General features: G+C 44.0%; 180 protein-coding genes, 4 tRNA genes and 1 other RNA gene (1 of these 185 cut by a window edge). 102 read left to right on the forward strand and 83 right to left on the reverse strand.

Going from position 1 to position 230,686, the window contains the following annotated elements; genetic code table 11:
- Positions 1-252 precede the first annotated feature (252 nt).
- The 18 genes from HQ29_RS04860 (at position 253) to HQ29_RS04945 (ending at position 22,152) form a co-directional block, all read left to right on the forward strand.
- A complete protein-coding gene (locus tag HQ29_RS04860; protein ID WP_036867982.1) occupies positions 253-2,913 on the forward strand; it encodes a 4-alpha-glucanotransferase in 2,661 nt (886 codons plus the stop codon).
- 797 nt (positions 2,914-3,710) lie between these two features.
- Positions 3,711-3,784, forward strand: a tRNA-Asn gene (locus HQ29_RS04865).
- A gap of 95 nt (positions 3,785-3,879) precedes the next feature.
- The gene (locus HQ29_RS04870) at positions 3,880-5,160 is read left to right on the forward strand and encodes a peptidase U32 family protein (protein ID WP_235318023.1); all 1,281 of its coding nucleotides are present in this window, start codon (positions 3,880-3,882) and stop codon (positions 5,158-5,160) included.
- 12 nt (positions 5,161-5,172) lie between these two features.
- The gene (locus tag HQ29_RS04875) at positions 5,173-5,565 is read left to right on the forward strand and encodes an acyl-CoA thioesterase (protein WP_036791748.1); all 393 of its coding nucleotides are present in this window, start codon (positions 5,173-5,175) and stop codon (positions 5,563-5,565) included.
- Entirely contained in the window at positions 5,562-6,707 is a 1,146-nt protein-coding gene (gene dprA, locus HQ29_RS04880) for a DNA-processing protein DprA (protein ID WP_052089833.1), read from the forward strand. Before HQ29_RS04875 ends, dprA begins: the two co-directional genes overlap by 4 nt.
- Positions 6,649-8,790: an alpha-L-fucosidase gene (locus HQ29_RS04885; protein WP_235318024.1), complete on the forward strand. Its 2,142-nt coding sequence runs from the start codon at positions 6,649-6,651 to the stop codon at positions 8,788-8,790. The genes dprA and HQ29_RS04885 overlap by 59 nt, the downstream gene beginning before the upstream one ends.
- Positions 8,775-9,266, forward strand: a complete 492-nt coding sequence (locus HQ29_RS04890) for a hypothetical protein (RefSeq protein WP_152565478.1) — start codon at positions 8,775-8,777, stop codon at positions 9,264-9,266. The genes HQ29_RS04885 and HQ29_RS04890 overlap by 16 nt, the downstream gene beginning before the upstream one ends.
- A 111-nt stretch (positions 9,267-9,377) precedes the next feature.
- Positions 9,378-10,373, forward strand: a complete 996-nt coding sequence (locus tag HQ29_RS04895; RefSeq protein ID WP_036867986.1) for a class II fructose-bisphosphate aldolase — start codon at positions 9,378-9,380, stop codon at positions 10,371-10,373.
- 183 nt (positions 10,374-10,556) lie between these two features.
- A complete protein-coding gene (locus HQ29_RS04900) occupies positions 10,557-12,230 on the forward strand; it encodes a dipeptidase (protein ID WP_052089835.1) in 1,674 nt (557 codons plus the stop codon).
- A gap of 840 nt (positions 12,231-13,070) precedes the next feature.
- Positions 13,071-13,787 (forward strand): pyridoxine 5'-phosphate synthase, encoded by a 717-nt coding sequence (locus tag HQ29_RS04905; RefSeq protein WP_036867987.1) that lies wholly within the window; start codon positions 13,071-13,073, stop codon positions 13,785-13,787.
- Between the two features lie 68 nt (positions 13,788-13,855).
- Positions 13,856-14,578, forward strand: a complete 723-nt coding sequence (locus HQ29_RS04910; RefSeq protein ID WP_036791758.1) for a MotA/TolQ/ExbB proton channel family protein — start codon at positions 13,856-13,858, stop codon at positions 14,576-14,578.
- 4 nt (positions 14,579-14,582) lie between these two features.
- Positions 14,583-14,990, forward strand: a complete 408-nt coding sequence (locus tag HQ29_RS04915) for an ExbD/TolR family protein (RefSeq protein WP_036791761.1) — start codon at positions 14,583-14,585, stop codon at positions 14,988-14,990.
- Positions 14,991-15,024: 34 nt separating this feature from the next.
- Positions 15,025-15,924 carry a hypothetical protein gene (locus tag HQ29_RS04920; protein WP_036867989.1) on the forward strand — a complete coding sequence of 300 codons (900 nt, stop codon included), beginning with the start codon at positions 15,025-15,027 and terminating at the stop codon, positions 15,922-15,924.
- A 49-nt stretch (positions 15,925-15,973) separates the two neighbouring features.
- Positions 15,974-16,537, forward strand: coding sequence for a DJ-1 family glyoxalase III (locus tag HQ29_RS04925; protein ID WP_036867991.1), 564 nt, complete (start codon positions 15,974-15,976; stop codon positions 16,535-16,537).
- Positions 16,534-17,472, forward strand: a complete 939-nt coding sequence (locus tag HQ29_RS04930) for a TIGR01212 family radical SAM protein (protein WP_036867993.1) — start codon at positions 16,534-16,536, stop codon at positions 17,470-17,472. Before HQ29_RS04925 ends, HQ29_RS04930 begins: the two co-directional genes overlap by 4 nt.
- Positions 17,473-17,524: 52 nt before the next feature.
- Positions 17,525-19,486, forward strand: a complete 1,962-nt coding sequence (locus HQ29_RS04935) for a glycogen debranching enzyme N-terminal domain-containing protein (RefSeq protein WP_036867995.1) — start codon at positions 17,525-17,527, stop codon at positions 19,484-19,486.
- Positions 19,487-19,513: 27 nt separating this feature from the next.
- Complete coding sequence (locus tag HQ29_RS04940; RefSeq protein ID WP_036867997.1) at positions 19,514-20,773, forward strand: glycosyltransferase; 1,260 nt, start codon at positions 19,514-19,516, stop codon at positions 20,771-20,773.
- 62 nt (positions 20,774-20,835) lie between these two features.
- Positions 20,836-22,152 (forward strand): glycoside hydrolase family 57 protein, encoded by a 1,317-nt coding sequence (locus HQ29_RS04945; protein ID WP_036845841.1) that lies wholly within the window; start codon positions 20,836-20,838, stop codon positions 22,150-22,152.
- Between the two features lie 2 nt (positions 22,153-22,154).
- Here the strand turns inward: HQ29_RS04945 and mnmD are convergent, their stop codons facing one another.
- Positions 22,155-22,841 carry a tRNA (5-methylaminomethyl-2-thiouridine)(34)-methyltransferase MnmD gene (gene mnmD / locus HQ29_RS04950; RefSeq protein WP_036863156.1) on the reverse strand — a complete coding sequence of 229 codons (687 nt, stop codon included), beginning with the start codon at positions 22,839-22,841 and terminating at the stop codon, positions 22,155-22,157.
- An 857-nt stretch (positions 22,842-23,698) separates the two neighbouring features.
- On the opposite strand from mnmD, the gene HQ29_RS10405 reads away from it, so the two are divergent.
- The 9 genes from HQ29_RS10405 (at position 23,699) to HQ29_RS04995 (ending at position 35,737) form a co-directional block, all read left to right on the forward strand.
- Complete coding sequence (locus HQ29_RS10405; RefSeq protein WP_052089837.1) at positions 23,699-25,822, forward strand: type III pantothenate kinase; 2,124 nt, start codon at positions 23,699-23,701, stop codon at positions 25,820-25,822.
- Complete coding sequence (locus HQ29_RS04960; protein WP_036863154.1) at positions 25,815-27,101, forward strand: PorV/PorQ family protein; 1,287 nt, start codon at positions 25,815-25,817, stop codon at positions 27,099-27,101. The genes HQ29_RS10405 and HQ29_RS04960 overlap by 8 nt, the downstream gene beginning before the upstream one ends.
- A gap of 68 nt (positions 27,102-27,169) precedes the next feature.
- Entirely contained in the window at positions 27,170-28,546 is a 1,377-nt protein-coding gene (locus HQ29_RS04965) for a tetratricopeptide repeat protein (RefSeq protein WP_036863152.1), read from the forward strand.
- A 9-nt stretch (positions 28,547-28,555) separates the two neighbouring features.
- Positions 28,556-29,296 carry an LPS export ABC transporter periplasmic protein LptC gene (lptC, locus tag HQ29_RS04970; RefSeq protein WP_052089838.1) on the forward strand — a complete coding sequence of 247 codons (741 nt, stop codon included), beginning with the start codon at positions 28,556-28,558 and terminating at the stop codon, positions 29,294-29,296.
- 23 nt (positions 29,297-29,319) lie between these two features.
- Entirely contained in the window at positions 29,320-30,588 is a 1,269-nt protein-coding gene (locus HQ29_RS04975; RefSeq protein ID WP_036868000.1) for a hemolysin family protein, read from the forward strand.
- Between the two features lie 73 nt (positions 30,589-30,661).
- The gene (locus HQ29_RS04980) at positions 30,662-32,815 is read left to right on the forward strand and encodes a peptidylprolyl isomerase (protein ID WP_036868001.1); all 2,154 of its coding nucleotides are present in this window, start codon (positions 30,662-30,664) and stop codon (positions 32,813-32,815) included.
- A gap of 98 nt (positions 32,816-32,913) precedes the next feature.
- Positions 32,914-33,561 (forward strand): hypothetical protein, encoded by a 648-nt coding sequence (locus HQ29_RS04985; protein ID WP_036845854.1) that lies wholly within the window; start codon positions 32,914-32,916, stop codon positions 33,559-33,561.
- Positions 33,562-34,027: 466 nt separating this feature from the next.
- A complete protein-coding gene (locus HQ29_RS04990) occupies positions 34,028-34,930 on the forward strand; it encodes an ABC transporter ATP-binding protein (RefSeq protein WP_036868004.1) in 903 nt (300 codons plus the stop codon).
- Between the two features lie 6 nt (positions 34,931-34,936).
- Positions 34,937-35,737, forward strand: a complete 801-nt coding sequence (locus HQ29_RS04995) for an ABC transporter permease (RefSeq protein WP_036863139.1) — start codon at positions 34,937-34,939, stop codon at positions 35,735-35,737.
- Positions 35,738-36,292: 555 nt separating this feature from the next.
- Here the strand turns inward: HQ29_RS04995 and HQ29_RS05000 are convergent.
- From HQ29_RS05000 to uvrA, 3 genes are read right to left on the reverse strand one after another with little or no spacing between them, the layout of a single operon-like run.
- Entirely contained in the window at positions 36,293-36,931 is a 639-nt protein-coding gene (locus HQ29_RS05000; protein WP_036845865.1) for a DedA family protein, read from the reverse strand.
- A gap of 18 nt (positions 36,932-36,949) precedes the next feature.
- Positions 36,950-39,196, reverse strand: a complete 2,247-nt coding sequence (locus tag HQ29_RS05005; RefSeq protein ID WP_036868006.1) for an ATP-dependent helicase — start codon at positions 39,194-39,196, stop codon at positions 36,950-36,952.
- Complete coding sequence (gene uvrA / locus HQ29_RS05010) at positions 39,193-42,060, reverse strand: excinuclease ABC subunit UvrA (RefSeq protein WP_036868008.1); 2,868 nt, start codon at positions 42,058-42,060, stop codon at positions 39,193-39,195. Before uvrA ends, HQ29_RS05005 begins: the two co-directional genes overlap by 4 nt.
- Before the next feature lie 471 nt (positions 42,061-42,531).
- On the opposite strand from uvrA, the gene HQ29_RS05015 reads away from it, so the two are divergent.
- Entirely contained in the window at positions 42,532-42,777 is a 246-nt protein-coding gene (locus tag HQ29_RS05015; protein ID WP_036845870.1) for a thiamine-binding protein, read from the forward strand.
- A gap of 100 nt (positions 42,778-42,877) precedes the next feature.
- Here the strand turns inward: HQ29_RS05015 and HQ29_RS05020 are convergent, their stop codons facing one another.
- From HQ29_RS05020 to HQ29_RS05065, 10 genes are all read right to left on the reverse strand, one after another.
- Positions 42,878-44,611, reverse strand: a complete 1,734-nt coding sequence (locus tag HQ29_RS05020; protein ID WP_082226843.1) for an alkaline phosphatase — start codon at positions 44,609-44,611, stop codon at positions 42,878-42,880.
- A gap of 25 nt (positions 44,612-44,636) precedes the next feature.
- On the reverse strand, positions 44,637-47,345 hold the full coding sequence (locus HQ29_RS05025; protein ID WP_052089839.1) for a transglutaminase-like domain-containing protein: 2,709 nt from the start codon (positions 47,343-47,345) through the stop codon (positions 44,637-44,639).
- 29 nt (positions 47,346-47,374) lie between these two features.
- The gene (locus HQ29_RS05030) at positions 47,375-48,448 is read right to left on the reverse strand and encodes an ATP/GTP-binding protein (RefSeq protein ID WP_036863126.1); all 1,074 of its coding nucleotides are present in this window, start codon (positions 48,446-48,448) and stop codon (positions 47,375-47,377) included.
- A 275-nt stretch (positions 48,449-48,723) separates the two neighbouring features.
- Entirely contained in the window at positions 48,724-48,876 is a 153-nt protein-coding gene (gene rpmH, locus HQ29_RS05035; protein ID WP_036845879.1) for a 50S ribosomal protein L34, read from the reverse strand.
- 93 nt (positions 48,877-48,969) lie between these two features.
- Entirely contained in the window at positions 48,970-49,707 is a 738-nt protein-coding gene (locus HQ29_RS05040; protein ID WP_036868010.1) for a tRNA1(Val) (adenine(37)-N6)-methyltransferase, read from the reverse strand.
- A 799-nt stretch (positions 49,708-50,506) separates the two neighbouring features.
- Positions 50,507-53,746 carry a S41 family peptidase gene (locus HQ29_RS05050; RefSeq protein ID WP_235318027.1) on the reverse strand — a complete coding sequence of 1,080 codons (3,240 nt, stop codon included), beginning with the start codon at positions 53,744-53,746 and terminating at the stop codon, positions 50,507-50,509.
- Between the two features lie 115 nt (positions 53,747-53,861).
- The gene (locus HQ29_RS05055) at positions 53,862-55,175 is read right to left on the reverse strand and encodes a YihY/virulence factor BrkB family protein (RefSeq protein WP_161781561.1); all 1,314 of its coding nucleotides are present in this window, start codon (positions 55,173-55,175) and stop codon (positions 53,862-53,864) included.
- Positions 55,176-55,287: 112 nt separating this feature from the next.
- Positions 55,288-55,682, reverse strand: an RNA gene (gene rnpB, locus HQ29_RS09920) — RNase P RNA component class A.
- A gap of 68 nt (positions 55,683-55,750) precedes the next feature.
- On the reverse strand, positions 55,751-57,820 hold the full coding sequence (gene htpG / locus HQ29_RS05060) for a molecular chaperone HtpG (protein WP_036868018.1): 2,070 nt from the start codon (positions 57,818-57,820) through the stop codon (positions 55,751-55,753).
- 44 nt (positions 57,821-57,864) lie between these two features.
- Positions 57,865-60,099, reverse strand: a complete 2,235-nt coding sequence (locus tag HQ29_RS05065; RefSeq protein ID WP_235305959.1) for an ATP-dependent Clp protease ATP-binding subunit — start codon at positions 60,097-60,099, stop codon at positions 57,865-57,867.
- A gap of 935 nt (positions 60,100-61,034) precedes the next feature.
- On the opposite strand from HQ29_RS05065, the gene HQ29_RS05070 reads away from it, so the two are divergent.
- Together HQ29_RS05070 and HQ29_RS05075 are read left to right on the forward strand one after the other, a co-directional pair.
- Complete coding sequence (locus HQ29_RS05070; protein WP_036868021.1) at positions 61,035-63,905, forward strand: ATP-binding protein; 2,871 nt, start codon at positions 61,035-61,037, stop codon at positions 63,903-63,905.
- 593 nt (positions 63,906-64,498) lie between these two features.
- The gene (locus HQ29_RS05075) at positions 64,499-64,903 is read left to right on the forward strand and encodes a DUF4348 domain-containing protein (protein ID WP_036868022.1); all 405 of its coding nucleotides are present in this window, start codon (positions 64,499-64,501) and stop codon (positions 64,901-64,903) included.
- A 95-nt stretch (positions 64,904-64,998) separates the two neighbouring features.
- Here HQ29_RS05075 and HQ29_RS05080 read toward each other — a convergent pair whose 3' ends face one another.
- The 3 genes from HQ29_RS05080 to HQ29_RS05090 form a co-directional block, all read right to left on the reverse strand.
- Positions 64,999-65,451 carry a DUF4293 domain-containing protein gene (locus tag HQ29_RS05080; protein ID WP_036845902.1) on the reverse strand — a complete coding sequence of 151 codons (453 nt, stop codon included), beginning with the start codon at positions 65,449-65,451 and terminating at the stop codon, positions 64,999-65,001.
- 65 nt (positions 65,452-65,516) lie between these two features.
- On the reverse strand, positions 65,517-65,867 hold the full coding sequence (locus tag HQ29_RS05085) for a DNA-directed RNA polymerase subunit omega (RefSeq protein WP_036791831.1): 351 nt from the start codon (positions 65,865-65,867) through the stop codon (positions 65,517-65,519).
- A gap of 45 nt (positions 65,868-65,912) precedes the next feature.
- The gene (locus tag HQ29_RS05090) at positions 65,913-66,785 is read right to left on the reverse strand and encodes an outer membrane protein assembly factor BamD (protein WP_036791833.1); all 873 of its coding nucleotides are present in this window, start codon (positions 66,783-66,785) and stop codon (positions 65,913-65,915) included.
- A 558-nt stretch (positions 66,786-67,343) separates the two neighbouring features.
- Between HQ29_RS05090 and pheT the strand changes: the two genes are divergently transcribed.
- The 7 genes from pheT to HQ29_RS05125 all read left to right on the forward strand — a co-directional run bounded on the left by pheT (position 67,344) and on the right by HQ29_RS05125 (position 76,205).
- Positions 67,344-69,824, forward strand: coding sequence for a phenylalanine--tRNA ligase subunit beta (gene pheT / locus HQ29_RS05095; RefSeq protein ID WP_036868025.1), 2,481 nt, complete (start codon positions 67,344-67,346; stop codon positions 69,822-69,824).
- A 35-nt stretch (positions 69,825-69,859) separates the two neighbouring features.
- On the forward strand, positions 69,860-70,585 hold the full coding sequence (locus HQ29_RS05100; protein ID WP_036791837.1) for a YebC/PmpR family DNA-binding transcriptional regulator: 726 nt from the start codon (positions 69,860-69,862) through the stop codon (positions 70,583-70,585).
- Complete coding sequence (locus HQ29_RS05105) at positions 70,575-71,681, forward strand: chorismate mutase (RefSeq protein WP_082226844.1); 1,107 nt, start codon at positions 70,575-70,577, stop codon at positions 71,679-71,681. Before HQ29_RS05100 ends, HQ29_RS05105 begins: the two co-directional genes overlap by 11 nt.
- A gap of 220 nt (positions 71,682-71,901) precedes the next feature.
- Complete coding sequence (locus tag HQ29_RS05110) at positions 71,902-72,645, forward strand: (Fe-S)-binding protein (protein WP_036868028.1); 744 nt, start codon at positions 71,902-71,904, stop codon at positions 72,643-72,645.
- Positions 72,642-74,015 carry a lactate utilization protein B gene (locus tag HQ29_RS05115; protein ID WP_036791841.1) on the forward strand — a complete coding sequence of 458 codons (1,374 nt, stop codon included), beginning with the start codon at positions 72,642-72,644 and terminating at the stop codon, positions 74,013-74,015. The genes HQ29_RS05110 and HQ29_RS05115 overlap by 4 nt, the downstream gene beginning before the upstream one ends.
- Before the next feature lie 15 nt (positions 74,016-74,030).
- Entirely contained in the window at positions 74,031-74,612 is a 582-nt protein-coding gene (locus HQ29_RS05120) for a LutC/YkgG family protein (protein ID WP_036868031.1), read from the forward strand.
- 45 nt (positions 74,613-74,657) lie between these two features.
- Entirely contained in the window at positions 74,658-76,205 is a 1,548-nt protein-coding gene (locus HQ29_RS05125; protein WP_036868033.1) for an L-lactate permease, read from the forward strand.
- Between the two features lie 770 nt (positions 76,206-76,975).
- Here HQ29_RS05125 and HQ29_RS05135 read toward each other — a convergent pair.
- On the reverse strand, positions 76,976-77,539 hold the full coding sequence (locus tag HQ29_RS05135; RefSeq protein WP_036791849.1) for a methyltransferase family protein: 564 nt from the start codon (positions 77,537-77,539) through the stop codon (positions 76,976-76,978).
- A 244-nt stretch (positions 77,540-77,783) separates the two neighbouring features.
- Here HQ29_RS05135 and HQ29_RS05140 point away from each other — a divergent pair, with 244 nt between their 5' ends.
- The 5 genes from HQ29_RS05140 to HQ29_RS05160 are packed head-to-tail and all read left to right on the forward strand — an operon-like array spanning position 77,784 to position 84,506.
- Positions 77,784-78,473 carry a peptidylprolyl isomerase gene (locus tag HQ29_RS05140; RefSeq protein ID WP_036792802.1) on the forward strand — a complete coding sequence of 230 codons (690 nt, stop codon included), beginning with the start codon at positions 77,784-77,786 and terminating at the stop codon, positions 78,471-78,473.
- Positions 78,474-78,527: 54 nt separating this feature from the next.
- Complete coding sequence (locus tag HQ29_RS05145) at positions 78,528-79,880, forward strand: MATE family efflux transporter (protein ID WP_036868039.1); 1,353 nt, start codon at positions 78,528-78,530, stop codon at positions 79,878-79,880.
- Between the two features lie 51 nt (positions 79,881-79,931).
- Entirely contained in the window at positions 79,932-82,184 is a 2,253-nt protein-coding gene (locus HQ29_RS05150) for a RelA/SpoT family protein (RefSeq protein ID WP_036863833.1), read from the forward strand.
- A 51-nt stretch (positions 82,185-82,235) separates the two neighbouring features.
- A complete protein-coding gene (rpe, locus tag HQ29_RS05155; protein ID WP_036791855.1) occupies positions 82,236-82,892 on the forward strand; it encodes a ribulose-phosphate 3-epimerase in 657 nt (218 codons plus the stop codon).
- 15 nt (positions 82,893-82,907) lie between these two features.
- A complete protein-coding gene (locus HQ29_RS05160) occupies positions 82,908-84,506 on the forward strand; it encodes a ComEC/Rec2 family competence protein (protein WP_036868041.1) in 1,599 nt (532 codons plus the stop codon).
- Here the strand turns inward: HQ29_RS05160 and HQ29_RS10595 are convergent.
- From HQ29_RS10595 to megL, 4 genes are all read right to left on the reverse strand, one after another.
- On the reverse strand, positions 84,490-84,630 hold the full coding sequence (locus HQ29_RS10595; protein ID WP_081964622.1) for a YccF domain-containing protein: 141 nt from the start codon (positions 84,628-84,630) through the stop codon (positions 84,490-84,492). The two genes, HQ29_RS05160 and HQ29_RS10595, sit on opposite strands and share 17 nt — an antisense overlap.
- A 247-nt stretch (positions 84,631-84,877) precedes the next feature.
- Positions 84,878-85,498, reverse strand: a complete 621-nt coding sequence (locus tag HQ29_RS05170; protein WP_036791865.1) for a response regulator transcription factor — start codon at positions 85,496-85,498, stop codon at positions 84,878-84,880.
- 36 nt (positions 85,499-85,534) lie between these two features.
- Positions 85,535-86,233 carry a hemerythrin domain-containing protein gene (locus tag HQ29_RS05175; protein WP_052079414.1) on the reverse strand — a complete coding sequence of 233 codons (699 nt, stop codon included), beginning with the start codon at positions 86,231-86,233 and terminating at the stop codon, positions 85,535-85,537.
- A gap of 1,276 nt (positions 86,234-87,509) precedes the next feature.
- Positions 87,510-88,706, reverse strand: a complete 1,197-nt coding sequence (megL, locus tag HQ29_RS05185; protein ID WP_036868045.1) for a methionine gamma-lyase — start codon at positions 88,704-88,706, stop codon at positions 87,510-87,512.
- A gap of 110 nt (positions 88,707-88,816) precedes the next feature.
- On the opposite strand from megL, the gene HQ29_RS05190 reads away from it, so the two are divergent.
- The 4 genes from HQ29_RS05190 (at position 88,817) to HQ29_RS05205 (ending at position 94,328) form a co-directional block, all read left to right on the forward strand.
- Positions 88,817-90,196 (forward strand): tyrosine phenol-lyase, encoded by a 1,380-nt coding sequence (locus tag HQ29_RS05190; RefSeq protein ID WP_036791873.1) that lies wholly within the window; start codon positions 88,817-88,819, stop codon positions 90,194-90,196.
- A 222-nt stretch (positions 90,197-90,418) separates the two neighbouring features.
- Positions 90,419-91,966 (forward strand): DUF4301 family protein, encoded by a 1,548-nt coding sequence (locus HQ29_RS05195; protein ID WP_036868047.1) that lies wholly within the window; start codon positions 90,419-90,421, stop codon positions 91,964-91,966.
- A gap of 26 nt (positions 91,967-91,992) precedes the next feature.
- Positions 91,993-93,792: an aminopeptidase P family protein gene (locus tag HQ29_RS05200; protein ID WP_036845933.1), complete on the forward strand. Its 1,800-nt coding sequence runs from the start codon at positions 91,993-91,995 to the stop codon at positions 93,790-93,792.
- Positions 93,793-93,809: 17 nt separating this feature from the next.
- A complete protein-coding gene (locus HQ29_RS05205) occupies positions 93,810-94,328 on the forward strand; it encodes a gamma carbonic anhydrase family protein (RefSeq protein ID WP_036791880.1) in 519 nt (172 codons plus the stop codon).
- Between the two features lie 572 nt (positions 94,329-94,900).
- On the opposite strand, the gene HQ29_RS05210 is transcribed toward HQ29_RS05205, so the two are convergent.
- The 23 genes from HQ29_RS05210 to HQ29_RS09895 form a co-directional block, all read right to left on the reverse strand.
- Positions 94,901-95,800, reverse strand: a complete 900-nt coding sequence (locus HQ29_RS05210; RefSeq protein WP_036845936.1) for a hypothetical protein — start codon at positions 95,798-95,800, stop codon at positions 94,901-94,903.
- Between the two features lie 25 nt (positions 95,801-95,825).
- Positions 95,826-96,341: a dihydrofolate reductase gene (locus HQ29_RS05215; RefSeq protein ID WP_036868049.1), complete on the reverse strand. Its 516-nt coding sequence runs from the start codon at positions 96,339-96,341 to the stop codon at positions 95,826-95,828.
- Positions 96,338-97,132, reverse strand: coding sequence for a thymidylate synthase (locus tag HQ29_RS05220; RefSeq protein WP_036863820.1), 795 nt, complete (start codon positions 97,130-97,132; stop codon positions 96,338-96,340). The genes HQ29_RS05215 and HQ29_RS05220 overlap by 4 nt, the downstream gene beginning before the upstream one ends.
- 9 nt (positions 97,133-97,141) lie before the next feature.
- Entirely contained in the window at positions 97,142-97,837 is a 696-nt protein-coding gene (locus tag HQ29_RS05225; protein ID WP_036868051.1) for a phosphatase PAP2 family protein, read from the reverse strand.
- Positions 97,838-97,850: 13 nt separating this feature from the next.
- A complete protein-coding gene (locus HQ29_RS05230; RefSeq protein ID WP_052089844.1) occupies positions 97,851-98,660 on the reverse strand; it encodes a tetratricopeptide repeat protein in 810 nt (269 codons plus the stop codon).
- Positions 98,657-100,504, reverse strand: coding sequence for a BatD family protein (locus HQ29_RS05235; protein ID WP_082226845.1), 1,848 nt, complete (start codon positions 100,502-100,504; stop codon positions 98,657-98,659). Before HQ29_RS05235 ends, HQ29_RS05230 begins: the two co-directional genes overlap by 4 nt.
- 11 nt (positions 100,505-100,515) lie before the next feature.
- Positions 100,516-101,238 (reverse strand): tetratricopeptide repeat protein, encoded by a 723-nt coding sequence (locus HQ29_RS05240; protein WP_036868055.1) that lies wholly within the window; start codon positions 101,236-101,238, stop codon positions 100,516-100,518.
- Complete coding sequence (locus HQ29_RS05245; protein ID WP_036868058.1) at positions 101,235-102,278, reverse strand: vWA domain-containing protein; 1,044 nt, start codon at positions 102,276-102,278, stop codon at positions 101,235-101,237. The genes HQ29_RS05240 and HQ29_RS05245 overlap by 4 nt, the downstream gene beginning before the upstream one ends.
- A gap of 15 nt (positions 102,279-102,293) precedes the next feature.
- On the reverse strand, positions 102,294-103,277 hold the full coding sequence (locus HQ29_RS05250; protein ID WP_036791906.1) for a vWA domain-containing protein: 984 nt from the start codon (positions 103,275-103,277) through the stop codon (positions 102,294-102,296).
- Positions 103,274-104,281 carry a hypothetical protein gene (locus HQ29_RS05255; RefSeq protein WP_036868060.1) on the reverse strand — a complete coding sequence of 336 codons (1,008 nt, stop codon included), beginning with the start codon at positions 104,279-104,281 and terminating at the stop codon, positions 103,274-103,276. The genes HQ29_RS05250 and HQ29_RS05255 overlap by 4 nt, the downstream gene beginning before the upstream one ends.
- 68 nt (positions 104,282-104,349) lie before the next feature.
- Positions 104,350-105,216 (reverse strand): DUF58 domain-containing protein, encoded by an 867-nt coding sequence (locus HQ29_RS05260; protein ID WP_036868390.1) that lies wholly within the window; start codon positions 105,214-105,216, stop codon positions 104,350-104,352.
- Positions 105,217-105,271: 55 nt separating this feature from the next.
- A complete protein-coding gene (locus HQ29_RS05265; protein WP_036846425.1) occupies positions 105,272-106,270 on the reverse strand; it encodes an AAA family ATPase in 999 nt (332 codons plus the stop codon).
- 956 nt (positions 106,271-107,226) lie between these two features.
- Complete coding sequence (locus HQ29_RS05270; RefSeq protein WP_036845977.1) at positions 107,227-107,415, reverse strand: hypothetical protein; 189 nt, start codon at positions 107,413-107,415, stop codon at positions 107,227-107,229.
- A 24-nt stretch (positions 107,416-107,439) separates the two neighbouring features.
- Entirely contained in the window at positions 107,440-107,817 is a 378-nt protein-coding gene (locus HQ29_RS05275) for a putative signal transducing protein (RefSeq protein ID WP_036863803.1), read from the reverse strand.
- Positions 107,810-109,237, reverse strand: coding sequence for a protoporphyrinogen oxidase (hemG, locus tag HQ29_RS05280; RefSeq protein ID WP_036868062.1), 1,428 nt, complete (start codon positions 109,235-109,237; stop codon positions 107,810-107,812). Before hemG ends, HQ29_RS05275 begins: the two co-directional genes overlap by 8 nt.
- A 13-nt stretch (positions 109,238-109,250) precedes the next feature.
- Complete coding sequence (ruvC, locus tag HQ29_RS05285) at positions 109,251-109,826, reverse strand: crossover junction endodeoxyribonuclease RuvC (protein WP_036868064.1); 576 nt, start codon at positions 109,824-109,826, stop codon at positions 109,251-109,253.
- A complete protein-coding gene (locus HQ29_RS05290) occupies positions 109,819-110,133 on the reverse strand; it encodes a DUF4286 family protein (protein ID WP_036868066.1) in 315 nt (104 codons plus the stop codon). The genes ruvC and HQ29_RS05290 overlap by 8 nt, the downstream gene beginning before the upstream one ends.
- Before the next feature lie 9 nt (positions 110,134-110,142).
- Positions 110,143-110,436 carry a PG0541 family transporter-associated protein gene (locus HQ29_RS05295; protein ID WP_036791929.1) on the reverse strand — a complete coding sequence of 98 codons (294 nt, stop codon included), beginning with the start codon at positions 110,434-110,436 and terminating at the stop codon, positions 110,143-110,145.
- Positions 110,433-113,573, reverse strand: coding sequence for an efflux RND transporter permease subunit (locus HQ29_RS05300; RefSeq protein WP_036868068.1), 3,141 nt, complete (start codon positions 113,571-113,573; stop codon positions 110,433-110,435). Before HQ29_RS05300 ends, HQ29_RS05295 begins: the two co-directional genes overlap by 4 nt.
- A gap of 24 nt (positions 113,574-113,597) precedes the next feature.
- Complete coding sequence (locus HQ29_RS05305) at positions 113,598-114,608, reverse strand: efflux RND transporter periplasmic adaptor subunit (RefSeq protein WP_036868070.1); 1,011 nt, start codon at positions 114,606-114,608, stop codon at positions 113,598-113,600.
- Between the two features lie 30 nt (positions 114,609-114,638).
- Positions 114,639-116,093: a TolC family protein gene (locus HQ29_RS05310; RefSeq protein WP_082226846.1), complete on the reverse strand. Its 1,455-nt coding sequence runs from the start codon at positions 116,091-116,093 to the stop codon at positions 114,639-114,641.
- A gap of 1,040 nt (positions 116,094-117,133) precedes the next feature.
- Entirely contained in the window at positions 117,134-117,514 is a 381-nt protein-coding gene (locus HQ29_RS05315; protein ID WP_036846010.1) for a DUF2752 domain-containing protein, read from the reverse strand.
- A gap of 15 nt (positions 117,515-117,529) precedes the next feature.
- Positions 117,530-118,114, reverse strand: coding sequence for a CD225/dispanin family protein (locus HQ29_RS09895; RefSeq protein WP_052079411.1), 585 nt, complete (start codon positions 118,112-118,114; stop codon positions 117,530-117,532).
- A 172-nt stretch (positions 118,115-118,286) separates the two neighbouring features.
- Here HQ29_RS09895 and HQ29_RS05325 point away from each other — a divergent pair, with 172 nt between their 5' ends.
- Genes HQ29_RS05325 through HQ29_RS05335 form a run of 3 tightly spaced genes read left to right on the forward strand, consistent with a single transcriptional unit; the run spans position 118,287 to position 122,419 of the window.
- Complete coding sequence (locus HQ29_RS05325) at positions 118,287-120,011, forward strand: PBP1 and LysM peptidoglycan-binding domain-containing protein (RefSeq protein WP_036868075.1); 1,725 nt, start codon at positions 118,287-118,289, stop codon at positions 120,009-120,011.
- A 5-nt stretch (positions 120,012-120,016) separates the two neighbouring features.
- Complete coding sequence (locus tag HQ29_RS05330) at positions 120,017-120,733, forward strand: outer membrane beta-barrel protein (RefSeq protein ID WP_052079410.1); 717 nt, start codon at positions 120,017-120,019, stop codon at positions 120,731-120,733.
- Positions 120,734-120,745: 12 nt separating this feature from the next.
- Complete coding sequence (locus HQ29_RS05335) at positions 120,746-122,419, forward strand: formate--tetrahydrofolate ligase (protein ID WP_036846015.1); 1,674 nt, start codon at positions 120,746-120,748, stop codon at positions 122,417-122,419.
- Between the two features lie 766 nt (positions 122,420-123,185).
- Here HQ29_RS05335 and HQ29_RS05345 read toward each other — a convergent pair.
- From HQ29_RS05345 to ribD, 7 genes are all read right to left on the reverse strand, one after another.
- Positions 123,186-124,511 carry a UDP-glucose dehydrogenase family protein gene (locus HQ29_RS05345; protein ID WP_036868082.1) on the reverse strand — a complete coding sequence of 442 codons (1,326 nt, stop codon included), beginning with the start codon at positions 124,509-124,511 and terminating at the stop codon, positions 123,186-123,188.
- Positions 124,512-124,546: 35 nt separating this feature from the next.
- Positions 124,547-126,028: a TrkH family potassium uptake protein gene (locus HQ29_RS05350; protein ID WP_036868084.1), complete on the reverse strand. Its 1,482-nt coding sequence runs from the start codon at positions 126,026-126,028 to the stop codon at positions 124,547-124,549.
- Between the two features lie 10 nt (positions 126,029-126,038).
- On the reverse strand, positions 126,039-127,379 hold the full coding sequence (gene trkA, locus HQ29_RS05355; protein WP_036788791.1) for a Trk system potassium transporter TrkA: 1,341 nt from the start codon (positions 127,377-127,379) through the stop codon (positions 126,039-126,041).
- Positions 127,380-127,395: 16 nt separating this feature from the next.
- Positions 127,396-129,318 carry a 1-deoxy-D-xylulose-5-phosphate synthase gene (dxs, locus tag HQ29_RS05360; RefSeq protein WP_036788793.1) on the reverse strand — a complete coding sequence of 641 codons (1,923 nt, stop codon included), beginning with the start codon at positions 129,316-129,318 and terminating at the stop codon, positions 127,396-127,398.
- Between the two features lie 134 nt (positions 129,319-129,452).
- Positions 129,453-131,024: a sialidase family protein gene (locus tag HQ29_RS05365; RefSeq protein ID WP_052089848.1), complete on the reverse strand. Its 1,572-nt coding sequence runs from the start codon at positions 131,022-131,024 to the stop codon at positions 129,453-129,455.
- Between the two features lie 22 nt (positions 131,025-131,046).
- Positions 131,047-132,009: an NAD-dependent epimerase/dehydratase family protein gene (locus tag HQ29_RS05370; RefSeq protein ID WP_036788797.1), complete on the reverse strand. Its 963-nt coding sequence runs from the start codon at positions 132,007-132,009 to the stop codon at positions 131,047-131,049.
- Positions 132,010-132,161: 152 nt separating this feature from the next.
- Positions 132,162-133,196 carry a bifunctional diaminohydroxyphosphoribosylaminopyrimidine deaminase/5-amino-6-(5-phosphoribosylamino)uracil reductase RibD gene (gene ribD, locus HQ29_RS05375; protein WP_052089850.1) on the reverse strand — a complete coding sequence of 345 codons (1,035 nt, stop codon included), beginning with the start codon at positions 133,194-133,196 and terminating at the stop codon, positions 132,162-132,164.
- 62 nt (positions 133,197-133,258) lie between these two features.
- Between ribD and HQ29_RS05380 the strand changes: the two genes are divergently transcribed.
- The 10 genes from HQ29_RS05380 (at position 133,259) to glmM (ending at position 143,882) form a co-directional block, all read left to right on the forward strand.
- On the forward strand, positions 133,259-134,155 hold the full coding sequence (locus tag HQ29_RS05380; protein WP_052089852.1) for a N5-glutamine methyltransferase family protein: 897 nt from the start codon (positions 133,259-133,261) through the stop codon (positions 134,153-134,155).
- Positions 134,152-134,679 (forward strand): regulatory protein RecX, encoded by a 528-nt coding sequence (locus HQ29_RS05385; RefSeq protein ID WP_052089855.1) that lies wholly within the window; start codon positions 134,152-134,154, stop codon positions 134,677-134,679. Before HQ29_RS05380 ends, HQ29_RS05385 begins: the two co-directional genes overlap by 4 nt.
- Positions 134,654-135,370, forward strand: a complete 717-nt coding sequence (locus tag HQ29_RS05390; RefSeq protein WP_052089857.1) for a ComF family protein — start codon at positions 134,654-134,656, stop codon at positions 135,368-135,370. Before HQ29_RS05385 ends, HQ29_RS05390 begins: the two co-directional genes overlap by 26 nt.
- A gap of 364 nt (positions 135,371-135,734) precedes the next feature.
- Positions 135,735-136,511, forward strand: a complete 777-nt coding sequence (locus HQ29_RS05395) for a polyprenol monophosphomannose synthase (RefSeq protein WP_036868408.1) — start codon at positions 135,735-135,737, stop codon at positions 136,509-136,511.
- A 6-nt stretch (positions 136,512-136,517) separates the two neighbouring features.
- Positions 136,518-138,575, forward strand: a complete 2,058-nt coding sequence (locus HQ29_RS05400; protein ID WP_036868088.1) for a putative porin — start codon at positions 136,518-136,520, stop codon at positions 138,573-138,575.
- Between the two features lie 18 nt (positions 138,576-138,593).
- Positions 138,594-139,439 carry a transporter substrate-binding domain-containing protein gene (locus tag HQ29_RS05405; RefSeq protein ID WP_036868091.1) on the forward strand — a complete coding sequence of 282 codons (846 nt, stop codon included), beginning with the start codon at positions 138,594-138,596 and terminating at the stop codon, positions 139,437-139,439.
- 15 nt (positions 139,440-139,454) lie between these two features.
- Positions 139,455-140,801, forward strand: coding sequence for a DEAD/DEAH box helicase (locus tag HQ29_RS05410; RefSeq protein WP_052089860.1), 1,347 nt, complete (start codon positions 139,455-139,457; stop codon positions 140,799-140,801).
- Entirely contained in the window at positions 140,728-141,750 is a 1,023-nt protein-coding gene (locus HQ29_RS05415; RefSeq protein WP_036868094.1) for a DHH family phosphoesterase, read from the forward strand. Before HQ29_RS05410 ends, HQ29_RS05415 begins: the two co-directional genes overlap by 74 nt.
- Positions 141,751-141,817: 67 nt before the next feature.
- The gene (locus HQ29_RS05420; RefSeq protein WP_036868096.1) at positions 141,818-142,426 is read left to right on the forward strand and encodes a DUF4827 family protein; all 609 of its coding nucleotides are present in this window, start codon (positions 141,818-141,820) and stop codon (positions 142,424-142,426) included.
- 64 nt (positions 142,427-142,490) lie between these two features.
- The gene (gene glmM / locus HQ29_RS05425) at positions 142,491-143,882 is read left to right on the forward strand and encodes a phosphoglucosamine mutase (RefSeq protein WP_036868098.1); all 1,392 of its coding nucleotides are present in this window, start codon (positions 142,491-142,493) and stop codon (positions 143,880-143,882) included.
- A gap of 276 nt (positions 143,883-144,158) precedes the next feature.
- Here glmM and mfd read toward each other — a convergent pair whose 3' ends face one another.
- Positions 144,159-147,527, reverse strand: coding sequence for a transcription-repair coupling factor (mfd, locus tag HQ29_RS05430; protein WP_082226851.1), 3,369 nt, complete (start codon positions 147,525-147,527; stop codon positions 144,159-144,161).
- A gap of 269 nt (positions 147,528-147,796) precedes the next feature.
- Here mfd and HQ29_RS05435 point away from each other — a divergent pair, with 269 nt between their 5' ends.
- The 10 genes from HQ29_RS05435 to HQ29_RS05480 all read left to right on the forward strand — a co-directional run bounded on the left by HQ29_RS05435 (position 147,797) and on the right by HQ29_RS05480 (position 156,862).
- Positions 147,797-148,924 carry a CapA family protein gene (locus HQ29_RS05435; protein ID WP_052089862.1) on the forward strand — a complete coding sequence of 376 codons (1,128 nt, stop codon included), beginning with the start codon at positions 147,797-147,799 and terminating at the stop codon, positions 148,922-148,924.
- Positions 148,925-149,342: 418 nt separating this feature from the next.
- Positions 149,343-149,918, forward strand: coding sequence for a 50S ribosomal protein L25/general stress protein Ctc (locus tag HQ29_RS05440; protein ID WP_036868100.1), 576 nt, complete (start codon positions 149,343-149,345; stop codon positions 149,916-149,918).
- A 118-nt stretch (positions 149,919-150,036) separates the two neighbouring features.
- On the forward strand, positions 150,037-150,633 hold the full coding sequence (locus tag HQ29_RS05445) for a DUF3109 family protein (RefSeq protein WP_036868103.1): 597 nt from the start codon (positions 150,037-150,039) through the stop codon (positions 150,631-150,633).
- A gap of 2 nt (positions 150,634-150,635) precedes the next feature.
- Complete coding sequence (pth, locus tag HQ29_RS05450) at positions 150,636-151,253, forward strand: aminoacyl-tRNA hydrolase (protein WP_052089864.1); 618 nt, start codon at positions 150,636-150,638, stop codon at positions 151,251-151,253.
- The gene (locus HQ29_RS05455) at positions 151,217-151,639 is read left to right on the forward strand and encodes an RNA-binding S4 domain-containing protein (RefSeq protein WP_036788820.1); all 423 of its coding nucleotides are present in this window, start codon (positions 151,217-151,219) and stop codon (positions 151,637-151,639) included. The genes pth and HQ29_RS05455 overlap by 37 nt, the downstream gene beginning before the upstream one ends.
- 47 nt (positions 151,640-151,686) lie before the next feature.
- Positions 151,687-152,817 (forward strand): tRNA guanosine(34) transglycosylase Tgt, encoded by a 1,131-nt coding sequence (gene tgt, locus HQ29_RS05460; RefSeq protein WP_036868106.1) that lies wholly within the window; start codon positions 151,687-151,689, stop codon positions 152,815-152,817.
- Positions 152,818-152,829: 12 nt separating this feature from the next.
- On the forward strand, positions 152,830-153,930 hold the full coding sequence (locus HQ29_RS05465) for an LptF/LptG family permease (RefSeq protein ID WP_036846084.1): 1,101 nt from the start codon (positions 152,830-152,832) through the stop codon (positions 153,928-153,930).
- A gap of 9 nt (positions 153,931-153,939) precedes the next feature.
- A complete protein-coding gene (gene priA / locus HQ29_RS05470; protein ID WP_036868109.1) occupies positions 153,940-156,183 on the forward strand; it encodes a replication restart helicase PriA in 2,244 nt (747 codons plus the stop codon).
- A 17-nt stretch (positions 156,184-156,200) separates the two neighbouring features.
- A complete protein-coding gene (locus HQ29_RS05475; protein WP_036868112.1) occupies positions 156,201-156,692 on the forward strand; it encodes a low molecular weight protein-tyrosine-phosphatase in 492 nt (163 codons plus the stop codon).
- A gap of 86 nt (positions 156,693-156,778) precedes the next feature.
- Positions 156,779-156,862 (forward strand) — tRNA-Leu (locus HQ29_RS05480).
- Between the two features lie 84 nt (positions 156,863-156,946).
- Here the strand turns inward: HQ29_RS05480 and hemW are convergent.
- Positions 156,947-158,092 carry a radical SAM family heme chaperone HemW gene (gene hemW / locus HQ29_RS05485; protein ID WP_036868115.1) on the reverse strand — a complete coding sequence of 382 codons (1,146 nt, stop codon included), beginning with the start codon at positions 158,090-158,092 and terminating at the stop codon, positions 156,947-156,949.
- A gap of 274 nt (positions 158,093-158,366) precedes the next feature.
- Positions 158,367-158,534, reverse strand: a complete 168-nt coding sequence (locus tag HQ29_RS10135; protein ID WP_081964509.1) for a DUF362 domain-containing protein — start codon at positions 158,532-158,534, stop codon at positions 158,367-158,369.
- 376 nt (positions 158,535-158,910) lie between these two features.
- Between HQ29_RS10135 and HQ29_RS10140 the strand changes: the two genes are divergently transcribed.
- From HQ29_RS10140 to HQ29_RS05500, 4 genes are all read left to right on the forward strand, one after another.
- Positions 158,911-159,144, forward strand: a complete 234-nt coding sequence (locus tag HQ29_RS10140; RefSeq protein ID WP_081964510.1) for a 4Fe-4S binding protein — start codon at positions 158,911-158,913, stop codon at positions 159,142-159,144.
- 71 nt (positions 159,145-159,215) lie between these two features.
- The gene (locus tag HQ29_RS05490) at positions 159,216-160,301 is read left to right on the forward strand and encodes a 3-methyl-2-oxobutanoate dehydrogenase subunit VorB (RefSeq protein ID WP_036863738.1); all 1,086 of its coding nucleotides are present in this window, start codon (positions 159,216-159,218) and stop codon (positions 160,299-160,301) included.
- A 237-nt stretch (positions 160,302-160,538) separates the two neighbouring features.
- Complete coding sequence (locus tag HQ29_RS05495) at positions 160,539-161,300, forward strand: thiamine pyrophosphate-dependent enzyme (RefSeq protein ID WP_036868118.1); 762 nt, start codon at positions 160,539-160,541, stop codon at positions 161,298-161,300.
- Positions 161,301-161,351: 51 nt separating this feature from the next.
- Positions 161,352-161,897 carry a 2-oxoacid:acceptor oxidoreductase family protein gene (locus HQ29_RS05500; protein WP_036788835.1) on the forward strand — a complete coding sequence of 182 codons (546 nt, stop codon included), beginning with the start codon at positions 161,352-161,354 and terminating at the stop codon, positions 161,895-161,897.
- A 147-nt stretch (positions 161,898-162,044) separates the two neighbouring features.
- Here HQ29_RS05500 and HQ29_RS05505 read toward each other — a convergent pair whose 3' ends face one another.
- Positions 162,045-162,671, reverse strand: a complete 627-nt coding sequence (locus HQ29_RS05505) for an aminotransferase class IV (RefSeq protein ID WP_036788837.1) — start codon at positions 162,669-162,671, stop codon at positions 162,045-162,047.
- Positions 162,664-163,644 (reverse strand): aminodeoxychorismate synthase component I, encoded by a 981-nt coding sequence (locus HQ29_RS05510; RefSeq protein WP_036868418.1) that lies wholly within the window; start codon positions 163,642-163,644, stop codon positions 162,664-162,666. The genes HQ29_RS05505 and HQ29_RS05510 overlap by 8 nt, the downstream gene beginning before the upstream one ends.
- Positions 163,645-163,701: 57 nt before the next feature.
- Between HQ29_RS05510 and HQ29_RS05515 the strand changes: the two genes are divergently transcribed.
- The 9 genes from HQ29_RS05515 to HQ29_RS05555 all read left to right on the forward strand — a co-directional run bounded on the left by HQ29_RS05515 (position 163,702) and on the right by HQ29_RS05555 (position 172,643).
- A complete protein-coding gene (locus HQ29_RS05515; protein WP_052089866.1) occupies positions 163,702-164,286 on the forward strand; it encodes an anthranilate synthase component II in 585 nt (194 codons plus the stop codon).
- 52 nt (positions 164,287-164,338) lie between these two features.
- Positions 164,339-164,410 (forward strand) — tRNA-Met (locus tag HQ29_RS05520).
- A 176-nt stretch (positions 164,411-164,586) separates the two neighbouring features.
- The gene (locus HQ29_RS05525) at positions 164,587-167,064 is read left to right on the forward strand and encodes a TonB-dependent receptor (protein ID WP_036868121.1); all 2,478 of its coding nucleotides are present in this window, start codon (positions 164,587-164,589) and stop codon (positions 167,062-167,064) included.
- A 326-nt stretch (positions 167,065-167,390) separates the two neighbouring features.
- Positions 167,391-167,975, forward strand: coding sequence for a superoxide dismutase (locus HQ29_RS05530; protein WP_036863874.1), 585 nt, complete (start codon positions 167,391-167,393; stop codon positions 167,973-167,975).
- A gap of 204 nt (positions 167,976-168,179) precedes the next feature.
- Positions 168,180-168,662: a 6,7-dimethyl-8-ribityllumazine synthase gene (gene ribH / locus HQ29_RS05535; protein ID WP_036788841.1), complete on the forward strand. Its 483-nt coding sequence runs from the start codon at positions 168,180-168,182 to the stop codon at positions 168,660-168,662.
- A 76-nt stretch (positions 168,663-168,738) separates the two neighbouring features.
- A tRNA-Tyr gene (locus HQ29_RS05540) sits at positions 168,739-168,821 on the forward strand.
- Between the two features lie 462 nt (positions 168,822-169,283).
- Positions 169,284-169,910, forward strand: coding sequence for a uridine kinase (gene udk, locus HQ29_RS05545; protein WP_369794002.1), 627 nt, complete (start codon positions 169,284-169,286; stop codon positions 169,908-169,910).
- Between the two features lie 20 nt (positions 169,911-169,930).
- Complete coding sequence (gene hflX / locus HQ29_RS05550) at positions 169,931-171,181, forward strand: GTPase HflX (protein WP_036863730.1); 1,251 nt, start codon at positions 169,931-169,933, stop codon at positions 171,179-171,181.
- Positions 171,153-172,643, forward strand: coding sequence for a CCA tRNA nucleotidyltransferase (locus HQ29_RS05555; RefSeq protein WP_082226848.1), 1,491 nt, complete (start codon positions 171,153-171,155; stop codon positions 172,641-172,643). Before hflX ends, HQ29_RS05555 begins: the two co-directional genes overlap by 29 nt.
- A 163-nt stretch (positions 172,644-172,806) precedes the next feature.
- On the opposite strand, the gene HQ29_RS05560 is transcribed toward HQ29_RS05555, so the two are convergent.
- The 9 genes from HQ29_RS05560 to HQ29_RS05600 are packed head-to-tail and all read right to left on the reverse strand — an operon-like array spanning position 172,807 to position 180,206.
- Positions 172,807-174,846, reverse strand: coding sequence for a tetratricopeptide repeat protein (locus HQ29_RS05560; RefSeq protein WP_036868124.1), 2,040 nt, complete (start codon positions 174,844-174,846; stop codon positions 172,807-172,809).
- A 40-nt stretch (positions 174,847-174,886) separates the two neighbouring features.
- A complete protein-coding gene (def, locus tag HQ29_RS05565; protein ID WP_036868126.1) occupies positions 174,887-175,438 on the reverse strand; it encodes a peptide deformylase in 552 nt (183 codons plus the stop codon).
- A gap of 39 nt (positions 175,439-175,477) precedes the next feature.
- Entirely contained in the window at positions 175,478-175,909 is a 432-nt protein-coding gene (gene ruvX, locus HQ29_RS05570) for a Holliday junction resolvase RuvX (protein ID WP_036868129.1), read from the reverse strand.
- An 11-nt stretch (positions 175,910-175,920) separates the two neighbouring features.
- Positions 175,921-176,415, reverse strand: coding sequence for a 2-amino-4-hydroxy-6-hydroxymethyldihydropteridine diphosphokinase (gene folK / locus HQ29_RS05575; protein WP_036863720.1), 495 nt, complete (start codon positions 176,413-176,415; stop codon positions 175,921-175,923).
- A gap of 16 nt (positions 176,416-176,431) precedes the next feature.
- Positions 176,432-177,481 (reverse strand): tRNA preQ1(34) S-adenosylmethionine ribosyltransferase-isomerase QueA, encoded by a 1,050-nt coding sequence (gene queA / locus HQ29_RS05580; RefSeq protein ID WP_036868132.1) that lies wholly within the window; start codon positions 177,479-177,481, stop codon positions 176,432-176,434.
- Positions 177,478-178,197, reverse strand: a complete 720-nt coding sequence (gene truB, locus HQ29_RS05585; RefSeq protein ID WP_036788855.1) for a tRNA pseudouridine(55) synthase TruB — start codon at positions 178,195-178,197, stop codon at positions 177,478-177,480. The genes queA and truB overlap by 4 nt, the downstream gene beginning before the upstream one ends.
- Before the next feature lie 4 nt (positions 178,198-178,201).
- Positions 178,202-179,038: an undecaprenyl-diphosphatase UppP gene (gene uppP, locus HQ29_RS05590; protein ID WP_036868135.1), complete on the reverse strand. Its 837-nt coding sequence runs from the start codon at positions 179,036-179,038 to the stop codon at positions 178,202-178,204.
- Positions 179,031-179,270 carry a DUF3098 domain-containing protein gene (locus HQ29_RS05595; RefSeq protein WP_036868421.1) on the reverse strand — a complete coding sequence of 80 codons (240 nt, stop codon included), beginning with the start codon at positions 179,268-179,270 and terminating at the stop codon, positions 179,031-179,033. Before HQ29_RS05595 ends, uppP begins: the two co-directional genes overlap by 8 nt.
- A gap of 54 nt (positions 179,271-179,324) precedes the next feature.
- The gene (locus tag HQ29_RS05600; protein WP_036863711.1) at positions 179,325-180,206 is read right to left on the reverse strand and encodes a cell division protein FtsX; all 882 of its coding nucleotides are present in this window, start codon (positions 180,204-180,206) and stop codon (positions 179,325-179,327) included.
- Positions 180,207-180,416: 210 nt separating this feature from the next.
- Here HQ29_RS05600 and HQ29_RS05605 point away from each other — a divergent pair, with 210 nt between their 5' ends.
- On the forward strand, positions 180,417-181,547 hold the full coding sequence (locus HQ29_RS05605) for a porin (protein WP_052089868.1): 1,131 nt from the start codon (positions 180,417-180,419) through the stop codon (positions 181,545-181,547).
- 255 nt (positions 181,548-181,802) lie between these two features.
- Positions 181,803-182,009 (forward strand): hypothetical protein, encoded by a 207-nt coding sequence (locus tag HQ29_RS05610; RefSeq protein WP_152566495.1) that lies wholly within the window; start codon positions 181,803-181,805, stop codon positions 182,007-182,009.
- 617 nt (positions 182,010-182,626) lie between these two features.
- Here the strand turns inward: HQ29_RS05610 and HQ29_RS05615 are convergent.
- From HQ29_RS05615 to HQ29_RS05645, 7 genes are all read right to left on the reverse strand, one after another.
- Positions 182,627-183,643, reverse strand: coding sequence for an FAD:protein FMN transferase (locus HQ29_RS05615; RefSeq protein WP_036863701.1), 1,017 nt, complete (start codon positions 183,641-183,643; stop codon positions 182,627-182,629).
- Between the two features lie 15 nt (positions 183,644-183,658).
- Complete coding sequence (locus HQ29_RS05620) at positions 183,659-184,606, reverse strand: glycosyltransferase family 2 protein (RefSeq protein WP_036868424.1); 948 nt, start codon at positions 184,604-184,606, stop codon at positions 183,659-183,661.
- Between the two features lie 19 nt (positions 184,607-184,625).
- The gene (locus HQ29_RS05625; protein ID WP_152566496.1) at positions 184,626-185,168 is read right to left on the reverse strand and encodes a DUF4199 domain-containing protein; all 543 of its coding nucleotides are present in this window, start codon (positions 185,166-185,168) and stop codon (positions 184,626-184,628) included.
- Positions 185,169-185,269: 101 nt separating this feature from the next.
- Positions 185,270-185,668, reverse strand: a complete 399-nt coding sequence (locus HQ29_RS05630; RefSeq protein WP_036868145.1) for a DUF1573 domain-containing protein — start codon at positions 185,666-185,668, stop codon at positions 185,270-185,272.
- Positions 185,669-185,800: 132 nt separating this feature from the next.
- Entirely contained in the window at positions 185,801-186,556 is a 756-nt protein-coding gene (locus HQ29_RS05635; RefSeq protein WP_036788873.1) for a succinate dehydrogenase/fumarate reductase iron-sulfur subunit, read from the reverse strand.
- Positions 186,557-186,596: 40 nt separating this feature from the next.
- On the reverse strand, positions 186,597-188,543 hold the full coding sequence (locus tag HQ29_RS05640; RefSeq protein ID WP_036788875.1) for a fumarate reductase/succinate dehydrogenase flavoprotein subunit: 1,947 nt from the start codon (positions 188,541-188,543) through the stop codon (positions 186,597-186,599).
- A 30-nt stretch (positions 188,544-188,573) separates the two neighbouring features.
- Entirely contained in the window at positions 188,574-189,299 is a 726-nt protein-coding gene (locus tag HQ29_RS05645) for a succinate dehydrogenase (protein WP_036868148.1), read from the reverse strand.
- 368 nt (positions 189,300-189,667) lie between these two features.
- On the opposite strand from HQ29_RS05645, the gene HQ29_RS05655 reads away from it, so the two are divergent.
- The 6 genes from HQ29_RS05655 to HQ29_RS05675 all read left to right on the forward strand — a co-directional run bounded on the left by HQ29_RS05655 (position 189,668) and on the right by HQ29_RS05675 (position 196,216).
- Positions 189,668-190,174 carry a hypothetical protein gene (locus HQ29_RS05655; RefSeq protein ID WP_036868153.1) on the forward strand — a complete coding sequence of 169 codons (507 nt, stop codon included), beginning with the start codon at positions 189,668-189,670 and terminating at the stop codon, positions 190,172-190,174.
- Positions 190,175-190,368: 194 nt separating this feature from the next.
- Positions 190,369-191,022: an HmuY family protein gene (locus tag HQ29_RS09900; protein ID WP_052089871.1), complete on the forward strand. Its 654-nt coding sequence runs from the start codon at positions 190,369-190,371 to the stop codon at positions 191,020-191,022.
- A 126-nt stretch (positions 191,023-191,148) separates the two neighbouring features.
- Entirely contained in the window at positions 191,149-193,329 is a 2,181-nt protein-coding gene (locus HQ29_RS05665; RefSeq protein ID WP_036868156.1) for a TonB-dependent receptor, read from the forward strand.
- 394 nt (positions 193,330-193,723) lie between these two features.
- Positions 193,724-194,398 (forward strand): hypothetical protein, encoded by a 675-nt coding sequence (locus tag HQ29_RS10500; RefSeq protein ID WP_052089873.1) that lies wholly within the window; start codon positions 193,724-193,726, stop codon positions 194,396-194,398.
- Positions 194,399-194,565: 167 nt separating this feature from the next.
- Positions 194,566-195,000, forward strand: coding sequence for a hypothetical protein (locus tag HQ29_RS10505; protein WP_052089875.1), 435 nt, complete (start codon positions 194,566-194,568; stop codon positions 194,998-195,000).
- 40 nt (positions 195,001-195,040) lie between these two features.
- Positions 195,041-196,216: an OmpA family protein gene (locus HQ29_RS05675; RefSeq protein WP_036846161.1), complete on the forward strand. Its 1,176-nt coding sequence runs from the start codon at positions 195,041-195,043 to the stop codon at positions 196,214-196,216.
- 126 nt (positions 196,217-196,342) lie between these two features.
- On the opposite strand, the gene HQ29_RS10275 is transcribed toward HQ29_RS05675, so the two are convergent.
- The 4 genes from HQ29_RS10275 to HQ29_RS05690 all read right to left on the reverse strand — a co-directional run bounded on the left by HQ29_RS10275 (position 196,343) and on the right by HQ29_RS05690 (position 200,952).
- Positions 196,343-196,597, reverse strand: coding sequence for a hypothetical protein (locus HQ29_RS10275; RefSeq protein WP_152566497.1), 255 nt, complete (start codon positions 196,595-196,597; stop codon positions 196,343-196,345).
- Between the two features lie 429 nt (positions 196,598-197,026).
- A complete protein-coding gene (locus tag HQ29_RS05680; protein WP_036868158.1) occupies positions 197,027-198,616 on the reverse strand; it encodes a DUF6029 family protein in 1,590 nt (529 codons plus the stop codon).
- A gap of 34 nt (positions 198,617-198,650) precedes the next feature.
- The gene (locus HQ29_RS05685) at positions 198,651-199,121 is read right to left on the reverse strand and encodes a TlpA family protein disulfide reductase (protein WP_052089877.1); all 471 of its coding nucleotides are present in this window, start codon (positions 199,119-199,121) and stop codon (positions 198,651-198,653) included.
- 91 nt (positions 199,122-199,212) lie between these two features.
- Positions 199,213-200,952, reverse strand: a complete 1,740-nt coding sequence (locus tag HQ29_RS05690; RefSeq protein ID WP_082226849.1) for an Omp28-related outer membrane protein — start codon at positions 200,950-200,952, stop codon at positions 199,213-199,215.
- Between the two features lie 297 nt (positions 200,953-201,249).
- On the opposite strand from HQ29_RS05690, the gene HQ29_RS05695 reads away from it, so the two are divergent.
- The 6 genes from HQ29_RS05695 (at position 201,250) to HQ29_RS05725 (ending at position 211,306) form a co-directional block, all read left to right on the forward strand.
- Positions 201,250-202,191: an NAD(P)H-dependent flavin oxidoreductase gene (locus tag HQ29_RS05695; RefSeq protein ID WP_036846181.1), complete on the forward strand. Its 942-nt coding sequence runs from the start codon at positions 201,250-201,252 to the stop codon at positions 202,189-202,191.
- Entirely contained in the window at positions 202,188-204,410 is a 2,223-nt protein-coding gene (locus tag HQ29_RS05700; RefSeq protein ID WP_052089879.1) for a beta-N-acetylglucosaminidase, read from the forward strand. Before HQ29_RS05695 ends, HQ29_RS05700 begins: the two co-directional genes overlap by 4 nt.
- A gap of 872 nt (positions 204,411-205,282) precedes the next feature.
- Positions 205,283-207,736: a TonB-dependent receptor gene (locus HQ29_RS05710; RefSeq protein WP_152566498.1), complete on the forward strand. Its 2,454-nt coding sequence runs from the start codon at positions 205,283-205,285 to the stop codon at positions 207,734-207,736.
- Positions 207,737-207,778: 42 nt separating this feature from the next.
- On the forward strand, positions 207,779-208,930 hold the full coding sequence (locus tag HQ29_RS09910) for a DNA/RNA non-specific endonuclease (protein WP_052089881.1): 1,152 nt from the start codon (positions 207,779-207,781) through the stop codon (positions 208,928-208,930).
- 16 nt (positions 208,931-208,946) lie between these two features.
- A complete protein-coding gene (locus HQ29_RS05720; protein ID WP_036868180.1) occupies positions 208,947-210,443 on the forward strand; it encodes a lipopolysaccharide biosynthesis protein in 1,497 nt (498 codons plus the stop codon).
- The gene (locus tag HQ29_RS05725) at positions 210,440-211,306 is read left to right on the forward strand and encodes an O-fucosyltransferase family protein (protein WP_036868182.1); all 867 of its coding nucleotides are present in this window, start codon (positions 210,440-210,442) and stop codon (positions 211,304-211,306) included. Before HQ29_RS05720 ends, HQ29_RS05725 begins: the two co-directional genes overlap by 4 nt.
- 21 nt (positions 211,307-211,327) lie before the next feature.
- Here the strand turns inward: HQ29_RS05725 and HQ29_RS05730 are convergent, their stop codons facing one another.
- From HQ29_RS05730 to HQ29_RS05755, 5 genes are all read right to left on the reverse strand, one after another.
- A complete protein-coding gene (locus HQ29_RS05730) occupies positions 211,328-212,002 on the reverse strand; it encodes a response regulator transcription factor (RefSeq protein WP_036788902.1) in 675 nt (224 codons plus the stop codon).
- 639 nt (positions 212,003-212,641) lie between these two features.
- A complete protein-coding gene (locus HQ29_RS05740; RefSeq protein WP_036846200.1) occupies positions 212,642-212,980 on the reverse strand; it encodes a DUF2149 domain-containing protein in 339 nt (112 codons plus the stop codon).
- A complete protein-coding gene (locus HQ29_RS05745; protein ID WP_036788908.1) occupies positions 212,977-213,570 on the reverse strand; it encodes a MotA/TolQ/ExbB proton channel family protein in 594 nt (197 codons plus the stop codon). Before HQ29_RS05745 ends, HQ29_RS05740 begins: the two co-directional genes overlap by 4 nt.
- A 28-nt stretch (positions 213,571-213,598) precedes the next feature.
- Complete coding sequence (locus tag HQ29_RS05750; RefSeq protein WP_052089883.1) at positions 213,599-214,309, reverse strand: hypothetical protein; 711 nt, start codon at positions 214,307-214,309, stop codon at positions 213,599-213,601.
- Positions 214,310-214,324: 15 nt separating this feature from the next.
- Positions 214,325-218,698 (reverse strand): cobaltochelatase subunit CobN, encoded by a 4,374-nt coding sequence (locus HQ29_RS05755; protein ID WP_036868193.1) that lies wholly within the window; start codon positions 218,696-218,698, stop codon positions 214,325-214,327.
- Between the two features lie 262 nt (positions 218,699-218,960).
- On the opposite strand from HQ29_RS05755, the gene HQ29_RS05760 reads away from it, so the two are divergent.
- Positions 218,961-222,992: a glycoside hydrolase family 2 TIM barrel-domain containing protein gene (locus HQ29_RS05760; RefSeq protein ID WP_036868196.1), complete on the forward strand. Its 4,032-nt coding sequence runs from the start codon at positions 218,961-218,963 to the stop codon at positions 222,990-222,992.
- A gap of 606 nt (positions 222,993-223,598) precedes the next feature.
- Here HQ29_RS05760 and HQ29_RS05765 read toward each other — a convergent pair.
- Positions 223,599-223,865 carry an HU family DNA-binding protein gene (locus tag HQ29_RS05765; protein ID WP_036846209.1) on the reverse strand — a complete coding sequence of 89 codons (267 nt, stop codon included), beginning with the start codon at positions 223,863-223,865 and terminating at the stop codon, positions 223,599-223,601.
- A gap of 330 nt (positions 223,866-224,195) precedes the next feature.
- Between HQ29_RS05765 and HQ29_RS05770 the strand changes: the two genes are divergently transcribed.
- The 5 genes in view from HQ29_RS05770 to HQ29_RS05790 are tightly spaced (at most 50 nt apart) and all read left to right on the forward strand, a layout consistent with a single transcriptional unit that may run on beyond the window.
- Positions 224,196-227,216, forward strand: a complete 3,021-nt coding sequence (locus HQ29_RS05770) for a tetratricopeptide repeat protein (RefSeq protein WP_036868199.1) — start codon at positions 224,196-224,198, stop codon at positions 227,214-227,216.
- A gap of 23 nt (positions 227,217-227,239) precedes the next feature.
- Positions 227,240-229,039 (forward strand): porin family protein, encoded by a 1,800-nt coding sequence (locus tag HQ29_RS05775; RefSeq protein ID WP_036868204.1) that lies wholly within the window; start codon positions 227,240-227,242, stop codon positions 229,037-229,039.
- Positions 229,040-229,089: 50 nt separating this feature from the next.
- A complete protein-coding gene (locus tag HQ29_RS05780) occupies positions 229,090-229,584 on the forward strand; it encodes a GAF domain-containing protein (RefSeq protein ID WP_052089884.1) in 495 nt (164 codons plus the stop codon).
- 39 nt (positions 229,585-229,623) lie between these two features.
- Positions 229,624-230,202, forward strand: a complete 579-nt coding sequence (locus tag HQ29_RS05785) for an FHA domain-containing protein (RefSeq protein WP_052089886.1) — start codon at positions 229,624-229,626, stop codon at positions 230,200-230,202.
- A gap of 7 nt (positions 230,203-230,209) precedes the next feature.
- Positions 230,210-230,686, forward strand: the 5' portion of a protein-coding gene (locus HQ29_RS05790; RefSeq protein ID WP_036868207.1) for a hypothetical protein. The gene runs 360 nt beyond the window's last position; 477 of the gene's 837 nt are visible here — the first part of the coding sequence; it begins with the start codon at positions 230,210-230,212; the stop codon falls past the right edge of the window.

Raw genomic sequence — 230,686 nt, forward strand, 5'->3', positions numbered from 1 at the left:
AACCGATTGTTTGTAATCGATTTCAGAAATCATATTTGTACCATGTAATTGCAATCTACTGTAAATCAGCATAGATTTGTTTTGAAGAAGGAAAGAGTCTTCAAATATTTATTATATCTGTTTTCCAAAATATCTCTTTCAAAGGAATATCCACAAACATTCAAGACCCTTCCTATCTCATCTGTTTTTAAGGTCTCTCCACGCTGAAATCGTGAATAAAAGGTATCTTTACGGAAGAAAAAAACAGATTTCATGCACCCTATTCATATCAAATTTGAGCTTTCCAAGAGAGTGGCAGACGGAGAAGATATTCGTCTGCGTGTTATTGAGGTAGTGAATGGTTCGATTGAGAGCCGGGATGCTACCTCTTTGTTGTTTATGCTCTCTCCTTTAGACCTTGACTTTTGGACGAGAACTCTTACCATAAATCCCTGTTCATCAGCCACGGAGATAGTGCTTAAATACAGCTACGAAGTTTATCGAAATGAGTCATTGGTCGATAGTGAAACATCCGGAGTTCACGAATTAAGACTTCCACTTAAGAGTGATATCGAGAGCTTTATAGTGAAAGACGACTGGCGTTGTTCTACATCTTTGGGGCTTCTTGATAACCAACTTTTCGATGTCATACTGCGTCCGAACGCTCCTCTTTCCTCTTTTGAAATGGAGGACGATGGCGTTTATTTCACTTTGCCGCTGCTTTTTTCGCCACTGGACGAAAGTCTGTATCTCGCAGGCAGTATAGAAGAACTGGGCTGTTGGAATCCGGAAGAGGCTCTGCCTTTTCGGCAAGTTGGGGGGCGGCTTATGGCACAAATCAGAGGAGGAGGGCAACCTTTTGAATACAAATTGATTGCAAAAGATCCTTTTGGCAGGGTCGAGTGGGAACTTTTAGATGGAAACAGAATCTTCAGAGCGGAGGAAAATCGTCCTCCTGTTCTTGTAAATCTCTCACTCCCAACGTTTCAATCCTTATCCCTTCCACGCATTTCGGGGACGGTGGTTCCTCTTTTTTCTCTGCGTACAGAAAGCTCTACCGGTATCGGGGACTTTGATGATCTCAAAACTCTTATCGATTGGGTAAAGCAGACCAAGCAGCAAGTGATACAGCTTCTTCCCATTTACGATACCAATTTTTCCTGTTCAGACGATAGGAACTACCCCTATAATGCCATCAGCACATTTGCTCTGAACCCGGTTTATCTATCGCTTAGGGGAATGGCCGGCAAGAGTCTGTTGCAGAAGTTGAAGAGATTCGACAAAAAAGATAAAGTGGCGTATTCTTCTGTTTTGTCTCTTAAAATGGAAGCGTATCGGCACCATTTTGAGCAGCTTACCTCCTCAAAAGAATGGATGACAGAGGCATATCTCTCCTTTTATGATGCTCATTCCGAAGATCTTCTGGAATATGCCTTGTTCAAGCTCTACTCTTCCGAACATCCGGGCAGGGCTGTTGCCGAATGGTGTGCCTATCCCACCTATCTGAAAGAGAAGACAAAGGGACGAACGGAGTGTCTCAGCCTGCCTTTGGAGCTGCATTACCACATCTATCTTCAATATCTTCTCTATGATCAACTGCTGGATGCCAAGGCTTATGCAACCGAAAATCGCATAGCCATAAAGGGAGATCTGCCCATCGGGATTGCACCCGACAGTGTGGATGCCTGGGTAAGACCTCATCTTCTCAATATGAACCTCAAGGCGGGAGCACCTCCCGACTTTTTTGCCACAGAGGGACAGTGCTGGGGTTTTCCTACTTATGACTGGAAGAGTATCGCTTTCGAGGAGTACAGATGGTGGACTAACAGGATGCAGTGTATGGCTCTCATCTATGATGCCATCAGGATAGATCATGTTTTGGGATTCTTTCGCATCTGGTCTGTTCCCGAATATACGGAGAATGCCTGCTGTGGTTACTTCGATCCTGCCATCCCTTTGGACAGCCACACCATAGCGCAGTATATCCCCGATATAGACATTGAAGCTCTTTCCCGACCGGTTGTTTCGGAAGAGCAAGCCCTTGCCATGTCGTCCAAAAAGGTGGTGAACGAGCTGGTCTCATCCGGTGTCTTGGAGAGAAGAGGGCAGGATCTTGTAATGTCCGATCCAAAATGTTCTCTTTCCTCTGCCACTCTCTCCGGCAAGGCAATTTCGTTAGCCGAAAAGATCAGAGGAGAGGCGCTGTTTATCAGAGACATGAACAACGGTCTGCATCCGAGGGTATTGCCGGAGCTTACAATGCGTTACGCTTCACTGTCCGGCGAAGAGAAGAGGGCTGTTTCGGCTCTTCACTACCACTACTATTACGAAAGAAATGATGAGCTTTGGTACAAGACGGCGCAGGAGAGACTGGATCGGCTTTCAAAAAGTTCAAGGATGCTGCTTTGCGGAGAAGATTTAGGCTTTATGAGCAATGCCGTTCCTCATGTTTTGAAGAAGTATAACATCTTGTCGCTCAATCTGCCTCGCATTTCTCGTAAACCCGAAGAAACGTTTATGACCTCTGCGGATGTGGAGTATCGAAATATTCTTTCCACCGGAACTCATGATATGCCAAGCCTTCGGAAATGGTGGGGAACCCTATCGCCTCAAGAGTACACGCAGCTCTTTCTTTCCATGACTCCGCTGCAGGGGCTGAACTATCTTTTCCAAGAGCCGATGGAGATGAGCGGAGTGGTAAATATGCTTGTGAAGATGCCGGCTCTTGCCGTGATTCTTCCCATACAGGATTGGTGGGCATTGACAGGCAAGTATGATCATGTCTCTCCCGATAGAGAGCAGATAAACTTTCCGGAAAATCCATCTCATGTATGGGACTATCGGATACCCGGCACACTTGAAGAGCTGCTTTCGGATAGGGAACTTACCAAAAAAATCACGAAAACAGTGGCATCGAGAAGTCATAACCTATAATTCCGAAAACGCTGTTTTTATATATTCCATCCCGAGAAAAAAGAGCTTTTTTCTTGCTCTCTATTTTGCTTGAAGGGGGCGTTTTCAGAGCGCGACCGAACTGTTAAATTTGGGTCGTTTTATTAACACAAATTCCGATACCTGTTAAGCAAAAACAGTAAACAAGTATATTCTTTCGGCTTAACGTGTTTAATTTTTCAGTGAACACGTTTAGTGATTTCATTAAACACGTTTACCGGATTCGATTAACGTGTTTAGCCAAAGACATCAAAACGCTAATAATCAGCCATCTACCTGTTTTTGCCCTAAAAAGACCCTGAAAAGGCAGATTTCTTTATTAGGAAACGTTTACAGGAAGGGGTGTTAAAATTCACACCAATTAACGCAAAAACAGCCCGTGAAAACGACCAAGAGGAGAAAAGTTCGCAAATTCGAGATCTCTTGTATCTATTTTGTTATTAGCTTATTAGGGTGCCTTAGGTGGAATTGATGCTTTAATTCTCTATATCAAAACGGCTCTTTGAGGAGATTTGTAGCCATTCTGTTTTTATATAAAAGCTCCTCTCGGCTGCGATTGTTTTATAGAGAAATTCTTTTTGTCTCACCTCTTTGATTTTTTATTTGACAGACTGGAAAATCTGTGAGAGATCAGGAAAAGATCCGGGCATGAAAAACAGCTCTTTTTTTTCCTATTGCAGTGAAAAAATCTTCTGTTTCGGGCAGAGGAGGAGCATTGCTATTGCAGGAACGAAAATTTGTACTAAATTTGCACCTGCTTTCCGATAAATTCTTGAAACTCTTCCTTAGCTCAGTCGGTTAGAGCATCTGACTGTTAATCAGAGGGTCCTTGGTTCAAGTCCAAGAGGAAGAGCTCACAAAAGCCTTATAGACAATACTGTCTGTAAGGCTTTTTTCTTTGGTATGTGGTCTGGAAAGAAACCCTAAAAATTAGTAACTTTGCGATATATGAATGCAGATACAAGACCTCGTTTGGAGGATTTAGAAATAATGGCTCCCGTGGGCGGCTTTGAAGCTCTTCACGCTGCGATACAGGGAGGAGCGGACTCCGTCTACTTCGGTATTCAGGGATTGAATATGAGAAGTAACTCTTCCCGAAGTTTTCAGAACGAAGATCTGAAAGAGGTTGTCCGCCTTTGCAAGGAGAAGGGAGTGAAAACCTATCTCACGGTCAATACAATCATATACGACTCGGATATGCATCTGCTGCACTCCATAATAGATGCAGCGAAAGAGGCGGATGTCTCTGCCATCATCGCTTCCGATGTCGCGGCCATGCAGTATGCCTTTTCAAAAGGAGTGGAGGTGCATCTCTCCACTCAGCTCAATATCACCAATGTGGAGGCGTTGAAGTTTTACTCCCATTTTGCCGATGTGGTCGTGTTGGCACGAGAGCTTAATCTGGACCAAGTCCGTCATATTTATGATGAGATCATAAGACAGGATATTCGAGGTCCCAAAGGCGAGCTTGTCCGCATAGAGATGTTTGCACACGGAGCTTTGTGTATGGCTGTGAGTGGAAAGTGTTACCTTAGCCTGCATGAGAAAAACCTTTCCGCAAACAGAGGAGCCTGCAATCAGATTTGCCGCAGGCAGTACACCGTGAAAGATAAAGAGGATGGTATAGAGATGGATATAGACAACCAATATATCATGTCCCCCAAAGACCTGAAGACCATCCACTTTATGAACAAAATGATAGACGCCGGAGTGAGAGTCTTTAAGATAGAAGGACGCGCACGCGGTCCGGAGTATGTCCGTACCGTGACCGAGTGTTATCGTGAAGCGTTACAGGCTTACTGCAACGGAGAGTTTACGCAGGAGAAGATAGATGGCTGGGATTACAGATTGGAACAAGTCTTCAACAGAGGATTTTGGGATGGTTACTATCTAGGACAGAAGCTCGGAGAGTGGACACACTCTTACGGCTCTTCCGCCACAAGAGTAAAGGTCTATGTGGCAAAAGTAACCAAGTATTTCAGTAATCTTTCAGTTGCGGAGGTCGAGGTGGAAAGCAGTGCCGTCTCCGTGGGAGAGGAGTTGGTGATCACCGGACCTACGACAGGTGCTGTCTTTGTCGTGGCTGAAGATATAAGGGTAGATCTCAAGAGCGTCGACAAAGCGGAGAAAGGCGAACGTTTCAGTATAAAAGTACCGGAAAAGGTACGTCCGGGAGATAGAATGTATGCCATGAGAATGAAGCAGGATTCCGGCTCCCGATTCAAATAAACAGTAGAAGTTATGAGCGAAATCGTTTACGAATTGGAGTTTAAGGTCAGAGACTACGAGTGCGATCTGCAAGGTGTGGTAAACAATGCACGTTATCTTCATTATATGGAGCATACCCGGCATGAATATCTGGAGACGTTTGAAGAGAGTTTTAGCCGTATGCACGATGAAGGATTGGACGCTTTCGTGGTGAAGATAGAGGTGGAATACAAAAAGTCTCTTCGGAGTGGAGATCATTTCAAGGTAACTCTTCGTAAAGAACGATCCGGCGCTCAGATGATCTTCTATCAAGATATTACATCTTTGGACGGCTCTGTAATACACTCCAAAGGGAGAGTACATGTCGCTATCGTAAAGGATGGAAGACTTACTCGTGGAGAGTATTTCGATACCTTGTTCGGATGATACTGACGGAGGAACAGAAAGCTTTACTGGCTTTGAGCTGTGTGGATGGAGTAGGACCGGTGATAGCTCACTCCCTGCTCGATCTGTGCGGATCGGCTACCGATATTTGGAATAAAGGGAAAGAGGAACTGCTTCGTCTGGATGGAGTAGGACCGAAGTTGGCATCCGCTATATACGATGGTCAAGCACTTCTCAAGGCTCAGGAAGAGCTGGATCTGCTTCGGAAAAATGACAGGATAAACCTCTGCTTCAGTAGCGATGATGTTTATCCTGCTCTTTTGAAAGGGTGCGTGGATGCGCCTCTGCTTTTATACTATTATGGTAAACTCCCCGAACCGAATGCCCCATGGATAAGCATCGTGGGGAGTAGAAGCTGTACGGGATATGGAGAGAGCATGGTGGATAAGATCGTAAAAGCCGTTGCCGAAAGCAATCCGAACGCTGTCATTGTAAGCGGACTGGCATACGGGATCGATATTTTGGCACACAGGGCAGCTCTTAAATATGGTCTTAAAACATTGGCAGTGCTTGCGCATGGGCTTCATACTCTTTATCCGGCAGTCCACAGACGGGATGCCGAGAATATCATACAGGCAGGAGGAGCAGTGATAACCGAGTATCCGTACTACACAAAGGCTTTACCTGCAAGATTTTTGGCTCGTAACAGGATCATTGCAGGCTTGTCTCATGCTACAGTTGTCGTTGAAAGTGCTACGAAAGGAGGCTCTTTGGTTACGGCAGACTTGGCTTTCTCTTATTCGCGTTCTGTGTTTGCCGTCCCCGGTAGAGTGGGAGATATGCTCTCTTCGGGCTGTAACGAACTTATCTCTCAGCAGAAAGCTTCGATCTTTTGTTCAGCTGAAGAGATGCTGACAGAAATAGGTTGGGATAGCTTAAAGGAAGGTAAAAGTAAAGTTATTCAACAATCTATTGGTATATTTGCAGATATACCGGAGGAATTAAAGAGTAGCAGATACTACTCTCTACTCAAAGAGAGAGAGGAATGTACGATGGAAGATATCTCTTTGATACTGGGCATCCCAATCCATGTAGCGTCTGCCGAACTCTTTGAACTCGAACTTAATGGATATCTTAGAAGCAAGCCCGGAGGAATATACGAGCTTGAATCTCAATACAGATAGAGTGATGCGTTTTAACCTTGCCATATTATCATTATTGTTGCTCTCTTCTTCCGTTGTTAAGGCTCAGACGGAGTGGAAAGATGATGCGTTCTCCATGTTTATTCACTATGGACTTTACTCTATACCTGCCGGCGTTTGGAATGGAGAGAAAGTAGAGTCCGGTTATTCCGAACAGATATTAAGCTTTGGAGTGCATTTCTCGGACTGGTATGAGGCTTTTGCCGAACAGTTCGATGCTAAAGATTTCAATCCTGACGAGATAGTCCGGCTGGCTAAATCCGCAGGCATGAGAAGCATCGTGATTACAGCAAAACATCATGACGGGTTTTGTCTATTCGGTTCAGACTACACTTCTTACGATGTAATGGATGCCACTCCGGCAAAGAGAGATCTTATCGGAGAGCTTGCAGAGGCATGTCATAAGCAGGGAATGCGTTTCGGTATCTATTTTTCTCTGATAGACTGGAACTTTCCCGGTGCTATGCCAATCTCTTCACACAATGCAGATCCTATTACCATCCTGCATCTCGAGTACAATAAAAAGCAGGTAACGGAGCTTCTGACCAAGTATGGAAAGGTGGATGAACTCTGGTTCGACATGGGGTCACTAACGACAGAACAGAGTCGCGAACTGTATAATCTCGTACATCAATTGCAGCCGGAGTGTATGGTTAGCGGTAGAGTGGGGAACGACCAAGCGGATTTTTCCGTAATGGCAGACAATGAATACCCCAACTACTCCATAGTGAAACCATGGCAGACGGCAGCATCCATGTTCAACGAAACATGGGGATACCGTTCGTGGCAAGAGAGAGGAGAGGTCGCAGATAAGGTTAATGAGAAATTTCTCTCCTTGGTAAAAGTGCTCGCAAGAGGAGGAAAGTATCTGCTCAATATCGGACCTATGGGAAGCGGATCTTTAGTGCCTTTTGAAGTAGAGGTCTTGAAAGAGATGGGAAAGCGCACTGCCGTTTATCAAGAAGCTCTGTATGGTGTTCAGGCAGCTCCTTTTTCTTTGGAGGATAAGTCTTATTTGGCTACTGCAAAAGGAGGAAAGAGCATTTATCTGTTTGTCCCGACCTCTTCGGATATGAGAGATAAGCGGATACAGGATATTCTTCTTCCTGCTCATCGAGGAGATATAAAGAGGGTTACACTGCTTAATGGTGAAGGGAAAGAAGAGCGTCTCTCTTATTCTCGTCTTCAAGACGGATCGGTAAGATTGGCTTTACGAGCTCCTCTTCATCCGTTAGAATATCCGGTGATGGTGATTAAAGTAGAGTATAAGAGAGGTTATGACTATACTCCGAAAAGCTCTATACGACAACCGGAAGAAGTACTTTCTTATGCCAATGCCGAGTATCTCAACAGCCATTCGTCATTGGACTACTATTGCGGATACCGCAGTGTTATCGGTTATAAATGGAATACTCCCTATCTGAATAAGAAAGAAAGTTGTCTATTGCTTTCATATCCTCTTGAAGATAAAGGCAAAAGCATTCGTCTTGTTACTTCAAAAGGAGCAAAGGAGATTGTTTTGGCAGAAGGAAAAAACCTTTCTGTTTCCACACCAAAATATTTGCTTGGTAAAGCAAGACGGAAGATAGCTTATGGTGTATTCGGAGCACCTGTAACGGATAATGGTGAATGGGAAGAGGTAGAAGAGGTTATGGATATGAATTATCCTCTACGCCCAAGAAGAGCAGTGGCTTTGGATGTGCCCATAACCGTATATGACGATACCATACTGCCTATAAACCTTTCTTATAAAGATGGTTTGATGGTTTACTTGAACGGAGAGTACGTTTATGGAAATATTAAAAGAGATCTCACAGAACCCTTTAGCGATTTATTACTTTTGAGGATTCCTAAAGGTACTCACCGACTCTTATTCAAAGTGTACAACAGGTTTGGAAAAGCCGCTGTCCTCAGATGGAATATTCCTGAAAATGTATCTCTGTTGCAACAGAAAGTTTTGACGGATTCTCCAACCTCTTTTATCCGGTTGGAAGGAACAGACAGACTGAAGGCTTCTCCCGCTTTATTGCAAAATGTGAGCATACGACAATGTCAAGAGAAATAATTCATAACAGATGGAGGATGCCGATAGCCTTTTGGCTTTTATTGCTCAATCTGATTTTGGTTGGGTGTTCCTCTAATACCGTCTATGATGAAAAGCTCTCTTCCAACAACAGGTCTTACAATGTCCGTATAGAGATATGGATGCACGGAGAGGGTTTCATGTTTTACGGAGATATGTCCGACCTGACCGCTTTAGATGAAAACGGCTTATTCGTTCGCAGAACATACGACGGGCTTGCCCTGCCTGTTGATAAGACTGTGAGGTTAAATATTACTCAACCCATCATTATTAACGGATATGTCTACCAGAAAGACGCAGAAGTGTTGTTCGGACAGGCAAAAATCTCACTGATAGATGTCGAAACCAAAGAGGTTATCAAGGAGGAGTTAAAAGTCATAAACAAGTATTTGGGATCGAGCAATACGAAAGAGCGACAGCAGGAAATCTCCCGGATTTCCCTGGTTCTTTCTCCTTGAAAACGGGAAAGAAATAGGGCTTATAAAGATTAGTACAGTTCGCTAAGAATATTTACTTTTGTACTCGAATAGTACGCTATTCGAGTATGTATCCATAAACATTAAAATATCATGGTAAATTACAAAGATCTTGGCTTGGTAAATACAAGAGAAATGTTTGCTAAAGCCGTTGATGGAGGGTATGCTATACCTGCTTTCAACTTCAATAATCTGGAGCAGCTTCAGGCTATTGTTCAAGCAGCATCAGAGACAAACTCTCCGGTAATCTTGCAAGTATCCAGCGGTGCTCGCAAATATGCCAACCAAACACTACTACGTTATCTTGCTCAAGGTGCGGTAGAATATGCAAAAGAGCTTGGTTGTAAGAATCCTCAGATTGCTCTTCACCTTGACCACGGAGACTCTTTTGAATTGTGTAAAAACTGTATCGAGATGGGCTTTTCTTCTGTCATGATCGATGGTTCTCACCTTCCTTACGAAGAAAATGTGGCTCTGACCAAGAAGGTTGTAGAGTATGCTCATCAGTTCGACGTAACCGTTGAGGGCGAACTTGGTGTTCTTGCCGGAGTGGAAGACGATGTCGTTGCAGAGCATCACACTTATACTCGTCCCGAAGAGGTTGTGGATTTCGTAACAAAGACAGGCGTGGACTCTCTTGCCATCTCTATCGGAACATCTCACGGAGCCAACAAGTTTACTCCGGAGCAGTGTACACGCAATGAAGATGGTCTTTTGGTGCCTCCTCCTCTCCGTTTCGATATTCTTGAAGAGATTGAAAAGCGCATACCGGGATTCCCTATCGTGCTACACGGATCATCTTCCGTTCCACAAGATAAGGTTGCCACTATCAACAAGTATGGCGGTCAGCTGAAGGATGCCATCGGTATTCCTGAAGATCAGTTGCGTCATGCCGCAGGTTCTGCCGTATGTAAGATCAACATCGACTCCGATGGTCGTCTTGCAATGACAGCTGCAGTGAGAGAAGTATTCGCGAAATCTCCGGCTGAGTTTGACCCAAGAAAATATCTCGGACCTGCTCGCGACAGTTTGAAAGAGCTTTACAAGCACAAGATCGAAAACGTTCTCGGATCCAACAACAAGATCTGATAGAGTAGAGCGATCTCTATAAACAGAGGGTAAAATGGTTTTAACAGACCATTTTACCCTTTTTTCTTACCCCGTTTGGACTTTTTTTGGTATGTTTGTAGGCTGAGATTTTCGGGTAATAACCGTGAAAATCTCGGTTTGAATAGTTTTATTTGGCATTTTAGTAACCATATACAGATACTTATGAACTTTAGATCAAAACTACTGACCCTTGTTGCGGTCTTGGCTTGTACATCCGGGTCATACATTGCGGAAGCGTGTACCGGACTTATTGTAGGGCGAAAAGCATCGGCGGATGGCTCTGTCATCATCTCCTATTCGGCAGACAGCCATGTGCTTTACGGTGAACTTTACCACTGGGATGCTCGTAAATGGGCGCCCAATTCACGTTTAAACATTGTGGAATGGGATACCGGAAAACCATCGGGACACAGCATCCCGCAAGTGGCTCAGACTTATAACGTTGTGGGTAATATGAATGAAAAGCAGGTTGCCATCACGGAAAGTACTTTTGGTGGCCGCGAAGAGCTTGTGAATCCGGAGGGAATCATGGACTACGGCAGCCTTATCTACGTAACGCTTCAACGTGCCGCATCTGCTCGCGAAGCCATAGACATTATGGGTAAGCTTGTGGAAGAGTACGGCTATTGCAGTAGTGGAGAGAGCTACTCTATCGCAGACAAAAATGAAGTGTGGGTGATGGAGATGATCGGTAAAGGTCCCGGACGCAAAGGCGCAGTATGGGTTGCCATTCGCATTCCGGACGATTGTATCTCCGGACATGCCAATCAAGCACGTATCCAAAACATTCCTTTCGCAGACAAAGAAAACTGTGTGTACTCGAAGGATGTAGTCTCTTTCGCTCGTGAAAAAGGCTATTTCAAGGGAAAAGATAGCGAGTTCAGCTTCCAAAAGGCATATGCACCTTACGACTTTGGTGCTCTTCGTGGTTGTGAAGCACGTGTTTGGAGCTTTTTCAACCGCTTTGTGGACGGAATGGATAAGTATCTTCCTTTCGTAATGGGACAGGAGATGGATGCCACTCCAATGCCTCTATACATGAAGCCTAACCGCAAAGTGTCCGTACAAGACGTACAAAACATGATGCGCGACCACTACGAAGACACTCCCATGGATATGACCAAGGATGTGGGTGCAGGTCCTTACGCTTGTCCTTATCGCTGGAGACCTATGCACTTTGAAGTGGAAGGCAAGCAGTATCTGAACGAAAGAGCCATCGCCACACAGCAGACAGGATTTGTGCTTGTAGCACAACTTCGCAACTATCTTCCCGACTACGTAGGTGGCGTGCTTTGGTTCGGAGTGGACGATGCCGATATGTGCGTGTTCACTCCACAGTATTGCTCTATCACATCTGTACCGGACTGCTTCAAGGTGGGCAATGGTGATCTTCTCGAATTTTCGTGGACATCTGCTTTCTGGATGCACAACTGGGTGGCAAACATGGCTTATCACAAGTACAGTTATATGATAAAGGATATTCGCAAGGTTCAGGGTGAGCTCGAAAACAAATTCTTTGCAATGCAGCCGATGATCGAGAAATATGCGATGGAGCTTGCCAAGAACGGCTCTGAAAAGGATGCGGTAGAGTTTTTGACCAATTACTCTACAACTGAGGCAAATGGCGCAACAGCTCGCTGGAGAAAGCTGGGTGAATATCTCGTGGTGAAGTATATCGACGGCAACGTGAAGAAGGAAAAAGATGGTAAGTTTGAGCGTACGGCGGACAACTATCCCGTATCTCCAAGCCAACCGGGATACGATCCTAACTTCTACAAAGCCATTGCAGAGAATGCCGGAGACCGACTCTTGGTGGGACCTGCCAAGACCAAATAAAAACTCCGTACTCATTCACGGAGAAAAAGGAGTATTATGCGACCGATCTCTTTATGGGGATCGGTCGTTTTTTTATGCCCGGCAAAGAGGTCATTTTTATATATTCCATCCCACGCTCCAAAGCTCTCTCTATTTTGATCGGAGGGGTCGTTTTCAGAGCACGAGCGAATTGTTAAATTTGGGCTGTTTTATTAACACTATTTTCGATACCTGTTCATTAAAAACAGTAAACGAGCATATTTTGTCGGCTTAACGTGTTTAATTTTTCAGTAAACACGTTTACCGATTTCATTAAACACGTTTACCGGATTCGATTAACGTGTTTAGCCAAAACCATCAAACTGCTAAATATCAATAGATTACCTGTTTTTGCCCTAAAATACCCCTAAAAAGGGAGATTTCTTTATTAGGAAACGTTTACAGAGATGGGTGTTAAATTTCATGCTTATTAACGCGAAAAAGCCCCATCAAACGGACTGAAGAAAAATTTTTCCCAAATTCGGGCTGATTTATATCCTGTTGGTTGTGAGTGGTTTCAAGATTTCAGGGAGATGAAAACCGGTGATGAGACATTTTTCTCACCCTTCCGGAGAGGGTCGGGAGGAAGTCTGTTTTTATATAAAAGTGCACGAAAAGAGTCGGTAAAATTTGTTCTCATTTTCGCTCTTTGGGATCCGAAAAATAGAATGAAAATGTGATGAAGACCATAAAAATAGCTTGAAAGTGATGAGTATTCGAGATATAAAGAGTATTTTTGTGTGGATCGCAGGATGCCTTCCCTCTTCCGATGCTAAAAGGGAAGAGCGTGGCTCCGTATCGGCTTTATAGAAAAGAAATAAGATGACCAGACTAAGTGTAAATATCAATAAGATAGCAACTCTGCGAAATTCGAGAGGCGGTAATAATCCGGATCTGTTGAAAGTGTGCAAGGATGTGGAAAGATGGGGCGCGGAAGGGATTACCGTTCACCCTCGTCCGGATGAGAGACACATCAGATACCGCGATGTGTATGATCTTAAAGAGATCGTTACGGAAGAGTTCAATATAGAGGGTTATCCCTCACCGGAGTTTGTCCGTCTTGTCTCCGAAGTTTGTCCTGCACAAGTAACATTGGTACCGGATCCGCCGGGGGCACTCACCAGCAATGCCGGATGGCGTGTGGCAGAAAACATGGAGTTCCTGAAAGAGGTGGTGGCACACTTTAAGTCTTTGGGCATACGCACTTCCATCTTTGTGGATACGGACTTGGACAACATCCGAGAAGCCGCCAAGACCGGCACGGACAGGGTGGAGCTGTACACAGAACCTTATGCCGCCGGCTATGCAAAAGATAGAGACGCTGCCGTGCAGCCCTTTTTCGAAGCTGCAAAAGTGGCTCACGAAGTTGGTTTGGAGCTGAATGCCGGACACGACTTAAGCCTTGAGAATCTCAGATTTTTTGCTCAAAAGGTGCCTCACTTGGTGGAAGTCTCCATCGGTCATGCTCTTATCTGCGATGCCTTGTATATGGGATTGGAGAAGAGTATTGCTTCCTATTTGGAGTGTCTTAAAGTTTAAGCCTCCGCGCTATTGCAATCAAAAGAAACAGTAATCATAAAACAACTATAAAATAAAAGATAAATCGGATGAACATTTATTCTATTTTAGCACAAGTACAGCCGGGTTCCATGCCGGATCTGTCCGGTACAACCGAAGGAGCTGCAGCAGCCATGCCGGTGGCTCCGGAGTCTTTGAGTCTTCTCGATCTGGCTATGAAAGGCGGTCCTATCATGATCGTTCTTCTGTTGCTCTCTATATTGGCTATCTATCTTTTCATAGAGAGATACTTGGTGATACGCAAAGCCGCACGCACCAACCATACATTCATGAACCAGATAAGGGACTATATGAAAGAGGGTAAGATATCTTCCGCTCTTTCGCTCTGTGAAGCAGAGGGAACACCCGGTGCAAGAATGATTCAGAAAGGAATACAGCGTCTCGGCAGACCGATGCAGGACCTCTCCGTTGCTGTGGAAAATGTCGGCAACATCGAGATTGCGAAGCTGGAGAAGGGACTTCCACTGCTTGCCACGGTAGCGGCAGGAGCTCCGATGATCGGTTTTCTTGGAACGGTTACAGGGATGATTCACGCTTTCTTTGATATGGCTTCTGCCGGAAACAATGTGAATATATCTCTTCTCTCTTCCGGTATCTACGAAGCATTGGTAACCACTGTGGGTGGTCTTATTGTCGGTATCATCTGTCTGTTTGCATACAATCACCTCGTGTATAGAATAGACCACGTGGTAACCAAGAGCGAGACTCAGGCTCTTGAGTTTATGGATATGCTGAACGAACCTATCAAGTAATGGCATGAAACTAAAAAGAAAAGCGAAGGTCGTAGAGATATTTAGCATGGCTTCCATGACGGATGTCATCTTTTTGCTACTGATATTCTTTATGGTTACTTCCACGCTTGTCATGCCCAATGCTCTTAAAGTGCTTTTGCCGCAGAGCAATCAACAGACAGCCGTGAAGACCCCCACCAGAATAACGATAGACAAAGAGCTGCGCTACTATGTAACCATGAAGAATGGAGAAGACAGGGAAGTGGGCTACGACGAACTCAAAGCATACATCGACGGAGAGCTTTCGGAAGATCCGGATTTCTTTGTCGCACTCTATGCAGACGAGAGCATTCCCTACGGAGAAGTGGTGAAGATCCTCAACATTGCGGTGGAGAAGAAGTTTAAGATGGTAATGGCGACAAGGCCGCTCTGACTTAATGAAAAAAGATAATAGGAGATAGTTATCTATGAGCAATAGTAAAGAGAAACTCATAGCCATAGTTGTAACCATCGTTGCTCATGCTTTGCTGGTTCTGCTGCTCTTTTTTGTCTATATGACGATGAGTGCTCAGGACGAACAGAGTAGCGCTCCGGTGGATATAGGGAACATAGAGGTTGCAATGGGTAGCGATATGGAGAGTTGGAGCCAAGCACTTCCAAAGTCTCGCAGAGCCATGCCCAAGCCTGCCCCCGCTCCGGAAAAAGGAGAGCCGGAAGAGCTGTTGACGCAAGAGCATGAAGAAGCTCCGGCTATGGCTCCGGTACCTCCAAAGAAGAAGCCGGAAAAGCCTAAGGTGAGTGAACCTAAGCCTAAACCTGCACCAAAGACTCCTACACCCAAGGTGGAAGATACACGAAAGGCAGAGGAGGCAAGGATAAAAGCAGAGGAGCAAGCTCGTCTGAAAGCCGAACAGGCTCTTAGAGAACAGGAAGAACAGAGGCGTAAAGCGGCTCAGAGTCGCGTAGCCAACGCTTTTCAGGGAGCCAAAAATTCTGAAGGTTCAAGGGGAACAGGTACATCCGGAAGCGGTATGCAGGGTTCTCCTACGGGTAATGTCTCTTCCGGCGGTGCAGGTTCGGGGAATGGTGGATATGGCTCATGGGATCTTTCCGGACGCGGACTTATAGGAGGGAAATTGCCTGTACCTCAATATATAGGTCAGACTGAAGGTCGCATTGTTGTTGCTATCACGGTTGATCCAAAGGGTAATGTGATAAGTGCTGATCCTGGTCAGGGAACAACTATAGTAGACAATGTTATGAGGCAGAAAGCATTTGAAGCTGCTAAAAAAGCTAAGTTTACAGCTGTGGATGGTATACAAAATCAGCAGGGAACCATAACCTATATTTATAAGCTCCGTTCATGATGGAGATTCATGACGAGACAGAGTCTAACATCAAACAATAAAGTTGAGTATGAAAAGAGTATTTGTATTTTTGGCAGAAGGCTTCGAGGAGATCGAAGCTATCTCTACAATAGATATTTTGCGCAGGGCAGAAGTGGATGTTACAACAGTATCTATCACGTCCGATAGAGAAGTAGTGGGCGCGCATGGCGTGCCTGTAATGGCAGATAAATGTATTGCAGACGTAAAACATACGGAAACCGATGCCATCGTTTTACCGGGCGGACTTCCCGGCGCTACCAATCTGGAGGCTTCTCAACCCTTGAGAGAGATGATTGCAGAAGCAGATAAGAAAGGATTGCTACTTGCTGCCATCTGTGCCGCTCCCGTTGTGTACGGCTCGATGGGGCTGTTGAAGGAGAAAGTAGCTACCGCTTATCCCGGATTTGAAGAGAAGTTGGCATGCAGGCAGTATAGCCAAAAAGAACCCGTTGTAGTGGATGGTCATATCATCACAGGGCGTGGACCGGGTTACTCATTCCCTTTTGCTCTTGCCATTGTGGAGTATTTATTGGATAAAGAGACTGCAAACACAGTGGCAGGAGGTATGCTTCTTACCGAATCTTTACGATGAAGTATCCTCTTCCTTACGCAGATTTTGCATCACATTTAAGGGAGATCTTTCCGCACTACAAAGTGCAGAAGATCTCCCTTAATGCGGGATGCACCTGTCCCAATAAGGATGGTATAAAAGGTTTTGGCGGATGTACTTACTGCAATAATAGTTCGTTCGCTCCCCAATATACACTGAAGACCGAACCCATTATCGAGCAGCTACAACTGGGGATAGACTTTTTCCGAAGAAAGTATAAGGATATGAAGTTTCTGGCATACTTTCAGTCTTACACCAATACCTATGGTGATGTGGATGAGTTGATCCGAAAGTATGAGACGGCTATTGCCTATCCCGATGTTGTGGGACTGATTATAGGAACAAGACCGGACTGTATGCCCGATGAGATTCTTAACTATCTCAAGAGTCTGAAGAGAGACAAAGAGCTTTACGTTGCCGTGGAATACGGTATGGAGAGTACCTCTAATACCGTCTTGGAAAGAGTAAACCGAGGACATACGTTCGAGGAAAGTGTGGAAGCCATACAGAGAACGGCAGAAGCCGATATACCGGTAGGCGGACACTTTATATTCGGTCTTCCCGGAGAGGATCGGGATGCCATTGTGAAGAGTGCTGCTTTGATCTCTTCTCTTCCTCTGAATTCGATAAAGATTCATCAACTTCAAGTCCTCAGAGGTACTAAGCTCGGAGCAGACTTTCTAAAGGGGGAGGTTAATGATCTGCCTCTATTTACTTATGAGGAGTATCTGGAACTTGTCGCAGACTTTCTATGCCATCTTCGTCCCGATATGTATGTCGATCGTTTTGTTTCATCAAGTCCTCCTCACATGGTCATAGCTCCTCAATGGGGAATGAAAAACTACTACTTTACTCTCAAACTTGTATCATATATGAGAGAAAATGGGTTATTCCAAGGGCAGAAATATTGTAGATAAGTGGTTTTATACTATATTTGAAAGAGAATGAATCTACTAAAATTAGCCTGTTATGAGCTATCTGAAATTTGACAGAAGTAGTATGAGTAACCTCGAAGAGGTACTCAATAAAGAGATATTGCGTACAAATAGACGAGGTGCTTACCACTGTTCCACTTTAATAGGTCTGAACACAAGAAAATACCACGGGTTATTGGTCGTTCCTATTACACATTTAGGACCTCACAACTATGTGCTTCTTTCTTCTTTGGACGAGACCGTCATACAGCATGGAGCGGAGTTCAATCTCGCCGTGCATAAGTATGAGGGGGAGCATTTTAGTCCTAATGGTCATAAGTATATCCGTGAGTACGATCTGGATGGCGTACCTAAAACAATATACAGAGTAGGTGGCGTGATTCTATCTAAAGAGATCGCACTCTCTCGTGAAGATGATCGGGTGCTTATCCGATACACTCTCTTGGGGTCTCAAGCGAAGACAACCCTTCGTTTTCGTCCTCTCTTAGGATTTAGGAGCGTGAAAGAGTTGTGCATTGAAACGCAAGATGCCAACCTTAATGCCTCTCCGGTGATAAACGGACAAGAGTTTTGCCTCTATCCCGGATTCCCTAAACTTGCTCTCCAAATGACTAAAGAGAACGAGTATATCTCTCAGCCCACATGGTACAAACACTTTTTGTACGATAAAGAGAGGGAAAGAGGTCATGCCTGTACCGAGGATCTTCCGATGCCCGGATACTTTGAGGTCGAAATAGAGACCGGAGAATCCATCATTTTTTCCGCAGGTCTCTCTCCTTTGGAACCCGAAAAGATCTCCTCTTTATTTGATGAAAGTGTTGAAGAACGCACGCCAAGAACAAGTTTTAAGAACTGTCTTGTAAATGCCGCAGACCAGTTTTACTATCAGCCGAATGAGGAGCGTGCTTACCTGATGTCCGGTTATCCATGGGGAGGAGTAAAGGCAAGAAATATGCTTATTGCACTTACCGGTTGTAGTTTCGGTATAGGAAAGCCGGAAAGATTCCATCGAATCTGGAATACATTCTGGCCCGCCCTTAAGCTTTTTATGGAAACCGGACAGGTGGATTCTGTCATAATGGATATAGATAAGCCGGATATTCCTCTTTGGGCGGTGAATACAATAATAGATTACTCCAAGTGGACAAGTCCGGAAGACACTCGCGAAAAGTTCGGAGAGACATTGCGATACATCATAAATTATATTTCGTCCAGCAGGCATCCGAACATGAAGCTGGAAAACAACGGACTGCTCTACGCATGGAGCAAGGATAACCGCCCCATTACATGGATGGATGCAGAGTGGGATTTCCAACCGGTTGTCAAGAGAGAAGGCTATATCGTGGAGTTTAATGCCTTGTGGTATAATGCTCTGTGCTTCTATAAAACATTGCTTGAACCCGATAACGACAGATTGGAAGACGAGATCGCAAGAGTCTCCGAATCTTTTGTTCGTGTATTCGTGAATGAGCATAATTATCTCTTCGATTACGTTAATCCCAACCTGCCTCAAGATTGGAGTGTAAGACCCAATATGTTGTTCGCAATAGGTTTGATGTACTCACCACTCTCCCGAAGGCTTCAAAGATCGGTGCTCGACATCGTGACGAAAGAGCTTTTGACACCGTTGGGATTACGGACACTAAGCCCTATGGGAAAAGTTTATAAGGGATATTGTAACGGAAGTTTGAGGGACAGGTCTCTATCATACTACAATGGAGGTGTCTGGAGTTGGCTTATGTATCCTTACCTGAGTGCATATCTTCATCTCTTCCGAAGGGCAGGATACTCTTTTGTGGAGCGCATGATGATACCGTTTGAAGGAGAGCTTTCCAACCACGGAATCGGTACCATTTCCGAGCTATACGATGCCACTCCTCCTTTTTATAGTAGAGGGGAGATCTCTTATGCCACAAGTATCAGCGCGATACTCAGGATCAAAAACAGGCTGGATGATGATATGCGCAGAGGTGATGATATATTCGATATTTTCTAATCAGAGAAATACCTTGATAGATAAAATATGAAAGCATTGATGTTTGGCTGGGAATTCCCACCGCATATACTTGGAGGACTCGGAACGGCAAGTTACGGACTCACTCAAGGTATGAGTTTGCAGGAGGATATGGATATTACATTCGTCATTCCTAAACCGCATGGAGACGAAGATCAGTCCTTTTTGCGTATCATAGGAGCATCTCAAGTTCCTGTCGTGTATCGTAATGTGAGCAGAGAACAAGTGGATGCAATGATAGGAAGACTAATGTCTCCGGAACTCTACTTCCATTTGCGTGAAGGGATTTATACCGATTTCAACTATCTGCATACCAACGAACTCGGATGCCTTGAATTCTCCGGAAGATATCCGGATAACCTGATGGAGGAGATCAACAACTACTCTATAATGGCAGGGGTATTGAGCAGACAGCTCGACTATGATATTATTCACTCTCACGACTGGCTCACTTATCCTGCCGGCATACACGCCAAAAGCGTTAGTGGAAAGCCTTTGGTCATTCATGTTCACGCTACGGACTTCGACAGGTCAAGAGGGCAAGTGAACCCGCAGGTATACGCCATAGAGAAGAACGGAATGGATTACGCCGATCATATTATCACTGTAAGTAATCTTACCCGTAATACCGTGATAGAGAAGTATCACCAAGATCCCAAGAAGGTAACCACCGTTCACAATGCCGTAACACCACTTAGCCCTTCTATCTTGAGTATAAGGGATAAGAAGGGCGTAAAGGATAAGGTCGTAACCTTTCTTGGTAGAATAACCATGCAGAAAGGTCCTGAGTTTTTCATTGAAGCAGCTGCAAAAGTTTTGGCTAAAACGAAGAACGTTCGTTTTATAATGGCAGGAAGCGGAGATATGATGGATCAGATGATCCGTCTGAGTGCCATGAGAGGCATATCCGATCGGATGCACTTTACGGGCTTTATGAAAGGAAATCAGGTGTACGAAGTCTTCAAGGCAAGCGATGTATATGTGATGCCTTCCGTTTCCGAGCCGTTTGGTATCTCTCCTCTCGAAGCCATGCAGTGCGGTGTCCCCAGCATTATCTCCAAACAGAGCGGTTGTGCCGAGATTTTGGACTATGCCATCAAAGTGGACTACTGGGATGTGGATGCTTTGGCAGACGCTATACACGGTCTGGTAACCTATCCGGCATTTCACACATTCCTCAAAGAGGAGGGCTTGAAAGAGGTAAATAATATCAAGTGGGAAGATGCAGGGCTCAAAGTAAGGCATATTTACGACCGGCTTTTGAGGTAGCATTGCAGCACTTTTACGGAATAACCATTAACTAAGAATATTTTCACATCAAAGATAAAGTCATGAAAAGAATATGTCTCAATCTAAACTTGCATCAGCCTTTCAGGCTGAAGAGATATCGCTTCTTTGATATAGGGAATGACCACTACTATTTCGACGATTTTCAGAACGAAGAAGTCTTTCGTCTGTTAGCAGAAGAGTCTTACCTTCCTGCACTTAGAACAATAAGAGATCTTATCATACAGGACAGGGTGCCATTCCGATTCTCCATTTCCATATCCGGTACTGCATTCGAGCAGATAGAGCTGTATGCTCCGGAGTTGTTGGATCTTCTTTTGGACATCAACTCTACCGGACAGATAGAGTTCATCGCCGCACCATACTCTTACTCCCTCTCTTCATTGGGAGATACCGCAGAGTTTGAGAGAGAGGTCGGGGTGCTTTCCAAGAAGATCGAACTTCTTTTCGGAGTCTCTCCGAGAGTGTTGAGAAACACAGAGCTGATCTACTCGGACGATATAGCTCTTACGGCTCAAAAGATGGGCTTTAAGGCGATGATGACGGAAGGGGCAAAGCACGTTCTTGGCTGGAAAAGTCCCAACTATCTGTACTCTTCGGCAGAAGCTCCGGAGCTTAAACTGATGTTGCGCAATGCCTCATACAGCTCCGATCTTGTACGACACTTCTCTAACCTGCACTGGTCCGAGTATCCTCTTACCACAGAGAAGCTTGCCGGTTGGTTTGCCAATCTTCCCGAGGTAGAAAGCTTTGTTTACATAGATATCCCATTGGAAACATTCGGTCATATCCACAAGCGTCCTTCCGGAATCTTTGAGTTTCTCAAGGCTCTGCCTACTACGTTGGAAAGCAGAGGCATATCCATGGCACTGCCATCCGAGATCCTTCAGCAGGAAGAAGTGGCTGCACCGCTCTCTGTTCCGTCTCCTATCTCTTGGTCGGAAGAGGAAAAAGGTATCACTTCCTGGCTTGGCAATGTGTTACAACAAGAAGCATTCAGAAAGTTGGGCGAGTGGGGAGAACGGTTGAGACTAAGTACAGACCGAAGGCTGTTCCTGGACTGGTTGCATCTTCAGTCTTGCGACCACTTCTTCTATATGACTACACTCTATCAGGATGTAAGGCCTTTCAGTCCGTATGATAATGCTTACGATGCTTTCAACAACTATATGAATGTTCTTAGCGATGTGGTTCTCCGTATTCAGGCACAGTATCCGACTTCCATCGAAAACGAAGAACTGAGTGCGTTGGTGCTTACCATACAAAATCAGGATAAGCAGATCGTGGCACTGGAAAAAGAGCTTTCCGAACTGAAAGCCAAGAAAAAGACAACAAAGAAGAGTACCAAAGCAGCAGAGTAGAGCTACAATTTTGTGGCACGGAGTATCTCTCTCTTTCCCGGAGGACCCGGAAGTCTTTCCACGTTGAACCCGGCTTCTTGAAGCCCTCTTCTTACAATGCCCTTTGCGCAATAGGTTGTGAGGATGCCGTTTTTCCTAAGACAGGCTCTCATTTTCTTGAAGAAAGGAACGCTCCAAAGCGGACTTTCCACTTTGTCAGGCGCAAAAGGATCAAAAAACAGCACGTCGATGCTCTCGTTTTCAAAGTTGAAATCAAGAGCATCGGCGTGTTCTTTTATCAGGGTCAGATTGGAAAGAATCCCGGTTCGGGCATTCCATTCTGCACGGAAAATCTGCTCGACATGCTCTTTTTCCATACCGAGCCTTTCCGCATAGTTCAGAGAGAGAAGAACGCCGGTGGGTAGAGGCTCGTACTCAATGCTCCGCATCTCAAAAGACAGTTCCGGATGTGCAAGGGCGTATTCCAGTACACACACTGCATTCAGCCCCATACCAAACCCTATCTCCCCGATCCGAACCTCTCTGCTTGAGGTCTGTTCCAGAAAATGTTCCAGTCCGGCACGGATATAAACATGTTTGGACTCGGTTATTGCCCCATTGGTCGAATGATAGCTTTCATTACCACCATCAATGAGAATGGTATGACTCCCATCCGAAGTCTCTATAAGTGCAATCTTTTTTTCTTCCATCTTTTTTCTTTTTAGGGTATAAAGGTAGAAAAAGATGCCGCATTTTTCCACAATCCGAACTTCAAAAAAGCAGCATTTTGGTGGTGCTTTTATATAAAAATGAATCTCCCGATTTTCTCTCCGATCTGCTCTCTTTTTTTCCGATGTTGCACTTCATGATCACAAAGAGGTGGCTTAGAGTATTGATTTTTAGGGTTATACAGAAAATCGCGAATTTGGAAAAATTTTTTTCTCAGTCCGTTTGATGGGGCTTTTTCGCGTTAATAAACATAAAATTTAACGCCTTTGTCTGTAAACGTTTCCTAATAAAGAAATTTGCCTTTTCAGGGGCATTTTAGGGCGAAAATAGTTAATCTATTGATATTTAGCAGTTTGATGTTTTTGGCTAAACACGTTAATCGAATCCGGTAAACGTGTTTAATGAAATCGGTAAACGTGTTCATTGAAAAATTAAACACGTTAAGCCGAANATCCGGTAAACGTGTTTAATGAAATCGGTAAACGTGTTCATTGAAAAATTAAACACGTTAAGCCGAAAGAATATGCTCGTTTACTGTTTTGGGTGAACGGGTATCGAAAATGGTGTTAATAAAATGGGGCGAATTTAACAATTCGGTCGTGCTTTGAAAACGACCCCTCCGATCAAAATAGAGAGAGGGAAAATCGGGCAGAGGCTTCGGTACGGAATATATAAAAATAGAGTACTGCCATTTTGTCTTGAAATGCTCTCTTTTTCTCTTGTGCTGTCGGGTGGCATAGCTGTTCTTTGAACGAGCATCGGAGAGGAGTATAAAATAACTTGTCTGAAAGCTATTAAGGAAGAAAAATTATGTGTATTTTTGCCCCTTGATAGAAAAATGAAGGACAGAATATCCACATATTCAGAAGCAACCACTTATCTTTTCAATAGCTTTCCCATGTTTCAGAATGTGGGGGGAAAGGCGTATAAGCCGGGATTGGAAACGGTCTTAAAACTCCTCGAGAAGCTTGGCAATCCTCATCTGAAAATATCTACCATTCATGTGGCAGGTACCAATGGGAAGGGATCAACCTCTTCTCTTCTTGCCTCGGTGCTGCATGAGAGCGGACTTCGAGTAGGGTTGTTCACATCCCCTCACCTTGTAGATTTTTCCGAAAGAATCCGTGTAGATGGCAAAGTGATAGAGCAAGAGTTTGTTATAGATTTCTGCAACTCTGCCAGAGAATGGTGCAGGGAGCTTGGGCTCTCTCCCTCTTTTTTCGAGCTTACCACGGCAATGGCATTTGCCTACTACGTCCATAAAAAAGTGGATATTGCCGTGATAGAGGTCGGAATGGGAGGACGCTTGGACAGTACCAATGTCATCACGCCCGTTTTGAGTATTATCACCAATGTCAGCCTCGATCATACCACCTACTTGGGAGATACATTGGCTGCGATAGCCGGTGAGAAAGCCGGTATTATAAAGCCCGGCATTTCCGTTGTATTGGGTAACCATGAGAGTGAAGAGGTGAGACAGGTGGTGGAAGATAAGGCTCGGCAGGAGAGTGCTCCGCTTTATCTCTGCGACAGAAAAGCCGTTCTGCGCTCTTACGAAGAGGATCCGGAGGGAGGATATAAGCTGGATAGCTGTCGTTTTGGAGAGATAAAGCTCCCTCTCAAAGGTGCTCATCAGCTGGAGAATGCCACTACGGTGCTGACCGCTTTAGGGCTTCTTGAGACTCTTTTGAAGGGATCGAAAATAGACCCGGAAGCTGTCCGGAAAGGTTTTTGGAACGTAGAGAGTGTAGGGCTTGCAGGTCGGATGCAGAAGCTGAGCAGCATGCCGGATCTTTATATAGACACCGGGCACAATGTCGGAGCATGGGCTCATCTCAGCCCTTACCTGGAGTCCGTGCTCGATAAAGGGAAAAAGCTCCATATCGTGATAGGTATGGCGGAAGATAAGGATGTCTCTGCCGTCTTTGATATGCTGCCCAAACGTGCACGCTATTACATCACCCAAAGCAGAGGCGAACGTGCTTGTGCCGCGGAGAAACTATCGGATCTGGCATCTTCCAATGCGCTTGATTACACTGTGGTTAAGCCGGTGTGGAAAGCTTTGGAACAGGCATACTCGGCAGCAATGATAGCCCCTGAAGAGTCTGTCGTTCTGGTTTGCGGAAGCAATTTTGTGGTTGCAGAGGTATTGGAAAAGGAGTTGTCGCTTCTTACCGACTGCTGGAAGTCTCTGGCAGGAACATCTTTGGTCGGCTCTTTTTTCTTGACCATAGATAGCGGTAATACCGCCTTAAAAGCCACTCTATACCACGGACGGGTCGCTCTCTGGGAACACTCTTCCTCTTCCGTAAAGGAGCTTATTGTTCCGTTGCAGAAGGCTTTGGAAGACCTTGATATACCGAAAGAGAGTGTCAGGAGTATGGTAATATCAACATCGGTACCCTGCTCGGTTTTGGAAGCAGAGCTGAATGGAATAGGGTTGAAAACCATTCCTTTCGACCTCTCGACACTTCGTCTGCCTTTCAAGATTGCCTACGACTCTCCGGAGCAACTGGGACAGGATCGGGTTGCAGCGTGTGTAGGGGCTTATCTGTTTGCTGAAGGAAAAGATTTTTTGGTCATAGATTGCGGAACGGCAATTACGATAGATCTTGTTCGGAATGGAGTTTACGAAGGAGGTGTCATAGCTCCCGGACTGGATATGAGGCTGAAAGCTCTTCACGACTACACGCACAGACTGCCTTTGGTATCCAAGAAATTGAATCCGGGGTCTCTCATAGGACAGAACACCGAAGAGTGTATCTATCACGGTACCGTCTCTTCCGCTGTGTTGGAAGTGGCTGGATGGGTGGAGAAGATAACGAAAGAGGTTGCTCCTGTTTTGGTTTATTTAACGGGCGGAGACCGAATTTATTTTGAAACAATAGCGAAAAATACCATCTTTGCAGATGGTTGTCTTGTTCAGACAGGACTAAATGAGATATTGATAGCGAATGTATAGAAAGATAGTACAAAGGCTTGCTGCAATGTTTGCAGTAGCAATGGTTTGTTTCGTGGGAGTAGCCGAGGCTCAAAATATTGAGACTTCGCCCCTCTCTCGTTATGGTTACGGCTCTTTGGTGGATCCCTCCCCTGTTTCGTACAGAGGTATGGGAGGTGTCGGTGTAGGGTTGCGTCAAGATGGTATGATCAACTTCAAAAATCCGGCTGCCTTCTCCGTTGTGGATTCTCTATCTTTTGTCTTTGATATAGCTCTCACTTCGAACTATAAGATGTTCAGAGAGAATCAGCTTAAAAAGAGTACATTCCAGGCGAACATAGACTATCTGGCGTTTCAGATGTCTCTTTTCAACTCTGTGGGTCTGAGCCTTGGCGTTATCCCTTATTCGAGAGTGGGGTATTTGGCACAAACTTCCGGAGATATTGAAGGATTCCCCAATGCTACATATAAACAGACTTTCAAGGGTGAGGGATCGTTGCAAAATGCTTACATGGGAGTTGGTTTCAAGTTGTTTGAGAAGTTATCGTTGGGAGCAAAGGTCAATTACCTTTTCGGTTCTACGATACACGAAGTGCTTTCTCAACCCAATTCATCGTTGATCAATACACGTTTTGTGAGAGAAACATGGCATACATCCACATGGTCGGCTGCGTTTGGAGCACAGTATCATCATCGCACCAAAGAGTGGGAGTCCGTGTTGGGAGCTACATTTTCTCCTTCTTTGGGTCATAGGCCTAAGATGGTACTTTTTGAAGATAGAGATTTTGGTAAAGTCCTTACTCCCGATGTTACCACCAAAGAAGAGTCTTACGTTGGTAAGTTGCCTATGGAGATAGGAGTCGGTGGAAGTTTTAATTATAAGAATAAACTTTTGACTGCATTGGACGTCAAATATACAAATTGGGAAAGCGTTCCCAATCTGTTTGAAAAGCAGAATGTATCATATAAGGATGCTTGGCAGGTTGCTTTGGGTGCTTCTTATACTCCTAATCCTTTCTCTCGAACCTATTCGGACAACATAGTGTATCGTGCAGGGCTCAACTATGCAACACCTTATATACAACATCATAAATGGGGACAGTCTTCGACCTTAGGGCTATCTCTCGGTCTCGGACTTCCTATATATGTTAATGACGAGAGAGCTTCTCTCCTTAATCTGAGCTTGGAGTACGTTAAGAGTCTGAATGATAAACAAGCTATCTTGAAAGAGGACGCGATAAAGCTCTCCGTGAGTATAAACTTCAGTGAAACGTGGTTCCGTAAACTCAAGATATATTGATGATAACGACTGTAAAGGTCTTTTGTGATAGATAACAAAGAATGTAAAATAGCAAAACAGAATATAAGATGAAAAAAACACTACTTTTCACCATTGCCATGATCGCAATGAGTGCATGGTCTTCTAAGGCTAACAATGTTGCTTCTGTGATAGCAGACTCTACTCCGAATGCTGCTATTGATACAACAGAGTGTCGTAAGAATGTGTCTTACTTCAAGATTCATGCTAAGACCAACAACTTTCAGGATGCTTACGATTTCTGGTTGAAGGTTTACAAGAACTGCCCCGATATGACTAAGGATATCTATATCGTCGGTCCTCAAATCTTGAAATGGAAAGTGGCACAAGCAAAAACGCCACAAGAGAAAACAGAGTTCATCAACCAGCTTATGGAGGTTTACGATACAAGAATGAAGTATTTCGCAAACGATCCGCAATTTGGTCCTGACTATATTTTAGCTTCTAAGGTTGCCGACTATATAGAGGTAATGGCTGAAAAGGCAGACTATGAACTGGTTTACAACTGGCTTAAGGATATTGTGGCAGAGAAGAAAGAAAAAACAGACTACATGGCTCTGAACTTCTACCTCTACTCTTCCATGGTGAAGGTGATTAAGAATGCAGATCACAAAGAGCAATATATAAATGAGTATCTGACTATCTCCAAGTACTATGAAGATGCTCTCAAGAAAGCTCAAGGAAGTGGTGATGCAGACAGACAACAGCTCTACACAGACCTTAAAACTGCAGCAGATACACAATTTGCTTCAAGTGGAGCTGCAAGTTGCGATATGCTTCAAAAGATATATGGTAGTAAGATAGAAGAGAACAAAGACAACAAGGAGTACTTGGATAATGTTATCGCTCTTCTTCGTAGAGTAAACTGCCAGGAAAGTGATGTCTATTTCCGTGCATCTGAGTTTGCTTACGCTATCTCTCCTTCGGCTGAAGCTGCTTTGGGGCTCGCTAAAAGAGCTCACCTGAATAAGGATAGAGTAAGAGCGAATCAACTCTTTGAGGAAGCTGCATCTCTTTCTACCTCTTCAGACCAAAAGGGAGATATATATTATATCATCGCCCAGCTTGCATACGAACAAGGTCAGTACTCTCGTGCAAGACAATATGCCAATAAAGCTATGGAAGAAAAGTCGGGCTTTGGAGCACCATTGGTATTGATTGCTAATGCTTATGCGGCAACAGCTAACTCAATCTTCCCGGATGACTCAGTGAAGTCTCGCATCGTTTATTGCCTTGCAGTGGATAAGCTTGAAAGAGCACGAGCAATAGACCCATCCATCGCAGCGGAAGCAGGAAGATTGATCGCAAGATACAGATCTTACTATCCAAGCAAGGAAGATGTCTTTATGCACCCTGATCTTAAAGAGGGACAAAGCATGGCTATCGGTGGATGGATAGGTGAAAGTACCACTATTCGTGTGAAGTAATAGCTAAACGTGGACAACGACAAAGATCATAAACAAGGTTTTAAGACCCTTATAAATACAATAACACAACCTCAAGTATGGGGTTGTGTTATTGTTGCATTATGTCTCTCATCTATTCTGGCATCTTGCGGAGGTGCAAAGACGGATGCGATAAAAGATAATTCGGACAGCATTGCATATACCGTATATACCAGTGGAGTAGAGACACTGATTTCGGACTCCGGTGTTACGAAATATAAGCTAAAGGCAGACGAATGGTATATTTATAATAACGATACTTTGGATCAGTGGAGCTTCCCGAAAGGAATATATCTGGAGCAGTTTGATACCCTGTTTGTACCGCAAGCTACCGTAAAGTCCGATACAGCTTTTTACTATGTAGGACGAGATACTTGGGAGTTGATAGGAAATGTTGAGATCATCAATCTATTGGGAGATAGGTTTACAACCAATAGAATGTTTTGGAATAGAACAAGACAACTTATATATTCCGATGAATATGTGAGGGTAGATCTCGCCAATGGAAATCAGATAGAAGGTCTCGAGGGATTTGAGAGTAACGAACAGATGACCCGGTTTGAGTTTAAGAAGTCTATGGCAAACTTTTTACTGCAAGACGGAGAGATGGTCAACTCAAAGGCTTCTTCCGGAACATCTTCTGCTTCTACCACTCCTACGGACTCTCTTCCCAAGAAGAAAGAGGAGAGAAAACTTAAACATAAGTCCGATATTAACACGACGACCAATTAAGTCAAGACTTATCAGGAAGAGCTATGATTTATCTTTACATTTTCATTTGCATCTTATTTTCAGCCTTTTTCTCCGGGATGGAGATTGCTTTTGTCTCATCGGACAGGCTACGTATAGAGTTAGACAAATCTTCTTCCAACCGTATTGGAAAGCTACAAACACTTTTCTTTAGCAATCCGGGACAGTTTATTACCACAATGCTTGTGGGGAATAATATCGCTTTGGTCGTCTTTGGTCTCCTTATGGCTCAGCTTTTGGAGCCTCCTCTTTCCCGTTTTATTTCCAATCCGTTTCTTGTTGTCCTTGCTCAGACACTTATCTCTACGGCGATCATTCTCATAACGGCAGAGTTTATACCTAAGGCTATTGCTAAAATCAATCCCAACTGGAGCTTGAGATTTTTCTCTTTCCCCCTTGCTCTGATCTACATCATCCTCTATCCTATCGCAAAGTTTTCCGCTCTCTTGTCCAATCTGTTGCTGTTCCTGTTCGGAATAAGAAAGGACATGAGTGCAGAGGTAAAGCTCGGCAAAATAGATTTGGACAATTATATAGAGATAAATCAAGGCGACACCTCTGCAGGTAAAGAGACTACGGTAGGAGGAGTAAAGATATTACAGAATGCGATAGACTTTTCCGATATTCACCTAAGAGATTGTCTGATCCCTCGCAACGAGATTGTTGCTGTAGAGGAAAACACCACAAGGCAAGAGCTTTTAGAGTTGTTTATCTCTTCCGGATTCTCCAAAATAATAGTTTATAGAGATACAATAGACGACATCATCGGCTATATACACTCGGTGGAAATGTTTTCCGAGCAGAGAGGAGACTGGAGAGAGAGCATCCGATCTACGCTTTACGCTCCAGAAAGTGTACTTGCTCAGAAGATGATGAAGAAGCTCATGCAGGAAAAGATGAGCATTGCCGTTGTCGTGGATGAGCTTGGAGGTACAGCCGGAATAGTTACACTCGAAGATCTTTTGGAAGAGATCTTTGGTGATATAGAGGATGAGCACGACACTCTATCGGTTGTGATGAAGAAGATCGGAGATAACGAATACATCTTTTCGGGGCGTGCCGAGATTGATGACATTAACGATAAATTTGATCTTGATCTGCCTACCTCTCCGGACTATCTTACCATAGCCGGATTGATATTGGATCATCATCAATCCCTGCCCAATAGAGGAGATGCTATCTTCTTGGAACCAAGCTTTAAGTTTAATATTATAAGAGCGACAAAAAATAAAATAATGTTGGTACGTTTGACCATAGCTAATTCCCCTGAATAGTGTAGCTATACAGTAAAAAATATGTACCTTTGTTCCTCGTAAATCATGTAAATTAAAACTATAATATCATTATATGGCAACATTAGAGAAAATCAGAAGTAAGTATGCAATCTTGCTCGTTGTACTATTGGGCTTGGCTATGCTTGCATTTGTACTTGGAGACCTTTTCAGAGGAGGGTCTGCTTTGTTTCAAGACAGCCAGATGGTTGTATTGAGTGTAAATGGTGAGAATGTCAAGATTCAAGATTTTGAAAAGAGGGTGGAAGAGACTACTGAGAACTACAAGATGTTCAGTGGAAACAGAGAGCTCACAGAGGCAGACTACCAACAGATTCGCAATCAAGTCTACTCTATGATCATCATGGAGAATGTTTTGAATAGCGAAGCCGAAAAGATAGGTCTTACCATCTCTCCGGAAGAGGTTTACGATCTTGTTCAAGGTGAAAACATTTCTCCTCTTATCCTACAATCTCCGATGTTTAAGGATGAGCAGGGCAACTTTGACAGAAATGGATTTATCGAGTTTAGAAAGTCTATTGGAGAGAAGCAAGTAAATGAAGCATCTCCCGAACTTCGTCAGCAGTTGCTACAATACCGTGCTTACTGGTTGTCCATAGAAAATCAAGTCAAAGAGTTTCGCTTGAATGAGAAGTACGATGCTCTTTTGACCAAAGGAATTGTTGCAAATAAGCTGGATATAGCTGCTGCAACCACAGAAGAAAAAGAGATTGCAACCATCGCTTATGTTGCACAAAACTCTTTTGCAATGCCGGACTCTCTTGTCTCTGTCTCTGATGCAGAGATGAAAGAGTACTACAACACTCACAAAGAGATGTTCAAAGTGCCTGCATATAGAGTGGTTGACGTGATTTACTCTACTCTTCTTCCGAGTGAAAAAGATAAGGAAGACACAAAGAAAGATATAGAAGATGCTGCGGCAGAACTTGCTCAAGGAGACAACTATGACGATATCATCTCTTCTTATTCAGATATGAAGTATATCGACTCATACCTTTCAGAAGGTCTTCTCTCTTCGGAATACTTCTACACCGGAATGATGGATGAGCTCAAGAGTGCAGAGGTTGGTGCTGTGTTGCCGGTGCATCACAACAGCGGTACATACGCAGTGGCAAAGCTTGTTGGCAGGAAAGTGGCTCCGGATTCAATATTCATCCGCCATATTCTACAACCCTCAACAGCCGAAGGCACTAAGGTTATAGACAGCCTTTTGAATGTATTGGGTTCTACTCCGGCAGCTTTCTCGGATCTTGCAGCACAGTTCTCTCAAGATCCCGGCTCTAAAGACAACGCCGGTGAACTTGGTTGGGTAACAGAGGTACAAGCACTACAGTCGTTCGGTGAAGAGTTCCGCGATGCTCTTTTCTCTGCTCAGATCAATAAGCCATTCAAGTTCTCTTCTCGTTTTGGAGAGCACATCCTTTTGGTCGATAAGGCTACAGCTCCGGTCAATAAGTATAAGGTGGCATATCTTTCAAAGAGTGTAGAGCCCGGAACAGAGACATATACTAAGGCATACAACGATATCAGCTCATTCAAGGCTGCTTACAATAAGGCAGAAGGTATAGATACAGCTGCCATCAACAAGGGTTATCAAGTGCTTTACAACATGGAAGTTTACCCATCATCTTCTGCTATTGCTCAAAATATCCAAAGCAGTAGAGAGCTGGTACGCTGGGCATTCAATAACCCAAAGGGATCTATCTCTGATATTAAAGACTATGACGACAAGTTTGTAATGGCTGTTGTACGCAAGGAGATACCTCAAGGTTACAAGCCGTTTGAAGAATCGAAAGAAGAGATTCGTCCGGTATTGTTGAACGAAAAGAAGGTTGAAAAGCTCTTCGCACAGTTGAAGTCTGAAAATCCTCAGTCTTTGGAAGCATTTGCAGCTGCTCACTCTCTTCCGGCAGACACTTTGAAACACTTGGGCTTTGCAAGCACCAGAATAGATGGTGTCGGTTTTGAACCTGCTCTCAATGCTGTGGCAGCTTCTGCTCCACTCAATAAGGTTCTTCCTGTAAAGGGTATGAATGGCGTTTATGTAGTGAAGGTTGAAGAGAGAGTACCTAATATCAACTCTCCTCTAACCGTTGCAAACGCAGGAGATCTTATCCAAGCCAACCTTCAGTCTAAGGTAAGAATGCAGGCTTTGAGACTGCTCATGTCTAAGATGGATGTTGTTGACAATAGAGTACGCTTCTATTAAACAGCAATAAAGACATAGATAAAACAGAAAGGGGATCTTTCATCGGCTTTGCCCGGTCGAAGATTCCCTTTTTTATACCCTTATTCTACTTATTTGTTATGAACAAAATTCTACTCTTTCTACTCCTTCTTTCTTTTCCTCTGCTTTCTAATGCGCAGAGCCGGGAGCAGGACGACACTCTATCCGTTACCGATACTCTTCCCGAAGGTGATATGTCCGACCTGTTGGACTTTCTGGGTGTCCGTCTCTACAAACTGAAAATCTCTTCCTCCTTGCCCCTGACTCATCCCAAGGCGATACTTATCGAGAAGATCGAAGGAGGCTCGGTAGCGAGAGACACGATCTCTTTTGCCGACATTTTGGCACATCGTTCCCAAAATGATCTATATACATCTTACCCTCTTTCCGGACTTGGGCAGATTTCAAAGAATAAAGATGGAAAAGCCACGTTAAAAGTGAGCTTCAATCTGCCCATCCTCAAGCAAGATGCCACTCGTGAACTGAAAGTGGACGAGCAGCAGGCAAAAGACTATATCTTTTTCTCCGTCGCTCATGCCTATCCGAAGTTTGAACGCGGAGTCTTTACACCTTTATTTGTTTTCATTCCTCCCCTCTATATGGAGGACGGATTCGGTTCCTACTGCGCCATCAATTATAGCAAAGTTCCGCCCATTGAGTGGAAAACCAAGTTCGGATTGGACAACTACATCATATACTCCTTTCTGTTCGATAGGGTAGAGCCGTAGAAAGATTATCGGTAGAAGATTGCCTCTCATTTAAGATAAAGGCAGCCCTCACTGTTATCCCACTATCATAATCATAAAGACCATGTTTAGCAGATAATCTAAACATGGTCTTTTTCTTTCTTGAACAGGTTAGAAAGTTAGAAGCAAGGCTTGCTCTCTCCGCTTCACACTTTGCTCTCTCCGCTTCATGCCTTGCTTTCCAATATTCAAAGCTCGGTTTTTACCTATCAAGCCTTGAACTACACTTCTGTAAGGTATCAATCTTTCTTTTATACGTGTATGGAAGATTTTTTTATTCGTGTTTAAGTTAGAAACAGAGAAGACACAAAGCTATCTCATAAAAGGGTAGAAAGTATTGATAAACCACCTAAAGCTTACTTTCTGATACAATAGCCTTCGTTGGATTTTGATAATAACAGATATATTATATACCTTTGATGCATAGTTTAATTAAAAATTCAGTTCTATGGATAGCATACTATCTATAAAAGGGTTGCATTTTGCTTATCAAGGCAACCAAGTCCTTCGAGGAGTCGATATGGAAGTGCCTCAAGGATCCGTGTTTGGCTATTTGGGAAAAAACGGAGCGGGAAAATCTACCACCATAAGGCTGTTATTGGGGTTGCTTCCGATAGGGAGGGGGGAGATTTTTTTTCGAGGTGTTAATCTTAAAGAGTCTCCACTCCTTCTGCGCTCTTTCTCCGGTAGTATGATAGAACACCCATTTTTTTATCCGTTTCTGACCGTATCGGAAAATCTGAACTACCTTGATACTATATTCGGGATGGGCAAACAACGAAAAGAGGAGGTATTGTCCCTAATGGGGCTTAGTGATCATGCCGACAAGAAAGCCCTTTCTCTTTCATCTGGATTGAAGCAGCGTCTTGGTCTGGCCATGTGTCTGTTCAATCGCCCGAAGATGTTGATTCTTGACGAGCCTCTCAATGCGTTGGATCCCCAAGGGATATATGAGTTAAGATTGATCTTGAAGCGGCTGAACCGGGAAGAGGGTGTAACCATATTCCTTTCGAGCCATATCTTGGAGGAGTTGGAGAAGCTGGCAGACCACGTCGCCATCATCCACGAAGGCAGAATACTTTACCAAGGGAATATTGACGGTCTGACAAGAAAACAGCCCGACATCGTAAGTTTTAAGGTCAATGATACCTCTGTCATCACTCGTCTGGGGTATGACTCCAACTTTTCTTTGCTGGGCGTTCATGATTCAAATCATGTGGAGTTTGAGATCGGGAACGAAAATGAATTTGCTCGCCTGATAGCTTCCATGTCGAAAGACGGAATCTCTATATACAACATAACCCACAAAGGCTCTGCTCTCGAAAATGCTTTTATCTACCTTACAGAATAGATAGTTATGAAATCCAAGCTCTCTCTTTCGGCTCTATGCGGAGCCGAGATCTATAAAGTTTTTCACAACAGGATCATTGTTTCCTGTCTGTTATCCCCTTTGCTCGTCTACCTGCTTGCACTTATCTATATGCTCTATAAGGGGCGGAGCGGACTTTTTGGCTATGAGATGCCTCAGTATGTCGGTAATCCATGGATGACGATCTGGTCTCGCCACAGCTTTCCTTTCCTTTCGTTGATGCTGCCACTGGTTGTAACAGTTGTATCTTATTTGCTTTGTGAGATCGAGTTTCAGAATGACAACATCAGGTCTCTCTTTTCTCTGCCCGTTACGAAGTGGAAGCTCTATCTGTCGAAAGTGCTTGTGCTATTTTTTCTGATCGTAATAGTGTCTGTTATTACGTGGGCAGGCTTCATTTTGGGCGGGTATCTGTTAGGTTTTTTAATGCCGGCATATCCATTTGCAGAGTATGCCGTTTGGTTGCCATCGCTACAAATTCTCTCAAGGATCTTGCTGGCTTCATTCTGTGTCGGGATGATAGAGTTGGTTTTCAGTTTGTTCTCCCGAAATTTTACGCTGCCCGTTATTTCGTGCATTCTTTTGACAGGTATTGCAATCTTTGTTACGAACGAACCGATTGGCTCTTATCTGCCATTTGCAACCTATACTTACATTGGCTCAGTACGTCCGATAGAAGAACTGATGGGATACGATATGCGAGACATCGCCAACCTGATACTCTTGGGAGGAGGGATGGTGTTGGGATACATATATTTTACACCGGAAAAGAGGCGCTTGCTGCCCTAAGAAAATATAGACCTTCGGATAAAAAAGAATAAAACCTAAGAACTTAATAATAAGAGAATAACATTGATTCAACTTATGTAAAAGGATCGGATAAGTTTTGTTAAAAGACAATGATTTTATATTAGAATAGTCTCCTATTAGCTTTATTGCCTACTCCTGAACTTGATGAGAGCATTGGAGTAAGTATATAGTCTTTGAGATTTGGTATTCAAAAGTTCTATCTTTCCCATTTGGAGCAGGTTTAATTTCTACCATTTGCCATTTCTGTTTTGGATTTTTTATTGTTCTCTAATCATGGCTTTAGAGTAATTGATACCCTTTTCGGAGTAAAGTCAAGGAGTAAGTAGCATGAGATGTTTATGTGGTACTTCATCTTTTCTCATACTTTACATTTCCGTCCTCTGTAAAAAATTTAAGGGCTGACTTCTCAAAAGAAGTCAGCCCTTAACAGTTTCTTTGCCGCAATACGAAAAGTCTTTTCGTTCTATCTGTGTCAATCAATGTACAGAACGATACTTATAAGAGTATGGACGAACTTGAAACAACAAGATATATTCAGGACTTAGAGGGCTTTTTGCTCCCCTTGTAGATGAGTACGGCAACAATTATGACACCTATTCCCATGAAGATGTAACCTAAAAGGTGGCTGTTCTTCATGACATAGTCCATAAGTTTGTCTTGCGGAACAAATGAAGCGAAGTAGTAGCCCATGGCTGCAAGAATAGCGTTCCAAACACCTGCACCGATAAAAGTATAGAGGATGAACTGTGGAAGTTTCATCTTGGCAAGTCCGGCAGGAATGGAAATGAGTTGGCGAATGCCCGGAACGAGCCTGCCCATAAGGGTGGATATGATTCCGTTTTTATAGAAGAAGCTTTCCGCTTTCTGTACTTTGGCTTCATTGATAAGACACATCGCTCCTATGCGGCTGTTGGCAAATCTGTAAACTATTTTTCGTCCGAGAAAGAGAGCCAGATAGTAGTTGATGAGAGCTCCGATCGTAGCTCCTATTGTTCCGAATAAGACTACAAGATAGACATTGAGTTCACCTGTTGCAGCCGCTTTATATGCGGCAGGAGGTATGACCACTTCGGAAGGAAATGGTATAAAAGAGCTCTCGATGATCATCAAGAGAGTAATGGTAAAGTAGTCCAAAGACTCTAATGCCCATTGAAATAGAGATGCTGTATCCATTGTATGGTGTTGTCTGTTTTATTCGATTGGAGTAAGCTTTGCATAGCGGGTTATGAGCAGTTTTTCTCCTTCGGTATCAAATATGATTTTTATTTTTATTCCATGATCGCTCTGAACCATCTCTTGAACGGTTCCATCCCCAAAGATATGATGATTGACGCGATCTCCCTCTTTGTAGGAGAGTGCTTGCGTAGTGGCTGCTTGGGGAACGTTTTTGAGGGGTTCCAGCTTTTTCTCTCGTGTTATGGCTTTTGCAAGAAATGAGGGAGAGTGTTTCTCTTTCCTGAATTTGAGATCGCTCTCGTTGTTGATGAACTTTTCATCAAGGTCGTACAAGAATCTGCTGGGGAAAGATTGTACATACTTGCCGTAGCTGCTACGAGAGTATGCAAAAGAGATACAACACTCGATCTTGGCTCTTGTGATAGCCACATAGAGCAGTCGTCGCTCCTCTTCCACTCCGTTTATGGTATCAATGCTCCGTTCGGACGGGATAAGTCCATCCTCCACACCTACTATAAACACATAGTCATACTCCAACCCTTTGGAGGTGTGCATGGTCATAAGTGTTATTTTAGGGGCATCATCTTTCTCGTCTTGGTCTCTATCCGTATAGAGAGCAACCTCTTGCAGATACTCTTCCGGTGTGGGTGCTTCCACACCTTCATCTTCCTTCAGAGCCGTATATTCGTCCATCGCATTGAGCAGCTCCGAAATATTCTGCTTACGATCTTCTCCCTCTGCCGTTTTATCAGACTCCAGCAGACTGTACAGTCCGCTTTTGTGAAGGATATTTTGTGTTAATTCCAATAGGGTGGAGCTTGCAGCCTCTGTCTTAAATCCCAAAATCATGTCGGCAAAGGCTCTAAACTTCTTTACGGCAGCCGGTTTGAGGGCATTGCAAAATTCGGACTCATTGACAATGGCATTCATATAGGAGCACTCTTTTTCTTTGGCAAACGTGTGCAACTGCTCGAAGGAGGTCGCTCCTATACCCCTTGCCGGCATATTGTAGATGCGTCGGAAGGCTTCGTCATCATCCATATTAACCAACAGGCGAAGGTATGCGATAACATCTTTCACCTCTTTGCGTTCGTAGAAAGACATCCCTCCATATATCCTTAGCTTGATGCCTAACACTCTGATCTGGTCTTCCAATATACGGCTTTGCGCATTGGTGCGGTAGAGGATGGCTATATCTTCCGGATCTACACCGCTTTGTATAAGGTGCAGTATCCTTGCCCCTACTGCTTGTGCCTCTATGTTGGCAGAGTAAGATGAAATAAGAGTGGTTTTCTGTCCCGGTCCTTTCACGCTTACTACCTCTTTCGGGATGCGTTGTGTGTTTTTCTCTATGAGACCGCTTGCCAAATCTACGATATTGGAAGTGGAGCGGTAGTTCTTTGTGAGCTTGAAGAGTGCGGCATTCTCAAAAGACTTCCGGAAGTTGAGTATGTTGTCTATCCGAGCTCCTCGAAATGAGTAGATGCTTTGACTATCATCGCCGACAACGCAAACCATACAGTCTTCACCACACAAAAGCTTCACAATCTGATGTTGCACCCTGTTGGTGTCCTGATACTCATCTACGAGTATGAACTTATACCGCTCTTGGAGCTCTTCCCTTACTTCCGGATGGTCATTGAGAAGCCTGTAAGTATAGAGTAGGAGATCATCGAAGTCCATTGCATTGGCAGCAATACACCTTTCGGAATAGAGCAGAAAGATATCTTTTATCCTTGGCATCTGACGCTTTCTGTCCGCATCTGTCAAAACAGGAGAAAGGGCATACTGCTTGGCAGATACCATGTTGTTTTTTGCTCCCGATATGATGCTCTGAACGGTATTGGGCTTATACTGCTTCTCATCCAGCTTCATATCTTTTATGATGCTCTTGATGAGAGCGCGAGAGTCTGCCGTGTCATATATCGTGTAAGAGGAGGTGAAGCCGATATGGGAAGCGTAGTGTCTTAGAATACGAGAGAATATAGAGTGAAATGTCCCCATGGGTATCATCTGCGCTACACTCCTACCAACGGTAGAAGCTATACGCTCTCGCATTTCTCTGGCTGCCTTGTTGGTAAAGGTAAGTGCCATAATGCTGTAAGGAGCGTAGCCTTGTGCTATCAGGTATGCCACCTTGGTTGTCAGCACACGGGTCTTACCGGATCCTGCACCTGCAAGTATCAGGGAGTGTCCTTGACAGTATAGCACAGCTTCTCGCTGCTCATTGTTGAGAGTTTCGAGAGAGGATTCTATATTCATAACTCTTTGTTTAGAAAGTATGCCGTGTGAGATTTGGAGAGTACTTCCGGAGCAGTCATCTCTTCCGGAGTACCTTGAAAGATGATTTCTCCGCCACCCGTACCTCCTTCCGGGCCAAGGTCTATGATATAGTCTGCGGACTTTATCACGTCTAAGTTGTGCTCTATCACAACCACCGTGTTTCCTCTGTCCACAAGGCTTTGGAGGATGTTCAGAAGCATTCTTATATCCTCGAAGTGGAGTCCCGTGGTGGGTTCGTCCAGGAAATAGATCGTCTTTCCCGTATCTCTTTTGGAGAGCTCTGTTGCCAGCTTGATGCGTTGGCACTCTCCTCCGGATAGCGTTGAAGAGGGCTGACCAAGCTTGATGTAACCGAGTCCCACATCTTGCAGAGTCTTTATTTTTTTTAGGATCGACGGATTGTTTTCAAAGAACTCCACAGCCCTATTGACCGTCATGTCCAAGATGTCGGAGATGGATTTTCCTTTATACCGAACTTCAAGCGTCTCCCTGTTGTAGCGTTTTCCCTTGCACGCTTCACAAGGTACGTAGACATCGGGCAGGAAGTTCATCTCTATGGTTTTGTAGCCATTGCCTTTGCAGGTTTCGCACCTGCCGCCCTTAATATTAAATGAGAAGCGTCCCGGCTTGTAGCCGCGCATTTTACTTTCGGGGAGTTCCACGAAGAGGCTGCGTATCAAAGTGAAAATCCCCACATAGGTTGCGGGATTGCTTCGAGGCATTCTGCCAATGGGGCTTTGATCCACGGCGACTACCTTATCTATATATTCCAGTCCCTCTATCTCCTCATAGGGCAGCGGGGCAGTCTGTGAGCGGTAGAAGTGTTGGCTTAGAATGGGGTAGAGGGTAGAGTTGATGAGAGAAGACTTTCCGCTTCCCGACACTCCGGTGATACAGGTCAATGTCCCGATGGGAAGGCGCATGGTATCTCCTTTGAGATTGTTCCCCGTAGCGCCTTTCAGCACCAAGAGTTCCCCCGAACCTTTTCGGCGAGAGGCGGGCACTTCTATCCTCTTTGTCCCTTTGAGGTATTGGGCGGTGAGAGTATCCTGTTCGAGCATCTCTTTCGGCGTGCCGGCAAAGACCACTCGTCCGCCTTTGCGTCCGGCTCCGGGGCCCAGGTCTACGACATAGTCTGCCTCCAACATCATATCTTTGTCGTGCTCGACGACGATAAGAGAGTTTCCCTGATCTCTAAGATTCTTGAGGGAATGAATGAGCTTTACATTGTCTCTCTGATGCAGACCGATGCTCGGTTCGTCCAGGATATAGAGGACATTGACCAGCTTGCTTCCGATCTGAGTTGCCAGGCGTATGCGTTGGCTCTCTCCGCCGCTCAGGGATCCGGAGGAGCGGTTCAGGCTCAGATAATCCAAGCCGACGTCAAGAAGAAAGTCCGTTCTGGCATCTATCTCTTTGATGATCTCTTCTGCGATGGTCCACTGTCTGCTGTCGAACTTTGTTTTGAGGGACTTTATCCACTCTTTGAAGTCGGGCAGATGCAGCGAGGATACCTCCATGATGTCTTTGCCGTCTATCTTAAAGTGGAGGCTTTCGGTTTTCAGCCGTTTGCCCATGCAGAGCGGACACTGCACATGAGTGCTGAACTGCTCTGCCCACTTCCTTGCCGCGTGCGACTCTTCCATCTCCGCATACCGGTTGATGTACTCTGCAAGTCCGTTGTACTCCAGCAGCTTTTCGGGCAACATCCCGGAGGGGATCTCTTTGGGTCGGTTCAGCGTGTAGTTTGTTCCGTTCAGGATATCGTCTATCAGCTCTTCGGGCAGCTCTCCCACGGGGTCGTCTATGGAGAAGCCGTAATGCTCGCATATCGCCATGAGCTGTGCAAAGATCATGTTCCGCTTGAGTTTTCCTATCGGCTCTATTCCTCCGTCCCGGATGCTCAGCTTCGGGTTGGGGAATATCTTCTCTGCCTGCAAGGCTGTTACCTGCCCGAGGCCTTTGCACTTCGGACAGGCTCCCCGGGGCGAGTTGAAAGAGAAAGAGTGGGGTGCCGGTTCGGAGTAGGAGAGACCCGTGGTGGGGCACATGAGCGAGCGGGAGTAGTAGTGTGGTGTGTCGGGATCGTCGAACGTTATGACCACCATCTGATCTTTCCCCTGCTTGAGAGCGGTGCGGACGCTCTCCTTTATCCTGCTTTCGGAGCTGTCGGAGACTTTTATCCGGTCTATCACTACTTCTATTCTGTGTATGCGGTATCTTGAGAGTGCCATGTTGCGTTCTATCTCTCTCATCTGCCCGTCTATCCGGACATTGAGGTAGCCTTTTTTGCGCAGCTGCTCCAGGAGTTCGCGGTAGTGTCCTTTTCTGTCTTTCACGACCGGGGCGAGGAGATAAATCTTCTGCCCTTCGAAGGCGGAGCATATCGAGGAGACGATCTGCTCTTCGGTGTAGCGCACCATGGGTCTGCCGGTGTTGTAGGAGTAGGCTGTGGCGACGCGGGCGTAGAGGAGGCGGAGGAAGTCGAATATCTCCGTTGTGGTGCCGACGGTGGAGCGCGGATTTTTGTTCGTAGTCTTCTGTTCGATGGAGATCACCGGGCTGAGCCCTGTGATTTTGTCCACATCCGGACGCTCCATGTTGCCGAGAAACCCTCTCGCATAGCTTGAAAAGGTCTCGATGTAGCGCCGGCTTCCTTCGGCGAATATGGTGTCGAAAGCGAGGGAAGACTTCCCGCTGCCGCTCAGTCCGGTCAGGACGCAGAGGGAGTTGCGTGGCAGATCCGCGTCTATGTTTTTGAGGTTGTGGACACGCGCACCGCGCACTTGGAGCACGCCGTGTTCTATTCCGTCTGTATCTCTTCTCTTGTCAAGCTCTTTCATGGAGGGAAAGTGTTCCGAATAAACGCAGCAAAGATACGTTTTTCCGAGAAGCTTTCCAATCTTCTCCGGTGCCTCCGAAGCGGAAAGAAAAGCACTCTTTTCGGCAAGATTCCGGTCGAAAGCAAGGCTCCGAAATTTAGAGATTTTTAACGCAGAGCGCGCTCCCGAAATTCATTACGAGGGAGCCGGAAAAAGAGGTGTGCGCACGGAAGAAAATTTTTGTGCGCACAGAAAAAAATTTTCGTGCGCAAGAAAAAAAATTTTCGTGCGCACAAAAAAATATTTTCGTGCGCACGAAAATCCGGGCTTTTTGCCGACCCCCTCGCAGCCCAGTACTGATCCCGTTTCTGAGAGACAGGCAAAAAAGCCGTTTTTTCTCCGAAAAGGGAGGGTGGCGGACCGGAAAAAATGTGCTAACTTTCTCGCGTGAAAAACAAATTATTGTTGAACCTATGTTAAAATATGTGCATTATGAAGTGTTCCGTAGAGCTGAGTTATTACCCCCTCGGCAATGAGTTCAAACCGGCGGTAAAGGCGTTCATCGCAGACCTGAAAACGCATGACGAGATCAAGGTGGAGCCGGGAAGCATATCCACGCGCGTCTTCGGGGAGTATCGCACGGTGATGAGGATACTCACGGAGGCGATGGAGCGCGCTTTCGAGGCGCCGCACTCGGTGTTCGTGATCAAGATCCTGAACATGGACAGAGACAAGTAGACGGCCGCTCTGCCCGATGAAGACAAAAAAATATTCCCGATAAGAGATTCGCTCCTATCGGGAATTTTTGTCTCCTCGTGCGCCCTCCGGGCACGGCTCGTTACTCTATCCAGCTTCTGATGTCGGCAGGGAGATAGAGCTTGTCGCGCTTGTCCACATAGACCGCCACGGTGGGCATCTCCCGTTTGGAGAGGATCTTTTTCCCCTGCTTCAGCGTGGCGATGTTCGTGTACGCCTCGATCTCCAGAGCCTTGCCCCGCTTGCCTTTCACCGTGAGCGTGGCTTGCCCTTTTTCGTCGGAAGTCAGGCGGAACTTCATCCCTTTGAACACTTCGTCGTGCGGGGCAAAGTAGCGGTCGCTCATCGCAGGCAGCTCATCGCCCATGCCCAAGAGCGTAGCCATGTAGCGGTGCAGATCCGTGTTTTGGTTCACGCCCACGAGCTTGTCCACCTCCTCCGGCGTGTACACGGCAAGGAACACCTCTTCCGCCGTGTGCCCGTTGGTGGTGAAGCCGAGCGGTATCCGGGCATGGAAAAAGTGGTTGATGAGTGCCGGAAGAGTGCCCTTGTAGCCGCCATCGCCTATCTGCTCTTCGGAACGCTCCTCGGCAGGCTTCGGGCTGTTTTTGTACCCCTTGCACTCGGCAAGAAGTGCCAGCTCCCTGTCCGTAAGTGCAAAGCCGGTGTGCTTCTCCACGATGGCGCGAGCTTCGGAGTAGGGGTGCCTGTTCAGCTCTTCGGCAATGAACTCGGAGGTCTTTCGCACTGCGGTCAGAGCCCCGAACAGGTGCTGTCCGCTCGCCGTGGTGTAAGGCACTTCGCGCCGTCCCAAAGAAAATCCGCTGTTGCCGTGATCGGAAGTTACGATGATCACCGTGTTGCCGTCCTTCTTGGCAAACTCCAACGCCTCGGCAAACGCTTTGTCAAACGCGATAAACTCCGTGACGAGTGCCACGGGATCGTTCGCGTGCGCAGCCCAGTCCACCTTGCTGCCCTCGACCATCAGGAAGAATCCGTTCTCCGAACGCTCTCCCGAAGAGAGGCGGCGCAGCGCATCTGCAGTCATCTCCGCAAGAGAGGGGATCTCTGCCGGATCGCGGTCTATGTCGTAAGGGACATCGGCTTTCTCGTAGAGCTGCCACATCCTCGGATTGGTGTCTTTGGAGGCTCCCTCTTTGTCGTTCAGAAAGACACTCACGCCCGACTCGGTGAGATGTTTGCGGTGCTGCTCGGATAGCAGACCGGCACCTCCTCCGATGACGACATCGAGCCGGTTGTGTACCATCTGCGGCACGATCCAGTCGTACCTCTTCCTCGAATAAGAGTGCGCCGCGCAGTCCGCCGGAGTGGCGTGCGGAAACTCGCAGGTGAACACCAGCCCGGTCTTTCTGTTGTGCTTGATCCTTGTAGCTTCAAGCAGCGTCATGAGCGGCCTCAAAGACCTGGTCGTATCCACCGGAACAAGGTCGGCTCCCGGAGTGCTCATGGGGTAGGTGGAGATGTATCCCGCTCTCGATGGCATCCCGGTCATGTAGCAGGAAGTGGTGGGCGCGGAGTCCCCGATGGGTGCGTCCGAAGAGAATGTGATGATGGTCCCACTCATGTAAGGGTCCAGATGCAGATGCTTGCTCTCCGCATCCATGTACCTCTGATACCAACGCGCTCCCGACACAGCAGAGAGTGAGGTGCCGTCGGCAATCATAAGGATGACGTTCTTGGCTTGCTTCACAGGTTTTCCGTTGGTGGTCTGAGCTGCCGACGGAAAGGATGCCCATACGGAAAGAACACAGACAGCAACCGCTGTCGCAGATTTGAGGGCGAGTCTTATTTTCATTGATGTAGTGTATTTGAGATGAATGTTACTTGACTTCTGAAACGACCTTGGATATTCTGTCTCCTATGCCTATGGTATAACCTTGGGATACGAACACGACACGTCCGAACGTATCGCAAACGGCAAGCAGAGGATACTCGAAAGGAATGGCGGTCTCCGTACCGGTGGTGAGGAGCTTCAGTATGGAGCCGTCCGTGTCTTTGCCCCAGAATGCTTCCGGAAGCAGATCCATCGCAGAAGGTGCTCCGTCTCCCTGCATCTGTTGAAGGACAACGACCGGAAGTGTGAGGCTCTTGCTCTCTTCGTTCCACATGGACTTGCGAAGATCTCTCAAGATGTGGTCGGTAGGCTCATGGTGATCCTTGCCCAGCACCAGTACATAGTAGCCTCTTCCCGTAGAGCTTAGCAGCGTTTTTTTGCTGTCTGTCTTGAGGTCGTGATACAGAGCTTCCGGATTCATGCTGCCGATGACGGATATTGCCGTAGTGTCTCTGTCGAATGCCATTATATTGGGAGTGTCTTCACAAGTGAGCTTGCGGAATGCAACCAATACACCTCCGGAAGCAAGACGTGTCCCGGTGATGATGTAGTTGTTTTCGTATTCCAAAGGATTCTTTACGGTCTCCTTGTAGCTCAGACCGTCTGCTATGTCATAAGTAACAGGCGCACCGGATGGCGAGATGTAGCCAAGAGAGAAGTTGTAGTAGTACTTCGGATCTGAAAGATAGGGCAGCGGTGTATAGTCGAGACTGATCTTGCATGTGCCCGCTTTGTCCGGATTCACTTTGCTCTCCTCTTCCGGAGCTATGGCAAAAAGCTTGTAGCTACCATCTTCAGTGTAGATCTTGGAGACGCCGATGGTGCCGTCATACTCTGAAAGTACACCTGCCGCACGGCACAAGCGCACAAACGTAAATGCCAAACTGCGAACATCCCCCACCTTGTGAGAGAGTACCGTTGCCGGAGAAAGCGGATGGCGGATGGGGTTATACTGCTCGTCCACTTTGAATGTACGAAGATAGGTGGCTATCTTTTCGGCTCTCTCTGTTGCGGAAAGAGCAGTCCAAGATGCTTCTTTCTCCGAACTTTCTGTGGCGTTATCGGCAAAGATGACCTTCAAGGCTTCGTTGAGAGTCTCTTGTACGGGGAATAGCTGTTCGGTGCCGACACGAGGAGAGAGGAGATACTTCACCTCTTTGTCGGATGTTCCGCCTTTATAATGTTTCATGACATCGGTCAGCACATCGTACGGAACGTCATGCAGGTCTTTCTTTGTGAGCGAAGAGAGAAGCAGAAGTCCGAGTTCCCTCTGTTCGGGAGCGAGGTTCTCCATAAACTTCAGGATAGTATGATGGTGTCCTCTGCTTTCGATATAGACTTTGCTCCAAAGTTCTTTGTTTTTCAGACCGAGCGACTTAAATGTCTCTTCCGCCCGGAGAGAGCCGGGGAAGGTCGCGAGGTAGGCTTTTCTGATGGAGTCGTTCTCCACGATGCGGAGAGCACAAGCCCTGATAGCCGTACTGTCGATAGTGTTGGAAGGTGTTACCGCTTCCGGAGGGTTGATGACCCAGTGAAGCTCCGAAGGCATCTCCGCAAATGGTTGGAGGTTCAGCTCCAATGTCTCGCCTCCTGCGCGTACCACGCCCATCGCCATGGCTTCTATTCCGTGCTCCGCTGTGGCAAGCATGTCTCCGATGCCGGTTTCGAGAGCGGCTTCTCCGTTTTTATCCGTAAGAATGCTCGTGATAGGGAAAAACTCCGCATAGTTGTAGAGTCTGAACGATACCTTCACATCTTTTTGCGGAACGCCGTCTTTCAACACTTTTACTCTCGCCGGAGCTGTCGGCACATAGAGAGAAGTGAGGTTGAGCTCGGTGTATGTCGGGAACTGCTTCAAGGATGCTTCCGATCCGCTATAAGCACCAAATGCTTTGGTATGCAGCATCATGGCACGGCGTACAGGGGCATCGAACCAGGCGTTGTTGAGTACCGGTGCCGGCTCGCACGCTCCCAGATAGTACCACTTGCCATCTACCCAAGCCTCTACCCAGGCATGGTTGTCGTCCGTATGCGCCCATCTGGGAGTATAGACCTGTCTGGCAGGAATACCCACCGAACGCAGTGCGGCAACGGTAAAGGTACTCTCCTCACCGCAACGTCCAAGAGCATTTTGCAGAGTGTACACAGGAGAAGAGGTACGTCCGTCCGATGGCTCGTAGGTTACGTGTTCGTTGCACCAGTGATTCACTTCCAGCACGGCATCCATCATGGATAGACCTTTTACTCTGTTCTTTAGCTCTTCGTAGAACAACTCTCTACTATTGTCCAGAGCTTCGTTATTGACCCGAACGGGAAGTACGAAATGACGAAAAACATCTGCCGGAACAGACTTCCCCCAAGGCATTTCCTCTCTTGCCTTGTAACTGGTCTCTATGTTCTTTACATAGAATGCCGTGCTGTAATCGAGCATATCCGGGGTGATCATATAGCCATACAAAAAGTCCAATGCTTCTTGTACCGGTTGGGACACTTCGCCTGCGGGGACATGGTCGGAAACAGGTAAGCCCAGATAGGAACATTTCTCCTGATAGCTTTTGATGGCTTCATCAAGAATGCTCTTGGGGAAGAGAGCAGAGTCCGTACTCTTCTCTCCGGACTTAGAACATGAAGAAAATGCAGATCCACCCAGCGTAATAAGCAGGATGGAAAGTATTAAAGATAGATTTTTTCTCATATAATGGATTGATTTAGGTTGTTTCTTCTCTATTGTTGCGGATGTTCCATTACGCTTCTATCCACCTCTTCCAATACCTTTATAAACGGCGGAAATTTGATCTCGGACATAGGCTTGGAGGTCATGGTGTGTAGAAGCGAGTAGCTGTACTCGGGAGATAAGAGGGTGTCCACTTCGAGGGCAAGTCCTCTCCAGACAAAGCTCTTTCTCCTTTTGTGTATAACGGGAGCATCCGGCTCTATATGTCTGAGATATATAACGAACTCTTCCGGTGTGATAAGGCGTTCTACTTCTGCACTCTTACCCTCCGAAGTGGTACGGAAGAAAGAGTGAAAATAGACGAAGTTGCCGGCTGTTCCGCGTTTCTTGATCTTTGTATTTCCTTTTATGTCCGTATTGAGCATGTACTCGAATATCTCTGTCTCTATACCATAAGGCACATCACCGGTTACCTCTACCTTGAATGTCCTTCGGGTTTCATCGGCTGTTTCATCTCCCACAACGCAGGCAATCTCACGGATGGTCTGCTCTATCTTGGCATCGAAATCACTATTGTTTTGGACGATGCGCAGGTTCGGATGCCCTGTCCAGGCACTTAGAATCTTACCATCCAACTCGCGAGCCAATTCTACCGTCTCTGTTCTTGCCGCATTGTTTTCGATGGTATAGAAGTCTTCCGCTCCGTCTGCCGCTGTTACCATGTGTATTACCGCATCGTATCGGGCATCTCTCAGCATCACTTCCGAAAGGGAGAGTTCGTCCAGCATGGCTTGCCACATATTTGGGTCCATGTATGCAGAAATATCCATGGTACCTCTGTCGGATATGATCAGTACCGGTTTATTGACAGACTTTGCCAGCTCATAGAAGATGTTTTCCATTTGGAGCTGAAACTTCAAGACCGCTTTTTCCGCATTGTAGAAGTAGGTCTTATCGTCTGTAAGGAAGTTGACGGATGCCGCCGTAAATATCGTGGGGATTTCGGGTAAGGCATACACCAAATATCCTCTTATGGTAAATCGCTCTATGATCTTCGCCATTGCCGTGGTCTTACCGGCGCAAGGTCCTCCCGTGAGCGCAATTCGTACTATATTTTTGTTCATTTTTATTGACTTTTTTGACCTCTAAAGTTAGCAATATTATTTCACAACAAGAGGGAGATAGCCAATTCCGAATCGGGCTATCTCCCTCTTTTGTCTATTGTGATTTCTTAAGGCAGAGAGCGCAACCTTTCTGCCCCGGAAGAGAACCATTTTGGGGTGAGGAGGTCAAGGTATCTGCTTGAAGCTTTCTGTCTGTACAATAAAAAACTTCCCTTGCAGTCTGAAACTGTAAGGGAAGTCTATGATAACAGCTCCGCAGGGAGCATCTGTTCTTGTTATCTTGGATACTCGTCAGAAACAGTTAGCTTAGCTCTGCCTTTAGCTCTTCTGGCTGCGAGAACTCTACGTCCGTTTGCCGTTGCCATTCTTGAGCGGAAGCCGTGTTTGTTTCTTCTCTTTCTGTTAGAAGGCTGGAATGTTCTTTTCATTGCTTTTTAACTTTTTATGCTGTTTTGATTTGTCTTGCTTTCTTTGGTCGGGCAAAGATAGTCAATTTATTTTAGACTGCCAAGAAAATAGTGCTATTTATTCAAGACCGAATCCGGCATAAACGGCATCATAAGAGCTTTGTACTCCGCTGTGTACCTGTGTCTCTCTACCTCTATGACCAGCTCGGACTCTTCTATTAAACCCTCTCTCTCCTCCATTTTCCATGTACTTAGAAAGCGTTTTACCGGAAGATCCTGCCGTCCTCGTATGGCTACTCTCCGGTGTAGTATCAGTCCGCACTCTTGGGCGGCTGCTTCGTACTCCTGTGCCATAGATGCAGGATATATGATGGCAACCTCTCCGTGTCGGCTCAGCATCTGCTTTGCCCTCCGAAACAGAGTGATTGCCGGGAGTGTGATGGCGTGTTTGGCAAGAGTTTTTAACTCGGATGGAGAGCTGTGTGTAGCCGTAAAGTAGGGAGGATTGGAGACAATAAGGTCATAGAGGGGAAAGCGTTCCGAAGAAAAATGTTCTATATCGGCATGGACAAACTGCAGTTTGTCGGGATGAGGAAAACCCTTTCTGTTCTCCTCCGCATCCGCAATGCTCTCTTCGTGTATATCCACTCCCACAACGTTGCTACTGCCGAATCTCTGAGACAGCATCAGTGCCACAATGCCGCATCCGGTGCCTATATCCAGTATGGTATCCGGCTCGGAGGGCATCGTTCTACCGGCAACGGCTCCAAGGATAAGCGCATCCGTACCCACTTTCATGGCACTTCTGTGATGAGCGATGCTGAACTGTTTGAGATGAAATTTCTTGTCCACAATATTGTTTTAGGGTATTGTAACCGGGGCGGATGGTGCAAGGCAGTTTTATGCACTGTTTCCACTCCCGATTTTGTTTGCAAAGCTACAAGTTTTTATTGCTTTTCGGATGTTTTGGCGAGAGTGGATTTTTATATATTCCATCCCGAAAAATGCTCACTTTTTTCGGTCTCTCTATTTTGATCGGAGGGGTTGTTTTCAGAGCACGACCGAATTGTTAAATCAGGACTGTTTTATTAACACAAATTCCGATACTTGTTAAGCAAAAACGCTAAACGAGCATATTGTTTCGGCTTAACGTGTTTAATTTTTCAGTAAACACGTTTACCGATTTCATTGAACACGTTTACCGATTTCGATTAACGTGTTTAGCCGAAATTGATAAAAGGTTGTATGCCAGTATTTTATGTGTTTTTGCCCTAAAAAGTACCCAAAAAGGCAGATTTCTTTATTAGGAAACGTTTACAGAAATGGGTGTTAAAATTCACACCTGTTAACGCGAAAAACGCCCATGAAATGGACTGAGAAAAAATTTTTTCCAAATTCGAGCTGATTTATATTTGCCTTATTTTTAGGGGATTATCCTCTTCTTGCGATTTGGTTGAGGGAAAAGAGAGCAAAAGTGGAAGAGAGCGGTGGCTCTTCTCTGCACTCTGTTTTTATATAAAAGTGCACGCAAAATCCCCCTATATTTTGGGGCAAAAGGAGCAGAAAAGAGAGACATAAAAAAGAAACTCCGGTATGAGATTTTTCAATCTTCACACCGGAGCTTTTTCTCCAATATTATGGACGGAAGGGGTTACTCTTTTTTACCGACCTCTTTTAGCAATGTTTCTACTGCTGCTTCCATCTGTGTGTCTTTGCCTTTTAGGGCTTTATCAAAGTCGAGACGCACTTTAACGTCAGGGTGCAGCTCGTAGTTTTCGAGATATATACCCTCTGCGGTCTTGTAGCCAACGGCAGGAATACCGAAGTACAAGCTCGGATCTTGAAGCGTAACCCAGTTGACACTCGTCATGGTTCCCGGGACAGGCATACCGACGAGCTTACCTATTCCAAGGTGTTTGTACACCCATGGTGTACCGTGAGCGTTGCTGTAGTCCGCTTCACACATGACCATGACAGACTCATGATTCCATCTGCGAGACGGCATTTCGCAGTAATCTTTTCCACGAATCTGCTGTTGCAGATATTTCTTTCCGGTAAAGAATACTTCCAAGTCTTCATGAAGACGTCCGCCACCGTTGTAACGAATATCTATAACGATGCCTTCACGGTCGTAATAGCGTCCCATCACTTCGGAGTAAACCGTACGGAAGCTTGGGTCTCCCATTGAAGGGATGTGTACATAGCCTAAACGTCCTTTGGATAGCTTGTCTACCTCATCGGCACGCTGCTTAACCCATCTCTTGTAGAGCAGATCTTCGAGCTGTGAAGAGGAGATACCTTTCACGGTTTCGCCCCAACGCTCTTTGCTCTTAGGGGAGTAGAACGATACGGAAATGTTGCGTCTGATCTTTCCATTAAGGAGAGGGAAGTAGTCTTCGCCTGCTTTGATATCTTCACCATCAATCTTCTCGATGATGTCGCCGGCTTTAACTTTGCTTCTGAAGTTGTCAAACGGACCACCTGTTATCACTTCATCCACAAGCAGACCATCCTTGCCCTTTTCCCAAGAGAGGAATAGTCCGAGCTCCGCAGTAGGTTCGGAAGCTCCGCTTCCTCTGTAACCGGATCCGGTGTGAGAGACATTAAGCTCTCCAAGCAATTCGCTCAGCATTTCGGCATAGTCGTAGTTGTTGGAGATGTAAGGGAGATAGCGAGAGTAGTGTTTGGTAAGTTCGTCCCACTTTACACCATGCATGCCGGCATCGTAAAAGCGAAGAGCTTCTTCACGTTTAACGACATTGAACATATATTCGCGCTCTGCGGCAAGATCTGTTTTCCATTCGGCTTGATAGGAGATCGGCTTAAAAGTCTCTCCTGCCACGGTCATCTTCTGAGGTTGAGCCCCAAGGATGAAGATCTGCTTGCCCTCTTTGTCCATCTGGAACTGTGCTCCTCCGGAATCCATCTTTCTTAGCAGTTTTGTGGAGCGTTTTCTCAAGTCATAAGACCAAAGGTCGTATCCGCCTTCAAATGCAGAGAGGTAGTACATCTTCTTGCCATCTTTGGTGACGATAGCGTCTCCCAAGGCAGAAGAGTTCGGTGTAAGACGAATGATGCGATCCTCCATGTTGTCGAACTCGATATTGAGATCTTTCTTTTCGGATGCTTTCTTCTTATCCTCCTCCTTCTTTCCTTTTTTCTCTTTCTTCTCTTTCTCTTCGGCCTCTTTCTTGATGCTCTTTTCCTCTTCCGAGAAGAGTTCAAACTCCTCTTCGTTCATCTTGAACTTGTTGTAGGCCTCTCTGTTCATGAAAGCGATCATGACATCGGACTGAGAACCCCAAGAGGCGTGATTGCGCATACCATAACGTTCGCTGTGGAAGATGATGGCATTGCCGTCCATAGCCCAATGCGGATTCATGTCGAAGTATCCGCTGTTGGTTACATTGAATATCGGTTCTCCGCCTTTGGCACTAACGATACCTATATCATAATAGGGTGCGTGGTTTCTGGCAACGTAAGAAATGGCAAACCATTTGCCGTCCGGACTCCACTCGAAGTTCATATCGCCATCTTCTCCATGCTGTGTAGAACCATCGGTGATCTCTCTTATCTTTCCGCTTTTGAGGTTGTACACGGCAAGTTTTTTACGTCCCAACACGAATGCTACCTCTGTTCCGTCGGGAGAGAATGCCGGATGCATCTTCTCCACTTTATTGCCCGGTATGAGAAGTTCTTCCTTAATAATGGTGGCATTGGGGAAGTTCTGCTCGTTCTTGTTTACTATTGTTGCTTTGTAGAGATCCCATTTGCCGCTTCTGTCGCTTGCATATACGATAGAGCGGTTATCTGCTCCGAAGGTTACACTTTGCTCTCCGGAAGGAGTGTTGGTTATTCTCTTTGTTGTGCTGTAATCCACTGATGTTACAAACACCTCTCCTCTAGATACGAAAGCAAGTTGTTTCCCGTCGGGAGAGACACTTGCAGACTGATAGCCTTGTAGGAAAAGACGTCTGTCTTGAACATCGGAGATGTCTGTTGCAACAGATATATTGACCCGTTGAGGCTTTTGTCCCGGAGTCATGGTATATATCTCTCCTGCATATCCGAAGCATAGCTTTCCGTCTTTGGATGTGGAGAGGAAACGAACCGGATCCCCTTTGAACGATGTCAGAGCCTTGACAGTCTCGCCATTACCATTGATGTCTGTTTCATATACATTCATAGAGCCACCCTTGCGTTCGCTTAGGAAGTAGACTTTTTTCCCGTCCGAACTGTACACCGGATCTCTATCTTCTCCATCATGTTGGACTACAAACCTGTGCTTACCACTCTTGAGGTCATATTCCCAAATATCTCTGGAAACAGAGGAAGTGTGATGCTTTCTCCACTCATTCTCGAATCCTTTGAGGTCTTGATACAAGAACTTGCTACCGTCTTTGGAGTATGATACAGCTTCAGCAGGTGTGGAGATAATCTGCTCGGGTCTTCCTCCATTGACAGACACGGCATAAAGCTCGGATAAACGTCCTGTGGGGAAAAGGGCACTGGTATGAGGGTCTTGGATGTGTGCTTTGAATACCACGCTTTTGCCATCCGGAGTGAATGTGTATGGCGTTTCCGTAGTGGAGTGAGTAGTAAGCTGCTTAGCCACTCCTCCCATTGAGGACATGATATAGATGTTTACACCGGCATTGTTGCGAGTGCTGGTGAAAGCAATTTTTGAGCCATCGGGACTCCAGACAGGGCTTTTCTCGTACCCCTCGTTTGTAGTAAGGCGAACAGCCTGACCGCCTTGAGCAGATACCTTATAGATATCTCCTTTGTAGCTGAACGCAATCTCTTTCCCATCAGGAGAGATGGCTGGATAGCGCATCCATAGGGGACGTTCTTGAGCAACACCGCTCCAAGCAATCGTGGCGAAGAACATTCCTAACAAAACTCTTTTTAGTTTCATGATTTTGATTTGTGATTTTTAATAGAATATCTTTATTCTTGAATGTGTAATATCTGTTTTCGTTTCGGAAGAAATAAGGGGAAGCCAACTAAATATCGAGAATATTCTGCTGCATTACGGCTTCGTCTTTTCTGATATCCCTTGTTGCCAATATGGTTTGCCACTCTTGATCGAACCGCTTATAGGTCTCTTGTGAAAGATTTTCAAAGCCCAAGGTATCCAACGCGTGTAATATTTTCTGCACACTGATGGTATGAATATCTACGTTGGGCATGTATCTGAGAGTTCTTGGGAGATCAATATTGGGGATCTCACGTATAAGCCCTGTGGCAACAAGCCTGTTTAACATATCTCTTACAACGGTGATTGGGATGCGGCTCTCTTTTGAAAGACCTTCGATAGAGTATGGTTTGCTTCTCTCATTCTTGAATGCCGTGGCGATCTTCTTCATTAGTATCAAGGCAACAAAGTCTTGGAATCTTCTGGATACGTTATCTTTTTCTGCTCGGAACAGATATAGCGATGTGTTTTCTATGGCATAGCTCAGATGCGCACCGAATAGGCAGATGACCCATGAAAAGTTGATATACATGAGTAGAAGTGGAATAGCTGCAAAACTTCCATATATCGCATTATATTTTGTAACCCAAAGCATCCCGGAGATATACACCCACTGGAATAGGGAAAAACCGATCCCCGCAACCGTTCCCCCTATGAGTGCACTGGAGAAATGTACTCTTGTATTGGGAAAGATGAGAAAAAGGGTAGTGAATATACCAATAACGATACAGAAAGAAACAACGTGAAGAAGAAGTGTAACAATGGGTGTGAGACTGATGCTATCTATTATGTTTACGTTGCCTAAGGATGAAATGAAGATGTTGATACCGGAACTTAAAGTCATCAGAACAGGAAGAAGGATAAAGGCAGCAAGGTATCCGAGAATACGTCTGCTCCAACTTCGAGCTTCTTTAATCTGCCAGACATCATTGATAGTATCTTCTATCGAGGAGAGCAAAGAGATTACCGCCCATAGAAGAAAGATAACACCGATACCGATGAACAGCCCTCCTCCTTTTGTCTCAGCGATATACTTTTGAGCAAATTCCAGCCCCTGCGTCAGTTCTAAGCGGTGTGCAGGAAGATATTCATACAGCTGTTGCTGTACGGTTTCCTGTACACCAAATGCGGCAGCAATACTGATAAGGATAGCCAATAACGGGACAATGGACAGAATGGTAGAGTAGGTTAGAGCTGCGGACTTGCGCATCGTGTTACCTTCAATAAACTCCGCTATGGTGATATAAAGGACCCTAAGAGTATTGGTCATCTTTCCCTTCACTCCGGTAGTCTCGTCAGGGAATATGCGCCACATATCTACAGTGATAAATTTGTACGCCATCCGGAAGGAGTAAGACATACATTTTGCAAAGCTCTTCTTGGGTTTTCTTTGCCCGTCAGGCTTCTTCTTTGGAGCAGAGTCTGTCATATATCGAATATAAAGTGTGAAGAACGAAAGAGACAAAGCTATAAGCCGGGTTCTGTGCCCTCTCCGAAGATCAGGTGCTTGTCATTTATCTACTATTGCAGTCGCCTGCAATCTCTAGCGATCTACCCCCCGACATTGTGCGAGCAACACTTAGACGTCGGTATACATGATCTTACAACCCATAACATACACGGACGAGACATATCACTATGCCTCCGGTGAGCTCTTACCTCACCTTTTCACCCTTACCGTTAAAGTCGAGACTCCAATGGCGGTTCTTTTCTGTTGCATTAGTCTGCCTTTTTCTCTATCACGCATGAAAGGACAGGCAGCTTCCCGTTAGGAAGTATGGTGCTCTACGTTGCCCGGACTTTCCTCTCCGCCTTGAAACCTTAGCGCAGCGACAAGCTACTTTGTCTCTTAGTCCGTTCTTCAAAAAAGTTACAGGTGAAACCTAACATAAGATTCCACCTGTACAAAAATAGCATTTATTTTCCAACTATTTCGAGCGAGCGAGAAATAAAGCTGTCCAGCTGCTTCCCGTTCAATAGTCCATTGGCAAGGAGTGCGAGGTCGATCAGCTGTGATATTATCTTGTCCTCACTGCCGTACTTTTCAAACAGACCTTGTCTTTTCTGCTCGATATCCGAGAGCTGCTTTTTGGTTTCTTCAAGATCAGCTTCCAATGTTTTCTTTTCCTCTTCCGTCTTATCGGTAGAGAGTTGTTGTGTCAGCACATCTCTTCTGGCTTCAAATCCTTTCAGCTCTCCGTTCAGCCTTTTTGCTTCTTCTGCGTGAGTTGCATTAAAGTCTTCCCAAACCTTTTTCACTATCGGGTGATCCACGTTTACCAAAAGCTCGAAGCTGTCCGGTAAATCTCCATAGAAGTTCATCCCTTGCTGGAATTGGGACATATCTTTCATACGTCTCATAAATTCATTTCTGACGATAGTGATAGGTCTTGCATCCGACCCCATGTGAGAAGGAATGATATGGAAATTCTTTCCATTTGCTTTAGGAACAGCCCCTGCAAAGAGTCCGTTAAGACCTGCAAATAGCTCTTTCTCTACCTCTTTTTTGTTCTCTTCTTTTGGGATCAAGTTTGTTATGGCATCGCTATCGACACGTGCAAAGCGAACATTCTCCCATTTTTGTTCGAGCATTGATACAAGAGGCATATCCAATCTGCCATCCAAAAGAAGCACATCATATCCTTTATCCGTTGCCTCTTTTACGGCAGAGTATTGCTCTTCTATATTGGTGGAGTAGAGTAGGACAAGCTTACCATCCTTGTCTGTTTGAACAGAGGAGATAAGGTTTCTGTACTCCTCTTCCGTGTAGAGCTTCTCTTCCGAGTTTTTCAAAAGGAAGAACTTCTTGGCTCTGTCGTAGAATTTTTCTTCCGTCAGCATACCATATTTCACGAATAGCTCTAAAGCAGACCACTTTTCCTCGTACGAAGGACGGTTGTCTTTGAATAGTTCATCCAGCTTATCTGCGACCTTTCTTGTGATGTAAGAAGATATTTTCTTGACGTTGCGGTCGCTTTGAAGGTAGGAACGAGAAACATTCAGAGGAATATCCGGAGAATCAAGCACACCATGCAGAATGTTGAGATAATCCGGAACGATACCTTCTACGTTCTCAGTAACAAAAACCTGATTGCTATACAGCTGTATCTTATGCTTGGAGAGGTCTATATTATCTTTTATACGAGGGAAGTAGAGAATACCGGTAAGATTAAACGGATAATCAATGTTCAGATGGATCCAGAAGAGAGGCTCATCCATACCGCCGAAACCTGCAGAGGGATAAAGCTCATTATAGAAAGAGAGATAATCTTCGTCTTTCAGATCGGCAGGTTTCTTGGTCCATGCAGGTTCTGTGGTGTTGATAATAAGTTCTTTATCTGTGTCCACATATTTGCCATCCTTCCACTCCTGTTCGTATCCGAAAGCAATCTGTACGGGGAGGAAGTGGCAGTACTTCTTAAGCAGGGCTTTTATCTTGTCCGGATTGAGAAACTCCTTATTCTCTTCATCTATATATAATATAATGTCTGTACCTCGTGTCGTGCGAGTACCCTTTTGCATTTCAAAAGAGGGAGTACCGGTACAGCTCCACAAAACAGGCTCTGCTCCTTCGTTATAGCTTAGAGTGTCTATCTCTACCTTGGAAGCCACCATAAAAGAGGAGTAGAAGCCGAGACCGAAATGCCCGATGATGGCAGCGGCATCGTCTTTGTACTTCTCCATGAACTCTTCTGCTCCGGAGATTGCTATCTGATTGATATACTTCTCTATCTCTTCGGCAGTCATACCTATACCGCTATCCGATATGATGAGCTTGTCATCCTCTATACGCAGACGTATGGTAAGATCTCCCAGCTCTCCTTTATACTCGTTCTTGGCACTGAGAGTCTTGAGTTTTTGCGTAGCATCTACTGCATTAGAAACCAATTCTCTTAGAAAGATCTCATGATCGGAGTAGAGAAACTTCTTAATAATAGGGAAAATGTTTTCGCTTGTTACACCAATGTTTCCTTGTTTTGTACTCATATCATTTATTGTTGTTTTATGTCCTGTCTGTTGAAGTGCGGATGTTATTCCTGTACCTTTTTTTGAGGTTCGATATTCAGGTTTTCCATACTGAACACTTCCTTCACGATTGTATCGGTTGCATTGCCGTTGTCATCCTTGACAACATCTATCAGATAGCACTTTCCTTTCTGTACTTCTCCCGAAATCATACCATCCGATATCTTGTTTTCTATATACTTGCTTATGGCTCTTTTGAGAGGACGAGCACCATAGGTGGCGTCGTATCCCTCTTTTGCGAGGAAAGACTTTGCTTCGGGAGAGATTTGCACCGATATTTCTATCTCCGCAATGCGCTTAAGAAGAGATGCAAGTTCGAGGTCTACTATTTTAAGTATAGACTCTGTACCCAGCGCATTAAAGGTGATGATGTCATCTATTCTGTTCAAAAACTCCGGAGCAAAAGTCTTGCGCAAAGCTTTTTGTATCACTTGCTGGGAGAGAGAGCTAAGGTCTCCGGATGTGTCGCGGAAGCCTATCCCAACGCCGAAGTCTTTTAGCTGGCGAGTACCTATGTTGGAAGTCATGATGATGATCGTGTTCTTAAAGTTCACGGTCTTGCCATTACCATCGGTCAAGATACCATCATCCAACACCTGAAGCAGGATATTGAACACATCGGGGTGGGCTTTCTCTATCTCGTCGAAGAGCACCACAGAGTAGGGACGGCGGAGCACTTTTTCGGTCAGCTGTCCTCCTTCGTCGTATCCTACATATCCCGGAGGAGCTCCCACAAGGCGAGAAACGGTGTGTTTCTCCATCAGTTCGCTCATGTCTACCCTGATGAGAGCTTTCTCGGTTCCGAAAAGTTCTATTGCTATCTGCTTTGCGAGATAAGTCTTTCCCACACCGGAAGATCCCAAAAGCAGGTACGAACCGATAGGCTTTTTAGGGTCTCTCAGTCCGATTTTATTGCGTTGTATGCTCTTTATAAGTGTCTCCACAGCATGATCTTGCCCTATCACTTTGGACTTGATCGTAGGAGCAAGAGTAGATAGCTTGGTAAGATCATCCGCCGATATGTTTGAGACCGGTACTCCGGACATGAGAGAGACCGTGCGCTCGACATCCTCGACCGTCACGGCAGGAGGGGGAGTAGTGAAGTCTTTATTCTTCAAAGCCTCCAGATAACGCTCTATTTCCTCTTTTGTGGCAGACTCCCGGTCTCTGTATTTCGCTGCAAGTTCGTAGTTGTTCTCCTTTACAGCGGCATCTTTTTTCAGCCTGATCTCTTTAAGGGATTCTTTTAGGGAGTCCAGCTTGTTTGGTTTATTCTGTTCGAGGATTGCAATATAAGATCCGGCTTCATCCATTGCATCTATCGCCTTATCGGGGAAGTTGCGGTCTGTTATATATCGGGCAGTAAGAGAGACACATGCTTCGAGAGCCTCTTCTTCATACTGAACGTGGTGAAACTTTTCGTAGGTCTCTTTCAGGTCGAGCAAGACATTTTTGGTCTCCTCTTCTGTCAGAGGATCTATCATTACCTTTTGGAATCTTCGTTCCATGGCACCATCTTTTTCGATGGACTTTCTATACTCATCCAGAGTCGTGGCTCCGATGCAGCGGATATCTCCACGAGCCAATGCCGGCTTCAGTATATTGGCAGCATCCAAACTGCCTTGAGAGTTTCCCGCACCCATGATGGTGTGTATCTCATCTATGTACAGGATGATGTCGCTATTGCTCTGCACCTCTTCTATGAGCTTTTTCAGTCTCTCTTCAAACTGACCTCTGTACACCGCTCCTGCGAGTAAGCCTGCAAGGTCGAGAGAGTATATGGTTTTGCCCATAAGGAAAGGAGGCACTTCTCCATGCTCTATGCGTTGTGCAAGAGCCTCTACCACTGCGGTCTTTCCCACTCCCGGCAGACCGAGCAGAATCGGATTGTTCTTCTTTTTTCTCAGAAGAATCTGTGCGATGCGCACTATCTCCTTGTTTCTTCCATATACCGGATCTATCTTTCCTTCCCTTACTCTTCTATTGAGAGATATGCCATAGAGATCGAGGTTGGGTGTACGGCTTTTGTTCCCTTTGCCTTTTCCGGAGTCGGAAGAGGTTTTTGCGGCACTGCTTTTGTCGTTTTCTCCGGTCAGTAGTTCGTCCCAAGACTCTCCCTCTTCTTCGGAAGAGGGCTGCTCTGTAAGGGCAGAGTCTACTACCTCTTCCATGACAGCTGTCATGAATGGGCTATCGGTTGTTTCGTCTGTAAAGACAGTATTGTATCTGTTTTGCTTCATATCGGTCATGTTCTTTGGTAAAACCTTCCGAAGTTTATACATACATATACTATGCCAAGAGGGAATGCCAAGAGGAGAAAAGGGGATCATGGCGTGTCTTTTTATATAAAAACGGATTCCGTTAGTGGACTCTTTTCTTTTCCGAGACCTTCTTGTTTCAAATCATCTTCACTCAAGACATAAAGAGGCGAACTATATAAATATCTTACTATAAGGGAAATACGAAAAAGTGGAAATTCGGAAAATTTTTCCTCTTGGTCGGATTCAGGGGCTGTTTTCGCGTTAATATAGGTGAATTTTAACGCCTATGTTTGTGAATGAAACCTAATGCGATTTTGAGCCTAAAAGCAGCAAAAAAGAGCGCAAAACACTCAATCCTCTAACTGTCAGTACTATAAGTGAAATTTCTAAACACGTTAACCGAATCCGGTAAACGTGTTTAATGAAATCGGTAAACGTGTTCATTGAAAAATTAAACACGTTAAGCCGAAAGAATANTTAACCGAATCCGGTAAACGTGTTTAATGAAATCGGTAAACGTGTTCATTGAAAAATTAAACACGTTAAGCCGAAAGAATATGCTCGTTTAGTGTTTTTGCTTAACAGGTATCGAAATTTGTGTTAATAAAATAGCCCGAATTTAACAGTTCGATTATGCTCTGAAAACAACCTCTTCGATCAAAATAGAAACTCTAAAAAACGGAATGGGAAGAGGTGTCTGGAATATATAAAAAATATTTTTCTCCTTTTGAGTTTTAGGTGAATTTGACAAGTGAATTTTGTTCGGAAACAAGGCAAGTCCAGTCAGCACTTTTTCTGTCGGTAGAGAACGACCAGCAGAGTAGATGAAGAAATTCGTTCATTTTCCTTTATTTTCTGGAATATCTTATCTTTGTTGAAAACTTGGTACAATAATCTAAACGAAGCAATGAGTCATGATTCGACTCTCTACATATAGACCTCTCCGATTTTATCTGCTCTTAATGGTGCTGTTTTGGGGTATGTCTTTTTTAGTATCCTGTTCTCGTAAGAGTAAAGATGCACGTAGCTCTTTCTCTTCTCATGCTATCTCAAAAGAGCTGTTTCGAAATAGAAAAAACAAAGACTCTCTTCTCTATTTACTGAATAGAAGTTTGGATAGAGGAGATGACAGAGCGGCAATGTTATGTTATAAGACTCTTGGAAATCTTCATAGAGCAAACTCCTCCTTTTCGGAAGCAATAGAGTTTCATGGAAAAGAACTTGAGATGTCCCTTAAATTAAGCGATACTATTTTTATTGTACAGGGATTGAATAATCTTGGTACCGATTTCCGTCGTATAGGAGCACTTTCTCAAGCATCGGAGTATCACTACCGGGCATTGGTCTATTCCGAAGCATTTTCTAAAGTAGACACTCCCGAAGGATTGAAAGGTAAGATTTCCTCCATGAATGGTATCGGGAACATCTCTCTGACTCTTGGACATTACGATGAGGCTGAAAAGTATTTTAAGCAAGCATTGGAGGGGGAAGTCTTACTTGAAAATAATATCGGGCAGGCGATCAACTTGGCTAATCTGGGAGCAGTATATGAGGCTCGGAAAGAGTATGATGCTGCTCAAGAGTATTACGAGAAATCTTTGGAACAGAATCGGCTGGGCAAATCCTATGTTGGGGAAGGGCTTTGTCTCTCCTATTTGGGAGATATCTATAAGAAGCAGAAACGCTACGAACAAGCCAAGGAATACTACCGACAGTCTTATGATATAATGCAGGAGCACAGCGATAGATTCCATTGGCTTACTTCCTGTATATCTATTGCCGAGATCAATCATCTTGTTGGTAATAAGTCCGAATTTGAACGCTACATATGCCAAGCAGAGCAAACGGCTTTGGAGATAAATGCTCCGGAGCACCTCTCAACCATATATATGTTGAGGCATGAGCGGGATTTTCAGGATGGAAATTTTTATTCCGCTCTCAACCATTACAAGAAAGGTCAGGTCATTAAAGACAGTATCTTGAGTGTTCAGAAGGCAGATCGGTATATAGAACTGAAGGTAAACTACGAACGCGAACAGACTTTTCGCCAACTTCAAGAGATAGAAACTGAGGTGAAAAAGAAGAAAACCGAAAAAGAGAGAGCCATATATACGCTGTGGGCAGTGATTTTAGTGGCTCTCATGACCTCGGCTCTTTTTTACTACGCATACAGGCAACGCACTCGGAGCAACAGACTTCTGAAAGAGATTGAAAGTCGTCGGACGGAGTTCTTTACCAATATTACGCATGAACTTCGGACACCTTTGACGGTTATAAAAGGGCTGAACAGACAACTTGCAGAAGCAAGAAATCTGTCCGAGAAAGAGAGACAAGTCTATCACTCAGCCATAGACAGGCAGGGGAGCAACTTGTTAAAGCTGGTGAATCAGCTACTTGATATTGCGAAGCTGAGAAGTGGAGGATATGAGCCGGATTGGAGAAGAGGAGATATTGTCTCTTATCTTCAGATGATAGTAGAGACTTTCAAGCTATACGCAGCGGATAAAGGAGTTACGCTCAACTTCTACAACAGGGCTTATGTCCTTGAAATGGATTTTATTCCATTCTATATAGACAAGATCTTCAGCAATCTTCTTTCCAATGCCATCAAGCATACTCCGCCGGGAGGATTCATTAACGTTGTGCTTACTAAGGGACGAAAAGAGAAAAATATCCAATTACAAGTGTCGGATACAGGCGAAGGGATCCCGCAAGAAGAGCTGGATAAGGTTTTTGAAGTCTTTTATCAGAGTCCCAATACCAAGAATGAGACCGGCTCCGGAATAGGTCTCTCTTTCTGTAAAATGATGGTAGAAAAAATGAATGGAGAGATTTCCGTTCAGAGCGAGCCGGGTAAAGGCTCTACGTTTACGGTATCTCTTCCTGTGAAGAGTAAGACTCCATTTAAGGCGATAGCCGTTGATGAGACTTCCCACTCTCTTCCGGCTCCATCGGATATTGTTATTGCAGATCATAGGGAAAGCGATCCGGTAGAGTCTTCGGAGCTTAACAGCATACAGCCGATGATTCTTATTGTCGAGGATAACAATGATGTCTCTCTCTATCTTAAGTCTATGCTAAGAGAGCATTACAATCTGTTGTTTGCTCAGAATGGGGAAGAGGGATTGGAGTTGGCAGAAAAGCATATTCCCGACATTGTTATAACGGATATTATGATGCCTGTCATGGATGGATTTGAATTTTGTAAAAAGATGAAGGAGAGTATGTTACTCAATCATATTCCCATTATAGTGCTTACGGCAAAAGCTTCCGATCCGGATCGATTAAAGGCTTTGAACTTGGGTGTAGAGGCATATCTGCATAAACCATTCAGCCCGGAAGAGCTTCGGATAAGGATGCGGAATATCCTTGAAAACAGACGTCTTTTGAAACAGAAGTATAAGGAGGTTATAGATAAAGAGAACGGATCCGAGCTTCGAGAGCTTAACGATAGAGATTTGAAGTTTTTACAGAAAGTTACCGATCTCATATATTCTCAGTTGAGAAATCCCGAAATGAATGCTTCATACTTGGCAGACAAGATGGCTATGAGCCCCTCTCAACTGAATCGAAAGCTGAATGCCTTGACCGAATACTCTACAATATCTTATGTTCTTCAGATCAGACTCTCCAAAGCAAAGAAGATGCTGAGAGAAGAATCTCTCTCCATCGTAGAGATTTCCGATGCTTGCGGATTTTCCGATCCGAACTATTTCTCTCGTGTTTTCAAGAAGGAAGTGGGTGTTCCTCCCTCTCAATATCAGAAAATGACGCTTGACACATAGTATGTAAAAAGCATATTCTTCAATAAAAAACAAGGAAGTCATCTATTTTTACACGATTTCCTTGTTTTATTTTCTCTTCTTTGTCTATATTTTTATTTTATTGGCAGTAAGTGTTTTATATGCTTTTTATGCTTGAATAGTACAGATAGGCACAACTGTTAATGCCCTGAAAATGTAGAAGTGTGCAGATATAGTGAAGAGTCGAAGCCGGCTAAAGATCTACATTTGTAGTGTAAAACAAGTCAATTATTAAAGTCTGCTTCAAGAGCTTATTGAGCTTTGAATAATGAATAACTAACGCAAGAATCCTTTTGAGAGAATCTGATATTTTGAGGAGACTCTTACATCGAAAGTTATGAAGCGAATGGAATAGTTGTCAAATAGTGCGTGTTTTCAAAGAATTGCAGCATCCGTCGATAGAGTATAAGAGCTTTATGGCGGATGCTTTCTTTATGGTATTTATTTTACTGCTTTAGGCTTTTTTGTTTTTATTTTTTATCTCGGTGCGCAGATCGTTTGGGAGGAACCATATTCTCTTTACTTCATTTTTCTTGTAATTTGTAACTTTGGTTTTCCATCAAATATTTCTATTTATGAGACATTTTTTATTCTTAGGATTATTCCTATCTCTTCTTCTTACAGCCTGTAATGGAAACAATGTGGAGGAGTTTGACCTCTTTATGAAACAGTTCAATGAGGATCTTTCATTTCAAAAAAGCCGGGTGATTTTTCCTCTTAAATATGAGGGCTATGATATTGAAACGGACTCTTTGATGCTTCAAGAGATACCGGAAGAGGAGTGGGAGGAAGTGGATTTAAGTTGGGATCCATCCTCTAAAACACGAGAAACCGATGCTTACGACAGGGAGATTATAGAACGGAAAGATACTACGATAGTACACTTTCAAGGTGTAAACAATGGCATAAACCTTGAAGCCGTCTTTGTTTGTAAGGAAGGGAAGTGGTTTTTACTGCATTTGTCGGACAGATCCATGTAGATCCGTGGGCAATACAGTCGCAGAGAAATAAAAAAAGATTCGCATAGAAATATGCGAATCTTTTTTTATAATGTTTCGGAGGAGTTGTTTAGACGTTATCTCAATCTGTCTGCATACTTTATGGTTCTATGGTCTATTGCTATGCCCCGATAGGCAAGAAGCTCCAGGATAACCGCTACGATCGGAAATGAGAAGGCGTATGTCGGTTTGAATCCTTCCAATGTTCCGCCCAAAGCTTGGTAGCCATAGAACAGGAATGCCCCGATCATGCCCAATGTGATAAGCGCGGAGAACATTGTCAAGCGCATCTGCAATACTCTTCTGTTGTAGAGAAATATTGCAATCATCGGAATGAGAGCAGAAAGAATCAGAAGAAACAACAATCCCCACTTGGCTTCAAACAGAGACTCGTCAAGGGACATAAATCCTGTTCCGTCAAGTAAGAAAATATCTCCTGAGAGATTAACGGTAGCCACAGGTATGAACGACAAAATCGCCATAAGGATAGAAGCCACCAACAGATATATGGTCTGAATACGTTGAATCATGACTGTATAAGGTTGTAAAGAGTGCTTTGTTGTCTGTTTTCCCTTTTATCCACAAGGGGTGAACATCAATCGTCGTCTCTCTCTATTGCTGTCTCTGCTTCTCTAACCGGGTTGCGGAAATAGAGACTGCCTGTTTCAAACTCTTTTGTCGCTATGAGAGATGCTTTAGGAAGCTTTTCATAGTAACGAGAGATCTCTATCTGCTCTCTGTTCTCAAAGACCTCTTCCAAGCTGTCGGATACGGCAGCAAAGCCTTGCAACTTTGTTTCCAAATCTTTCTTCATCTCTTGAGAGATCTGATTGGCACGTTTGGATATCACCATTACCGTCTCATAGATATTGCCGGTAGGCTTAGAGAGTTCTACCACATCGCGTGTCGCCGTAGTCAGAGGGGCATTGATTTTCTTATAGTCCATTATGAAAGAACCTGATATTTATTGGTTTGTACTTTTATATTCTTGTTACGCCTTTTCTTCGGCGGTATCTTCTTTAGTTGTTTCTTCTGTCTCCACCAGATCTTCATCCTGAGGAAGCATCTTGTCTATAAAGTTTTTGAACTTCACTGTCTGCTTCAAGAACGCCCCGTCCGGGTATTCGTTCAGATAGCTGTAATATTCATCCCGAAGCTCTCTGACACGTTCTCCTTTCTTCGACTCGATACTGTTGTAAGCCGTTTCGTACAGAGAAGCCAGTATGAGGTAGCTAAACTCCTCCTTGTATTTGGAGTAGGGATAGTCCTTTATGGCATTACGGGAGGTGATGATGCACGAAAGGTAGTTGTTGAATAGGTAGTTGCCGAGGTTGTAATAGAGTTTGGCAGCGAGAAGCTCCTTTTGTGCAAGTTTTTCTTGCAGTTCGAAAAGTATCTTCTTAGCCTCATCGGCATAAGTCCCCGTAGGATAGTAGTCCAGATAGAGTTGCAGTTCGTTGATCGCCTCCAAGCTCATCGCCTGATCCAGACGCACATCCGGAGAGTGCAGGAAAAGTGCATAGCCGCTCATGTATCTGGCATACTCCTGATATTCGCCCGTGGGATGAGAGGAGTAGTATTTCTTGAAATACTGGTGCGCAAAGTCGTAGTTCTTGGATTGGAAGTAAGAATCCGCAAGCAGATAATCTACCTGTTCCGCTTCATTACGCCCTTTGAAGTAAGGGGTAATCTCTTCCAACAGCTCTATGGTGCGGCTATATTTTTTTGTGTTATAGTACTTCTTGGCATACGAGAGCTTTTCCATGATGTCATTGCTCTTTTGTACCCGAACATACTCTCCGCAAGAAGAGAGTAGAAAGATGCTTAGAAGGGAAGCAAGTACTATTTTATATGTTTTGTGCATGACTGTTCTACAGAGTATATAATACTATTAGCATGCAAAGATAACCAATTGTAACGAGATGAGAAACCCCTTTTGTGCAGTATCTGCAAAGTTTAAGATATTTAAGGGAGTGGAGGTCAAGATAATCGGCAAAAGAGTCGTTTAAGTCTGCCTTCAAGATAGAGTCTCTCTGTTTGAAAGCAGCAAAAGCTTTGCGAACCTGTTAGAAAGATGCTCCGAATAGCTTTGTATCTTTTGCCAAACGTATTAAAAATTAAAAATCAAGCCTTTATGTATGGAAATCAAGCTTTGATTCTTAAAGATTAAGACCCGGTTTGTGAGGTTCAAGCCTTGATTTGATATTTTATAAGGCATCAAAGCTTTTTCCGAACGTGTTAAAGAGAAGTTGTGAACAGGTTTGTTTTGAGATCTCCATCGGGTTGTTTTTCAGATGAAACCGATACAAAAGAGAGTGAAAAAAGAGAGGGCGGAGAGTGGAGAATGATAACTCAAGTAATGAATGGGGAAAAAATCGTAATTTTGTAGGTCAGAAAATAGATATAACACATATAAAGTATTATGAACATCTCGTTAGCATGGCTAAATAACTATATCCAGAGTACATTGGATGTACAGGAAGTGTCTGAAATACTCACCTCCATCGGTCTCGAAGTAGGCGGAGTGGAGGAGCATGAGTCGGTTCGCGGCGGCCTCAAAGGCTTGGTCGCGGGAAAGGTACTTACTTGTATAGACCACCCGAACTCCGATCACCTTCATATCACAACGGTTGATCTGGGCGATGGAGTGCCTACACAAATCGTTTGCGGTGCTCCCAATATTGCTGCCGGACAGACTGTTGTGGTAGCCACATTGGGAACAACTCTCTACTCCGGAGAGGACAGCTTTACCATAAAGAAGTCCAAAATACGTGGTGAAGAGTCTTTCGGAATGATCTGCTCGGCTAAAGAGATTCAGGTAGGGCAAGATTCGGATGGGATAATGGTGTTGGCTGACGATGTGAAAGCAGGTACGCCGGCAGCCGAACTTTTTGACCTCAAAAGCGATTATATCATAGAGGTGGACATAACGCCCAACAGGGTGGATGCCACAAGCCATTATGGTGTGGCAAGAGAGCTTCATGCCTATCTGAAAACCCATGCACCGGAGAAGATTGTATCGTTCACTCCTCCGATGAAGAGTGTGGAGTTTCTTCACGAGAAGCAAAGTATGAAAAATCCTGTTACCGTAACGATAGATAAGGAGAGTGCCGTGGTGAGATATTCCGGCATTGTAATAGATAATCTGAAAGTGGCAGAAAGCCCCGAATGGCTCCGAAAAGCATTGGAAGCAATAGGGCAAAAGCCGATCAATAACGTGGTGGATGTTACCAACTATGTGCTTCACAGCATCGGTCAGCCGCTTCACGCTTTCGACCTCGACAAGCTGTCCCAACATACCATATCCGTTCGCTGTGCCAAGGCAGGGGAGAAGCTGCTTCTCCTTAGCGGAGCAGAACACGAACTTGTGCCTCAAGATGTGGTCATTGCAGATGCAGAGCGTCCGCTCTGTTTGGGTGGCGTGATGGGAGGAGAAGATTCGGGCGTATCGGAATCCACTACTCGAATCTTTTTGGAGAGTGCCAACTTTAACCCCACTTGTGTCAGGAAGACCGCACGCAGGTATGCACTCAATACGGACTCCTCTTTCCGCTTCGAGCGTGGATTGGATCCGGAAGCCACTCTGCCGGCTCTTGTCATGGCGGCAGAGCTTCTCAAAGAGATCGCCGGAGGTGAGATAGCTTCTCCGCTTACGGACTATTATCCGGAAAAGAAAGAGCCTTATCGGGTTGATTTTTCTCTCCAAAAGCTCACATCCACCGCCGGATACGAAATACCCGAAGCTACGGTACGTACCGTATTGAAATACTTGGACATCAACATTGCAAAAGAAAGCAATGGGATATGGGCTTTGGATGTCCCTCGTTATCGTGTGGATGTTACCAGAGAGATAGATGTGATAGAGGAGGTGATGAGAATATTCGGATACAACAATATCCCCATGTCCTATACCCTTAAGGCTTCTCTCAACCATGTTACCGAGACGGACAAGAGTGTCGAAGCACAGCGCATCATAGCCGAAATGCTTACAGGCGCAGGGTTTGCAGAGATTTTGAACAACTCCTTGACCTCTTCAAAGTTTTTCCTTGACCACTCTCTCGTGGGAGAAGATGAGATAGTAACGCTGGTGAATCCGCTCTCTTCGGATCTTAACGTGATGCGTCCGAGCATGGTAAAAGGAGGATTGGAAGTGATAGACTTCAACTCCAAGAGAAAGAGCGGACCTCTGTCTCTGTATGAGTATGGTTCTGTTTATCATCGAATAGATCAGCAGCTGGAAAGCTCTACGAAGGGATACAGAGAAGACAGCATGCTGGCTTTGTGGATAAGCGGAGACAAGTGGAACGATCACTGGGCAACCAATAACGATAGTGTCTCTACCGTATTCCATCTTAAGGCTTATGTCTATAATATCATGAGACGTTTGGGGATTGCTCCTTATCATGTCCGCTATGAGAGCAAGAGTGATAGTCCTCTGTTTGCTGTATGCGAGGAGATCCGAGATGTTAAAGGCGAGCTTTTGGCGAGATGGGGTCGTCTATCCAAAGCAGTGTTGTCCGATGCGGACATAGCTTTCCCGGTGTTCTATGCCGAACTCTACTGGGACAAGCTGTATAAGATTGCGCATTCCTCGGAGATCAAGATGAGGAGTATATCCAAATTCCCTGCCGTACGTAGAGACTTTGCTCTACTGATAGACAATGGTGTCTCTTTGGTGGATATAGAGAGAGTGGCCTACAAAGCGGAGAAGAAACTTTTGAAAGGCATTACTCTGTTCGATGTTTATGAAGATCCTAAACATCTTCCTCCGGGAAAGAAGTCTTATGCCGTTGCTTTTGAACTGCAGGATGAAGAAAAGACTCTTAGCGATAAAGCCATAGAGTCGGCAATGGAACGCATACATACTGCATTGGTTAAGGAGTTGGGAGCATCACTCAGATAAGAAAAACGTAAAACTTATATCATAAAAATAGAATCATGGGAAGAGCTTTTGAATACAGAAAGGCGAGAAAAATGAAGAGATGGGGCAATATGGCTCGCGTCTTTACGAAATTGGGAAAAGAGATCACTATTGCCGTGAAAGCCGGCGGACCTGATCCCGAAACCAATCCTCGTCTGCGTGTTCTCGTGCAAACAGCCAAGAAGGAGAACATGCCTAAGGAAAATGTGGACAGGGCTATCAAGAAAGCATCATCCAAAGACTTTACAGACTATAAGGAGATGAACTATGAAGGATACGGACCTTTTGGTATAGCCATCTTCGTAGAAACCGCTACCGATAATACGACACGTACCGTGGCAAACGTAAGAAGCTATTTCAATAAGTTTGGGGGCAGTCTCGGAACAACAGGTAGCTTGGAGTTTTTGTTTGACCACAAGTGTGTATTCCATGTGAATAAGCCGGACGGACTCGATCTTGAAGAACTTGAGCTTGAACTTATAGACTACGGCGTGGAAGAGCTGGAAGAAGATGAGGGAGAAGTAATCATCTACGGAGAGTTTGCCCAAAACAGTGCAATACAAAAGTTCTTGGAAGAAAAAGGCTTTGAGATCACTTCCGCAGAGTTTACTCGTATTCCTAACGATGAAAAGGAAGTTACTCCGGAACAACGCGAGCAACTGGATAAGCTTATAGAGAAGCTGGAAGAAGATGAAGATGTGCAAAATGTCTTTACAAACATGAAAGCCTCTGATGAGGAGTAATAACACGAAACAAACATATCACTTTCTACCTATAATAGAAGATCCAAGTGCACACTCTCTTTGTACTTGGGTGATTGCCGGTCCGTGTAGTGCCGAAAGTTATGAGCAGATGAGAGAAACAGCTCTTGCTCTTTCTGCCATGGGTGTTACATGGTTTAGAGCCGGAGTGTGGAAGCCTCGTACTCGTCCGGGAGGCTTTGAAGGCATGGGAGAGGAAGCATTGTCATGGATACGGGAACTCAAGAAAGAGTTTCCGTATATGACTTTCTGCACTGAGGTTGCCACGGCTACCCATGTGCGTCTCTGCCTTGAGTACGGATTGGATGCCCTTTGGATAGGAGCACGTACAACTTCCAATCCTTTTATGATGCAGGAGATTGCGGATGCTCTTCAAGGGGTAGATATTCCGGTGTTGGTGAAGAATCCTGTCAGTCCGGATATCGAGCTTTGGATTGGAGCCATAGATCGCTTGTACAATGCAGGTTTGCGTAGAATAGCAGCTATTCATCGAGGTTTCTCCAGCTTGGGAAGAGGGTTGTACAGAAACCCTCCACATTGGAGCCTCGTCATGGAACTGAGATCCCGCATTCCGAATCTTCTTTTGCTTGGAGACCCCAGCCACATGGCAGGACGAAGAGATCTCATCCCCAGCTTATGCCGGCAACTCATACATCTCCACTATGATGGCATCATGTTGGAGGTACATCCCTCTCCGGACTTGGCTCTGAGCGATGCAGCTCAACAGCTCACTCCCAACGGTTTCTCGGAGATATTGCAACATATCTGCATTCAAGAGTCTCCTTCCAATGCTGAGATTATCCTTGCTCCATTGAGAGAGAAGATAGACGGGTTGGATCACTCGATTATAGAGCTTATCTCCGAACGTATGACCATCTCTGCCGAGATAGCTAAGCTGAAAGCCCTTAACGATATATCGGTGGTACAGCCGGAACGCTACAACTCTCTTTTGCAAGAGAGATTGCAGTTCTCTAAAAGTCAAGAACTTTCGGAAGCTCTTATAAAAGCTATATTCGATCTCATACATGATGAGTCCATCGCTCTTCAGAATAAAATTGTATTGGGATTGAAGCAGTAGATTTTGCTACTTATCTTGATACTGAACAATAGAAATTTAGAACTTGTTTGCAGAAGCATCTTTACCTGAAAGATGCTTCTTTTTTGTTTTTTAAGCTCCACTTTTTGCATCCTTTATTATGTATCTCTTGTTAATTTAAGATAATAATGAGTGGTTTGATTTGCTCTTTTAGTGGAATTACAATACATTTGGAAATAGAATAACTATTACAAAAGCGATTATGAAAGTAGGATTATTTATCCCTTGCTATATCAACGCAGTGTATCCGCAGGTTGGAATAGCGTGTTTTGAGTTACTCAAAAAACTGGGAGTTGATGCGGATTATCCACTTGGACAGACTTGCTGTGGACAGCCAATGGCAAATGGAGGATTTGAAGGAGAATCTGTTAAATTGGCTAAGAGATTTGAAGAGCTTTTCCAAAACTATGATTATATAGTCGGTCCTTCTGCCAGTTGTGTCTCTTTTGTAAAAGAGAATCACCCCCGTCTTCTTGCCGAACATGAACACCATGAATGTCGTAGTGCAAAACATATATACGACATCACGGAATTTATTCACGATGTAATACAGCCGGAGAGAATACTCGCGAGCTTCCCTCATGTAGTGAGCCTGCATAACAGCTGTCATGGTGTAAGAGAGCTGGGACTTTCTTCCGCCTCCGAGCTGACTGTTCCTTACTTCAACAAGATTCGGGCTCTTTTGGAAAAAGTAGATGGAATAACAGTAAAAGAACCGGAGCGTATAGATGAGTGTTGCGGTTTCGGAGGATTGTTTTCCGTGGAAGAGCATGATGTCTCTGTGTGCATGGGGCAAGATAAAGTGAAAAACCATCTTGCAACGGGAGCTTCTTTTATAACCGGAGCAGATAGTTCCTGTTTAATGCACATGCAGGGAGTCATAGACAGAGAGAAGTTACCTATAAAGACTATCCATTTTCTTGAAATACTAACATCGCAGCTATGAGTACGTATCATTCAAAAGCCGCAGCAGCGTTCTTGAAGAATAAGGAGAATGCAAGCTGGCACGATAAAACTCTCTATTTTGTACGAGAGAAGAGAGATAGACAGTCTCATCAAATACCGGAATGGGAAGAGTTGAGACACATGGCAAGGGAGATCAAGATGTATAGCACATCTCATCTGCCCGAACTTATAGAGCAGTTTGAACGGAATGCCGTGGCAAATGGCTGTCATGTTCATTTTGCCAAGGATGATGAAGAGTATCGTCTGATTATCGAGAGCATTCTTAATAAACACAACGTCAAGAAGCTTGTCAAGAGCAAGTCTATGCTGTCCGAAGAGTGTGAACTCAATCCTTATCTTATATCTAAAGGTATAGATGTGGTGGAAACAGACCTTGGAGAGCGTATTTTGCAACTTATGGAGGCGCATCCCAGTCATATTGTCATGCCTGCCATACATATCAAGAGAGAAGCCGTGGGTGTTTTGTTTGAAGAAAAGTTGGGATCGGAAAAAGGAAATTACGATCCTACCTATCTCACTCATCAGGCTCGCAAGGCTCTCAGACAGGATTTCTTGAATGCCGATGCTGGAATGACGGGAGGAAACTTTGCAATAGCTTCTACCGGAGAGGTGATGGTTTGTACCAATGAAGGCAATGCAGATATGGGGATGGCTTGCCAGAAGCTGAATATTACGGCTTTTGGTATAGATAAGTTTATTCCCGATTTGGAGAGTGCAGGTGTGTTTACTCGCTTATTGGCTCGTTCTGCAACCGGACAGCCTATTACTACCTATACTTCCATGTTCGGACGACCAAGAGAAGGAGGGGAACAACACTTCATCATCGTAGATAATGGAAGAAGCAAGATATTGGGCATGAAAGAGCATCGTAAGATACTCAACTGCATACGTTGTGGTGCTTGTATGAACACTTGCCCGGTGTATCGCAGAAGTGGAGGATATTCTTACTCCTATTTCATTCCCGGTCCGATAGGTATAAATTTAGGTATGCTGCATAATCCGAAAGAGTATAGCGGTAATGTCTCTGCCTGTTCTCTTTGTTTGTCTTGCTCTTTTGTCTGTCCTGTAATGATAGATCTCGGTGAGCAGATATATGTTTGGCGTCAAAAGCTTGACGGCATAGGAAAAGCGAGCAAAGAGAAGAAGCTTATGTGTAGTGGAATGAAGTTCCTGATGGAAAGACCTAAGCTGTTTCACCGTACTCTGAAGATGGCTCCGATAGCCAATAATATGCCTCGTTTCTTGATCTATAACGGTCTTAACGGCTGGGGTAAAGGGAGAGAGATGCCGATATTTGCCAAACAGTCTTTTGAGAGCTGGTGGAAAGAGACTCAAATACGAAACAAATAAGACAAAGCAGATCCTATGAACAGTAAAGATACGATACTACAAAGTTTGAGAGAGAACATCCTGGAGGTCTTCCCGAAGCCGGAGATCCGTATCTCTCACATGAGATTTGAAAATAAGGTAGATCAGTTCAAAGAGATATGTCGTGGAGTGGGAGGCGAAGCGTATGAGCTTCAAGACGGAGAAACCATAGACGAAGCTATAAGGCGCATATATCCGGAAGCAAAGAGCATTGCCTGTAACATGCCGGAAGTAACTTGTGCTACGGTCAATCCGGATAATGTCAATACTCCTGCGGAACTCAACGGAACGGACCTTGTTGTTTGTCGAGGCATCTTTGGTGTTTGCGAGAATGGTGCAGTCTATTACGAGCAACAGTATAAGCAGAGAGCCATCTACTTCATAGCAGAGTCTCTTCTTTTTATTCTGCCTAAGAGAGAACTGGTAGATACCATGCACGAAGCGATGCCGCGCATCTCTCATAAGTTTGAGGGAGAATTCAGAGGATTCATATCCGGTCCCTCCAAGACGGCAGATATCGAACAGGCTTTGGTAAAAGGAGCTCACGGGGCAAAAGAGTCTGTGGTCCTCTTGATCTGACAAGAGAGAAGGTGTATATATGTGTAATTAAATAATAGTAGAATTATGGCAGTCTTATTATCCGTATTACCTATTTTGCTTCTGTTTGTGCTCATGTTGGGGCTTAAGCAGCCCGGACACAGAAGCGCATTCATTACTCTTTGTATCACCATTCTTATAGCATTGTTTGCTGCTCCGGCTCTTGGGTTTGCAAAGGATGGTTTCTCTATGCCGGGAGTAGGTTGGGCTGTTGTGGAAGGCATTTTGAAAGCAGTTTTCCCTATCCTTATCATCATTCTCATGGCTATATACAGCTATAATGTCCTGCTTGAAAGCAAGGAGATAGAGGTGATAAAGAAACAGTTTACCTCTCTTACGGACGACAAGGGAATAATGGTGCTCTTGCTCGTTTGGGGATTTGGCGGATTGTTGGAAGGGATGGCAGGTTTTGGAACAGCGGTAGCCATACCTGCGGCGATACTTATAGGGTTAGGCTTCAAGCCCGGCTTCTCTGCATTGGTTTCGCTGATAGCCAACAGCGTTCCGACAGGTTTCGGTGCCGTAGGCGTTCCGGTTACTACTCTTGCCAATGAGGTTGCTGCCAACGGTGTGGCTACTCAGGCGGAAGTGTGCGACATCTCTGCAAAATTCGTCTTGCAGTGTTCTCCTCTGATGATACTCATACCATTTGTGATACTCACCATTACGGATCCTTCCGCAAAGAAGATTGTCAAGAACATTCTACTATCTCTTTGGGTGGGAGGTATCTCTCTTGTCGTGCAGTATGTGGTTGCAAAGAATCTCGGAGCAGAGACGCCTGCGATCTTGGGAAGTATCGCTGCAATCCTGGCGATTATAGCCTATGCCAAGATTTTTGCACCAAAGAAAGAAGAGAGCACCTCTTCCGGGACGACGCTTTACGGTGCTTTCAAGGCATGGAGTGTTTACCTGTTCATCCTTCTCTTCATTGTACTGAGCGGACCGTTGGTAAAGCCGATCAACGAACTTCTAAAGTCCACACTGGTCTCCAAGATTCATCTTCCCATCTATGAACAAGGCAAGTATTTCGCTTTCGGCTGGCTCTCCAATGCCGGACTGATGTTGTTCCTCGGCACCATTGTTGGAGGACTTATACAAGGACTTTCATTCAAAAAGCTCATGGTGGTACTGGCGAAGACCATTGTCAATCTGAGGAAAACGACAGTAACCATTATCAGTCTTGTTGCCATGGCATCCGTGATGAACTATGCCGGAATGATTCTTGTGATTGCAACCGCATTGGCAGGCGCAACGGGAGCTTATTATCCGTTCTTCGCACCATTGATCGGAGCGATCGGAACCTTTGTAACAGGCTCCGACACCTCCTCCAATATCCTCTTCGGCAAGCTGCAAGCCAACGTTGCAGGTCAGCTCCACTATGCCGATCCCAACTGGCTCGTGGCGGCAAACACTACGGGAGCAACCGGTGGCAAGATCATCTCTCCGCAGAGCATTGCCATTGCGACAGCTTCCTGCGACATGCCGGGCAAGGATGGAGATATTCTCCGCTCCGCACTGCCTTATGCTCTCGGATACATCATCATAGGAGGATTGATGGTTTTCTTTGCAGCCTGATCTTTCCGCATTCATTAAACTATTCATAAAAGAAACCCCGCCGATCTTGCAAAAGAGGTCGGCGGGGTTTTCTTTGATGCTTATCTCGGCATCTGCCCGGATGCGGATTTGTCCTGAAAACAGCTCAAAAAAGGTTCTGTTCCCGATGATCGGAGGCTGAAAAGCAGCCGAGTAAAAGTTCTGTTCCCGATGATCGGAGGCTGAAAAGCAGCCGAGTAAAAGTTTTGTTCCCGATGATCGGAGGCTGAAAAGCAGCCGAGTAAAAGTTCTGTTTCCGATGATCGGAGGCTGAAAAGCAGCCGAGTAAAAGTTTTGTTCCCGATGATCGGAGGCTGAAAAGCAGCTGAGTAAAAGTTTTGTTCCCGATGATCGGAGGCTGAAAAGCAGCCGAGTAAAAGTTCTGTTTCCAATGATCTGAAACTGAAAAGCAGCTGAGTAAAAGTTCTGTTCTTATTTATCAATTCTATATTTCTCGCCGCGAAATATTGGTTTCTCGCCGTGAAATATTGGTTTCTCGCCGTGAAATATTGGTTTCTCGCCGTGAAATATAGAATTGGTAATTAGGATATGCGTTTTTCCCCGATTATTTCTTACTTTTTGCACGGTAAGAAAAAAGGTTTTTTCTACTGCTTTTTCTCCTTCTCCGAATCATTTTTTTCTCCATCTCGGCGGAGGTGTCTTCCGAAAAGCAAAAAGATCCCGATGCGAAGAGTGCCTGCATCGGGATCTTTGTTATACGGAAATGACCGGGGACGTGCCTGCGTCTGCTGTCAGAAGAATAGGAAGTATCGCGGCGTATTTGCTTTGTATCGGAGGTATTCTTCGCCGTAAGTCTCTGCACAGTAACGCTCTTCTCCCAAGACGGTCAGGTGGGTTGAGATGGCAAACGGTACCATCACGAGCAGCATCCATAAAGATGCCGAGGCGATGCAGAGCCCGAACATCGAAAGAAAGAAGAAGAAGTACATCGGGTTGCGAGACCGGCGGTAGAGTCCGCCCCTGATGGTTTTTCCCGGTTCGCCTGCGGCGTAGCTGTGATAGGCGTATATCGAGGCGAGCAAGGAGACGGAGAAGACGATGATGCCGACCGTGAACCATGCCGTGCCCCACTTGAAGGGGACGAAGATCGAGAGCAGGATCAGGAGGATCTGCAATGAGGTGCTGACGGAGGCGTTGATTTTGTCTTTGGCTGTGTACCAGGAGGTGTCCACCGCCCGCCTGCCTCCTTCGCGGAAAAGTGCCATCCATACGAACTGTACGAGCAGCGCTCCCAGTGAGAGAATCCATGTGTTGAGCCAGCCGGGCTTTAGTGTTGTGAAGAAGGAGAGGTCCATGATTGTGAATGTCGGTTGTGTGAAATATCTGCAAATGTATCGAATCCGACGACGGCTCACAATCGCAAGAAATGGTGATTTTTATTGCTTTTCTCCCGATATTCGAGAAGATTTTTCTTCCCGCAACGGCAGGGAAGAGGCTCTTATTGAGTCTGTTTTGGTATCTTTGCGACGAAGTTTGGTTTTGGAGATAAAGCACCCCCACACGGAAGGTCGCGATGTCTCGATTAAAAAGATTAAGATTATGTCTCGAAAAATACTTTGCGCCATTGTTGCGTTTTTATCGCTGTCCGGTCTCGCTTTTGCCACTGATGCACCGCAAGATACAGCCACTTATGTGAAGATCGTAACCAATAAGGGAAGTGTGGAGGTGCGTCTGTACGATGAGACGCCTTTGCATAGGGACAATTTCATCCGTCTCGTGCGGGAAAAGGCATACGATAAGGTCATTTTCCATCGTGTGATCAAGCAGTTCATGGTGCAAGCCGGCGGCAATGTGCTCAAAGGAGACTCCCTCTCCGCCACACGATTGGAAGAGAAACACTCGGAGCTTCTCCCGGCTGAGATAGTGTATCCGAAGTATTTCCATAAATATGGAGCGTTGGCGGCGGCTCGCACCGGAGATGATGTCAATCCGGAGAAGAAGTCATCCTCCTTTCAGTTTTACATCGTGACGGGTAAGTGTTATCTGGATTCGGATCTCAAAAGGTACGAAGCAAGCAAAGGCCTAACCTTTACAGATGAGATCAAAGAAGCCTACAAAATGATGGGAGGCACTCCGCATCTGGATGGAAATTACACGGTCTTCGGAGAGGTGGTGAAGGGAATGAATACGGTAGAAAAGATACAGTCTGTCTCGACGGACGGAGCAGATCAGCCGGTGTCGCCCGTCTACATCAAGAAGGTGGTGATATTGAAGAAAAAGAAGAAGTAAGAGATTACTTCTTTTTTGTTCTGTTGTCGTATCTGTTATTGGCAAGAGATTTAGATGTCTTTTTCCCGTTGTCGGCTTCAAAATCCGTATTACAAACCACTCCTGAAGCTCGGCCTTCCTATCATTTTGGGTCAGGTCGGTCTTATTCTTGTCGGCTTCATAGATAATATGATGGTCGGGCATTATGGTACTCCGGAGCTTGCTTCTGCCTCTTTCGTAAACAACTTCATGAACCTTGCCTTTATCTTCGGGCTGGGTTTCTCTTACGGGCTTTCTCCTCTGATCGCCACCTCCGTAACCGGAAAAGACGGAGAACACCTCTCTCTGCTGAAAAGTGCACTGCTTGCCAACCTTATCATTGCCCTCTTTCTGGTTTTGGTTATGGGCTTTCTGCTGCTGAGGATAGATCTTCTCAACCAACCGGAGGAGCTTATTCCGCTTATTGTACCATACTATATTATACAGCTGGCATCCATTCCGGTGCTGATGCTTTTCAATGGTTACAAGCAGTATGCGGAGGGAGCAGGTAATCCGTCTGCCCCTATGATCATAATGCTTTTGTCCAACGGACTGAATATTGTACTGAACTATCTGCTGATATACGGTAAGCTGGGCTTTCCGGAGCTTGGGCTTACAGGTGCAGGTCTGGCGACATTTATTGCGAGGTTGTTTTGTCTTGTCGCTCTCGGAGTAGTCTGTTACAAGGGGCGTTCATTCGTGAAGCTCTATGAATCATTACCTAAGGAGAGAGGACAGGTGAAGCGCGTGCATGTAAAATCTCTATTCGGATTAGGGCTCTCCACAGCAGCTCAGATGGGAATGGAGACAGCTTCTTTCTCTCTTGCCGTAGTGATGGTGGGATGGATGGGGGCTAATGCTTTGGCGGCACATCAGATCATGAGTGTGATCTCTACGCTCGGATTTATGATCTTTTACGGACTTTCGGCTGCCGTAACCATACTGATGAGTAAATACTATGGCGAAGGACTTGTCTCGGAGATGAGGCGAGTGGTTCAAGGCGGACGCAATATGCTCATCTTTCTTGCTCTTGTTACGGTAGTCGTCCTACTCCTGACAAGGAACTATATCGGCTATCTCTTTACAGACAGTATAGATATTGTCTCTACGGTTTCACTGCTCATCTTTCCCGTTATTGTCTATCAGTTTGGCGACCTCACGCAGATCCTCTATGCCAATGCTCTCAGAGGGATAAGAGACGTTAAGTATATGGCTGTCTGCGCTCTCTTTTGTCATATTTTTCTTGCCCTCTCTTTAGTGTACGTTTTGGGCATAAAGTTGGAACTGGGAGTCTTGGGTGTTTGGATGGCTTTCCCTGTCAGTCTCTCGGCTTTGGGATTGTTGCTGCATCGTCGTTTCAGGAAGCTGACACAAGATGTATATTCTTAAAGAATTGCTATATTTGTTATTGTTCTATTAACAACTATAGAGTACAGAGCCATGACCAAAAAGGATACAAAAATCATAAGTGAAGAAGAAGGTCAGATTCTTATCCAGAAAGCATTCGATAAGCTGATACAAGATTACCGGAATAGCAATCACCGTAAACGTACAGATGTTATCGTCAAGGCATTCCAGCTGGCTAAGGATGCACACGCCGGGGCTAAACGAAAAAGCGGAGAGCCTTATATCTTGCATCCTATTGCCGTTGCAGATATCTGTTGCAATGAAATAGGTCTCGGTTCTACCAGTATCTCTGCTGCTCTCTTGCATGATGTGGTGGAAGATACAGAGTACACTATCAAAGATATTGAAGATATGTTTGGTCCTACCATTGCGGTAATCGTGGATGGTCTTACCAAACTTTCCGGTGAGATATTGGCAAAATCCGTCGATGTGGTTACGCAGGATACTTCGGCACAGCTTGAGAACATACGCAGATTGTTGCTTACAGCCAATAAAGATATTCGTGTGATTTTGGTCAAGATAGCTGACCGTCTTCACAATATGCGTACGCTCAGCAGTATGCCGGCAGTGAAGCAGGCGAAAATTGCAGCAGAGACACGGCTGTTTTACTCTCCTTTGGCAGAACGTCTGGGAATGTACGACATCAAAACCGAGTTTGAAGATCTCTCCCTGAAATACGATCACCCGGAAGAGTATGCAGAAATAAAGCGAAATATCGAAAATACCAAGCAGAGCAGGGAAGACCTCTTCTTACTTTGTGAGAACATTCTCAAGAAAGATCTTAATAATATAGGTCTAAACTATGAGATGCACTATCGCATCAAGTCTGTTTACTCTATTTGGAGAAAGATGAAGAGCAAGCAGGTTCCTTTCTCCGAGATCTACGATATTTTTGCCATACGTATCATTTTTACCCCTACCTCTCCGGAGACGGAGTATACCGATATATTCAGAATATATCAGGTGTTAGCTTCTCATTTCAGACTCAAAGATGATCGTATCCGAGACTGGGTAACACGTCCTAAAGAGAATGGTTACAGAGCACTTCATATCACCATAATGGGACCTTCGGGCGAGTGGATAGAAGTACAGATCCGCTCCAGACAGATGCACCAGATGGCTGAGAAAGGACTCGCAGCCCATTGGCGTTATAAGGCAGAAGCTTTCAAGGTGGACGAAGTAGAAGAACGAATACTGAATAACGTCAAAGAACTTCTCAGCAATCCCGGTCCGAGTGCATCTGACGACTATGAGAACATGATGTTTCATATGTCAAACGAAAAGATGTTGGTCTTTACTCCCAAAGGAGATCAGATAGGTATCGCACGTGGTTCTACCGTACTCGACTTTGCATACCTTATACATACGGAGCTTGGTGATCATTGTATAGGTGCAAAAGTGAATCATGAAATGGTGGGATTGGACTATCGTCTCTCCAATGGAGATCAGGTTGAAGTAATAACCACATCCAAGACACGTCCCAAGGAGACTTGGTTGAAGTTTGTAACCAATCCCTCCGTGAAGCGTCATATTATCCGATACTTGAACAAGCAGAGAGAGAATGATATTAAGAAAGGAAGGGAGATTCTGCAAGAGTTTTGCGAGAAGAACAATCAGGATAAAGCCCTTGTGGAGAAGTGCAAGGCATCTCCTCTTCCCGGTTATCTCTCTTTTGAAGACATGCTTATAGATATAGCGCATGGAGTGGTAAAGCTTACAACCGAACTTTTGGATGGCATTGTCGCACATCAGAATGATGAAGTTGTGGATCCGCACGACCCATTGGTGGTTCTTCGTACTACTCCGGCGATGGATCTTAGCAAAATTAAAGAGACCTATACCCTTACCTCTCAGGAAGGGTACAGAAATTATATTCGCCCTTCATGTTGCAGACCCATAATGGGAGAAGAGGTACATGGTATCCTGAATGAACACAATCAGGTGGTGATACACAAGAGGTATTGTCAGGTAGCAATAAATCAAAAAGCTTCTCACGGCAATCGTATTGTCAATGTAGAGTGGGGAGCGCATGTGCATTCGCCTTTCAGGGTGACTTTGGGTATATATGGTGTCAATATAGATTTCTTTGTGCTCAACATCCTTACAACTCTCAAGGATAAAGGTATCGAACTTTGGGATATTAACTTCCGTGCCAATAGAGAAATGGCTGAAGGGCAGATGACCATCCGTGTTTCGGATGTGGCACAACTGGAAGACCTTATGGTTACACTCAAAGAACATAATGATGTGATCCGTGTGATCCGAATAGATGGAGATAAGCATTAGATCTCCCATCTGTTTATAATTGATGATAAAAACCTAAATGCTAAACATATTATGAATCGCAAACGTATAATATCTCCTTCTTTGCTTTCTGCGGACTTTCTTCATCTGGCTGATGATGTTGCCATGCTCAATAGAAGCAAAGCGGAATGGTTGCACTTGGACATTATGGATGGTGTCTTTGTCCCTAATATTTCCTTTGGAGTCCCGGTGGTAAAAGCTGTAAGGAGCATGACATCAAAGTTTCTCGATGTACACTTAATGATAGTAGATCCCACTCCATACATCTCGGTTTTTAAGAGTGCCGGTGCAGATATGCTCACCGTGCATTATGAGACTTGTTCGCATCTTCATCGAACCCTTACTGCAATCAAAGAACAGGGGATGAAAGCGGGTATTGCTCTGAATCCGCATACACCTGTGGCTTTGCTGAAAGATATTCTCCGAGAAGCGGATATGGTACTTTTGATGTCCGTAAATCCGGGATTTGGAGGACAGAAATTTATAGAAAGGACTTACGATAAGGTCAAAGAGCTTCGTGAGATGATAGATGCGCAAGAACTGAATACTCTTATCCAAGTGGATGGTGGAGTCAATGAAAAGACCGGAGCACAACTCATCTCTTGTGGAGTGGATGTTTTAGTTGCCGGGAATTATGTCTTTGCGGCAGAGAATCCTGAGGAGAGAATAGAGACACTGCTCTCTTGCTAAGTATCGGAACAGCAGATGACTCCGACAAGATATGCTTCCAGACCGGCGTATTTCCTGCTATCGGCTCTGGTTGTTGCGCTCGTTTGGGTCTACTTTTACGCTTCAAGAGTCTCTTTGCCGGTTGTAGCCGCCATTGCATTTGTGGCACTGACGGCAGGGATTTATATTAGCTCAATATCGGGTAGAAGAGAAAAAGATCCGGAGAGTACTTTTCCTTGGGATAGGGAAGAATGCTCTCCGGATCTTCTTTTTGCTTTTAAGTATGCTTCCCCTTGGATTGTTGCACTGCTGTGGACAGTGCTTATGATGGCATTTGGCATACTCTATGGTTATCGTATCAATAGTCCGTCGGGATGGGATCAGAGTCGTAAGTATATCATCACAGAAAGAACGCTGAACCGGAAAGGGGCAATCACTCTCTCCTTGATGCCATTTTCGGAAAATATTTTTCTTCCTCGAAAAGTCTACGCAACGGTTAGAGGCAGCTCTTCGGCAGATTTACCTCTATATACCAAAGGGGATGCCGTAACCCTTTTATCTTCTCCTCACGATCTTTTTGGCAAGAATGCACCGGAGAATAACTCTTTCTACACCTACCTCAAAGGGGAAGGCTATTTCCGGTACGCATGGTTAGATAAGTCTGAAATCGTTGCTGCCGGAAAAGAAAAAGCCGGAGAGAGCATCAGAGATAAGTTCGAAAACTACAGAGAGAAAATCATCTCCCGAACGGAAAAGGCTCTTGGCGAGATACTATCTCCATCGTCACGCTCTCTCTTCTACGCATTATGCTTAGGGTATAAAAATCAAGACTATGACGATGTGCGTCGTTCATTTGAAGCATCGGGAGTGGCACACGTCTTGGCTATAAGCGGATTTCATCTTGGCGTTATTGCCTCTTGTCTGCTCTGGTTGCTCAAACATTTATTGCCCCAATACCGTCATCGGTCATACCGTTATCTTATAGCTTTACCGCTTCTGCTCTCCTACACGCTTCTCACGGGAGCTTCTCCATCCACTGTGAGGGCTTTCGTGATGATTGCTTTTCTGCTTCTTTATAAGAGTTTGAACAGGAGAGCCGATGCCGTACAAATATGGACGGGAACTGTTGTTGCGATTCTCATGGTAGCCCCTTACTATATTTTCAATATGGGATTCCTTCTCAGTGTCTTTGCTGTCTGGGGCATACTTCACTTTTATCCTTTTTGCAAAAAGATTTTGAAGCCCGAACATCCCATATTGGTCTATTTGTTCAATATTCTGTGGATTTCTATCACAGCTCATTTGGGTATTTGGGCATGGCTCGCATACTTTACCAATCGTTGGAGCCTGGTCTTTCTCTGGAGCAATATTCCGGTAACGCTACTCGCTACCATCGCTATCGTATTGGGCTTGTTCCTCGTGCTTTCTTTGCTCTTTCTTCCTATTCTATCTCCCATTATAGGATTGGGAGTGAATCGGGTACTGGAAACCCTAACGGCTGTAACTTCTTACTTTGCTTCTATTCCCGGACTTGATGGAGAGCTCATGATTGGAATACCTGCCCTTTTACTCTATTACTCAACACTCTTTATCCTTTTCAGCCTGTTGCAAAAGCGGTTCAGATACGCGAAGTGAACGATGCCGTTACAAAGGTTTTCCCAAAAGGAACAAGCGATAACTCGATAAGAGCAAAATGTTTTTTGCTAAGCGGTATGCCTATGATTGTACAAAAGAGAAAAATACCAAATGTAATGTGAATTGCCTATATGATCCGACCCACGCTAAGCAACTCCAAAAACATTGCCTAGACGGCTAAAAAAAGAGAAGTTGTCCTTTGAAACTACCTTGTAAGAGTACGGAAACAAGATATGAGAGACTATTCTCAAGCACTGCGATCCCAAGCAATACCGATTCATGGATACGCAAGCCAATATTCCTGTAAACAGATATTCCAGAACCATAATCCACCCTCCGAAGATCAAAAAATACATTCCGGAGAGAGGATATTATGAGTTCGGGTCGATGTTTTGCTTGATATCTTTAAGCTCCACAAGCTTGTTCACTATCGCATAGATTGTGAGACCGGCAGGGGAGTGTATCTGTAGTTTTTTCGCAATGTTACGCCTGTGAGTGATGACCGTATGGGTTGAAAGGAAAAGCTCATCGGCTATCTCCTTATTGGTAAGTCCTTTCACGACGCATATCACAATATCTTTCTCTCTTGGGGTGAGTACTTGTTGCTCTTCATTGCTCTTCTTCTCCTTTTCTTCCTGTTCAAACAGGCGAGAGATCTTCTTCTCTATCTCCTCTTCCGTGTCGGTGAAAAGGATGGATGCATCATAATATTTGGCTTCAATAGATTCTCCCGGAAGCCCTCCTACCACTACGAAATGAGTGTGGGGGCAAGAGGTTTGCTCTTTAAGGGTTTGTACCATAATCCCTCCGATGATAGAGGAAGAGACCAAAACCAAATCGGGCTTTTCTGCCAAAAGGACTTCCCCCAAAGTTTCGGGGCTGTGAAGAACGAAGTAGTGCGATTTGGCTAGTATCTCTACTCGTTTTATAGTATTCTCCAAGCCTATGCGAAGAAGAGGATATGGGATGGCTATGACTATTTTCTTTTGCATGTCAGGAGTTTCGATTTTATGTTCAAAAATATAGATTTATACTAAACTATCCGACATCTCTTCTTCTAGCTTCGCCACTGCAGGTATAAAGACATGATCTTCTACATGGTTGTGGTCATAAAGTTCTATCTGACATGCAAAAATATCGTATAGTACGCTGTGAAGTTTATACCCGCTTTGTGTTGGGTAGTATTTGATAAGAATATTTTTCAGCTCTTTGATCTTAAGCTCTATCTGGTCGTGTTTCTTGCGGAATATATCTATATTGTACTTGCTATCTTTCTCTCCATTTATCAGCTTCGTTGCATAAGGGAATACATATTTGTCTTCATAACTCATGTGTTTACGTACTTCGTCCTCGTATTCATCGAAGAATTTGATAATGACATACACGACATCTTGGGGAGCTTCTTCGAGGGCATTCAGCAGCTTGCTCCTTAGCTCCGGAAGGCGGTAATGCAGGAAGTAGTCGTGCGAATTGCGTAGATAAACAATAAGCTGCGGTATGGATATTCTTCTATGCAAATCCATATTGTCTCCCGTTGTACGAGAAGAGAGGTAGTGTACCACGTAGAGGAATGTCTCCAGATCCACGCTGTTTTCCCTGCAGACCTCTGCGATGCTTTTTTCTCCCACACCCAAAGGGATGCCAAACCTGTTCATCAGCAGAAGCATATTGTAGTTTTCGCTGATCAGATCTGCCATTTTACTACGACCATTATATATTGTCTTCATTCTATATGTCTGTATTTATATCTTTTATACTGCGAAAAATATTTCGTCTAACTATTTCGTATCAAAATTACAATATATGGTCGAGATTAGCAATGATAGTTTTTAGGTACGGATTTTATTCAAAATCAATATTATTAGGTATTTGCATATTTTATCATAGGAGATAACTTTGTCAGCGTAATAGTAATACAATAATCGCTTTGCCAAACATAGGCTGAACTAACTAAATATGTCCCTTCGTGAGGACAAGTGGAGATTCCGATGATGGAGCACTCCCGCAATCGCGAGCATATTTCCTGACACAAAGGAACCATACTAAAAGTGATAAATACAAATTTTTGTCGGGAGTCTTTTGGGAAAAAGGCTCCCGACGCCTTTTATCCGACAAAGGTATAAAGAAAAAGTGTTGCTATTTATATTTTCTCGTTTCAGTTTTCAGCTCCCTTTTGTGGAGCTGTTTTTATATATTCCATACCGCAGAAATGTGTCCATTTTTGCGCTCTCTATTTTGATCGGAGGGGGCGTTTTCAGAGCACGACCGAACTGTTAAATTCAGGCTGTTTTATTAACACAAATTCCGATACTCGTTAAGCCCAAACAGTAAACGAGCATATTTTGTCGGCTAAACGTGTTTAATTTTTCAATGAACACGTTTAGTGATTTCATTAAACACGTTTACCGGATTCGATTAACGTGTTTAGAATTTTTGATTACTTGCCTGGTTATTAGTGTTTTAGCTGTTTTGTCCCCTTTTTGGCTGTTTTTAAGCATAAAATTGCATTAGGATTTGTTTACAGAGGTGGGTGTTAAAATTTACGCTTATTAACGCGAAAAAGCCCCATCAAACGGACTGAAGAAAAATTTTTTCTCAGATTGGGCTGGTTTTATAATCTGTTGATATGGTGTGTTTTATCTTCATTCTTCTTCTTTTTGATAGGAGAAGAGAGGAGACGAGAGGGGAAAGGAGAGCCTGATTTCCCTGATTCGGATTTATATAAAAATTTCGCTCTGAACGGCATATTTTCTTTCTCGTTTTCGGAAGATACGATTATGGAAAGAGGCTTCTTTTTATATCTTCGTCATTGCTTGCCAATCCGTCGGTTTTTTGAGATAAAATCCATCAAGGAAGAAGAGGGATCCACAAACAACAAGCTCACAGCAAGGAGTGTTGCTGTGAGCTTGCATGGAGGAAGGAGTTCCCATTGAGTTATGATTTTCATCGGGGAGCGTTTTTTCCCTTATCATAGTGTCTTCGCAATGTGGCTGTTACTGCCTATTAAAGCGCATCCAATCCTTGCTTGAGATCGGCTATGATATCTGCTGCATCTTCAAGACCAACGGAGAGTCTTACCAGCCCGTCCGAAATATTTGCCATGACTCTCTCTTCCGGTGTGTAAGGGGAGTGGGTCATGCTGGCAGGGTGTTGGATAAGTGTTTCTGCGTCTCCAAGACTTACTGCCACTTTACACATCTGCATCGCATTGATAAGTTTCTTTCCGGCATCCATTCCACCTTTGAGCTCAAAAGAGATCATACCTCCGGGAAGAGACATATATTTCTTTACCAGATCTCTTTGAGGGAAACTTTCGAGCCCTGGATATGAGATGGATGAGACCTGAGGATGCTTTTCGAGAAACTCGGCAACCTTTTGTGCGTTTGCACTATGCTTTTCCACTCGTATCGGAAGAGTCTTCATACCTCTGTCTATAAGGAATGCGTCAAATGGGCTGAGCGATGCACCGGTAAGGTCTTTCACTCCCAATAGTCGTACCTGATTGATGTATTCCTCTTTTCCGACAACAAATCCGGCTATGACATCTCCGTGTCCGTTAAGATACTTGGTGGCAGAGTGGATAATGATGTCCGCACCATGTTCCAATGGACGACAGATGTAAGGGGTACAGTAAGTGTTATCCACCATCACCTGTACGCCTTCTTGGCGGTGGGCTATCTCTGCCACGGCGGCAATGTCTATCATATCCATATTAGGGTTTGCAGGGCTTTCAAGATATACCACTTTGGTATTCGGGCGCATTGCTTTGGCAACCTCTTGCGGGTCTCTCATGTCCACATAAGTTACTTCTATTCCGTATCTGGACAGACCGTGAGTGAAGTAAGCATGTGTACAGCCATAAAGAGTCCTGTGTGCCACAATGTGATCTCCGGTCTGTACCAGTATCCAAATAGCAGAAGTTACTGCTCCTATACCTGATGCGGTGGACATTGCTGCCTCTGCGCCTTCGAGCAGAGCAAGTTTCTTCTCCACTTTGGTGCAGGATGGGTTTCCTAATCGAGAGTAAATATATCCCGGTTCTTCCAAGGCAAAGCGAGCTCCTCCTTGTTCTGCCGAGTCGAATACAAATGTTGAGGTTTGAAAGATCGGTGTTGCAAGTGCTCCGTAGGCATTTTTTTCTGATCCTCCGTGAATAGCTTTTGTTGCAAAGCCTGCTTTTTCGATTTTTGCGTGGTTCATATTTCTTCTGTAAGTATTAAGTGATTTTCTCTGTAAGAGACTGCTAAGATATGAAATCTTTGTGTATATTTGTCCAGATTCATTATTAACTATTTCAAATTATTTCTATTATGGATTTAAAAAACTTCCCTGCAGAACCGTTTAGAATAAAGGCGGTAGAAACCGTGAAGATGAATACACGTGAAGAGCGTGAACGTGTAATCCGTGAAGCAGGGTACAATACTTTCCTTATCAACAGTGAAGATGTTTACATCGACCTGCTTACCGACAGTGGAACAAACGCAATGAGCGATAAGCAATGGGCAGGTATGATGATCGGTGATGAGGCTTATGCCGGTAGTAAAAACTTCCATCACTTGGAGGCTACCGTACAAGAGCTTTTTGGTTTCAAGCATGTTGTGCCTACTCACCAAGGCAGAGGTGCGGAAAACTTGTTGAGCCAGATCGCTATTAAGCCGGGACAATATGTGCCGGGTAATATGTACTTCACCACCACTCGCTATCACCAAGAAAGAAATGGCGGTATCTTCGTTGATATCATCAGAGATGAAGCTCACGATGCCGGTCTTGAAATCCCATTCAAGGGAGATATCTGCTTGGAGAAGTTAGAGAAGCTTATTCAGGAAAAAGGCGCTGAAAACATTGCTTATGTTTGTTTAGCTGTAACGGTGAACTTGGCAGGTGGACAGCCTGTTTCCATGAAGAACATGAGAGCAGTGAGAGAACTTACACAAAAGCATGGCATCAAGGTGTTCTACGATGCTACTCGCTGCGTTGAAAATGCTTATTTCATCAAAGAACAAGAAGAGGGCTTTGCAGATAAAAGCATCAAAGAGATTGTTCACGAAATGTTTAGCTACGCAGATGGTTGTACCATGAGTGGTAAGAAAGACTGTCTTGTGAACATCGGTGGATTCCTTTGTATGAACGACGAAGAGCTTTTCCAAAGTGCAAAAGAATTGGTTGTTGTTTACGAGGGTATGCCTTCTTACGGGGGGATGGCAGGACGCGACATGGAAGCTATGGCTATCGGTCTTCGCGAAAGTATGCAGTTCGAGTACATCCAACACCGTGTATTGCAAGTGCGTTATCTTGGTCAGCGTCTTATTGAAGCAGGTATTCCTGTGATACAACCTATTGGAGGTCATGCTGTATTCTTGGATGCAAGACGCTTCTGTCCGCATTTGACACAAGACGATTTCCCTGCACAAAGTCTTGCTGCCAACCTTTACGTGGAAGGTGGTGTACGTGCAATGGAACGTGGTATCGTGTCTGCCGGTAGAGATGTTAAGACCGGAGAAAATCACAGACCTAAGCTCGAAACTGTTCGTCTTACTATTCCTCGTCGTGTTTACACTTATAAGCATATGGATCTTGTAGCGGATGCAGTGATCAAACTCTTCAAACACAAAGAGGACATCAAGGGTCTGCGTTTCGTTTATGAACCGAAGCAACTCCGCTTCTTTACTGCTCGTTTCGAGGAAAAATAAGACCGGAGAACCCGAAGAGTTGCAACAACGCAACATACTTAATCATAGAAGAGACCGCCTGAGCATCATGCTCAAGCGGTCTCTTTGCATTATGCTCTCTGGTAAAGTAAGAATAAGCAGAGGATAATGCCCGATAAGCTCTGTTAAGAACCGGTTTATAATTAGGTTTTCTTCTTGGTTCTGTCTATATTTGTAGGAGTGTAAAAACAGTAGAAACGACCTATGCAAATCCCTGATTACTTAACGCAAGAAGACTTGCTTCAGATCGAAGAGCAAGGACTCTCTCTTAAAGAAATAGAGAAGCAGATCAAACGTCTTACAAATGGCTTTCCTTATCTCAAGGTATTACGATCCGCCACGGTAGGAGACGGCATTACAAGACTGTCAAAAGAGGAACAGGTTAAGTATTTAGAGGAGTGGAGCAAGGCACAATCTTCTTCCGGGAAGAAGATTATAAAGTTTATTCCTGCTTCCGGAGCCGCATCTCGGATGTTTAAAGAGCTGTACGAGGTGCTTTCAAACTCTCAGGAGTGCAGCATGGAAGAGCTTCCGGATTCTGTGAAGTCGGTTCTGGATCAGATTCATCTCTTTGCATTTTTCGATGCACTCAATAGTGTTTGTCTGAAAAACGAGTTTAAGACCTGTACAAGAATGTTGGCACAGGGAGAGTATCGTAAAGTCATATCTTATCTGATAGAAGAAAAAGGGCTCAATTACGGAAATCTTCCGAAGGCTCTTCTCCTTTTTCATAAGTATAAGGATGGAAACAGAACAGCGGCAGAAGAGCATCTTGCAGAGGGAGCAATGTATGCAAAGGATCTTCAAGGCGATGTGCATCTGCACTTTACCCTTTCTCCCGAACACATAGCACCGTTCAACGAGCTGATGAATCAGAAGAAAACTCTCATGGAGGAGCACTATTCCGTAAACTACAATATCTCTTACAGCATCCAGAAAAAGGAAACGGACACCATTGCAGTGGATATGAACAATCAGCCTTTAAGGGATCCGAAAACGGGCAGACTCGTATTTCGTCCCGGCGGACATGGTGCTCTCATTCAGAACCTGAACGAAATAGATGCGGATATTATTTTCATCAAGAATATAGATAATGTAGTGCCCGATCATCATAAGTGCGAGACGGTGATTTATAAGAAAGTACTGGGCGGCTTCCTGGTCTTTCTTCGCAACAAGGTTTATCGTCTGATGGAGAGTTTGACCAAAGGACGCATCTCTCGTGATACCATCGAGCAGGCAAGAGATCTGCTTTATCGCTACTTCTCGGTGGATATAAATATTGAGGGACTGCATCCGGAAGATGCGGTAAGAATCATCCGCGAGAAACTCAACCGTCCCATTCGTATATGCGGAATGGTAAAAAATGAGGGGGAACCCGGTGGCGGGCCTTATATTATCGAGCATGAGGATGGAACCACATCTCTTCAGATCTTGGAAGGAACACAGATAGACACTTCCACAGAAGAGGGACGAGAGCTTCTTTTATCGGGTACACACTTCAATCCCGTAGATATAGTTTGCAGTATCAAAGACTATCAGGGAAAATTCTTTGACCTTACTGCGTTTATAGATGAAAACACCGGATTTATTGCGGAAAAGAGCAAAGGCGGAGAGAGATTAAAGGCTCTCGAACTTCCCGGACTTTGGAATGGCGCAATGGCAGGCTGGAACACCGCATTTGTGGAAGTGCCTGCCGAAACATTCAATCCGGTAAAGACCATCAATGATCTCCTTAGAGACTCACACAGATAGACAAGTACCAAACAAATTCAATAAACATGGACAAGCAAATCATTATAAACAGACTTTCTCGTTTAAGAGAAAGCATGAAAAAGGAAGGAATAGATGCCTACATCATTCCGAGTTCGGATCATCACTTGAGCGAATATCCCCCACAATGTTGGAAGGATAGAGAGTGGATCTCTTCCTTTAATGGTTCTGCCGGAACAGTGATGGTTACCGCAGATCATGCAGGATTGTGGACAGACTCTCGCTACTTTTTGCAAGGCTCGGAGCAGTTGAAAGGAACCACCATTGAGCTTTACAAGATGGGAATGCCTGCTACGCCAACCATTCCTGAATATATCAGAGATCATAAAGCCACTATCCGCAGAGTGGGATTTTTCGGAAAATCCATGTCGGCAGCAGAAGCATTGGGTACGCAAAATGCCCTTGCTCCTTACGGTATAGAGGTTGTGTGGGACAAAGATCTTATAGCACCTTTGCACGAAGAGCCTGCCACTCTCCCGATGTTTCCTTTCTACGAGCAGCCTCTAAAGTATGCGGGAATGTCTGTTGCAGATAAACTTTCTCTGCTTAGAAAGACTCTTCTTGCAGACGGAGCCAACTCTTGCATTATCACCATGCTTGATGAGATTGCCTGGCTTTTCAATGTAAGAGGTACGGATGTGCTTTACAACCCGGTGGGTATAGCTTATGGTCTTGTTACACCAAAGGCTGCATACATCTATACAATGGAGGGTAAGATACCTGCCGAACTGCAAGCCTCTCTATCCGAAGCCGGTGTAATGGTGCGTACATACAATGACATCTACAAGGATGTTGCCGGTCTTACGGCAGAAGAGGTGGTACTGCTCGATAATGCAAGAACGAATTACGCTTTGTTCAAATCCATCCCGGCGCACACACCAAGAGTGATAAAGACCTCTGCCATCACTCGTCTGAAAGCGATCAAAAACGCAGTGGAAGTGGAAGGATACCGTAAGGCGATGCAGCGAGACGGGGTAGCTCTCACTCGTTTCTTTATCTGGCTGGAAAAAGTGTTGAATGCAGGGGAAACGCCTTCGGAATATGAAATTGGAGTTAAGCTGGCAGAGTTCAGAGCGCAGGGAGATCTTTATGTGAGCGATAGCTTCTCCACCATTTGCGGATATAACGGCAATGGAGCCATTGTGCATTACAGCGCACAGAAAGATAGCTGTAAGAGAGTAGAGAAGAAAGGTATCTTGCTGCTGGACTCCGGCGGTCAGTACCGCGACGGAACTACGGATATTACCCGAACAGTCTCTTTGGACGGCAACCCTACGGCTCGTCAGAAAGCAGACTATACCCGTGTACTGAAAGGGCACATCGCTATTGCAAGAGCTATCTTCCCTCAAGGAACAAGAGGTTCGCAGCTGGACATCTTGGCGCGTAAAGCTCTATGGGATGTGTGTCAAAACTACGGACACGGAACAGGACACGGCGTGGGACACTTCCTCAACGTTCATGAAGGCCCTCAAAATATCCGTATGGACGAAAATCCTGCCCTTCTTGAGCTTGGCTGCTTCACCAGCAACGAGCCGGGACTCTACATTGCAGGAGAGTACGGAATACGTATAGAGAACCTTATCCTCTGTGTTCCATACAAAGAGACCGAGTTTGGCTCATTCTACGCGTTCGATACGCTCACAATGTGCTACTTGGACAACAATCTGGTAGATGTCTCTCTTATGACTCCCGAAGAGATCAAGTGGTACAACGATTACCAATCACAGGTTTATGCAGAGGTTAGTCCTTCACTGACCGCAGAAGAGTCGGCATGGCTAAAAGCCAAGACTGCTCCGCTCTCTGCTTGAGTAAAACATAGAAGAGTATGGCAATAGTACAGACCGTCAGAGGCTTTACCCCTAAGATTCCGGAGAGTTGTTTTCTTGCCACCAATGCGGTGGTTGTGGGAGATGTAGAGATGGGAGAGGGATGCAGTATATGGTTCGGGACTGTTTTACGCGGTGATGTAAACAGTATCAGAATAGGCAACAATGTCAATATCCAGGATGGCGCGGTGGTGCATACGCTCTACCAGAAATCTGTGAGCATAATAAAAGACAACGTCTCCATAGGTCATAATGCAATCATTCACGGAGCAACCATCGAAGAGGGTGCCCTTATCGGAATGGGAGCTATCGTTATGGATCATGCCGTGGTCGGATCCGGAGCAATTGTTGCCGCAGGCAGCGTAGTGCTTAGTGGCACACAGATCCCTCCCGGAGCGTTGTATGCAGGTTCGCCGGCTAAGTTTATCAAAGAGGTGGCAATAGAGCAAGCCACCGAAATGAATAAGAAGATCGCTGCAAACTATCAGATGTATGCCTCTTGGTATGGCGAGCAGTAAGCAGAGGTAACTCCTTAATATCAGCTTATAGGAAGCCATAACGGCTTCGTTTGTATAATCTCAACAGCCAATTATCGGAATCTGAATGATCCGGTAATTGGCTGTTTTTGTTGCGTCTGTTTGATCTCTTTTCGTCTTAAAAGAGGAAAGTTTTCAAAATAAAGCCGTTCAGAAAAATATTTGAACGTATTAAGAAAAGAGCGTAAAGCTATTCAAGAGTACAAAGCACGACTCGACCACCGGTTTTCATGGTTCGACTTGTACAAATCAACTCTTGATTTGTGATCATCAAGCCTTGACTCTCTTTTCTTAATCTGTTCAGGAAAAGATATGAAAGGGTTCGGAGGAGTTTTTATAAGGGTTCGGAAAAAGTATTCTCACAAAAAATCGGTAGCCATGCGCCTGTCTGTTTTTTGTTTTATCCCAAACCTGTGAAGTCCAAGAATATGGAAGCCGAATGTGCTTTAACCCTCTAAACATCATTTTATAGAAAAGCCTCGTCCCGATAACATTACAATAGTTATCGGGACGAGACCATTTCTTATTTGATTCGGTATTGAGAGCGCAGTGTTCTAACTGCTACTCTCTTCTTGAGACCGGAGTGTTTCTTTCTTTTTTGCTACGCTCTTGATCCATAGATATACCGCCAATCCAACAAAGAGTAGCAGGATAAGAATCATCTCCATGCGGTGGGAGAGTGGATCTGTCCAAAATTCTTTGAAAAACTCTACCCGTCCGAGAATTTCTACGGCAGTCCAAAAAACGATGACCGTGGCTATCGAGAAGCGAATATTGGCACCCCAGGATCCAAACTTCAGCTGCTTTTTGAACATGAATAGAGAGCCTATAAGACATACGGCAAACACGATCCAAGTGACGGGATGATACTCTCCTAAAAAGTGATCATCGTAGCAGAACATGAGCAGCAGATAGCATGACCAGAGCATCATATTGAGCTCCATGAAGGTTACGATAGAGGTATGTCTGGTCATCGGACGTACAACAATGTCGTTTTTCTTCCCTCTGAAAAGGACCCTTTGCCACCAATTGATGAAGTTGCATCCCGTCTTTACGCTGAACAGGTAAAGCACCATGAACATAGCCCATAGCCCAAAAGTGGCAGGAAGAATGAGGTATTCGGGTCTGGTAACCACCTCTCCATCCACGATCTCGGCTTGTACGCCAAAGCGTTGGGCATAGTAAACGAATATGAACTCTACCCATCCGGTCCAGAAGAGCAGTCCTCCAAAGAAGCCCCATAAAGTTTGTCTTGTATCTCCGGTTGCGAATACTCCAAAGATTACCATAAGAAGCCCGACAAACCCTAAAGAAAAAGAGGCATAGTGCAGATACGGTGGAACAAGCAGGTGTTCCATTATGGCCATGAGAGCATGACCAAGCGGCATGGTAAAAAGAACCATCAGGAAAGAGATGATAGACTTCCACCAATGTCTTGTAGTGTGTTGTGCCATTTCTTGTAATGAGTCCGTTGTGTAGTTATTGCTTGCGTGAGAATTTGCGGAATGTGATGTTGTAGTGATTTTTATCGTCTTTGGGGTGATGAATGGCAGATATTTCCGTCCAGTTATCCGATAGCGGAGGCATGAAAGTATCTGCTTGGTCGAAAGTGGCATCCACTTCTGTGATGTACAGTGTATCGGTCAGAGGAAGAGCTTGCTTGAATATGTCCGCACCTCCGATGAAGAACAACTCCTTTTCACCCTCGCAAACAGATATCGCTTCTTCTATCGAATGTACTATCTCACACGATGGAGCTGTATAATCTTTGGAACGAGTGAGTATGATATTCCTTCTTCCGGGTAATGCTCCATTGGGCAAACTTTCAAAAGTTTTTCGTCCCATGATGATAGGATGCCCTAACGTTGTCTGCTTGAAGAAAGCAAGGTCGGCACGGAGAGAGCGTCCCCAAGGCATATCTCCCTGTTGTCCTATCTCTCTGTTCAGCCCCATGGCTACAATCATCGATACGAGAGGGGAGTGTTCATTCTTCATACTGCAACGTCTCCTTTTATTGTAGGATGTGAGATGTAGTGTTCTATTGATATGTCTTCAAAAGTAAACCGATCCAACTCTTTTATTTCCGGATTGAGACGAAGGGTAGGAAGAGGATAAGGATCTCTGGAGAGCTGAAGCTTTACCTGCTCCAAATGGTTCAGATAGATGTGTGCATCTCCCAATGTGTGTACGAAGTAGTGAGGTGTCAGCCCCGTAACTTGTGCGACCATACAGAGAAGAAGTGCATAGGAGGCGATGTTGAAAGGAACACCCAAGAACAGATCTGCACTCCGTTGATAGAGCTGCAAGCTCAGTTCGTTGCCGGAAACGTAAAACTGGAAGAAGGCATGGCAGGGAGGCAACTTCATATCGGGAAGATCGGCAACATTCCAAGATGATACGATGATGCGTCTGCTTTGAGGATTCTCTTTAATATCTCGTACGGCTTCTGCAAGTTGGTCTATCTCTCCACCATTATAATCTCTCCATTTGCGCCACTGTTTGCCATAAATTGGTCCGAGATCTCCATTTTTATCAGCCCACTCATTCCAGATGCGAACATCATTGTCTTGCAGATATTTTACATTGGTGTCTCCTTTGATAAACCAAAGCAGCTCGTGTATGATAGACTTGAGGTGCAGCTTCTTTGTGGTAACAAGGGGAAATCCCTCTTTCAGATCAAACTTCATCTGATGTCCAAAGGAACTGATAGTGCCGGTTCCGGTTCTGTCTTCTTTTCGAGTTCCGGTATCAAGTACCTCTTGTAGCAGATTGAGATAAGGTTTCATGGCATGATACTAATAGTAAAGGGGAAATAATATGGGAGAGACTGTCCAAAGCCCGATGTAGAATAACAGCAACATATATCCGAATACTTTGGTCATGCCGGACGGCTGAATGTAGGGGATCTTCGCCTCTTGAGTGGAGAGCTTCATTACTCGTTTTCTCAGGAAGATGTATATGGCATAAACGAGAAATGCGATGGCAACACCGGCTGCTATGCCCGGAATAACATCCGTAATAAAGTGTACGCCGAGATAGATCCTTGAATAGGCAACGGTAAGCCCGGTAAGAATGGCTATGATGCTGTAAAAACGGTTGCGCCAAAGCAGTGCGGTAAAGCAGGCAAAGGATAGAAAGTTGGTGCTATGCCCGGAGATAAAACCATATCTACCGCCTCGATAGTCGAGTACAGTGTGTACCAGGTCTGCCGTCAGCGGATGATGAGAGGGGCGAAGACGTCCCACCCAAGGCTTAATAATATGAGAAGAGAGCTGATCTCCTATGAGAATAAGCATAGACAGTGCCAAAATGAGCAGCAGTACCTCTTTGTAATTTTGTTTGTAACACACAAGAAAAAGATAGATGACACCAATAAAGATCCATGGAAATTTATCGGATATCATGTACATCACTCCATCCAAATATGGAGTATGCAGACTGTTTAACCAAAGAAAGAGATCCTGTTCTAATGGAACCAATTGTTCTATCATCGTAGCCGGGTGTTTAGTTACCTTGTATAAGGTTGGAAGGTAATATCTGTTCTATATCCGAGCTTTTCAGCCAGCCTCTTGTGCCATCCGGAAGCGAAACTTCCGTGTAGCCGTTAAGCTCTTGAAGCCGGGTAACCTTGATGCCGTTGTGAATGATGGATAGATTTTCCGAAGCATTGTCCGGTGAACTTTTGAGAGTAACCACTTCTGTCGTGATGATGGCTTTGGTTTCATCGTAGATTACCACCGATGCTCGCCATGCAAGAAGGTTAAAAACAAGAGTGAGAGCCAGGGAGAGAATTGCTCCGTAAAAGAACAGTCTCTTTTGCAGAGGCGAACCATTCTTGAAAAAGAAGAGGATCCCCAAGATGCAGACTCCCAAAAAGAAGAGAAGAGCCAGTATCATCCATGTGGAGATTTGTGCCGAGAGGGCTATGCTGTCAAGGATCTTGTACACAAAAGGAGTTTCCGTATCCACGATTTTGTCCAATGTGCGGCTTTGAGCAATCTTGAGATTGTGTAGAGCATCCTTATCTCCGGGTTTTAGTCTTAGCGTTCGCTCAAAGTTCAGAATGGCTCTCCCAATATCTCCGCTCTTGAAATAGGCACAACCAAGATTGTAATACAACTCTGCGGTAGGCGTTGCTTCGGATTCGATGATTTGGGTGTAAATCTCTATCGCTTTCTCAAAGTCGGTCTGTGAATATGCGGTATTCGCTTCATCAATAAGCATTTCTTGCTGCGCCTTTGCTCCTAACGTCGGAAGACAGAGCAGGATCATGAGCAGTATTGAACGAACATGGAGTATATAGGTATGCTTCATCTCTTTTTTATTTCTTCGATTTGTCCGATAAGTGAAACGCACTGTCTGTACAGCTCTTCCCGTTGGGAGATAGACTGATCTTGTGCATAGCGACTGAACTCAAGCTGAGAAAGCAGGCTGACAGTCTCTTGTTGGAGCTCCTTTGATGCTCCAAAACTTAAAAGTTTCTCCTCCGCAGTCTCTTTGCTCCATGTGGACATGGGGATATTTAGCTTGCTTCCAAGGTAATCTACCATACCTCTAAGCAGTGTCTCATAATATTCGTCGGAATCTCCTCTCTTTAGACTTTCTTCTGCTTGCTTTAGCCATTTTCTTGCGACACTGCCTGCTCTTTTACTGCGATAAGCCACATTATCTGTCTTTTCGTTGTTCTTTGATCGGAGTATAAAGAATATCGCTATTGTCAATAGGACGATGGCAATATAGGAGAGGATGTACCCTATCCTGTTTCGAGAGGGTAATGTATGAGCTTTGGAAGGTAGTTTTTTAATATAATGGATATCCGTGCTGAGTATTGAAGCATCTTCGTTCTGTGTGAAATTGGATACAGATGCTACCTGAGTACCATCCCCTTTATCGACATGAAGCTTGAAAGGCTTGGAGGAGATTGTCTTGTACTGACCTTGAGCCGGATCGAAGTAAACCAAACGTATTGCCGGTATGGTATAATCGCCTTGAGAGCGAGGAACGGCAAAGTATGAGACTTCTCTCTGTCCCGAAGCACCCGATTCGGAGATCGTGATATCCTGATTTTCTTGAGGGTCGTACACTTCAAAGTCTGTAGGGAATACAGGTTTGGGTATATCCATCAACTTCAGGTTGCCTTTCCCAGAAACTTTTACGACAATCTTATAACTTTCTCCCGATTTAATTACAGACAGAGGAGCGGACGCGTCCATGCTGAACTGTCCTATGGCTCCATTGAATCCTTCCGGAACGGGTATCGGAAGAGGTTTGACCTTTATTCGTGTTGCTTGAGAGCTAAAAGTTTTCTCGATATTCTGATAAGATCCCAGATAATTCCCGAATATTGCATCCATATCATCTTGAGCTCTTTGGACGGGAACGGATACGGTCAAGTCGAATTTCCCAACCGGAATAATAAGTTCCCCTGATCTTTGAGGAGTTAGGAAGAACTGTTTTATGATACCGGTGAGATAAAGTCGTCCGTTATACTGTTCTGGCGTGAGCTGAATCTGTCCGGGACTTTCGATAGATTGGGAAAGAAAACCATCGAATTCCGGAAACTTTACATCGTTAAAGCTGAAATCATACAGGGAATATATCTTGAAAGAGGCAAGGAAACCCTCTTGTTCATACATGGTTGTCTTGGATAAGATAAGCTTGAAAAACACTCCCTTATTCAAGTCTATATGCTTTGTCGATCCGTCTGCAGCTGTTGTTTCCGAGCCTTTTTTAGTATCTGCCGGAAAGACTTTGAATGTTTGAACCGCCGAGTTATAAGTAGCAGAACCGACCTTGACAGAGGCTGCCGGGATCTTAAATGTCCCTTCTTTTTCTGCCATAATCATGTATGAGAACGAAGAGAAAGAGGAAGACTCTCTTTTCCCATTGGATATAATCTGTCTTTCTCCCGATGCAATGGATGGACCTAATATGATTTTCAAGGAAGGATCTAAGCTTCCCAACTTTATTCCTCTTGCTTTTGCATCAATCGTAAAAGAGACTTTGAATGGCTCTCCAACACGTGGTGCGGACTCGACATCAACGGAAAGCTTCAGGCTTTTACCGGAAGCTCCATTCTGTGATACAGCTATGGTTGTTGTCAATAAAAGAACAATGGTAAGACCCCATTGTAGCATTCGGGTATAATATCTGTTCATGAGTCAAATGCTTACCAGTTTTTGTCTGCTCGTTTTCTGTTTGCGTGCTGACTTTGAGCTTTGTTTACCTTCTCTTGCGTTTTCTTCTCATCTTCAAGGAAAGCCTTCAGAATTTTTTCGGCATTATCTTTAGACATCTTCTCTTGAGCCTCTGAGGTTTTTTCTTGAGCGCGATCTTTCTTATCGTTCTCTTGCTGATCCTCATTGGGTTTCTCCTTATTCTGATTTTGCTCCTTCTTATCTTGTTGTTCCTGATTCTTATCCTGGTTTTCTCCTCCGCCCTTATTCTCTTGTTGCAAGAGCTTTTGTGCAAGGATCAGATTGTATCGGGTGTCGTTGTCTGTCGGTCTTGCTCGCAGGCTTTCCTTGTAAAGCTCTATTGCCTCTGCATACTTCTTTTGTGCCATGAGCATTACACCGATATTGTGGTGTACATCGGCAGAACTGTTGCCTCTCTTTACCACTTCCGTCAATCTTTTATAGAGATCGAAAGCTTCCTCTCCTCTTTCTGTTTGGAGCAGGGTTGCAGCCAGATTGTACATGGCAGTGGAGTCTGTTGGAGCGATAGAGAGAGCTTTTCGATAAGCTATCTCCGCATCATTATAGCTCTCTTTTTGGAAGGCTTTATTCCCTTTTCTAACCTCTTGTCTCACTTTTCTTTGAGCAAAAGTTGTGTTGGAAAAGCCGAATACCAGTACTGTGGATGCAAATATGTATAGTATTATCTTTCTCATTTCTTAGTCTCATTTTTTGCAGAATCGAAGAGATTCACTCTTTTTATCCATCTGTTCTTACGGTTGAGATAGATAGATTCCACGATTAGAAGAAGAAGAGCCGGAAGAAGAAACCATGTAAACTTTTCATCGTAAGTAGAGTATATTGTCTGCTTAAAGTCTGCCTTTTGCATCTTTTCCAGAGCCTTTGTCAAGACAGACACCGCTCCGGATACATTTGTCGCACGAACATAAAGACCATTCCCTGCTGATGCCAGTTCTTTTCCCAGTTCGTCATTAACCTTGCTTATTACCATCTGCCCTTCTGCGTCCTGTACATATCCTTCTCCCGGAATTGAAATCGGACCACCATTATCGGATCCCACTCCAATGATATTGACTGCAATTCCTTTCTGAGCCAGCTCTTTTGCCATATCCACCGCTTTTTGAGAATGGTCTTCTACATCGGAGATTACTATTACCGTGCGTCCGATCTTTTCATCTTCGGATGTAGAAAAACTGCGAGAAGCGAGTCTCAGAGCATTGGCTATGTCTGTTCCCTGATCTGGCATAATTTCCGGAGAAGCGTGTTGCAAAAACATCTTCCCGGAGACTATATCATTTGTAATAGGAAGCTGAACATAAGCCGAAGAGGTAAAGAAGATTAGTCCGAGCTTGTCTTCAGTCAACTTATCCGTTAATCTGGAAACAATATTTTTTGCAATAGAGAGTCTTGACGGAGCAACATCTTGTGAGAGCATGGAGTTGGAGAGGTCCAAACAGATCATTACCTCTATGCCTCGTTTTTCTATAGTCTCTTCTTTGGTTCCCATTTGAGGACGAGCAGCTGCAAGAACAAGGAGCGTTGCCACCGAAAGAAGCATAAAGTCTTTGTTCATTCGCCTTCTGAGAGAAAGATCCGGCATTAGTTGACGAACCAACTCATACTCTCCAAACCGTTTGATATTCTTTCTCAGAGTAACGATGCGATAGAGAGAGAAGAGTCCCAATACTATTATCGGAACAAGCAGCCACAATATTTCGGGATGTAAAAATCTCATATCTCTAAAAATGGTTTATGGTACTACTCTAAAGATGGTTATACGTCCCAGTAGAGCAAATACGAGGAAGAACAAAGCTCCCAATACGAAAGGCATAAACAGTTCTCGCTGTACTTTTATAGTATCGACCTTGATTTTGACTTTTTCCAGCTTGTCTATCTCATCATATATACCTTTAAGTTCTTCGTTGTCGGTGGCTCTAAAGTATTTTCCTCCGGTATTTTCTGCAATGTGTCGAAGTGCCGGTTCATCTATATCTACCTCGATATTTTGGTATTGGAGACCGAACATTGTCTGAACCGGATAGGGAGCAGTGCCTTTGCTGCCCACGCCTATCGTATAGACTCTTACCCCAAGAGCTTCTGCCATTTCCGTTGCAGTCCTTGGCGATAAAGCCCCCCTGTTGTTGGCTCCATCCGTTAGCATGATCACCACTTTGGATTCCACATCCAAGTCTTTCAGCCTTCCCACTGCCGTTGCCAGTCCATCTCCTATCGCAGTACCGTCATCAATGATACCCATTTCAAGAGCATTGAGCAGGTTCAGCAGGGTGGCATGATCCGTAGTCATGGGACACTGCACATAACTTTCGGCTGCAAAAGCCACCAGACCGATATTATCATTGGGTCTGTTATTGATAAAGTGCGCGGCGACTTCTTTTGCCGCTTCAAACCTGTTGGGTTGCAAGTCTTCCGCCAACATACTTGTAGAGATGTCCATAGCCATCATGATATGGATCCCTTCGGTACTACTGGTCGTGCTGGAGTTGAACAATCGGGGCCTTGCCAGTGCTATCACACCGGAGGTATAAGCCAACATCAGGCAGATCATCGGCAGATGGCGGAGAGATACTCTCAGTCCCGGCTTTATCTTCTTCAGATTACGCAAAGAAGAAAGGGTAAATGTTGCAGGTCTTACACGCTCTCTGTAGATATAGAGAGCCACGAGAGCCGGAACAGCCAACAGGAGTATGAAGTATAGAGGATGTGCAAAGGTCATGACTCAGATCTGTTTTCTGTTTTGGACATATCTTCTTTCTCTGCACGAGCTAGCTCTTCAATATAAGCCTTATGCTCCTCATGTAGATCGTCTATAAACTTATTGGAGGCATTGACAGATCCTATATTTTCGGACTCGCTCGGTTTATACTTTGCAAACTTCACGAGATCTGCTTCGGAAAGCAATGCTCTAAGCTCTCCCACATGTTCGTGCTTTACCTCTTTGCGAAGGGACATCTGCTCTACGATCTCCGCAGAAGTCTTATCCATTGTGGATAGTCCCAATGTCCTTTCAAGGTAGCGTCTGATGGTGTCGGAGAGTATCGTGTAGTGCTCTTTTACGCTACCTTGTCTCCACAGCTCCGCTTTTCTCAGCTCTTCCAGTGTGGATTTCGCTTCTGTATAAGGGTCTGTAACGGGGATATCAGGAGGAAGAGCTACTGCCGTCTTTCTTTTTCGAGCAATGTATATTACCAGAAGAACCACTGCGGCAATGAATAGAAGAGAGCTTGCAAGCAGATAGAGAATCCAGAGATAGTCTTTCCAAACGAAAGGAACTTTCCAATTCTCTTTTATGCCAAAGAACTGATCCGGCTTGCTGACATTCACCGGAATATTCGTAGCTTGAAGCAGGGGAGCCTCTTCTTGCGAATAGACTTGGTTGTCCACCAACACATCCACAGGCTTTACCTCGTAAGTGGCAGAGTCGAAAGCCGTAACGGGAACAGTGTAAATGCGTTCTGCAATATCGTCGCTGATCATTGAGGAGTCTTTCAGAACAGGGGCAGAGAGCACCTCGACACCATTCAAAAGCGCATTTTCGGGCAGATTGATATTGACTTTAGCACCCTTGGGAGTATATACTTTGATGGTCAGCACACTCTGTTCTCCAACCAAAATGGAGGCAGGATCTATACTTGTAACCACTCTCACACGGCTATCCGTACCACGGAGAGGCTCTTGGGCTACTGCTTTTACAGAGAAGAGAAGCAGTACAAGAAGCATAAGTAGCGGTTTTGTACAGGGTCTAAAAGTATCTTTTGTCTTGCAAACGTTCATCGTATCGCTTTATGTTATCTTTTTGCAAACAGTTGTAGCAGTCCCGGAACATAGTCTGCATCCGTGAGCATGGTTACATGTCCGATGTCATACTTGTTGAGCATCGTCTCTATACCGATGGTCTGCTCTTTCCATCTGCGTGCAAAGCTTTCGCGGGTCTTTCGGTTGGATGTGTCTATCGTTCTCATCTTTCCGGTCTCCGCATCTTCCACCCGAACCAGACCCACGTCGGGCAGATTCGCCTCGTGTCGGTCATATACCCTGATCACTCGCAAGTCATGCTTTCTTGCTATAAGAGAGAGGGCTGTTTCGTAGGGATTTTCATCTATGAGGTCGGACAGCAAAAAGACGGAACACTGCTTCTTCATCATGTTTCGGATGTAAGAGAGTGCGTGCTCTATGTTTGTCCCTTTGCCTTCCGGCTTTAGTGTCAGTATCTCACTAAGTATGTGGAGGACATGCTTCCGTCCTTTTCCGGGAGGGATAAACTTCTCTATCCTGTCCGAAAAGAACAGCACGCCCACTTTATCATTGTTCTGTATGGAGGAGAATGCCAAAGTTGCTGCCACTTCGGCTATCAGCTCCCGTTTTGTTCTGCCATGTGTTCCGAAGAGTCCGCTGTTGGAGACATCCACCATCAGCATCAGAGTCAGCTCTCTCTCCTCTTCAAACACTTTGACAAACGGTCTGGAGTATCTGGCTGTAACGTTCCAGTCTATATCCCTTATCTCGTCTCCTTCTCTGTATTCTCGTACTTCGCTAAAGACCATACCGCGTCCTTTGAAGGCGGTATGATACTCTCCCGCAAAGATGTTGCTGGATAGTCTTTTTGTCTTTATCTCTATGCGACGGATACGGCGTAAGAGATCTTCCAATTGAATATGTTCGGACATATCTCTGGTTTTCTATGGGAATCTAACCGATAGAGCGGTGATGTTAAGGGACTTGAACCTTGTCCAATATTTCGTTGATCACCTCTTCTGTCTTGAGGTTGTTTGCTTCCGCTTCGTAAGAGAGCGCTATACGGTGGCGAAGAACATCATGACACACTGCACGTACATCTTCCGGAATGACAAATCCTCTCCTCTTGATGAAGGCATAAGCACGGGAAGCCAACGCCATATTGATGCTGGCACGAGGAGACGCTCCGTTGGCTATCATGTTGGAAAGGGTGTTGATGCCTGCTTGAGCAGGGAAGCGGGTGGCGTGTACAATATCTACGATGTACTGACGAATCTTTTCGTCCATATAGACTTGGTGTACAATATCTCTTGCATGAGCAATATCCGAAATGGATACTACCGGCGAGATGCTCTCTTGTTCCGCCAACATCTGGCTTTTGATAATCTCTTTTTCTTCCTCTTTGTCCGGATAGCCTACGGTAACTTTAAGCATAAAGCGGTCGCTCTGCGCTTCCGGAAGAGTATAAGTACCCTCTTGGTCTATAGGGTTTTGCGTTGCCATCACGAGGAATGGAGAGGGTAGCTTGAATGTCTCTTCGCCTATTGTAACCTGCTTTTCCTGCATTGCTTCCAGAAGTGCACTCTGAACTTTTGCCGGAGCACGGTTGATCTCGTCCGCAAGGACAAGGTTTGCGAATATCGGACCCTTCTTTACGCTGAACTGCTCATTGCGTTGGCTGTATATCTGTGTACCGATAACATCGGCAGGAAGAAGGTCGGGAGTGAACTGAATACGGCTGTAATCTGCATTCATTAGAGAAGCAAGGGTCTTTATGGCTAACGTTTTAGCCAGACCGGGAACACCTTCCAGTAGAATGTGTCCATCTGCAAGCAGACCTATCAGGAGGCTTTCTCTCAAGTGGCGTTGCCCTACAATCACTCTGCCCATCCCGTTATTTAGGGCTTGGATAAATGAAGATTCTCTCTCTATAAGCTCTGTCAGAGCACGTACGTCTACCGTATTTGTTTCCATTGCAATATTGTCTGTTCTTATATTCTCTGTTATGTGATAGCCCATTCTCAATATCAGAGGGCTTTAACGCACAAATATAGTGATAATCATTCACATTCCCGGTATAATTTCTGCTCGGAAATAGAACATTAAATCATTATGAAAACTTAAAAATAGGTCTTATTGTAAAACCTTTTGAAAAGGGTATTTTTATATATTCCATCCCGAAAAATGCTCACTTTTTTCTTGCTCTCTATTTTGATCGGAGGGGTCGTTTCCGGAGCACGACCGAACTGTTAAATCGGGAGTGTTTTATTAACATAAATTCCGATAGCTGTTAAGCCAAAACGCTAAACCAGCATATTCTTTCGGCTTAACGTGTTTAATTTTTCAATGAACACGTTTACCGATTTCATTTAATACGTTTACCGGATTCGATTAACGTGTTTAGAANTTCTTTCGGCTTAACGTGTTTAATTTTTCAATGAACACGTTTACCGATTTCATTTAATACGTTTACCGGATTCGATTAACGTGTTTAGAATTTTTACTTATAGTGTTGATAATTAGTGTTTTATCTGTTTTCTTCTCTTTTTTGCCGTTTTTGAGCAGAAAATCGCATTAGGATTTATTCATAGAGATGGTCGTTAAATTTTACACCAATTAACTCGAAAACAGCCCATCAAATGGACGAAGAAAAAATTTTTTCCGAATTTGAGATTTTCACTAATAGATTGAAAACTATGTGATTAAGGTGTAGAATTGATCCGATCATCAAAAATAGAGAAGCGCAAGAGCCACCTGAAAGGGGAAAATTCACAGCTCCGTTTTTATATAAAACATCCCGACTGAAGCCGCTCCATTTATAGAAAAAATCCTCTGATTTTGTATTGAAAATCACCTCTGCCCATATCGGAATATGAACAGAGGTGATTGACCTTTTTTAGCTTTATATTATCGGTTGGAAAACGGTCTCTTTAGGGGGATTTTTTCTTCGAGTTGTTGTAGATAGCCACCCCTATAAATGCTCCGCTCATCAATATCGTCAATACGATAGGACCATCTATCCTCTTTGTATACATAAGGATATAGCCCACCATCGCAACCCATAGTGCGATGGCAATAGCTATGTGTAGAGGTTTGAGTTTCTTCCGTTTGGGTCTCATCTTTGGTGTAAGCGGCTGTTCGGCTTAAGGCTTTTCTGTAAGGACATAGATCCAATACAACACCACCCCGATGAGAGCAATGAGGATGTAAAACAGGGCATTCTTTACTCTGCTTCTCTTCTGTTCGGGAGAGAGATGCTCAAGAGTAACCCCTCCGACAGGATAGAGCTCGTGCCCGTAACCACTCTCTATGAGGACTTCTCTTGCTTGCTCCACATCTTCTTCCAGAACCATGACGGATATAACGGCATTGCCCTGATTTTTGCCAAGTATGGTGGTGCTCAGAAGGTTGCTCAGCATACAGCGGATACCTGCCATTTCGAGCTGCTGTTGCATCAAGACGGCTTGCTGTTCGGTATCTACATCGGCAATAGCCACCACTTTAGATTTATCTTTACTCATGAGTCTGTTTTGTTTTAGAGTATTGCGCGCCTAAGCGGTTTCCAATACTTCTTCCTTGCGTAATTCTGTTTGCTAAACCTATACCATCTCGGAGTCCTCCTGCCAACAGTAGTCCCGGAAAGTTTTCTTCTGCTTCCTTCACCAAAGGGAGAAGGTTATTCATGTGCAGCGTGTACTGTGGAATGGCTTTGGGATGCTTCGACACATAGAGGAGAGAAGGCTTTAGCGAAGATGGTATGCCAAGCATACAGTAAAGCTCACCGAGTGCAGTCTCTGTGATCTCCTCGTTACTCTGGGACAGAAGCTGCTCTCCGAAGCGCACTCCACCCATAAAGATAGTAAAAAGAGCACTATCCGGATGCGGTGTGCGTCCTGTAAAGGTGGATGAGGGAAAGAGTATGCCCAAAATCTTTCTGTTTTCAACGGGAGGGATGAGTCCGCCAAATGCTTTTGTGTTGATATGTCCGGGAAAATGGTCGAACCCGACAGAGACCTCTATCACAGGGGCATAGACCAGATTTTGCAAAGCATTCTTGAGAGGTTCCGAAAGCCAAGGCATGAGAGAGGGGAGGGTATATGCCGGTACGGTGGAGAGGATGGATTTTGACCGGAGCGTTTTCTCCATGCCCGATGCTCTCTCCCGAATCTCCACGCTCCATATCTTTTGCGTGTTGTCGAATGCTATATTCAGAATGTCCACTCCCGTCTGTATCTCTCCGTTTCTGTTGAGCTTGCTCTCCAGTGCGGATATGAGGTTCTGAAATCCGCCTAAGGCAGAAAATACTTCTCTTGTGGCTTTCTTCTCTCTTTCACTTTTGGGCGTGCGCATCTTCTTGATAGAGCCTCGGATGAACCCTCCGTGCTCGGCATCGAGCCTATATAACTTGGGAAATGCGTGCCTCACGATGAGGGTCTTGGCATCTCCCGCATATACGCCACCCACAAATGGCTCTACGGCATACTGTACAAACGATTTTCCCAGCCTTCTTTCTGCCAAGGAGGCAAGCGTCTCATCGGGGTTGTTTCCTGCGGCTCGGAAAGGTTCTCCTAAGATTCTAAGCTTATCTTTGAACGAGAAGAGGGGAGTGAGCAAACCGGATACAGGTCCTGAAGGGAGGGGGTGGAACCTGTCTTTTTTCCATATCCAACGGTTGTTGGCAACACCGGTATGGGCGACCTCTAAATCTACTTCTCCGATAAGATCTTCAAATAGCTCTGCCACTTCGGGTGTGGCTATTGCTCCTGTATTGGGGCCCGTCTCGAAGGTAAATCCGTTTTGAGAGAGGGTTTCTATCTGTCCCCCCACTCGTTCTTCCTTTTCCAGTATGGTAAAGGAAACGCCGGCATTCACCAAACTATTCCCTGCGGATAGTCCTGTGATGCCGGCGCCTATAATTATAACGTCGTATTGTGATGTCATTTGTTTCTGTTTCTTATACTCCTCTTACTTTGTCGGGATTGTTTTTGATGTAGCTTTTCCAGTCGGAATTGCCTTTAGTGACCGTGAGTGGATTGGAGAGCTTCAGAAAATGGCAGTATGCAGCTGCTAATCCGTCCGTTGCATCGAGCTGAGGCAGCATCTGTTCGTCCGAAATGTTTAGCATGCTTTGGAGGAGCTTTGCCACCTGCTCTTTGGATGCAGAGCCATTCCCGGTGATCGCTCTTTTTATCTGTAAAGGAGCGTATTCATGCACCGGAATGGACTTCGACATACATGCAGCAATGGCAACACCCTGTGCTCTGCCCAACTTTAACATACTCTGAACATTCAGTCCATAGAATGGTGCTTCAATGGAAAGCTCATCGGGGCGGTAACGATCTATGAGCGATAGGACACCTTCATAGATCTTTTGGAGACGCACATACTGATTTTCGTATTTGCTCAGCATCAGTACTCCAAGTGCTACAACGGATGCTTTCCTCCCTTGGACGGAAAGAATGCCGTAGCCCATGACAACCGTTCCGGGGTCTATCCCTATGATGATCTTTTCCTTACTCTTTTCAGGCATCCCAGACCTCCTCTTGCATCACAACAGAAAAAGGCATCACTTTTTGAGGATAGGCATCCAAAAGGAGAAGCAGAGCTTTATCCGTATGTTCATTGAACTCGCTCAGTCTGTCTATACTCTTTATTTCGTATTGAAGGGCAAAGGCTTCTACATCTTCTTGTGGTGTGTGTACCCTCATGAGACGAGGGGTATCCCAGTGAGAGTAGCCGTTCCAGATGGGGATGAGAGAGGTCTTGATGTATTCCAAGACCTCTTTGCTCACAACCTTGCTGACGTGGAAAGTGATGTTGTAAATGTATTTATCCATTCGATCTGCTTAGATGGTCTGTTCTATATTCCACACAAAAGCTCTCAGTCCCTGCTGTTCCGCTCTCTTGTCTAAAGCGTGCAGAGCATCGAGCAGAGGAGATACTTTGGTTTCGCTAACCATGACAAGCAGTGCTCCATTCAGAGTCGGCCACGCATGAGTTCCCATATGAGGCTCTCCAGTACGGGATCCCTCTCCTCTGACTTCCTCCCAATAGGTAAATCCTTTCAGATGAAGCTTGTCCAAAATATCCTTTATGAATTCAAAGTAGGCTTGATTGAAAGATATGAATACGGCTTTCATGCTTGTCCTGTTTTTATGATTCGAGATTCTTTTCTACCCTTAAGCTCTTTTCTGCGTTGGCGTTTAATCTTATAGCCACCCACTATGGTGTAAATCGTAGGAATAAGAACAAGTGTAACCAAAGTAGAGAAAGCCAATCCGGTTGCCACTGTCATACCCATGGACTGCCACATTTCGGATCCTTCGCCTATACCTATCGCCAAAGGAATCATACCCAACACTGTGGTTGCCGTAGTCATAAGTACCGGACGAAGACGGGACTCTCCGGCTGTAATAACGCTTCGGATGAGACCCATACCCCTTTCCCGGCAGAGACGGGTATAGTCTATGAGAACGATACCATTCTTTACAACGATACCGATGAGCATTATTGCCCCGATGAGTGCCATGATTCCGAGAGGAGTGTTGGTGAGATATAGACCTAATATTACCCCCGTAAACCCGAATGGTACAGAGAACATAATGACAAACGGATCCATGAGACTTTCAAACTGTGCAGCCATTACGATGTAAACCAGAATAATGATGAGCGCCATGAGTAAGAAGAGATCCTGGAAAGACTTTTGCTGATTTTCAAAAGCTCCCGCCAGCTTCCATGAGGTGCCTTCAACATCTCCAATCTCTTTCATGATACGGTTCGATGTCTCCACAAGATCGCTCAGTGCATATCCTTTGGCAGGCATACAGCTTACGCTGACGTATCTCTCCCGGTCTTTTCTCTCAATGGATGGCGGCATGGACACTTCTTCCACTCGTCCCAAATCTTGTACCCGGATACCTGTACCCATTGGAGTCATGATCATAATCTCCATGATGGACCTAAGTTCCTTTCTAAATTCGGGAGAGTATCTCACTCGTATATCGTACTCATCGCCATCTTGCCTGAAGTACGAAGCAACAATACCATTCACTGCACTTCTAACCTGAGTGGCGGCAGTAGTTTTGGTGAGTCCGTACATCGCCAACTTTTCATCATCGAAAATCAGTCTGTATTCCGGCACATCTGCTTTTCTCGATATGGTAACCTGGCTTGCAACACCGGTTGCTCTCATCTTTTCTGCAAAAGTTTTAGCCAAATAAGATGTGTTCAAGAAGTCATAACCATATACTTCAAGGTCTACACCGTTTCCTCCGAAGCTGTTACCCATACCATTGGTTACCTGCGACTCTACAATCTCAGGGAACTGAGAGAGTTCTTTACGTATGATCTCCGTAAGTTCCAAACTGGATAACTTTCTGCTCTCATACGGGGTCATTGTAAACCATAAATTGGCTCCGCTTCCTCCGGCAGAGAACATAGCGGATCTTGCATTATCGTCTTCAGGTGCACCGACATTGTAGTTGATGATTTTTATATCATCCTTAAATCTTTCCCTTAGAGAGCTTGTATATTTTGATGTAAACTCTTTCACTGTCTCAGGATTGGTAGCAGGAGCAAACTGAATAGTAGCTGTAACAAGTCCTTGGTCTGCTTCCGGGAAAAACTCTGTTTTTAGTAAAGGAATCATCATGACAGATCCAAGAAATACAAGGAACGATACTACAATGGTCAATGTACGATGACGAACGGTGTATCCAATCGTTTTTGCATATATGTCAGAAACCTTATCCAAGAATCTGTTGATGATACTGAATATCTTGGTATATGCTTTACTGTCTCTCGGTGTACGCCTCAAGAGGTTTGAACTCATCATGGGTGTCAGGGTGAGTGCAGCTACTGTGGAGACGATAAGAACGATACTGACAATAAATCCTAACTGACGAAACATGATCCCCGTCATACCTTGTACAAGAGTAAGGGGCAGGAACACAGCCAACATGGTCAGTGTAGAAGCAACAACGGATATCGCTACCTCATTTGTCGCAAATATGGATGCCTGTTTTGGGAAACTTCCTTTTTCGATGTGAGTGGTAATATTCTCCAAAACCACTATGGCATCATCCACAACCATACCAATGGCTATGGAGAGGGCACTCATCGAAACAATATTCAGCGTATTTCCTGTCGCATACAGATATATAAAGCTTGCAACAAGAGAAATAGGAATAGTAAGAATAATAATGAACGTGGCTCTCCAACGTCCAAGGAAGAATAGTACAACCAATATAACCACAATGAAAGTGATGATGATAGTCTCCATCAAACTGTTGATTGTATTCGTAATATTGGTTGAAGTATCCATTACGACCTGGAGATTCACATCACTCGGAAGAGAAGCCTGTATATCGGGAAGCTCCTCTTTGATTTTGTTGGATACGGATACCGAGTTCGCCCCACTCTGTTTATAGAGCATCACGATACCTCCGCTTATTCCGTTGGCATAGGATTGCTGATACTTCTCTTTGATGCTATCGTCTACTTTGGCAACATCATAGAGATATACATTTTTCCCTTGGAAGTTACCAATGACAATATTCCTGAGATCATCGGAAGAGGATAGTTCTCCCTGTACACGTATGGAGTTGGTTTTGCTACCAATGTCTATGCTTCCGATAGGAACATTCTTGTTCGCTGCGGCAATCGCTTGGGCTATTGTCGAGATTGGGATATTATAGGCTTCCAGCTTGTATGGGTCGCAGTAAACCTGTATTTCTCGTGGACTTGCCCCGGCAAAGTTGACAGAACCTATGCCATTCACTCTCGCAAGTCTGTTCGTTACCTTATCTTCTATGATCTTATTGAGACCTACAGCACTCTGTTTTGCCTGTACAGAGATGAGCATGACGGGAATATCGTCCGAACTGAACTTAAATATCAGCGGACTGGATACCTCTTTTGGTAGAATACCCTTTACCGCATCGAGCTTATCCCGTATATCATTGGAAGCGGCATCCAGATCGGCATCTTCTTCAAACTCCATGGTGATTACCACAAAATTGTCTTTTGAAGAAGACTTGATGTGTTTGAGTTGCGAGATACTGTTTAGGGAGTTTTCGAGAGGTCGGGCTACGTTATTTTCTATATCTTCTCCTCCTGCACCCGGATAGGATGCTACTACCATCACATTCTTGATCTCTATCTTGGGATAGAGGTCTATGGAGAGATTTGTAAGAGAAAAGAGACCCAGTATAGCTATTGCTACGAAGACGAGAGCCGTAGTAACAGGTCTCTTTACCGCACTACTGTATAAACTCATAAGACTATATTTTTAGGGGAGGAGTTAATACTCTACTTTATCACCATCTTTAAGATTAGTAGCACCTGCTGTTACTACTTTGTCTCCATTCTGTAAGCCTTCCAACACCTCATATTGGTTGCCATACAGATTTCCCAGCCGGACATTCCTCTGGATAGCTGTGCCGTTTTCTACGACAAACACGTACTTTTTGTTGGTACCGGCAAGTGTATTTACTGCCTTGTCTGAAACTAAAAGCACAGGCTTGGTACCGAAGTCCAATGTCGCTTTGGCGTACATCCCCGGACGAAGTTTCCGGTTCGCGTTTTTGATTTCGATTTCTGTCTCGAATGTTCTACTCTTCGGATCTATCGTAGGATATGTAAGAGCAACGACCCCTCCAAACTCTTCTTCCGGATAGACATCTGTTTCCAGAGAGACCTTGATGCCTTTTCGTATTTCCGAGAAATGTTTCTCGCTCACATTGATTCGCATCTTGAGCGGAGAGATCTGTTCGATGACCAAAATAGGTATCTGTGCAAACATATCTCCATTGTCATAGTTCCTTTGTGTAACAACACCGGTAACGGGACTCGTAAGCATTGTATTTTGAGAGAGATTTTTGAACGCCGTACGAGTAACAGATAGAGCTGTTTTCTTGGCCTCCCATTGCGCTTTGGAGATACCTCCGACAGCGTAAAGCTCATCTATACGTTTGAAGTCTGCCTCCATGTTTTCGAGTTGAAGCCTCTGTTGGGTCATGTTAGCCTCATCAAGAGTGACCAAAAGCTGTCCTTGGGATACATTTTGTCCTACTTCCACAAGGATTTTGGATATTCTGTTCGGAATTTGAGGAGCTATCTTATTGGTAACATACGCTTCAAGATTGGCGGTGAATGCCTCTGTAACGCGAACCGTATCAGGTAGTACCTCTCCAACGCTCACCTTTCTTGTTTCGTTCTCATTCCGGTTGGAGTCTTCTGCTTTCTTACCTCCACAAGAGGCAAGGAATAGTATGTTGAAGAGCATAAGCCCGTACATGGCTGTCTTTTTCATAGCGATTATCGTATATCGTTGCTTAAATTATTACTGTTCAATATCTCTTGTTTGGAAGTAGTATCCGTTCATCTTCTTTTTGTCTGCACTTAGGGAGAAGAATTCGTATATGATCTGCTGATAGTTCAGACGAGCTTGCAGCAGAGCAAGTTCGGCATCGTTCAGCTCTACCAAAGTGGATGCTCCGGTCTCGTATCTCTTTTTGGCTATCTGATACCCCTTTTCTGCCATCGTTACAGTATTACGAGCACTCTGCATATTGGAGAATACACCTTCGAGCTTTTGGTTTAGGGTGATCGCTTCCGAAAGGAGATTGTTTTTCTGAAGCTCTCTTCTAAGCATCGCCTGATCCGTTGTCAGTTTTGCTTTTTTGAGTTTCATCAACCGCTCTCCACCGCTGAAAATCGGTATTTTAAGAGAAAGCGAAACGGCAGAAGATGGAGTCCATTGGTAATCTTTGAGAACAAAGGTATCGTCCATAGCACTTACCCTGTAATATCCCCCAAGAGAAAGAGAGGGTAGATATGCAGACTTTGCCAGGCTTTCCTGTGTTTTTAGCATCTTTATCTGTTGGTCTGTTTTCTTAAGATCTATATTGTTGGAGATCATGGAGAGTACACCTTTCTTCATCTCCTCTGCTTCCACAGACATTTCACGTTCCAAAAATCCCTCTTCAAGTGGAGAGATGGTTGTGGGAGTCTCTATATCCACACCCATGAGGATGTTGAGCATATACCTTGCAGAGGATACAGCGTTTCTGGATTTAACGAGATTTGGCTCGATGTTTCCCATCTGAACCTCTGCCCGTATCTTATCGTAGAGCGGGATGATGCCGGCTTCATACTTTTTTGATGCATCTTCATAGGTGGACTTTGCGTAGTTCCAACTCAGTTCCATCACCTTAAAACTCTCTTCTGCAAGCATGAGAGCGTAAAAAGCCTTCGTTACATTGTTGGTAAGAGATACTTTCGATAGCTCGGACTCCAGCAGTGCGCTTTCCACCATCTGCTTGTTCAGCTTCAGGCTGTTCCAGAGTTGAGGCGCTATCAGAGGCATACCTATCGTAACACCTCCGTTGATGTTGTGTGTTCTTCCCACTTCTATCCCTTTGGAAAGATCCGGCATACCGGGAAAAGAGGGCATGCTGCCTTTACCGCCCAAATACATCACCTGTTTCTTAATGGTGTAACCATAGTCTCCGGAGGCATCTATTCTGGGAAGGAGTGTTGCCCAAACAGATTTGCTGTCATACTTGCTCTTGACTATCTCCATCTCGGAGATCTTTACCATAGGTCCTTTCTCAAATGCAATCTCAAGGGCCTTCTCCAACGTCAGCGCTACTTTAGGGCTTGTGACGTTTTCTGTATCGGAGGCAGATTTTGTCTCCTGTGCCGATGTCTTAGCAAGACACATCGCGGAAAAGAGTAGGATTAAGATCCACTTCTTTTTAAGGTTTCCGGTTGCCATTGTCGTTATATTTTTCATGTAATGTTGATGTAAGCTAAAAATACAGCCGCTTACTCTCTGTCTTTACTTCCTTGGGGTCTGTGGACTAAGACGCATAGTGTCCTCATCTGAAGAGATCCTCATTACCTGCAAAGGTACTCTAAATATTGTTACGATGGTATATGAAGAATAGTGTTTGGTGGTAAATATTGAGTTTTTTCCTATATCCGGATTTGAGACTAAAAAAGGATAGGAGGGTTTGCATTCCGTCAATTTATTTTTTTTGAAAAGGACACGGAAAAATAAAATGTTTTTATGAGATATTTGGGGAGAATTAAGAGGTAGTTTCTCAGCTCTGTTTTTATATATTCCATCCCGAAAAATGCTCGCTTTTTTCTTGCTCTCTATTTTGATCGGTGAGGTCGTTTTCAGAGCATGACCAAGTTGTTAAATTAGCTCCGGTTTATTAACACGATTTTTGATACGGGTTCACTCAAAACGCTAAACGAGCATATTGTTTCGGCTTAACGTGTTTAATTTTTCAATGAACACGTTTACTGATTTCATTTAATACGTTTACCGGATTCAATTANTTCGGCTTAACGTGTTTAATTTTTCAATGAACACGTTTACTGATTTCATTTAATACGTTTACCGGATTCAATTAACGTGTTTAGAATTTTTGCTTACTTGTATGGTTATTAGTGTTTTAGTTATTTCTTCCTCTTTTCTGCTACTTTTTGGCTCAAAATTGCATTAGGATTTATTTGCAGATAGGGGTGTTAAAATTCACTTCAATTAACGCGAAAATAGCCCCTAAATCCGACCAAGAGGAAAAAAGTTCGCAAATTCGAGATTTTTATATTGTTTTGACTGATAGTTGTTTATCGCTTTATTGGACTCTCTTGATGAAAAGAAGATTTTTATCGGTAATGAAAAAAGCAGAGGGTTGGTGCTTCTGTTTTTATATAAAAGTGCACTCCCCAATGGACGGAAAAAGGGGGAGAGAATCTGATAGTTCTCTTCCCCCTTTTTTGTAAATGTGTCGCTTCCTAAGAAGCTTCATATAGATGTCGTTGTCAGATATTAAAAATATTTCGTCCTATCCACCAAAGGATCACTATGAGAATGAGAGCAAAGATGAACTTACTGCTATTCAACATACCATAGAGCCTGGGCCATCTTTTGTGTTGTATCTCTGCAATAAGCAGTAGCAACAGCAACGGAATGGAGAGTGTCAAGAGTGCATTGTGCCGGAAAGCTCCTACTATATCTCCGTTAAGCAGATCATGCACCACTCTTTGACTACCGCATCCGGGACAAGAATACCCCGATGCCCAAAGAAAAGGGCATTTGGGAAAGAACCTTGAGCTTTCGGGATCTATGAAGAGATAAACTCCCACGAGGACAATACTGATGATAATGAGAGAGAGGTACAAGAATATCTTTTTCCTATTCATCTGTCGCTCTCTCTATCAAATATTGATTCCTCCAAAGGCTCCTTCTGCGATGATGGCTGCAAATATAAGGAAGTAGAGCAGGATAAAGATTGCGTAAAGTCCTATACCTGTAAACAGAGCCACAAGTATCCATTTCTTTGCCTCTTTTGAGTATCTCAAGGCCTCTGTTTGTCTGCCTGCAAGGAAGTTGCTTTCCACTCTCAGCGCCTTGGTGAGAGCGATTATTCCTAAGATATTACAGCAGAAAAATGTGATGAAGAAGCTCTCCAACAACCATGTTCGAGGCATTATGTCGAACAGCGGATTGGTGTCGGTACCCGTCTTAGGAGCGTTGCTCTCTTTGGAAGAAGGCATTTCCGGAGTTTTTTCCACTCCCATGGCAGAAAAAGGTTTTGGTTCGGAAGGAGTGGCTGTTGCTCTCATCGCAGCAGGCTTTCCGTATGAGGAGATATAGGGAGCCAACTCCGGCAGAGTCTCTGCCGTGGTCCACTTTTCGAGTCCTTCTTTCCAGACCAATGTGTCATTTCTCAAGTAAAAATCTTTGAGCCCTTCCAGAGATACCGGACCTACTTTCTTTTCATTGACGACGATGTAATACATAATAATGATAGAAGCTTAGATGGTTTATGTGAACAAATGTAACAATTATTTCTTCTTCGTTGATACCATAGTGTGTACGAAGTTTATATCTTTGTACCCTAAGACTATGGAAAGCAGTTTACAGGAGTATTCGGCTCTTTATCGTCTAAGACTAAACGGATAAAGTGAAAATATGAAACGACTTTTATTTGTTCTTACATTGGCAGTAGTATGTGTATGCGGTCTCTATGCTCAGCAGACGCGTAAACATATAGTGCAGGCCGGGGAAAATGCTTACAGGATAGCAAAACAGTACAACATCTCTACCGAGCAGCTCTATGCTCTCAATCCGGGAGCAAGAGAGAAGATCGTAACCGGACAGACCCTCTTGATACCGGAGGCTCAGAGTGGCAAGAAGGTTGCTCCGGTAAGAAAAGACACCTATCACAGCGTGGAGAAAGGTGAGACCCTCCTACTCATTGCCAAGAGCTATGGCGTTACGATGGAGGATCTGATGCGAGCCAATCCGAACCTGAAAGATGATGCAAGCATTCATGTAGGCATGGTACTCAAAATTCCTCCCGTCTCTCGGAACTTTTCGGATACGGATAGCTCTCCGGCAATCCCTGTACAGACAAGGAAGTTGAAGAACTATACCGTCCAATCGGGGCAGACAATATATAATCTTCTCTCTATCACGGGATGGACGGAAGATGAACTATACAGATACAATCCAACTTTGAAGAAGGGACTTATTGCCGGTCAGGTGATCTTGATTCCCGATGATAGTATGCCTCATCTGCCATCTTATCCGACTTCCGGAGAGGAAAGGACAATATCTCCCACTGTTCCCACTCTTTTCGGAGTAACGAGTATGGTTTTGGCTCTCCCTTTCAAAGAGGATACTTCTCGCCGTTATGTGGAGTTTTATGAAGGATTGCTTTTGGCTCTTAAGCACGAAAAGGATAGAGGGAGAAATGTAGAACTTCATGTGGTGGACTGTTCCGATAGCGAAATGGAAAGTTCTCTTACCACCCTTCGTGATACTAAACGAGTGGATGTCGTTATTGGCGGGGTTTCGGATGCTTCTATCGCCCAACTGTCTGCATTCTCAAAAGAGAAGGGAGCAAAGTATGTGCTGCCTTTTGCATCAAAGGTAGAGAGTGGCGCGAAAGAAAATCGTTCATTATTTCAAATAAACCCTCCTCACGAGAGCACGCATAGGCTGGTTGCGGAAAAGTTTGTAGAGAAGTACGGAAATCTTCCCGTTTTGATCTTCAACAGCAGCAAGAGCAGAAGCGATGAGAGAAAAGACGCTTTTCTGAATGTTTTGACCGGAGAGATGACTCGCAAGCAGGTTCGACACTTTTATCTGAACACGGAAGAGACTTTATCTCCTGAAAAGCTTACGGAGATAGCCCTCTCTAAAGGAGGAAAGATAGTTGTGGTACCTACTGCCGCTACCAAGGTGGTGCTCCAAGAGCTGTTGGAAACTGTTGCCAAGGTTCAGAATGAAGAGATTTCTATCGAAGTGTTCGGCTATCCGGACTGGCAAATGTATGAGACATCGCTGAAGCCGCTGTTCCGTAGAGTGCCTGTCTCTTACTATTCGATGTTTTATGTGGATCAGAACTCCCCCGAATACAGACACCTTTCTCGAGAATACTTTACATGGTTTGGACGCAATATGGCGAATGTCTATCCGAGATACGGACTTTTGGGATATGATATTACCCGTTACTTTATGGCCTATGGAAAGAGTGACGGAGAGACAGATCATTCCGGATATATTACTTATCCGCAGCTTCGCGGAGTGCAGAGCAACTTGGGCTTTTCTACTTCTGAAGAGAGTGTGGCACATATTAACAATGGAGTCTTATTCGTAACATACAGGGAGGGACAGCTCTCCGTAGAGTAAAAGATATGCTGAAGAGATTTTTTCTATTCCTCTCACTCTGTTCTCTTTGGATGCTTCCGGTCAGAGGTCAGAGTATCACTGAGATCAAGCAGATGCTCGGATATAGTCGTGGCAAGACGCAGTTCATGGCCGGGTTGATTGCCGGTGCCAATGGACAGTATATGATCTTTCAGCCCGAAGTTAAGCAGAAGATACGTTTCGGTTACGACGCCGGGATTGTGCTGCGAGCAGATATGGGGCAGCTTCCATGGACATCTATCGAAGCAGGTATATGGCTTGAGGCTTCTTACTCGGACAGAGGATGGACAGAGCAGAACGATGATTATCCTAATCTTAAATACTCCCGTACTCTCCGCTGGATCAATATCCCCTTTATGACACATCTTATTATAGATGCCTTTAACAGCCCGGTAAAGCTGACACTGGATGCCGGACCCAATTTCGGATGGCTGCTCTCCGAAAGCAGTGAATCCACCTACAAGGAAGGTGGATCTTATTCTGTGGTAACCCAGCAGCACAGCATGCCGGTGGAGAACAAGTTTGCATGGGGAATAGGGGGAGGTCCCGGGTTGGAGTATCAGTCCAAAAAGTGGGTACTTGGTCTTAGAGCGACCTACGTTTATGCTCTTGGAGAGATATATGGAAATAAAAGGAAGGATTACTTCGGGAAGTCTTCCGAACAGACTTATTCGCTGAAACTATACTACTTATTCAAATTTTAATATTAGCACTAAATGAAAACAGACATTCAAATAGCTCGCGAGGCAACCCTTTCACCCATAATCGAGGTTGCGAAAAGGGCAGGATTCTCGGAGTATGCCGTAGAATCTTATGGCAGGAACATGGGTAAGATCAATCTGGACGCTCTGGATAAGAGTGTCGATGATAAGCCTAAAGGAAAACTCATCCTTGTCTCTGCGATCACTCCGACAAAGACCGGTATCGGTAAGACAACGGTATCCATCGGCTTGGCTCAAGGGCTTAATAAGATAGGCAAGAACGCATTCGTTGCACTTCGCGAGCCTTCGTTGGGACCATGTTTCGGTATGAAAGGTGGTGCTGCCGGTGGTGGGTACGCGCAAGTGCTCCCGATGGAAAAGATAAACCTTCACTTTACCGGAGACTTCCATGCGATCACTTCGGCCAACAATATGATTTCTGCTCTTTTGGACAACTATATCTACCAGAACAGGAACACAGAAAAAGCTCTCAAGCAGGTGGTTTGGAAGAGGGTTTTGGACGTGAACGACCGCAGCTTGAGAACGGTGGTAACCGGGCTTGGCGGCATCAACAACGGCATACCTGCCGAGACAGGGTTCGACATCACTCCGGCTTCTGAGGTGATGGCTATTCTCTGCTTGGCGAAAGACCTCAGAGACCTTCGCAGAAGGATAGAGAACATCGTGCTCGGTTACTTGAACGACGGCACACCCTTCACCGTAAAGGATCTGGGCATTGCAGGAGCGATAACGGTGCTGTTGAAGGATGCTTTTAACCCGAACATTGTTCAGACCATCGAGCAGACCCCTGCCCTCATTCACGGCGGGCCTTTTGCGAACATTGCTCATGGCTGCAACTCTCTTGTGGCTACAAAGACGGCTCTTCAGTATGGTGATTATGTTGTTACGGAGGCGGGGTTCGGAGCGGATCTCGGTGGTGAAAAGTTTTTCGACATCAAGTGTCGCGTGGGAGAGCTTGAACCGGCGTTGACCGTTCTTGTTGCCACTGTTCAGGCCATCAAGCTCCACGCCGGGGTTCCGCAGACGGATCTCAAGACCGAGAACGTGCCGGCTCTTCAGGAGGGCTTCTCCAATCTGGATCGTCACGTCGAGAACCTTGTGAAGTTTGGTCAAAGCGTTTGTGTCTGCATCAACAGGTTCCCGACGGATACCGATGACGAGATCCAAGCCGTTGCGGACTATTGCGAGAAGAAAGGTGTCTCTTTTGCCATCAACGAGGCATTTGCCAAAGGTGGAGAGGGAGCCGTGGCACTTGCCAAAGAGGTTGTAAGAATGGTGGAAGAGACTCCGTCCAAGCCTTTGAAGTATGTGTACGATTTGGAAGACTCCATTCGCACAAAAGTCGAAAAGATCAGCCACGAGATTTACAGAGCCAACATGGTAGAGTTCTCCGGCAGAGCCACCAAGATGATCAAGCGCATAGAGGAGCTTGGGTACGCTCATTTCCCGGTCTGCATCGCCAAGACACAGTACTCGTTCACCGACAACGCCAAGCTCTACGGCGCACCGTCCGGATTCGACCTCAAGGTAACGGACGTAGTGCTCAACGCGGGAGCAGAGATGATCGTCGTGCTCATGGGTGATGTGATGCGTATGCCGGGGCTTCCCAAGGCTCCATCCGCCAATCAGATAGACATCGTCAAAGGACAGATCGAAGGACTCAGCTGATAACGCCCCATCTCATAAACAAGCCCGGTATCGCCCCTTTTCGGAGGTTTGATACCGGGCTTGTTGCATTTTGTACGATCCGAAACTACAGAGTGTAGTATAGGAAAAAATTTACGTGCGCACGAAAAAAAATTTCTGTGCGCACGAAAAAAAATTTCTGTGCGCACGAAAAAAAAATTTCTGTGCGCATGAAAAAAAATTTACGTGCGCACGAAAAAAAATTTACGTGCGCACGAAAAAAAATTTCTGTGCGCACGAAAAAAAATTTTCGTAGGTAAGAAAAAATATTTTTGTAGGTAAGAAAAAAATTTTCCGTGCGCACGAAAAAAAAATTCCGTACGTACAAAAAAATATTTTCGTACGTACAAAAAAATATTTTCGTACGTACAAAAAAAAATTTTCGTACGTACAAAAATTCAGACCTTTACGGAAGAAGATTTATCTCCCTATATATGAGCAAGATACGGAGATGGAAATTGTGGCGGGTTTTGAGACCCTTGCAGGGTACTTTTTTTGCTGTTTTGCTTTCGAGATTCGGACCCGGTTTCGTGCCCGGAAACGCACCCAAAACCTCACTTCCGAGAGCTCGTCTCTGAAGCTGTCTGCAAAAAATCTCTTTCTTATCAGTACATGATGGCTTTCCGGTGACGGGGTGTCTCTCTTGGGGAGGGGAGTGGTACCGGCTTTCGAGGGGAGGAAGCATGGGCGGATGGCGATGGCGTTCACTGCCTCTCGGCATGGCGCATCGCCACAGGACGCACCGCTGCTAAGATTTGCCTATGCCGTAGTAGATGAGTCCGGCTTGTTCGAGCTCCGTTTTGTTGTAGATGTTTCTGCCATCTATTAGAACGGGATTCGGTTTCATGGACGAAATGATGCGCTGCCACAGGGGCATTCTGAACTGTTTCCACTCGGTCAGGAGTAGTATCGCATCCGCTTTTTCGGAGGCGGAGTAGAGACTGTCGGCATACTCTACGCGGCTGCCGAAGTGCTTTCGGGCTTCGGGAATGGCGACCGGATCGTACACACGGATACGCACGCCGAGAGCGAGAAGTCGGGCAATGACGACGACGGAAGTGGCTTCCCGCATATCGTCCGTTTCGGGCTTGAAAGATAGCCCCCAGACCGCAACGGTCTTGTCCCGAAGGGTGTCGCCATAGTGGCGGAGCAGCTTCTCCACGATTACTTCTTTCTGCCTGTTGTTCACATCGTCCACGGCTTTAAGTATGGTAAGATCCATCCCGTGCTCCAGCGCGGTCTGCCTGATGGCTCGGACGTCTTTTGGAAAACAGCTGCCGCCGTATCCGCAGCCGGGGTATAGAAATGCCGTGCCGATGCGCTTGTCTGCACCCATGCCTCGGCGGACGGCTTCGATGTCCGCGCCCAAGAGTTCGCATAGGTTTGCCATCTCGTTCATGAAGCTGATTCGGGTCGCCAGCATCGCGTTGGAGGCATACTTGGTAAGCTCCGCGGAGGCGATGTCCATGAAAATGACGCGGAAGTTGTTCAGCAGAAAGGGTCTGTACAGCTGGGTCATGATCTCTTTGGCTCGCTCCGAATCCACTCCGACGATCACTCTGTCCGGGCTTGTGAAGTCTTTTATCGCGCTGCCCTCTTTGAGAAATTCCGGGTTCGAGGCGACGTCGAAAGGAATATCCTCCCCGCGCAGATCCAGCTCTGCCTGTATGATCTCTTTCACCCTCTTTGCCGTACCGACCGGCACCGTGCTCTTCCCCACGATGAGAGCATATCTGCATAGATGCTGCCCGATCTCCTTCGCCACCGCATACACGGCAGAGAGATCCGCATTGCCGTCGGAACCCGAAGGTGTGCCCACAGCCGTGAATATGACATCGACCTCTTCGATGCAGGACGCCAACGAGGTGTGGAAGAAGAGCCTCTTGTCTTCGATGTTGCGCTGAACCATTACATCCAGTCCCGGCTCGTAGATGGGGATGATACCCTGCTTGAGGTTGGAGATCTTCTCTTCGTCAATATCCACGCAGTGTACGTGGACTCCCATTTCGGCAAAGCAGGCGGCTGTCACCAGCCCGACGTATCCGGTTCCTACGATAGCTATGTTGAATCCCATATATGTGTGTTGTCTGATGAGATGAGAATAAAACTTCAGTCCTTCCAAAAACCACCGTGAAAGACTGCCAAAACAGTGAAAATCTCCAAGCGACCGATCATCATCATCAAAGACATCACGATCTTGGAAACAGAGCCTAAAGCAGCGTAGCTCTCCGTAGGCCCGAAAGACTCTAACGCCGGACCGCTGTTGGAGATACACGCAACAGCCACGGAGACAGCACTGTCGAGCTTTATCCCTTCAACGGTGAGAAATAAAATACAGAGCAAGATGAGCATCGAATAGGCGAAGAAAAAAGTGCCTACCTGACCCACAAATCTTGTCGGAATCACGATATTGTCGGCTCTTACCGGCAATACCGCATTGGGATGAGTCCGCTTGCGTATCTCGTTGAGTAGGTTCTTGACAAGAATGAGAAAGCGACCGACCTTGAGCCCCCCACTCGTGGAGCCGGTACAGCCCGCAACAAACATGATACAGAGCGCGAGCAGAGCAAAGAACGAGAGCCAGCCGTCATAATCTACCGTGTAGTAGCCCGTAGTGGAAATGAGGCTGATGACTTGAAAGAATCCGTGCCTGAGAGCTTCCAGAGGAGCGTCAATGATTCCTTTCATATAGATCCAGACCGAAGAGGCAAACCCTACAATAACCACAATGGAGAGAAACCATCTGAACTCCGTGTCCTGTATGAGCTTCTTGGGCTTCCCTGTAAAGGCAAAATAGATGAGAGAGAAGTTTGTCGCGGCAAGAAACATGAATAACATCGCCACGACATCCGTATAGGCGGAGTTGTAGTACGACAGAGAGTCCGTCCGAGTGGAAAATCCTCCGGAGCACACACAAGTGAGAGCATGGCAGACAGCGTCAAACAGGTCCATCGGTCCAATCCAAAAGAGAAGAACGCACGCAAAGGTCAGGATGAGGTAAATGTTGGTAACTTTCTTTGCCATGATGCCGGCTCTCGGCATGAACTTCTCGTGGAGAACTCCGCTTGCCTCGCAGTTGTAGACCAAAGAGCCTGATCCTCCGAAGACAGGTAAAAGAGCCAAAGCAAAGACAACAATACCTATACCTCCCTGCCATTGAGTGATGCTGCGCCAAAGTAACAGCCCTTTTGGTAGAGCTTCTATATTGTCCAATATGGTCGCTCCTGTCGTGGTGAATCCGGACATCGTCTCAAAGAAAGCATCCGCCGGATTGGGAATGTACCCACTGATAATATATGGAAGCATACCCAAAAGAGACAGGGTAACCCATGCAAGGGAAACGGTCAGCATCGCTTCTTTTCTCCCGGACTTGTAGTGTTTTGCCTCCTTGCCTGCAACAAGAAGAGTCCCTCCCACTGCAGCCATCGCAACAATGGCTGAGAGAAAACTCCATACGATAGACTTGTCGTAAAAGAGTCCTACCGATAGAGAGAAGATTAGAAAGGGAATTTCTAATAAACAGAGAAATCCCAACATTCGGGCAACGAAGCGGTAGTTCACTTTCCGTCTGATGTTATCGAACAGATGCATAGATTCTTTGTTAGGAGAAGAAGTGTCTCAACTTTATTAAGGAGTGCCCAAGACAGAATGCAAGGACTACATCATTGGGTTGTATTACGGTAGATCCTTCCACAAGCTGCATTTTCCCATCTCTAATGAGAGCTCCAAGACTTATTTCGTTGGGGAGCTTCAAATCTTTGATCTGTTTGGAGGTTATCTTGGACCCCGGTTTTGCTACCAGTTCCACAACATCGGCATTGGCAATAGCCAGACACTTTACGTTATTTACATCCACATTGAGGAGATGTCTGTATATACTTCCTACTGCAATTAGCTTCTTATTTATAAGGATCCCTATCTCCATCTGTTCTGCAATAGAGAGGTAGTCGATGTTCTCTATCCGGGCAATAGAACGATACACTCCCATCCGTTTAGCAGCCAATGTTGCCAGAAGATTGGTTTCGGAATTACCGGTAAGTGCTGCAAAACATTGGGCATCCTCTATACCCTCCGCTTGCAAAAGTTGAGGATCTCTTCCGTCTCCATGGATAATCATGGTATTGGATGGAACGCGTTTTGCCATCTGCTTACACTTTTCATAGTCCGTGTCTATGATTTTTGCTTTGATGTTGGATGGTAGCAGCTCCACAGCTTTGATGGCTATTCTACTGCCTCCCATCATTATGATCTTTCTTACTTCTGATCTTTCTTTTCCACAGAAGATCCTTACTTTATCGAGATTATCCTTTTCGCAGGTTACGAATATAATATCTCCATCTTCTATTTTGGAGTTACCCCTGGGAATAATAGTCTCCTGCTTTCTTTTTATGGCGACAACGTGGAAGTACTTTTCTGTACTCGCGAGTTCCGAAAGATACATACCCGATAGTGGAGCTCCGGGCATCATTTTTACTGCAAGCAACTGAACTCTTCCCTCCGAAAGACTCCAATATTGTCTTGTCCAAGGTAAGCGTACTCCATCTACTATCTCTTGGGCTGCAAGCAATTCCGGATAGACCATGTAATCGACACCGAGGTTTTTGAAGAAAGCGGCATTGGGATCTTCGAGATACTCCTGGTTATTGATCCGAGCCATGGTCTTCTTTGCCCCAAGGTTATGGGCAAGTATGGCTGCTGTGATATTTGTACTCTCTTCGGGGGTGACACTTATGAAGAGATCACTTCCTGCAATGCCGGCATTTCTGAGATCTGCCAAGGACGTCGGACTCCCTTGTATCGGTAGTACTTCCAAACTATTGTCGTATGCAAACTCCAAACGAGAAGCATCAGAGTCCATGATTGTGATGTCATGATCTTCTCTCGATAGTAGAGTTGCAAGGTGTGATCCTACTTCTCCGGCTCCGGTAATAAATATCTTCATACGTAATGAAATAACTTTATAGAAGAGAGGCGTAGACCGCTTTTATCTTTTTTAGAATACTTTGTGTGTCTATTTGGCTATAAGCATATTGTTCAGGAACGCTGCCATGAGGGATAAACTCATCATCAATACCTAACATATATACTTTAGGGATGCTTTGATTTTGTTCCGAATATTCTGAAAACCATTCCAATATCGCACTTCCTATCCCTCCTTTTCGAGACCCATCTTCAATTGTAATCACAGCTTTGTATCCTTCAGAAAGTATCTCTCGAAGAATTGTATCATCCAGAGGTTTTACAAATTTCATGTCGTACAATGCCGGAGTTGGTTCTCCGTTTTTTTGCATTTCGTCAATTGCTTCTATTGCATTGCATACGATAGGTCCATAGGTCAATACTGCAATGCCCTTACCTTCTTTCAACTTCTCTCCTTTTCCTATCTCCATTTCTTCCAATGGTGTTTTCCACTCAATCGTATGTCCGCTTCCCCTTGGGTATCGGATTACAATGGGGCAGAACTCCGGATGCTTGTATGCTGTGTACATCATATTCCGGAGTTGCATTTCATTTCTGGGAGAACAGAGAACAAGTCCCGGAATGGTACGAAGCGAAGCAATATCGTAAAGTCCATGATGAGTACAACCATCTTCACCTACCAATCCTGCACGATCGAAGCAGAATATTACAGGGGCTTTTTGCATGGCTACATCATGAATAATATTATCATAAGCGCGTTGAGAAAAAGTAGAGTAGATATTGCAGAACGGAATAAGTCCGGATAGAGAAAGACCCGCAGAAAAAGTTACGGCATGTCCTTCTGCTATACCTACATCGAAGGTCCTTTCCGGAAATCTTTTTTGCAACAAAGTCATAGAGCATCCAGTTGCCATTGCAGGAGTTACTCCTACAACTCGCTCGTCCATTTCAGCTAATTCTACAAGAGTTTCTCCAAAAACATCTTGATACCTAGGTGGTTGAGGATGATCACTTGATGAGGATAGGCGCTCTCCGTTTTTACTATTAAACTTACCCGGGGCATGCCATACAACCTGACTTTCTTCCGCAGGCTTGTAACCTTTTCCTTTCGTTGTGATAAGATGTAAAAGCTTTGGACCGGAAAACTCCTTTATGTCTCTAAGAACCTTTACCAGATAAATCACATCATGTCCATCTACCGGACCGAAGTATCTCACATCAAACCCATTAAAAAGATTTCTGTGCTCAGAAAACAGAGATTTTATACTGTTGTGAAATCTTACGACCTTTTTCTTTTTCTGTTTGTCCATCAAGTTCATACTTGATAGCCCTTTGTACGCCGTATATCTTAGCTTATTGTAGGTCTTGTTAGTGATGAGATCTACCAAAGCTTTGTTTAGTCCTCCCGTACTGGGATCTATGGACATATTATTATCATTCAGAATAATAAGAAGATCATTGGGAGAGTTTGATGCATTATTGATTCCTTCAAAGGCAAGCCCTCCGGTCATAGAACCATCACCAATGATTGCTACCACTTTCTCTTTTCTACCACAAAGCCTGTTCGCAACGGAAAACCCCAACGCTGCGGATATAGAATTAGATGCATGTCCTGCAATAAAAGCGTCATAAGAACTCTCTGCTCTAGATGGAAAGCCACTTAATCCGTTCCATTTACGCAATGTTTCGAAGCGGTCTTTCCTTCCGGTCAAAACTTTATGAGGATACGCCTGATGCCCAACATCCCAAATAAGTTTGTCTTCAGGTGTGTCATAAACATAATGTAGAGCTACTGTTAGCTCTACCACTCCAAGTCCTGCTCCAAGGTGTCCGGGATTTCTGCTTAGTGTGTCTATAAGGAAGAGACGAATCTCTTCACAAAGTAAAGGGAGTTCTTCTTCCTTCAGATGCTTAATATCTCCGGGAGTATTTATATTGTCCAAAAGAGGGTAGTTCATCATACGTCATCAAAGACCTTATTTAGTCCATGCTAAACAAAGTTAGCAAAACCCATGAAACTATTAGCATCATCTACAGCACAAAGAAGATGTAGATGATGCTAAATTATATTGTATCGAACAAAAACGATAGAGAACTACTGCTTCATAGCATCCTCAAAAAGCCATTCTGGAGATAGTCTGACAAAAACAAGACTGATCGGTTCGTCCTCTTCTGTAAAATATCCTATGTCTCCATTCGGTAAGATGGCAAGATCTGTGTATGCCGTTGAGCCTTTGAAAATAGTCTTATTCCACTTCCATGTCTTTGCTTCATCGTTAGAAATGAATATTGTACCATTTTTGCGAGCGCCTTTATCAAAAGGTATGGAGTGTAGAAGAAACTCTACATTTGGTCTCGACTCATGTTTATATCTCATGATAGCACCATTACAAGCAGGCTCTATTATTTCAGACCATTTAGCCGGAGTGCCCCATGTCTGACCTCCATCACGGGAGATATTATAGTATCTGTTACCTCTGAATTTATTTCTTATACTCATTAGAAGTCGTCCGTCTTTCAGCTCTATAATCTTACTTTCATCTCCTCCCATCATAGCCGGTCCGGATACTTTCCATGTCAGACCTTCGTCATCAGAGTAGTAAGCATAATTGTTTAGAGAGCCCATTTCACCCTCTCGTACAGCTGCTGCAAAGAGTATTCTCCCATTTTGAGTGACACATCCATTGCCCGATGCACAGAAAGAAGCCCACCAATGCTTGCGCATATCGTTGCTGTTTTCCTCTCCGAATAATTGTGAGGTAATATCTCTCGGAGCAGACCATGTAAGACCATCATCTGTGCTTTCAGAGATATAAGTTCTGTTCGGGTCATTGGCACGACTTTGCCATAGCCCGGTACCACCTACGTATATCATCAGTAGCTTTCCACTTTTGGTCTCGACGATTGCGGCATCTCCATATCCCTTGAAACGCCCTTGACCCTCAGCAACAAGGATCGGCTCGCTCCAAGTATTGCCGTTGTCTGTACTACGTTTGACAACGATGTCTATATCTTCCGGAAGATCCACGATGTTTGCTTTTCGCTTATCTGCGATAGCTATGATGGTACCTTTTTTTGTGGTGATGATTGCCGGGATGCGGTAATTCTTTGAATTATAATCCCCCGGAGCCCAAAGTGTAGTGTATGCTTTGAATACTCTTCTCTCACTTTCGTTTACGCTCTTTATCACCATCTGCTTTCCGTTAAGCAGGGCAGATCGTATTTCGGATTTTACCAAAGAGCCTTCCGGAGCATTCGGATTTACTTTGGCTGTAAGATAGATGACATTATTGGCTATGTATTTATCCTTAAATCTAAACTTAAAAGATATTCCCCCGCCTCCGGTAAAAGGCTTGTTCATAGCCTTTATCGGAGTCGGAGTTTTGTAATCTACTATATCTCTTATCCTGTCTACAGAAGAGCTATAAGCCACTATTTGGGATAGGGGAGTATCGGACAGGTCTAAGAAAGAGAGGGAGAGAGCTATATTTTTAGGCAACTTCTCTGCTGGTTTTATATACAGTTTGCAGAGAGTTTGCATCTCTTTCCCGATGGCTGTGCCGTGATTGGAATAGTGGACATATAATGTATCCGGAGTTTGACCACTTAGGTTTGTTTGCAATCCAAACAGGCAAAGACCTGCCAATAAAATCAATTTTTTCTTCATGTAGATGGTGTTGAGGTATAAGTTAAATAGGCTTATTGAATCTCTTGGATAGCACTTCAAGCATATCCTTGGTCATGGCATCGAGATTAAATTTCGGATTCCATCCCCACTCTTCTCTTGCACAAGAGTCATCGAGAGAGTTTGGCCAAGAATCTGCGATACCTTGACGAAGAGTGTCTATATTGTAATCCATTGTGAAGTCAGGCATCTGCTTTTTGATTGCAGAAGCCAATCCTTCAGGATCAAAGCTCATAGAGGCGATGTTAAAAGAGTTTCTATGTACCAGCTTGGATGGGTCTGCTTCCATGAGTTGAACCATACCTTCGAGAGCATCGGGCATATACATCATATCCATAAATGTACCCGGTTTAAGGGGACAAGTATATTTACGCTCATTTATGGCACTGTAATAGATGTCCACGGCATAGTCTGTAGTACCTCCCCCCGGAGGAGCCACGTTGGATATGAGACCCGGAAAACGAGTAGAGCGAGTATCTACACCAAAGCGGTGGAAGTAATAATCGCTTAAAAGCTCTCCGGATACTTTCGTAACGCCGTACATGGTACGAGGTCTTTGTATGGTATCTTGAGGGGTGTTGTCTTTAGGAGTTCCGGGGCCGAATGCTCCTATTGAGCTTGGTGTAAATACCGCACACCCTTTTTCTCTTGCAACTTCAAGAGTGTTGAATAGACCGCCTAAGCCGATATGCCAAGCCAGTTGTGGTTTCGATTCTGCTACTGCAGAGAGTAGAGCCGCAAGGTTATAGATTGTGTCGATCTTGTATTTTTCTACAACATCCGCAATCTGTTGTGCATTAGTGATGTCTACGATTTCCGCCGGTCCGCTTTCCAACAATTCTCCTTTCGGAGCAGCAGATGGGATGTATCCTGCGACGATATTTCCTTGAGGATAATGTTTTCGCAGATGCAAGGTTAGTTCAGAACCTATCTGCCCTGTAGACCCAATAATAAGAACATTCTTCATAAAAGCATGTAAATTTTGGATAAATAAGTTTGTGTCAATTCGTATGTTTTTACTTACTGCTGTACCCTCTCTTTACTTTAGACATAGAGCGGTCTCGTTGATATCCAAAATAGGGGGGAGCGGAACGCCGGACAAAGATACAAAGAATAATTTTACAAAGGGAGACGGATCATGTGTGTTACTTTGTGTCCATCTATCTCTTCAATTTTTTCTAAGATTGTCTGCTCTTTTTCCTCTTTGTTGAGATGAGAAATTTGTGGTGCAGAGACTCCTTTCCTCAGCTTTACATTGGAGGTCTCTATCCTGATTTCATCCCAAAGATCTGCCTTGAGAAATGCCTCCAAGACTCTTTGTCCTCCTTCCACCAAGATGCTCCGAATGCCTTCTTGAGCGTAAAGAGCTTCTATCTGTTTCGGGAGAGAATCAGTATCTGCAGAGAACAGAGACCACATATCCCGTTTAGATGAAAAGTGTTCGGGGCGGTTGTCGAATAGATTTGCATCGCTACTCCAAACCAGCTTGCGAGGTTCTTTCCCATGCCAAAGTCTCAGATCCAGCCGTGGGGAGTCTTTCAGAAAGGTCTCTTTCCCTATGAGAATCGCTTCAAATTCAGCCCTCATTTTATGTACCAGCATAGAAGTAAAAGGAGTGGATATCTTACAAGGGGATAGCTGGACAGGAGTATCCGGAGTCCGATTATCTATAAATCTGTCACTGCTCTCTGCCCATTTGAGTGCTATATAAGGTCTTTTTTTGAGTTGTCTCACAAAGAAAGGAAGAGCCAAGCGGATACAAGCCTCTTTTTCGACATCTATATCCACACGGATGCCGTGCGATCTGAGCTGCTCGATGCCTCCTCCCTGAACTTTTGGGAAAGGGTCTTCTACTCCTATAACCACGTGGCGTATCCCTGAGTCTATAATAAGCCGGGAGCATGGCGGTGTTTTCCCATGATGGCAGCAAGGCTCCAGCGTCACGTATAACGTGGATTCCGGTATCAAGGCTCTGTTTTTCTCCGACACACTACGGAGGCAGATCACTTCCGCATGAGCTTCCCCTGAATATTGGTGATACCCTTCTCCTATAATGGTACCGTTGTGCACAAGCACAGCCCCCACTTTGGGGTTATCCTTTACACTGTTCCACTCTGCTCGTTCTGCAATCTCCACAGCCCGTAGCATATACATACTTTGTTTGTCAGAAGTCAAATTCATCTTCTCCTATCCTTTTTTCTTACATTTGCATCACGATGAATACTCTTTTCCCACAGCATTTTGTGCGATACATAACATCCCAACTTCTCCCCGTGTATCGGAGTGAAGAGGGGGCAAAGAGCGTTGCTCGGCAAATATTGGAGTATTTGGTAGGAAAGCCGTACCCCTCCATTGTTTTGGACAAAGATAGCACAATAGACCAAGAGAGCATAGAACAAAAAGCTCGTGATATTGTGGAGAGACTCCGGCAAGGGGAGCCTTTGCAGTATATTTTCGGCTCTGTCGAGTTCTTTGGGCTTGATATAAAGGTTGGTACCGGTGTACTTATCCCCAGACCGGAGACGGAAGAGCTCGTTTCTATTTTGCACTCAAGAGGATGGCTTTTACCGAATAAGCGATATGCAGACCTCTGTTCCGGTTCGGGCTGCATAGCTGTGGCGCTGGCTGCTCTTACTTTCCCTTCTTTTGTGGATGCGGTGGACTTCTCTCCGGAGGCTGTCTCTTTTACACAAGAAAATCTTGCGGCAAACGGATATACCGATACGCAGAGGTATCGGGTAGTCTCTCATGATCTTCTTTCCGGAGCACATGATACCGAGGGAAAGGTATATGGAATCGTAAGCAATCCGCCTTATATCCCACGGAGCAAGGAAAAGGAGATGGAGTATAATGTTATCGGCTTTGAACCACACCTTGCACTTTTTGTGCCGGACAGCGATCCTCTCTGCTTTTACAGGGCTATTCTCGAATCTTATATGCCGAAGCTGGAAGAGGACGGATTTTTTGCATTTGAAACAGAGACGGATTTGACCGGCGATGTAGCTGTTCTTGCCCACAAACTGTGTGGAGAAAGAGGAGAGGTTGAGGTATTAGAGGATATGTTCGGACGAGACAGGTTTTGCCTGATAAAACTAAAAAGCCTGCGCAGATGAGGAGAGAAAAAGAGGAGATCAGGCTTTCTTCCGAAGAGTATGATGCCCTTCTTCTCAGGGCGGCAAAGTACTCTTTATTGGGCGAAAAATGTACGTCTCAACTAAGAGACAAGATACAAGCATGGAGTCCGGGTATAGCAGAAGAGCAGCTTTCTTCGATTATAGAAAAACTCTGTACCGAGAAGTACATAGATGAAGAGAGATACGCTGTTGCCTTTGTTTCCGATAAACACAGGTTTAACAAGTGGGGACCTATTCGGATTGCTATGGAACTTAAAAGTAAGGGCATTGATAAAAGCACCATAGATAATGCTTTGGCGGAAATCTCTCCAAACGAATGGCTCGAAACAGCAGTCGCTCTTCTGCAACAGCAGAAAGGGCGCATCTTATCGGCAAAATCTTCCTACGAACTTCGGAATAAGCTTTACAGATGGCTGTATGCCAAAGGATATCCATCCGCCACCGTGAGTAAAGCGTTGGAAAAACTGGATCTTTCGGATGATGAAGAGGAGCATTGGGAGTAGCATAACAGGGGTATTGGATACGATATTCCCTGTTTTCTGTGTTCGCTGTGGCGACAGGTTGGATGTCGCGACCGAGAGTGCGGCTCTGTGTAACGAGTGTTTGGACAAAATACACGGTACGGTAAGGCACAAAGCTTTCTACGAAGTAGAGGAGCGGGTAGCCGGAATACTGCCCTTGGGAGAGATGTTCTATTCGATGCTGTATAGAGACAATACGGCAGAGAAAGAGATCATCTTGAGAGGCAAATACGGAGACGAGCCTTTCCTGTTCCGAAGTTTGGCTGAGGCATTTGGAAAAAGATTGAGACGAGATGGCTATTTTCGAGATGTCTCCTGTGTTGTGCCTGTGCCTGCATCGAAGTCCAAGAAAAAGAGAAGAGGGTACAATCAGACTCGTTTCATTGCAGAAGGGCTTGCCAAAGTATTAGGAATAGAACTTATAGACGAGGTCTTGCTGCGTCGGGATGATGGTGGCGGTACACAAACAGCTCGTTCCAAAGAGAAACGGTGGCAGGCTATGGAAAATCTGTTTTACTGTAAACCGGACGATGAACGGCTGCGAGGACGGCGTGTACTTCTTGTGGACGATGTCCTTACTACGGGTGCTACTATCGTGCATGCTGCCAAGGCTCTTTTTGAAGAGAGCGGAGTAGAGAGCATATCCTTTTATACTTTATCCGTAGATATTTGATGCCGATTACTTTTATCTGCTTTCTATCTCTTTTCCACCGCAAGATCACCGTTCAAACTCGTTTGTTTTTCTCTTTTTGAACGGATACAAAAGTTTCATTTATCACATTCATATCTTTCTTCAAACAGGTTAAAGAATCCGAATAAAGGCTTGGCTTTCAGATGTCAAGGCTTGTTTTGTACAAACCGGCCTTTGATTTGGAGAAATCAAAGCTTGGTTTGAAGATTTTCTAAGCTTTAGACGCATTTCTTTATAGGTTTAGATTCTTTTGTTATAACGTTAAATGAGAAGATTCTTCGTGCCAAGAAGAGGGTGGGATTGAATGGAATATGCTATATTTGCATACAAAAGAAACATCACTCTAATGGATTTGCAAACTGCGGAGAGTAAGTTGGTCATCATTCCAACGTACAATGAAATAGAGAATATTGAGAACATCATTCGGGCTGTAATGGATCTTGAAGGAGATTTTCATGTTCTTGTCGTGGATGACAACTCTCCTGACGGAACAGCCGGTGCCGTTAAACGGGTACAGGGAGAGCTTGACGGAAGACTCTTTCTTCTTGAACGTCCGGGAAAACAGGGGCTTGGAACCGCCTATTTGGCAGGGTTCGATTGGGCATTGAAATCGGGTTATCATTACATCTTTGAGATGGATGCCGATTTTAGTCATAACCCTCTTGATCTCCTTAAACTCTATCGTGCATGCGCTTATGAAGGTGCCGATGTGGCTGTCGGATCTCGTTACTGCAACGGAGTGAATGTTGTAAACTGGCCTCTTGGACGAGTATTGATGTCCTATTTTGCTTCTGTGTATGTGAGGATGATTACCGGATTGAAGGTGAACGATACCACTGCCGGATTTGTCGGTTACAGGCGAGAAGTGTTGGAGACAATGGAACTCGATAAGATTCATTTCAAAGGATATGCTTTCCAGATAGAGATGAAATATACCGCCAAGCTGTGTGGCTTCGATATCCGAGAAGTACCTATCATTTTTGTCAATAGGGTCTTGGGTACCTCAAAGATGAATACTTCCATCTTTGGAGAAGCGTTCTTCGGTGTACTTAAGCTTCGCTACTGGGCTATGACACGGAAGTATCCGCAGAAGAAAAAGAGGCTTGCATCTTCTAACAGATAGCTCTTTATGCAGACAAAATACTTTTTCCGGACGATAAGTCATACGAGATATATTCTCTTTTATACGGTTCTGTTCTTTTTATCTTCTCTATCTCTCCATGCGCAGCATAAGGAGAAGATGGACGAGAGAGAGCATGCACATGATGAGGTAGACCTGAATGAGGACAGCGATAGGGACCGCCATGGCAATCTCTTTGCCTACTACCTCTCTTCACATTTAGGGGACAAAAGAGTGGCTCCTCTCGATACTCTAAAGATAGGATGGTATAGAAGAGCCATCGTGGAAGGGCGTACCATTGCTTCCGGATATGCCGGCGGGACATATGCATCGCCGTATTTCTCAAAATCTTACTTTTCTCCCAATTCCACCACACTTCTCTTTCCGTTCTACAATCCCTATTTTTATCTGTTGCGTTCGGGGATAGAGCAGAAGTGGTTCGATACCAAAGTTCCTTATACATCTTCCAGTTATGCAAAGTCGGGCGGCAGTAGTTCGGAGGAGAGTAACTTTCATACTCTCTTTAGTATGAATCTCGGTAAAGAACTTAATCTTGGAGGGTTGTTCGACTACGACTATGCCAACGGACAGTACGCATCGTCCAAGAGTAAAAACATCACTTATCGGATATTTGCCAACTACGAGGGCGACAGGTATAAAGCCTATGCTTCTGTTGGAAACACTAATATAGTACACTTTGAAAGCGGAGGTATAACGGAGGATAAGTACATTACCAATCCGAAAGAGTTTACTTCGGGGCGCCGTTCATTCCTTCCAAAAGATATTCCGGTAAAGCTGCAACGTACCTGGAATAGGAATATCTTCTCGGAAGCGCGCTTTCATCACAGATATAGTTTGGGTATCACAAGAAAAGCACCTACGGAAAAAGACTCTCTTAAAAGGGAATTTGTCCCCGTAACAACCATCTTCAATGACTTCACTTACAACAGACACAGACGCCGTTTTGTGTCTCAGATGTCGAATATTGCCGAGATCTACAAAAAGCAATATCTCCCTAAGACGGAAGAAGCTAAGTTCTATCCGGATGAAGAACACATTGCAGAATCTTATGGTGGTACGGTCGGTATCGCTCTGGAAGAAGGTTTTCACAAGTGGGCAAAGATGGGATTGGCAGGATATATAAGGTATCAGTACGACAGTTATGTTCTTCCTCCGATGATTCCGGAAGGCGAACAAAATCCTCAAATAACTCCTTACAAAACGGATGAATCTACCACTTATGTCGGTGCAAGGCTATCTTCTACCAAGGGGAAAAGGTTTACTTACTATCTGAGTGGGGATCTGGGTACTGTGGGTGCTTATGCCGGAAATTTATCTGTGGATGCAGAGGCACAGTATGCCATGTCTATTGCAAATAAAAGGCACGTTGTACGACTTTTTGGTGAACTAAGAAACGAACGTACACCTCTTATATTAAGAAGATTCAGCAGTACTTTCAATCGCTGGGAAAACAGCTTTAATCCGGTACAAAGACTTCGATTGGGAGGGGAACTTTCTATTCCTTTTACTTCTACCAGGATTAAAGCAAATATTGAGACAATCCAAAATCCGATCTATGTCGGTTCGGAAGGAGTACCTGCCCAGTTGAATGACAATTTTAGGGCAATAGGCGTGGAGCTTGAACAGAACTTGAAGCTTGGACCTTTCCATTGGGACAATATGGTAGAGTATCAGTATCTGAGCAATGACAAGATATACCAATATCCGTCTCTAATGGCGTATAGCAATCTGTACGTTCAGACCGTTTTGGCAAAGGTATTGACTCTGCAACTGGGAGTAGATGCTTATTGGCATACAGCCTACAAGGCTCCGTACTACGAACCATCCACTCAGCTTTTGGTGCCTCAAAACGATATAACGATAGGGGGAGGAGATGCGGTACACATGAATGCCTATGTAAGTGCACACCTTAAAAGAGCACGCTTTTTCTTGACCTATTACAATGTGGGAGCGTTATTCCTTGATCCGAAATACTTCTCTCTTCCACACTATCCGACCTATCCTCCTATGTTGAGACTGGGAGTGATTGTGGACTTTAGAAACTAACACAAAATCTTAGAAGCCATGTCCAACAGATATATTCAAGTAAACAAAGGAGGGCGAAATGCTCATTTGCGTTTGCCTATTCTTTTAGGTGTTGCTCTTGTTCTGCTTTTTGGTTTTGGTGGATATAAGTTGTTTACTCTGTTATCGGAGAAGAAAACCGGTGCTGATGATGAAAATATTCGTATCGGAGTCGTTCTCTCTCCACAGGATATATCCATAAAGGGAGACTCTCTTTCCGGTTTACAAGTTGAGCTTATCAAGCTTTTGCCTAAGATGGATAAGGATTACAAGATAGTTCCATATACATCTCATGCAGAGTCTTTGGAGGATCTCAAGAGTAACCGTTTGGATATACTTGCCACTTCTTACCTGACAATGCTTGATAGTAGTGAGGATTTCATTTATACTCGTCCTGTCTACTCCTCCTCCTATGTCCTTATGCGACATATCCCGGATGGCGATAACATTTCTCCTTTTACATTGGATAGCTTGAGAGGGAAAGAGATCAGCGTACCAAGTGGCTTCCCTGCAATGGAGGTGTTAATAAGTCACCTCTCTCAAGAGAGTATTCCTGATCTTCAAATCCGTCAGACAGAAGAGAGTCAGGAAAAGCTGATTCGCTCGGTTTCAGAAGGAGTTCTCGCTTACGTCATTTGTGAGAAAAATATTGCCGGATCTTATGCGGCAAAACTTCCCAACTTGGTTATTGATACAGATGTCAGCTTTTTGCTTAAACATACTTGGGTTCTGAACATAGGCCAGGAGAAGTTGAAGGCAAATCTCGACTCTGTTATCTCTTTGGCTTATACAAAAGGAACGTGGACGGAAGTTGTTCAACGTTACGGCATGTTACCTACACTTTAATCTCTGAACTTGATAATGGAGAACGATATAGAAAATAGTATAGAAAATACATTTGATCAGTTTGATCTTAATCCGAATGTGATGGATGGTTTGGAGGCTATGAACTTCAAAGAACCATCACCAATACAAAAGCTGGCGATCCCTGTTATCTTGGACGGGGATGACCTTATTGCCTGCGCTCAAACGGGAACGGGAAAAACGGCAGCCTATGTCCTTCCTCTTTTAAGTATGCTTGCAGATGGAGATTTTCCTAACAATAAGGTCAACGCAGTAATTATGGCCCCCACACGAGAGCTGGCTCAGCAGATAGATAATCAGATACAGGGTTTTGCTTACTTTGTCGATGTTTCTGCAACGGCGGTATATGGAGGAACGGGTGGAAGCGAATGGGAACAACAGCGAAGAGGTCTCGCCATGGGTGTAGATATTGTTGTCGCTACTCCCGGAAGGTTACTATCTCATCTCAACTTCGAGGCTGTAGATCTTTCTCAACTGAGTTTCTTCATTTTGGATGAAGCAGACAGAATGTTGGATATGGGCTTCTATGATGATATTATGCAGATATTTGAGCAGTTGCCCAAAAGCTGTCAGATCATAATGTTTTCGGCAACAATGCCTGCGAATATACGTAAGCTTGCGGCAAATATTATGAAGAATCCGAAACAGATAAATATTGCCATATCAAAACCTCCGACATCCATAGATCAGAGAGCATATATCTGTTACGAGCCTCAAAAGCTTCCAATCATTCTCCAACTCTTTAAGGAGCATGCACCTAAAAGGAGTATCATATTTGCTTCATCTAAGGAAAAGGTGCGCCAACTCTCTACAACCCTTTCCCGAAAGCATATAAAACTGTGCGAAATGCACTCCGACCTTGATCAGTCAAAGCGAGAAGAGGTGATGAGAGACTTTAAGAACGGCAAGATAGATCTTTTGGTCGCTACGGATATTGTGGCTAGGGGAATAGATGTAGACCAGATAGAGATGGTCATCAACCTTGATGTGCCGAGAGATCCGGAAGATTACGTACACCGGATTGGACGTACAGCAAGAGGAGATAACGACTATGGCATTGCCATTACTCTTGTCGGACAGGATGAGCAAAACGAATTTTACAAGATAGAACGCTTTCTTGAATACGAAGTAAAAAAGATCCCTTTGGCGCCTGATTTGGGTGAAGCCCCCGTATATGCCCCCTCCACGGAGCGCTCCAAAGCGAGAAGAAAATCGTACAGAAAGCAAACAAACAGAATACAACAAGGGCGTAACACCCATAAAAGAAACGATGATAAAAGAACTGGACACAACAAAAATAGATCACCTAAGAGAAAAGATAGAAGGAATAAAGAGAACGGATAAGGTTGCTATCATTACTCATGTTTCACCGGATGGTGATGCCGTAGGCTCTTCATTGGGGCTGTACCATATTTTGAAAAGCAAAGGGATAGAGGCAGATATTGTTTTCCCTTCCAGATACCCCGAAAGTTTCAGCTTCCTTGCAGATTTGGAGATACATACCATTGCTAAAGAGACACCGGAAAAAGCTTCTCGCATATTGGAAGAAGCGGATATTATATTCTCTCTTGACTTCAACGATCCGTACCGCACAGCCGAAATGTCAGATAGCCTTTGCCGTTCAAAGGCATATAAGATTCTTATCGACCATCATTTGGATCCCACCGATTTTTCGGATCTGGTCTTTTCCTATCCGATGGTTTCCTCTACCTCTCTTTTGACTTACACCATTTTATCTCTCTGCGGATATAAGGAACTTTTTACGCTGGATGCCATAACCTGTTTCTATGTAGGTATGATGACCGACACGGGAGGCTTTTCTTACAACTCCAATGACCCGCATATCTATACCGTTTTATCCGAAATGATAGAGCTCGGATTGGATAAAGACGATGTGTCGGCTCGTGTAAACAGAGGCTATTCCATAGATAAAGTAAGGCTTAATGCCTACGCTGTCTCCAACAATCTTACGGTTTTGCCGGAGAAAAAGACAGCCATAATCACACTTTCAAAAGCAGAGAAGAACAGATTTAACTACAAGATAGGAGACACGGACGGGCTGGTCAATGTTCCTCTTGAAGCAAAAGAAATTCTGTTCTCGATCTATTTGTACGAGCAGTCCAACTTTATTAAGCTCTCTTTCCGATCCAAAGATCCTTTTGCGTGCAATCTCTTTGCTTCATCCTATTTTTCAGGTGGAGGGCACAGAAATGCTTCGGGTGCTGAGTTCTACGGAACTTTAGAAGAGGCTTATCAAGAGGTTCTCAAAGCATTAGAGAAGATGCATCCGTAATATTTTTACTACCTTTGAAAGGAATAGTGAACAGACAGATTATTTAAGCAGACCATTACGATATATCATGGCAAACAAGAAGACACACTTCATACTATCTCTTGCAACGATTTTTCTTGCCTCTCTTTTTATCTCTTGTGATAAGAACAGGCTTTCCTATGTGGACATCATCAAGAGAGAGAAAAGACAGATAGCAGAATTTGTTTCAAAGAACAACTTCAAGATTACTTCCGAACCGGCAGAAGGGCAAGCCTCTCCGGAGAATGAGTTTTTTGAAGTGAAAGATGGTATTTATCTCCGCATTGTAAGCCGTGGAGATATGAAAAAGAAGCTTGTATCTGGAAAGACCATTGTGCTTACCCGATTCAAAATGGAACGTTTTGCTCAAGAGGAAAAGAGTATTTACGATAATATCAGTCCTACCAAATCCGGTACGTATCCCTGCAATTTTGTATATGTGAAAGAGGGAAGAGAAATTCTTGTCTCTTCTACTATATCTCACTCACCATACAACAGCTATCTGGCTCCTGCGATGAACTTTGTACTTCCTTATGTCGGAGACGGAGGAAAAGTACAGATGATAGTATCATTCAAGTATGGACCCGGTGTTGCGGAGATTCAGCAAAACGGAGAGCCCGTGTTTTATGAACTTGTAGAGTTTAAGTTTAAGAAGTAAAAGCCTGCATCATGCAGGTTTTTGCATATCTATATATCCACAAAAGATACATTCGTTAGAGTATATGAGTTTAATAAAGTCTATTTCAGGTATTCGGGGAACGATAGGAGGATCCGTTGAAGAAGGATTGAACCCTGTGAATATTGCTAAGTTTACGGCAGCTTATGCCTCTCTCATAAGAGAGTCTTCCACTGTTCGTAGCAACAAGATAGTGGTTGGGCGCGATGCCCGTATATCGGGACCTATGGTCAAGAACATTGTTACAGGAACTCTTGTAGCCATGGGATTCAATGTTGTCGATATAGATCTTGCATCCACTCCTACCACAGAAATGGCAGTGATTTACGAGCAAGCAGATGGAGGCATCATTATCACCGCAAGCCACAATCCTAAACACTGGAATGCTCTAAAGTTACTCAACGAAAAAGGCGAGTTCCTTAGCGACAAAGAGGGAAAGGCACTCATCGCTTTGGCAGAAAGCGATGCTCTGAACTTCTCTCCGGTAGATGAGATAGGCAGGATTTATCGAAAAGACTACACCCAAAAGCATATAGACGATGTCGTGGCTCTGCCTCAGGTTGATGTCGATGCCATCAGTCGTGCAAGGCTGAAGGTTGCGGTAGACTGTGTAAACTCTGTCGGAGCTGTTATTGTTCCAAGCCTTTTGGAAGCATTGGGCGTAAGAGATATTCTTTTGATTCATGGTACACCCAATGGAGAGTTTGCTCACGATCCGGAACCACTGCCTCACAATCTTACAGACATCTCTTCTGTCGTTGTGGAGGAGCAGGCACACGTTGGCTTTGCAGTAGATCCGGATGCGGACAGACTTGCGGTTATATGCGAAGATGGCTCCATGTTTGGTGAGGAGAATACACTAATAGCCGTTGCGGACTATCTGTTGGACATCACTCCGGGACAGCATACCACGGTCTCCAATCTCTCTTCTTCTCGTGGTCTTAGAGATGTTACTCTTGCAAGAGGAGGGCAATACTATCCTGCAAATGTGGGTGAAGTAAATGTCGTGGCAAAGATGAAAGAGGTCGGTGCTCTTATTGGCGGAGAAGGAAATGGGGGAGTAATCTTCCCTGCATTGCACTACGGAAGAGATGCAATGGTGGGTATCGCTCTCTTCCTGACAGCACTTGCAAAACGGATGCTAAAGCCTACACAGATGAGGGAAATACTTCCACAGTATTGTATGTTCAAGACTAAAGTGCAGATTGATGACTGCACAGACTTTTCGGCAATGATATCCAAGATTCGGAGCCATTATCCTCAAGCCACTCCTACCACTACGGATGGGCTGAAGTTGGACTTTGAAACCACTTGGGTGCAAATCCGAAAGAGCAATACCGAGCCTATTGTCCGGATCTACTCCGAAGCTCCTACCATGAAAGAGGCAGAAGCAATAGCAGAAGAGGTAAAAGCTCTATTCCTGAAGGGAGACGCTTAACAGGCGGCAAGATATACGGCACTGAAAAATAGAAGAGATTGGAATGTAAATTTGTTTGAACATTCCAATCTCTTTTTGTATTCACGTTAATAAAAACGGCTAAACCTGTTCGGAGATCGAAATCAAGGCTTGATTTTGTGAAATCATGTCTTGTCTTGGAAAAATCATGCCTTGATTTACGCAGTTCAAAGCTTGAATTTTACCAATCAAGCCGTGATCTTTTTTCCTGAATCGGCTCAGAGCATCTTTTTAACGTTATAAGATCGTTTTGTATAGCTATTGAGAAAGTAATTGATCCAACACAGAAGAGGCTTCCTTGATGCTTTCGATTGTCGGAACTATCAGTAATCTTTTGTTGCCAACCTGCTTGAACTGCATCTTTCGTTTGATAAGAATCGGACTCGATAAGATTGCAGAGAAAGTCTCAGACCGGTAGAACGGGCTTTTTTCATCGGAGACAAACTGCATATTCATTCTGTTGCCTTTTAGTACAATCTTCTCCAAACCGAGTGCCTTACCTTTCCATTTGATCAAGATAAGCTCCAACAGGTTCTCCGCTTCCGGTGGTAACTTGCCGAATCTGTCCAGCAATTTTTCCGTATAAATACGGAGAGAGTCATGGTCGGTAAGGTCTTCCAACTTTCGGTACAGGGCAAGCTTTTCCTGGTCGCCGGGTACGTAGTCGTCCGGAAAGTAAGCATCAAAGTCTGTTTCTATGATGGTCTCTTTCACATACTCTTTGTTGCTCGATGAGGAATAGGCTTTCACCTCTCCAAGCTCCTCATTTCTGATTTCGCCGACAGCCTCTTCCAAGATCTTCTTGTACGTTTCGTAGCCTATATCTGCAATGAAACCGCTCTGTTCTGCCCCAAGCATATTCCCGGCTCCACGTATGTCAAGGTCTTGCATGGCTATATGAATGCCACTGCCCAAGTCTGTATAGGAGGTTATCGCTTCCAGTCTCCGGACTGCATCGGGAGTGAGATACTCTTTGGGTGGCACCATCAGATGGCAGAAAGCTTTCTTATCACTTCTCCCGACTCTCCCTCTAAGCTGATGCAGATCACTCAGTCCGTATCTGTGCGCATCATTGATAATGATGGTGTTGGCATTGGGTACATCTATACCATTCTCCACTATCGAAGTTGCCAAAAGGAGATCATAGCGATGATCCACAAAGTCCATAAGGATTTTTTCTACCTCTTTCGGAGCCATCTGTCCGTGTGCGATACCTATTCTGATATCGGGTACTGCACGCACGATGTCCGATGCAATATCGTTCAGATTGTGTATTCTGTTGTGAACAAAAAAGATTTGTCCTCCTCTTGCAAGCTCAAAGTTGATGGCTTCGGCAATATTCTCTCCATTGTATGTAGATAGTTCCGTATAGATCGGATGCCTGTTGGGTGGGGGAGTTAGAATATTAGACAGGTCTCTTGCTCCCATTAGAGAAAACTGCAAAGTACGCGGAATGGGTGTGGCTGTCAGGGTCAGTGTATCCACATTGGCTCTCAACTGTCTCAGCTTTTCCTTTACGGAGACACCAAACTTCTGCTCTTCGTCTATGATCAGAAGCCCAAGATCCTTGAAGATAACCTCTTTCCCTACCAGCTTATGAGTACCTATGATGATGTCTATCTTGCCTTCTTTCAGTCCGGTTAGTATGTCTCTCTGCTCTTTTGCCGACTTTGCTCTGGAGAGGTATGCAATATTCACGGGAAAGTTTTTCAGCCTTTTCTTAAATGTCCTGTAGTGTTGATACGCCAGTACGGTCGTTGGTACCAAAACAGCTACCTGCTTATTGTCCGTAGCCGCTTTGAATGCAGCACGTATGGCTATCTCGGTCTTTCCGAAGCCTACATCTCCACAGACAAGACGATCCATAGGTACGGGTTGTTCCATGTCGTGCTTCACTTCGGCAGTTGTCTTCTCCTGATCCGGTGTGTCTTCGTACATGAAAGAGCTTTCCAACTCTTCTTGCAGGTAGGTATCCGGCGAAAAAGCAAATCCCTTTTGCTCCATACGGGAAGCGTAAAGCTTGATGAGATCCCGGGCAATGTCTTTAACCTTTTTCTTTGTTGTCTCTTTCAGCTTTTCCCAAGCACCGGATCCGAGTTTGCTCAAAGTCGGAGGAGTATCGCTCTCTTTGGATTTGTATTTGGAAAGATGGTGCAGAGAGTGTATGCTTACATAGATGCTGTCTCCGCCTTTGTAGTTTACACGGACGTACTCTTGCCTTTTTCCGTTCTGCTCCATGGTGAGAAGTCCGGCAAACTGTCCTATGCCGTGATTGATATGTACGACATAATCTCCGAAGCTGAACCCCTGAATATCTTTTATGGATAGGGTTGCCACGTTTTGTTTGATGCGGTCGGCTTTGGTCTTGTATCTGTGAAATCTTTCAAAAATGGAGTGATCCGTCAGGAGAACAATGCGTGTCTCGTGATCTATAAATCCGGCATGCAGAGTGGGTGTAACGGATGAAAAATGGGTGGAAGCACCTTTCTCTTGAAAGATATGGGTTAGTCTTTGAAGCTGGCTTTCCTGTCCACTCATGATGTAGACCGTGTAACCATTCTCCTTTTGATACTTCTCAACCTCCTCTATAAGCCTATCAAACTGTTTATGGTACAGTGGTTCGGGATTTTGCTTAAAGGAGATACTCTTCCATAAATGCCGTTCTTCCGCAGGGATGAAACCCGAAAGAATGGTTTTCTTTTCCCCTAAAAGATGTTCAAATTGTCCCGGAGAGATGAGAAGTTCTTGAAGCTCTTTTTCTGTCTTTATGCTGTTGCTTTCCGGATGTACAGGCTTACTCTCATACAACTCTTGTAGTGCATTGTGCAGCTGTACGCTATTCTCTATAAATAAGATTGTGTTTTGCGGCAGAAGATTCAGTATTGCCTCTCCGTGTGTTATCGTCTCATTGCTGATGGGAGGAGTGATAACGGCTTTTTCTATCTTCTCTATGGAGCATTGATCCACGCAGTCGAATGTACGGATGCTCTCTATCTCATCATCAAAGAAGTCTATCCGCACCGGATACTCGTAGGCAAAAGAGAAGATGTCTATCAGGCTTCCGCGAACGGCAAACTCCCCCGGAGAGTAGACGTAGTCCGTTTCGTTTATTCCCATATTCCAGAGTACCGTCCGCAGATGAGCTCTGTCGATGGTATCGCCTACGCTTACTTCCATTCGGAGATGGCTGTCTGCACCGGCAGTGTCCGGTATCTTTTCTGCCACGGCATCCGGATAAGAGACAATGATTTTAGGGGATGTCTCGTGCGAAAGAGCTTCTATCGCTTGTGTTCTTAGCACCTCATTGGCACTGTCTACGCTACCGTACTTGATACCTCGGTTGTATCTGGAGGGAAAGAAAAATGCTTTTCGCTCTGCCTCCTCTGCTCCCAAGATAGAGACAATATCATTATAGAAATATCCGGCACTCTCTTTATCTTGTGCTATGTGGAGGATGCTTCTATTTGTTTGCTGCATCAGGTCTGCTGTCAAAACAGCAGGGAATGAACCACAGATACCTTCCAATGAGATTTTTTTTACCGAATTGCTTCGGTCGGAAAGGGTCTCTTTTAATCTCTTGGTCGGGGACGACTCACAAATCTTCCTGCACAAATTCTGTATGCTCAAATGCTCTTTCACGATACGATTTCTGTTCTGTGTGAGGGGCAAAGTTACCAAAATGACCTCGTTTAATCTCTCTTTTGTTCAATTTAACCGAAGAGAGAATTGTGAGAAAAGTGTAGAAATAAACAATCTGATATGCTTGTGCTTCACTCTAACTCACTTATCTTTGCTACCAAATGGGCATTCTCAACAGCACCGAACAGGCTATATCCGAAATAACAACCCCATATAAAGAGAAAATATATCATTTGATAAAACCGCTTATTCTTCCAATGACAAAAAACGTTTTCAAAAAAATCAATCCGGTTGTAGGGATCGTGTTTCTTTTTTTTCTTCTTCTTTCTTGTGGTGGAACAGCAAAGGGCAGGGAACATTCTGCAGAAAAAAAAGAACAAGATTCTATTCCCGAATATCGCCGGCTTCGTTTCCTCTTTCTCGGAGACATAATGAGCCATAAACCTCAAGTAGACGCAGCTTGGGATGGGAAACAGAAAAAGCATGACTTTAAGCCTGTATTTGATGCGGTGTCTTCCTATTTCAAGGGTGCTGACTTGGTCATTGGAAATCTTGAAACAACCTTTGGAGGAGAGCCTTATACCGGCTATCCTACATTCAGCAGTCCCGATATTTTGGCTTCAGATCTTAGGGATGTCGGTGTGGATATCCTTACTACTGCTAATAATCATACGTGTGATAGGGGTAATAAAGGAGTGATCAGAACGCTTGATATATTGGATGGTGTGGGAATACGTAGTACGGGCTCTTTCCGTTCGGAAGAGGATTATCGTATGAGAAATCCTCTTGTCATAGATACATTGGGAGTGAAGATTGCCTTCTTGGCATACACTTACGGGACTAACGGTATTCCATTCTTTGAGCCTGTCAGAGTGAACTTGATAGATACCATCGCCATTAAGAACGATCTCGAAAAAGTAAAAGCTTTAGGAGCAGACTTTATCATAGCTTCCATGCACTGGGGGATAGAGTATAGCCTTACCCCAAGTAGAGATCAGAAGAGAGACGCGCAGTGGCTTGCAGATAACGGAGTAGATGCCATCGTAGGAATGCATCCGCATGTGGTACAGCCGTCGGATACTTTGCTTTCATCGGGTGGAAAATCTGTCCCGGTGGTTTACTCTCTTGGAAACTTCATAAGCAACCAATATCAACCATACACTCGGCTTGGAAAAATGTTGAGTATGCAGATCGGCATAGACAGACAAAACCGTATATCCATAGAGGAGTGGAAAGAGCATTATACGTTTGTTGCCAGAAGAACCGGTCGTCCAAACAGGTATCTTATAGTGCCTGCGGATAGTGTGCAACGCTATCAGGACACATTTTCGGAAGAAGATAAAGCAGAGTGGAAAAGGATTGCAAGATTTCTGAAGCTCTTTTAGAACTCTCTTTTAACCTGTCCGAATATTGTAATAAACAGGTTTATTTTTCTCTTTTAATCTGTTCGGAGTTGTAAATCAAGTCTCGCTTTTTGGAACTTGCGGCTTGATTTCCGGTTTTCAAACCTTGATTTTTCCGATTCAGGTCTTGATTTCTAATATTATCAAGCTTTAGAGCCATTTCTAAACGTATTCAAAGGTATTTATGATCGTGTTAAGAATAAAAATGATCCCTGAGAAGATGTACCATGCTGGTATATAGACGTTTCTAAGATCTCGTTCGAGCCGAAAGTTCTGGCGTATGATGTTTTTCATTCTCACGGAAAAGCATTATCTTTGCACAGATTTTGCGAAAGCCCTACGTGTGATGGGGAATTAGCGAAACGCTAATTTTGAGTAACACAACAATTAAATTTACGAAATGAAAACATTCGAACTAAGTGCATCGGCACGTCAAGACCTTGGAAAGAAGGCATCAAAGGAGCTCCGTAAGGGGGACAACATTCCTGCGGTAATATACGGTGCAAACTTTAATCAGTCTATCGTGGTAACGGACGATGCAGTACGTAAACTCATCTACTCTCCTGATATCTTCGTGGTAAACATGAATATTGATGGTAAGGCTACTACATGTATCTTGAAGGATATACAGTTCCATCCTGTAACAGACCGTATTCTTCACATTGACTTCCTTCAAGTAGAAGAAGCTAAGCCTATTGTGATAGATGTTCCTGTTAAGCTTACAGGTCACGCAGAGGGTGTTAAGGCCGGTGGTAAGTTGAGCCTTGAGATGAGAAAAATCCGTGTGAAGGGACTTTACAAAAACATTCCTGAATTCCTTTCTATTGATGTAACAAACTTGGGCTTGGGTAAGACATTGCAGATTGGTCAGCTATCTTTTGACAATCTTGAGTTGATGAACTCTAAGAACAACGTTGTAGCTGCAGTTAAGCTTACTCGTGCTGCAAGAGGTGCTGCCGCAAAAGCCGGTAAGTAATCTTTATTGCGCTGTGCGTAGCTCAGCATATAGAAATATCTGCCTGTAAGTCTCAAAGCTTGTAGGCAGATATTTGTTTCTAAAGAAAGAGGTCGATTTGTAATACATTAAAGATAAAGTGATAGAGATAGACGGAGCCATAGTAAGCAGGGATGTCATAGAAACATATTTCTGCTGCGATCTGGAGGCTTGCAAAGGAGCTTGCTGCATAGAGGGAGAAAGTGGTGCTCCTTTGGAGGAGAACGAACTCCCAAAGATTGCAGAGTGCTATGATGTGGTTCGGGAATATCTTCCGGAAAAACATCTGAACTATCTCGAACAGAACGGACCTGCTTACAGAGATAGCGATGGAGACCTCGTTACTTCTATCATAGGTGGCAGAGATTGCGTCTTTTCCCTCTCGGAGGAAAACGGATGGTGTCGCTGTGCTTTTGAGAAAGCTTACACCAAAAACAAGCAACGGTCGTTCTACAAGCCTATATCTTGTCATCTCTACCCCGTAAGGCTGACCGAATACTCCTCTTTTACCGCCGTAAACTACCACGAGTGGGAAATCTGCAAGCCTGCATTGGTAAAAGGCAAAAAGCTAAATATGAGAGTCTATCAGTTTTTGAAAGAACCGTTGATAAGAAGATTCGGGAAGGAGTGGTACGATAAGTTGGAAGAGATAGCAGATGAGATGTTGAATACTTCTCATAAGGATACACATAGATAAGCATGAGTAATAAATATCTTGTTGTCGGACTCGGAAATGTCGGAGCAGAATATATGGGAACTCGCCACAATGTCGGCTTTAGGGTTGTCAATGGGCTGGTTCCGGACTTCACCACAGACTTTTCGGACGATAGATATGGGGCAGTGGCACAGGTTAGGGTAAAGAACAAAATCCTCGTTCTACTGAAGCCCTCTACTTACATGAACCTGAGCGGAAATGCCGTGAGATACTGGATGACGAAAGAGAATATCCCGGTGGAAAATCTTCTTATCGTTACAGACGATCTCTCTCTGCCGCTCGGAACATTGAGAATGAAGCCATCGGGAAGTGATGGAGGTCATAATGGCCTGAAACATATAGCCCAGATATTGGGATCTCAAAAGTATGCTCGCCTAAGAGTGGGTATCGGCAATAATTTTCATAAAGGCGAGCAGGTAGATTATGTCCTCGATAAATTTACTCCTGAAGAGGAAAAGGCTCTGGTTGAAATAGGCTCACGTGCCTGTGAAGGAATAAAGCTTTTTGCCCTAATGGGCATAGAGCGGGCAATGAATAGTGTAAACACTAAAGTGGTAAAGCAGGAATGTCAGACAAAGAACACTCCGGCGACGGAAGAATAGACAAGTGGCTTTGGGCTACTCGGGTGTATAAAACACGCTCTATTGCTGCAGAAGAGTGCAAAAAGAATAGAGTGGAGCTAAGAGATCAGCCCGCCAAGCCCTCTGCAATAGTGAGGGTGGGGGATATAATAAAGGTACGCAAGCCTCCGATAACCTACACTTTCAGAGTGAAAGCGTTACTGAATAGCCGTGTCGGAGCCAAGCTTGTAGACCAATATCTTGAGAATCTGACACCGGAAAGCGAGTATGAAATATTGGAGCTGAATAAGCTTTCCGGTTTTGTGGATCGCTCAAGAGGGTTGGGACGACCCACTAAAAAAGAAAGACGAGAGCTGGATCGCTTCAAGGGAGTAGGGGATCTCTCCGACTGGTGGGATGAGGATTAGCCCTGTCTCTTCTTGATATTAAAGACAGAAGTAATACCTTTGTGGTAATGAAATATGAATTGCAATATAAAGATCCGAACAGCAATGCCAGAGCAGGTGTTCTGCATACGAATCATGGAGATATTCACACTCCTATATTCATGCCTGTGGGTACGTTGGGCAGTGTTAAGGCTGTCTATATGCACGAACTGCGTGAAGATATAGGGGCAGAAATAATACTTGGAAACACATACCATCTCTATTTGAGACCCGGTACGGATATCCTCTACAAAGCCGGAGGGCTACACAAGTTTGGAACATGGGATGGACCCATTCTTACAGATAGTGGCGGCTTTCAGGTCTTTTCCCTTACAGAGATAAGAAAGATTATGGAAGAGGGAGTGGAGTTTCGCTCTCACCTGGATGGCTCAAAGCATCTTTTCACTCCGGAAAAGGTGATGGACATAGAGAGACTAATAGGTGCAGATATTATCATGGCCTTTGATGAGTGTCCTCCCGGAACTTCTGATTATGCTTATGCAAAGAAGTCTCTTGGGCTGACAGAGCGTTGGCTTGAACGTTGTTTTAAGAGATTCAACGAGACAGAACCGCATTATGGCTATAATCAGAGCCTTTTCCCTATTGTGCAGGGCTGTACCTACGCTGATCTTAGACGGGATGCCGCCAAAAGAGTGGCAGACTATGGGGCAGATGGAAATGCTATCGGAGGTCTTGCCGTGGGGGAACCTGCGGAGGTTATGTACGACATGATTGAGATAGTAAATGAAGAGCTGCCTCAGGATAAGCCTCGCTACCTGATGGGGGTGGGTACTCCCGAAAATATATTGGAAGCAATAGAGAGAGGGGTAGATATGTTTGACTGCATCATGCCTACCAGAAATGGTAGAAACGGAATGCTCTTTACGTGGGAGGGAACCATGAACATGAGAAACCAAAAGTGGGCTGACGATTTCTCTCCACTCGATCCGAATGGATCTTCTCATGTGGATCAGAGGTACTCCAAGGCGTATGTGAGGCATCTTATTCACAGCAAAGAGTTGTTAGGCTTCCAGATTGCTTCCGTGCATAATCTGGCTTTCTATCTGGATTTGGTAAGAGAAGCCAGAAAACAGATCCTGGTAGGGACATTTAAGGCATGGAAAGACAGGATGATTCCGGTGCTTATGAGACGTCTATAAAGAAGATACACGATGGCAAAGTTTTGGAGTAAAATAGGATTGACACGCTTAGATAGATATATAATAAAGCAGTTTCTCGGAACGTTTCTGTTTATTATATCCCTCATCATGGCTATAATCGTGGTGATAGATATTCAGGAGAAGATCTCCGAGTTTTCCAATCCGGAACTCACTCTGCGTGAGATCGTATTCAACTATTACATGGCTTTTATTCCATACTATGCCAACCTGCTTGCTCCGCTGTTTATCTTCCTTAGCGTTATATTCTTTACTTCCAAGCTGGCTAATAACTCCGAGATCATAGCCATGCAGTCTTCGGGGATGAGCTTGAAGCGTATCATGAAACCCTATATGATATCTGCAACGGTATTGGCATTTGCTACTTTTTTGCTCAGTAGCTATATCGTGCCCAAGCTGAATGTGGTAAGAATAGAGTTTCAGAACAGATATATTGATGATAAAAAGAATGTACGTGGCTCTAATCTGCAGGCAGAGGTTGCTCCCGGAGTCTTGGCATTTTTCTCTTCTTTTGATGTTATCAACAATTCCGGAGGCTTTTTCTCTTTGGAAAAATTCGAGGGAAAAACATTGGTGTCGAGATTAACTGCACAGATGGTTACGTATGACTCTCTTTATCATTGGACTCTTACAGACTATATGATACGAGATTTTGAAGGGCTTTACGAAAAGGTCTCGACAGGTACAGCCAAAGACACGATAATCCCAATAACGCCCGCAGATCTGGTGATGTCCGATGAAGATAGCGAACAACTTACCACAGCAACATTAGGAAGGTATATAGACAGACAGAGAGATAGAGGCTTAGGAAGTATTCAAAGATTTCAGATAGAGTATCATCGGAGATTTGCTTCTATTTTGGCTGCATTTATATTGACCATCATGGGAGCTACACTGTCTCTTCGAAAGGTTAAAGGAGGAATGGGACTGAATATTGCAATAGGTTTAGCCCTTACCTTTACATATATATTGCTCTTTACATTTTTCAGTACCTACTCTGCTTCGGGAGCTATACCCCCTGCCTTGGGAGCTTGGTTGCCCAATATTATATTCATTCCGGTTGCATTTTTTCTTTATACGAGAGCTCCTCGTTAATTATGGCGAATGTGTTATGTAGATGTCATAGTCCCGCTACTTGTTCCTACCCCATACACATACAAGGTGGAAGAGGAAACATTGGGAATCGGTATTGGCTCCATAGTACGTGTTTATGTAGGAAAAATATTGTACACCGGGCTTGTTGTACGAGAAAGAGAGCTTCCTCCTCATGAGGGAATCTCCTACAAGAATGTTTCGGATGTCTTTTCTTTTCCTAAGATACCTCAATCCATAGTAAAGTTGTGGGAATGGATTTCTCTCTACTATATGTGTACAATGGGAGAGGTTTGGAGAGCTTGTCTTCCCTCTTCATTGGAAGAGAATGTGTCGGAGTTGGATAATCGTACCTATAGAACCAGAACATTAGTTGCTGTTTCAGAACCTTTTTTAGCCTCTCCAAAGGGAGTATTGCTCTCTGATACCGAAGAAGAGTGGAAGCTATTTCTTCAGAGGTATTCCAAACGGAAGCAGATGATTCGAGTAGCTGCAGCTGTCAGAGAAGAAAAAAATATCCGTTATTTCACTCGTAGCTATATAGCTGAGAAGTACAATACTTCTCCGGCAATTGTTAAAAGTCTAATTGAGTCAGGCTTCCTAAGAATCGTAGATGCCTCGTCTGTATCTTCTTATACTCTTGTTATTCCTGAAGAGGAGCTGAAACAATCACAACAGGCATGGAGAAGATGTTTGGAACAATCCGCACAGAATATCCAAATTCAGTTGATACATGGGGAGTTTGACTATTCCACTCCATACACAAGCTTGCCTATTCACTGGATAGAGGGGAAGATAGAAGCAGGGGGAAATATATTGCTTTTATATCCCTCTACCGAGCTACTATCCGAAGCTCTTCCATACCTTCGGATACTATTCCCGGAAAAAGTAGAACTCTATGATGCCAATAGTAGTGGAATGCAGAAGGAGTCCGTTTGGAATAAGTCTCTATCGGGAAGTGGAGGTTATATTTTTGTCGGCATTCGTTCTGTTGTACTTCTTCCTATTGCCTCTCTTAAAGGAATTATTGTGCTGGGAGAAGAGGATAGTTTTTACAAGCAGATAGAACCTAATCCACGATACTCTGCAGTTCATACTGCTCTTATGATGGCTCGCCTTATGGGAAAAGAAGTAGATGTTTTACTTTGTTCGAGAATACCATCTTTAGAAAGCTACATACAAGCAAAAAGGGGAACATACAGACTGATCCCTTTCGATTATGTGAATCCCTCAAAGAATAGGGATTGTAGCGTAGATCTTGTAGATCTACGTGAGGCTTTTGATAAGAATCGTGTGAGTGGCAGGCTTCTGTCTTTTGAACTGCAAAGTGCTATACAGAAGACTTTGTCAGAGTCGGGAAAAGTACTTATTCTGCACCACAGATACGGATATGCCAAGGGTGTAAGTTGTATTCGATGTGGTCATGTGGAAAGTTGCCCGGATTGTAAGATTCCTCTTAAAATATACAAGGAGGGAGGAGAACTTGTTTGTGCTATTTGCGGATATCACAAGCCAAAGCTGGAGAAATGTGCAGAATGTGAGGGAAAAAGCTTAAAAGAGGAAGGAACAGGCATAGAGCGTTTAGCAGATGAAGTAAGAGAATTATATCCTAATGTTCCTGTTAGAGTGGAGGACTCTAAATCTAATTTCGGATGGGAAGACGCAGACATCATTCTTTCTCCAAAGGGTCGTCCTTCATTTGCTCTACTTCATGGAGCCGATTGTATTGCTGTAACCAATCTTGATATTTTGTTTGCAAGACCAGACTTTCGGGCAGAAGAAAGAGTCTTTCAGTGTATGTACGAATGGAGATATACTCCAAAGCATTTGAAGAGAGTTGTAATTCAAACTTTCAATCCACATCATCCGGTTATAGATAATGTCCTAAGATCAGATCATGAAAGCTTTACCGCTGTGGCTTTGAAAGAGAGATATTCTCTGTTGTATCCGCCTTTTTCTCGAATGATTTCTATATCTGTGGAAAGTAAGGATCGGAAGGAAGCATTGGCATATACTCGTGAGATGATATCCATGCTGGTATCTAACTTATCAGATTGCACTACTTTGGGCCCTGCTCCATTCCCGGTAAAAAAAGTAAATGCTTCCATAGGGTTTAGAATATGGGTAAAGGTGCCGGTACAATTTCCCATACAGGACGTCAAACAGATGATGGTACGGATACAGAATAGCGTGTATGCTCTTAATAGACCTTCGTCGAACTTGAGAGTCTTTTACGATGTGGACCCTGTATGGTAGTCTTATGATAAAATAATATGAAACAAAACAATAAACCGAAAAAGTGTATTTTATTTGTCTGTCTTGGTAATATCTGTCGTTCTGCTGCTGCGGAAGCCGTGGCTAAGAAGTTTTTGGAATCGAGAAGTACACGTTATGAGTATGTGATAGATTCTGCCGGAACTGCCGGATATCATGAGGGAGAAAAGGCAGATCCCAGAATGATATTTCATGGAAATAAAAGAGGGTATAACATCGATTCCATATCAAGAAAAGTGAGGTATTCGGATTTTGAAAAGTTTGACTGGATTTTGCCTATGGACCATTCTAACAGAGATTGCTTGCTTTCTCTGGCTTGTACTAAAGAGGAGTGCGAGAAGGTAAAGATGCTAACAGATTTTTGTAGTTCGGATAGAACTTTTGACCATGTGCCGGATCCATACTATGGAGGAGCAGAGGGATTTGATCATGTGATAGATATACTTGAAGATGCTATTAGTAATCTTCTTAGGGAGGTTGAGAATGAATAAAATCCCAAAATTGTTATTGTTTTTAGTGCATATCTATTGCTGTTTTCAATAATAATACTAACTTTGCAACGCAATAAGATAAAGATGCCCAGATGGCGGAATCGGTAGACGCGCTGGTCTCAAACACCAGTGGATTCACTTCCATCCCGGTTCGACCCCGGGTCTGGGTACGAAATATAGCCGTAGATGATTAAGTCTGCGGCTATTTTTGTTTTAAAGGCTCTCTTATAAGATCAACGATCTGACTAAAATGCTTACTCTGAAACCATTTCCAATATTATAGTATCCATAAGTAGTATACCATTGTATGTAAGAGCATAGTGACTGTTGGGAAGTTTTCGGATAAGACCACAAGAAATCTTTTTATCTATTACGTGCTTAACTCTATTATAAGAAGTTTTTCCATACTCCTTATAGATATAGTCAAGAGATATTCCATGTTGAAGAGTTCGCATTCGAGTTAATATATACTCTTCCATAGACTCCTCATGAGAGATAATCTCTGTGTGTCGTATATCTTCAGATAGAGGATTTTGAATGTATTTTACAATGGAGGGGGATACGGACCAACGATAAGGGTGAATATAACCATGTGCTGATGGACCAAAGGCTAAATAAGGTTTTCCTAACCAATACGCACTATTGTGCTTGCTTTCAAATCCTTTTTTTGCAAAAGCAGAGATTTCATAAGGAATTAGTCCGTGAAACTCTGTGGAAATGTATAGGTATTTGGCCATTTCAATACTTGTTTCTTCCGGAGTCTCTTGAACTTTTCCTCTTTTTCTAAAATACCACATGGGAGTTCCTTCTTCATAAATCAGATGATAAGCAGATAAATGTGGTATATCAAGACTGAAAAGTGTATCCAAATCTTTTATCCATATTTTTAATGTTTGATCGGGAAGACCATAAATAAGGTCAATAGATAGATTTTCTATTCCTGATCCTTTTATGATGTCAATCGCATGGATGGCCTCAATAGAGGTGTGGCTTCGGGAAATGGATTTTAATAGTTGGTCATTAAAACTCTGTACTCCCATACTTACTCTATTGATACCAATATTTCGGTACTCTGGAAGATTTTTCTTACTTACCGATTCCGGATTTACTTCCATCGTGATCTCTGCTTCAGATGAGACCTTGAAATGTTTGCGTAGAGTTTCTATTATAGTGGCAATATAAGCATTAGAAAGGAGAGAAGGAGTCCCTCCTCCTATGTATATGGTTTCTATTTTATCTTGGGAACCCAATAGCTCATTATACTCTCTCGCCCTACCTTTTATCTCGAATAGGAGAGAATGAATATATTGAGTTATGTAGCTCTTACTGACTACAGAATAGAAGTCACAGTAGGAACATTTCTTACTACAAAACGGAACATGTATGTAAATACCTGCCATGATTGCATTTTTGTCTGTTTTTTTTGTTGGAAACTTTGGTAAGAAGAAAATCTGAACAATGAAGATACGTTATTTCTGAGAAAAGAAACAAAGATTGCTCCGACAGAGTAGGGAATTTATATTTTTAGGCTTTATTAAATGAGTCTGTCTTCTCTCTTTGTGTAACGTTTTATAGCCTTTAGTCTCCAAAGCCATAAAAACAATATACCCGCTTTTCTGCAAGAAAAGCGGGTATATATCAACACTCATCTAAGCCCAATATCTCTATGGGCTATTATTGTTGTTCGATACTTTCTGTAGGGCAAACGGCTGCACAAGCACCACAATCTACGCAAGTATCAGGATCAATTACGTAGATATCGCCTTCGGAGATAGAGTCGGTAGGACACTCTGCCATACAAGTACCGCAAGCAATACAATTTCCATTAATCAAATAAGCCATAACTAAATGTTTTTGTAATAGTAATACCGGTTGTTTTTTGTTTATGCTGCAAATGTATGAAAGATATTTGATATACCCAAATATAGGTATTTATAATTAATTCTTGCAGTGGATTTGCTTGTCTTTGTCATTTGTATAATACCTATTTAATGCTATTGTGTGTGATCTGCTTAAAATATTTGACAATGTGATGGTTAGGCTTTTTTTAGAGCAATAGGTGTAGATAACTATCTGCAAATTTAGTGTTAAAAACAAGAAATGGAGAAAAATATCAACTAAAATTCCTACCTTTGAATGGATTTCAAGATATAATAAAGAGAGATCGAATTACTATTACATAAACAACAATAAATTTAAATCTTAAATCACGCTTGATATGGCAAAAATCAAAGGCGCCGTGGTGGTGAATGAGCAAAGGTGTAAGGGTTGCAATCTTTGTGTAGTTTCTTGTCCAACATCAACACTTTCTCTACAACCTCATGAGGTGAATAGCAAGGGATATCACTATGCTTATATGGAAAATCCGGATAATTGCATCGGATGTTCTAATTGTGGTTTAGTATGTCCAGACGGGTGTATTACCGTTTACAGAATGAAAGTGGAAGGATGATTTGTGGCAAAAATATTCGGAAATAGAATACTTTTTGCTGTATCTATAGAACAAAAAGAAACGAAAAAGATATGTCTCAACAAGATATTCAATTGATGAAAGGCAATGAAGCCATTGCCAAGGCAGCTGTAAGGTATGGTTGCGATGGGTATTTTGGATACCCTATTACACCTCAGAGTGAGGTAATGGAAACTCTCATGGATGATGCTCCATGGGAAACTACCGGTATGGTGGTACTTCAAGCAGAAAGTGAAGTTGCTGCTATTAATATGGTCTATGGAGGAGCTGGTTGTGGTAAGCGAGTAATGACATCTTCTTCAAGCCCTGGTATGAGTTTGAAGCAAGAAGGTATTTCGTACATTGCAGGAGCTGAGCTCCCATGTCTTCTTTTGAATGTAATGCGTGGAGGTCCTGGTCTTGGTACTATTCAGCCCAGTCAAGCCGACTACTTTCAAACAGTCAAAGGTGGTGGACATGGGGATTACAGACTCATAACGCTTGCTCCGAATTCTGTGCAAGAAATGGCTGATTTTGTGGCTCTTGGGTTTGATCTTGCATTCAAATATCGTAATCCTGCTATCATTCTATCTGATGGCGTTATCGGTCAGATGATGGAGAAGGTTGTTCTTCCTCCGCAACGTGAGCGTATGACAGAAGAGGAAATTCGTGAAAAATATCCATGGGCTACTGTGGGTAATACACGCAATAAGCCTAATATTATTACCTCTTTGGAGCTTGATCCTAAAGTGATGGAAGAGAATAATCATCGCCTTCAAGCTAAGTATGAAGCGATAGAGAAGAATGAAGTGCGTTACGAACTTACTCAATGTGAAGATGCTGACTATATTATAGTAGCGTTTGGATCAGCTAGTCGTATAGCAGGAAAGGCTCTTGAAATTGCACGTGAAAATGGATATAAAGTTGGTTTGGTAAGACCTATAACTTTGTGGCCTTTCCCTTCAAAGATTATTTCAGAATTGGCGGATCGTTGTAAGGGATTTTTATCTGCAGAGTTGAATGCTGGTCAGATGGTAGAGGATGTAAGACTTGCCGTTAATGGTAAGGTTCCTGTTTACCATACCGGTCGTCAGGGAGGAATGATATTCTCTCCTGTTGAAATCTTTGAAGCTCTTAAGGAACGCTTTCCAAAGGCATAAATATTAAGAAGGTTGGAGAATTTGAATTCGTCACAAAGGAAGCTTTGATAAGTATTGGAATGAAGAAGTTGTATAGCATACTTACAATCGTATTTTATATTTTGGTTTTGGCTACTTTAGTTTTGTACTTTACCGTGCCGGAACAAAGACTCTTCTTTTTCATTACCGGCTTTTCAGCTGTCTTTGTCAGGATTTTCCAATATATTATTCGTAACTTCATTTGAAATATATACCACAATGAATATTCAAGATATAATCAAGCCTGAGAACTTGGTCTATAAAAAACCGACACTTCTCAATGATACCACTATGCACTATTGCCCCGGTTGTAGTCATGGAGTGGTACACAAACTTGTAGCTGAAGTTTTAGAAGAAATGGGCTACGCAGATAAAACAGTAGGTATAGCACCGGTAGGATGTGCTGTATTTGCCTATCGCTATATTGATATTGACTGGCAAGAGGCTGCTCATGGTAGAGCTCCTGCTTTGGCAACAGCGATAAAGAGACTCATGCCCGAAAAACTTGTATTTACCTACCAAGGGGATGGGGACTTGGCAGCTATCGGTACAGCTGAAACTATTCATGCTGCAAACAGGGGAGAAAATATTGCCATAATATTTATCAACAATGGTATTTATGGTATGACTGGAGGTCAGATGGCACCTACCACACTTCCCGGAATGAAAACAGCCACTTCTCCGCAAGGTCGTACAGTTGAAATGAATGGTTATCCGCTTAAGATAGGAAATCTTCTTGCTCAGCTTGATGGCACTTGCTATGTAACACGTCAGGCTGTTCATAAACCGGCTAATGTGCGTAAGACAAAAGCCGCCATAAAGAAAGCGTTCCAAAACTCTCTCGATGGCAAAGGAACTTCTATCGTAGAGGTGGTATCTACTTGTAACTCTGGTTGGAAACTTTCTCCTGCAAAATCCAATGAATGGATGGAAGAGAATATGTTCCCAATGTATCCTCTCGGAGACCTTAAGAATGAGTAAAATTGGTAGAGGAAAAACAGAGTACTTAACTATACTAAAAGAATACGAACCATGACTTGTGAAATACTAATAGCCGGCTTTGGCGGACAGGGTGTACTATCAATGGGTAAAATATTGGCTTACTCTGGACTTATGGGAGGAAAAGAAGTTTCTTGGATGCCTGCTTATGGTCCGGAACAACGTGGTGGTACAGCCAATGTTACCGTTATAGTGAGTGATGATAAGGTAAGCTCTCCGATTCTTAACTCCTATGATATTGTAGTAGTGTTGAATCAACCTTCATTGGATAAGTTTTTGAATTCGGTAAAGCCAGGAGGTATCTTGATTTATGATGATAACTCTATCCCCGTACCTCCTAAAAGAGATGATATCAATATTTATCTTGTAGAAGGAGTTAAGGCTTCCGTAGAGATGGCGAATGATAAGGTTTTCAATATGATTATTCTTGGAGGTCTTTTGAAAGTTGCTCCTATTGTGGATTTGCAACACATCACCTTGGGACTTAAGAAATCTCTTCCTGAAAGACACCACAAACTTATTCCGATGAATGAGGAGGCCATTAAGAAGGGAATGGAAATTATCAAGAAGATAAACTAAGGTAATAAAGATCCATAGAGGATCTTCTCGTAAAAAAAAATGATGCGAGAAAGGAGCTTGAAACCTCTTTTCTCGCATTTTTTTTGATTCCGTTAAGACTTACTTTAAGTACCATTTGAGGTTATGAGACAGAGTAATAAATCTCTTCTATTGTGTAATAGAAGTATTCCGTAAAGAGAGAGTGCCTAATGGCATTAGGGCATTGATTAAGTGGATAGTACAAGGTATATATATATCTTCCAGAGTAATTTTAGCCTCTTGTATTACTCCTTTTTTTAGTAGGGATGCTCTTTGAGTCCCTTTAAGTAGAGGAGTTGACGGAGTTTTATAAATACCGGACTTCTCTATTACAATATTGGTATAGCTCGTGTCAGATATAAATCCATCAGGTGTAACAATGATGATTTCATCGTTTGGCTGTAATCCTTCTTTTAGATTTTCAAAGGATTCTCTATTGGCATATTTGAAGTTGTACCAAGATAGATCTTTTACATAAACAGGTATAAGTCTTTCTATTTTTCTTGTGCTATATTTTGATAGAGATATCTGCTTAATCGTTTCTCTATACGTTATAGTACACTTATATAGAGAGGTAGGATCAGACAAAACCACATCTGTATCTAATCTTTCTTTTATTTCCTCCCATGATGGGGGAGAGAAGTGATGAGCTACCCCTGTTGCGTACATTCTTTCTTGATGGAACTCTAAGTTATTCACTACTCCACCACGAATGGATAATGTTTCAATAAAAAGTGGGGCAGATCCGTTAAACATGGGGGATATAGATTTTTTGAATAATTTCGCGATATTCGTTTTCTACAACAGAGTTAATTGTAATACCTCCTCCACTCCTGAAGAAGAGACTCCCTCCCTCTTTCTCTATATAACGGATTATTACTCCTGTATCCATCATTTCTCCGTTAAACATTCCCATAATTCCGGTATAATATCCTCTTGTTTGCTGTTCTGCCTCACGTATGATTTGCAGAGTAGCCTCTTTAGGAGCTCCCGATATGGAACCGGCAGGAAGAAGAGTGTCTATAATATCTCCAATGCTCTCTTTCCAGTTTGGAGATAAAGTCCCGGTTATGGTTGAACTTACTTGTAATAGCTCTCCTTGAGGAGATATTATCTTATCTATGTATCTAAAGTGTTCTACTTTTACATTATGTGCAACCATATTTAAGTCATTCCGGATAAGATCGACAATTGTATGATGCTCTGCAGTCTCTTTATAGTCAGATAAAATCACCTCCTTGGCATTGGGAATAGTCGCATCTATCGTCCCCTTCATCGGATGAGCAGAGATTTTTCCATGTTCATCTATTGAAATAAATGTTTCCGGAGAGAAGCATACCCACTTGTCAGGAACATACATCTTGTATTTTGCCTTGGAATATACAAAGACCTCCTTCAGAGAATGAGGTAAAGATATGGGTGTTCTTACGGTCAAATTAGTAAGAAATGTATCTCCTCTCATCAATCCTTCCATCACTCTATTAAAGCGTTTGGTATAACTTTCTAACGACTCCGGGATTGCTTTTAGAGTCAAAGGACATTTTTCAAAAGCGTTAGGATAGTTAGAGTACTTCTGAATAGAGTATAGAACATCCGTTTGTTTATTAGGATGAGGTAGGATCAAACCTGCAGATTTTTCAAAATTAACGGCAAAAATAAAGGGAGTATTCGTGGCTCCCAATCTGTTCATCTCTTCTATAAGAGAATTGTAAGATATCTCTGTTATCATGCTCTCTATACCTTGCTTGGTATGCAAATATAGTGTATTTTTGGGGCAAAAATAGCTATGAAGCGAATTAGAGTTCTTATTATCAATCATCATGACTCATTTGTGTACAACTTAGTACAGATTGTGAGAGAGTTCGGGATGTGCGACTACACAATAGTAAATGAAGAAGATCTCTCTTCCTCATGGCATTTGTTTTCCACTCATACCCACATTTTGCTTTCACCTGGTCCGGGATTACCTTATGAGTATGATAGGCTTTTAGAAGTGGTACGAACTTTCGCTCCAACTCATTCCATATTGGGTGTCTGTCTTGGGCTGCAAGCCATGGTTTTGGCTTTAGGAGGTAAGCTTGAATGCCTTACCTCTCCAAAGCATGGGCATGCCGGGATATTGGAGATTCTTAATAAAGATTCTCTTCTGTTGGCTCATTTGGATTTACCTGTTTGGGTTGGTAGATACCATTCATGGGTTGCCGACAAGAAGAGTTTACCCAAAGATTTTTCGGTAGATGCTCTTGATGATGAGGGGAATATAGCAGTTTTATCTCATGCTAAATTTAGGATGTGGGGCGTACAATTTCACCCCGAATCTATTATGACTCCACAAGGAAGAAAGATGATTGAAGCATGGTTGCTGAGTTAGAGGATTTGGAGGTTTCAGAATTTCTTTCTACCTTTGCAACGCAAAACGAAATCGCGGAGTGGAGCAGTGGCAGCTCGTTGGGCTCATAACCCAAAGGTCGTAGGTTCGAATCCTGCCTCCGCAACTAAGTAGAAGACCTGGTCCAAGTTATGGATTGGGTCTTTTCTTTGTTATAATGTTACTATGTTTTAAGGCTATAAATTCACTAAAAAAAGGTATTGCCCATATTGAACAAAACATTGAAATTTGCGAAACTTACTGACATCAAACAATAAAACATTTATAATAGAGAAAGAACTCATGAAGAAAATTTCATTTTTACTTGGAGCCTTACTCGTTTCATTGCCCGTGGCTCAGGCAAATGTTTCTACTACTTCGGTGGTAGAGCAGGCTCCCCACAAGCATTATAAGCTTTCGGGAAAAGTTATAGATGCATCCACACAAAAACCATTGCCATACGTTGTTGTTAGAGTAGTGGGATCAAGCGATGGTGCATCTGCTAAGAAGGATGGAACATTCGTAATGGAGGAGCTTCATCGCCCTCAAGGTAAACTTCGTATAGTCCTAATGGGTTATAAGACTCAAGAGTTTGACTATGATGTAACGAAGAAGAGCGAAATTATATTGGCTCTTGAACCTTCTGTATTTAATATAGACGAAGTCGTGGTCTCTGCCAACAGGACAGAAACAAAGCGCAGGCAGGCTCCTGTATTAGTAAATGTAACAGACGCTAAGCTTTTTGAGGCAACCGCTTCTGTCAACTTGGATCAAGCATTGAAGTTTAATCCCGGTGTAAGAGTTGAAGACAACTGTCAAAACTGCGGTTTTAATCAAGTTAGAATCAACGGATTGGATGGACCATATTCACAAGTAGTTATCAACTCCAGAAGTATTTTTAGCTCACTGGCAGGAGTTTATGGCTTGGAAATGTTCCCAACAGAGATGATAGACAGAGTGGAAGTAGTGCGTGGTGGTGGTTCTGCCATTTTTGGATCCAGTGCTATCGGTGGTACAATAAACATTATTACAAAGGCACCGAGCAGGAATATGACTACTGTCTCTTACAACACAGAGTTGTATCAAGACAATTGGACTAAGCCTATGCACAATGCAAACTTTTTCTCATCCGTTGTCTCTCCGGATCTCCAAAGCGGTATTTCCGTATATGGTCGTATGAAAGAGAGAGACGGTATAGATGTTGTACGCCCCGGAAGCTTGGTAAAGGCGGACAAGGACTTGGGAACAAAGGATGGCCAAGATGGATATTCCGAACTTCCAAAGTTGAAAAGTGTTACCGTCGGTACTTCTGCATTTTTGAATCCTTGGCATCAGGGAAAACTTTCTCTTGACTATTTCTATACACAAGAAGACAGACGCGGTGGTAACAACTTGGAAAAGCCGGAACATGAAGCAAATATTGCTGAAAGCTTGAAGCACAATATTCATACAGGTATTCTTCGTTTGGATCAATATGTTGCGGATGGAGCAGGTTTTATCACTGCTTTTGGAGCGGTAAGCCACACACTTCGCCGTAGCTATTATGGTGGAGGCCCTGTTACTCCGGACAACTTGGTAGGATCCAATCCTATTTCTCCCGAAGATGCAGCAAAAGGATTAGGAGCTTATGGATTGACTAAAGACCTTACAGCCCAAATGGGATTGCAATATGTACACAATTTTCAAAAGCTTCTTTTCATGCCTTCAGCATTGACTGTTGGAGGAGAATATACATACAACAGACTTAATGACAGCAGTGGAAACAGACCATTGGCAATAGGACAGCACACTCGCACTTCCAGTCTTTTTGCTCAAAACGAGTGGAAGAATGACAAGCTCGGTTTCCTTTTGGGCTTGCGTTACGATCACGTAGGATTATCAACGGATGAGAAGCATGCGAAGTTAGGACTGAGCACTCTTGATATTCTTACTCCTCGTGCCACACTACGCTATAATCCTACGGAAGATATCAATATTCGTCTTTCTTACGCAGAAGGTTTCCGTGCCCCTGCATACTTTGAAGAAGAGTTGCACGTAGCTTTTGCCAATGGAGAAGGAAAGCCTCGTATATTGTCTCCGGACCTCAGAGAAGAGCGCTCTAATAGCTTTACCGGTTCTGTGGATTACTATACAACACTTTCGGACAATATCTCTCTCAATTTGATGTTGGAAGGGTTCTACACCAGAATTTTCAATAAGTTTGTTGCCGTAGAAAAAGAGGATTATACCTATGTACAGAATGTCGATGAAGACGGGCACAAGGTAAATGCTTCTGTTTATGGTGCCAACTTTGAAATGAGATTAGCTTACAAAAAGCTTACATCACTTCAGTTGGGTTACACTGTTCAGCGCAGCTTGTTCGATCGTCCGCAACGTGCAATAGAAGATGTGGATAAGAAGAAAGAGTTTATGAGAACTCCGAATCAGTACGGATACTTTGTGTGGAGTTTGACACCGACAGACAGACTTTCATTTAACCTTACCGGAGACTTCACCGGCTCTATGTATGTTCCTTACGAACACGGAGACAAGGAAGGGGTTTATATAACCAATGATGGAGATAATAAGATTGTCTTTACCTCTCCGTTCTTTGCTTTGAACACGAAGGTAGCATACAAGTTTGCATTCGGATCTACGGATATGGAAGTAAACTTCGGTATCAACAATCTTTTGAATGCTTACCAAAAAGACTTCGATGAAGGTCCAAACCGTGCTTCGGCTTATGTTTATGGTCCTAAATCACCAAGAAGCATCTTTGCCGGTATAAAGTTGAGCTTGTAATCTGATCCGATCTCTCAGCCATTATTTCTCTCTTTGTGAGGAGGTGGCTGAGAGATTGTTTTATGGCTCAATCGTTTATAAATAAGGCTCGCATCGTTTTTTTTATTATATTTGCATACGGAAAATCGAAGGCACGAGTTCTATATAAAACATTAAGCCAAATGAGACGGATTTTTACGCTCTCTTGTGCATTCTTTCTGCTTGGAACATCTCTTTTTAGCTGTTCACAGAAAGCGGTCGAAGAAGAAACAGGAGAAACCAAAAACAACACAGAGATCACGGCAGCTGCCGACTCTGAAATTATTAACACAAAAACACAAGATAGTATGGTATTTGAACTTTTGAAACTGCCTTATGCAACAGATGCATTGGCTCCTGCAATAAGCAAGCGCACAGTAGAACTACACCATGGCAAGCACCTTCAAGCCTATGTAGACAATCTTAACAAGCTGCTTCCGGGCTCCGGATTGGAAGGTAAAGAGCTTATCGAGATCGTGAAGTCTTCCGATGGTGGTATCTTCAACAATGCAGGACAGATCTTGAATCACAACCTCTATTTCACACAGTTTTCTCCCAATGGAGGTGAAAACCCTAAGGGAGAATTGGGCGCTGCGATAGATGCTACATGGGGATCTTTTGACGCATTCAAGGCAGAGTTTAAGACAAAAGCAACTACTCTTTTTGGTTCAGGCTGGGCATGGCTTGCTTGTGACAAGGATGGTAAGCTTGTTATTACTCAAGATAAGAACGGTAGCAACCCTGTGGTGGACAACTTGATTCCTCTTATGGGAATTGATGTTTGGGAACATGCTTACTACCTGGATTATGAAAACAAGAGAGCAGACCATATAGACGCTGTTTGGAGCATTATCGACTGGAATGTGGTAAACGAACGCTACATTGCAAGATAAGCCCCGACAGACAGAAGAGTATTTTACAAACAACGTAGAATTATAAACCGATAAAGGCCTGCATTTCTTACACAGAAAGAGGAATGCAGGCTTCTATTTTGCTTATTCTTTACCTCCGGATCTCATAAAATGCTTTGAACATAAGATGAGACTCTTTTCAACGAATAATTGAGGTGGAATGGCAGCTCACAAACTAAAACATTTATGGCAACAAAGAATCAGAATCTTTCTTCTTATGACCCCGAATCAGTCCCTTTTGCGGGAGGCTTAAAGATCGCTATCACTGTCGCAAGATGGAATTCCAATATTACCTATGCACTTCTTGATGGGGCAATATCTGCTCTAAAGGAGCATGGAGTGGAGAGTCAAGACATAGATGTCTTCTATGTGCCGGGTACATTTGAACTTGTTCACTCTTCTGCTTCTCTTGTACGAATGGAGAAGTATGATGCTGTCATAGCCATAGGCTGTGTCATTCAAGGGGAAACGCCTCACTTTACATTCATATCCGATGCTGTGGCAAACGGGTTGGCGTCCCTGAATATGAACTCATCTGTCCCGGTAATATTCGGTGTCCTTACAACGGATAATATGGAGCAGGCAGAAGAAAGAGCCGGAGGAAAGCATGGAAACAAGGGTGTGGAAGCCGGAATAACAGCTATACAAATGGCGAAGTTGTTTGGCTAAATCGGAGAAATATTCTACCTTTGCGGGGCAAATAGGGAGACTTGTAGCATAATACATCTTCTACTATTTGCACATTGGGCAGTTTCCAGAGTGGCCAAATGGGGCTGACTGTAACTCAGCTGACGTTCGTCTTCGGTGGTTCGAATCCATCACTGCCCACATCTCTACGTAAGATAGAGTTGTTGCAAAGCAACAAACTGAAGGTTGAAGAGCTACTCCATGAGATAGTTATCTTTAGCCTTTTTTGTTTGTCTGTACTGCCCCTTTTTGCTTGAAGATGGTTTCCTTCTTTTTGTAGACAGGTTTAGAAAATATCCTGTACCTGTTCACAGATATTGTTTATCGTATTCAGAGGTGTAAATCAAGGCTCGATTTCTGCAAATCAAGCTTTGAAATATAAGAACCGAAGCATGAGAGCTAGAAATCAAGTCTTGAATTGCAGAGTTATCAGGCATTACACGATTATTTATCCGGCTTAAATATATTTTATAAACAGGTTAAGAGCAAGTTTGCTACCGGAGAGAAAACAAAGTAGGGACGGTTGGCAAATGGTCCGAATTGTGTACGCTTCTCTTTTTTTTTACCTTTGTCGGATGAGATAAAAGTCACGAAAGTAGCTGTATGATGGATAAACATAACAATACAACCGTAATAGGAGTGGCAGGAGGTTCGGCTTCGGGAAAATCCACTCTTGTGAACAGACTTCTTGAAGCCTTTAGTGATGAGTCGGTGGTGATAATCAGCCATGACTATTACTATAAAGCAAATGATGATCTTACCATGGAAGAGCGCGTAAAGCAAAACTATGATCATCCCTCCTCTTTCGATACAGACATGCTTATACAGCATATCCGCCTGCTCAAAAGCGGTATTCCTGTGCGTCGTCCGGTCTATTCGTTCAAAGAGCACAACAGAATGTCCGAGACCGTCTTGGTAAAGCCGGCAAGAGTGATCATACTGGATGGCATTTTGATTTTGGAGAATAAACAGCTTCGGGACTTAATGGATATCAAGATTTTTGTCGATACAGATGCCGATGTGCGTTTGGGAAGAAGGCTTGTTCGTGATGTGCAAGAGAGGGGAAGAGATATGGATTCGGTTTTGACCCAATATTTCTCTACCGTAAAGCCGATGCACGATGAGTTTGTGGAGCCATCCAAGAGATATGCACATCTTATCATTCCGGAGGGAGGCTTCAACTCCGTTGCGCTCACATTTTTAATAGAGAACATAAAAACTCTTTTATAGGAGAAAAGTAGATCCAATAGATGAAAGACTTTATCATAACCGACACAGAATCCGAGAAGGCTGTCCTTGTTGGTTTAATTCTGCCTGAACAGACAGAGAGTGAAATAACCGAATATTTGGACGAACTGGCTTTTTTGGCACAGACGGCCGGAGTAGAACCCGTCATGAGGTTTACTCAACGGTTGGATCATCCGCAGCCGGCAACTTTCGTGGGAAAGGGAAAGCTGGAGGAGATCAAGATGTACATAGAGGCACAAGAGGGAGAGATCGGAGTGGTAATATTCGATGACGAACTCGGTCCGAAGCAGATGCGAAACATCGAAAAAGAGCTAAAGGTCAAGATCTTGGACCGTACAAGTCTGATATTGGACATCTTTGCCGCTCGTGCTCGAACAGCACACGCCAAGACTCAAGTAGAGTTGGCGCAGTACAACTATATGTTGCCACGCCTTACCGGTCTCTGGACACACTTGGAGCGTCAGCGTGGAGGAGTCGGAATGCGCGGGCCCGGAGAAACTCAGCTTGAGACAGACAGGCGTATCATATTGGATAAAATAGCAAAGCTGAAACGAGATCTGCAGACCATAGACAGGCAGATGAGCGTACAGAGAAAGAATCGTGCTCAACTCATCAGGGTTGCCCTCGTGGGGTATACCAATGTCGGGAAATCTACGATAATGAATGTGGTGAGCAAAAGCGATGTTTTTGCTGAAAATAAGCTCTTTGCCACTTTGGATACCACCGTTAGAAAGGTGATCATTCGTAACCTTCCATTTCTTCTTTCGGATACGGTCGGATTTATTCGTAAACTTCCTACTCAGCTCATAGAGTCTTTCAAATCCACTCTCGATGAAGTTCGGGAAGCAGATCTTATCCTGCACGTTGTGGATGTTTCTCATCCATCTTTTGAGGATCATATAGCTGTGGTAGAGTCTACTCTTTCCGAAATTTTGAAGGAGGAACGTAAGCCTACAATTATGGTCTTTAATAAGATAGATGCTTTCTCCTTTGTTCAGAAAGATGAAGATGATCTTACTCCGGAGACCAAAGAGAATATCTGTCTTGAAGATATTAAGCAGACATGGTTGAAAAATCTTGGTGCGGATGTATTGTTTATATCGGCTAAGAGTGGAGAAGGATTGGAGGAGTTTAGAAGTCGGATTTATGACAGAGTCAAAGAGCTGCATACGCTCAGATATCCCTACAACGACTTCTTGTTTGATGAATATACAGATCTGACAGATGAGTTTGACAGCAACGGAACTAAATAGACCGGATCTCTCTTTTCGCTCTATACCCGAATCGTTGAAAGCGGATATAGAGGCAGCATTGAGTGATGGTATCTTTGACGCAATAGCCCGATGTACCGATGAGTTAGGTCTCGAAACTTACATTATTGGAGGTTTCGTCAGAGACATTGTTATGCATCGCCCTTCCAAGGATATAGATATTGTCTGTGTCGGGAACGGCATCGAACTGGCTCAGGCACTCAAGAAGAATTTTGGTAAGAAGTGTTCGCTCTCGGTTTTCAAGAATTTTGGGACGGCACAGATTAAATATAAAGGGTATGAGGTAGAGTTTGTCGGGGCACGAAAGGAGAGCTACCGAAGCGATAGCCGTAAGCCGATAGTGGAAGACGGAACGCTGGAAGATGATCTTATCCGTCGCGATCTTACCATAAATGCGATGGCTATATCTCTGAACAAGGAGAGTTTCGGAGCGTTTATAGATCCGTTCGATGGCTTGAAGGATGTAGAGAACAGACTCATCAGAACACCCCAAAATCCGGATGCAACATTTGAAGATGATCCTCTCAGGATGATGAGAGCTATCCGCTTTGCTACGCAACTCGACTTTGTAGTGGTTCCGGAAGTGTTGGAGTCCATTGTTCGCAAGCATGAACGTATAGAGATTATCTCTATGGAACGGATTTCGGATGAGTTCAAGAAGATTATTCTCTCTCCTCGTCCCTCTTTGGGGCTGGAGCTGATGATGGACACGGGGCTGCTCTCTTACTATCTTCCCGAACTTGTTTTGCTGAAAGGAGCGGAGACAATAGACGGGGTGGGGCATAAGGAAAACTTCAGCCACTCCCTTATTGTGTTGGATAACATTGCGAATGTTACGTCTGACCTTTACCTGAGATTGGCTGGGCTGTTCCATGATATAGCCAAACCGAAAACAAAGCGTTATGAGAAAGGTTTCGGATGGAGCTTTCACAACCATAATATAGAGGGTGCGAGAATGATTCCGAAGATATTCAAGCGAATAAAACTCCCCCTGAACGATAAAATGAAGTATGTTCAGAAACTTGTATTTCTTCATATGAGACCTTCGCAGCTTGCGGATGAGGGAGTTACGGATTCTGCTATAAGACGATTGTTGTTTGATGCAGGAGATCACATAGACGATCTCATGACGCTCTGCGAAGCCGATATTTCCAGCAAGAACCCTAAAAAAGTAGAGAAGTATCTCCGAAACTTTGCCATTGTAAGGCAGAAGCTGGTGGAGGTTGAAGAGAAAGATCGGATTCGGAATTTCAAATCCCCCATTACAGGAGAGATGATAATGCAACTCTATAATCTTTCTCCCTCGAAAGAAGTGGGTGTGATAAAGGAGGCGATCAAAGAGGCTATTCTTGATGGAAAGATACAAAATGAGTATGACGAGGCTTATGCCTATATGCTTGAGACGGCAAAGAAAATGGGACTCTTTCCGGTTGAGATTAAATAAAAAAGGCTGTGCCGGAGTTTAACTTCGGCACAGCTTCGACTTAAAAGTTTATTTTTGATTGGTACAAGCGTATCGTTCGACCATTCGGAGCAGTCTCCGGAAGTCGAGCGGTACGATTTCTTTTTATGCCATATATGGAGAAGAGAAAAACATTTTCTGTTTTCTACTGCATCCGTTTGAGAATAGCATACGCTCTGGAGATACCTTTTGAACCGGCCAAACTCATATTCTGAGATCCGGAAAGAATGTCTCCACTCGCGTATTGAGCCAATGCCAGATTGAAAAAGGCTGCGGCAAATGTAGGATCTTTGAGACAAACCTGAGTCAATACTTTTACCGCTTCCTGATATTGCCCTACATGATACAATAGTGTGCCATGGTTATACATGGCTACAAGGCTTTCCTGCCACAATGTCAAGAGCTGTTTGGAATCATTGAACGCTTGTTGAAGATGTGGAGAGTGTTGCCCTGTCTTTAGAGCGGCATCGAGCTTGTTGTAACTACTCTTTCCAAGAAAATCTTTGGTTTTATTCTCCTGTTTGGTTGCCTGATCTGATGTCTGCTCCGATCTGTACGAGAGGTAGTTCCCGGTAGATCTCAAGAGCAGCCAGAGCGGATCTTTGGTATCGTTATAACGAGTGTTGTAGATGGTATTTGCAGAGTCAAAGTCTTTGGTCGTCTCTAAGTCTATCGCCAAAACAAGTGCATCTCTGGCTGTGAGTGTGCTCTGCTTTTGAAGAGAGTCTATTCTTTGCAAGTGCTCTGCAATCATACTTTGAGAAAGAGACGGGGTATAAAGCACAATCTGAGGAGTAATATCCGGATTGAGATTGCTAAGAGCTCGTTCTACTGCCTTGTCTCTAATCCTGATAGGAATGGCATCTGTTTGTAAAAACTCATAGAAAGAGAGTCGGAGAAGCGGTTCGGCATCCAACGAAACCTCTCTGTCTTGAAGCTCTCCACGATTGTTTTCATTGTACAGACTGGTAAAATCTGTAGAAGAAGAGTTGTGGATGAGCATTCTGAACTTCTCTATATTCTGATCCTGTTCGCTTCGAGTAGCGTCCTCATCTTGAGCAGGGGAAGAGGGGAGAGCAGCCCGATTGGTTGCTGCAAGCTGTTGTAGTCTTGTAATCTCACGTATATCTTTCTTGTATCCCGACTCATTGCCCGTAGATTTGTGTGTCTCTGCTCTTGCCATAAGAGCAGGAAGGAATGTGGGATAGCTTTTAAGAATCGCATCAAAGTCGCTTACGGCTCCTTTGTATATTCCCAACTCTTTTCTCAAAAGCCCTCTATTGAATCGTGCAATCTGATCTTTAGGCTCGATAGCCAGTACAACGTCATAATCTTCAATAGCGGCATTCATATCGCCAACCCTCATTCGGAGCTGAGCTCTATTGAATCGAGCCGTACGATCATCGGAGTCTATGGATATGGCTTGTGTGTAGTCTTCGAGTGCTTCTCGGATATTGTGAATCTTGTAGTTGATAATTCCTCTAAGTGTGTATAGCCTCTTGTCTTTATTGTTCAAGGCAAGACCTCCGTTCAGCTCTTTCAATGCTTCCGGGATCTTATTTTTGCTGTAATAGATAGAGGATAAAAGCCTGTAAGGTTCGGAGGATAAAGCATCAAGAGATTTTACCTTTTCCAACAGTGAGATTGCCGTTGTTGTGTCTTGTCTTTCAAGCATCGAGCCACTGTGAATGAAGTAAGTAGGAAGATATTGGGGATAAAACCGCTCAAGTCTTGCAATATCTTTATCCAAAGCGTCGTACTCCTTATTGGTGAGATGAATCAAAGCCGAATTGTGTAACGCACCTTGATGATCGGGATTGTTGTACAATACTTTTTCATAATCCAGAGCAGCGAGAGAATCTTTACCTAGAGCGTGTCTTGAGATACCGCGCAAAAAATAGGCATTGTACATGAACTGGTTGCGAAGAAGACAGGAGTCGCAATCGATCTCTGCTCCGATATAGTCTCCCAAAGAGTGTTTGGCGAGTGCACGAAAGAAGTATGGCTCCGCTTTCTCAGGGGATGCGGATATGGCGGAAGAGAAGTAGCGAATAGATAGAAGATAGTCTTTGAAGTGAAGAGCATTACGACCAACAGATAAGGCTTTGTTCGTATCAACTTGAGCTTGAGCAAAGAGTGTTGCTACAATACAGAGTAGCAAGGCTATTCCGACTTTCTTCTTCATGGTATATTCTATCTATTCAACCTCTTATGGAGATTTGGTTCTACTTGTTCACGGTACGATAGTGGCAGTTTACAATACCTTTGGATATCTTCAGAAGCTTATTTTTAATCAGTTGTTTTCTAAGAGGAGATACTCTGTCAGTAAAGAGTGTCTGGGTGATATGATCATGTTCGTGTTGGAAAACACGTGCAGCAAAATCGTTCAATGTTTCCGTCTTTTCCTCAAAATTCTCATCGCGATAGCGAATTTTGACTTGAGTAGGGCGTACAACATTCTCGGAAATACCCGGAATGCTAAGACATCCTTCGGGCAAAGAGACTGTTGTTTCGTTGCTTTCCAATATTTCGGGATTGATAATGACTCTCTTGAAACCTTTGCATTCGGGATAATCTTCTCCTAAAGGGTCTGCATCTATGACGAGAAGCTTTAAGCTTTTTCCAATTTGCGGGGCAGCAAGACCTATTCCATCTGAATGATACATTGTTTCAAACATATCATCGATCAACTTCTTTATGCTATCGTTTATCTCTTCTATGGGAGCTGTTTCCCGGCGTAGTACATCTGTTCCGTAGAGGTAAATAGGTAATATCATTGTTTTTTCTGTCTGTGTTTAAGCGATATAGTCTATCTTTTAATTGTGTATTGCCGGAGGTAGGTTGGCTTCCATGTAATCTCGCAGTATGATCACGGCAGCAATCTCGTCTGCAAGACCTTTTTCTCTCCGTTTCATCTTTTTTATGCCTCCCTCTATCATGCTTTTTTGTGCAATTGTAGTGGTATAACGTTCATCTGCCCAGTCCAAAGGGATAGACGGAAAAGCTTTTTTTATTTTTACTGCAAGCGGCTGTATATATATCATACTCTCCGAGTCCGAACCATCCGCCTGTTTCGGATATCCTATGATAATCTTCTCTACACTCTCTTTACTTGTATAATTTTGGAGAAAGGGGAGAAGTTGATGGGTTTCCACATATCCCAATCCATTGGGGATGAGCTTCAGAATATCCGTTACGGCTATTCCGGTTCTCTTCTTTCCGATATCAAGAGCAAGCCATCTTCCCATTAGACGTGATGTTAAGCGTTAAGTGCACGAAATCTGTTCCATAGTTCCTCTATAGTTTTTCCCGTAATCGGATCTACGACATCAGGAGCTATTTCTACTAAAGGAATGAGTACAAAATCTCGTTCTCTAAAGGCAGGATGCGGAATAGAAAGCAGAGGACTCTTGATATTGGTCTTTCCTACAAGGATAATATCTATATCAATGGGTCTGTCTTCATAGGTCTGACCCGATTTTTCTTTGCGTCCCATCTCCTTCTCTATCTCTTTTGCCTTTTTCAGTATCTCTTCAGGAGACAAGGGAGTAAGCACTTCTATGGCTGCATTGAGAAAGAGGTGTTCGGAAGAGAATCCCATCGGTTGCGTCTCTATAAAAGAAGAAATCTGCTTGACTTCTCCAATGCGCTCACCAATGAGAGCAATAGCCTCTTTAAGATTAGTCTCTCGCTCCCCAATATTGGAGCCGAGAGCCAAATAACAAGATCTATAAGGAGACAAAGGACAGAGCATCTTGTTCGGGTCTTAATTACAATATGAGCATGGCGTCGCCATAAGCACCAAACTTATATTTCTCCTCTATGGCAACCTTGTAGGCATTCATGATGGTATCGTATCCACCGAAAGCCGCAGTCATCATAAGCAATGAAGATTGGGACATATGGAAGTTTGTGATAAGAGCATCAGCCATGTTGAAGTCGTAAGGAGGGAAGATAAATCTGCTGGTCCAGCCTTCAAACTCCTTTATAAAGCCATCCGTGCTGACACAAGTTTCCAAAGCTTTCAGTGTGCTTGTTCCTACGGAAATGACTCTACCTCCTTTTTCTTTGCATTTATTTACGACAGAGGTACATGAAGAAGTAACAGACATTTGCTCCGACCCCATTTTATATTTGGTGAGATCGTCCACATCTATATCTTCATAAGCACACAAACCGCTGTGAAGAGTAAGGTATGCAAAGTGGCAATCTTGAATTTCCAAGCGCTTCATAAGCTCTCTACTAAAGTGAAGTCCTGCAGCAGGAGCCACGACAGCTCCTTCTTCTGTTGCTACTATCGTTTGGTATCTCTCCTCATCATCTTCTTCCGGTTCTCTGTCTATGTATTCCGGTAGTGGAGTTTTACCCAAGCTAAACAGGATTTCCTTAAATTCATCGTGTGTCCCGTCAAAAAGAAAGCGCAATGTACGTCCTCTTGAGGTAGTATTGTCTATCACTTCGGCTACAAGATCTTCATTCTCCCCGAAGTAAAGTTTATTTCCTATCCTTATCTTTCGGGCAGGATCTACCTGTACATCCCATAAGAGCAACTCTTCTTTCAGTTCTCTCAGAAGAAAAACTTTGATCAGAGCCTTTGTTTTATCCTTACTGCCAATGAGACGAGCCGGGAAAACTTTCGTATTGTTCATGACAAAAACATCATTCTTGCCGAAGTACTCGATAAGATCCTTGAACGTTTTGTGCTCTATCTCTCCGCTATCCTTATGCACTACCATCAATCGAGACTCGTCCCTGAAGCGAGCCGGATATTGTGCAATAAGTTCATTCGGAATATTGATTACAAACTGGGATAATTTCATTGCTGTATATTTTTTATTGTATTCTCAATGTAGTTACTAAACTCTTCTATTTTTATCGCATTGTCAAGCGTATATTCTCCTACGGATAGGCGTGCCAATTCGGTCAGATGCGCTCCACTATCCAATGCTGTGCCCAAATCCCTTGCCAGAGAGCGTATGTATGTCCCTTTTCCACAGCTGATCTCCAGACTCAGGTAGGGAGGATTAAATCCAAGAACAGATATGTCGTAGATTTCGATTTGCTTTGGCTCAAGCTCTACCTCTTTCCCTTTTCTTGCCAGTTCGTAGGCTCTTTTCCCTTCTATTTTACAGGCACTGAATATGGGAGGTATCTGCTTGATGGATCCTATGAACCGGGGTAATACATCCTCTATTGACTTTCGAGAGATATGCTCCCACGGGTAGGTATTATCCACTTCGGATTCTAAGTCGAAGCTAGGGGTCGTCTCTCCAAATTTTATGGTAGCCCGATAGACTTTCTTTTGAAGCTGGATCTTCTCTATATCTTTTGTGCTCTTTCCTATGCAGAGGACTACCACACCCGAAGCCAAAGGGTCTAAAGTCCCGGCATGACCTACTTTGAGTTTTTTTATGCCAAGTGTTTTGCACAACATCCAACGGCATTTGTTCACAACATCAAAGGAGGTCCACTTCAAAGGCTTATCTATGGCTAAGATTCTGCCTGCTCTAAAATATTCGATAACGCTTTCCTGCATCCTGTCAAATCATGAAAGTGATTCCCAAATATACCAACACTCCCACAACGGAGGCAAATAGAATCCGATAGACTCCGAATGCCGCAAAGCCTTTTCTGCTGATGTAGCTGACAAAAAACTTGATCGCCAGCATCGCAACTATGAAGCTGACCACATTGCCTATGATAAGTGTATCGGCATTATCTACAAACACCTGCATCCCGAACTCTTTGTATAGCTTGTAGGCTTGGAGCAGGGTAGCACCAAACATGGTCGGGACGGCAAGAAAGAAGCTAAACTCTGCCGCACTTTTTTTAGTGAGACCTGAGAAAAGTCCGCCTACTATCGTTGCCATCGAACGTGAGATGCCCGGAAGAAAGATGGCTATGCACTGCCAAAGACCAACCAAGAAGGCTTGCTTGTACGACACTTCTTCTCCGCTTTTTCGGAAAGAGATTCTGTCTATGAACAGCATCGCAACACCTCCGATAAAGAGGTTCGCAATGACTACCATTATACTGCCCAACATTTTATCCACCCAGTCATTGAATAGAAATCCCAGCACTGCTGCGGGGATGATGCCTACCAACAACTTGAGGTAGAAGTGCCCGACAGATGCAAGCCATGCCGAGGATGTTTGAGCTTTATTCTTCGGAGATATCTGAAAGAATCGTTCCCGGTATAACACCACTACGGAGAGTATTGCTCCCAGCTGTATCATGACCGTAAAGGCGCGGACATAAGCAGTGCTTTCCATTCCCATCAGCCCTTGAGCCACTACCATGTGCCCGGTGCTGGAAACGGGAAGAAACTCTGTGATTCCCTCTATGATCGCAAGAATGAAAGCCTCTATTCTACTCATGCTTTCCCTTGTATAGAATAGCGGCAAGTATGCCTATGTATCCTATTGTACAGAGCATGGGAGCTATGCGTATACGTGTCGTGCTGAACACTTCCGGATTGAAAGACACGCCATCGGGGGAGTCTCCCCCTGCCATAAGTATGTATCCTAAAACCACCAATAGAAGAGATACGACAAGGATAATGAGGTTTGTCTTTCCGTATAGAAAGGGGCGATATTTTTTCTGATCCATATTCATGAACTCATTATAAAGCAAAAAAGAAAATATGTATGTGGAAATCTGCTCTTATATCTTGTACAGCCTGTTTACGTCCATACGGAGGTATTTATTGACTGCAAAGAAAGATGAGATAAGAGCGATAATAAGACCAAATCCAAAGACCGTACCGATAACTATTGCGCCATTGGTAGCGGAGAGGATGGAGGAGAGTACCGGGAACTGTTTGGTGGCATAAAACCAGAGCCAGCCAAGCCCGGCTACAGCTATTGAGGAGGCTATGAGCGCACTTACGATGTTGTATCTGATGAAAGGCCTTCGGATAAAGCCGGGAGTGGCACCCACCAACTTCATTGTATATATACTGAATCGGCGCGAGTATATCACCAGGCGAAGCGTATTGCTTATCAGGAAGAACGAGATGGCAAGCAGCACTATTGCAAAGCCGAAGACAATGTAGCTTGCTGTCTTTATATTGCTGTTGACCTTCTCGAGCAGATCTTTTTTGTAGCTCAATCTTTCCATAGGGGCATAGCTCCGGATGCCGGCTTCGACCACGGCGAGGCTATCCGCGTTGGCAACATAGTCTCCTTTCACTTTCACCTCCAGAAACGCGTTGAGGGGATTCCAGCCCAAAAACTCTTCGGGCGACTCTCCCAGCTCTTCGGTCAGCTCTTTCAGCGCATCCTCCTTGGATATGTAAGCCACCTCTTTCACATAAGCCTTGCTCTCCAGGTCTTTTATCATCCGGGCAGCCTCACTTTCGGAGGCATCGGACTTCAGCTCTATCGTAAACGAGACGCTCTCCCGGACGTGATCCTTGAGGCCATAGCCCACGAGGACGAACATGGATATGATTCCGAGTAGGAAGAGTACAAGAGATATGCTTATAATACTTATGATCCGTGCGTGTATGAATCCGGATTTGTGTTTCTGTTGTTTGTCCCTCATCTCTAAAGCTATGATAAGATTATTATGCTCTCATTCACCGGCATACAAAGGTATAAAATTCTCTCTGCCTACACAACGGATGGCTTCGGCTCTCGCAGATGAATAGAGAAGAAAAAGTGTCGGATGAGATGGAATCTCCTTTAATTTCTTACCTTTGTTTCCGCTGAAAATAACTAAACAACTCTTAATACACATTCTATGAAAACAATTATGACAACCACCTCAGCCCTTCTTTTGGTTGCGTCTCTTTTCTGCGGCACGGCTCATGCGCAGCAGCAGAGAGTCTTGGCAGCATCGGAGGAGTCGCTGGCTGAGCAGATTCATCTGGTAAAGTCGAGGCAGGACAAGTTCAAGCTGTTCCTCAACACACAGGCAGCCCTGAGCAGGACACAGGCGGGGGAGGAAATTCCGAGAGCCGCTTTCGAGGTACGCCAGCTGCGAATCGAAGCCAAAGGACAGATCAATCCGTGGCTCTCTTACCACTGGAGACAGAGGCTCAACCGCCACAACGACGGCACCAACACCATAGACAACCTTTCGGCTTCGGTCGACGTCGCCGGGATCGGTCTGGCACTATCGGACAGATGGTCCCTCTTCCTGGGAAGACAAGCCGTGGCATACGGAGGGATAGAGTACGACCTGAACCCGATAGAGGTCTACGAGTATGCCGATATGTTGGAATACCTTCCTGCCTTTCTCACGGGGGCGAAAGTGGCGTACAGCCTCACACCGAACCATCAGTTCCAGCTCCAGGCGGTGAACTCGCGCATCCATTCGTTCGAGAGCAACTATCCGCAGGCCCGTGCCATGGGAGTGGAGGAAGCTATGTTCCCGTTCATCTACTCTCTGAACTGGAACGGAGCCTTCGGCCGACACTTCAAGACCCGTTACAGCGTCTCCTACTCGCCTCAGACAGAAAGACATAACGCCTACGTCGTGGCGCTTGGGCACGAGTTTTCCGTGGGCAACTTCGGAGGGTATTTCGACCTGATGTACTCCTTTGAGGGGCTCAACAGAAAACGCTTCGTCCCCATCAGAGAGAACGAGCACAACCTCTCCTACATCCTCAAGCTGCACTACCGCCTGACCGACCGCTGGAACATCTTCGCAAAAGGTATGTACGAAGGTCAGGGCGAGATCAAGGACAACCGCGAGGCGGGCGACTGGCGCATTTCCATGGGCATCCTCGGCGGCGTGGAGTTTTACCCGAACCGGGACAACAATCTCCGTTTCTTTGCCACCTATGTCGGCAGAACCTCCGAGCGGAAGTTCGAGGCGAAGTCCGATCCTTTCAGACACAGGGTTTCCGTCGGGTTCGTCTATCAGTTGCCGATGTTCTAACGCTCTGATTCCGACTCCTTTCCGGAACAAAAAGTTCCCGGTGCCGCATCCGTTGGCGCCGGGAACTTTTCGTTTTCTCCCTACCCGTTCCTGTGCCGCCACAAGCCGTTCAGGGATGTTTTTTCTGCTTTTTGACCTTAAAAAGTCGCCCACTCCGAGATCCGCTTTAATACACTGCCGTTTGGCTGTCTGTGGGAAGCATGACACCTCCTTGCGGAAGGCACTAAATTTTTGTGGCCAAGAAAAAAAAGTTTCGTGGTCAAGAAAAAAAAGTTTTGTGGCCAAGAAAAAAAAGTTTTGTGGCCAAGAAAAAAAAATTTTGTGGCCAAGAAAAAAAAATTTTGTGGCCAAGAAAAAAAATTTTTGTGGCCAAGAAAAAAAATTTTTGTGGCCAAGAAAAAAAATTTTCGTGGCCAAGAAAAAAAATTTCATGGGCATAGAAAAAATTTTTCATGGGCATAGAAAAAAATTTTCATGGGCATAGAAAAAAAATTGTGTAGGCATGAAAGAAAATTTTTGTAGGTACAAAAAGTATTTTCTTTAGCATAAAAAATATATTTACATAGGCATAAAAAAATATTTTCATGCTTATGAAAAGAAGTTTTTGTGCGTTTTAGAGTTTATTTTTATGCTGTAGAAAATAAGTTTTCATCCGAACGGAAAAAATTTTTCGTCAGAACAAAAAATAATTTTTATACGTATAAAAAGAAATTTTTGTCCGAAAGAAAGAGAATTTTTGTCCGAAAGAAAGGGCATTTTTATAGGTAAGGAAAAAAATTTCCGTGCGCACGAAAAAAAATTTCCGTGCGCACGAAAAAAAATTTCTGTGCGCACGAAAAAAAATTTATGTGCGCACGAAAAAAAATTTCTGTGCGCACGAAAAAAAATTTATGTGCGCACGAAAAAAAATTTATGTGCGCACGAAAAAAAATTTACGTGCGCACGAAAAAAAATTTACGTGCGCACGAAAAAAAATTTCTGTGCGCACGAAAAAAAATTTCTGTACGTACAAAAAAATATTTGTGTACGTACAGAAATTTCGTTGCCTGCGGATCAGATTTTCCTTTTCGTCCCGGAGGTTATGGGGCTTCTACGGGGGAGAGTCCTTTTGTGTAGGTGGAGATTTTGTTTTCTTCGTCCACGTAGATGAAGAGGACTTCGAGCCGGGGTTGGTCTCGGAGCACTTCGATGGCTCTTTGAAGACCCAAGCCCATGAAGGCTGTCGCCCAAGCATCTGCTTCTATGCAGGTGGGGGCTTTGACGGTGGCGCTCAGGATGTTTTGGTTGGCCGGCATTCCGGTTCCGGCGTCTATGGTGTGGGCTACTTTTTTGCCGTCCACGAAGGTGAAGTTGCGATAGTCGCCGGAGGTGGCGAGTGCGCCTCTGTCGCAAATGGAGAGGATGTACCGGATCTCCTGTATGGTGCTCGTGGAGTCTTCGACGGGGCGGTTGATGCCTACTCGCCAGCAGCTGCCTTGTGCATTTTGTCCGCGGCAGACCAGCTCGCCTCCGAACTCGACCATGTAGTCCGAGACACCGTGGCGTTCGAGCGTGTGCCCGATGAGGTCGGAAAGGTAGCCCTTGGAGAGGGAGACGGCGTGGACGGTGACGCGCGGATCTGCTTTGTGGACAATGGAGTCCTCCCGAATGGAGATCTTGTCGTAGCCGACGTATTGTCGGAGGCTGTCGAGCTGCTCGGGAGTCGGGGCGTGTCGTATTTTTCCTTTGGTGCCGAATCCCCATGCCTCAAAGTAGGGCGAGCCGGTGATGTCGTACACTCCGCCCGTGGCTCGGGATACGGCTTGGGCTGTGAGGATGACGCGCGCAAGAAGGCTGTCTGCGAGATGGGTTTCGTTCCGATTGACCCTGGAAATGAGGCTGAGAGAGTCGAAGTTGTTCAGGCTTTCCCCGAAAGATTTCATGGTGGCCTGTATCTCTTCCATCAGATCTTCCTCGCTCCGGTAGATGATGCGGTAGGTGGTGTGGAATGCCGTGCCGTTCATGGTGATGTAGGGCGCTTTCCGCTTGCCGCAAGAGATGAGCAGCGGCAAGAACGCCATGGCAAGGAGCCGAAGAAGAAGCAGGGTGCGTCTCATGAGAGTGTGGGGTGGTTAGAGGGTTTCTCGTATGTTGTGATGGTTGCGTCCGGGGGAGGTGCGGCACAGAAGTTCGCCCAAAAATCCGGTGAGGAAGAGCTGAACGCCAAGGATAATCCCCGTAAGCGCAAGGTAAAAGTAGGGACGGGAGGTAACCAAGGGCGCAGAGGTGTGGTTCAGAATGGCGATGAGCTTGTCCGCCCCCACCACGCAGAGCGCAATGAAGCTGATGAAGAACATCAGGCTGCCAAGCAACCCGAAGAAGTGCATGGGCTTCTTGCCGAAACGGCCGATGAACCAAAGAACCATCAGATCCAGGTAGCCGTTGACGAAGCGATTGAGCCCGAACTTCGTACTGCCATACTTCCTGGCCCGATGCACGACAACCTTTTCTCCTATCTTGCCGAACCCCGCCTGCTTTGCCATGTAGGGGAGGAAACGGTGCATGTCGTTGTAGACTTCAAGGCTCTTTACCACTTCGTTTTTGTATGCCTTGAGGCCGCAGTTGAAGTCGTGCAGCTTTATCCCCGATACCGCTCTCACCGTGGCGTTGAAGAGCTTGGTCGGCATCGTCTTGGTGAGCGGATCGTAGCGTTTCTTCTTCCAGCCCGAAACGAGATCGTAGCCCTCTTGGGTGATCATCCTGTAAAGCTCCGGAATCTCATCGGGAGAGTCTTGAAGATCGGCGTCCATCGTGATGACAACCCTGCCCTGCGCAAGCTCGAAGCCATGGTGAAGAGCCGGGGACTTGCCGTAGTTCGTGGTGAACCTGATGCCCCTGACACAGTCCGACTTCCGGCGCAGGCTCTTGATGCACTCCCACGATCCGTCCTTGCTGCCGTCGTCTATGAAAATGATTTCGTAGGTGAGCCCTTCCCGCTGCATCACTTCAACAATCCAGGAGTAAAGCTCCGGCAGAGACTCCTCCTCGTTGTAAAGAGGAATGACAATGGAGATGTCTATGTTCTGTTGCATGACCATATTATTTGTTCTTCCTGGCAAGCAAGCCTACCACGATACTGAATATGAGACCGAAGAAGAGAGACCAGTTGCACATCGCCAACATCAGACGGAACGGCGTTATGCTCCGGATGCTTTCGAGCAGTGCCTCTATGCGTTCCCTGTCCTGCCCGGACTTTGTCTGCTCCGCAAGCTGACCGAATGAGTCGTATGCCGCCTCCAATGAGCGTATGAACGTGTCGTCTTGGAATAAGATGCGATAGATAACCATCTGCCCCCCCGCATATATAATGGTGGCAAAGAAGACAAGCAGAATGGTATAACGAGCTGCACGCGAGAAGCTGATACTGCCCTGAAGCTCTGTGTCCCTATACTTGCAAACCAACAGGTAAATAAGCACAGGGTAAAAGAGAAACATCAGTACCATGAAAACCACGGAGATAATGTTCCGGTTGAGAAGAACCCACGAGAGATTCAAAATCATGTAAAGCCCTAAGATCAACCCTTGTTTGAGCGCAAACTGAATAGGACGGGGAGAGGGCTGTGTCGGTGAAGTCTGTTGCATATAAATGAGAAAAGCATACACCTAAGATAACTGCGTATATTAGAGTGTATGCCGTTTGTTATTACACTTACGGACAGAGAGGTTCCTCTATCCTTCTGATTCTATTCTACCACCCCTTTTATTGTAAGTATAAGAGGAGCACCATCTTTACCATTGCTGTAAACAGAGACTGTTTTTACGAATGGATAGACACGATTGGTAGGGTCATAAACAACCGTAATGACACTGCTCTTGCCCGGAGCTATCGGCTCTTGGCTGTATTTGGGAGTAGTGCATCCGCAAGAGGACATCACCTTGGTTATGACCAAAGGAGCTGTTCCCTTGTTGATAATGACAAAGTCGTGCTTGACGCTACCATCTTTCTCTTTGATCTTACCAAAGTCGTGAGTAGGCGACGGAGCTTCTATGATGGCTCTTTTAGTCTCTTGTGCAGATACGGTCTGAGAGCCTACAAACAGTGTCAAGACAGCTATGATTAAATAGAAAAGATTTTTGTTCATAATCCTAATTGTTTTTTTGTGATACAATAAGTTTTATCACTCTCAACATGGGCAAAGATATGAATAATTCTACTATATACAAAAAAGCACGACCTTGAGGGATCGTGCTTTTTTGTATATATGTATATGGTATCAGTCCTTAAACTTTGCCTTGATAAACTCTCTGTTAAGACGAGCAATATTGCTGATGGATACGTTCTTCGGACACTCCATTTCGCATGCACGAGTATTGGTACAGTTACCAAATCCAAGCTCATCCATCTTTGCCACCATCGCTTTTGCTCGTCTGTTGGCTTCCACCTTACCTTGAGGCAGGAGCGCAAACTGGCTTACCTTGGCAGAGACAAACAGCATGGCAGAACCATTCTTACACGCAGCAACGCAAGCACCGCAACCGATGCAAGAAGCAGCGTCCATAGCCAAGTCGGCATTCTTCTTAGGGATAGGAATGCAGTTGGCATCAGGAATACCTCCTGTATTGACCGATACGAAACCTCCAGCTTGCATAATCTTATCAAATGCAGTACGATCCACAGTAAGGTCTCTAATGACCGGGAAACCTGCAGAGCGCCAAGGCTCAATGGTGATAGTGTCTCCTTCTTCAAACTTACGCATGTGAAGCTGGCAAGTGGTAATCTCAGAATCGGGTCCATGCGGGTGACCATTGATATATAGAGAACACATACCGCAGATACCTTCGCGACAGTCATGATCGAAAGCTACCGGAGTTTGTCCTTCGCTGATAAGCTTTTCGTTGAGTATGTCCAACATCTCCAAGAACGAACTTCCTTGGGAGATATTCTTAAGTTCGACAGTTTCGAAATACCCTTTAGTCTTGGCATTCTTCTGTCTCCAAACTTTTACTTTTATATTGATGTTCTTGTCCATTGTTCATAAATAGTTAAAAGGGTTAGAATAATGCCGTGGGTTAGCTCTTATAATTACGTTGTTGACGTACAATGAACTCGTAATCCAGAACCTCTTTGTGCATTACAGGATCTGCATTTTCTCCTTTATATTCCCAACAAGAAACGTAAGAGAACTGATCGTCATGGCGGAGAGCCTCTCCTTCTTCTGTCTGGTGTTCCAAACGGAAGTGCCCACCACAAGACTCCTCACGATCCAAAGCATCATGTGCCATAAGCTCGCCTATCTCTATAAAGTCGGCAAGTCTTAGAGCTTTTTCAAGCTCAACATTGAAGTCTTCGGCTTCTCCCGGTATGCGTACGTTAGACCAAAACTCTTTCTTCAGCTCTTTTAGCTTGGTGATGGCTGTTTTAAGTCCTTCTGCTTCACGTCCCATACCTACATACTCCCACATGATGTGTCCAAGCTCCTTGTGTAGATTGTCTACAGAGCGTTTACCCTTGATGTTCATCAGCTTATTGATACGCTCCTTAATCTGGCGTTCTGCTTCTGCAAACTCTGGAAGATCTGTAGAGAAGCGAGGAACTTGTATTTGATCCGAAAGATAGTTCTGTATAGTATAAGGAAGAACGAAGTAACCGTCCGCCAAACCTTGCATAAGAGCAGAAGCTCCAAGACGATTGGCTCCGTGGTCCGAGAAGTTCGCTTCTCCGATTGCAAACAATCCCGGAACGGTTGTCATCAACTCATAATCCACCCAGAGACCTCCCATGGTATAGTGAATTGCAGGGAAGATCATCATAGGCGTCTCGTATGGGTTGTCATCCACGATCTTTTCATACATCTGGAAGAGGTTACCATACTTTTGCTCTACGACATTCTTGCCCATTCTATTGATCGCATCTGCAAAGTCAAGATAAACGGCAAGTCCGGTAGTCCCTACACCAAAGCCTGCATCACAACGTTCTTTCGCTGCACGAGAAGCAACGTCACGAGGAACAAGGTTACCGAACGCAGGGTATCTGCGTTCCAAGTAGTAGTCTCGATCTTCTTCTTTTATTTGTGTTGGTTTGAGCTTACCTTCACGTATTGCTTTCGCATCTTCTATTTTCTTTGGTACCCAAATGCGTCCATCATTACGAAGAGATTCGGACATCAAGGTCAGCTTACTTTGGAAATCTCCATGAACAGGAATACAAGTAGGGTGAATCTGAGCCATACAAGGATTTCCGAAGAATGCTCCTTTCTTATAACACTGCCAAGCGGCCGATCCGTTACTTGCCATCGCATTGGTAGAAAGGAAGAATGCGTTACCATATCCTCCTGTACCAATTACTACGGCATGAGCCGCAAATTTCTCAATCTTACCTGTTACAAGATTACGAGCAATGATACCACGAGCTCTACCTTCTATAATAACAACATCCAACATTTCGTAGCGAGTAAAGAGCTTAACTTTACCCAAGCCGACCATGCGAGAGAGAGCAGAGTATGCTCCAAGCAACAGCTGCTGACCAGTCTGTCCACGAGCATAGAATGTCCGTGATACTTGCGCTCCACCAAATGAACGGTTATCAAGGAGACCGCCGTATTCACGTGCAAATGGTACACCTTGAGCAACACATTGGTCTATAATAGAGTTGGATACTTCTGCCAAACGGTAAACATTTGCTTCTCTTGCACGGTAGTCGCCACCCTTGATGGTGTCATAGAAGAGACGATATACAGAGTCTCCGTCATTTTGGTAGTTCTTAGCCGCATTGATACCACCTTGCGCTGCAATGGAGTGTGCTCTACGCGGAGAGTCCTGAATACAGAAGTTATAAACATTGAATCCCATTTCGGCAAGAGATGCAGCCGCCGAAGCTCCTGCAAGACCTGTTCCTACAACGATGACATCCAATCTACGCTTGTTCGCCGGGTTTACCAGCTTTTGGTGGCTCTTATAGTTGGTCCACTTTTCAGCCAAAGGCCCTTGTGGAATTTTAGCTTCTAATATATGTGACATAAGTTGTGATATTCTAATCAGGATTAAACATTAAAGAGCCGGAACCATTGTGTGCTCCGCCGCATGTGAACCAAGTGTCCAAATGTGACCGATATTGTCACACAGACCAAGAGAGTTAAGATAGAATGATACAGCTACTGCTGCAAACATCAAGCATACAATCGTTGCATAGATGATACCTATAACTCTTAGTCTCTTAAACCAAATCTTATTGTTGAGCCCAAGAGTTTGGAAAGCACTCCAAGCGCCATGAGAAAGGTGGAACCAAATGGCTAACAACCACACAAGGTAGCATACTACCACGATAGGATTGGAAAATGTTTGGGCTACGAGAGTAAAGCCTTTTTCAGGAGCCTGACCGGTCCATTCCAAGAGTTGCATCTTAGACCAGAAGTGAGTTAGGTGCCATCCCAATACGCCCAAGACAATAATACCGAGAACGAGCATGTTCTTGGAAGACCAATCTATTCCGGTCTTACTGGAAGAAGCATACCTGTCCGTTCCTCTTGCTCTACGATTTTGGATTGTAAGCACAAAAGCGTAGGCAATGTGAAGAATAAATCCTAATGCCAAAACAGGTACCATGAACTGAACTATGGGATTTGTTCCCATAAAGTCGCAAGCTGCATTGTAACCACTTTCAGAAAAGATTGCGACAACATTTATGGTCGCATGAACTAATAGAAATACAATAAGAAAGAATCCGGTCAAACTCATTAAGACCTTCTTCCCAATAGATGAATTAAATAACCACATAGAAATGATAAGTGTTTAGTGGGTTTAAAACTGTTTATATATTTATTATTCTGTTTGCCGGCAAAGTTAAACTATTTATTTTGTCTTTCCGATACTTTAGCATGAAATTATGTGCTTTTTTCTTTAATCACTATATATGTGTATGTAAAAAGCCATATTTTTCTACTTTTCTTCTTTTTGCTTTGATGGATATACCCATTAAGGGGGAATTTTTTCTGCTTACAAGATACATGTTTTTTACTTTTGATATTTATCCTGACTGCTATAATATCATGGTTTATTTTGCTTTCTTGTCATGGATAGGTGTTTTTTGACTCAAACACCTATATTTGTATCTTCAAATTAGATAAATAAATCCTTCAGGGCTTATGAATACAGTTATAAAATCAACAGCATCGAGGGGCGACTTTGCTGTGGAAATAGAAAATAGAAGAGTGGTGCAAGTAATCTATAAAAGCCACTTCTCAAGTGTTGCAGGTTTCGAATTCAACGGAGAACGAATAGAAATTCGTCCTCATAATATATGGCATAGTAGGTATGATATACTAAAAAATGGAGTGTGTAAAGGAGATATTCGATTCAATTGGAAATGGAATATCATTATCCATTTGACCGATGGAGATACCGAAGAAACCTATACAGTCAAGAGTAAGAATATATTCGGTAAGAATTTTGAGATGACAGATAGTCAAAGAAATCCACTGTTTCTTATGAAGCCGAAATTTAAATGGAGAACCAGAAATTTTGAGTATGATGTCATGTATCATCATAATGCCGATGCAAAAAATCCATTGTTGGAGCTTCTTGTGTATGCAACTTACGGTATAAATCTGTATTTGTTGTCTCTTATTGTGATTGCATCTTATGCATCTTAGCTTAGAACGTGTCATGTTTATTAGAGGGAAAGTAGGCCTTCTGATTGCTCCCTAATTATTGTCAAATTTGATTGTTTTGTGTGCTATTTTACCTATAAATTGTGATTGTTGCCGTTTTTGCTGACTTCTATCTTTGCAACCGAAAACTACATGGATAATGGTAGCTTTAGTACAATCAAATCACATACAAAACAATGAAAAAAATTACTTTGACAAAGACATTTATGCTGCTAACAGCAGTATGTTTGGGAGTTTTCTTTACAAGCTGTAAAAAGGATCAGAATAAGCCGGATGTTCCTCAAAAGAATGAGGTTAAAACAGCTTCTTATATTAGAGCTAACTCCTATACGGAATGGGCTTATTTTTCTTTTGAAACCGGCAAGGTCGTAAAGGTTGAAGATCCCACGAAAAGCAAGGACTGGGATGTGGCTTTCCATAGACAGCAGATAAGAGTCAACGACAAGAATTTCTTAGGAAAAGCAAAAGCTCAGATGCTTGATGCAACTGATTTTGATGCAAAGGCTTCTCCGGAACCTGCTAAGATGATCGAAAATAAAGAGATTCTTATTCCTGTTGGGGTCAATATGGGCAATCAAGCGGCTCCTTATCTTTTGGAGAAAGGATTCTGCCTTACGGACAATGATAACTTCTTGAAGAATACGATCGGATCTTTCACTGTGAATATGAAAGAAATGGGAGGAGATCCAACCAAGATGTATGTCGTAAACAAAAAGATCTTTGTTTTTCTTGCAGCAGATGGTAAGACATATTACAAGTTGCAGTTTACAGGAGTTCTTTCCGAAGAAGGAAAGGGAGGACATATTAGCTTTAAGTATGTCAAACTGTGATTATGTAGTATCTAAAATCTAAACACTACTTTTTAACAATAAAAAGAGCCACTCTCAGCATCATTTGGAGCTAAGAATGGCTCTTTATTTTTCCCCTCTTGAGAAAGAGAAAAGAAATAAAAAGCAATGATAAGCAGACTAAAAATAGCACTATTGGTTATACTATCCACTTTTTGCATTGTTGCTGTGCAAGCACAAGTAGAGGTAAAAGGAGTGGTATTGGACCGAGAGGTTGAAAAGCCTTTGAACAATGTACGTGTCATCCTTAAGAAAAAAGGAGGGAAGATAGCAGGAGAAGTTCTGACCAACGATAAGGGAGAATTTGCATTTAATCTTTCCGATCTAAAAAAGTCAGATGTAAAGGGAGTCATCTTTACTTGCAAAGGGTATGAACCGGAAAGACTCTCACTTGCTTTGCTTAAGGATCTGACAAATCTCAAAATCTACATGAGGTCTCACACATATCAGTTGGACGACCATGTGATTGTTACGGCTACTCGTACTCAACGCCATTTGGAACAGCTCCCGGTTCCTACACACATCATAGGGCGTTCACAGATAGAGAAAATTATTCCCACTACAATGAATGAGCTATTCCTGTATACGATACCTGGAATAGAGCTAAGCGATCACGGAGGGGTTACCAGAATGAAGATTCAGGGATTGGATTCCAAATATACCGCAATCCTTATAGATGGAGAGGAGATGGCTGGTATGCGAAGCGGATCTGTGGATCTCTCCAGGCTCTCTCCGGATATGATAGAGAGAGTAGAGGTTGTTAAGGGTGCCGGTAGTGCTTTGTATGGCTCTAATGCTATTGCAGGAGTTATCAATCTTATTACCAAAGAGAACAGAAAACCATTCTCTTTCAATGCTTCTGTTGGCTCTTCTACTATCAAGCAACATAATGCCCATATTGGAGTCGGTTTTCGTCAGAAAAGACTCTCCAATCTTACATCTTTTTCCACAGGAGTAGAGGGTGGGTATAAGCTTTCTAATCAAAAAGAAGACGAGTCTTTGGATCTCTTCAAGAATACAATCTATCGTGCTGCTAACAGACTAGAGTGGAAGCCTCTCGATAATGTCTCGATAAAGTGGAGTCTTTCAGGTAACACAAGAAAACAAGAGCTGAATGAATATTACAACGATAAGTATGATTATCTGAATAATATGGTCAGCTTCAATTGGGGACTTTCAGAAAAGCATTCCATTCAAGGATCTTATAACACAGACTTTTCATTAAGACACCGTTTCTATCCTAAGAAAGAGACAGATAATAAACTCTTCTTGTATAAGAATATCAAGCACATGGCGAAAGCAATGTATGCTTTTTCAGATAAGAAGATAGGAGATTTGAACATCGGTGCAGAAGCAAACAGCGAGCTTATAAACTCTTATCAGATTGCTGAAAACAAGGAAACCAAAAAGCTTGGATATTTCGTTCTTTACGGGCAGCATTTATGGAGCCCATCAAAGCATTTCCAACTTCTATATGGTCTGCGTTCAGACATTCACTCTGCCTATGGCACTCATCTGAGTCCAAAGATTTCTGCTTCTTTATCTTATAATAATGTCAAGATGCGTCTCGGCTATTATGAGGCATTTAAGTCTCCAACGGCAATGGAACTCTATTTCAATTGGAGTCATTTAGGACGTTTTTATATTTTGGGAAACCCGAATCTCAAACCGGAAACAGCAAGACAGATGTTGGTTAACTTGGAGTGGAATCATAAACATACATTGAGTATAAATAGTGGAGTAACACACACAAGGTTTAAGGACAGAATCGTGTTGAGAGCAAAGAGCAACAATGACCAGTACTATGTTAATATTGATAATACAAGTAGCATGACTGTTGCTGATGCTCAACTGACATGGAGACCGGTGAATGGGCTTACTTTCTCTTTGAACTATCTCTACACTCACGATCCTCAATATGTTAATGTGGATGGTAAAACTTACAAGACTTCTCTCACTCGTCCACACAATATACTTGGAAGCATTAAGTGGTACAAGGCTTGGGCTCATCACAGTTTGAGTGTAAATTTGATGGGGCAATACTACTCCGGCATAGATACCAACATAGAGGGGCAAGATCCGGCAACTAAAGCTCCGAAAATGATTCCTATTAAATACGAAGGATTCCCGACTACACGCTTAGTTGTTACAGAAACTTTCCTACAACGTTATAGCATAACCTTAGGAGTAGATAATATTATTGCTTACAAACCTCGAAGCATTAATTTCCAAAATGCTTCTTTTTCGCCGGGTCGTGTCTTCTTTACAAGATTGGCATATAACTTCTAATAAGCACTGCATTATATATAACATTTGATCTTAAAGACCTGAGCAGAATGCTCAGGTCTTTTTCTTTATATAATGCTCCTTGCTACCCATTCTATTTTTAGATTTTATTTCAAATTAGCTCTCTGATTGATAGTCGTTTGACTGCAATTGAGTTTTTTATTTCAGTCGTATTTATATATAAATAATCGTTGTTTTGCATACTTTTTCATCTTAGAAAACTAATTGATTTATTCTGTTTCTATATTCTTTTGCTTAATTATTGTTTTGTGTCATCGGTTTTTTTGTTAATTTTGCGTCGATTTGGTTAATTAACCATTCAAAATTATATTTATTAAACAAACTGTATGTCGAAATCTCTTTTTTATATTTTCGACGCTTTTTTATTTATTTAGATATGAAGACGATTTATAAGTACATTGTGCTGGTAGCAGTGCTTATCAGCATGGCTTCATGTGATCGCATTGAGATCTTGTCTCCTCCGGGACCGAGGGGATTGAGTGCGTATGAAGTTTGGGTCGAAGCTGTACAAAACAAGACGATCCAATGGGAAAATGGTACAGACCTTGCGAACTATTTCAAGTATCTCAAGGGTGCAAAGGGAGACTCCGGTAAGGATGCTTTTGCTATTTGGCAAGACTGGATCAGAGATGGTTCGGTGGATAATCCTCACAAACCCGGAGAGAAATGGAATCCGGAAAAGAATACCAAGAGAGATTTTTATCTTTTCCTTACAGGTGCCAAAGGAGATAAGGGGGATACTCCTTTTATCAATTCTAAAGGAAATTGGCAAATAGGAGATAAAGATACCGGTATCCCTGCCAGAGGAAAGGATGGTAAAAAGAAGGCGACCAAGGTGAAAAGGGCGATAAAGGCGACCAAGGTGAAAAGGGCGATAAAGGCGACCAAGGTGAAAAGGGCGATAAAGGCGACCAAGGTGAAAAGGGCGACAAAGGCGATAAAGGTAACCAAGGTCAGAAAGGAGACAAAGGAGATAAAGGTAATTCCGGAGACAAGGGCGATAAAGGTAATGATGGATCGTCAGGAGCTCCTGGAGACAAAGTCGAAATAATAGATGGTTATTGGTACATTAACGGTATCAACACCGGTGTTTCTGCAGTAGGTGAAAAGGGTGAATCGGGAAAAGGAAAATCTGCTTATGAAATTTGGGTAGAAGAAGTCGAAAAGGGAACTATTTTTGACAAGGACGGAAATGTTTGGGATAAGAATAACAAGTCCATGGCTCACTTTATGCTCTATATGAAAGGAGAGAAGGGAGGCCCCGGCGAAGTTAAGGTAACAAAGCTATCCATACTTAGTGTGATTCCGGGAGACCCTATGATAGGAGTAGTGGCTCCACCGGAAGAACCGGAGCCACCGCATGATGACCCCGAATATCCTGGTCATCCATCTCAGCCTACTCTGATAGAAGTTCAATCGGATCCTAATGCGACTATTTATTATCAAACAATTGGTCTTGAAGGATATTATGGTGGGGGAGGACCAACATCGAATATCGAAGTTTATCAGAAACCTGCAGATGGAGAAGGAAAGGCTACTATAAGCATAGATACATTTGAAAATACATTTATTGTCAATATTTGGGCTCTCTCTGAAGGTAAGGCTTACTCTCCAAACTTGCTTGTCAGAGTAACCATTTTCATGCCAACATAATTTCTGACATCCGTTGATATTTAACTATAAAACAAAGATTATGTCATCACTAAAATATATATTACTTTCCTCTTTGCTCGTTTTCTCCATTGGAGTATCGGCTCAGGAGTCCGGTATGAAAGAGTCTGCCGGTAAAGTGAATCCGAAAAAGAGTTGGGAGATAGGATTGGGAGCTGATGTTTTCAACATCAGTCGCATGAATTTTCACAGTTATCGCTCTTCTGCTAAAGGGGATGTTTACAATCTTGATCTCAGAAACATGATGATCGGGGGGAATATCTACTTGGCAAGAGAGATCAATCCGTGGTTGTATGCGGACATCCAAGCGACACTCGGCTGGGCCAACAGCTTTTCTTCGGAAAAGATGAACCAATATAAGTTTTATGGAATGGGAGGATTGGGCGCACAGTTTCGCCTAACCCCTCTCTTCAATAAAAAGTATGTTGAACCTTACTTCAGAATAGGAGCAAACTATCTCTTCAAAGATTTTTATTTGACAAGAAGCGGAATGCTCCCCAACTTTCAGGGGGATAATCTGAAGTGGACTCACTCGGATGAGTTTAACAGCAAAGCAGATAATCAGAAGCATGCTTTCTTGGCATCTTTTGGAGTGGGTGTCAACAGCTGGTTCAATGACCGCATCGGCTTTGGACTTCAAGCAGATTATCTTACCTCTTTCACTAAGAGCAAGCTCAACTTCCCTCGCGTTCTCGCCAGAGTAATGTTCAGAATAGGGGAGACCAAAGAGGCTCCTAAAGTGATCTACCGAGAAAAGATTGTACGACAAATCGTAGAAAAACCGGTAGAAAAAGAGATCATCAAGTACGTGGAAAAAGAGAGCGAACCTCTCTATATGTTGTTTGCCAATATCAATTTTGAATTTGATAAGTACGACATAACACCGGAGTCTGCAAAGATTCTTGATGATGCAGCTGTTATTCTTAAGAGAATGTCTCAGCATAAGTTCCTCATCACAGGGCATACAGACAGCAGAGGTAGCGAGCGATACAACGAGGTACTATCTCGTAAAAGAGCTCAAGCCGTTGTTGAAGGCCTGCTGGAACGTGGTGTTTCTGCTGATATGCTTAAGAGTAGAGGCGTAGGCAAGAAGATTGCTGCAATGCCGGTTGCTAAGTCTCATATCATAAGAGAGGGAGACAGAAAGGTAACCATTGAGATTATCAAAAATATGGAGTATTGGAACAATCTTGACTAATTCGGACATAAAACTCCGCAACCAATAGCAGAGCAATCTTATATCTGTTCTGTCCGAAGCGGAGAAACAGTTCTGTTAGAATCATTTTAAGAGAGGGTATCGGTTATGACCGGTACCTTCTCTTTTTTATCTGCTTATTTTGCACTCTTCTATCTGTCTGTCAAGATTGTATGGGATATAGGATTTTATCTTCCTCAAATGATTTGATCCCTCTCTTTCCGGCTGTTTATTCTCTACTCCCAAGCTCATGGCAAGACCAAAGAGAAGTGATAATATCTTGAGAAAAGGATCGCTTATTGGGGAAGTAAATGGCTTCTTCCTAAAATTATTGCTTGGCAAATCTCTGCCCGACACGGTAAGAAGTTTGATGATAGTGTTCAAAAACTTGGTTATCCATATTTACATTTAAGAGTAAACGGATTAAGAACTGTTTTTCAAAGCTTGATGAGCAAGATTCATGGTGCGGTTTGTACAGGTCAAATTTCGATTTGCGGAAATCAAGCCCTGAGTTGTAGTTCTTAAAGGATTAAGAGCAACTTTCTAATAGGTCTAAAGAATCAAATGAATAGGTTTATTCAAGAGTTGTATCGCATATTTTTACGAACTGAACGGCAACCATGTCGCAGAAGAATAAGCAGGATACAATGTAGGAGTAGTGGGGAAGTGTTGTCTTGAAGTGATGCTCCCCATGGATGCTTATGGGTATTTTTCTCTTTCCCGTTGAAAAGAGAGTAAAGAAGAGAGGCTACCACTGTGTGCCGGACACAAGTGACAGCCTCTCTTTTAGGAATATGCTGTTCGTATATCTTGTCAGAATGTATAGGATAGACCTGCCATAAGCCCGGTGTATTCCGGAACAAATCTACATATACCTCCTACACACTGAGTGCCGGCTCTTGATCTTCCGTAGCTTGCCGTGAGTCGGAGACCATTATAAGTGAAAGAACAACCTGCCATATAATAGTGTTCTTTTTTCTCTCCGCCATGGTTGTACATATCGCTTACGTAAACCATCCAGTTTGGGGCAAATCCCACCTCAAGAAGGCCGAATAGCCAACCCTTCTCTTCCATTTCGGTAGACATATATTGTAGCTCTGTTCTTAGAGACAGCTTCCTATTGGCTCTCCAAAGGAAGTCTATTACACCGATATAGGAGTCGTAGTTTTCAGATATGTAAAACTTGTTCTGATAATAAAGTCCAATGGTCGTTTTTATCGATCTGTTGATCTGTTTTCCCACCTCAAGAGCTACTTCGGAGAAGAGATTACTACCATCCTGACCAAAGAAAGGCATTGTTTTCTTAAAGTTATTCCCCAAAGATTTGTAGTGAGAGGCATTTAAGGCGATCTTCAATGGGTATTTCCCTAATGCAGTACCGGAGATATTCCAGAAGAGGTCTACCTGTCCGCCAATCTCTCCACCAAGTTCGGTAACATGCGGATGAAGTCCGGGAAGTGTGTACTTGTGTTGTTTGGTCAGAGCCGGAACATAGTTTATCGGGATATAAAGCTGTTCCAGTTTGTTGTCTATCCTAAAGTCCATGTGCTCTATCCGCCTGAACACCCCGGATATACCGAAGTTGGGGCGGATATAGTCTGCATTGATCAGTAGCGCATCTCCTGCTTCTGCCGGATAAGATCCCTCTGCCGGAGAGAAGGTTTGACTCATTCCCTTGCCGGTATATTCTATTCCAAGATTGAAGCTGGGAGAGTAGAACCCTGCCCTTGTACTGAACAGATCCACACGAGCAGGCTCTTCGGATTCCTCTATTGTTTTTGTATTATGACGAGAAACCCAGGAACCGCCCAGTGTTACATCGTATTCGGACTCTTTCTTGAAGAGTTTGATGGCAGACAGCTCCGCATCTCCTCCCCACATGAAAGCATCTGCATACTCCATGTAGCGTCTCGGCTGTCCGCCCATCGCCTTTAGAGTCAGCCAATTTGAAGGGGTATATTTGATGTTGAGACCTCTAAGAGAGTTGTTGATACCCAATGCTCTCTCTTCGTATGCACGAAAGATGAGTCCGCTACCAAACTGCTCGTAAAAACTTCCTAAGGTTACGTTGAGCTTCTCTGCACTATAATTAAGATAGTAATGAGTGAGACCGTGTCCTTTGAGCTCTTGAGAAAAACCTTTTAGAGGGGGAAGATAGAGTTCGTATTGCAGTCCGGCATTGAAGTTCTTATAGTTGTATCTGAGATTCAGATAGGTGTTATCGCCATAGTTTTTAGCATCGGGATCATTCTCGTCTTTCTTATAAAGCGCGGCATTGGACTCTATTCCTCCATTGAGCCTGCCCCAATATTTCTCCTTTTTCTCATTTTGAGCCAATATTGTGGGAGTTGCAATGGCGACGATTCCAAGTGCACAGAGAATGGCATTGAATCTTCTTTTCATATAAATCTCTTTTACAGATAAGATATTTCCGATATTACTTCACATATTTCAAAGCCTCGTCCACAAGATATTCTTCGTCTCCGGGATTGTATCCGTTGTGTTTGTAAACCTGCTTTCCGTTGTTATAGATGAAGATGAAAGGAACGGAAGTTGCGTTCAAGCTCTTGTAAAGCTCTTGATTGCTGTCCAGATAGAATTCGAAAGGAAGATTCCGAGCTTTTACGAAAGAGGGTACTTTGGATTTGGAGCGAGAGTCATCTATGGAGATAGATACAACCCTTACCTTGCCTTCCCATCTGTCCCGGATCTCTTTCATGGCTTCCATTTCATTGATACAAGGCTTACACCAGGTTGCCCAAAATGAAACAATCACAGGTTTATCACCTTTGATGACCTCGGAAAAGCTTTGATGCTCTCCATTTAGCTTTTCGATCTTTACATTCTGAGCAGACAGAGCCGATATACAGCAGAATAGGAATATAAGCCCGATAGCAAGTTTTTTCATTACAATAACGATTTAGAAAGTTTAGAAATGTGATAAAAAAATCATCCATCCTTTCCACTCTCAGAAGGGAAAGAATGGATGATGATAATATTTAGAATCCACAACCTGAGCCTACATTAGCTCTTTGGGCGTTGATTACTTTGTCATCTTCGGTTGTGATCAATATGGCTACACCGCAATTCTCTTTTTTCCAATCGCCTTTCATTGTGAATTTGAAAGTTTGGGATAGTGTCTTGTTGGCAGTAAGTTCGATAGGATTTCCGAAGGTTGCATCTCCGTGGCTGGTTCGATAGACATGGCTATGTTCGGATTTGAAAGGATTAGGAAGACCATTGCTTTGACCCAATGCGTTTCTTTGCCATCCTTCAAGTTTGTTTTCAAACAGTATGGCAACACATTTGATCTTTTTCATATCCTTTGTTGCTTTGATCTTAACATCTGCTACGACTTCTTCTCCAACAACATCGGTTTTCATGGATATACCGACATCGGTAGTTGGTTTTCTATGGGTGAGAAGCGTTTGTACATCACCGCCTTGTTTATAGAATTTATCTCTGTAAAGCACGATAGAAGGATAGCCTGGAACTTTTAGCTTATTAGCAATCTTTTTACACTCCGGTGAGTTCCATTTATCATCTATGTGTAGAGCCAAGCCTACAATTTTAGACTCTTTTGTCGCATCTTCCATCATAAACAGATATCTTGGACAATATGGACACCAAAGACCGGTAAAGTCTTCTACGTATAATCTGCTTGTTGGTTCAAATTCATCAACTGCTGTAATGGATACAGGCTGGGAAGTTCTACCTTTAAGTTTTGCTTTTACCAAAAATGTCTTTTTCTGTCTTGAAGTGATATAGTTGCTTTCTATATCTTTCCCATCTACTTCAAATGTTACAAGTTCTGTAATATCCTTATCATTTTGGTCTGCATCAAAACACATGAAAGAAGCAATATCTTCACCATCGGCGGTAAATCTTTCCTTATCGAGCTTTATGAAGAAATTGGATATAGGAGCTACTACTGTAATCTTGACAATGTTAGAGATATTACCTTGATATCTTGCTTTGAATGTAAAGTCTCCGGCTGATGTGGGAGCGAATACATTGCCTTCCAAGGTCTTTTCTTCATAGAATATCTCAGAATCTTTTGTGATGTCTTTTCCATCCTTATCCGAAACTTTAAATGTGATTTTGGGAGAATCATCAAGATTGACTTTAATAACATCTGCTTCCAGCTTAATGGCTTGAGCGAGATTGGCTTGGAATACCAGCTCATTAGACTCTTCTTCTTCATAATAAGCAATAGCTTTGTATTCTTTTGCACTTGCGCAGATATAGGTGTTGCCGGTTATTCCTACACCGTCCACTCTAATTTTGGTTTTTGGATCGGAAGTTATGTCTGTTCCATCTTTCTTTTTGACAGTAAAAGTGATTTTATCCTTTCCGTCAGCCAGAATAGAAGCCTTATCCGAAGTTAAAACAAGAGTCTTTTCCTTTTCAAGTTCATCGGACTTCTGAGCTGTGATGGTTATTTCATTCGAAACAGTTTTATCCAAAGAAGCAACAACCTTATAAGTGCCTGCCTTGTCTGTTTTGAATGTGTTGCCATTTATGGCGTTGTTATTAACCTTAATGGTTACGTTAGAAGATACATCTTTGTTGTCTTGGTCTATTACCTTAAAAGTAACAACATCGGTGTTATCCGCTACAAAAGTTGCCTTGTCGGCAGAAAGCGTCAAGGTTAATTTCTTGACCTCATTGTTCTGGTTCTCAGAACAGCCAACTGATAAAAGCATTAAAGCTGCTAAGCAAAAAAGTAATCGTTTCATAGTTGTATTTAGTACGTAAAAAAACCATCATTGGAGTTTTCTCTAATGATAGCAAGGGGTTAATATTATTGGTTTACATAGATCTTTCCCATCGCTTTGTATCAGATTCTTGCTAAACGCTCCGATTGCAAATGTAATAATAAACCTGAATAAATAACAACTATACCATAATTATTCTGAATCATCTTCAGATTCATATTTTGTTCTTTACCTTCTCTTACATATTTCCCAAAGAAGTCTTGCTCAAAATAGTTATCTTTACCCTTTCTTATTACGAAACTTATAAAACATACAGAGATGAAGAATAATAGAATAACCCGGTTGTTTGGAATAGATTTTCCTATAATATCGGGAGGAATGGTTTGGTGTAGCGGATATAAACTGGCTACCGCAGTGTCGAATGCAGGCGGATTGGGATTGATGGGAGCAGGTTCCATGTATCCGGAAGTACTTCGTGAACATATTCAAAAAGCTAAGAAAGCAACAGATCTGCCTTTTGGTGTTAATGTGCCTCTTATGTACCCGGATATGGAAGAGGTTATGAAGATTATCATGGATGAGCATGTTCCTGTAGTATTCACTTCTGCCGGAAATCCTAAAACCTGGACCAAAACACTGCAATCGGAAGGAATCAAAGTGGCACACGTTGTAAGCAGTGTCAAGTTTGCTCTTAAGAGTCAGGATGCAGGGGTTGATGCCGTAGTGGCAGAGGGCTTTGAAGCAGGAGGACACAATGGAAGAGAGGAGACCACAACGATGTGTCTTATCCCTTCGGTTGCGGATGCGATAGAAATACCCCTGATTGCCGCCGGAGGTATAGGTAGCGGAAGAGCCATGGCAGCAGCTCTCTGTTTGGGAGCGGATGGCGTTCAGATCGGAAGTGCATTTGCTTTGACCGAAGAGAGTTCCGCTCATGACAACTTCAAGAAGAAGTCTGTTTCTCTATCCGAAGGTGAAACAATGCTGTTGCTAAAGAAGCTGTCTCCCACACGTATGATTCTGAATGATTTTGCCCAAGAGGTTATAAGTTACGAAGATCGAGGTGCCACAAAAGAAGAGCTGGCAACACTGTTGGGCAGAGGGCGTAGCAAAAAAGGCATCTTTGAGGGAGACCTCTCTGCCGGAGAGTTAGAAATAGGGCAAGTGGCTTATCAGCTGAACGAGATTGTCCCGGTAGCGACCCTCTTTGATAAGATCAAGCAAGAATACTTCACCACTATACAAAAGTTTCAATCATGAGTTTAAGGACTGTTTTACTCTCTTGTTCCCTATTGTTAGGCTCTTCTTCTTTGGTTTGGGCGCAGAAACACAATCCGTCTCCCGTACCTCATTCTATTGTTTGGGGAGATACTCCGATAGCTTTATCCCAATACAATCCGGTGGCTAAAGGAGAAAAGTGGGCAGATAAAAGTGCGTATGGCAAATTGTTAGAGTTTACCCTTCAGCGTCAGATCAAGAGCAAGGCATTCACCATTACTATTGGAGAAGTGGGGGATAGAGCTGTCTCTCGATACGCAAAGAGTGTTCCGAACAAGTCGGGCGCATACTATCTCAAAGTGGACAAGCAAGGAGCGTGGGTTGTAGGAGCTGACGAAACCGGTACATTCTATGGCGTCTCGACGCTATTGGACATCCTGAGCAGGGAAGAGGTATATCCGGTGGAGATAAAAGATGCTCCCGATGTTGAAGATCGCGGAGTAGTGGAAGGCTTTTATGGTACTCCCTGGAGCTTTGAAGCTCGAATGAGTATGATAGAAGCAATAGGAGAGTCCAAGATGAACATCTATATATATGGACCTAAGGATGATCCTTATCACTCTTCACCACATTGGCGAGCTCCTTATCCTGCGGATGAGGCAGAAAAGATACGTCGTTTGGTCGAGGTGGCAAATCGGAATAAGGTTCAGTTCGTTTGGGCTATCCACCCGGGGAAAGACATCAAATGGAACGAAGAAGATCGTCAAAATCTTCTCTCCAAGTTTGATGCGATGTACCAAAAAGGTGTTCGAGCCTATGCCGTATTCTTCGATGATATTTCGGGAGAGGGAACAAAGGCAGAGAAACAAGCAGAACTGCTCAACTTCCTACATACCAATTTTGTTGCCAGAAAGGGAGATGTGGCACCACTGATCATCTGTCCTACGGAGTATAACAAGGGATGGGCGAATGTGAAAGGCGGATACCTTAAGACCTTAGGTCAGAATCTCCACCCCTCCATACGCATTATGTGGACCGGCAATACCGTGGTTGCCGATATTGATGTCCCTACCATGGAGTGGATCAATGAGCAGATAGGCAGAAAGGCATACATTTGGTGGAACTACCCTGTAACCGATTATGTCAGAGATCATATCTTATTGGGCCCCGTGTATGGTAACAGCAAAGAGATTGCCGATAAGGTAAGCGGATTTGTCTCCAATCCTATGGAGCACGCAGAGGCATCCAAGATAGCGGTTTATTCCGTAGGGGATTATCTCTGGAATATGAAGAGTTTTGATCCAAAAACTTCATGGTTATCCTCCTTAAGAAAGGTTATGCCACAATCTTACAAAGCATTGGAAGTGGTTGGCAAACACAACAGCGACTTGGGCGAAAACGGGCATCGCTATCGCAGGGAAGAGTCTTCACACATCGCTCCGATCATGCAAAAGTGGTTGGACGGAACTGCTACACCGGAAGAAAGAGAAGCGATCAGATCGGAGTATGAACAGATGGAAGAGAGTGGCGATATACTACTACACTCCACAGACAATCCTCAACTTCTGAAAGAGATTGGTGTATGGCTTCCGATGTTTATCCATGTAGGCTCTCTCGGACAAGAGGTGATAGCTCTGCAAGATGCTGCAATAAAAGGAGATAGAACTGCCTTTATGAAGCATTACTACCGTATTCGTACTCTTCAACAAGAGATGTATAAGATAGATACCGGAGCCGATCTTCATCCTCATCAACCCGGAGTAAAAAGTGCGGAGAAAGTAATGCTTCCTGCTGCAACAAAGCTCTTTGCTACTCTTGTAAGCCAATACAACAAGCAGTACGGCACGGATCTTAAGTCGGATCAGCAGTATCTGCCCCATAAGATATACACCAACAATCCGGCTTTTGAGCATCAGCCACTTACGTATAGCAAGCGCAATCTTTTCATCGTAAAGAAGTTGGAATACACCACTATGGCTACCGGTGATTATGTGGGAATATTGCTGGATAATCTCTATACCATTACAGAGCTTCGTCTCAATATCGGTATGGAAGATTGGCCCGAAGGTTTGACCCTTCTTGCCGGAGAGTCTGTCGACACAGTCAAGCCCGTAGAACTGCAACAGAATGCACGAAACAAAAAGCTTTTTGAGGCAAAGCGGGGAGATGTGATAAAGGCTAAGATTATATTTATTCGCAATAATGGCACTAAGCCGGTGGATATTCGTCTTGAGCAGTTCTTCTTTACTCCAAAAATCTGACACTTAAAATTGTTTTGAAGAAGTTATAGAGATCTGCTAAGGGATCTCTATGACGATGTACGGATAAAGGGATCACGCGTGTGATCCCTTTATTGTTTTCAGCAGGTCAGGTGGCAAACATGAGGCTTTTGAATGGCTGAATTGTGATGGAAACAGAGTAGAGTATTTTGAGCATAATATCCACCCGTTCGACCCTCTATTTTTTAGGGCGCAAGGTGGGAGCTTTTATATAAAAACAGATACCTGAAAATTCCCTCGGAAAGTTCGTCCCAAAATCCGATTTTTGAACTCAAGAGAGAAGATGAATTTGTAAATATCATGTTTTCAGTCTGATATGAAAAATCTCAAATTCGGAAAAATTTTTTCTTCAGTCCGTTTGATGGGGCTTTTTCGCGTTAATAGGTGTGAATTTTAATACCCCTGCTTGTGAATAAATTTTAATGTAATTTTGTGCCAAAAAACAGCAAAAAAGGAGGTGAAAACCTCAAAATGCTAATTACCAACACTATAACTAAAAATTCTAAACACGTTAATTGAATCCGGTAAACGTATTAAATGAAATCGGTAAATACGTTTACCGGTTTCGTTAAATACTTTAAGCCGACAAAATATATTGCTTTATCATTTTGAGTAAATAGGTATCGGAAATTGTGTTAATAAAACGGTTCGGATTTAACAGTTCGGTCCTGCTCTGAAAACACCTTCTCCGATCAAAATAGAGAGCGAGAAAAAAGTGAGCATTTTTCGGTATGGAATATATAAAAACGGCTCTCTCATTCCAATCGGATACCGCATGATTTTGTCTTGCATATCTATGCCAAAATAGCGTTCTTTGTATCATGATAAAGGTCTGATGACCTCCGAATCTTAAGATGAACAGATATACAAAACATATTATTGCTTTTTTCGCTCTGTTTTCTTGCCTGCAACCGCTGGAGGCACAAGAGGTTGAAAACAGAGAAGAGACACCGAAAGAGAGAAGCGTATTTGGCTTCAATAGTCCGCTTTCCATGATGGAGATTCCATCTTTACTCTCTGCTTCTTCCGACTCTTTTGTTCTTGGATCTTCGCGCATCATGAAGGCTTTCTCTTTTCAGCCCAGACAGTATGGCGATGCAAACCATTCTCTCCTGTTCAATGGAGTAGTGATAAATGATACTCAAGACGGTATGCAACCATGGTATCTATGGACCGGGCTGAATGATGCTACCGGAAACGAGCGGACGGCATGGGGATTATCTCCTGCCCATGATACTATGGGTGGCATAGGTGGAAGCAAACACGTTACCGCGAAAGCATTCTCTTTGAAAAAATCGAGACACATCGGATACTCTTTTAGTAATGAGCTGTACAATCATCGTATTATCGGACACTATTCCACCGGAAAGCTTAAAAATGGATGGTCATTGGCTCTTACGGCAAGTGTGAGAGCCGGTAAGGAAGGCTATGTTGCAGGTACTCACTATCTCGGAGAGAGTTTTTTGCTTGCTCTTTCCAAGCAGCTGAATCCGCAGCATACTCTTTCGCTTACTGCTTTTGCCGCTCCTGTGGAGCGAGGTCTTACCTCCGAAACTTCGGGTATGGCTTATGATGCTTTTGGCAGTCACTATTACAATAGAGGTGTGGGTAGGGATGGAGGAAAGCTCCGAAATGTTCATGTGCTTAAAAGATTTGAGCCTGTGGCAACGCTTACTCACGATTGGAAAATCTCTCCAATGTCTACCCTCTCTACTACTCTTTGGTACAGGGATGGGGGGAGTTCTGTTTCGGAGTTGAAGTGGAGAGGGGACAATCCTTATCCCGACTATTATCGTCTGTTTCCTCCATTTACTTCGACAGCACCGGGGCAGCACGATATGTTCGTAAATTTTGACAGGATGAGGCACCGCAATCTTAATCCTTCAGACGATACTCCAACCGATGATAACGGAAATCCCGTTGCTGTCGGAAACAGATCGGAGTATATTGTAGCCGGGAAAAACAGGAGACAAAGAGAACTTGTCTTAACCTCTCTTCTGAATACGTCTCTGTCCAATACCGTGAGATTGGATGGTGGTATTTCGGTCTCAGGCAATAGCAGCAGGTATTATAACCGGGTGCTGGATCTGTTGAGTGGTGATTACTGGTACGATGTGGATAGCCATCTGACCGGGAAAGATGCTTTTAGCGATTTGGATAACCCCTACAACGTTGTCCGAAAAGGGGATAAGTTCGGTTACTTCTACGCCACACGTCATGTGAAAAACTCTCTTTGGGGACAGCTTCGCCACTCTTCCCGAAGATGGGAGAGCTTTATAGGAGCAGAGATAGGAGGTGATTACCTTGTTAGAGAAGGCTTTATGAAAAATGGAGCGCACGCTTTGGAGAGTAAGGGCAAGTCGGCTGCCATCAATCACTTTACCTATAAGGTGAAAGGGGGAGCGCAGTACAAGATCAATGGAAGACACTATCTCTCCGCGCATCTTTATACTTCTCGTAATGCGCCTTATGCGGATATAGCTTTTCTTCTTCCCGAAAATAGCAACCGACTTACTCCCGGACTGAATGCCGAAAAGAGTTTCTCCGGAGAGTTTTCTTATCTTCTCCGAAACGCATTTGTAAAGGCACGCCTGACTGGGTATATGACTCGTATTTGGGATAAAGGCGATAGAATCTCTTTCTATAACGATATCCGAAACACCATGGATCACTATCTCCTATCGGGTGTGGGAGAGCAGTACATCGGGGTAGAAGCCGGAGTGGAACTCAAGATCTCTCCTACCGTCAGGGCTATCTTGGTTGGAGCCGTTTCGGATAACAGCCATATCGGCAGTGCAGTGCTTTCGCATTATTCTAATAACTCAAACCAAGGGAGAGATGGTGAGGTTGTGAAGTGGAATGGAACGAAGATAGCCGGAGCACCGATGGAGATGGCATCGGTAACTCTCTCTTATAACTCGCCTTACCAATGGTATGCAGAAATCACTGCCAACTATGCCGGAAGGGCTTATGTCAAGATCAATCCAACCCTTCATACGGAGAGATTGCAACAGACATCCGGATTTCGGTCCGAATATGCTCGTCAAGAAGAGTTGGGACGATACTTCACACTCGATGCCAGAGTAGGAGGATCTTGGAAAGTGGCAAAGCGATACACACTCTCTCTTAATGTGAGTGCATCCAACGTGCTCAATAATACAGATATTAAAGTGCAGGGATGGGATCAGATGCAGAACAGATGGAACAAACCGAAAGGAGGGGATGCCTCCCTTCTGACACCGGTAGAAAAACGCTATATGTACATGTATGGCATGACCTATTTTCTCAATGCCTCTTGGCGCTGGTAGTAACAGATAGTTTGGATTATTATAAAAAGACAGTCGAATGCTATGAAAAAGACATCAATAACTCTTGTATTGGTTTTCTCTCTGCTCTCTCTTCTTGCGGGATGTAAAGGGCAACAGATCAATCAGGAAAAGCCCAAAGAAGATAAGGCGTATATAGAAAACGTAACTGAACAACCGCTTTCCGAGCAGGGAGCACAGCTCATCCTGCGGATAGAGAGCAGCAAAAAATGGAAAATCGAGTGGCAGAAAGGGACAGGAGCATGGGTGGAAACCGATCAGAATCTTGAGGGGCAAGGAGATAAGGCAATCACTCTTTTTGTACAGCCTAATCCCTCTTTTGAGGAGCGTACAGGCGAATTGACTGTATTTTTCCCCACTACCACCATTACGGTAACATTCCGTCAGAAGCCGTCACTGCTACCTGATAACCCTATTACTCCTCCCGATAAGAGGATGGAGATACCCCTGCTTTCCAATGATAAGAACCATAAGTTTATAGACTACAAAGTCTCTTTGGGAGGCACAACAATAGTGAACTACTCCCAAGAGTACGACCTTAAAGAGAAGCATAACAGGTGGGTGGCTTTCAGATTTGATGCCATAACCTCTCAAAGAAAAGTAGGCAGAACAGATGCGTGGAGCTGCGATCCGAATCTGCCCGACAATGTATGTATCGGCGGAACATTCCCTTCCGGAACAGACAGGGGACACCTTGTGGCATCGAGCGATAGGAGCTTCTCAAGAGAAGCTAATATGCAGACGTTCTACTATTCCAACATCAGTCCGCAGAAGAGTTCCTTTAATCAGGGTATCTGGCAAAAGCTTGAGGAAAGGGTCTTGCAGTGGGGACGGGATAGAAACTCTTGCGATACGCTCTATGTTGTAAAGGGTGGGACAATATATAATGGAGATATTTGGGGACACATAAGCCCTAAGAACAACAGTGCTCTTTCCGTTCCTATTCCGAAGTACTACTTCATGGCTCTTTTGAAGGTTAAGGATGGGAAGCACTACTCCATAGGTTTTATAATAGAACATAAGGATATTCCGACTTCCAATAAACTCGGTCTCTATACCATAACGATAAAAGAGTTGGAACAGCGTACCGGGTACAACTTCTTCCATGTCTTGCCTGATGAGAAAGAGAAGGATGTAGAGAGCAAGATAGATATTGCTTTCTGGCAAGGTATATAGGCAGATTTCCTTTCTGATGGGAGTCATACTCAAACAGAGTCTGAGAGGTACGGTCGTAACTTATCTGGGAGCTTTTATAGGCTTCTTGACGACTTTCTTCATCACGGTAACCTATCTTACGGCAGAAGAGATAGGTCTTACTCGCGTACTGTTTGAGGCTGCACTCCTGTTGAGTACATTTGCCATACTCGGAGTACACACGTCTTCCATAAGATACTATCCCTATTTCAGGCAAGAGGACGGGCAGGAAAGGGGCTTCTTATCTCTTATGTTGCTCTTTCCGCTACTGGGGGTGGTACTCTTCGGACTTCTTTATATTTTACTGGAAGTTCCCATATCTTCTTATTTTTCCAAGAACTCCTCTCTATTCGTGCAGTACTATTATATGGTACTGCCGTTGATGCTTTTTCTGCTGTATCAGAATCTGTTGGAGGTTTATTCGTCCATCAAACAGAAGATTGTAGTACCTCGCTTTCATAAAGAGGTAACCCAACGCTTGTTGTTGATAGGTGTTTATGTCGGGTATGCCACATTCAATTTAACTCTTGACGCTTTCATCTGGATTTTCGTAGGAAGCTACGGATTGGTGGCACTATTGCAGTTCGGATATGTTTCAAGACTATCGCCTTATGCCTTAAAGGAGAGGATCGAGTTTCCCAAAGAGCAGAAGAGAGATTTTCTAAACTACACGCTTTTGGTGGTATTGTCTGCACTGGGAGGAAGCATCGTCAGCCGCTTGGACATATTTATGGTATCCGCAAAGATGGGACTAAACTATGCCGGGATATATACGATAGCTTTCTTCATCGTGGCTATAATAGAGATTCCCTCTCGTTCGCTTCTTGCCATAACTGCTCCGATAGCTTCGGAGGCATTGAAGAATAAGGACACCCTTAAGCTGCAAGCTCTCTACAAAAAGGTTGCGTTGTATCAGCTTTTTGTGGGAGGATTTATATTTCTGCTTATTTGGGTGAACATAGACTTTATCTTTACTGTAATACCCAACTCGCAAATATATTCCCAAGGCAAGTGGGTTGTCTTTTATCTCGGTTTGTCGAAGCTTGTGGAGATAACATTTAACTTCGGTAACTCTGTCATCAGATACTCTCGCTACTACTACTATACCATCTTTATCACATTCCTGCTCACGATACTTACCATCCTGACAAATAACTACTTTATCCCTCTTTTAGGGATGACGGGAGCATCCATAGCCACGCTCATCACCTGTTTTATCAGCTACACGATATCTCAGTTTATTATAAAGATAAAGCTCGGCGTATCTCCTTTCAGTGGCAGATTTGCTCTCCTGTTTGTCATAATAGGCGTTCTGCTCGTGTCGCATTCGTTATGGAAGATGGAGGCGATCGGAGGGAATATCTGGTTTGATGCGATCATCAAAAGCTTTATTTTTGTTGCCGTACCCGTTGCAATGGTGCTTCGACTGAAAATGCTGCCGGAGCTGTCTCAGTATATATCGAATCTCTATAAAAACTTTAGGAAAAGAGTATGACACAAGAAACCGAAGAACAAGGAGTTGTTACCCTGATACCGTTTGGGAACATTGCGAACAGACTTTTGGCAGTAAGCTCTGCCATCTCCTACTTTTCCAGCATAGAGAAGCCGGTGGAGATTGTTTGGTTTAAGACACCGGAGCTGTGTTCGGAGTTTGAACGTCTGTTTCATCCCGATATCAGCTTTGATGAGAAATATGTATCCGTGAGGAATGCTACGATCAAAGACCACATCTTCAGAGACATCCCCAATGGTCGCAACTTTTTTCTTTCCAAGCTTCACGCGTTATGGGCGTACGATCACTGTATCAACTCCGACCACTATGCGTCAAACGAGGAGCTGAGAAAAGAGATTGTTACGACCCTTTCTTCCGGGAAAAATATCGACATCTGGCTGGCACTGAACAGAGCATTCTACATAACGCCCCGAATGTTCGACAATCTCATGCCTTCGGTCGAGGTAGTCAGTGCGGTGCGTTCGATCTGTTCGGGGTGGACTGAGAACGTCATAGGCGTTCACATCCTGAGAGGAGGCGAGCAGTACTCGTGGCGGCAAGATCCCATAGACCTTTATATAAGGCGTATGCAGAAGCTGATAGAGACAGATCCGTCCGTGAAGTTTTTCCTGTCGGCGGACAATTATGAGGATCGGGACAGGATCGCGACAATCTTCGGGTCGAGAGTCTTCACGCCCAAGCTGCAGAAAGACCCGGATACGGTAGAGGGAGTGATACAAGCCATGGCGGAGATTTTGGCTCTGTCCAAGACCAAGTATATACTTGGGGGAAAAGACAATCCCTACTGCACTGCCGCTACGCTTATAGGGGAGAAGCCTTTGGAGCAGATCTCCATTTACTTGTAGGCAGACCTCCTTTCATGTCGGCTACTCCATGACCATTTTGTAACCGATGCCGTAGACGGACTTTATCTTTATGTTTGCGTTCGAATCTTGCAGCTTCTTTCGCAAGTTTTTTATCTGTGTGTAGATAAAGTCGAAGTTGTCCACCTGATCTATATTATCCCCCCAGACAGCTTCTGCGAGAAGCTCTTTTCGTACGAGGCGATCCACTCTGTTGGCAAAGTAGAGCAGGATGTCGTACTCTTTTCTGTTGAGTTCAAGCCGGTTATCGGATACGGTTACGGAGAATTTATCCGGGAAAATCTCCACGTTCCCAAGGGAGATGGAGAGATCTCCGCTCTGATTTCTGCGGATGACGCTGCGGAGTCTGGCAGACAATTCTATCAGATGAAAAGGTTTGGAAAGGTAGTCATCGGCTCCGAGCTCCAGCCCCTTGACTTTATCTTCGACGGCATCCCGTGCGGAGATTATGATGATACGTTCCTGTCTTTTTGCCTGTTTCATCTCCTCCAGCAGGGTAAGCCCGCTACCGTCCGGCAGCATAAGGTCGAGGAGCACCCCGTCATAAGAGTAGAGACCTATCTTCTCCCTTGCTTCAGAGAGTGTTTTTGCTATTTCCACGATGTATCTTTCTTTCGTGAGAGTCTCTGCGATAAGTTCTTGAAGTTGGGGTTCGTCTTCCACGATAAGTATTTTCATTGTATCTCTATACGGCTTAGTTGTTGTGTTTTTAGGTAAAGCGGTTAAATATCCGAGCCGAAATTTAGGGAATTTCTTTGAGAACAGCGAATTTGAGAGACGAAATAGCATCCGAACAACTCCGCCTGAAGATGCCAAAAGCAGATGCCCTGCCGTTCCGTTTCGGGGAAGCCGATTTCGGGCGGATGCACCAAAGTTTTTCCCCCTTTCCGCAGAGCGTAGAATCCTTATACATACGGAAAAATATTTCTGCATATACAGAAAAATATTTCTGCATATACGGAAAAATATTTCTGCATATACGGAAAAATATTTTTGCATATACGGAAAAATATTTCTGCATATACGGAAAAATATTTCTGCATATACGGAAAAATATTTCTGCATATACGGAAAAATATTTTTGCATATACGAAAAAATATTTCTGCATATACGGAAAAATATTTCTGCATATACGAAAAAATATTTCTGCATATACAGAAATTTCTTTCCTTGCGGAAAGAAATTTTTTTCTTTTCCGTCTCCATCTTTGTCGGAGGCGGAGGTGCAAAAAAAGTCTTGGCCGCCACTTATGATTTTTCATAAATGACAGCCAAGACTCGGACCGGATATGTCGGTGGAGGAGTGGTGCGGATTTGCTACTCCGGCACGTAGATCACTTCTCCGTTTTCGAGCTCGTAAGCCACTCCCACGCGGCGTCCTTTGGAGCCGGAAGCATCGGTCTGCTCGTTGGATGGGGTGTATCGCTCTATTTTGTTGCCTTTCTTGGTGATGATCTCCATGTCTTCTTTGCCGGGATTCTTCACTACGGTAAACTCCTCTTGGGTGAAGACTTCGGTCATGTTCATGTGCATCACCATCGCCACCATGAGTGCCACGGCAAAGACCATCGCAACGTCGAAGAGATTGACTACGACGCTTAGCGGATCGGAATCGTCCTCTTTATCAAACAGAGGTATGCGTCTTCTGCTTTTCATCGGTTGTCTGTGAGTATTCTGGAGATGTATTCAAGCTGATTGACCTCTTTGGCGTACCAGCGGCTCTTGATCTGCTGGGTGAGGAGACCCACGATGCTGATGACCAACCCCACGACGGTGGTGGCAAAGACTACCTGCATGTTGTATGCCATGCCCGATACGTCGCCGGTGGAAAGCCCTACGAGCGCCGGGCTCATGGCGATGAGCGTCCCGATGAGTCCGAGTATGGGACCCATCTTTGCGAGGATCTTCGAGATGGCGAGGTCTTTCTGTGCTTCGTTTTCAAAGCCGGAGATGAGAAAGTCCGAGTAGGCTTCGTTTGCCGGATGGGTGAGCAGGTCGCGGAGGTACTGCACGAAAAGCGAGTTGTCCTTGCGCGGAAGGCTCTCCTTGATCTCTTCGATGGTCTCTCTTGTGGCAGCCTTTATCTTTTGGTTCAGTGCCTTGTCGTTTGCCCTCTTGATCATGAACTGGTTGTAGAAGCTGCCCAACAGAAGCAGGGAGCGTCCGAAAAGAATGAGAAGCATGATGATGTCCGGGATGAGCAGACTGTTGGCTACGAAAAAAAGTAGTTTTGAGATTGTTTCCATTATGAGTTGTGATGATATGATGCGGATGTTAAGAGTGTTGCTCTCGTTTGCGGCGAGCGCGGTCTTTGATGATCCATTTCCATTTGTGCACCCCTATGCCCAAGATGATCACCGTCACAATCACCATCAGTGCATACACGACAGTGACGGAGGAGCCTGTGATCACTTCCGGCGCGGCATACACCACTTGCGAACTTCCTGTGGTGATGAGCCCCAGCACACAGACGAAAAGCGCGGACAGAAGCTGCACCTCAAGACGGATGCTCTTCTCCGGCAAGAATGCCCTGAGCAGGTAGCTGAACAGGGAAAGGCCTACGACCACCGTGGCTATCATGCCGTAAGTGATACCGTCGAAGGAGACACCAGGGAAGGCGTAAAACGTCTGCGCCAAAAGGTAGTAGAGGGCAGGGAAGAGCATCAGGGTCGGGTACCAGTAGAGGAGCTTTACCCAGACTTTCTTGTTGTCATGGTATTTCTGATGAAACGCCGTGAAAACAAAGGCGAGACAGAGTGCGGACTCTATCGTGATCAGGACGGAGATATCCGCAAGTATCGCGCTGTTCTGCATGAGTGCCTGAAACTCTACCTTGGAGCTCTGAGTGGCATACGGCGAGGCGATGAGCAGAAATAGCCCGTAAACGAGCGTAAACAACACCACTTGCCAAAGCTTCCAAAAGGAAAGCTTGACAAGTGTGTTGATGAATATGAATAGTATGAGGATCTGAATGAGAATGTCCATCTCTTTCTCCTGCTGTTAAGCTGTTTTTGTTCTTCTTTTCCGAAGCACAAAGATAAGGATAATGAATAGAACGACTACAGCCGCAGCGATGATGATGCCGGTCTTCATGCTGCTGTCGTTGTCAGACTCCATCACTTCCGAGCTCTCTTTCTGCAAGCGGATGCCATCTTTCGCTTCCACTTTGGTATCGGAAGAAGACTGCAGCATGGTGTTCAAGCTCTTCTTGTAGGCTGCGGCGTCTTGTTCCGGGAGCTTTTGTGAAATGAAGTCTTGGAGCTTCTTGTTTCCGGCAGAGAAGCCGAAGCCGGAAGAGCCAAACTCTGTTACCATCTCTTTGTGAACCTCCACGAGAGTCTTGATCTGCTCTTCGCTTGCCGCCCACATGCCTTTGCGGTGTGTCTCAAGCATAATGGCTGATATCTCTTGCAGGGCTGCAGGATTGGAGGTGCGGAAAAACTCTCTTGTTCCCAAGTTTTGAGTATCGGCTATATACATATTATATAGTTCGTCCCAGAGCTCTTTGTCTATCACGTTGGGCTTTGCAACGTTCCAGCCGAATGTGTTTGTGAAGATTTCAACAAGTCCCCCGGCAGCAGAAGAGCCGCTTTTCATGATCTCTTTGACGTAAACCGGATTGAGCACAGTGGTTCTGGCTTCAACTCCGATAGCTTCTTTAAGATCCTGCATTCGGGTACGGTTTCGATTTCTGTAATCGGCAAAGAACGCATCAGGGTCTTTACCTGTAACGTTTCGAATGGCAAGGTTCATACCTCCCATGAATTCATACACGTGGTCGAGGCTCAATGCTCCCCATGTGTTGCTTTGACGAGGTTGTACGATGACGTCCGTGTTGTGAAGAACACTTCGAAGAAGTCCGGCTTGGAATGCTCCCCACTCCTTGCTGTCGCTGTATATTGCTCCCATGTTGTTGATATACACATCGGCAATCTCTTTCTCGGATTCCCACTTGTCGCTGCTTGTAATCATACCCTGTATATTGGTACCATACATGCCATTGACACCACCGAACACTCTCTTTGTGGAAAGTTCACGAGCGGCTTTGGGAGAAAGACCATTTTCAACCAGCTGTCTTTCTATCTCCACTGTGGAGCTCTTTACCTGGTTTTCATATTCGCCTTCATCTTCTGCATTTGCTGCCATTTCCACAGCTCTGCTGAGTAGCATCAGACGAGAAGCAGCCAGATCGCGGAACTGCCCGGATGTTTGAACAACAATGTCTATACGAGGACGTCCGAGATCTTTTGCAGGGATAAGACGAAGATCCGAAACTCTTCCAAATGTATCCCTTATAGGTTCCACTCCAAGCATATAAAGGGCTTGACCAATGGTTGTACCTTCACTTTCTATGAACTCACTGCTCCAGAAAGTATAGCTGACCTTTCTTGGATATTCTCCGTGCTGCTTCTTATACTGTTCCAGTGTTGAGTTTACCAAAGCAACTGCACGGTCCCATGCAACTTCTGATGGAGTGTTCTCTGCATTGATAGAGTAGAGGTTGCGTCCGGTAGGAACGGCATTAGGGTTCGCCACGGCATCCCCTCCGGAAGATGGTGCAATATAACCACCATTGAAAGCGTTGATAATACCACTTAGTTCTGCTTCCGGACTCTCCAATAAAGCACTTCTATATCGTAGAATATTGGTTATTGTGCGCTCTATTTCAAGTATTGCACGAGCACGATCTCTTGCCTCTTTTGTAGGGGCCTCTGCTTTCATACCCATAGCCGCGTGTGGATGCTCTACCGGTTTCTCAGCATTTGCAGCATGAGGATGCTCACCTTTCGCCATTTTTGCGTGTGGATGTTCTGCAGGCTTCTCAGCATTTGCAGCATGAGGATGCCCATCTTTTGCCATTTTTGCGTGTGGATGCTCTGCCGGTTTCTCAGCATTTGCTGCATGAGGATGTCCACTTTTCTCCATTTTTGCGTGTGGATGCTCTCCTGAAGGGGCGTCCTTGGGTTTGCCCATATTACCGGAAGAGTTTCCTCCTCCCATCATCATAGGTCTTGCCGGCTTCAATATCTGTTTTGACTGTTCAATTTCATCAACACTTATCTTAGCTACGGATGCAACAAGTGTATTATCTACCGCCTTGCCTGCTAAGATTTGGCGAACAAGAGTTTTGGCAGGTTCCAAGTAGCGTTGTGTGAACAAAGGTCTATTGTTGAGTTCTTTTTCTGTTACTCTTCCACTCATCCTATCGAGATTTGCAACGCTGTAAGCGATAGGATCGGCACTCATTGCAAGCACTGTCGATGAGATTTTTTCAGCTTCATAAGGAATGCCTGTGGTATAGAGCATACCATTCATTTTCTCATTGGCAATTTCTTCTGCAAAGTTATCTATCCGTTCTATCTCTTCTTCCGTATAAGGCTTTGTTGCTATACTGTCAAGGCGAAGATCTCTATGAAGTCCCATCTCCATGGCAATCTTCTTCACTGCAATGGAAGCCTGCTCCTGCTTTTCAGGATCTGTCTTGTAGTAATCCCTAATCTTGTCTTGCAATTTAGAGAAGAGTCCACGTGTTTGGCTCTCCATAAAAGCCGGAGTCAGATAGGATATTGTAGTGGCGTAAGATCTTCTCTTTGCCATCATGCTTTCTCCGATATTTCCTATTGTATAATAGTAGTAGTGTGGTACTGAACCCACAAGTCTGTCCGGCCAGTCTTGGTGACTCAATGCAACTTGCTTTTGAGGAGTAAATTCCAAACTACCATGAGTCCCGAAGTGCATCATCAAATCCGCCTTGAACTCATGTTGTGTCCATAGATAGGAAGCTATATAGGTATGAGGAGGAGCCATTTTTGCTCCGTGAACTATTGCAAACTCATCATCTCCTAAACCTGCCATGGGTTGAGGTAGAAGAGCTACATTCCCAAACTCTATTCTGGATACGGCAATGTGTGGGACACCATCTTTCATTGTACTCATGTATGAACCGGGAGCTTCTCCATAAGTGGAGATAACATCGGCATATCTCTCCGGAGTAAGACTTTTTGCCACCCAATTTTCGTAGTCTGCCTTGCTTACAAGAGCAGGGTTTCCTTCTTTCATGAAAGTATCAAAAGCTCCCTCCGCATAAGTACTTAGTATTGCTCCCTGCTTCATGATGATCTTTTCAAACTCTTTTACGCTTTTCGGGAGGTTTTCTACGTTATAGCCTTCTGCTTTCATCCTTTTAAGGAGATTATAGATAGCCGGAATAGTTTCAAGCCCTTGAGCTGCAAGAGAGGCTTGTCCCGGACCTTTGAAGAAGTAGATGGCAACCTTTTTATCCGCATTGTTCTTTTGTTTAAGAGAGATAACATTGGATACGATTTCGGTAAAAGTCTTTAGACGTTCGGGCATGGCTTTGAATAGGTAGAGACCGCTTGGATCTTTTTCCTGAGCGATAAGAGAATAGGGGTAGATAGCACCATCCAGTTCCGGCATTACGAGGCTTTGCCCCATAAATCCTCCAAACATTCCCATTGGATCAGCCTCCCATTTCTCTCTCAGCTGCATTATTGAGAGAGGCGCAAAAACCGGAATATTGCGTTTTTTCAACCAGTCTACCGTTACCTCTCCATTACCCATCATTATACGTCCGTGGGGGAAATATATTACGGCATCCGGTTGAATAGAGTCAAGATAAGCTACTCGCTTGTCCATATCGCAAGCAATGGGATAAACCATATATCCTGCATTTTCAAAAGAAGAAATAATGCTGTTAAGGTGCTCTCTATTTCCACTGAACGGATCATGAATACCGGGTAGAATTGCTATTCTTCCTGCTTTTTCATTGAACTTGTTTTGTGATTTGAGATAGCTTTCATAGGTTTCCTTACTTGCAAAGAACTTATCATCTACGGAAGTAAAGAAAACGTTAGACTGATTCTCTACCACAGGTTGAGGCTCTTTTACAAATAGCACTTTTTTGTCTATCTCCTTCCGGATGTAGCGAGCCATATTTTGGTAGTTTAGCTTATTTCCGCTTCCGAGATACCCTGATATGGCTTTAATATGAATGCTATCGAGATTGCAAATATCATTTTGAGGATTTGTGACTGATGACATATATATAGGTGTACCCTTATCAGCCAATTTTTGTATGGTTGCTCTTTCTGCTTCTGAAATCTTAAGACCCATAGCAAAGCCGAGTACGAAGTCAAACTTACTGAGACGATCAACTTCTTCTGCATCAACGGCTTCAAACTTGATCATAGGATCTTGATTGGACAAAGCTATTCCCGCAACCTGAAATTGAGGGAAGTTATACAGAGCTATTTTTGTTGGAGCAGCAAGTTTGAACCAAGCTACTCCTAAAGAGACCACAACTAAGAGGCATATAAGAGCCCAAAGTCCCCATTTTTTAGAGCTACGCTTCATAATAATTTAGAATGTTGAATTAAAGTTTTTGAACGAGCAAAGGTATCTTTTCTCCATATCAATCTCAATACCTATATATAGTGATTTGTTGAATAAATATACCACCTGATTACTGATCATTATTTACTTCAGATGTTGTGTTACAGACTGAATTTTAGTAGCTTGTACGAGAAATATAAAATGAGTATCTTCGTCTTTCGGAAAAAGCCCACTTTGTGTGGGTTTTATTAACTCCACAAAAGACAAAATTGTAGTTATCAGTATGAAAAAAATCTTTTTATCGCTTGTTTTGTTGCTGTGTGGTGCGAATGCCTATGCACAGCTTCACAGCTTACAAGGGTACGAGTACGGAGTGCATTCTTCTCCTACCGGGAAGGAGTGGGAAAGCCCCGAACGCCTTTCTCTGAATAAGGAACAGCCGCACGCTTGGATGTTTTCTTTTGCGTCCATGGATGAAGCACGGGCTGTTTTACCACAAAATAGCAGTTATTGGAAGAGTCTTGATGGAACGTGGAAGTTTCATTGGGTCGGAAATCCTAATGAACGCCCTGTGGAGTTTTTCCATCCGACTTACGATGTATCCCAATGGGATGATATAACAGTTCCTTCTTGTTGGAATGTCGTCGGAATCCAAAAAGATGGATCATTGAAGTATGGTACACCTATCTATGCCAATCAGCCTGTAATTTTCCAACATAAGGTTGCTGTTGGAGACTGGAAAGGTGGAGTTATGCGTACGCCTCCTAAAGACTGGACTACCTATAAGGACAGAAATGAGGTGGGTTCATATCGCAGAACATTTGATATCCCCGCTGATTGGACCGGAAGACGAGTTTATCTGAACTTCGATGGCGTTAACTCTTTCTTCTATCTCTGGATTAACGGAACCTATGTCGGTTTTTCCAAGAACTCCAGAAACACCGCCTCTTTCGATATTACTTCTTATCTTGTAAAAGGAGAGAACAGCGTTGCGGTGGAGGTGTATCGCAACTCGGATGGCTCTTTCCTTGAAGCACAGGATATGTGGAGACTTCCGGGTATCTTCAGAAGTGTATATCTTACATCCAAACCGGATGTTCAGCTAAGAGATTTGGTTGTTATTCCTTCTTTGATGAACGGATATAGCGATGGTCGTTTGAGCATCAAAGCAGAAGTTCGCAATCTTTCATCAAAGAGAGTAGAGAAAGGGTATAGCATCTCTTACGAGCTGTTCAAGAATAAGCTTTACAGCCAGAGCAACTCTCCTGTCGAACTCTCTAACCCTGTTTCATCTTCATTGAACAAGCTTGAAAAGCAGAGCAGAACGGTTGTAGAAACTACTTTGGATCTGAAAAAACCTGATCTTTGGAGTACTGAAGCTCCACACTGTTATACTCTTGTGGCTAAGCTTAAAGATAAAAAGGGACGAATCATAGAGACGGTATCTACCCTTGTCGGTTTCCGTCAAGTGGAGATAAAGGATACAGAAGCAAAAGATGATGAGTTTGGTCTTGCCGGACGCTACTATTATATCAATGGTAAGCCTGTAAAGTTGAAAGGTGTAAACCGTCAAGAGATCAATCCTGAGAGTGGAAATACCATCACAACAGAGCAGATGATAGAGGAGATAATGCTCATGAAGCGTGGCAATATCAATCATGTTCGCTGTTCTCACTATTCCAACTTCCCCCAGTGGTACTACTTATGCGACCTTTATGGTATTTATCTTGAAGATGAAGCCAATATAGAGAGCCACCAATATTATTATGGTAAAGAGTCGCTATCTCACGTTCCGGAGTTTAAGGATGCTCATGTCGGACGGGTAATGGAGTTGGCTGCTGCTCATGTCAATTCTCCTTCTGTGGTGATTTGGTCTTTAGGTAATGAGGCCGGTCCCGGCGAAAACTTCGTGCTCGCTTACAAAGCTCTCAACAGCTTTGACCCTTCTCGTCCGGTACAGTATGAGCGTAACAATTCCATTGTGGATATGGGTTCCAATCAGTATCCTTCCATTGCTTGGACCAGAGAAGCGGTGAAAGGAACATATAAAAATATCAAGTATCCTTTCCATATTTCGGAGTATGCCCACTCTATGGGTAATGCCGGAGGTAATCTCTCCGACTATTGGGAAGCGATAGAGAGCACAAATTTCTTCTGTGGTGCCGCCATTTGGGACTGGGTAGATCAAGCTCTTTACAAGACCGATCCACAGAGTGGAACCCGATTCTTTGCCTACGGAGGAGATTTCGGAGACAAGCCGAATAGCGGTATGTTCTGTATGAATGGTATTCTTTTCCCGGACCATACACCCAAGCCTGTATTTTGGGAAGTGAAGAAGGTGTATCAGAATGCCGGTATTACATGGAAAGATCGTGACAAAGGAGAGATTGAGATCTTTAACAAGCGCTATTTTACAGACCTTTCGGATCTATATCTTACATATACCATCATAAAAGATGGTGTGCGTGAAAAGTCTGTCAGACTCGATATGCCTGTCATCGCTCCACGTAAAAAGGCTGTCATAACTCTACCTATATCCGGTATTGAACTTGACAAATATGCAGACTACTATGTCCAAGTGCAACTTCATTTGGCTAATGATGAACCATGGGCGAAGAAAGATTTTATCCAGATGGAGGAGCAACTTCTTCTTCAAACTGCAGAAGTGAAAGGCTCTATAACCACTCAGCAACCTGTTAAACCCCAAGTAAAACAGACGCCGGAGAGTATGACCATAAAGGGAAATGAGTTTACCATTGTCTTCGATAAGCGTATCGGCTCTATCACTTCTTTGGAATACGCCGGCAAGCAGATGCTGAAAGAGGGTACTGCTATAACATTGGATGCTTTCCGTGCACCTACGGATAATGACATTTGGGTCTATCGTTCTTGGGTGGAGAATGGGCTTCACGACCTTAAGCATAAGGCTGTTTACTTTGGTAGTCATATTTCCAAGGATGGTACTGTAAAGGTTTCCACAACGATCGAATCTCAAGCAGACGGCTCATTCCGGATAACAGGAGGATCAAGCGGACACTATAAAATAGAAAAGGTTAAGGATGAAAATAAGAGTGGAAATCCGTTCAAGTTTACCTCCAATCTTGTTTGGACGATATACCCTGATGGGTCGATAGAACTCCAAGCCAATATATCTTCCAATAAACCGACGGCAGATCTGCCAAGACTGGGCTACTATATTCAGACACCTAAGTGCTTGTCTCAATACACCTATTATGGTCTGGGAGAGCACAACAACTATGCCGACCGCAAAGCCGGAGCCTATATGGGTAAGTACAGCAGCAGCGTGGAAGAGCAGTTTGTTCCGTTCCCAAAACCTCAGAGCATGGGCAATAGGGAAGGGGTTAAGTGGGCTTCTCTGACAGATAAAGAGGGTGTCGGAATGCTCTTTGTCTCTTCCGAAAAAATGTCTGTTTCGGCTCTACCTTGGAGCGCATTAGAGATGACTTTAGCTCCGCACTGGTATGAGCTACCAGAAAGCAGTGCTAATCATATACACCTCGACAAGGCGGTGATGGGGCTTGGAGGCTTCAGCTGTGGACAAGGACCTCCTCTCAATCATGATAGAATCAAAGCAGACTCTCACGCGTATGCTCTTTTGATTCGTCCTCTCAACGGAACAGATGCCACAGAACTGTCCAAAGTCTCTTTGTCCGATGTAAAACCTCTTTCTATTGTTCGTTCTACTGACGGAGAGGTAACACTTTCTGCGGATGGAGCAAATAGTTCGGATATTCTCTATACACTTAGCTCAAGCAAGAGAATGTCTCCAATGGTGTACAATGCTCCTTTTGAAATGAGAGAGGGAGGAGTGATTACGGCATATCGCAAGCAGACACCATGGTTGAAGAGTACGAAGAGTTTTGACAGGATAAACGTTATCAAGGTTGCTGTGGCAGAGGTTTCAAGTGAAGAGCCGGAAGTGGGTATCGCGACAAATATGCTGGATCAAGACACAAAGACGATATGGCATAGCATGTATTCTGTAACGGTAGCAAGCTATCCTCATTGGATCTCTTTCGATGCCGGTAAAGAGACAGAACTCAAAGGCTTTACCTTATTGCCAAGACAGGACGACTCGGACAATGGTCGCATCAAAGCCTACTCGGTGCAGATCAGTAACGACGGAAAGAAATGGAGCGATCCTGTTATCACGGGAGAGTTCGACAAGTCTAAGCAGATGAAGACCGTTATGTTCAAGTCTCCTGTTCGCACTCGATACATTCGTTTCAATGCTCTTAGCTCTCACACGGGAGCAGATTTTGCTTCGGCTGCAGAGATTACATTTGTGGAATAGACCGGAAAGATTTTAGTTCCGATACAAGACATATTGTTTGATAGAGAGTCCCGGCTTTGGTTTTATACCGAGTCGGGACTCTTTTTATATAAGCCGACCAAAAGGTGTTATGGCTTCAATGCTCCGAAATCTATGCCCCTTATCGAACTTTTCCCTTGGGACAACTTTTGTTTAATAGTTATGGAAAACGGTTTAATCCGATATATAAGTTTCTTTGAAGCCTTATCGTTTTATAAATCAAGCTTTGATGTCCGGAAACCGGGATTTGATTTGTAGGAAGCAAGCCTTGCTTTATTACAGTCAGGTTTTGATTTCTTGGAATCAGGTCTTGCTTTTCAAGTTTTAACCGATTTAGACACAAAAAGGAATCTGTTTGGAGAAGATTTTATAGGCGTTTACAGGAGAAGTTAAGGCTACAATCTCAAACTGATATTATGTATTCGGACAGGATATTATACAAAAAGGAGTTGTCAGAAATCCTTTTTCTCCATGCCGTTAAAATAAAAAATAACACCTCTATTTGTAAATAGAAGTGTTACCATTAGCTTAACAGCTCAACAGCTGTGGATATCCTAATTCTGACGTTTGGGAGTGAAAAACAAGCTGTTACTTAAGTTCAAGTTCACTACCCGGTTTGAAACGTACAGTAGACTTTGCAGGAATTGTGATGCGTTCTTTTGTACGTGGGTTAGTGCCGGTGCGTTTTTCTCTTTTAGTTACAGAGAATGTTCCGAAACCAATGATCGCAACTTTGTTTCCAGCTTTCATTTCATTTTTCACCACTGTTTGGAAAGCATCAAGAGCTTTTTTTGAATCAGTCTTGGTTAGACCGGCTTTTTCAGCAATAGCCGCAATGAGTTCAGTTTTATTCATCTCGAAAAATTATTTGGTGTATGACATAATATAATATATCCGGAATCGATTATATCCCAAAAGTACTCTAAATGTTTTAATTAACAAAATATTAGACTGTTTTTTTTCATTCTTCTGCTCCAATTGTTGAGAAAGTAACTCTAAAGAAGGGGAAATAAGATTTCGATGAAACGTATAAATTTTTATAAAAAAGAAAGAAGAACTTGAATTTAGGGCTTTTTCTTCCGTTTCTTATTTTGTATCACAAGCACCTCTTCGGCTGGGTTAGCGACTTTTTTAGTACCTTTGGATTGTTCAAAAACTTGTTAGTATTCTTAGTACCAATCAAACATGAAGAAACGTTTTATCGGACTGACGCTGTTATTGTTGGGTGGTGGAACAAGCGTTGTTGCTCAACATCGCCCCATAGATATGCCGCACTTCGTTTCCAAGATGGGGGACTCTTGGGACGCCTACCATAGACACAATACGCTCTATGCCTCCTATAAAGTGCAGAAACCTTTCTCTTGGATAGACGCCTATATGCCTATGCTGGAGCAGGAAAAAGAGTTGATTTTAGCTCTTTCTTCTGCCAAGAGCGGTGCTCCTTCGGCAGAACAGATGTTGCTTTACTTCATAGAGAAACATCCCCAATCGGCATCTACGCTCTATGCTAAAGCCGCTTTGGGAGAGTACTATTTCTCTCAAGAGAATTACAGAAGTGCTGCCTATTGGTTGGATCTTCTCGATAGAGACTTCCTGCCGGAAGATCTTTCGGAAAGGATGTCCTACTATTTGGCATACTCGTTAATGAAAGATCGAAGAGAAGATTTGGCTTTGAACATATTTGCTCCTCTCGTTTACAGTAAGAAATATTCCAAAGAGTCTTCTTTTTATGCCGGATATATAGCATTTCAAAAAAGAGACTATCCTGCGGCTTTCAAGTACTTCAGACCGATAGAGAATGACTCTTTTTATGGGCTTTACGTCGGAGCTTATGAGGGTGAAATGCTTTTGGAGCAGGGTAAGTATAGCGATGCTCTTCCTTTGGCAGAGCGTACCATGAAGAAAACAGGAGATAGAGAGGCTGTGGCTTCTGCTTACAGAGTGGCCGGATTATCGGCTGCTCAGCTCTCTTTGAGCCGTAAGGCTCTGGAGTATCTCTCTTCTTATGTTGCCATGACAGATGCTCCGGGACGTTTGGAGCTTTTGACCCTTGGGCAGGAGCAGTACAGGCTGGAGCTGTATTCGGAGGCAATGCAGCACTTTAGCAAGGTGGCAGACGGAACGAATGACTATATGTCTCAGTTGGCACTCTACTATAAGGGATTGTCTGCACTCTCTTCGGGAAAGCTTCAAGATGCTTATAATGCGTTTGTGAACTCTTCTCAAATAGAGGTTTATCTGCCTTTGGTTCAAGCGGCAGAGTATAATGCCGGCATGATTCTGTACAATGAACATCCGGGAGAGATAGGTGTCGGAACTGAGGCGTTAGGAAAGTTCGTCAGCAAGCACCCCCTCTCTGAGTACAGGGATAAGGCTGTTTCTTATCTTGTGGATGCTTATGGTAGAACATCCGATCATGTTGGAGCCATAAAGGAGATAGACAAGATCACTCCTCTACCTAAGGAGTTGGTAAAACTTAGGCAAAAGATCACTTTGAATAAGGCGAACACACTGCTTGGTACAGGTAATGTGGTAGCCGCAAAAAAGGAGTACGACGATATTATAACCTCTAATGGTGATGCCGAGAGCGTCGCAGAGGCTTATTTGTGGAAAGGAGAGTTGCTTCACAGAGAGGGTAACTACAACGATGCCATCAGAAGCATTCAGACCTATATACAGATGGTGCCGAAAGGGCAGGCTGTTAATCCGATAGCGTATTACAATCTGGGTTACTCTTTCTTCAACCTGGAGCGTTGGGGAGAAGCACAAGAGGCTTTTAGAAATTATCTCTCTCTTACCGGCACAACACCCGAAGCAGATCATACAAATGCTTACAACAGGCTTGGAGACATAGCGGTGATGCAAAGAGAATATGATGCTGCTTTCTCTGCATACACAACTGCAATGACAAGAGGTGGTAAGGATGCAGACTATGCTGTACTGAAGCGTGCTCATATCATGGGGCTGCGAAAGAACTATCAAGGGAAAGCTTCGGAGTTGGAGTCTTTGGTTGTCAAATATCCTAACTCTCCCTACATTCAAGAAGCTCTTTATGAGAAGGGGCGGGCATTGACGTTCATTGAAAATAATACGGGCGCAAGAACAGAGTTCTCCAAAGTTTTCAATGGTTATCCCGATAGTGATTTTGCTCCTAAAGCAGGTGTACAACTCGCTCTCTCTTTCTTTAATGACAACGATCTGAATAGAGCCGCGGATATATATGCAGAGGTCATAAGGCGTTACCCTAACAGTGGAGAAGCCAAATCTGCTCTTCAAGACCTCAAGAGTATATCCGTACGTTTGGACAGAGTAGATGAGTATTCGAGACTTGCACAACTGGTGGATCAATCCACAGGAAGTAAAAACTCCGATGAAACAGAGTCTTTAACATTCTTGGCGGCAGAACGTCTTATTTCTCAAGGTAAACAGAAAGAGGCTTTGGAGGCAATGAGACGCTATGTGGAGAGATATCCCAACGGATCTTTTAGAGATCAGGCGGAGTATCACCAAGCTTATATCCTTTATAAAGAGAGAAGATATAGTGAAGCACTTCCTATCCTGATCGCTTTGGAGAGGAGAAATAATACGGCTATTCAAGGAGATGTTTTGAAGATGTTGGCTCAGACCTATGAGCAGTCCGGAAATTATGATGCTTCAATTTCTACTTATGTACAGCTTGCAAGAAGATCTGCACAAAATAAACAAGGGGTAGAGTCTGCTCTTTTTGCTGCCTTGGCTGTGGCAGAAAAGGGAGGGGAGGTTGATATGCTACGCTCATTGGCCAAGGAGATAGAGTCGGGCAGGTTCAAAGCTTATGCTGCTTCTGCTCCGATACTGAATTATGTTGCCAAGAAAATCCTTGAAAATGGAGAGTATCAAGAGGTCTTGAACCTTACTTCTGCAGCTATGAAGCTGGACGCAAGTAAGCAAACTCTCTCTGTCAGCCAAGTATTAGAGGCTGAAGCTCAATATGGTTTAGGACGGATAGCTGTGGCTAAAAAGAGTGCCGAGGCTTATCTGGAAAAAGGGTATAATGACTCCTATTGGATTTCAAGAGCATTTATCTTGCTTTCGGATATAGCCGTTAAGCAAGGGGATAAGAATTTGGCTCTGGAGTATCTGAAAGGTGTAAAGAGCAACTATAAGCCTACCGGGAAAGATGATATTCTTTCTAAGGTAGAGTCCAGACTAAGTTCTCTTAAGTGATAAACAAGTTCAAGAGTAGTGAAATGAAAAGATATAATAAAGGTATTCTATTTGCAATATTTGGTATTGGAGTAGTTATGTATCCTTCTGTACTGGATGCTCAGACCGTAAAACAGGACTCACTGAAACGAGAGGTTGTACTTGAGAAAGAGTATGTTCCTGTTGGTAGTGTTGTTAAAAAAGAGTTCTTCAATCCTTTACCTCTAAAGCCGACAAAAGCAGCTCTTCCGGTCTCTTTTATTAAAGATGCTTTTAGTGCTGCAACCAAGTATCAGCGTCAGGAGTTGGCTCCTTTGAGAAACCTGCATCAACCGGATCAATTTCCTCAAAAAGGGTATCTCAGGCTTGCGGGAGGGTATCCTTTGGAGTATAGTGCCAGTGTCGGGGTTGCACAGAAAACCGGAGAAAATAAAATATCTTCTCTTCATTTGAGACATGAAGGGGTCGGATATGGAGCACATCATCCTGAATTTGACAGCAGGACAGATAGAAGAGATCACTCTACGGATCTTCTTGCTCGTATGCGGATGCCGGCATTGGGAACATTTGCGGATATTTCTGCTCGATTTCTATATCAAAAGAGCTCTCTTTATGGTCTGACGGGACTAAAAAAAGAGGACGGAACAGCAATAGATCCGACTAAAACTCTGACACCGCCTTCTCATAATGTTTGGGGTGGTGCATTGACATTGGAGCTACAACCTAAACAGATGCTTTATGAAGATGGGTGGGCGATTTCCGGAAATGCCATTGCCTCTTTTCTTGACAAAGCAGATATTCATCGTTTGGCCGGTGGAGATAAGAGTATTCGAGCAGCGGAGTTGAATGTTTCCGCTCAAGCCATGCTCTCTTATCACTTTCGCGAGCTTTGGAGTGCCGGAGTAAAGGGATTTGTACAGCATTATCATACCGGTGGACCTACCATACAATCTTTTAGACTAAACAGACTGCTCTTTTCTGCTTCTCCATTTATTGGTATTAACAGCGAACAATATGGGGTAAATGTTGGAGTAAGGGTCTATAATCGTGAAAGTGGAATTTCCAATTTGGCAATAGCTCCGGATGTTGATCTAAGATACTCTTTTGGAGATCAACGTAAGTTGGCTCTTCGACTGAAAGCTGATGGTGGAGCACTTTTGCCTACGCTGTATGAGCAATTGGAGCAGAATCCCTATCTGAATATTACAAGTGGAATGACTAATGCACTGAACTCCACAGCATATAGAGTGCTTTTAGGTGCGACTTATGGATCTCTAAATGGATTTCATATAGATGTTGAGGGAGGATTTGCAGATCATTATGCAATGACAGAATATGGCACTTTCTCTTATGGATATAAAGATGATGGCTATATTGTAGATATGCAAATGGTGGAAGCCAACAGGAGAAATCGGATAAAAAATATATTCCTTAATGGTTCCGTAAGCTATTATTCTCCTTATGGATTTATGCTCAAGGCTTTTGGTAGCTTTAATCGTTATATGCTGCCGGATGAGAAAGAGCATTCTATTTTGGGGCTTCCTGCATTTACTCATGGAGCTATTTTTAGTTACAATGTCAAGGACAAGTGGTTGTTCAGAGCACTTTACTCTTCCGATATGGGGGTTACCTTCTTTTCTCCGAAGCAATCCTCTGCTGCGACTCAAGAAGAAGTCAGTCTTCCAATGTCGTTTAATATAGATCTTGGAATAACTCATACATTCAACCATAAGTACAGTCTGGGTTTGGAGGTAAACAATCTTCTTAATACTTCTACTGCAAGATGGATTGGAGCTCCTCAGAAAGGTCTGACTGCTTTGATGTCTTTTAATATGAATTTCTGATATATAATAGAGATATTTAGCTATTGATTAAAAACGAATAGAACTTATTTATGCACACTATACCGGACGTTAAACCAACGAAAGAAAATAAGGCGGAAGTCTATGAAACTCTTTATGAGTATGCAAAAGGACTTTTAGACTCTTCTCTTCCTTTAGTAACGAATATGTCCAATTTTGTTGCTCTTCTTCACCATACATTTGAGTATCACTGGACAGGTTTTTACATGATAAATAAAGAGGGAACGGAGCTTGTCCTTTATCCTTTTCAAGGACCGGTAGCCTGCACTAAAATAGGCAAAGGAAAAGGTGTTTGCGGAACAGCATGGGAACGTGCCACTACCATTGTGGTGCCAAATGTTGATGAGTTCCCTGGTCATATCGCTTGCAGTTCTCTTTCAAAAAGTGAAATTGTAGTTCCTCTGTTTAATAACAAGGGTGACGTTGCCGGGGTATTGGATATAGATAGTGCAGAGCTGGATACTTTTGATGATGATGATCGAAAAGGATTGGAAAGATTACTTTCTCTATTTTCGGACATAGTTTAGAGAGATAAGATTGAATAAATCAGTATTCCGTGTAATGATATGATAGAGGTTCATTGTCCGTTTTGCGAACGCATCCATACTAAAGAGCAATACAAAGAAGAACGAGAGGGAAGTGGCATGAGTATTACTTGTAATGCTTGCTACAAAACGTTTTATGTGTATCGTTCTAAGTTGGATCTTCCAACAGATAGAGTTAAACGTGCAGCGTCTATCGTACTTTCTGAAGAGTTGGATACCACAATGCCACACTTTACCATAGTGGAGAATATTTTTGCTTACGAACAAAAATATGCTTTACCCGAAAAGGGAGAGATAGTGGTGGGAAGAAAGAATAAAGATTCAAATGCAGATCTCCAAATTTATACTTCAGATCCAAGCATGGATCGTCTTCACTTCGTATTAGGAAAGACGGGTAGAGGAGAAAAAGCCTACTATTATGTCAGAGATAACGAAAGCAGGACAGGGACATTTGTCAATAATGCCCTTCTACAAAAGGGGGAGAAGTATAGGCTTAAAGATGGCGATGTCCTGAGTGTAGGAGCTTCTTCCATTATTATATCTTTGGGCGAGAATGAAGATGAAGAGGAATGGGATCTTTCAGATTTTGATATAGAGTAGAAATAGAATGATAGAGGGAGAAGAACAAAGACCTCAAGTGGAGGACAGATATTCCAGAGTAGAGATGTTTGCTTTGGGAGAGGGGAATGGTAAAGACCCAAACTCTCCCAATGTTTTGATTCTTAGGGAGGTCAAAGGAACAGCCGGCTTCCCAATACTTATTCCTTCGTTGGTTCATCCTCTGGTTAAGATGCGTCTTCGTATCGGATCTATTTTACCTAAAGAAGAGTCCGTGACGTTATTGGATGCTCTTCTTCTCCACACCAACTATCGTGTAGAAGAGATACGCATAGTAGAGGAACTTTTAGTACGAAACAGCTGTTGGATAAAAATACAAGGAGATAATTCTGAGGGAAATACTCATACATCTTATTTTGAGGCTCCTCTGTTGGATTCGGTTCTTGTCGGGATTAGAAAACGAACTTCTATATACGTACACAAAGATTTACTGGACAAGTTTAGGGATAAGCTTGTTTTCAATTCA

Source organism: Porphyromonas canoris (assembly GCF_000765975.1).
GTDB lineage: Bacteria > Bacteroidota > Bacteroidia > Bacteroidales > Porphyromonadaceae > Porphyromonas_A > Porphyromonas_A canoris.

Excerpts from the sequence above, each read along its gene's own strand:
- HQ29_RS05700 (WP_052089879.1), top strand. The coding sequence starts at position 202,188 with ATGAGTTTAAGGACTGTTTTACTCTCTTGTTCCCTATTGTTAGGCTCT.
- HQ29_RS10405 (WP_052089837.1), top strand. The coding sequence starts at position 23,699 with ATGAAGGACAGAATATCCACATATTCAGAAGCAACCACTTATCTTTTC.
- HQ29_RS05305 (WP_036868070.1), bottom strand. The coding sequence starts at position 114,608 with ATGAAAAAGACAGCCATGTACGGGCTTATGCTCTTCAACATACTATTC.
- HQ29_RS05675 (WP_036846161.1), top strand. The coding sequence starts at position 195,041 with ATGTCATCACTAAAATATATATTACTTTCCTCTTTGCTCGTTTTCTCC.
- HQ29_RS05760 (WP_036868196.1), top strand. The coding sequence starts at position 218,961 with ATGAAAAAAATCTTTTTATCGCTTGTTTTGTTGCTGTGTGGTGCGAAT.
- HQ29_RS05310 (WP_082226846.1), bottom strand. The coding sequence starts at position 116,093 with ATGAAAAATATAACGACAATGGCAACCGGAAACCTTAAAAAGAAGTGG.
- HQ29_RS05160 (WP_036868041.1), top strand. The coding sequence starts at position 82,908 with ATGACTCCGACAAGATATGCTTCCAGACCGGCGTATTTCCTGCTATCG.
- HQ29_RS05345 (WP_036868082.1), bottom strand. The coding sequence starts at position 124,511 with ATGGGATTCAACATAGCTATCGTAGGAACCGGATACGTCGGGCTGGTG.
- rpmH (WP_036845879.1), bottom strand. The coding sequence starts at position 48,876 with ATGAAAAGAACATTCCAGCCTTCTAACAGAAAGAGAAGAAACAAACAC.
- HQ29_RS09895 (WP_052079411.1), bottom strand. The coding sequence starts at position 118,114 with ATGTATTACATCGTCGTCAATGAAAAGAAAGTAGGTCCGGTATCTCTG.
- HQ29_RS05630 (WP_036868145.1), bottom strand. The coding sequence starts at position 185,668 with ATGAACAAAAATCTTTTCTATTTAATCATAGCTGTCTTGACACTGTTT.
- HQ29_RS05385 (WP_052089855.1), top strand. The coding sequence starts at position 134,152 with ATGAGGAGAGAAAAAGAGGAGATCAGGCTTTCTTCCGAAGAGTATGAT.
- HQ29_RS05105 (WP_082226844.1), top strand. The coding sequence starts at position 70,575 with ATGAGGAGTAATAACACGAAACAAACATATCACTTTCTACCTATAATA.
- HQ29_RS05275 (WP_036863803.1), bottom strand. The coding sequence starts at position 107,817 with ATGAGTAAAGATAAATCTAAAGTGGTGGCTATTGCCGATGTAGATACC.
- HQ29_RS05315 (WP_036846010.1), bottom strand. The coding sequence starts at position 117,514 with ATGAATAGGAAAAAGATATTCTTGTACCTCTCTCTCATTATCATCAGT.
- HQ29_RS05645 (WP_036868148.1), bottom strand. The coding sequence starts at position 189,299 with ATGTGGTTATTTAATTCATCTATTGGGAAGAAGGTCTTAATGAGTTTG.
- HQ29_RS05325 (WP_036868075.1), top strand. The coding sequence starts at position 118,287 with ATGAAACGACTTTTATTTGTTCTTACATTGGCAGTAGTATGTGTATGC.
- HQ29_RS05125 (WP_036868033.1), top strand. The coding sequence starts at position 74,658 with ATGGCAGTCTTATTATCCGTATTACCTATTTTGCTTCTGTTTGTGCTC.
- HQ29_RS05015 (WP_036845870.1), top strand. The coding sequence starts at position 42,532 with ATGAAGTGTTCCGTAGAGCTGAGTTATTACCCCCTCGGCAATGAGTTC.
- HQ29_RS05465 (WP_036846084.1), top strand. The coding sequence starts at position 152,830 with ATGGCAAAGTTTTGGAGTAAAATAGGATTGACACGCTTAGATAGATAT.
- uppP (WP_036868135.1), bottom strand. The coding sequence starts at position 179,038 with ATGAGTAGAATAGAGGCTTTCATTCTTGCGATCATAGAGGGAATCACA.
- HQ29_RS05085 (WP_036791831.1), bottom strand. The coding sequence starts at position 65,867 with ATGGACTATAAGAAAATCAATGCCCCTCTGACTACGGCGACACGCGAT.
- HQ29_RS05500 (WP_036788835.1), top strand. The coding sequence starts at position 161,352 with ATGACTTGTGAAATACTAATAGCCGGCTTTGGCGGACAGGGTGTACTA.
- megL (WP_036868045.1), bottom strand. The coding sequence starts at position 88,706 with ATGAACCACGCAAAAATCGAAAAAGCAGGCTTTGCAACAAAAGCTATT.
- HQ29_RS04960 (WP_036863154.1), top strand. The coding sequence starts at position 25,815 with ATGTATAGAAAGATAGTACAAAGGCTTGCTGCAATGTTTGCAGTAGCA.
- HQ29_RS04900 (WP_052089835.1), top strand. The coding sequence starts at position 10,557 with ATGAACTTTAGATCAAAACTACTGACCCTTGTTGCGGTCTTGGCTTGT.
- HQ29_RS05680 (WP_036868158.1), bottom strand. The coding sequence starts at position 198,616 with ATGAAAAGAAGATTCAATGCCATTCTCTGTGCACTTGGAATCGTCGCC.
- HQ29_RS10505 (WP_052089875.1), top strand. The coding sequence starts at position 194,566 with ATGGCTCACTTTATGCTCTATATGAAAGGAGAGAAGGGAGGCCCCGGC.
- HQ29_RS05415 (WP_036868094.1), top strand. The coding sequence starts at position 140,728 with ATGATAAAAGAACTGGACACAACAAAAATAGATCACCTAAGAGAAAAG.
- uvrA (WP_036868008.1), bottom strand. The coding sequence starts at position 42,060 with ATGAAAGAGCTTGACAAGAGAAGAGATACAGACGGAATAGAACACGGC.
- HQ29_RS04860 (WP_036867982.1), top strand. The coding sequence starts at position 253 with ATGCACCCTATTCATATCAAATTTGAGCTTTCCAAGAGAGTGGCAGAC.
- hflX (WP_036863730.1), top strand. The coding sequence starts at position 169,931 with ATGAAAGACTTTATCATAACCGACACAGAATCCGAGAAGGCTGTCCTT.
- HQ29_RS05370 (WP_036788797.1), bottom strand. The coding sequence starts at position 132,009 with ATGAAGAATGTTCTTATTATTGGGTCTACAGGGCAGATAGGTTCTGAA.
- HQ29_RS04875 (WP_036791748.1), top strand. The coding sequence starts at position 5,173 with ATGAGCGAAATCGTTTACGAATTGGAGTTTAAGGTCAGAGACTACGAG.
- HQ29_RS05270 (WP_036845977.1), bottom strand. The coding sequence starts at position 107,415 with ATGAGACCCAAACGGAAGAAACTCAAACCTCTACACATAGCTATTGCC.
- HQ29_RS05785 (WP_052089886.1), top strand. The coding sequence starts at position 229,624 with ATGATAGAGGTTCATTGTCCGTTTTGCGAACGCATCCATACTAAAGAG.
- HQ29_RS05405 (WP_036868091.1), top strand. The coding sequence starts at position 138,594 with ATGTCCAACAGATATATTCAAGTAAACAAAGGAGGGCGAAATGCTCAT.
- HQ29_RS05110 (WP_036868028.1), top strand. The coding sequence starts at position 71,902 with ATGAAAGTAGGATTATTTATCCCTTGCTATATCAACGCAGTGTATCCG.
- HQ29_RS04915 (WP_036791761.1), top strand. The coding sequence starts at position 14,583 with ATGAAACTAAAAAGAAAAGCGAAGGTCGTAGAGATATTTAGCATGGCT.
- HQ29_RS05490 (WP_036863738.1), top strand. The coding sequence starts at position 159,216 with ATGTCTCAACAAGATATTCAATTGATGAAAGGCAATGAAGCCATTGCC.
- HQ29_RS05615 (WP_036863701.1), bottom strand. The coding sequence starts at position 183,643 with ATGAGACGCACCCTGCTTCTTCTTCGGCTCCTTGCCATGGCGTTCTTG.
- HQ29_RS05380 (WP_052089852.1), top strand. The coding sequence starts at position 133,259 with ATGAATACTCTTTTCCCACAGCATTTTGTGCGATACATAACATCCCAA.
- HQ29_RS05295 (WP_036791929.1), bottom strand. The coding sequence starts at position 110,436 with ATGAAAGCCGTATTCATATCTTTCAATCAAGCCTACTTTGAATTCATA.
- HQ29_RS04980 (WP_036868001.1), top strand. The coding sequence starts at position 30,662 with ATGGCAACATTAGAGAAAATCAGAAGTAAGTATGCAATCTTGCTCGTT.
- HQ29_RS05635 (WP_036788873.1), bottom strand. The coding sequence starts at position 186,556 with ATGGACAAGAACATCAATATAAAAGTAAAAGTTTGGAGACAGAAGAAT.
- HQ29_RS05745 (WP_036788908.1), bottom strand. The coding sequence starts at position 213,570 with ATGGAAACAATCTCAAAACTACTTTTTTTCGTAGCCAACAGTCTGCTC.
- HQ29_RS05100 (WP_036791837.1), top strand. The coding sequence starts at position 69,860 with ATGGGAAGAGCTTTTGAATACAGAAAGGCGAGAAAAATGAAGAGATGG.
- HQ29_RS05475 (WP_036868112.1), top strand. The coding sequence starts at position 156,201 with ATGAAACAAAACAATAAACCGAAAAAGTGTATTTTATTTGTCTGTCTT.
- HQ29_RS05695 (WP_036846181.1), top strand. The coding sequence starts at position 201,250 with ATGAAGAATAATAGAATAACCCGGTTGTTTGGAATAGATTTTCCTATA.
- pheT (WP_036868025.1), top strand. The coding sequence starts at position 67,344 with ATGAACATCTCGTTAGCATGGCTAAATAACTATATCCAGAGTACATTG.
- HQ29_RS05200 (WP_036845933.1), top strand. The coding sequence starts at position 91,993 with ATGGACAAGCAAATCATTATAAACAGACTTTCTCGTTTAAGAGAAAGC.
- HQ29_RS05730 (WP_036788902.1), bottom strand. The coding sequence starts at position 212,002 with ATGAAAATACTTATCGTGGAAGACGAACCCCAACTTCAAGAACTTATC.
- HQ29_RS04940 (WP_036867997.1), top strand. The coding sequence starts at position 19,514 with ATGAAAGCATTGATGTTTGGCTGGGAATTCCCACCGCATATACTTGGA.
- HQ29_RS05170 (WP_036791865.1), bottom strand. The coding sequence starts at position 85,498 with ATGCAAAAGAAAATAGTCATAGCCATCCCATATCCTCTTCTTCGCATA.
- HQ29_RS05555 (WP_082226848.1), top strand. The coding sequence starts at position 171,153 with ATGAGTTTGACAGCAACGGAACTAAATAGACCGGATCTCTCTTTTCGC.
- HQ29_RS05030 (WP_036863126.1), bottom strand. The coding sequence starts at position 48,448 with ATGAACAAAAATATAGTACGAATTGCGCTCACGGGAGGACCTTGCGCC.
- HQ29_RS04995 (WP_036863139.1), top strand. The coding sequence starts at position 34,937 with ATGAAATCCAAGCTCTCTCTTTCGGCTCTATGCGGAGCCGAGATCTAT.
- mnmD (WP_036863156.1), bottom strand. The coding sequence starts at position 22,841 with ATGGAAGAAAAAAAGATTGCACTTATAGAGACTTCGGATGGGAGTCAT.
- HQ29_RS04945 (WP_036845841.1), top strand. The coding sequence starts at position 20,836 with ATGAAAAGAATATGTCTCAATCTAAACTTGCATCAGCCTTTCAGGCTG.
- HQ29_RS05075 (WP_036868022.1), top strand. The coding sequence starts at position 64,499 with ATGAGACATTTTTTATTCTTAGGATTATTCCTATCTCTTCTTCTTACA.
- dprA (WP_052089833.1), top strand. The coding sequence starts at position 5,562 with ATGATACTGACGGAGGAACAGAAAGCTTTACTGGCTTTGAGCTGTGTG.
- HQ29_RS05145 (WP_036868039.1), top strand. The coding sequence starts at position 78,528 with ATGTCTTTTTCCCGTTGTCGGCTTCAAAATCCGTATTACAAACCACTC.
- HQ29_RS09900 (WP_052089871.1), top strand. The coding sequence starts at position 190,369 with ATGAAAAAAATTACTTTGACAAAGACATTTATGCTGCTAACAGCAGTA.
- HQ29_RS05205 (WP_036791880.1), top strand. The coding sequence starts at position 93,810 with ATGGCAATAGTACAGACCGTCAGAGGCTTTACCCCTAAGATTCCGGAG.
- HQ29_RS10500 (WP_052089873.1), top strand. The coding sequence starts at position 193,724 with ATGAAGACGATTTATAAGTACATTGTGCTGGTAGCAGTGCTTATCAGC.
- HQ29_RS05290 (WP_036868066.1), bottom strand. The coding sequence starts at position 110,133 with ATGGATAAATACATTTACAACATCACTTTCCACGTCAGCAAGGTTGTG.
- HQ29_RS05515 (WP_052089866.1), top strand. The coding sequence starts at position 163,702 with ATGAAGCGAATTAGAGTTCTTATTATCAATCATCATGACTCATTTGTG.
- HQ29_RS04885 (WP_235318024.1), top strand. The coding sequence starts at position 6,649 with ATGGATATCTTAGAAGCAAGCCCGGAGGAATATACGAGCTTGAATCTC.
- HQ29_RS05655 (WP_036868153.1), top strand. The coding sequence starts at position 189,668 with ATGAATACAGTTATAAAATCAACAGCATCGAGGGGCGACTTTGCTGTG.
- htpG (WP_036868018.1), bottom strand. The coding sequence starts at position 57,820 with ATGAGTACAAAACAAGGAAACATTGGTGTAACAAGCGAAAACATTTTC.
- folK (WP_036863720.1), bottom strand. The coding sequence starts at position 176,415 with ATGCTCTGTCCTTTGTCTCCTTATAGATCTTGTTATTTGGCTCTCGGC.
- HQ29_RS05350 (WP_036868084.1), bottom strand. The coding sequence starts at position 126,028 with ATGCATCTGTTCGATAACATCAGACGGAAAGTGAACTACCGCTTCGTT.
- HQ29_RS04905 (WP_036867987.1), top strand. The coding sequence starts at position 13,071 with ATGACCAGACTAAGTGTAAATATCAATAAGATAGCAACTCTGCGAAAT.
- HQ29_RS05640 (WP_036788875.1), bottom strand. The coding sequence starts at position 188,543 with ATGTCACATATATTAGAAGCTAAAATTCCACAAGGGCCTTTGGCTGAA.
- HQ29_RS05770 (WP_036868199.1), top strand. The coding sequence starts at position 224,196 with ATGAAGAAACGTTTTATCGGACTGACGCTGTTATTGTTGGGTGGTGGA.
- HQ29_RS05710 (WP_152566498.1), top strand. The coding sequence starts at position 205,283 with ATGAACAGATATACAAAACATATTATTGCTTTTTTCGCTCTGTTTTCT.
- HQ29_RS05665 (WP_036868156.1), top strand. The coding sequence starts at position 191,149 with ATGATAAGCAGACTAAAAATAGCACTATTGGTTATACTATCCACTTTT.
- HQ29_RS05690 (WP_082226849.1), bottom strand. The coding sequence starts at position 200,952 with ATGAAACGATTACTTTTTTGCTTAGCAGCTTTAATGCTTTTATCAGTT.
- HQ29_RS05000 (WP_036845865.1), bottom strand. The coding sequence starts at position 36,931 with ATGGATACAGCATCTCTATTTCAATGGGCATTAGAGTCTTTGGACTAC.
- HQ29_RS10140 (WP_081964510.1), top strand. The coding sequence starts at position 158,911 with ATGGCAAAAATCAAAGGCGCCGTGGTGGTGAATGAGCAAAGGTGTAAG.
- priA (WP_036868109.1), top strand. The coding sequence starts at position 153,940 with ATGTGTTATGTAGATGTCATAGTCCCGCTACTTGTTCCTACCCCATAC.
- HQ29_RS10135 (WP_081964509.1), bottom strand. The coding sequence starts at position 158,534 with ATGGCTTATTTGATTAATGGAAATTGTATTGCTTGCGGTACTTGTATG.
- HQ29_RS04985 (WP_036845854.1), top strand. The coding sequence starts at position 32,914 with ATGAACAAAATTCTACTCTTTCTACTCCTTCTTTCTTTTCCTCTGCTT.
- HQ29_RS04890 (WP_152565478.1), top strand. The coding sequence starts at position 8,775 with ATGTCAAGAGAAATAATTCATAACAGATGGAGGATGCCGATAGCCTTT.
- HQ29_RS05135 (WP_036791849.1), bottom strand. The coding sequence starts at position 77,539 with ATGGACCTCTCCTTCTTCACAACACTAAAGCCCGGCTGGCTCAACACA.
- HQ29_RS05390 (WP_052089857.1), top strand. The coding sequence starts at position 134,654 with ATGATGAAGAGGAGCATTGGGAGTAGCATAACAGGGGTATTGGATACG.
- HQ29_RS09910 (WP_052089881.1), top strand. The coding sequence starts at position 207,779 with ATGAAAAAGACATCAATAACTCTTGTATTGGTTTTCTCTCTGCTCTCT.
- HQ29_RS05600 (WP_036863711.1), bottom strand. The coding sequence starts at position 180,206 with ATGAGGGACAAACAACAGAAACACAAATCCGGATTCATACACGCACGG.
- HQ29_RS05300 (WP_036868068.1), bottom strand. The coding sequence starts at position 113,573 with ATGAGTTTATACAGTAGTGCGGTAAAGAGACCTGTTACTACGGCTCTC.
- trkA (WP_036788791.1), bottom strand. The coding sequence starts at position 127,379 with ATGAAGATATTTATTACCGGAGCCGGAGAAGTAGGATCACACCTTGCA.
- HQ29_RS05455 (WP_036788820.1), top strand. The coding sequence starts at position 151,217 with ATGTCAGACAAAGAACACTCCGGCGACGGAAGAATAGACAAGTGGCTT.
- HQ29_RS05175 (WP_052079414.1), bottom strand. The coding sequence starts at position 86,233 with ATGAAGACAATATATAATGGTCGTAGTAAAATGGCAGATCTGATCAGC.
- HQ29_RS05440 (WP_036868100.1), top strand. The coding sequence starts at position 149,343 with ATGAAAACATTCGAACTAAGTGCATCGGCACGTCAAGACCTTGGAAAG.
- hemG (WP_036868062.1), bottom strand. The coding sequence starts at position 109,237 with ATGACATCACAATACGACGTTATAATTATAGGCGCCGGCATCACAGGA.
- HQ29_RS05235 (WP_082226845.1), bottom strand. The coding sequence starts at position 100,504 with ATGAACAGATATTATACCCGAATGCTACAATGGGGTCTTACCATTGTT.
- HQ29_RS05195 (WP_036868047.1), top strand. The coding sequence starts at position 90,419 with ATGCAAATCCCTGATTACTTAACGCAAGAAGACTTGCTTCAGATCGAA.
- HQ29_RS05225 (WP_036868051.1), bottom strand. The coding sequence starts at position 97,837 with ATGATAGAACAATTGGTTCCATTAGAACAGGATCTCTTTCTTTGGTTA.
- tgt (WP_036868106.1), top strand. The coding sequence starts at position 151,687 with ATGAAATATGAATTGCAATATAAAGATCCGAACAGCAATGCCAGAGCA.
- HQ29_RS05625 (WP_152566496.1), bottom strand. The coding sequence starts at position 185,168 with ATGCAACAGACTTCACCGACACAGCCCTCTCCCCGTCCTATTCAGTTT.
- HQ29_RS05740 (WP_036846200.1), bottom strand. The coding sequence starts at position 212,980 with ATGAAAAGCAGAAGACGCATACCTCTGTTTGATAAAGAGGACGATTCC.
- HQ29_RS05780 (WP_052089884.1), top strand. The coding sequence starts at position 229,090 with ATGCACACTATACCGGACGTTAAACCAACGAAAGAAAATAAGGCGGAA.
- HQ29_RS05065 (WP_235305959.1), bottom strand. The coding sequence starts at position 60,099 with ATGAAGCAAAACAGATACAATACTGTCTTTACAGACGAAACAACCGAT.
- HQ29_RS05150 (WP_036863833.1), top strand. The coding sequence starts at position 79,932 with ATGACCAAAAAGGATACAAAAATCATAAGTGAAGAAGAAGGTCAGATT.
- HQ29_RS05115 (WP_036791841.1), top strand. The coding sequence starts at position 72,642 with ATGAGTACGTATCATTCAAAAGCCGCAGCAGCGTTCTTGAAGAATAAG.
- HQ29_RS05255 (WP_036868060.1), bottom strand. The coding sequence starts at position 104,281 with ATGCTTCTTGTACTGCTTCTCTTCTCTGTAAAAGCAGTAGCCCAAGAG.
- HQ29_RS04965 (WP_036863152.1), top strand. The coding sequence starts at position 27,170 with ATGAAAAAAACACTACTTTTCACCATTGCCATGATCGCAATGAGTGCA.
- HQ29_RS04870 (WP_235318023.1), top strand. The coding sequence starts at position 3,880 with ATGAATGCAGATACAAGACCTCGTTTGGAGGATTTAGAAATAATGGCT.
- HQ29_RS05420 (WP_036868096.1), top strand. The coding sequence starts at position 141,818 with ATGGCAAACAAGAAGACACACTTCATACTATCTCTTGCAACGATTTTT.
- ruvX (WP_036868129.1), bottom strand. The coding sequence starts at position 175,909 with ATGGGAAGATGGCTTGCTCTTGATATCGGAAAGAAGAGAACCGGAATA.
- HQ29_RS04935 (WP_036867995.1), top strand. The coding sequence starts at position 17,525 with ATGAGCTATCTGAAATTTGACAGAAGTAGTATGAGTAACCTCGAAGAG.
- HQ29_RS05395 (WP_036868408.1), top strand. The coding sequence starts at position 135,735 with ATGGATTTGCAAACTGCGGAGAGTAAGTTGGTCATCATTCCAACGTAC.
- HQ29_RS05140 (WP_036792802.1), top strand. The coding sequence starts at position 77,784 with ATGTCTCGAAAAATACTTTGCGCCATTGTTGCGTTTTTATCGCTGTCC.
- HQ29_RS05120 (WP_036868031.1), top strand. The coding sequence starts at position 74,031 with ATGAACAGTAAAGATACGATACTACAAAGTTTGAGAGAGAACATCCTG.
- HQ29_RS05020 (WP_082226843.1), bottom strand. The coding sequence starts at position 44,611 with ATGAAAATAAGACTCGCCCTCAAATCTGCGACAGCGGTTGCTGTCTGT.
- hemW (WP_036868115.1), bottom strand. The coding sequence starts at position 158,092 with ATGGCAGGTATTTACATACATGTTCCGTTTTGTAGTAAGAAATGTTCC.
- HQ29_RS05330 (WP_052079410.1), top strand. The coding sequence starts at position 120,017 with ATGCTGAAGAGATTTTTTCTATTCCTCTCACTCTGTTCTCTTTGGATG.
- HQ29_RS04920 (WP_036867989.1), top strand. The coding sequence starts at position 15,025 with ATGAGCAATAGTAAAGAGAAACTCATAGCCATAGTTGTAACCATCGTT.
- HQ29_RS05400 (WP_036868088.1), top strand. The coding sequence starts at position 136,518 with ATGCAGACAAAATACTTTTTCCGGACGATAAGTCATACGAGATATATT.
- HQ29_RS05525 (WP_036868121.1), top strand. The coding sequence starts at position 164,587 with ATGAAGAAAATTTCATTTTTACTTGGAGCCTTACTCGTTTCATTGCCC.
- queA (WP_036868132.1), bottom strand. The coding sequence starts at position 177,481 with ATGAAATTATCCCAGTTTGTAATCAATATTCCGAATGAACTTATTGCA.
- HQ29_RS05055 (WP_161781561.1), bottom strand. The coding sequence starts at position 55,175 with ATGGCGTACAAATTTATCACTGTAGATATGTGGCGCATATTCCCTGAC.
- HQ29_RS05025 (WP_052089839.1), bottom strand. The coding sequence starts at position 47,345 with ATGAGAAAAAATCTATCTTTAATACTTTCCATCCTGCTTATTACGCTG.
- HQ29_RS05265 (WP_036846425.1), bottom strand. The coding sequence starts at position 106,270 with ATGGAAACAAATACGGTAGACGTACGTGCTCTGACAGAGCTTATAGAG.
- HQ29_RS05755 (WP_036868193.1), bottom strand. The coding sequence starts at position 218,698 with ATGAAGCGTAGCTCTAAAAAATGGGGACTTTGGGCTCTTATATGCCTC.
- HQ29_RS04930 (WP_036867993.1), top strand. The coding sequence starts at position 16,534 with ATGAAGTATCCTCTTCCTTACGCAGATTTTGCATCACATTTAAGGGAG.
- ruvC (WP_036868064.1), bottom strand. The coding sequence starts at position 109,826 with ATGCCTGAAAAGAGTAAGGAAAAGATCATCATAGGGATAGACCCCGGA.
- HQ29_RS04990 (WP_036868004.1), top strand. The coding sequence starts at position 34,028 with ATGGATAGCATACTATCTATAAAAGGGTTGCATTTTGCTTATCAAGGC.
- ribD (WP_052089850.1), bottom strand. The coding sequence starts at position 133,196 with ATGTATATGCTACGGGCTGTGGAGATTGCAGAACGAGCAGAGTGGAAC.
- HQ29_RS04910 (WP_036791758.1), top strand. The coding sequence starts at position 13,856 with ATGAACATTTATTCTATTTTAGCACAAGTACAGCCGGGTTCCATGCCG.
- HQ29_RS05230 (WP_052089844.1), bottom strand. The coding sequence starts at position 98,660 with ATGAAGCATACCTATATACTCCATGTTCGTTCAATACTGCTCATGATC.
- HQ29_RS05240 (WP_036868055.1), bottom strand. The coding sequence starts at position 101,238 with ATGAGAAAGATAATACTATACATATTTGCATCCACAGTACTGGTATTC.
- HQ29_RS05410 (WP_052089860.1), top strand. The coding sequence starts at position 139,455 with ATGGAGAACGATATAGAAAATAGTATAGAAAATACATTTGATCAGTTT.
- HQ29_RS05720 (WP_036868180.1), top strand. The coding sequence starts at position 208,947 with ATGGGAGTCATACTCAAACAGAGTCTGAGAGGTACGGTCGTAACTTAT.
- HQ29_RS05505 (WP_036788837.1), bottom strand. The coding sequence starts at position 162,671 with ATGTTTAACGGATCTGCCCCACTTTTTATTGAAACATTATCCATTCGT.
- HQ29_RS05435 (WP_052089862.1), top strand. The coding sequence starts at position 147,797 with ATGACAAAAAACGTTTTCAAAAAAATCAATCCGGTTGTAGGGATCGTG.
- HQ29_RS05210 (WP_036845936.1), bottom strand. The coding sequence starts at position 95,800 with ATGGCACAACACACTACAAGACATTGGTGGAAGTCTATCATCTCTTTC.
- ribH (WP_036788841.1), top strand. The coding sequence starts at position 168,180 with ATGGCAACAAAGAATCAGAATCTTTCTTCTTATGACCCCGAATCAGTC.
- def (WP_036868126.1), bottom strand. The coding sequence starts at position 175,438 with ATGATATTACCTATTTACCTCTACGGAACAGATGTACTACGCCGGGAA.
- pth (WP_052089864.1), top strand. The coding sequence starts at position 150,636 with ATGAGTAATAAATATCTTGTTGTCGGACTCGGAAATGTCGGAGCAGAA.
- HQ29_RS05220 (WP_036863820.1), bottom strand. The coding sequence starts at position 97,132 with ATGAAACCTTATCTCAATCTGCTACAAGAGGTACTTGATACCGGAACT.
- HQ29_RS05605 (WP_052089868.1), top strand. The coding sequence starts at position 180,417 with ATGACAACCACCTCAGCCCTTCTTTTGGTTGCGTCTCTTTTCTGCGGC.
- HQ29_RS05595 (WP_036868421.1), bottom strand. The coding sequence starts at position 179,270 with ATGGATCAGAAAAAATATCGCCCCTTTCTATACGGAAAGACAAACCTC.
- HQ29_RS05750 (WP_052089883.1), bottom strand. The coding sequence starts at position 214,309 with ATGGACATTCTCATTCAGATCCTCATACTATTCATATTCATCAACACA.
- HQ29_RS05090 (WP_036791833.1), bottom strand. The coding sequence starts at position 66,785 with ATGCACAAAACATATAAAATAGTACTTGCTTCCCTTCTAAGCATCTTT.
- HQ29_RS05560 (WP_036868124.1), bottom strand. The coding sequence starts at position 174,846 with ATGAAGAAGAAAGTCGGAATAGCCTTGCTACTCTGTATTGTAGCAACA.
- HQ29_RS05005 (WP_036868006.1), bottom strand. The coding sequence starts at position 39,196 with ATGAATATAGAATCCTCTCTCGAAACTCTCAACAATGAGCAGCGAGAA.
- truB (WP_036788855.1), bottom strand. The coding sequence starts at position 178,197 with ATGCAGGAAAGCGTTATCGAATATTTTAGAGCAGGCAGAATCTTAGCC.
- HQ29_RS05530 (WP_036863874.1), top strand. The coding sequence starts at position 167,391 with ATGGTATTTGAACTTTTGAAACTGCCTTATGCAACAGATGCATTGGCT.
- HQ29_RS04895 (WP_036867986.1), top strand. The coding sequence starts at position 9,378 with ATGGTAAATTACAAAGATCTTGGCTTGGTAAATACAAGAGAAATGTTT.
- HQ29_RS05725 (WP_036868182.1), top strand. The coding sequence starts at position 210,440 with ATGACACAAGAAACCGAAGAACAAGGAGTTGTTACCCTGATACCGTTT.
- HQ29_RS05365 (WP_052089848.1), bottom strand. The coding sequence starts at position 131,024 with ATGAAGAAAAAATTGATTTTATTGGCAGGTCTTTGCCTGTTTGGATTG.
- HQ29_RS05495 (WP_036868118.1), top strand. The coding sequence starts at position 160,539 with ATGAATATTCAAGATATAATCAAGCCTGAGAACTTGGTCTATAAAAAA.
- udk (WP_369794002.1), top strand. The coding sequence starts at position 169,284 with ATGATGGATAAACATAACAATACAACCGTAATAGGAGTGGCAGGAGGT.
- HQ29_RS05510 (WP_036868418.1), bottom strand. The coding sequence starts at position 163,644 with ATGATAACAGAGATATCTTACAATTCTCTTATAGAAGAGATGAACAGA.
- HQ29_RS05765 (WP_036846209.1), bottom strand. The coding sequence starts at position 223,865 with ATGAATAAAACTGAACTCATTGCGGCTATTGCTGAAAAAGCCGGTCTA.
- HQ29_RS05685 (WP_052089877.1), bottom strand. The coding sequence starts at position 199,121 with ATGAAAAAACTTGCTATCGGGCTTATATTCCTATTCTGCTGTATATCG.
- dxs (WP_036788793.1), bottom strand. The coding sequence starts at position 129,318 with ATGATGAACTACCCTCTTTTGGACAATATAAATACTCCCGGAGATATT.
- rpe (WP_036791855.1), top strand. The coding sequence starts at position 82,236 with ATGAATCGCAAACGTATAATATCTCCTTCTTTGCTTTCTGCGGACTTT.
- HQ29_RS04975 (WP_036868000.1), top strand. The coding sequence starts at position 29,320 with ATGATTTATCTTTACATTTTCATTTGCATCTTATTTTCAGCCTTTTTC.
- HQ29_RS05190 (WP_036791873.1), top strand. The coding sequence starts at position 88,817 with ATGGATTTAAAAAACTTCCCTGCAGAACCGTTTAGAATAAAGGCGGTA.
- HQ29_RS05215 (WP_036868049.1), bottom strand. The coding sequence starts at position 96,341 with ATGAAGAATGAACACTCCCCTCTCGTATCGATGATTGTAGCCATGGGG.
- HQ29_RS05775 (WP_036868204.1), top strand. The coding sequence starts at position 227,240 with ATGAAAAGATATAATAAAGGTATTCTATTTGCAATATTTGGTATTGGA.
- HQ29_RS04925 (WP_036867991.1), top strand. The coding sequence starts at position 15,974 with ATGAAAAGAGTATTTGTATTTTTGGCAGAAGGCTTCGAGGAGATCGAA.
- HQ29_RS05070 (WP_036868021.1), top strand. The coding sequence starts at position 61,035 with ATGATTCGACTCTCTACATATAGACCTCTCCGATTTTATCTGCTCTTA.
- HQ29_RS05250 (WP_036791906.1), bottom strand. The coding sequence starts at position 103,277 with ATGACCTTTGCACATCCTCTATACTTCATACTCCTGTTGGCTGTTCCG.
- glmM (WP_036868098.1), top strand. The coding sequence starts at position 142,491 with ATGAGTTTAATAAAGTCTATTTCAGGTATTCGGGGAACGATAGGAGGA.
- HQ29_RS05245 (WP_036868058.1), bottom strand. The coding sequence starts at position 102,278 with ATGAGATTTTTACATCCCGAAATATTGTGGCTGCTTGTTCCGATAATA.
- HQ29_RS05050 (WP_235318027.1), bottom strand. The coding sequence starts at position 53,746 with ATGTTCTTCGCCACGATTGCTTGGAGCGGTGTTGCTCAAGAACGTCCC.
- HQ29_RS05080 (WP_036845902.1), bottom strand. The coding sequence starts at position 65,451 with ATGATTCAACGTATTCAGACCATATATCTGTTGGTGGCTTCTATCCTT.
- HQ29_RS05335 (WP_036846015.1), top strand. The coding sequence starts at position 120,746 with ATGAAAACAGACATTCAAATAGCTCGCGAGGCAACCCTTTCACCCATA.